General features: G+C 66.3%; 212 protein-coding genes and 8 tRNA genes (1 of these 220 cut by a window edge). 149 read left to right on the forward strand and 71 right to left on the reverse strand.

All coding sequences use genetic code 11. The features are described from left to right. Positions 1-108: 108 nt before the first annotated feature. Complete coding sequence (locus tag ACILRJ_RS08195) at positions 109-672, reverse strand: RNA polymerase sigma factor (RefSeq protein ID WP_395682255.1); 564 nt, start codon at positions 670-672, stop codon at positions 109-111. A 185-nt stretch (positions 673-857) separates the two neighbouring features. Next, positions 858-2,642 carry a phosphoenolpyruvate carboxykinase (GTP) gene (locus ACILRJ_RS08200; protein WP_395682257.1) on the reverse strand — a complete coding sequence of 595 codons (1,785 nt, stop codon included), beginning with the start codon at positions 2,640-2,642 and terminating at the stop codon, positions 858-860. Between the two features lie 439 nt (positions 2,643-3,081). Here ACILRJ_RS08200 and ACILRJ_RS08205 point away from each other — a divergent pair, with 439 nt between their 5' ends. From ACILRJ_RS08205 to ACILRJ_RS08220, 4 genes are all read left to right on the forward strand, one after another. Continuing rightward, a complete protein-coding gene (locus tag ACILRJ_RS08205) occupies positions 3,082-3,936 on the forward strand; it encodes an alpha/beta fold hydrolase (protein WP_395682259.1) in 855 nt (284 codons plus the stop codon). A gap of 34 nt (positions 3,937-3,970) precedes the next feature. Further along, positions 3,971-4,741, forward strand: a complete 771-nt coding sequence (locus ACILRJ_RS08210) for an isocitrate lyase/phosphoenolpyruvate mutase family protein (RefSeq protein WP_395682261.1) — start codon at positions 3,971-3,973, stop codon at positions 4,739-4,741. 129 nt (positions 4,742-4,870) lie between these two features. Continuing rightward, complete coding sequence (locus ACILRJ_RS08215; protein WP_395682263.1) at positions 4,871-5,716, forward strand: helix-turn-helix transcriptional regulator; 846 nt, start codon at positions 4,871-4,873, stop codon at positions 5,714-5,716. 112 nt (positions 5,717-5,828) lie between these two features. Continuing rightward, positions 5,829-5,978, forward strand: a complete 150-nt coding sequence (locus tag ACILRJ_RS08220; protein ID WP_395682265.1) for a hypothetical protein — start codon at positions 5,829-5,831, stop codon at positions 5,976-5,978. Between the two features lie 85 nt (positions 5,979-6,063). On the opposite strand, the gene ACILRJ_RS08225 is transcribed toward ACILRJ_RS08220, so the two are convergent. From ACILRJ_RS08225 to ACILRJ_RS08245, 5 genes are all read right to left on the reverse strand, one after another. Then, the gene (locus tag ACILRJ_RS08225) at positions 6,064-7,416 is read right to left on the reverse strand and encodes a DUF697 domain-containing protein (protein ID WP_395683062.1); all 1,353 of its coding nucleotides are present in this window, start codon (positions 7,414-7,416) and stop codon (positions 6,064-6,066) included. Between the two features lie 219 nt (positions 7,417-7,635). Further along, positions 7,636-8,178, reverse strand: a complete 543-nt coding sequence (locus ACILRJ_RS08230) for a YceI family protein (RefSeq protein WP_395682267.1) — start codon at positions 8,176-8,178, stop codon at positions 7,636-7,638. Positions 8,179-8,195: 17 nt separating this feature from the next. Further along, positions 8,196-8,771, reverse strand: coding sequence for a cytochrome b (locus ACILRJ_RS08235; RefSeq protein WP_395682269.1), 576 nt, complete (start codon positions 8,769-8,771; stop codon positions 8,196-8,198). A gap of 1 nt (position 8,772) precedes the next feature. Then, positions 8,773-9,417: a YceI family protein gene (locus tag ACILRJ_RS08240; protein ID WP_395682271.1), complete on the reverse strand. Its 645-nt coding sequence runs from the start codon at positions 9,415-9,417 to the stop codon at positions 8,773-8,775. 128 nt (positions 9,418-9,545) lie between these two features. Then, a complete protein-coding gene (locus ACILRJ_RS08245) occupies positions 9,546-11,039 on the reverse strand; it encodes a GTPase (protein ID WP_395682273.1) in 1,494 nt (497 codons plus the stop codon). 149 nt (positions 11,040-11,188) lie between these two features. Here ACILRJ_RS08245 and ACILRJ_RS08250 point away from each other — a divergent pair, with 149 nt between their 5' ends. The 4 genes from ACILRJ_RS08250 to ACILRJ_RS08265 all read left to right on the forward strand — a co-directional run bounded on the left by ACILRJ_RS08250 (position 11,189) and on the right by ACILRJ_RS08265 (position 16,921). Then, a complete protein-coding gene (locus ACILRJ_RS08250; RefSeq protein ID WP_395682275.1) occupies positions 11,189-14,743 on the forward strand; it encodes a two-component regulator propeller domain-containing protein in 3,555 nt (1,184 codons plus the stop codon). A gap of 353 nt (positions 14,744-15,096) precedes the next feature. Next, a complete protein-coding gene (locus ACILRJ_RS08255) occupies positions 15,097-15,333 on the forward strand; it encodes a hypothetical protein (RefSeq protein ID WP_395682277.1) in 237 nt (78 codons plus the stop codon). Positions 15,334-15,472: 139 nt separating this feature from the next. Then, complete coding sequence (locus ACILRJ_RS08260; protein WP_395682279.1) at positions 15,473-15,850, forward strand: DUF2946 family protein; 378 nt, start codon at positions 15,473-15,475, stop codon at positions 15,848-15,850. A gap of 75 nt (positions 15,851-15,925) precedes the next feature. Continuing rightward, positions 15,926-16,921 (forward strand): transporter, encoded by a 996-nt coding sequence (locus ACILRJ_RS08265; protein WP_395682281.1) that lies wholly within the window; start codon positions 15,926-15,928, stop codon positions 16,919-16,921. Between the two features lie 189 nt (positions 16,922-17,110). Here the strand turns inward: ACILRJ_RS08265 and ACILRJ_RS08270 are convergent, their stop codons facing one another. Next, positions 17,111-19,066 (reverse strand): TonB-dependent receptor, encoded by a 1,956-nt coding sequence (locus ACILRJ_RS08270; protein WP_395682283.1) that lies wholly within the window; start codon positions 19,064-19,066, stop codon positions 17,111-17,113. A 132-nt stretch (positions 19,067-19,198) separates the two neighbouring features. Here ACILRJ_RS08270 and ACILRJ_RS08275 point away from each other — a divergent pair, with 132 nt between their 5' ends. Further along, the gene (locus tag ACILRJ_RS08275) at positions 19,199-20,089 is read left to right on the forward strand and encodes a carboxypeptidase-like regulatory domain-containing protein (RefSeq protein WP_395682285.1); all 891 of its coding nucleotides are present in this window, start codon (positions 19,199-19,201) and stop codon (positions 20,087-20,089) included. Continuing rightward, the gene (locus ACILRJ_RS08280) at positions 20,086-20,382 is read left to right on the forward strand and encodes a hypothetical protein (RefSeq protein ID WP_395682287.1); all 297 of its coding nucleotides are present in this window, start codon (positions 20,086-20,088) and stop codon (positions 20,380-20,382) included. The genes ACILRJ_RS08275 and ACILRJ_RS08280 overlap by 4 nt, the downstream gene beginning before the upstream one ends. Before the next feature lie 47 nt (positions 20,383-20,429). On the opposite strand, the gene dnaE is transcribed toward ACILRJ_RS08280, so the two are convergent. Continuing rightward, positions 20,430-23,918, reverse strand: a complete 3,489-nt coding sequence (dnaE, locus tag ACILRJ_RS08285) for a DNA polymerase III subunit alpha (protein ID WP_395682289.1) — start codon at positions 23,916-23,918, stop codon at positions 20,430-20,432. Positions 23,919-23,992: 74 nt separating this feature from the next. Then, a complete protein-coding gene (locus ACILRJ_RS08290; protein WP_395682291.1) occupies positions 23,993-25,687 on the reverse strand; it encodes an LTA synthase family protein in 1,695 nt (564 codons plus the stop codon). Positions 25,688-25,827: 140 nt separating this feature from the next. Here ACILRJ_RS08290 and ACILRJ_RS08295 point away from each other — a divergent pair, with 140 nt between their 5' ends. Then, positions 25,828-27,726 carry a winged helix-turn-helix domain-containing tetratricopeptide repeat protein gene (locus ACILRJ_RS08295; protein WP_395682293.1) on the forward strand — a complete coding sequence of 633 codons (1,899 nt, stop codon included), beginning with the start codon at positions 25,828-25,830 and terminating at the stop codon, positions 27,724-27,726. Here the strand turns inward: ACILRJ_RS08295 and ACILRJ_RS08300 are convergent. The 19 genes from ACILRJ_RS08300 to pyrH form a co-directional block, all read right to left on the reverse strand. Beyond that, entirely contained in the window at positions 27,683-27,964 is a 282-nt protein-coding gene (locus ACILRJ_RS08300) for a hypothetical protein (protein ID WP_395682295.1), read from the reverse strand. The two genes, ACILRJ_RS08295 and ACILRJ_RS08300, sit on opposite strands and share 44 nt — an antisense overlap. A gap of 245 nt (positions 27,965-28,209) precedes the next feature. Further along, positions 28,210-28,695 (reverse strand): hypothetical protein, encoded by a 486-nt coding sequence (locus ACILRJ_RS08305; RefSeq protein WP_395682297.1) that lies wholly within the window; start codon positions 28,693-28,695, stop codon positions 28,210-28,212. Positions 28,696-28,892: 197 nt separating this feature from the next. Then, a complete protein-coding gene (locus tag ACILRJ_RS08310; protein WP_395682299.1) occupies positions 28,893-29,492 on the reverse strand; it encodes a ribonuclease HII in 600 nt (199 codons plus the stop codon). Continuing rightward, positions 29,489-31,222, reverse strand: coding sequence for a sulfatase-like hydrolase/transferase (locus ACILRJ_RS08315; protein ID WP_395682301.1), 1,734 nt, complete (start codon positions 31,220-31,222; stop codon positions 29,489-29,491). Before ACILRJ_RS08315 ends, ACILRJ_RS08310 begins: the two co-directional genes overlap by 4 nt. A 69-nt stretch (positions 31,223-31,291) precedes the next feature. Next, the gene (gene lpxB, locus ACILRJ_RS08320) at positions 31,292-32,479 is read right to left on the reverse strand and encodes a lipid-A-disaccharide synthase (protein ID WP_395682303.1); all 1,188 of its coding nucleotides are present in this window, start codon (positions 32,477-32,479) and stop codon (positions 31,292-31,294) included. 154 nt (positions 32,480-32,633) lie between these two features. Next, positions 32,634-33,413, reverse strand: a complete 780-nt coding sequence (gene lpxA / locus ACILRJ_RS08325; RefSeq protein WP_395682305.1) for an acyl-ACP--UDP-N-acetylglucosamine O-acyltransferase — start codon at positions 33,411-33,413, stop codon at positions 32,634-32,636. Further along, positions 33,410-33,880, reverse strand: coding sequence for a 3-hydroxyacyl-ACP dehydratase FabZ (gene fabZ / locus ACILRJ_RS08330; protein WP_395682307.1), 471 nt, complete (start codon positions 33,878-33,880; stop codon positions 33,410-33,412). The genes lpxA and fabZ overlap by 4 nt, the downstream gene beginning before the upstream one ends. Then, on the reverse strand, positions 33,877-34,908 hold the full coding sequence (lpxD, locus tag ACILRJ_RS08335) for a UDP-3-O-(3-hydroxymyristoyl)glucosamine N-acyltransferase (RefSeq protein WP_395682309.1): 1,032 nt from the start codon (positions 34,906-34,908) through the stop codon (positions 33,877-33,879). Before lpxD ends, fabZ begins: the two co-directional genes overlap by 4 nt. Next, positions 34,905-35,441: an OmpH family outer membrane protein gene (locus tag ACILRJ_RS08340; RefSeq protein WP_395682311.1), complete on the reverse strand. Its 537-nt coding sequence runs from the start codon at positions 35,439-35,441 to the stop codon at positions 34,905-34,907. Before ACILRJ_RS08340 ends, lpxD begins: the two co-directional genes overlap by 4 nt. A 32-nt stretch (positions 35,442-35,473) precedes the next feature. Further along, a complete protein-coding gene (gene bamA, locus ACILRJ_RS08345; RefSeq protein WP_395682313.1) occupies positions 35,474-37,876 on the reverse strand; it encodes an outer membrane protein assembly factor BamA in 2,403 nt (800 codons plus the stop codon). Between the two features lie 83 nt (positions 37,877-37,959). Next, positions 37,960-39,333: an RIP metalloprotease RseP gene (gene rseP, locus ACILRJ_RS08350; RefSeq protein WP_395682315.1), complete on the reverse strand. Its 1,374-nt coding sequence runs from the start codon at positions 39,331-39,333 to the stop codon at positions 37,960-37,962. 15 nt (positions 39,334-39,348) lie between these two features. Continuing rightward, positions 39,349-40,527 carry a 1-deoxy-D-xylulose-5-phosphate reductoisomerase gene (locus ACILRJ_RS08355; RefSeq protein WP_395682317.1) on the reverse strand — a complete coding sequence of 393 codons (1,179 nt, stop codon included), beginning with the start codon at positions 40,525-40,527 and terminating at the stop codon, positions 39,349-39,351. After that, entirely contained in the window at positions 40,524-41,354 is an 831-nt protein-coding gene (locus ACILRJ_RS08360) for a phosphatidate cytidylyltransferase (RefSeq protein ID WP_395682319.1), read from the reverse strand. The genes ACILRJ_RS08355 and ACILRJ_RS08360 overlap by 4 nt, the downstream gene beginning before the upstream one ends. Before the next feature lie 9 nt (positions 41,355-41,363). Continuing rightward, positions 41,364-42,086: a polyprenyl diphosphate synthase gene (gene uppS / locus ACILRJ_RS08365; RefSeq protein WP_395682321.1), complete on the reverse strand. Its 723-nt coding sequence runs from the start codon at positions 42,084-42,086 to the stop codon at positions 41,364-41,366. A 140-nt stretch (positions 42,087-42,226) separates the two neighbouring features. Continuing rightward, positions 42,227-42,781 (reverse strand): ribosome recycling factor, encoded by a 555-nt coding sequence (gene frr / locus ACILRJ_RS08370; RefSeq protein ID WP_395682323.1) that lies wholly within the window; start codon positions 42,779-42,781, stop codon positions 42,227-42,229. A gap of 156 nt (positions 42,782-42,937) precedes the next feature. Continuing rightward, on the reverse strand, positions 42,938-45,796 hold the full coding sequence (locus ACILRJ_RS08375; RefSeq protein ID WP_395682325.1) for a protein kinase domain-containing protein: 2,859 nt from the start codon (positions 45,794-45,796) through the stop codon (positions 42,938-42,940). Between the two features lie 4 nt (positions 45,797-45,800). Further along, on the reverse strand, positions 45,801-46,502 hold the full coding sequence (locus ACILRJ_RS08380) for an RNA polymerase sigma factor (protein WP_395682327.1): 702 nt from the start codon (positions 46,500-46,502) through the stop codon (positions 45,801-45,803). A 157-nt stretch (positions 46,503-46,659) separates the two neighbouring features. Then, positions 46,660-46,995, reverse strand: coding sequence for a hypothetical protein (locus ACILRJ_RS08385; RefSeq protein WP_395682329.1), 336 nt, complete (start codon positions 46,993-46,995; stop codon positions 46,660-46,662). A 249-nt stretch (positions 46,996-47,244) separates the two neighbouring features. Continuing rightward, positions 47,245-47,967 (reverse strand): UMP kinase, encoded by a 723-nt coding sequence (gene pyrH / locus ACILRJ_RS08390; RefSeq protein WP_395682331.1) that lies wholly within the window; start codon positions 47,965-47,967, stop codon positions 47,245-47,247. A gap of 125 nt (positions 47,968-48,092) precedes the next feature. Between pyrH and ACILRJ_RS08395 the strand changes: the two genes are divergently transcribed. Further along, on the forward strand, positions 48,093-48,746 hold the full coding sequence (locus ACILRJ_RS08395) for a trimeric intracellular cation channel family protein (RefSeq protein WP_407065741.1): 654 nt from the start codon (positions 48,093-48,095) through the stop codon (positions 48,744-48,746). Between the two features lie 129 nt (positions 48,747-48,875). On the opposite strand, the gene tsf is transcribed toward ACILRJ_RS08395, so the two are convergent. After that, positions 48,876-49,751, reverse strand: coding sequence for a translation elongation factor Ts (gene tsf, locus ACILRJ_RS08400; RefSeq protein WP_395682333.1), 876 nt, complete (start codon positions 49,749-49,751; stop codon positions 48,876-48,878). 174 nt (positions 49,752-49,925) lie between these two features. Next, on the reverse strand, positions 49,926-50,813 hold the full coding sequence (rpsB, locus tag ACILRJ_RS08405; protein ID WP_395682335.1) for a 30S ribosomal protein S2: 888 nt from the start codon (positions 50,811-50,813) through the stop codon (positions 49,926-49,928). A gap of 325 nt (positions 50,814-51,138) precedes the next feature. On the opposite strand from rpsB, the gene map reads away from it, so the two are divergent. The 5 genes from map to dapE all read left to right on the forward strand — a co-directional run bounded on the left by map (position 51,139) and on the right by dapE (position 57,009). Next, on the forward strand, positions 51,139-51,906 hold the full coding sequence (gene map / locus ACILRJ_RS08410) for a type I methionyl aminopeptidase (protein ID WP_395682337.1): 768 nt from the start codon (positions 51,139-51,141) through the stop codon (positions 51,904-51,906). A gap of 4 nt (positions 51,907-51,910) precedes the next feature. Beyond that, on the forward strand, positions 51,911-54,583 hold the full coding sequence (gene glnD / locus ACILRJ_RS08415; protein WP_395682339.1) for a [protein-PII] uridylyltransferase: 2,673 nt from the start codon (positions 51,911-51,913) through the stop codon (positions 54,581-54,583). 73 nt (positions 54,584-54,656) lie between these two features. Then, positions 54,657-55,475, forward strand: a complete 819-nt coding sequence (gene dapD / locus ACILRJ_RS08420) for a 2,3,4,5-tetrahydropyridine-2,6-dicarboxylate N-succinyltransferase (RefSeq protein WP_395682341.1) — start codon at positions 54,657-54,659, stop codon at positions 55,473-55,475. 2 nt (positions 55,476-55,477) lie between these two features. After that, the gene (locus ACILRJ_RS08425; RefSeq protein WP_395682343.1) at positions 55,478-55,843 is read left to right on the forward strand and encodes a Spx/MgsR family RNA polymerase-binding regulatory protein; all 366 of its coding nucleotides are present in this window, start codon (positions 55,478-55,480) and stop codon (positions 55,841-55,843) included. Beyond that, positions 55,840-57,009, forward strand: coding sequence for a succinyl-diaminopimelate desuccinylase (gene dapE / locus ACILRJ_RS08430; RefSeq protein WP_395682344.1), 1,170 nt, complete (start codon positions 55,840-55,842; stop codon positions 57,007-57,009). The genes ACILRJ_RS08425 and dapE overlap by 4 nt, the downstream gene beginning before the upstream one ends. Here the strand turns inward: dapE and prfA are convergent. Then, positions 56,993-58,075 carry a peptide chain release factor 1 gene (prfA, locus tag ACILRJ_RS08435; protein ID WP_395682346.1) on the reverse strand — a complete coding sequence of 361 codons (1,083 nt, stop codon included), beginning with the start codon at positions 58,073-58,075 and terminating at the stop codon, positions 56,993-56,995. The two genes, dapE and prfA, sit on opposite strands and share 17 nt — an antisense overlap. A 108-nt stretch (positions 58,076-58,183) precedes the next feature. Continuing rightward, complete coding sequence (gene hemA, locus ACILRJ_RS08440; protein ID WP_395682348.1) at positions 58,184-59,449, reverse strand: glutamyl-tRNA reductase; 1,266 nt, start codon at positions 59,447-59,449, stop codon at positions 58,184-58,186. 162 nt (positions 59,450-59,611) lie between these two features. Here hemA and ACILRJ_RS08445 point away from each other — a divergent pair, with 162 nt between their 5' ends. The 9 genes from ACILRJ_RS08445 (at position 59,612) to ACILRJ_RS08485 (ending at position 67,476) form a co-directional block, all read left to right on the forward strand. Beyond that, positions 59,612-61,363: a tetratricopeptide repeat protein gene (locus ACILRJ_RS08445; RefSeq protein ID WP_395682350.1), complete on the forward strand. Its 1,752-nt coding sequence runs from the start codon at positions 59,612-59,614 to the stop codon at positions 61,361-61,363. Further along, positions 61,360-61,968 carry a lipoprotein insertase outer membrane protein LolB gene (gene lolB / locus ACILRJ_RS08450; RefSeq protein ID WP_395682352.1) on the forward strand — a complete coding sequence of 203 codons (609 nt, stop codon included), beginning with the start codon at positions 61,360-61,362 and terminating at the stop codon, positions 61,966-61,968. The genes ACILRJ_RS08445 and lolB overlap by 4 nt, the downstream gene beginning before the upstream one ends. Next, on the forward strand, positions 61,968-62,828 hold the full coding sequence (gene ispE / locus ACILRJ_RS08455; protein ID WP_395682354.1) for a 4-(cytidine 5'-diphospho)-2-C-methyl-D-erythritol kinase: 861 nt from the start codon (positions 61,968-61,970) through the stop codon (positions 62,826-62,828). The genes lolB and ispE overlap by 1 nt, the downstream gene beginning before the upstream one ends. A gap of 35 nt (positions 62,829-62,863) precedes the next feature. After that, positions 62,864-62,935, forward strand: a tRNA-Gln gene (locus ACILRJ_RS08460). Between the two features lie 87 nt (positions 62,936-63,022). Continuing rightward, entirely contained in the window at positions 63,023-63,979 is a 957-nt protein-coding gene (locus tag ACILRJ_RS08465) for a ribose-phosphate diphosphokinase (RefSeq protein ID WP_395682356.1), read from the forward strand. A 144-nt stretch (positions 63,980-64,123) separates the two neighbouring features. Next, a complete protein-coding gene (locus ACILRJ_RS08470) occupies positions 64,124-64,801 on the forward strand; it encodes a 50S ribosomal protein L25/general stress protein Ctc (protein ID WP_395682358.1) in 678 nt (225 codons plus the stop codon). Positions 64,802-65,016: 215 nt separating this feature from the next. Next, complete coding sequence (gene pth, locus ACILRJ_RS08475; protein WP_395682360.1) at positions 65,017-65,604, forward strand: aminoacyl-tRNA hydrolase; 588 nt, start codon at positions 65,017-65,019, stop codon at positions 65,602-65,604. Positions 65,605-65,722: 118 nt separating this feature from the next. Beyond that, a complete protein-coding gene (gene ychF, locus ACILRJ_RS08480; protein WP_395682362.1) occupies positions 65,723-66,814 on the forward strand; it encodes a redox-regulated ATPase YchF in 1,092 nt (363 codons plus the stop codon). Positions 66,815-66,933: 119 nt separating this feature from the next. Beyond that, positions 66,934-67,476, forward strand: coding sequence for a DUF1579 family protein (locus ACILRJ_RS08485; protein ID WP_395682364.1), 543 nt, complete (start codon positions 66,934-66,936; stop codon positions 67,474-67,476). A gap of 14 nt (positions 67,477-67,490) precedes the next feature. Here the strand turns inward: ACILRJ_RS08485 and ACILRJ_RS08490 are convergent, their stop codons facing one another. Further along, the gene (locus ACILRJ_RS08490; protein ID WP_395682366.1) at positions 67,491-68,570 is read right to left on the reverse strand and encodes a DUF11 domain-containing protein; all 1,080 of its coding nucleotides are present in this window, start codon (positions 68,568-68,570) and stop codon (positions 67,491-67,493) included. A gap of 133 nt (positions 68,571-68,703) precedes the next feature. Here ACILRJ_RS08490 and ACILRJ_RS08495 point away from each other — a divergent pair, with 133 nt between their 5' ends. The 48 genes from ACILRJ_RS08495 to ACILRJ_RS08730 all read left to right on the forward strand — a co-directional run bounded on the left by ACILRJ_RS08495 (position 68,704) and on the right by ACILRJ_RS08730 (position 106,206). Further along, on the forward strand, positions 68,704-69,195 hold the full coding sequence (locus tag ACILRJ_RS08495) for an acyl-CoA thioesterase (protein ID WP_395682368.1): 492 nt from the start codon (positions 68,704-68,706) through the stop codon (positions 69,193-69,195). 84 nt (positions 69,196-69,279) lie between these two features. Further along, positions 69,280-69,365, forward strand: a tRNA-Tyr gene (locus ACILRJ_RS08500). Positions 69,366-69,461: 96 nt separating this feature from the next. Next, positions 69,462-69,535, forward strand: a tRNA-Gly gene (locus ACILRJ_RS08505). Between the two features lie 114 nt (positions 69,536-69,649). Continuing rightward, positions 69,650-69,725: transfer RNA gene (locus ACILRJ_RS08510), tRNA-Thr, on the forward strand. A 99-nt stretch (positions 69,726-69,824) separates the two neighbouring features. Further along, complete coding sequence (gene tuf, locus ACILRJ_RS08515; RefSeq protein WP_395682370.1) at positions 69,825-71,015, forward strand: elongation factor Tu; 1,191 nt, start codon at positions 69,825-69,827, stop codon at positions 71,013-71,015. A 98-nt stretch (positions 71,016-71,113) separates the two neighbouring features. Next, a tRNA-Trp gene (locus ACILRJ_RS08520) sits at positions 71,114-71,189 on the forward strand. Between the two features lie 79 nt (positions 71,190-71,268). Continuing rightward, positions 71,269-71,655: a preprotein translocase subunit SecE gene (gene secE / locus ACILRJ_RS08525; protein WP_395682372.1), complete on the forward strand. Its 387-nt coding sequence runs from the start codon at positions 71,269-71,271 to the stop codon at positions 71,653-71,655. A 9-nt stretch (positions 71,656-71,664) separates the two neighbouring features. Continuing rightward, positions 71,665-72,225: a transcription termination/antitermination protein NusG gene (gene nusG / locus ACILRJ_RS08530; RefSeq protein WP_395682374.1), complete on the forward strand. Its 561-nt coding sequence runs from the start codon at positions 71,665-71,667 to the stop codon at positions 72,223-72,225. Between the two features lie 184 nt (positions 72,226-72,409). Next, positions 72,410-72,838, forward strand: a complete 429-nt coding sequence (gene rplK, locus ACILRJ_RS08535; RefSeq protein ID WP_291191704.1) for a 50S ribosomal protein L11 — start codon at positions 72,410-72,412, stop codon at positions 72,836-72,838. 2 nt (positions 72,839-72,840) lie between these two features. Beyond that, on the forward strand, positions 72,841-73,542 hold the full coding sequence (gene rplA, locus ACILRJ_RS08540) for a 50S ribosomal protein L1 (RefSeq protein WP_395682377.1): 702 nt from the start codon (positions 72,841-72,843) through the stop codon (positions 73,540-73,542). 421 nt (positions 73,543-73,963) lie between these two features. After that, the gene (gene rplJ / locus ACILRJ_RS08545) at positions 73,964-74,485 is read left to right on the forward strand and encodes a 50S ribosomal protein L10 (protein ID WP_395682379.1); all 522 of its coding nucleotides are present in this window, start codon (positions 73,964-73,966) and stop codon (positions 74,483-74,485) included. Positions 74,486-74,544: 59 nt separating this feature from the next. After that, positions 74,545-74,913: a 50S ribosomal protein L7/L12 gene (rplL, locus tag ACILRJ_RS08550; RefSeq protein ID WP_395682381.1), complete on the forward strand. Its 369-nt coding sequence runs from the start codon at positions 74,545-74,547 to the stop codon at positions 74,911-74,913. A gap of 302 nt (positions 74,914-75,215) precedes the next feature. Further along, positions 75,216-79,385: a DNA-directed RNA polymerase subunit beta gene (gene rpoB / locus ACILRJ_RS08555; RefSeq protein WP_395682383.1), complete on the forward strand. Its 4,170-nt coding sequence runs from the start codon at positions 75,216-75,218 to the stop codon at positions 79,383-79,385. Positions 79,386-79,495: 110 nt separating this feature from the next. After that, a complete protein-coding gene (rpoC, locus tag ACILRJ_RS08560; RefSeq protein ID WP_395682385.1) occupies positions 79,496-83,701 on the forward strand; it encodes a DNA-directed RNA polymerase subunit beta' in 4,206 nt (1,401 codons plus the stop codon). A 299-nt stretch (positions 83,702-84,000) separates the two neighbouring features. Next, positions 84,001-84,375, forward strand: coding sequence for a 30S ribosomal protein S12 (gene rpsL / locus ACILRJ_RS08565; protein WP_182531202.1), 375 nt, complete (start codon positions 84,001-84,003; stop codon positions 84,373-84,375). Positions 84,376-84,451: 76 nt separating this feature from the next. Beyond that, a complete protein-coding gene (rpsG, locus tag ACILRJ_RS08570; RefSeq protein ID WP_395682387.1) occupies positions 84,452-84,919 on the forward strand; it encodes a 30S ribosomal protein S7 in 468 nt (155 codons plus the stop codon). Between the two features lie 174 nt (positions 84,920-85,093). Then, positions 85,094-87,184, forward strand: a complete 2,091-nt coding sequence (gene fusA, locus ACILRJ_RS08575; protein WP_395682389.1) for an elongation factor G — start codon at positions 85,094-85,096, stop codon at positions 87,182-87,184. Positions 87,185-87,273: 89 nt separating this feature from the next. Beyond that, the gene (gene tuf / locus ACILRJ_RS08580; protein ID WP_395682370.1) at positions 87,274-88,464 is read left to right on the forward strand and encodes an elongation factor Tu; all 1,191 of its coding nucleotides are present in this window, start codon (positions 87,274-87,276) and stop codon (positions 88,462-88,464) included. A gap of 386 nt (positions 88,465-88,850) precedes the next feature. Then, on the forward strand, positions 88,851-89,162 hold the full coding sequence (rpsJ, locus tag ACILRJ_RS08585; protein WP_395683066.1) for a 30S ribosomal protein S10: 312 nt from the start codon (positions 88,851-88,853) through the stop codon (positions 89,160-89,162). A 20-nt stretch (positions 89,163-89,182) separates the two neighbouring features. After that, complete coding sequence (gene rplC / locus ACILRJ_RS08590) at positions 89,183-89,827, forward strand: 50S ribosomal protein L3 (protein ID WP_395682391.1); 645 nt, start codon at positions 89,183-89,185, stop codon at positions 89,825-89,827. Positions 89,828-89,837: 10 nt separating this feature from the next. Further along, entirely contained in the window at positions 89,838-90,440 is a 603-nt protein-coding gene (rplD, locus tag ACILRJ_RS08595) for a 50S ribosomal protein L4 (protein WP_395682393.1), read from the forward strand. Beyond that, entirely contained in the window at positions 90,437-90,727 is a 291-nt protein-coding gene (gene rplW / locus ACILRJ_RS08600; RefSeq protein WP_395682395.1) for a 50S ribosomal protein L23, read from the forward strand. The genes rplD and rplW overlap by 4 nt, the downstream gene beginning before the upstream one ends. 12 nt (positions 90,728-90,739) lie before the next feature. After that, the gene (gene rplB / locus ACILRJ_RS08605) at positions 90,740-91,567 is read left to right on the forward strand and encodes a 50S ribosomal protein L2 (RefSeq protein WP_395682397.1); all 828 of its coding nucleotides are present in this window, start codon (positions 90,740-90,742) and stop codon (positions 91,565-91,567) included. Positions 91,568-91,570: 3 nt separating this feature from the next. After that, positions 91,571-91,849 (forward strand): 30S ribosomal protein S19, encoded by a 279-nt coding sequence (rpsS, locus tag ACILRJ_RS08610; protein ID WP_395682399.1) that lies wholly within the window; start codon positions 91,571-91,573, stop codon positions 91,847-91,849. A 14-nt stretch (positions 91,850-91,863) separates the two neighbouring features. Beyond that, positions 91,864-92,193, forward strand: a complete 330-nt coding sequence (rplV, locus tag ACILRJ_RS08615) for a 50S ribosomal protein L22 (RefSeq protein ID WP_395682401.1) — start codon at positions 91,864-91,866, stop codon at positions 92,191-92,193. Positions 92,194-92,210: 17 nt separating this feature from the next. Next, complete coding sequence (rpsC, locus tag ACILRJ_RS08620; protein WP_395682403.1) at positions 92,211-92,918, forward strand: 30S ribosomal protein S3; 708 nt, start codon at positions 92,211-92,213, stop codon at positions 92,916-92,918. Between the two features lie 3 nt (positions 92,919-92,921). Continuing rightward, positions 92,922-93,335 carry a 50S ribosomal protein L16 gene (gene rplP, locus ACILRJ_RS08625; RefSeq protein ID WP_395682405.1) on the forward strand — a complete coding sequence of 138 codons (414 nt, stop codon included), beginning with the start codon at positions 92,922-92,924 and terminating at the stop codon, positions 93,333-93,335. After that, on the forward strand, positions 93,335-93,529 hold the full coding sequence (gene rpmC, locus ACILRJ_RS08630) for a 50S ribosomal protein L29 (RefSeq protein ID WP_395682407.1): 195 nt from the start codon (positions 93,335-93,337) through the stop codon (positions 93,527-93,529). Before rplP ends, rpmC begins: the two co-directional genes overlap by 1 nt. A gap of 1 nt (position 93,530) precedes the next feature. Beyond that, positions 93,531-93,794, forward strand: a complete 264-nt coding sequence (gene rpsQ / locus ACILRJ_RS08635) for a 30S ribosomal protein S17 (RefSeq protein ID WP_395682409.1) — start codon at positions 93,531-93,533, stop codon at positions 93,792-93,794. A gap of 26 nt (positions 93,795-93,820) precedes the next feature. Continuing rightward, a complete protein-coding gene (gene rplN, locus ACILRJ_RS08640) occupies positions 93,821-94,189 on the forward strand; it encodes a 50S ribosomal protein L14 (protein WP_131994950.1) in 369 nt (122 codons plus the stop codon). 13 nt (positions 94,190-94,202) lie between these two features. Then, positions 94,203-94,517: a 50S ribosomal protein L24 gene (rplX, locus tag ACILRJ_RS08645; RefSeq protein ID WP_395682412.1), complete on the forward strand. Its 315-nt coding sequence runs from the start codon at positions 94,203-94,205 to the stop codon at positions 94,515-94,517. Positions 94,518-94,527: 10 nt separating this feature from the next. Then, positions 94,528-95,070: a 50S ribosomal protein L5 gene (gene rplE, locus ACILRJ_RS08650; RefSeq protein ID WP_395682414.1), complete on the forward strand. Its 543-nt coding sequence runs from the start codon at positions 94,528-94,530 to the stop codon at positions 95,068-95,070. Positions 95,071-95,088: 18 nt separating this feature from the next. Next, a complete protein-coding gene (gene rpsN / locus ACILRJ_RS08655; protein ID WP_395682416.1) occupies positions 95,089-95,394 on the forward strand; it encodes a 30S ribosomal protein S14 in 306 nt (101 codons plus the stop codon). Positions 95,395-95,507: 113 nt separating this feature from the next. Continuing rightward, a complete protein-coding gene (gene rpsH, locus ACILRJ_RS08660; RefSeq protein WP_395682418.1) occupies positions 95,508-95,903 on the forward strand; it encodes a 30S ribosomal protein S8 in 396 nt (131 codons plus the stop codon). Positions 95,904-95,922: 19 nt separating this feature from the next. Then, positions 95,923-96,450 carry a 50S ribosomal protein L6 gene (rplF, locus tag ACILRJ_RS08665; RefSeq protein ID WP_395682420.1) on the forward strand — a complete coding sequence of 176 codons (528 nt, stop codon included), beginning with the start codon at positions 95,923-95,925 and terminating at the stop codon, positions 96,448-96,450. Positions 96,451-96,530: 80 nt separating this feature from the next. After that, positions 96,531-96,884 carry a 50S ribosomal protein L18 gene (gene rplR, locus ACILRJ_RS08670; protein WP_395682422.1) on the forward strand — a complete coding sequence of 118 codons (354 nt, stop codon included), beginning with the start codon at positions 96,531-96,533 and terminating at the stop codon, positions 96,882-96,884. Between the two features lie 116 nt (positions 96,885-97,000). Next, complete coding sequence (gene rpsE, locus ACILRJ_RS08675; protein ID WP_395682424.1) at positions 97,001-97,513, forward strand: 30S ribosomal protein S5; 513 nt, start codon at positions 97,001-97,003, stop codon at positions 97,511-97,513. Next, the gene (gene rpmD / locus ACILRJ_RS08680; RefSeq protein ID WP_395682427.1) at positions 97,506-97,712 is read left to right on the forward strand and encodes a 50S ribosomal protein L30; all 207 of its coding nucleotides are present in this window, start codon (positions 97,506-97,508) and stop codon (positions 97,710-97,712) included. The genes rpsE and rpmD overlap by 8 nt, the downstream gene beginning before the upstream one ends. A gap of 60 nt (positions 97,713-97,772) precedes the next feature. Next, positions 97,773-98,213 (forward strand): 50S ribosomal protein L15, encoded by a 441-nt coding sequence (gene rplO, locus ACILRJ_RS08685; protein WP_395683068.1) that lies wholly within the window; start codon positions 97,773-97,775, stop codon positions 98,211-98,213. 4 nt (positions 98,214-98,217) lie between these two features. Then, a complete protein-coding gene (secY, locus tag ACILRJ_RS08690) occupies positions 98,218-99,531 on the forward strand; it encodes a preprotein translocase subunit SecY (protein WP_395682429.1) in 1,314 nt (437 codons plus the stop codon). A gap of 114 nt (positions 99,532-99,645) precedes the next feature. Further along, positions 99,646-100,002, forward strand: a complete 357-nt coding sequence (gene rpsM / locus ACILRJ_RS08695) for a 30S ribosomal protein S13 (protein ID WP_395682431.1) — start codon at positions 99,646-99,648, stop codon at positions 100,000-100,002. Positions 100,003-100,137: 135 nt separating this feature from the next. Beyond that, positions 100,138-100,530: a 30S ribosomal protein S11 gene (rpsK, locus tag ACILRJ_RS08700; protein ID WP_395682433.1), complete on the forward strand. Its 393-nt coding sequence runs from the start codon at positions 100,138-100,140 to the stop codon at positions 100,528-100,530. 72 nt (positions 100,531-100,602) lie between these two features. Then, positions 100,603-101,235 (forward strand): 30S ribosomal protein S4, encoded by a 633-nt coding sequence (rpsD, locus tag ACILRJ_RS08705; RefSeq protein ID WP_395682435.1) that lies wholly within the window; start codon positions 100,603-100,605, stop codon positions 101,233-101,235. Between the two features lie 76 nt (positions 101,236-101,311). Then, positions 101,312-102,310 (forward strand): DNA-directed RNA polymerase subunit alpha, encoded by a 999-nt coding sequence (locus ACILRJ_RS08710; protein ID WP_395682437.1) that lies wholly within the window; start codon positions 101,312-101,314, stop codon positions 102,308-102,310. Positions 102,311-102,521: 211 nt separating this feature from the next. Then, positions 102,522-102,911, forward strand: a complete 390-nt coding sequence (gene rplQ / locus ACILRJ_RS08715) for a 50S ribosomal protein L17 (RefSeq protein ID WP_395682439.1) — start codon at positions 102,522-102,524, stop codon at positions 102,909-102,911. Between the two features lie 83 nt (positions 102,912-102,994). Beyond that, positions 102,995-104,176, forward strand: coding sequence for a hypothetical protein (locus ACILRJ_RS08720; RefSeq protein ID WP_395683070.1), 1,182 nt, complete (start codon positions 102,995-102,997; stop codon positions 104,174-104,176). A gap of 40 nt (positions 104,177-104,216) precedes the next feature. Then, on the forward strand, positions 104,217-104,735 hold the full coding sequence (locus tag ACILRJ_RS08725; protein WP_395682441.1) for a disulfide bond formation protein B: 519 nt from the start codon (positions 104,217-104,219) through the stop codon (positions 104,733-104,735). An 88-nt stretch (positions 104,736-104,823) separates the two neighbouring features. After that, positions 104,824-106,206 carry a class II 3-deoxy-7-phosphoheptulonate synthase gene (locus ACILRJ_RS08730; protein WP_395682443.1) on the forward strand — a complete coding sequence of 461 codons (1,383 nt, stop codon included), beginning with the start codon at positions 104,824-104,826 and terminating at the stop codon, positions 106,204-106,206. A 38-nt stretch (positions 106,207-106,244) separates the two neighbouring features. Here the strand turns inward: ACILRJ_RS08730 and typA are convergent, their stop codons facing one another. After that, on the reverse strand, positions 106,245-108,077 hold the full coding sequence (gene typA, locus ACILRJ_RS08735) for a translational GTPase TypA (RefSeq protein ID WP_395682445.1): 1,833 nt from the start codon (positions 108,075-108,077) through the stop codon (positions 106,245-106,247). 170 nt (positions 108,078-108,247) lie between these two features. Between typA and ACILRJ_RS08740 the strand changes: the two genes are divergently transcribed. Then, positions 108,248-108,778, forward strand: coding sequence for a peptidylprolyl isomerase (locus ACILRJ_RS08740; RefSeq protein WP_395682447.1), 531 nt, complete (start codon positions 108,248-108,250; stop codon positions 108,776-108,778). A gap of 68 nt (positions 108,779-108,846) precedes the next feature. Here ACILRJ_RS08740 and ACILRJ_RS08745 read toward each other — a convergent pair whose 3' ends face one another. Beyond that, positions 108,847-109,116, reverse strand: coding sequence for a GlsB/YeaQ/YmgE family stress response membrane protein (locus ACILRJ_RS08745; RefSeq protein ID WP_395682449.1), 270 nt, complete (start codon positions 109,114-109,116; stop codon positions 108,847-108,849). Between the two features lie 300 nt (positions 109,117-109,416). Here ACILRJ_RS08745 and ACILRJ_RS08750 point away from each other — a divergent pair, with 300 nt between their 5' ends. The 8 genes from ACILRJ_RS08750 to ACILRJ_RS08785 all read left to right on the forward strand — a co-directional run bounded on the left by ACILRJ_RS08750 (position 109,417) and on the right by ACILRJ_RS08785 (position 118,898). After that, positions 109,417-110,613 (forward strand): pyridoxal phosphate-dependent aminotransferase, encoded by a 1,197-nt coding sequence (locus ACILRJ_RS08750; RefSeq protein ID WP_395682451.1) that lies wholly within the window; start codon positions 109,417-109,419, stop codon positions 110,611-110,613. A 91-nt stretch (positions 110,614-110,704) separates the two neighbouring features. Beyond that, positions 110,705-111,691, forward strand: coding sequence for a malate dehydrogenase (locus ACILRJ_RS08755; protein WP_395682453.1), 987 nt, complete (start codon positions 110,705-110,707; stop codon positions 111,689-111,691). Positions 111,692-111,939: 248 nt separating this feature from the next. Further along, the gene (locus ACILRJ_RS08760) at positions 111,940-114,879 is read left to right on the forward strand and encodes an EAL domain-containing protein (protein WP_395682455.1); all 2,940 of its coding nucleotides are present in this window, start codon (positions 111,940-111,942) and stop codon (positions 114,877-114,879) included. Between the two features lie 64 nt (positions 114,880-114,943). Next, the gene (gene prpB / locus ACILRJ_RS08765; RefSeq protein WP_395682457.1) at positions 114,944-115,834 is read left to right on the forward strand and encodes a methylisocitrate lyase; all 891 of its coding nucleotides are present in this window, start codon (positions 114,944-114,946) and stop codon (positions 115,832-115,834) included. Between the two features lie 2 nt (positions 115,835-115,836). Continuing rightward, the gene (locus tag ACILRJ_RS08770) at positions 115,837-116,394 is read left to right on the forward strand and encodes a hypothetical protein (protein WP_395682459.1); all 558 of its coding nucleotides are present in this window, start codon (positions 115,837-115,839) and stop codon (positions 116,392-116,394) included. 43 nt (positions 116,395-116,437) lie between these two features. Beyond that, positions 116,438-117,589: a 2-methylcitrate synthase gene (gene prpC / locus ACILRJ_RS08775; RefSeq protein WP_395682461.1), complete on the forward strand. Its 1,152-nt coding sequence runs from the start codon at positions 116,438-116,440 to the stop codon at positions 117,587-117,589. A 169-nt stretch (positions 117,590-117,758) separates the two neighbouring features. After that, positions 117,759-118,256 carry a hypothetical protein gene (locus tag ACILRJ_RS08780; protein WP_395682463.1) on the forward strand — a complete coding sequence of 166 codons (498 nt, stop codon included), beginning with the start codon at positions 117,759-117,761 and terminating at the stop codon, positions 118,254-118,256. 165 nt (positions 118,257-118,421) lie between these two features. Continuing rightward, a complete protein-coding gene (locus ACILRJ_RS08785) occupies positions 118,422-118,898 on the forward strand; it encodes a hypothetical protein (RefSeq protein ID WP_395682465.1) in 477 nt (158 codons plus the stop codon). Between the two features lie 8 nt (positions 118,899-118,906). Here ACILRJ_RS08785 and ACILRJ_RS08790 read toward each other — a convergent pair whose 3' ends face one another. The 3 genes from ACILRJ_RS08790 to ACILRJ_RS08800 form a co-directional block, all read right to left on the reverse strand. Beyond that, positions 118,907-119,515 carry a glutathione S-transferase family protein gene (locus tag ACILRJ_RS08790; RefSeq protein ID WP_395682467.1) on the reverse strand — a complete coding sequence of 203 codons (609 nt, stop codon included), beginning with the start codon at positions 119,513-119,515 and terminating at the stop codon, positions 118,907-118,909. Positions 119,516-119,620: 105 nt separating this feature from the next. Beyond that, on the reverse strand, positions 119,621-120,364 hold the full coding sequence (locus ACILRJ_RS08795; RefSeq protein WP_395682469.1) for a M15 family metallopeptidase: 744 nt from the start codon (positions 120,362-120,364) through the stop codon (positions 119,621-119,623). A gap of 80 nt (positions 120,365-120,444) precedes the next feature. Beyond that, on the reverse strand, positions 120,445-122,457 hold the full coding sequence (locus ACILRJ_RS08800; RefSeq protein ID WP_395682471.1) for an FAD-dependent oxidoreductase: 2,013 nt from the start codon (positions 122,455-122,457) through the stop codon (positions 120,445-120,447). Between the two features lie 343 nt (positions 122,458-122,800). On the opposite strand from ACILRJ_RS08800, the gene ACILRJ_RS08805 reads away from it, so the two are divergent. The 4 genes from ACILRJ_RS08805 (at position 122,801) to ACILRJ_RS08820 (ending at position 129,686) form a co-directional block, all read left to right on the forward strand. Next, positions 122,801-124,288, forward strand: a complete 1,488-nt coding sequence (locus tag ACILRJ_RS08805; protein ID WP_395682473.1) for a right-handed parallel beta-helix repeat-containing protein — start codon at positions 122,801-122,803, stop codon at positions 124,286-124,288. Positions 124,289-124,483: 195 nt separating this feature from the next. Beyond that, a complete protein-coding gene (acnD, locus tag ACILRJ_RS08810; protein ID WP_395682475.1) occupies positions 124,484-127,099 on the forward strand; it encodes a Fe/S-dependent 2-methylisocitrate dehydratase AcnD in 2,616 nt (871 codons plus the stop codon). 8 nt (positions 127,100-127,107) lie between these two features. Continuing rightward, positions 127,108-128,292: a 2-methylaconitate cis-trans isomerase PrpF gene (gene prpF, locus ACILRJ_RS08815; protein WP_395682477.1), complete on the forward strand. Its 1,185-nt coding sequence runs from the start codon at positions 127,108-127,110 to the stop codon at positions 128,290-128,292. Between the two features lie 239 nt (positions 128,293-128,531). Then, positions 128,532-129,686 (forward strand): OmpA family protein, encoded by a 1,155-nt coding sequence (locus ACILRJ_RS08820; protein WP_395682479.1) that lies wholly within the window; start codon positions 128,532-128,534, stop codon positions 129,684-129,686. A gap of 278 nt (positions 129,687-129,964) precedes the next feature. Here ACILRJ_RS08820 and ACILRJ_RS08825 read toward each other — a convergent pair whose 3' ends face one another. After that, positions 129,965-130,765: an inositol monophosphatase family protein gene (locus ACILRJ_RS08825; RefSeq protein ID WP_395682480.1), complete on the reverse strand. Its 801-nt coding sequence runs from the start codon at positions 130,763-130,765 to the stop codon at positions 129,965-129,967. A gap of 74 nt (positions 130,766-130,839) precedes the next feature. Here ACILRJ_RS08825 and ACILRJ_RS08830 point away from each other — a divergent pair, with 74 nt between their 5' ends. Further along, positions 130,840-131,601, forward strand: coding sequence for an RNA methyltransferase (locus ACILRJ_RS08830; RefSeq protein WP_395682482.1), 762 nt, complete (start codon positions 130,840-130,842; stop codon positions 131,599-131,601). 66 nt (positions 131,602-131,667) lie between these two features. On the opposite strand, the gene ACILRJ_RS08835 is transcribed toward ACILRJ_RS08830, so the two are convergent. Continuing rightward, positions 131,668-132,981 (reverse strand): hemolysin family protein, encoded by a 1,314-nt coding sequence (locus ACILRJ_RS08835; protein WP_395682484.1) that lies wholly within the window; start codon positions 132,979-132,981, stop codon positions 131,668-131,670. Between the two features lie 251 nt (positions 132,982-133,232). Between ACILRJ_RS08835 and ACILRJ_RS08840 the strand changes: the two genes are divergently transcribed. After that, positions 133,233-133,862, forward strand: coding sequence for a DUF47 domain-containing protein (locus ACILRJ_RS08840; protein ID WP_395682486.1), 630 nt, complete (start codon positions 133,233-133,235; stop codon positions 133,860-133,862). 28 nt (positions 133,863-133,890) lie between these two features. Then, positions 133,891-135,024, forward strand: coding sequence for an anion permease (locus ACILRJ_RS08845; protein ID WP_395682488.1), 1,134 nt, complete (start codon positions 133,891-133,893; stop codon positions 135,022-135,024). Positions 135,025-135,142: 118 nt separating this feature from the next. Here the strand turns inward: ACILRJ_RS08845 and ACILRJ_RS08850 are convergent, their stop codons facing one another. Then, positions 135,143-135,547 (reverse strand): hypothetical protein, encoded by a 405-nt coding sequence (locus ACILRJ_RS08850; protein WP_395682490.1) that lies wholly within the window; start codon positions 135,545-135,547, stop codon positions 135,143-135,145. Between the two features lie 77 nt (positions 135,548-135,624). Between ACILRJ_RS08850 and ACILRJ_RS08855 the strand changes: the two genes are divergently transcribed. The 13 genes from ACILRJ_RS08855 (at position 135,625) to ACILRJ_RS08915 (ending at position 150,200) form a co-directional block, all read left to right on the forward strand. Beyond that, positions 135,625-136,002: an MGMT family protein gene (locus tag ACILRJ_RS08855; RefSeq protein ID WP_395682492.1), complete on the forward strand. Its 378-nt coding sequence runs from the start codon at positions 135,625-135,627 to the stop codon at positions 136,000-136,002. A gap of 208 nt (positions 136,003-136,210) precedes the next feature. Next, positions 136,211-138,088: a DUF1800 family protein gene (locus tag ACILRJ_RS08860; protein ID WP_395682494.1), complete on the forward strand. Its 1,878-nt coding sequence runs from the start codon at positions 136,211-136,213 to the stop codon at positions 138,086-138,088. 49 nt (positions 138,089-138,137) lie between these two features. Continuing rightward, the gene (locus ACILRJ_RS08865; RefSeq protein WP_395682496.1) at positions 138,138-139,610 is read left to right on the forward strand and encodes a DUF1501 domain-containing protein; all 1,473 of its coding nucleotides are present in this window, start codon (positions 138,138-138,140) and stop codon (positions 139,608-139,610) included. Positions 139,611-139,617: 7 nt separating this feature from the next. Next, entirely contained in the window at positions 139,618-139,989 is a 372-nt protein-coding gene (locus ACILRJ_RS08870; RefSeq protein WP_395682498.1) for a plastocyanin/azurin family copper-binding protein, read from the forward strand. A 134-nt stretch (positions 139,990-140,123) separates the two neighbouring features. Further along, entirely contained in the window at positions 140,124-141,191 is a 1,068-nt protein-coding gene (locus tag ACILRJ_RS08875) for a M35 family metallo-endopeptidase (RefSeq protein ID WP_395682500.1), read from the forward strand. 162 nt (positions 141,192-141,353) lie between these two features. Then, the gene (locus ACILRJ_RS08880; protein ID WP_395682502.1) at positions 141,354-141,998 is read left to right on the forward strand and encodes a rhomboid family intramembrane serine protease; all 645 of its coding nucleotides are present in this window, start codon (positions 141,354-141,356) and stop codon (positions 141,996-141,998) included. A gap of 51 nt (positions 141,999-142,049) precedes the next feature. After that, positions 142,050-143,378: a bifunctional tetrahydrofolate synthase/dihydrofolate synthase gene (folC, locus tag ACILRJ_RS08885; RefSeq protein ID WP_395682505.1), complete on the forward strand. Its 1,329-nt coding sequence runs from the start codon at positions 142,050-142,052 to the stop codon at positions 143,376-143,378. A gap of 148 nt (positions 143,379-143,526) precedes the next feature. Then, positions 143,527-144,450 carry an SPOR domain-containing protein gene (locus ACILRJ_RS08890; protein ID WP_395682507.1) on the forward strand — a complete coding sequence of 308 codons (924 nt, stop codon included), beginning with the start codon at positions 143,527-143,529 and terminating at the stop codon, positions 144,448-144,450. A gap of 109 nt (positions 144,451-144,559) precedes the next feature. Beyond that, on the forward strand, positions 144,560-145,126 hold the full coding sequence (locus ACILRJ_RS08895; protein WP_395682509.1) for a CvpA family protein: 567 nt from the start codon (positions 144,560-144,562) through the stop codon (positions 145,124-145,126). Positions 145,127-145,137: 11 nt separating this feature from the next. Further along, positions 145,138-146,616, forward strand: a complete 1,479-nt coding sequence (gene purF, locus ACILRJ_RS08900; protein ID WP_395682511.1) for an amidophosphoribosyltransferase — start codon at positions 145,138-145,140, stop codon at positions 146,614-146,616. A 148-nt stretch (positions 146,617-146,764) separates the two neighbouring features. Further along, the gene (locus ACILRJ_RS08905) at positions 146,765-147,583 is read left to right on the forward strand and encodes a ferritin-like domain-containing protein (protein ID WP_395682512.1); all 819 of its coding nucleotides are present in this window, start codon (positions 146,765-146,767) and stop codon (positions 147,581-147,583) included. Beyond that, entirely contained in the window at positions 147,580-148,782 is a 1,203-nt protein-coding gene (locus ACILRJ_RS08910; protein ID WP_395682514.1) for a hypothetical protein, read from the forward strand. The genes ACILRJ_RS08905 and ACILRJ_RS08910 overlap by 4 nt, the downstream gene beginning before the upstream one ends. Next, entirely contained in the window at positions 148,779-150,200 is a 1,422-nt protein-coding gene (locus tag ACILRJ_RS08915; RefSeq protein ID WP_395682516.1) for a hypothetical protein, read from the forward strand. The genes ACILRJ_RS08910 and ACILRJ_RS08915 overlap by 4 nt, the downstream gene beginning before the upstream one ends. Here ACILRJ_RS08915 and ACILRJ_RS08920 read toward each other — a convergent pair. From ACILRJ_RS08920 to ACILRJ_RS08930, 3 genes are read right to left on the reverse strand one after another with little or no spacing between them, the layout of a single operon-like run. Continuing rightward, the gene (locus ACILRJ_RS08920; protein ID WP_395682518.1) at positions 150,158-151,309 is read right to left on the reverse strand and encodes a glycosyltransferase; all 1,152 of its coding nucleotides are present in this window, start codon (positions 151,307-151,309) and stop codon (positions 150,158-150,160) included. The genes ACILRJ_RS08915 and ACILRJ_RS08920 overlap by 43 nt on opposite strands. Before the next feature lie 14 nt (positions 151,310-151,323). After that, complete coding sequence (locus ACILRJ_RS08925) at positions 151,324-151,701, reverse strand: DUF2304 domain-containing protein (RefSeq protein WP_395682520.1); 378 nt, start codon at positions 151,699-151,701, stop codon at positions 151,324-151,326. Continuing rightward, entirely contained in the window at positions 151,695-152,483 is a 789-nt protein-coding gene (locus ACILRJ_RS08930; protein WP_395682522.1) for a glycosyltransferase family 2 protein, read from the reverse strand. Before ACILRJ_RS08930 ends, ACILRJ_RS08925 begins: the two co-directional genes overlap by 7 nt. Positions 152,484-152,864: 381 nt before the next feature. Between ACILRJ_RS08930 and ACILRJ_RS08935 the strand changes: the two genes are divergently transcribed. The 4 genes from ACILRJ_RS08935 to ACILRJ_RS08950 all read left to right on the forward strand — a co-directional run bounded on the left by ACILRJ_RS08935 (position 152,865) and on the right by ACILRJ_RS08950 (position 156,221). After that, complete coding sequence (locus ACILRJ_RS08935; protein ID WP_395682524.1) at positions 152,865-153,614, forward strand: hypothetical protein; 750 nt, start codon at positions 152,865-152,867, stop codon at positions 153,612-153,614. A 31-nt stretch (positions 153,615-153,645) separates the two neighbouring features. Continuing rightward, a complete protein-coding gene (locus ACILRJ_RS08940) occupies positions 153,646-154,137 on the forward strand; it encodes a hypothetical protein (RefSeq protein ID WP_395682526.1) in 492 nt (163 codons plus the stop codon). Between the two features lie 177 nt (positions 154,138-154,314). After that, entirely contained in the window at positions 154,315-155,715 is a 1,401-nt protein-coding gene (locus ACILRJ_RS08945; RefSeq protein ID WP_395682528.1) for a hypothetical protein, read from the forward strand. 11 nt (positions 155,716-155,726) lie between these two features. Beyond that, positions 155,727-156,221 carry a hypothetical protein gene (locus ACILRJ_RS08950; RefSeq protein ID WP_395682530.1) on the forward strand — a complete coding sequence of 165 codons (495 nt, stop codon included), beginning with the start codon at positions 155,727-155,729 and terminating at the stop codon, positions 156,219-156,221. Positions 156,222-156,314: 93 nt separating this feature from the next. Here the strand turns inward: ACILRJ_RS08950 and ACILRJ_RS08955 are convergent, their stop codons facing one another. The 8 genes from ACILRJ_RS08955 to ACILRJ_RS08990 all read right to left on the reverse strand — a co-directional run bounded on the left by ACILRJ_RS08955 (position 156,315) and on the right by ACILRJ_RS08990 (position 166,722). Beyond that, entirely contained in the window at positions 156,315-157,034 is a 720-nt protein-coding gene (locus tag ACILRJ_RS08955; RefSeq protein WP_395682532.1) for a UDP-2,3-diacylglucosamine diphosphatase, read from the reverse strand. Positions 157,035-157,127: 93 nt separating this feature from the next. After that, entirely contained in the window at positions 157,128-157,817 is a 690-nt protein-coding gene (locus tag ACILRJ_RS08960) for a peptidylprolyl isomerase (protein WP_395682534.1), read from the reverse strand. Between the two features lie 216 nt (positions 157,818-158,033). Next, a complete protein-coding gene (gene ppx / locus ACILRJ_RS08965) occupies positions 158,034-159,563 on the reverse strand; it encodes an exopolyphosphatase (protein ID WP_395682536.1) in 1,530 nt (509 codons plus the stop codon). Positions 159,564-159,703: 140 nt separating this feature from the next. Continuing rightward, positions 159,704-161,782, reverse strand: coding sequence for a polyphosphate kinase 1 (gene ppk1 / locus ACILRJ_RS08970; RefSeq protein ID WP_395682538.1), 2,079 nt, complete (start codon positions 161,780-161,782; stop codon positions 159,704-159,706). Positions 161,783-161,806: 24 nt separating this feature from the next. After that, positions 161,807-162,739, reverse strand: a complete 933-nt coding sequence (locus ACILRJ_RS08975; RefSeq protein ID WP_395682540.1) for a PstS family phosphate ABC transporter substrate-binding protein — start codon at positions 162,737-162,739, stop codon at positions 161,807-161,809. Continuing rightward, a complete protein-coding gene (gene phoR, locus ACILRJ_RS08980; protein WP_395682542.1) occupies positions 162,736-164,049 on the reverse strand; it encodes a phosphate regulon sensor histidine kinase PhoR in 1,314 nt (437 codons plus the stop codon). The genes ACILRJ_RS08975 and phoR overlap by 4 nt, the downstream gene beginning before the upstream one ends. A gap of 33 nt (positions 164,050-164,082) precedes the next feature. Next, positions 164,083-164,772, reverse strand: a complete 690-nt coding sequence (gene phoB / locus ACILRJ_RS08985; protein ID WP_395682544.1) for a phosphate regulon transcriptional regulator PhoB — start codon at positions 164,770-164,772, stop codon at positions 164,083-164,085. A gap of 234 nt (positions 164,773-165,006) precedes the next feature. Next, positions 165,007-166,722, reverse strand: coding sequence for a M48 family metalloprotease (locus ACILRJ_RS08990; RefSeq protein ID WP_395682546.1), 1,716 nt, complete (start codon positions 166,720-166,722; stop codon positions 165,007-165,009). 202 nt (positions 166,723-166,924) lie between these two features. Between ACILRJ_RS08990 and grxC the strand changes: the two genes are divergently transcribed. Both grxC and ACILRJ_RS09000 read left to right on the forward strand, forming a co-directional pair. Further along, entirely contained in the window at positions 166,925-167,188 is a 264-nt protein-coding gene (grxC, locus tag ACILRJ_RS08995; RefSeq protein WP_395682548.1) for a glutaredoxin 3, read from the forward strand. Beyond that, complete coding sequence (locus ACILRJ_RS09000) at positions 167,185-167,562, forward strand: carboxymuconolactone decarboxylase family protein (RefSeq protein WP_395682550.1); 378 nt, start codon at positions 167,185-167,187, stop codon at positions 167,560-167,562. Before grxC ends, ACILRJ_RS09000 begins: the two co-directional genes overlap by 4 nt. A gap of 4 nt (positions 167,563-167,566) precedes the next feature. On the opposite strand, the gene ACILRJ_RS09005 is transcribed toward ACILRJ_RS09000, so the two are convergent. Then, positions 167,567-168,673 (reverse strand): hypothetical protein, encoded by a 1,107-nt coding sequence (locus ACILRJ_RS09005; protein WP_395682552.1) that lies wholly within the window; start codon positions 168,671-168,673, stop codon positions 167,567-167,569. 176 nt (positions 168,674-168,849) lie between these two features. Between ACILRJ_RS09005 and ACILRJ_RS09010 the strand changes: the two genes are divergently transcribed. Further along, entirely contained in the window at positions 168,850-169,857 is a 1,008-nt protein-coding gene (locus ACILRJ_RS09010; protein ID WP_395682554.1) for an isocitrate dehydrogenase, read from the forward strand. A 75-nt stretch (positions 169,858-169,932) separates the two neighbouring features. Here the strand turns inward: ACILRJ_RS09010 and thiD are convergent, their stop codons facing one another. Continuing rightward, complete coding sequence (thiD, locus tag ACILRJ_RS09015; protein WP_395682556.1) at positions 169,933-170,733, reverse strand: bifunctional hydroxymethylpyrimidine kinase/phosphomethylpyrimidine kinase; 801 nt, start codon at positions 170,731-170,733, stop codon at positions 169,933-169,935. A gap of 196 nt (positions 170,734-170,929) precedes the next feature. Between thiD and ACILRJ_RS09020 the strand changes: the two genes are divergently transcribed. Beyond that, a complete protein-coding gene (locus ACILRJ_RS09020; RefSeq protein ID WP_395682558.1) occupies positions 170,930-172,093 on the forward strand; it encodes a hypothetical protein in 1,164 nt (387 codons plus the stop codon). A 111-nt stretch (positions 172,094-172,204) separates the two neighbouring features. Here the strand turns inward: ACILRJ_RS09020 and ACILRJ_RS09025 are convergent, their stop codons facing one another. The 3 genes from ACILRJ_RS09025 to ACILRJ_RS09035 all read right to left on the reverse strand — a co-directional run bounded on the left by ACILRJ_RS09025 (position 172,205) and on the right by ACILRJ_RS09035 (position 174,736). Next, positions 172,205-173,605 (reverse strand): PhoH family protein, encoded by a 1,401-nt coding sequence (locus tag ACILRJ_RS09025; protein WP_395682560.1) that lies wholly within the window; start codon positions 173,603-173,605, stop codon positions 172,205-172,207. 82 nt (positions 173,606-173,687) lie between these two features. After that, complete coding sequence (locus ACILRJ_RS09030) at positions 173,688-174,149, reverse strand: peroxiredoxin (RefSeq protein WP_395682562.1); 462 nt, start codon at positions 174,147-174,149, stop codon at positions 173,688-173,690. A gap of 2 nt (positions 174,150-174,151) precedes the next feature. Beyond that, positions 174,152-174,736, reverse strand: coding sequence for a glycine cleavage system protein R (locus tag ACILRJ_RS09035; RefSeq protein WP_395682564.1), 585 nt, complete (start codon positions 174,734-174,736; stop codon positions 174,152-174,154). 208 nt (positions 174,737-174,944) lie between these two features. Between ACILRJ_RS09035 and dapA the strand changes: the two genes are divergently transcribed. Both dapA and ACILRJ_RS09045 read left to right on the forward strand, forming a co-directional pair. Further along, positions 174,945-175,847, forward strand: coding sequence for a 4-hydroxy-tetrahydrodipicolinate synthase (dapA, locus tag ACILRJ_RS09040; protein ID WP_395682566.1), 903 nt, complete (start codon positions 174,945-174,947; stop codon positions 175,845-175,847). Between the two features lie 52 nt (positions 175,848-175,899). Further along, positions 175,900-176,517 (forward strand): hypothetical protein, encoded by a 618-nt coding sequence (locus ACILRJ_RS09045; protein WP_395682568.1) that lies wholly within the window; start codon positions 175,900-175,902, stop codon positions 176,515-176,517. A 92-nt stretch (positions 176,518-176,609) separates the two neighbouring features. Here the strand turns inward: ACILRJ_RS09045 and fdxA are convergent, their stop codons facing one another. Further along, complete coding sequence (gene fdxA, locus ACILRJ_RS09050; RefSeq protein WP_395682570.1) at positions 176,610-176,933, reverse strand: ferredoxin FdxA; 324 nt, start codon at positions 176,931-176,933, stop codon at positions 176,610-176,612. 54 nt (positions 176,934-176,987) lie between these two features. Beyond that, positions 176,988-177,063, reverse strand: a tRNA-Glu gene (locus ACILRJ_RS09055). A gap of 72 nt (positions 177,064-177,135) precedes the next feature. Between ACILRJ_RS09055 and pcnB the strand changes: the two genes are divergently transcribed. The 5 genes from pcnB to panD all read left to right on the forward strand — a co-directional run bounded on the left by pcnB (position 177,136) and on the right by panD (position 181,505). After that, complete coding sequence (pcnB, locus tag ACILRJ_RS09060; RefSeq protein ID WP_395682572.1) at positions 177,136-178,521, forward strand: polynucleotide adenylyltransferase PcnB; 1,386 nt, start codon at positions 177,136-177,138, stop codon at positions 178,519-178,521. Beyond that, positions 178,514-179,050, forward strand: a complete 537-nt coding sequence (folK, locus tag ACILRJ_RS09065) for a 2-amino-4-hydroxy-6-hydroxymethyldihydropteridine diphosphokinase (protein WP_395682574.1) — start codon at positions 178,514-178,516, stop codon at positions 179,048-179,050. The genes pcnB and folK overlap by 8 nt, the downstream gene beginning before the upstream one ends. Positions 179,051-179,078: 28 nt before the next feature. Then, positions 179,079-179,894, forward strand: coding sequence for a 3-methyl-2-oxobutanoate hydroxymethyltransferase (gene panB, locus ACILRJ_RS09070; RefSeq protein WP_395682576.1), 816 nt, complete (start codon positions 179,079-179,081; stop codon positions 179,892-179,894). After that, positions 179,891-180,739, forward strand: coding sequence for a pantoate--beta-alanine ligase (panC, locus tag ACILRJ_RS09075; RefSeq protein WP_395683072.1), 849 nt, complete (start codon positions 179,891-179,893; stop codon positions 180,737-180,739). The genes panB and panC overlap by 4 nt, the downstream gene beginning before the upstream one ends. 385 nt (positions 180,740-181,124) lie before the next feature. Next, a complete protein-coding gene (gene panD / locus ACILRJ_RS09080) occupies positions 181,125-181,505 on the forward strand; it encodes an aspartate 1-decarboxylase (protein WP_395682578.1) in 381 nt (126 codons plus the stop codon). Between the two features lie 94 nt (positions 181,506-181,599). Here panD and queG read toward each other — a convergent pair whose 3' ends face one another. Further along, positions 181,600-182,682 carry a tRNA epoxyqueuosine(34) reductase QueG gene (queG, locus tag ACILRJ_RS09085; protein WP_395682580.1) on the reverse strand — a complete coding sequence of 361 codons (1,083 nt, stop codon included), beginning with the start codon at positions 182,680-182,682 and terminating at the stop codon, positions 181,600-181,602. Between the two features lie 53 nt (positions 182,683-182,735). Between queG and ACILRJ_RS09090 the strand changes: the two genes are divergently transcribed. The 9 genes from ACILRJ_RS09090 to ACILRJ_RS09130 all read left to right on the forward strand — a co-directional run bounded on the left by ACILRJ_RS09090 (position 182,736) and on the right by ACILRJ_RS09130 (position 191,743). Further along, positions 182,736-184,229 (forward strand): NAD(P)H-hydrate dehydratase, encoded by a 1,494-nt coding sequence (locus ACILRJ_RS09090; protein WP_395682582.1) that lies wholly within the window; start codon positions 182,736-182,738, stop codon positions 184,227-184,229. Beyond that, entirely contained in the window at positions 184,226-184,705 is a 480-nt protein-coding gene (gene tsaE, locus ACILRJ_RS09095) for a tRNA (adenosine(37)-N6)-threonylcarbamoyltransferase complex ATPase subunit type 1 TsaE (protein WP_395682584.1), read from the forward strand. Before ACILRJ_RS09090 ends, tsaE begins: the two co-directional genes overlap by 4 nt. A 115-nt stretch (positions 184,706-184,820) precedes the next feature. Beyond that, positions 184,821-186,158, forward strand: coding sequence for an N-acetylmuramoyl-L-alanine amidase (locus tag ACILRJ_RS09100; RefSeq protein WP_395682586.1), 1,338 nt, complete (start codon positions 184,821-184,823; stop codon positions 186,156-186,158). Positions 186,159-186,285: 127 nt separating this feature from the next. After that, positions 186,286-188,082: a DNA mismatch repair endonuclease MutL gene (gene mutL, locus ACILRJ_RS09105; RefSeq protein WP_395682588.1), complete on the forward strand. Its 1,797-nt coding sequence runs from the start codon at positions 186,286-186,288 to the stop codon at positions 188,080-188,082. Between the two features lie 114 nt (positions 188,083-188,196). Beyond that, the gene (locus tag ACILRJ_RS09110; RefSeq protein ID WP_395683074.1) at positions 188,197-189,102 is read left to right on the forward strand and encodes a DUF1684 domain-containing protein; all 906 of its coding nucleotides are present in this window, start codon (positions 188,197-188,199) and stop codon (positions 189,100-189,102) included. Between the two features lie 220 nt (positions 189,103-189,322). After that, positions 189,323-189,973 carry an FKBP-type peptidyl-prolyl cis-trans isomerase N-terminal domain-containing protein gene (locus ACILRJ_RS09115; protein WP_395682590.1) on the forward strand — a complete coding sequence of 217 codons (651 nt, stop codon included), beginning with the start codon at positions 189,323-189,325 and terminating at the stop codon, positions 189,971-189,973. Positions 189,974-190,104: 131 nt separating this feature from the next. Then, positions 190,105-190,287, forward strand: coding sequence for a DUF1289 domain-containing protein (locus ACILRJ_RS09120; protein WP_395682592.1), 183 nt, complete (start codon positions 190,105-190,107; stop codon positions 190,285-190,287). Next, positions 190,284-190,895 (forward strand): CoA pyrophosphatase, encoded by a 612-nt coding sequence (locus tag ACILRJ_RS09125; RefSeq protein WP_395682594.1) that lies wholly within the window; start codon positions 190,284-190,286, stop codon positions 190,893-190,895. The genes ACILRJ_RS09120 and ACILRJ_RS09125 overlap by 4 nt, the downstream gene beginning before the upstream one ends. Further along, entirely contained in the window at positions 190,892-191,743 is an 852-nt protein-coding gene (locus ACILRJ_RS09130; RefSeq protein WP_395682596.1) for a sulfurtransferase, read from the forward strand. Before ACILRJ_RS09125 ends, ACILRJ_RS09130 begins: the two co-directional genes overlap by 4 nt. Before the next feature lie 112 nt (positions 191,744-191,855). Here ACILRJ_RS09130 and ACILRJ_RS09135 read toward each other — a convergent pair whose 3' ends face one another. Next, a complete protein-coding gene (locus ACILRJ_RS09135; RefSeq protein ID WP_395682598.1) occupies positions 191,856-192,611 on the reverse strand; it encodes an enoyl-CoA hydratase/isomerase family protein in 756 nt (251 codons plus the stop codon). Positions 192,612-192,667: 56 nt separating this feature from the next. Further along, positions 192,668-194,068, reverse strand: coding sequence for a DUF4139 domain-containing protein (locus tag ACILRJ_RS09140; RefSeq protein ID WP_395682600.1), 1,401 nt, complete (start codon positions 194,066-194,068; stop codon positions 192,668-192,670). A 101-nt stretch (positions 194,069-194,169) separates the two neighbouring features. Here ACILRJ_RS09140 and ACILRJ_RS09145 point away from each other — a divergent pair, with 101 nt between their 5' ends. After that, entirely contained in the window at positions 194,170-194,613 is a 444-nt protein-coding gene (locus ACILRJ_RS09145) for a copper chaperone PCu(A)C (RefSeq protein ID WP_395682602.1), read from the forward strand. Here the strand turns inward: ACILRJ_RS09145 and ACILRJ_RS09150 are convergent. Further along, complete coding sequence (locus ACILRJ_RS09150; RefSeq protein WP_395682604.1) at positions 194,577-195,074, reverse strand: acyl-CoA thioesterase; 498 nt, start codon at positions 195,072-195,074, stop codon at positions 194,577-194,579. The genes ACILRJ_RS09145 and ACILRJ_RS09150 overlap by 37 nt on opposite strands. Continuing rightward, entirely contained in the window at positions 195,071-197,935 is a 2,865-nt protein-coding gene (uvrA, locus tag ACILRJ_RS09155) for an excinuclease ABC subunit UvrA (protein ID WP_395682606.1), read from the reverse strand. Before uvrA ends, ACILRJ_RS09150 begins: the two co-directional genes overlap by 4 nt. A gap of 271 nt (positions 197,936-198,206) precedes the next feature. Here uvrA and rplU point away from each other — a divergent pair, with 271 nt between their 5' ends. The 3 genes from rplU (at position 198,207) to cgtA (ending at position 200,056) form a co-directional block, all read left to right on the forward strand. Beyond that, positions 198,207-198,530 (forward strand): 50S ribosomal protein L21, encoded by a 324-nt coding sequence (gene rplU, locus ACILRJ_RS09160; protein ID WP_395682607.1) that lies wholly within the window; start codon positions 198,207-198,209, stop codon positions 198,528-198,530. Positions 198,531-198,542: 12 nt separating this feature from the next. Then, the gene (rpmA, locus tag ACILRJ_RS09165; RefSeq protein ID WP_395682609.1) at positions 198,543-198,800 is read left to right on the forward strand and encodes a 50S ribosomal protein L27; all 258 of its coding nucleotides are present in this window, start codon (positions 198,543-198,545) and stop codon (positions 198,798-198,800) included. Between the two features lie 212 nt (positions 198,801-199,012). After that, positions 199,013-200,056, forward strand: coding sequence for an Obg family GTPase CgtA (cgtA, locus tag ACILRJ_RS09170; RefSeq protein ID WP_395682611.1), 1,044 nt, complete (start codon positions 199,013-199,015; stop codon positions 200,054-200,056). A gap of 176 nt (positions 200,057-200,232) precedes the next feature. On the opposite strand, the gene rpsT is transcribed toward cgtA, so the two are convergent. After that, complete coding sequence (rpsT, locus tag ACILRJ_RS09175; protein WP_395682613.1) at positions 200,233-200,493, reverse strand: 30S ribosomal protein S20; 261 nt, start codon at positions 200,491-200,493, stop codon at positions 200,233-200,235. 305 nt (positions 200,494-200,798) lie between these two features. On the opposite strand from rpsT, the gene murJ reads away from it, so the two are divergent. The 16 genes from murJ to gyrA all read left to right on the forward strand — a co-directional run bounded on the left by murJ (position 200,799) and on the right by gyrA (position 220,781). Beyond that, positions 200,799-202,406: a murein biosynthesis integral membrane protein MurJ gene (gene murJ / locus ACILRJ_RS09180; protein WP_395682615.1), complete on the forward strand. Its 1,608-nt coding sequence runs from the start codon at positions 200,799-200,801 to the stop codon at positions 202,404-202,406. Between the two features lie 115 nt (positions 202,407-202,521). Next, positions 202,522-203,511 carry a bifunctional riboflavin kinase/FAD synthetase gene (locus ACILRJ_RS09185; RefSeq protein WP_395682617.1) on the forward strand — a complete coding sequence of 330 codons (990 nt, stop codon included), beginning with the start codon at positions 202,522-202,524 and terminating at the stop codon, positions 203,509-203,511. Then, a complete protein-coding gene (gene ileS, locus ACILRJ_RS09190; RefSeq protein WP_395682619.1) occupies positions 203,508-206,387 on the forward strand; it encodes an isoleucine--tRNA ligase in 2,880 nt (959 codons plus the stop codon). Before ACILRJ_RS09185 ends, ileS begins: the two co-directional genes overlap by 4 nt. Continuing rightward, positions 206,387-206,875: a signal peptidase II gene (gene lspA, locus ACILRJ_RS09195; RefSeq protein WP_395682621.1), complete on the forward strand. Its 489-nt coding sequence runs from the start codon at positions 206,387-206,389 to the stop codon at positions 206,873-206,875. Before ileS ends, lspA begins: the two co-directional genes overlap by 1 nt. Before the next feature lie 114 nt (positions 206,876-206,989). Beyond that, a complete protein-coding gene (ispH, locus tag ACILRJ_RS09200; protein ID WP_395682623.1) occupies positions 206,990-207,937 on the forward strand; it encodes a 4-hydroxy-3-methylbut-2-enyl diphosphate reductase in 948 nt (315 codons plus the stop codon). A gap of 125 nt (positions 207,938-208,062) precedes the next feature. Next, positions 208,063-208,704, forward strand: coding sequence for a GspH/FimT family pseudopilin (locus ACILRJ_RS09205; protein WP_395682625.1), 642 nt, complete (start codon positions 208,063-208,065; stop codon positions 208,702-208,704). 11 nt (positions 208,705-208,715) lie between these two features. Then, positions 208,716-209,213 carry a type IV pilus modification protein PilV gene (gene pilV / locus ACILRJ_RS09210; RefSeq protein WP_395682627.1) on the forward strand — a complete coding sequence of 166 codons (498 nt, stop codon included), beginning with the start codon at positions 208,716-208,718 and terminating at the stop codon, positions 209,211-209,213. A gap of 11 nt (positions 209,214-209,224) precedes the next feature. After that, entirely contained in the window at positions 209,225-210,556 is a 1,332-nt protein-coding gene (locus ACILRJ_RS09215; protein WP_395682629.1) for a prepilin-type N-terminal cleavage/methylation domain-containing protein, read from the forward strand. A gap of 8 nt (positions 210,557-210,564) precedes the next feature. After that, positions 210,565-211,251, forward strand: a complete 687-nt coding sequence (locus ACILRJ_RS09220) for a PilX N-terminal domain-containing pilus assembly protein (protein ID WP_395682631.1) — start codon at positions 210,565-210,567, stop codon at positions 211,249-211,251. Positions 211,252-211,277: 26 nt separating this feature from the next. Beyond that, the gene (locus tag ACILRJ_RS09225; protein ID WP_395682633.1) at positions 211,278-215,435 is read left to right on the forward strand and encodes a pilus assembly protein; all 4,158 of its coding nucleotides are present in this window, start codon (positions 211,278-211,280) and stop codon (positions 215,433-215,435) included. Between the two features lie 68 nt (positions 215,436-215,503). Continuing rightward, complete coding sequence (locus ACILRJ_RS09230; RefSeq protein ID WP_395682635.1) at positions 215,504-215,905, forward strand: type IV pilin protein; 402 nt, start codon at positions 215,504-215,506, stop codon at positions 215,903-215,905. Positions 215,906-215,992: 87 nt separating this feature from the next. After that, positions 215,993-216,068: transfer RNA gene (locus ACILRJ_RS09235), tRNA-Thr, on the forward strand. A gap of 4 nt (positions 216,069-216,072) precedes the next feature. Next, positions 216,073-216,147, forward strand: a tRNA-Val gene (locus ACILRJ_RS09240). 194 nt (positions 216,148-216,341) lie between these two features. Continuing rightward, on the forward strand, positions 216,342-217,358 hold the full coding sequence (gene mtnA / locus ACILRJ_RS09245) for an S-methyl-5-thioribose-1-phosphate isomerase (RefSeq protein WP_395682636.1): 1,017 nt from the start codon (positions 216,342-216,344) through the stop codon (positions 217,356-217,358). 9 nt (positions 217,359-217,367) lie between these two features. Next, positions 217,368-217,892 carry a GtrA family protein gene (locus ACILRJ_RS09250; protein ID WP_395682638.1) on the forward strand — a complete coding sequence of 175 codons (525 nt, stop codon included), beginning with the start codon at positions 217,368-217,370 and terminating at the stop codon, positions 217,890-217,892. Between the two features lie 228 nt (positions 217,893-218,120). After that, entirely contained in the window at positions 218,121-220,781 is a 2,661-nt protein-coding gene (gyrA, locus tag ACILRJ_RS09255; RefSeq protein ID WP_395682641.1) for a DNA gyrase subunit A, read from the forward strand. A 170-nt stretch (positions 220,782-220,951) separates the two neighbouring features. Here the strand turns inward: gyrA and ACILRJ_RS09260 are convergent, their stop codons facing one another. Next, positions 220,952-221,431: a peroxiredoxin gene (locus ACILRJ_RS09260; RefSeq protein ID WP_395682643.1), complete on the reverse strand. Its 480-nt coding sequence runs from the start codon at positions 221,429-221,431 to the stop codon at positions 220,952-220,954. Between the two features lie 140 nt (positions 221,432-221,571). Here ACILRJ_RS09260 and ACILRJ_RS09265 point away from each other — a divergent pair, with 140 nt between their 5' ends. Both ACILRJ_RS09265 and ACILRJ_RS09270 read left to right on the forward strand, forming a co-directional pair. Beyond that, positions 221,572-222,009, forward strand: coding sequence for an Hsp20/alpha crystallin family protein (locus ACILRJ_RS09265; protein WP_395682645.1), 438 nt, complete (start codon positions 221,572-221,574; stop codon positions 222,007-222,009). A 164-nt stretch (positions 222,010-222,173) separates the two neighbouring features. Further along, positions 222,174-223,061 carry a DnaJ C-terminal domain-containing protein gene (locus ACILRJ_RS09270; RefSeq protein ID WP_395682647.1) on the forward strand — a complete coding sequence of 296 codons (888 nt, stop codon included), beginning with the start codon at positions 222,174-222,176 and terminating at the stop codon, positions 223,059-223,061. Positions 223,062-223,194: 133 nt separating this feature from the next. On the opposite strand, the gene pilH is transcribed toward ACILRJ_RS09270, so the two are convergent. The 4 genes from pilH to odhB all read right to left on the reverse strand — a co-directional run. Next, positions 223,195-223,563, reverse strand: a complete 369-nt coding sequence (pilH, locus tag ACILRJ_RS09275) for a twitching motility response regulator PilH (RefSeq protein ID WP_395682649.1) — start codon at positions 223,561-223,563, stop codon at positions 223,195-223,197. Between the two features lie 63 nt (positions 223,564-223,626). Further along, the gene (locus tag ACILRJ_RS09280; protein ID WP_395682651.1) at positions 223,627-224,622 is read right to left on the reverse strand and encodes an oxidoreductase; all 996 of its coding nucleotides are present in this window, start codon (positions 224,620-224,622) and stop codon (positions 223,627-223,629) included. A gap of 307 nt (positions 224,623-224,929) precedes the next feature. After that, positions 224,930-226,351, reverse strand: coding sequence for a dihydrolipoyl dehydrogenase (gene lpdA, locus ACILRJ_RS09285; protein WP_395682653.1), 1,422 nt, complete (start codon positions 226,349-226,351; stop codon positions 224,930-224,932). Positions 226,352-226,469: 118 nt separating this feature from the next. Next, a protein-coding gene (gene odhB, locus ACILRJ_RS09290) for a 2-oxoglutarate dehydrogenase complex dihydrolipoyllysine-residue succinyltransferase (protein ID WP_395682655.1) crosses the window boundary here: on the reverse strand, positions 226,470-227,645 show its 3' portion. Its footprint extends 60 nt past the window's final position; 1,176 of the gene's 1,236 nt are visible here — the last part of the coding sequence; its start codon lies off the right edge, out of view — the gene reads right to left on this strand; its stop codon occupies positions 226,470-226,472.

Raw genomic sequence — 227,645 nt, forward strand, 5'->3', positions numbered from 1 at the left:
TACTATCCGCATTCCTCAGTCAACTCTTGCGATCGTCCTGATCACGAAACAAGGGCGGCCGTCCTGGCCGAACCTCAATCAGCCCTTGCGATCTTCCGTGATCGCCAACTATCCCAGCATCCCACGCAGCAAACCGCGCGCGCGATGCAATTGCGCCTTCGACGAACCGACCGCCATGCCGAGTTCGCGGCCGATCTCGTCGTGCTTCCAGCCTTCCACATCATGCAGCACCAGCACCGCGCGTGCGCGCGGCGGCAGTTTCGCCACTGCCTGCTCGAGGTCGGCGCGCTCACCGGCGCAGAAAGGGGTGACCGGCTCGCTCGCTGCTTCGAGCACGCCGTCCTCGACCGTGTCCTCCGGATCGCGCGCGCGAAGGTCCATCAGCGCGACATTCACCGCGAGGCGATGCAGCCAGGTCGAGAACGCGCTTTCGTGGCGGAAACTGTCGAGTTTTTGCCAGGCGCGCACGAACGCTTCCTGCGAGAGTTCCTGTGCGCGCGCCTCGTTCATGCCGGACAGGCGCCAGACCGCGCCGTGCACGCGCGCGGCATGGCGGCGATAAAGCGCCTCGAACGCACGCATGTCGCCGGCCGCGGCGCGGCGCACCAGCTCGGTATCCGGCGATTCGGCAACCGCTTGTGCGCGTGGCGCATCGATCATCGGCAGGGGCATGGCAAGGCAAGCGTTCATCTTGCCAGCTTGGATGCGGGGAGGGAGGGGTTCGGTTTAAAGCCGGCCGCTTCGCGCGACGAGGCAACACCATCCCCGCCCGACCCTCCCCTTGAAGGAGAGGGCCGCACGCGCGGGAAGTTCCGCAGCCCTCGGGGATCGGAGGCCTGCGATACCGAGGCGCGAACTCAACCCGCCGCCACTTTGCGCGCGGGCGCGTCCGCGTCGGCGAGCGCATCGGCCACGCGCCGCTGCTCGACGCGCAGGCGCTCCGGCGTGCGCGTGCCGAACGAGTCGAGGTAGTGGCCGATGTCGGCGACTTCCCTGGCCCAGCCTTCGACGTCGACATCGAGCAGCTCGTCGAGCGCGCGCGCGTCGATCGACAAGCCTTCGACGTGCAGGTCGCCCTTGCGCGGCACGTATCCGATCGGCGTTTCGGTCGCGTCGGCGACGCCCTTGCAGCGGTCGATGATCCACTCCAGCACGCGCAGGTTGTCGCCGTAGCCCGGCCACAGGAACTTGCCGTCGGCGCCCTTGCGGAACCAGTTGACGTGGAAGATCTTCGGCAGTTGCGCGCCGGCCTTGTCGAACGACAGCCAGTGCGCGAAGTAGTCGCCGTAGTTGTAGCCGCAGAACGGCTTCATAGCCATCGAGTCGCGTCGCAGCACGCCGACCGCGCCGGTCGCGGCGGCGGTCGTCTCCGAGCCCATCGCGGCGCCGACCAGCACGCCGTGCGCCCAGTCGTGCGCTTCGAACACGAGCGGCACCAATGAAGGCCGGCGTCCGCCGAACACGATCGCCGAGATCGGCACGCCCTGTGCGTCTTCCGCGTGCGGCGACCAGCTCGGGCACTGCTTCGCCGACACGGTGAAGCGCGAATTCGGGTGCGCGGCGGGGCCGTGCTTCGCATCGAACGGTCGACCCTGCCAGTCGGTGACCGGCGCGCCATGCGGCAGGCCTTCCCACCAGGGCTGGTTGTCCGCGGTGACCGCGACGTTGGTGAAGATCGTGTCGTGCGAGATCGTCTCCATCGCGGTCGGATTGGTCGAACGACTGGTGCCGGGCGCGACGCCGAAGAAACCGGCTTCGGGATTGATCGCGTACAGGCGACCGTCCTTGCCCGGGCGCATCCAGCAGATGTCGTCGCCGATAGTCCACACCTTCCAGCCAGCCTTGCGGTAACCCTCGGGCGGAATCAGCATCGCGAGGTTCGTCTTGCCGCACGCGGACGGGAACGCCGCGGCGATGTAGTGCGTCTCGCCCTGCGGATTCTCGATGCCGACGATCAGCATGTGCTCGGCGAGCCAGCCCTCCTGGCGCGCCTGCCACGATCCGATGCGCAGCGCGTGGCACTTCTTGCCGAGCAGCGCGTTGCCGCCGTAGCCGGAACCGTACGACTTGATCGTGAGCTCTTCCGGGAAATGCATGATCCAGCGGCGCTCGGGATCGAGTTCGCCGATCGAATGCAGGCCCTTGACGAAGGTGCCTTCCTTCTCGATGCGCGCGAGCGCCGGCGCACCCATGCGCGTCATGATGCGCATGTTCGCGACCACGTACGGCGAATCGGTGATCTCCACGCCACAGCGCGACAGCGGGGAATCGATCGGACCCATGCAATACGGGATCACGTACAGCGTGCGTCCCTGCATGCAGCCGTCGAACAGCGCATCGATCTTCGCATGCGCCTCGGCCGGAGCCATCCAGTGATTGTTCGGGCCGGCGTCTTCCTCGTTCTTCGAGCAGACCAGGGTCAGGTGCTCGACGCGCGCGACGTCGGACGGATTCGAGCGGTGCAGGGTACAGCCCGGGTGCGTGTCCTGGTTGAGCTCAATCAGGACGCCGTCGGCGAGCATCTCGGCGCGCAGGGCGGCGTTCTCGGCGGCGGAGCCGTCGCACCATCGGATGCTTTCGGGTCGGGTCAGGCGGGCGACGGTGTCGACCCAGTCATTCAGGGCTTTGAGCTTGCTGGCCATGGTCTCCGGGCGCAGGCGCCCGCGGGGGAAAGGGAGTGTCGGGACGTTAGCGGCGGTGTACCGCTCATGCAAGGCGGCCCGCCGCATGTTGCGCCGCATCGCATCGCTTGATCGCGCGGGGAAAATTCCCGCGCACCGCGCAGCGCTTGGATGTAATCGTTTTCAGCCCATGCGGCGCGCGGCACTCGCGATGTCCGCGCAGGCCGGTTCGAGCAATGGGGCGGGGTCGGCTGCGGCATTCGGCCGCAGGGGTGGTGTCGAAGGGGCGGCGGCAATTTTTCCGGCTCACGCGCGTCGATTCCGCAAACATCCGCGGGGAGTTGGCGGTCCCGATTGCCTTCGCATCGATAAAGAACCTGATAACGCCCGTCCGCGTGCGGCTGTTCCACTGCGCGCCGTCGACGCACGCTCCCGTGCGTCGCACTTCGAGGAGCACGCCATGAGCCAATCCACGCGCCACATCGTCCAGACCCCTTCCGGTCGCATCGCCTACGTCGAACAGGGCAGTGGCCCGGTGGCCCTGTTCGTGCACGGCGTCCTGCTCAACGGCTATCTCTGGCGCCACCAGCTCGCACAACTGTCCGATGCGCGCCGCTGCATCGCGCCGGACCTGCTCGCGCACGGCGACACCGAAATCGCGGCCGACCAGGACGTGTCGGTCACCGCCAACGCGCGCATGCTCGCCGAATTCCTCGACGCGCTCGACATCGATCAGGTCGACCTCGTCGGCAACGACAGCGGCGGCGGCATCGCCCAGATCTTCGCCGCGACGTATCCCGGACGCGTGCGCAGCCTCGCATTGACCAATTGCGACACGCACGACAACTGGCCGCCCGCGGCGTTCAAGCCGTTCCTCGAGATGGCTGCAGCCGGCGGCTTGCGGGGCGCGCTCGGCGCGATGCTCGCGGACAAGTCGGTCTACCGCGCGGAGTCCGCGCTGGGTCCTGCCTACGAACGCCCGGCCGAGGTGGCCGACGAGACGATCGACCGCTATCTCGAGCCGCACTTGCGCAGTGCGCAGCGCACGCGCGACCTCGAGCGGTTCCTCGCCGAATTCGATCCACTGCACACGCTGCGCGTCGAAGCGGGCCTGCGCACGTTGCGCGCACCGACCTTGATTGCATGGGGCACCGACGACATCTACTTCGATGTTTCGTGGTCGCGTTGGCTCGCCGACCTGATCCCGGGCACGCGCAAGCGCGTCGAGTTCGACGGCGCGCGCATCTTCTTCCCGGAAGAACGCGCGGGCGATTTCAACAAGGAGCTGCGTGCACACTGGCTGGCCGCGGCGTGATGCGGGCGACATCCACATTCCATCGGAGACGAACATGAACACCGCAAGCAACAAAGCCGACGCATTCCATGCCCTGCACGTGCGCGGACGCCCGTTCGTCCTGCTCAACATCTGGGACCCCGGCAGCGCGAGCGCGGTCGCCGCCGGCGGCGCGTCCGCACTCGCGACCGGCAGCTGGTCGGTCGCCACCGCGCACGGCTATGCGGACGGCGAGAAGGTGCCGCTCGATCTCGCGCTCGACAACCTGCGCCGCATTGTCCAGGCGACCACGCTGCCGGTCAGCGTCGACCTCGAAAGCGGCTACGGCGCCGACGAATCCGCGGTCGCGGCGACGGTCGTGCGCGCGATCGAAGCCGGCGCGATCGGCTGCAATATCGAGGACAGCCATCCTGGCGACGGCACCCTGCGCGATATCGACGCGCAGGTGCGTCGGCTGCGAGCCGCGCGCGCGGCCGCGGACCGCCACGCGCAGCGCTTCTTCATCAACCTGCGCACCGACGTGTTCTTCCAGCAGGGCGTCGCGCATGACGACGAAGCAGTCGCGCATGCCCTCGAGCGCGCACGAGCGTATGCCGATGCGGGCGCCGACGGACTGTTCGCGCCCGGCCTCGCCGATGCCGCGTTGATCGAGCAGCTCGCCACCGATTCGCCGCTGCCGCTCAACATCATGGCCAGCGGCAACACGCCACCGCTCGCCACGCTCGCGCGCTGCGGCGTCGCGCGCGTGAGCCATGGGCCGGGTCCGTACGTGCAGGCTATGCAGGCGTTGCAGGCACGGGCGCGCGAGGTGTATGCGGCGGCGTAGGATGCAGGAACGCGCCCTATGCGATCCGCGCCGCGCCGGCGTGCAAGCGCCAGAATGCGCGATGATTCCGGCCTCGGCCCCGGCCTCAGGGACCCGCAGCCCTCGGGCGCGCTGCCGTGCGAGCATTCCATGACCGGCTTCCGCATCGAGCCCCTCCTCCATACGCGGACCGTCACCGTTCGGGACACGGTCTGCGACGGCAGCGGCGAACACGCCGCCGGGGCGGCATGGTGCGCGCAGCCGCATCTCGTGTTCCCGTACCGCGGTCTGTTCGTGCGCCACCAGGGGCAGGAACTCGCTGTCGCCGAGGCGGGGCAGGTGCTGCTGTCGAACGCATGCGCCGACTACGGCACGCGCCATCCGGTTCCTGGCGGCGACGCGAGTCTCATCGTGCACGTCGAGGAATCCATGCTGCGCGAAGTCACCCCGCGTGGCTTGCTGCGCGACGGCGAGGCCATCCGGTTCGATCCGTTGCGCCTGCGCATCGACGCGCGCGCGCAGGCGCTCGTCGCGATGCTGCGCCATGGCCTGCGTGAAGCGATCGCAGAGCCGCTCGAAGCGGAAAGCCTTGCGCTCACCCTGGTGCAACGCTCGCTCGGGCCGCGCACCGCACATGCGGCCGGCTCCAGCAGCGGCAGGCAGCGCCTCGCCGACCGCACCAAGCTCGTCCTCGCGAGCGACCTCTCACGCCGCTGGACGCTCGCCGAGATCGCCGCCGAGATCGGCGTCTCGCCGGTCTACCTCACGCAGGTGTTCCAGCAGGTCGAAGCGATGCCGTTGTACCGCTACCAGCTGCGCCTGCGCCTCGCGCGCGCGCTCGACCGCATCGGCGACATCGATGACCTCGGCCAGCTCGGCTTCGAACTCGGCTTCTCCAGCCACAGTCACTTCAGTGCCGCATTCCAGCAGGCCTACGGCCGTTCTCCATCGGAGTTCCGCGAAGCGGTGATCGCGCGACGGCGGCGCGATCCTTGAGGGTGCGCCGTGCGCGATGGTTGCGCCACGACAGGTTGCTAAAGATTCCGACAGCACCTCGTCCGCTTCCGGAGCACACTGTTCATGCCATCCACCCGACAGGAGATCCGCCATGACCCAGAAAACCTGTGCTGCCTGCGATTGCGCGCTCGACGACAGCGCAATCAACGTGAAACTCGGCGGACGCACCGTCGAAGTATGTTGCGAGGAATGCGCGACGAAACTCAAGGAAGCATTCGTCTCGGCATCGTCGAAGGAGTGAGCGAAGCGCCCGATCGGAGGTGCGAGCGCACGGGATGGGCTTGCATGACCGGGAATCGCTGGTTCGACTCGACTGGCGCGCCGTCTCATTTGCGCAGGCGCTTGAGGATCTCCTCGCGCGCCTCGCGCAGGATCGAGTCGCGGTCGAGGCTTTCGACGATTTCGGTGACCACGCGCTTCGGGCCGAGTTCGCCCCACGATTTGCCGGCGACGAGGTACTTCTCGGCGGCGCGGCCGACGAGTTCGGTCGCGTACCAGGCGAGTGCGCCTTGCGCGCCCGCGGTCACGACGGTCGAGACGCCGGCGCTGAGTCCCTTCAGTGCGGACGCGACGAGGTGCACGCCCCAGATCGCACCCATCAGCGCGGCGAGTTGCGCGGTGATGACGGCGATCAGGGTGCCGGCTTCGGTTTTCGTCAGAGGCAGTCCGTAGACGCGGCCGAGGTGCATGACGAGCGCCGCGTCGAGCGCGCCGGCGGTGAGCAGGTCGGCGACCGGGATCGGATTCAGCGCGACCGCGAGCGCCTTCGCGATGCAGTACTGGCGGATGACGGTGCCGGCCAGTTCGCGGCGTGCATCGGCGATGCGCGTGCCGACCTGGTCCGCGACGCGACCCGCAAACAGGCTCGCGTTGAGGGCGGCGAGGGTCTTGCCTTCGCGTTCGACCACTGCAGTGAGGCGCGTGCGCAATGCATCGAGATAGGGCACCTGCTCGACCAGTTCGGCGTGTTCGACGCCGTCGACGTCGACGCGCAGGCGCTTCAGCGGTGCCGGCTGCGCCGCGATCGCGACGACATCTTCCGCGCGCACGATGCCGGCCGCGTGCTCGCGCAGTCGTTCGAGCAGGCGCTCGCGCTCGTCCTCGCCGTAGCGGTCGGCCTTGTTGAGTGCCAGCAACAAGGGTCGCTCGGTGCGCGCGAGCAGGGCGAGCGCATCGCGTTCGCGCTGGGTCATGTCACCGTCGACGACGAACACGACCAGGTCGCTGACGCCGGCGACGTCCCAGGCGAGTCGTTCGCGCGCTTCGCCGTCGAGTTCGTCGATGCCGGGCGTGTCGATCAGGTGCACGCCGCTGTCGGCGACCTGCTGCCAGCGTCGCTGGCCCGCTTCGCGCGTCGTGCCGTGCAGCACGCCGACGGTGAATGCGTCCTCGCCGAGCAACGCATTCGCGAGCGCGGACTTGCCGACGCTGACGCGACCGAAAACCGCGATGTGCAACTCGCCGCGCTCGAGCTTGCCGAGCATCGCTTCGAGCCGTGCGAACTCGGCGGCGAGGCCGGTGCGGATCGCGCCGGGGATCTGCGGATCGTCGAGCAGCGCGCGCAGGCTTTCGGTCGCCTGCGTGCTGTGCAAGTTTCCACCGCTTGCTCGTGACGGCACGGCGTCGTGCGCCGAGCCGAACGGATGACGGACGCGGCGCCAGAGTGAGGCGAGTTCGATCATCGGTGGGCCCGACCCTGTGGGGGCGGCATCAGCCGCAATGTGTTTTCCGCTTTCGGCCCCCGGCCCTCGAGAGCATCGCGGCTTCCGCCGCTCCCACCGGGCCGAGGTTTCTGAGTGGTCGCGGCGGACGACGCAACGCGTTCCCGCCCTCGGGCCTCAGGCCGCAGTCTCAAGGGCATCGCGGCGGAAGCCGCTCCTGCATCGAGGCGAGCGGTGTCACTTTGCGTTCAACACGAGGTGCCCGTGTACCGGCACGTCCGCGCCGACGTCGGTCCAGTCGCTGCCGGCGCCGAGGCCGAAGTCCGCGCGCTTGAGAGTGGTGTCCACGTCGAGCGTCGCCGTGTTGCCGCTTTCGGCGAACGCCACCTTGAGCGTGACCGGCTTGCTCTGGTCGCGGATCGTCAGCGTGCCCTGTGCGGTGACGCTGCCGTCCGCTCCCTTGGCGAACGACGAGGTGGTGAAACGCGCCTTGGGGAACTTCGCGATTGCGAAGAAGTCGCTGCCCTTGAGCGTGTGGTCGCGCTCGGCGCTCGCCGTGTCGGCACTGGCGAGGTCGATGGTGACATCGAATTTTGAGGTGGCGAGGTCGGCTGCGTCGTAGGCGATCGTCGCATCGAACTTCTTGAATGACCCGGAGAATGCCTCGTTCTGGTAGCTGCCCTTGAAGCCGAGCGTGCTCTTCGCGGCATCCACGTTCCAGTCGTGTGCGAATACGGCGGCAGGCAGCAGCACCGCGGTGGCGAGGATCAGCGTGCGCATGGGGATGGCTCCTTCGATCAGGGGGTGCGCGCGATCGAATCGCGGCGGCCCGGCAGCATACGACGCAGCACGTCGTCGCGGTTGAAGAAATGGTGAACGAGCGCGGCGGCGGCGTGGCCGGCGGCAACGAGGACCAATGCCCAGAAGAGCCACTCGTGCGCTTCCTTCGCGATTTCCTTCAGGCCGGGTTCCGCGCCGCCGGTCAGGCTCGGCATCTGCACCAAGCCCCACCAGTACAGCGGGCGCAGCGCGGTCGCCGAGTCGAACAGCCAACCCGACAGCGGCACCGCGAACAGCAGGCCGTAGAGCAGTGCATGGCCGATGCGCGCGGCGAGCACCTGTCCCCGCGGCATCGACGCCGGTTCCTCGGGGCGGCGGTCGAACAGGCGCCATCCGAGGCGCAGCAGCGCGAGCAGCAGGATCGTCAGGCCGAGCGATTTGTGGAACGTGAAATACGGGATCACGCCAGGTCTCTTCGGCAACTCGACCATGACGAGGCCGAGCGTTCCCTGCGCGAGCAGCAGCAGCACGATGGTCCAGTGAAATGCCTTGGCGAGACTGCCCCACTGCATCGCGTCGCTCTTCAGGCGCATCTCACGGATCTCCGGATTGGTCGGCGGCATCGCGGTCGCGGATGCCCTCGATTTCGAACCTCAGCTCGACCGCAGCGGCGACCACGTCCTTGTAGCGATCCATCCCGAACATCAAGCGATCGAGCGTTGCACTCGCCGAGAAACCGGCTTTCCGCTTGAACGCGTAGGGGTCGGTGCCGACGCGATTGAACGTGACGTCGAGGTCGAGCGGCTTCTTCACGCCGCGGAAATCGAGCTCGCCATGCACGCGCGCATGCGTCGCGTCGCGCGGCTCGATCGTCGTGCTGACGTAGCGCGCGGTCGGCCAGCGCGCTGCGTCCAGGAACTGACCGGAGGCGACCATCGCGTTCCACTTGGGTTCGCCGAGGTCGACGCTGGCGAGGTCGATGACGACATCGACCCTTGCGCTGGTCCAGTCCGCCGGATCGAAGCGGAACCAGCCGTCCTTGATGCGCAGGCGCCCTTGCGGTTTCGAGAAGCGCTGGTGATCGGCCGCGAACCACACCTGGCTGTGGACCGGATCGAACCGATAGACGTCGGCATCGGCGTGGACCCTGCGCGGCGGGCCGAACAAGGCGACCGCGAACGCGATGCCCGCGGACGCGAGCACCGTGCGGAGGGACAGCGGGGCGGGTCGGAGCGACATGCCCCCAGCTTGGCAAAAACACCGCGCACGCGCCAGCGCCGTGCGGTGAACGCTGCGTTTCCACGCGTGTGCGGCAGGCGACGCTTCGCCGCGACGGTTCGCAAGCAGGCGGCGGGCCAAGGCCCACCCTACGTGTCGTTTCCGGTCCGCTCGCGTGTGGCGTCGAGGGTTACGCGTGCGATGCGTTCGAGGCGCTCGCGCGCAGGCGCTGCGAGCAAGGCGCGCACGCGCGTCTCGATGTCGGCGACATCCAGCGTCGCGTGCGCGGCGAGCGTCTCGGTCAGGGCATGGCCGAGGCTGTCGAACACCAGTCCGTAGGCGATCGCATGCAGCGCGCCGCCGCCGAGCGTGCCGAGTCCCGGGAATGCCTTCAGCGCGTTGCCGGCGATCGCCAGTACCAGAGCGGTCGTATTGCGAACGGTCAGGCCGATGCGCGCGAGCAGGCCCTCGACATCGAGTTCGCGCACGGCGACGCCGTGGATGCGCGCCAGATCGCGCACCAGCGCGGTGCCGAGCGCGCCCTGGATCAGCAGGTCGCTGCCCGGTGCGACCGCGGCGAGCGCGCCGACCACCGCGCGGCGCGTGTACTTGGCGATCGCCGCATCCGATTCGCGCGCCGCGGTCGCGCGCGCGAGTTCGTCGCCGCGGCGTCCGACTTCGGCCAGCACCGCCGCTTCGCGCGCGGGTTCCAGCGCCGTCGCGCCGCGTGCGGTCAGCGCGACCAGAGCATCCTGCAGCGGTGCGATGTCGGGCACGCGTTCGCGCTCGACCTTCTCGCGTCGCCCGTCGGCGAGCGTGCGCTCGTAGCGTTCGCTGCCGCCGGCGCTGATCGCGAGTACGGCGCGCACGCGTTCGTCGTAGCGAGCCCGGAAGCGTTGCAGCAGTGCGGCGCGCTCGTCCTCGCGGTACTGGTCCGACTTGTTCAACACCAGCAGCAACGGCTTGCCGAATCCGGCCAGCCAGCCCAGCTCCGCATCCTGCGCGCGGGTCAGGTCGGAGGCGGCGAGATAGACCACCGCGTGTGCGCGCAGTGCTTCGTCACGCGCGAGTTGCTCGCGCACCGTGCCGTCGACCTCGCCGCTGCCGGGCACGTCGGCGAGCACGAGTTCGCGGCCATCGGCGAGCAGGCCGCGATGGTGGTCGACGTGGCGCGTGGTGCCGCCGCGCGCGTCGATCTCCGGCGCCGCTTCCGGTGCGAGTGCGCGGATCAGGCTCGACTTGCCGGTCGAGATCTCGCCGAAAAGCGCCACGTACACCTCGCCGCTGGCGTGGCGTCGATCGAGTTCGGCCAGCTCGGCTTCGAGCGCAGCGGTCTCCGCCTTGCGTTCGCGCAGATGGTCGATGCGCGCTTCGACCTGGGGCCGCGTGATCGCGACCGGCGGCGGCGCGGAAGTCGTGCGCGCCGGTCGCGCGAGCCGCCACAGCAGCCAGCCGATTGCGGCGACGCCAAGTGCGGCGGTGGCGAGCAACGGAATGCGCAGCCACAGCGGCAGTTCGACCAGCCGCTGGTAGAACTCGAGCAGGCTGTTCAAGGTCGCCACGACGAGGCCAAGCAGCAGCGCCGCGCCGATCGCCAGAGCGGCGAACAGGATGAGGCGAAGCGGCAGGCGCGGTTTTGGCATGGCGCGATTCTAGTGGGATTGCGAAACCGGATCGCAGAGCTCGTCCCGGACGTGATCCGCGGTCGCGAACGGAGACTCTGGCGGCACTGGCGCGCAAGGCTGCACCTTGCCCCCGCGGCATGGCAGTATCCGGAACCGGGAGGGACTTCATGCGCCGGTTGCTCGCACTGTTGTTCGCCATGCCGACCGCGGCGCTCGCGGCGGCGCCACCGGCGCCGCCGCAGTTCGTGTCGCTCGGAGTCGCCGACGGGTTGCCGTCGAGCCTCGCCTACAAGGCGGTGCAGGACCACGACGGCTTTCTCTGGTTCGGCACGCAGGACGGCCTGGCGCGTTACGACGGCGTCGGTTTTCGCGTGTTCCGCCACGATCCCGCCGATCCGGCCTCGCTCACCTCGAACGACATTTCCGCCTTGCTGGTCGATCGTGACGGGCGTTTGTGGTGCGGTGGCGAGGCGTCGGGCCTCAATCGGCTCGAGCCGGACGGCAAGACGTTCACCCATTGGACGCATGTGGCGAACGACTTGCGCACACTCGGCAGCAACGACCTGTTCGCGATCGAGCAGGACCGGAGTGGCGCGATCTGGGTCGGAACGTATCTGGGCGGCCTCAACCGGCTCGAAGCGGACGGCAGTTTCCTGCATGTCGATCACGACGCCGAGGATCCCGCGAGCCTGCGCTCGAGCAGCGTGTACGCGTTGCGCGCGGATGAGCAGGATCGCCTCTGGATCGGTTCGGAGGAGGGGCTCGACGTGCGCGAGCCGCAGGGACGGATCGTGCACGTCGAATTGCCGCCGATGGCGCAGCGCGCCGGCCCGCCGGTCGTTATGGCGTTCCTGCCCGGACGCGACGGCAGCATGCTGGTCGGCACGCGCAAGGGCCTGTTCCGCGTCGATTCGCAATTGCACTATGAGGAAGAGGTTGCAGCGACGACGCCGCCGCTGATGGTGTCTTCGATGGCGCGCGACGACGATGGCGGACTCTGGCTCGGCCTGCTGAATGGACTCGCGCACTTCGACGCGCGCGGCGTCACGCGTTTCAGCACCGAGGAGGCCGCGCCCGGCGCGTTTCCCGGGACGCGCACGATGGACATCCTCGCCGGCCATGAAGGCGGTCTGTGGTTCTCGGTCTACGACGGTGGCGTCGCGCACCTGCCGCCGCATTGGCGCAATTTCGCCGCGTTCCGGCATGTACCCGGCGACCCATCGAGCCTCAGTCGTGCCCGCGTACGTGCGCTCGCGGTCGATGGCGAACGCGCGGTGTGGGTGGCCGGCGGCAGTGATGGACTCGACCGTATCGATCGCAGGAGCGGCGTGGTCGAGCGGTGGGCCGAGCGCCTGCACGTCGCCGGCAAGCGCCTCAACGCAGTGCTGCCGGACGGTGATCGTCATGTTTGGGTCGGCACGGCCGGCGGCTTGCAACGCCATGCGCTCGACGGCAATGCGGCGGACGAGATTCCGGTTGACGTCGCGCGCGCCGATGCCTTGCCGCAGGGGCAGATCGAACAGCTGACGCGCGCGGCCGACGGCAGCGTGTGGGTGGGCGTGCGCGGCGGCGGCATCGCGCGCATCGCCGGCGAGCCTCCGCGCGTGGTGCGCCGCTACACCGTCGCCGATCACACCATCGACGACGCCGACATCAGCGGGCTCGCGCTCGACGCCGGCGGCGCGCCGTGGCTCGCGACCGCCAGCGGCATTGAGCGGCTCGTCGACGACCACTTCGAGGCGCTTGCCGGCGGGCCGAAGGAACCGATCCACGCGCTCGCGTTTGCGCCGGACGGCTCGCTCTGGATGCATCGCCTCGGCATACTCGAACGCTACCGCGTCGACAACGGCGTGATGCTCGTGCAGCAACGTTTCGATGCGGCCAAGGGCTGGCCGAGCCTGCAGGTGCATGCGCTCGCGGTCGCCGAGGATGGCTCGGTCTGGGCGACGTCGCCGCGCGGGCTCTGGCATGTCGAGCCGCAGAGCAAGTCGATCCGTCGCTTCAACGTCCATGATGGCTTGCCGAGCCAGGAGTTCATGCCCGGCGCGCTGGCAAGGGCCAGCGACGGCACCCTGTTCCTCGGCACGCTTGGCGGCATGGTCGCCTTCGATCCTGCGGCGCTGCGCTTCGACACACCGCCGCCCACGCTGCGCGTCACCGCGGTTGACCTGCAGCGCGGTGACGAGCGCGTGCATCTCGATCCCGCGCTGCCGATCGAATGGCGTCGCGGCGACGCGAACCTGCGTGTCGAGGCGCGCGCGTTGAGTTTCGCGAACACGGCGTCGAACCGTTATCGGTTTCGCCTCGACGGCATCGATCGCGACTGGGTCGAGGCGGACAGCGGCGAGCGCAGCTGGTCGCAGCTGCCGGCCGGCGAATATCGCCTGCGCATCGCCGCGACCAATGCCGCCGGCGTGGATGCCGAGCTGGCGCAGCCGCTGGTGATCCGTGTCGCCCGCGCACCGTGGTTCACGCCGGTCGCGTATGCGCTGTATGCGCTCGCGGTCCTGCTGGCGCTGCTGCTCGCCCTGCGCACCTATCGGCAGCGTGTGCGTCGCCGGCACGCGGTCGCGCTCGGCGAGGAACGACGGCGCGCGGCCGAGCAGGTGGCCGAGGCGAAGTCTTCGTTCCTCGCCACCATGGGCCACGAGATCCGCACGCCGATGACGGGCGTACTCGGCATGAGCGAATTGTTGCTCGGCACGACGCTCGACGAGCGCCAGAAGGGTTATGCGAACGCGATCTACCAGTCCGGCCAGATGCTGCTGCGACTGGTCAATGACAGTCTCGACATCGCGCGCATCGACGCCGGCAAGTTCGTGCTCGACGACCAGCCGCTCGATCCAGCCGCGCTCGCGCGCGAGGTGATCGAACTCGACCAGCCACTGGCGCAGCGCAAGGGCATCACGCTCAGCCTGCATGTCGCCGCCAATGTCCCGGCGCAGATCTGGGGCGACGCGTTGCGCATCCGCCAGATCCTGCTCAACCTGCTCGGCAATGCACTCAAGTTCACCGAGCGCGGCAGCGTCGAGCTGTCGCTGCTGCGTTTCGGCGATCGCCTGCGCCTGCGTGTCGCCGACAGCGGCCCGGGCATGAGCGACGAACTGCGCACGCGGCTTTTCAACCGTTTCGAGCAGGCCGAAGGCGTCACCCGTCGCCACGGCGGCAGCGGCCTCGGCCTGGCCATCTGTCGCGAGCTGAGCGCACTGATGGGCGGCACGATCAGCGTCACCAGCGTGCCCGGCGAGGGCAGCGTGTTCAACGTCGACCTGCCGATCTACGAGGCACCGACGATCCACACGCGCGCACACGCCGCGCATGCCCCAGCCGGCAAGCTGGCCGCGATGGACGTGCTGCTGATCGAAGACGACGCGACCGTCGCCGAGGTCATCGTCGGCTTGCTGGCACGCCTCGGTCACCGCACGACGCACGTCACGAACGGACTCGCCGCCATGGCCGAACTGAAGGCGGCGCGCCACGAGATCGCCCTGGTCGATCTCGACCTGCCCGGCATCGACGGCCTGCAACTGGCGCGCCTGCTGCGCGCGGGTGGACACCTGCTGCCGCTGGTCGCGGTCACCGCCCGTTCGGTCGGCGACGAGGAAGCACAGATCCGCGCCGCCGGCATGGACGCGTTGTTGCGCAAGCCCCTGACCAGCGAAATGCTCGGCAACGCGATCGCCGCCGCCATCGCCGACCGCTCCGAGGCGGTCGCGGCCTGATGCTCCCGGAGGCCGGAGTCGACGGACCTTGCCGGAATCGCAGGCGGTTCGAGGCCGCTCGCTGCCGCTCAACCCGAACGGACAAATGGCCCCGTTCGTCCTGAATACACGCCTGGAGCAAATCCGTTCGTACAGAGCGCCGGCCTGAAAGGCCGGAGCCGGAGGACCTTGCCTTGCCGGATGGGCGGACGTTTCGACTTCACTCGCCGACGCTCGCAGCGATCGATGCGAACGGGCGGGAGTTCGCGCGCTCCGGACGATGGCGCGCCGGACGCCTGCGCGGTAGGCTGGCGCTGCCGCGCAGGCGGGACTCGCGGCGGGGATGTATCCGATCACCGAACGGAGATCCGGTCATGACCAATCGCGGCCTATGCCCGAAGTGCGGCAAGCGCGTGTTGCACGTCAACGTCGAGAACATCGTCGGCATGATCGACGGTGACAGCAAGGCGCGTTGCATGAGCTACTGCTGCATCCATTGCAACACCGTGCTCGGCGTCGCGATCGACGCGCGCGCGAAGCCGCGCTCGAAGAACGGCGCGCGTGCAGCGACCGCGTCTGCACTGGCCAAACCGGTCGTGCGCGCCGGCTGAGCGCGGCGAGTCGGCAACCTCCGGGCGCCGTTGCGGTACCCAGATCAAGTCGGTCGCCGTGCCCGGCGCGCAGTTCATTGCGCGTGGCGCGTACTTTTGCCGCAGTGCCATTCCCGGGGAATCACGGACAATCCATCACATGACGATCCGGCACTTCCGGCAACGGCGCGCGCTTGGCTGGCTGGCGATCCTCGCCATGCTGCTGCTCGCGCTGATGCCGACGGTGTCACGGGTCGTCGGCGTGCATGCGCCGGCGCATCACCATGAAGTAAGCCAGGGCGGACATGCCGGGCACGCCGCGCATCACGGCGCGCCGAGCCGCGCCGACGAGGACTGCTGGAGTGCGTGCGGCTACTGCGACTTCCTCGCCCACGCGCCCGCGCTCAGCGCGCTTGCACATGCGCTCGCGTTGCCGGCCGTGCATCCGTCGATTCCCGTGCCGGCACCGCTGCGACAGCCGCGATTGGTCGTCGCGTTTTCCACCGCGCAGCCACGCGGCCCGCCCGTCCTCATCTGAGCACTCGGCTATCACCGAATCATTCCGGATCGCTGCCGCATGGGCGCGGTCCACCCGTGCTTTCAAGGACCCTTCATGAAGACCCATATCCGGGCGGCGCTGTGCGCGCTGCTGCTATGCGCGCCAATCGCGCACGCCTGCGACCTCTGCTCCGTCTACACCGCCAGCATGGCGCATGGCGAAACTTCCGGCTGGCTCGCCGGCATTTCCGAACAGTTCAGTCGTTACGACGACCTGCGCCGGGATGGACATCGCCTGTCCGACGATTCGGGCCAGTACCTCGACAGCTCGATCACCCAGTTGTTCGTCGGCTACGGCATCACGGATCGACTGACCGCGCAGGTCAACGCCCCGTACATCCACCGCTCGTTCGAGCGTCCCGGGCACGATGGCATCGACAAGGGTTCGGAGTCCGGGATCGGCGACATCACCGCGCTCGCGCAATACACCCTGCTGCGCAAGGACCGCGACGACACCACCTTCGTCTGGCGCGCGCTCGGCGGCGTGAAGTTCGGCACCGGCGACAGCGACCGGTTGCAGGAAGAACTCGACGAAGGCCACGACGACGACACTGCCGCGGCCATCGCGCCGAAGCATGGCGGTGACGATCACGATGGACCGATCAGCGGCATCCACGGCCACGACCTTGCGCTCGGCTCCGGCTCGACCGACTTCCTCGTCGGCACCTCCGCGTTCTGGCGCAGCGGCCGCTGGTACGGCAGCGGCGACCTGCAATACGCGATCCGCCGCACCGGCGACTTCGACTACCGCTTCGGCAATGACCTGCAATGGACCGTGTCAGGCGGACGATACCTCGTGCTCGAACACGAGCGCACCATTTCGCTGCAGCTCAATCTCTCCGGCGAGGACAAGGACTATGACGAACTCGCCGGCGTGAAGCTCGACGATACGCATTCACGCGCTCTGTTCCTCGGCCCGCAGTTGGGCTTCACGTTCGGCCCGCGCTGGTCGCTCGAGGTGCGCGCGGAAGCGCCGATCGACACCGACAACAGCGAGATCCAGACCACCGCGGGCTGGCGAGTGCGCGCGGCGTTCGTCGGCAGGTTCTAGGCTGCGGATTGCGTAGCGCTGTACGCGAGATGTTCTACCTCTCCCGGGCACGGTCAGGGATGGCGTGAGGGGCGCGAGCGCAGCGAGCGCGAGATTGTCGCTGCGGTCGCTGTTCCGAAGTTCACGCTCCTGCGCTCGCGCGCCTCCTCACCCGCCGCACCGCGCGTCGGAGAGGCGGCGGTGCACGCCTCAATGCATCGTCCAGATCACGTTGACGCCTAACGAACGCTCCTGCGCGAACGTGGACAACTCGTCGGCGGTGGCGTGGTAGTCCTCGTTGAACGCGTTCCGCACATAGAACTGCAGGCCGATCGAGGGGTTCAGTTGCCAGCGCAGGTCGGCGTCGACGACGTCGACGGCATCGCGTTCGACTTCCTCGAAGCCGGGGCGGTCCATCGTCCAGCGGTGTGCATAGCGCGCGCCGAGGATGAAGTCGCCATGGGTGTACTTCGCCTCGAGTTCGCCGCTGACCGGCGGGATGCCGTACAGCGGCCGGCCGGTTTCGTCGCGTCCGCGCACGACCGCGGCGCTGGCGCGCAGGGTGAGTCCCGGTGCCGGCGTGGCCCAGCCGAGCGTGGCTTCGGCGCCGTGCAGGGTACCGGTGCTGATGTTGGCGTAGCCGTTCACGTCGGGCGCGATATCGGTGAGCTGGATGAGATCGTCGACGACGTTGCGCCAGACATGCGCTTCGACACCCCAGTTGCCGTTGTGCCAGGCGTAGCCGAGGTCTATGCCGCGCGAGTGCTCGGAGCCGAGATTCGGGTTGCCGACGATTTCGCCCTGCGCGGTCACGCCGCTGTAGAAGCGTTCCTCGAGGGTCGGGAAGCGGTAGCCGGTCGATGCATTGAACGTGATGCGCTGCGCGTCGTCCGGCGTCCACACCGCGCCGGCGGTGAAGGCGTGGTCGGAGTCATCCGATGTGGCGCCGCGCTGATCCTGTTCGATCGAGGTGTAGCGGCCGCCGAATTCGAGCGCGAACGCCGGCGATACGTGCCAGTCGCTGAGCGCGAACAGCGACCAGGCGTCTTCCTTCGCGTTGCGCAAGCTGTAGTTGCGATTGAGCACGGAGCGGCTCGCGTCGTAGGCGCTGACGTCGCGGCGGCCGAGGTATTCGATGCCGATGTCGTGGCTGAAGGCGCCGGTTTCAAAAGTCTGCTGCACGGTCGTGCCGAAGTCGGTGCTGGCGACGCCGGCGAACGTGTCCGGTGAGCCGGGACGGCGGTTCCAGGTGCCGAGGTACTGGTCGTGCGCATAGGCGCTCGCCGCGAAACCGCTGTCGTGGCGCACGCGCAGGCGACCGAGCGTGTGGCTGTCTTCCGGATAGGTCGAATCGCGCGTCGGGTAACGGCTGTTGGACTTGCCGATGTTCTCGGTGCGCGAGGGCATCAGCAGTGCATCGACATCGAAATCGCCCATGCGCGTGCGGTACTGCAGGCTGGCGCTCTCGCGCCGGTAGCTGGTGTTGAGCGGCACGCCGTTGGCCGATTCGCTGTCGCCGGACTGGTGACGCGCGACGCCGATCGAGAATGCGTCGGAACCGATGCCGGCGGACACGTTCGCCTCGTTGCCCGCGGTCGCGTAACCCGCGCTGGCGAACGGCGCATCGAACCAGCGCGGCTCGATCGAGATCGCGCCGCCGAGCGCGCCGGGGCCGTAGTGGACGACGGCCGGCCCGCGCGTCACGCTGACGTCGCCGAGCAGGCTCGGCTCGACGAACGCGACCGGCACGCCGGCGCGACGTTGCGCGGTGATCGGCATGCCGCCGACGAGGATCAGGATTCCGTTGGCACCGCTGCCGCGGATCGAGAACGTTTCGAACAGGCCGTTCTGCCCGGTCGCGCCGACGCCGGGAACGCGCGTGATGAAGTCCTGGAAATCGGCCGGCGCGGCGATCGCCTCGTCCCAACGCACGACGTCCGTCGCGAGTGCCGCGGGCACGTCCGCGGCGGTGCCTTTCGCCGTCACCTGCACGGTATCACCGAGCCATGGCGTGCCGCCGTGCGCGGTGCGCTTGTCGTCGCCGCCGGCGTCCTCGCGTTCCTCGAGCGCGACGTCTGCATCCTCGGCTTGCGCGGGTGCGGCCGCGGTGCAGGCGGCAATACTCAGGGCGGCGGTGAAGGCGCCGCGTGAAAGGCGTTGCAACATGTGTGACCCCCAGTGATCGCTCCGCGTCAGGGCGGAACGGGTTTGGCGAGTCTAGGAAAAAAGGAGGGGGTATAAATCCGCCTCAGGGCCTAGTTGATCGGTGTGCTGTATGGTTGGCGCGGACCCGCGCAGGTGGACAAGATGCCATTCTTCATGCAGCTGCTGTTCTGCGTGCCGCTGTGGATCGTGATTTCACTGGTCATGTCGATCTGGAAGGCCGGGGCCGCGCAGGACGCGAGGCAGCGAACCTTGTGGCGGCGGTGGGCCATCGTGACGGGATTCGCCCTCTGCACATCGCTGTTATGGGCGAATCCGGCCCAGATGCTGTTCTACTCCGGACCATTCGGCGGGCGCGTCGTCGATGCGCAGACGGGCCAGCCGGTTCCGGTTGCGCTGCTTTCGTTCACGTGGGGCGGTTCGCTCGGCGTGCTGTCCGCGCATCACGCATGGACGATGACGGATGCGGAGGGGAACTACCGGGTCGGCTGGCAGGGGATTGGCAACTGGCGCATCGGCGCGTTTCCGGGTCCCGACTCCATGACTGTGATCGCACCTGGCTATGTGGGTGGCCAGTTCTGGCTCGACGGCGAGGCGCGCGATCCGTATTCGGATCATGATCGCACGGCGCTTGGTGCGTCGATGGCGGATGGCGAAATTCGTCTTCAGCGTTTGCGCACGAATGTGCGGCTCGATTTGGAAGCCGCTCGGCATTTCGGCTTCGGAGTTCCTGCGGCTGAACAACAGCAGCGTATTGCGCGCCGATTCCATGATGTGCTGTACGCGGGTCTGTGTCCCGGCGCAGGGACCGTGGCGAAATGGGAGCCGACCGATGCGGCGTTCCAGCAGCTTGTCGAGTATTCGGGCTTTTTCGGGATCAGTCCATCGGATTTGCTCGATGGCATGAAGGAGGTGGTCGTCGGGTATCAGTACAGTTCATCATCGCGGAATACGCCACTTCGCCTTGATGCGGCCGATGCGGAACGACTATGCAACCAACTGGAACTGACGGATCGGGAAATGTGACCGCTCCGGTGCCGAAGTGGCCGGACTGGATTGTGATCGGGCTGACGCTGCTTCCGCTCGTTCCGACCGCGGCCATCTTTGCTTCGCACAACGTGAGCTGGCTGAACCACGCGATCGGCGGTTTCGCGTGGTGGTCCGTCGTCGCTGGTGTGCTTGGCGGCCTCCTTGGAGGAATCACCCTTGCGTATCAACGGCGCAATCCACTCTGGCTGATTGCCAGCGTCACTTCGCTTTGCATCGGATTCTTCTGGTTGCTCTTCGCCATGGCGGTGGGCATGGCATCCATGCACTGAGAGCTTTGAAATTGCGCAGGTAGTCGCAATTCCGCGCGGCGGAAGACTCAGCCGAACACCAGTTCCGCCGTGACCACGCCGTCGAGGGCCTGCAACGCATCCTTCAAGGCCGGGTTCGCGCGCACGCGCCATTCGGCGCCGAGTTCGATCTCGGCCTGGCCGGTCGCGTTGCGATAGCTCAGGCGGACCGGCGTGTGACCGCCGCGATGACCGGCGAGGGCGCCGTGCAGGCGCGCGATGAAGTCGGCGTGCACACCGTTGAGGCGCAGCCGCAGCAGGCGCGCGCGCTTTTCGCAGGCGGCCTCGATGGTCGAGACGTGCTGTACGCGCACCTGGAAACCGCCGGAGAAGTCGTCGACGCTGAGGCCGCCTTCGAACACGAGGATCGCATCGCGCGTGAGCAGCGGGCCGTATTCGATCCAGGTTTCGCGATAGAGCACGGCTTCGAACTTGCCGGACCAGTCCTCGACGGTGACGAAGGCGCGGTTGTCGCCCTGCTTGCGCAACGCGACGACCGAGCCGGCGAGCGTGACCGCCTGCAGGTCGGAGAAGCGCGGGCGGCCTTCGCGTGCGGGCGGCTTGTACACCTTGTCGAGATCGCCGATTGCGCTGGTTGTGATCGGTGCGAGCAGTTCGCGCCAGGCATCGGTCGGGTGGCCCGAAAGATAATGACCGAGCGTGTCGCGTTCGCCGGCGAGGCGTTGTGCGATCGGCCACTCGGGCACTTCGACCAGCACGCGTTTCGGTGCTGCCGGGCTCGCCGCGCCGAACATGTCGTTCTGGCCGGCCTGCGCGTCGCGCGCCTGTTGCTCGGCGGCACGCATCGCCTCGGGCAGCTGCGCCATCAGGCTCGCGCGCGAGCCGGCGAGTGCGTCGAGCGAGCCGCTCAGGATGAGCGCCTCGAACACGCGCTTGTTGAGCTTGGTTGGATCGACGCGCTCGCAGAAGTCCGCGAGATCGGTGTAGGCACCGCTGCGACGCGCGGCGACGATGTTCTCGACCGCGCCGTGGCCGACGCCCTTCACGGCGCCAAGCCCATAGCGGATCGTCTTCGCATCGGTCGCCTCGAACATGTAGTTCGAGGCGTTGATTTCCGGCGGCAGCACTTCTAGGCCGAGCGCGCGCGCTTCGCCGAGGAAGTTGACTACCTTGTCGGTGTTGTCCATGTCCGAGGACAGCACCGCGGCCATGAATTCGGCCGGATAGTGCGCCTTCAGCCAGGCGGTCTGGTACGAGATCAGCGCATACGCGGCCGCGTGCGACTTGTTGAAACCGTAGCCGGCGAACTTCTCCATCAGGTCGAACACGGCGTCGGCCTTCGCCTCGCTGACGCCGTTCTTCGCCGCGCCGTCGCGGAAGATCGCGCGGTGCTTGGCCATCTCCTCGACTTTCTTCTTGCCCATCGCGCGACGCAGCAGGTCGGCGCCACCGAAGGTGTAGCCGCCGACGATCTGCGCCATCTGCATGACCTGTTCCTGATAGACCATGATGCCGTAGGTCTCTTTCAGGACAGGCTCGACGCGTGGATCGGGATACTCGATCGGCTCGCGTCCGAGCTTGCGCGCGCAGTAGCTCGGGATCAGGTCCATCGGGCCCGGGCGATACAGCGCGCCGAGCGCGATGATGTCCTCGAAGCGGTCCGGCTTCGCATCCTTGAGCGCACCCTGCATGCCGCGCGACTCGAACTGGAACACGGCGACCGTGCGCGCTTTCCTGAGCAGGTCGAACACGGCCGGGTCGTCGAGTGGCAGTTGCGTGATGTCGATCGGTGCCTCGCCCGTCCGCGCGCGACGGATGTTGATCGCCTTCACGGCCCAGTCGATGATCGTGAGCGTGCGCAGGCCGAGGAAGTCGAACTTGACCAGGCCGACCGCTTCGACGTCGTCCTTGTCGTACTGGGTGACGACGCCGTCGCCGCCTTCGGAGTAGAGAGGTGCATAGTCGTGCAGCGGGCCGGGCGCGATTACCACGCCGCCGGCGTGCTTGCCCGCATTGCGCGTGAGATCCTCGAGCTTGAGCGCGAGGTCGACGAGTTCGCGTGCGTCGTCGTCGGTCTCGTACAGGACCTTGAACTCGCCGACGACGCGGTCGGGTTCCTTGCGCGATCTCTCCGAGCGGCCGAGTGCATCCTCGAGCGAGAGGTCGAGCGGCATCTTCGGAATCAGCTTGGCGATGCGGTCGACCTGCCCGTACGGCATGCCGAGCACGCGGCCGGTGTCGCGCAGCACCGCCTTCGCGGCCATGGTGCCGTAGGTGATGATCTGGCTGACGCGGTCGCGGCCGTACTTGCGGCTGACGTAGTCGATCACCCTGTCGCGGCCGTCCATGCAGAAGTCGACGTCGAAGTCGGGCATGGACACGCGTTCGGGATTGAGGAAGCGTTCGAACAGCAGGCCGTAGCGCAGCGGATCGAGGTCGGTGATGCCGAGCGCGTAGGCGACCAGGGAGCCGGCGCCGGAACCGCGGCCGGGGCCGACCGGGATGTCGTTCTGTTTCGCCCAGTTGATGAAATCGGCGACGATCAGGAAGTAACCGGGGAAACCCATTTCCAGGATGACGCCGAGTTCGACATCGAGGCGCCGCACGTAGTCCTCGCGCGCGTAGCCGCGCGCCGGCGCGTGCGATGCAAGGCGGCGTTCGAGGCCTTCGTGCGACTGCGATCGGATCCAGCTGTCGAGCGTGTGCTGGTCCGGCACCGGGAACGCGGGCAGGTAGTAGGTGCCGAACGCGAGTTCGAGGTTGCAGCGGCGTGCGAGCTCGATGGTGTTCTCGAGCAGCTCAGGCAGGTCGGCGAACACCTCGGCCATCTCGCGCGGCGTCTTCAGGTATTGCTCGGGCGTGTAGTCGCGTGGGCGCTTCGGATCGGCCAGCACGCGCCCGGCGTGGATGCATACTCTCGCTTCGTGTGCCTCGAAGTCCTCGCGCGCGAGGAAGCGCACGTCGTTGCTGGCGACGATCGGCAGGTCGAACCGCTGACCGAGGTCGAGCGCGCCGGCGAGGAAGTGTTCCTCGCCCGCGCGGCGCAGGCGCGTCGCTTCCAGATAGAAGCGCTCGGGGAAATGCCGGCGCCACGCATCCGCGCGCGCGCGCGCCGCGTCGTCGCGCCCGGCAAGCAGCAGGCGACCGACGTCGCTGTCCTGCCCGGCGAGCAGGATCAATCCGCCATTCGCGGCTTCGAGCCAGGCCGGATCGACCAGCGCGTGGTCGCCGTGGCGGGTCTCGGCATACGCGCGCGAGACCAGGCGCGACAGGTTTAGGTAGCCGGTGCGATCCTGCACGAGCACGCTGAGGCGCTGCGGCCGGTTGCGGTCCTCCGCATCGGCGATCCACAGGTCGCAGCCGGCGATCGGCTTGATCCCCGCGCCTTCGGCCGCCTTGTAGAACTTCACCAGCGCGAACAGGTTGCTCTGGTCCGTCAGTGCGACTGCCGGCATGTCCGCCTGTGCGCAAGCGCTGACCAGATCGCCGACGCGGATCGTCGAATCGGTCAGCGAATACTCGCTGTGCACATGCAGGTGGACGAAACCGGAGGACATGACCGGGAGGGACGCGGGGGAGCGCCAGCGTAGTCGCTGGCCCGGCCTGCGGCAAGGTTTCCGTGCCCGCCGCGCTACTCGTCGAAGACCTTGAGGGTACCGAACGCGTAGGCGTAGAAGGAAGGCAGCACGTCCGCCTGCGCGCAACCCTCGAAACGGCCGTTGCAGCGCTCGCGCAGGCGCGTGTTCGCTTCGAAATAGGCATCCTTCGGCAGGCCGGCGACGTCGAGCATCAGGCCGCCGAGGAACGCAAGGTCCAGCGGTGGTGCCGCCGGAAGGGGCGCGCCTTCGATGCTGCTGTCGATGCGGTAGTAGGTCAGGGTATTCGCTCCGCTTGCCAGTTCCGCCGGCAATGCGCTCGCCAACCTGGATTCGATGCCATCGAACGACGGATGGTGATCACCGAAATGCGCGAACACGGCCGGCCTGCCCGCGGCGAACAGATAGCGACGCAGCTCCGCCAGCGCCTGGTCGGACTGATGCATGCGATAGAGGTAAGTGCCCAGATTGCGGTTCGCGCGCTCGTCGAGGCTCGGCGCGGGCGATTCGTTCCACGGCGGTGGCAGGGCGTCGAGCGGCTTGTCGTGCGGTCCGTGCTGGCGCATGGTCAGTACCATCACGAACAGCGGGCGATCATCCTCGGCGCGCGCGCGGCGATGGATCTCCTCGACCTTGGCGACGAGGTCCCGGTCGGTGCTTTCCCATTCGATGCCGAGTTCGTTCGAATCGTGGAATTCGTCGAAACCGTACTCCGCGTAGGCCTCGGCGGCGCGCACGAAGCCGCGCGGCATCGGATACACCGCGATCGTGCGGTAGCCGAGCGCCTTCAACTGGCGCGGCAGGCTGTCGCGCAGGCGCGGCACGAGGTTGTACGGCGCATACAGGCCGGCTGGCCCGAACAGCGTGTGTGGCAGCCCGGCCAGGAACGCGAACTCGCTGGTCCAGGTGGCGCCGCCATAGGTGTGTACGCGCAGCAGGCCTTCCGCCCGCGTCGTCGCATCGGCATCGAACATGCCGAAGTGGCAGCGCGGGCTCGTGCACGCGGACCACTGGCGCGGGTCGAGCGTGCTTTCCTCGAGCACTGCGACGAGGTCGGGCCGCGGCGTTTCTGCTGTCGCCACCTTCGCGCCGCCCCAGTCGTACGAGCCCGTGCCGGCTTCGTGCGGTGGCGGGGTCACGTTCATCAGTGAGAGCGAGCGCAGGAAGGTCGTCAACGGGTTGCGCTGGGCCTGCTGCAGGAAGTCCCATGGGGCGACCGCGTGCACCTGGCGAAACGGCCCATGCGGCCACGCACAGACACTGAGGACCAGCGCACCGGCGAGCGTGACCGCGCTGCGCACGCGCCTGCGTCGACCCAGCCAAAGGCTGGGCGATTCGAGCCGCCATACCAGCACCGCGCAAGCAGGCACCAGCAGCAGCACTGCAATGCACTTGCGCAACATGCCCGGGTAGTGGCGAACGACCTCGGCCAGCAGGGTGCCCGCGAGGTAACGCACATCCGGCGCGAACAGGGGTTCGTGCAGATACGCGAGCTTGAGGGTCGAGGTCAGCCAAATGGTGCCGGCGAGCGCAGCCGCGCACAGGCAGCCGAATGCAACGCGACCGCTCATGGCGGCCACAGCGAGGGCGAGTGCACCGGTCAACGTCACGCAGTACACGCGGTCGATGAGGTCCGCTTCGGCCTGCCACACGCGCAGCAGCACCAGTACGAGCGCACCGCTGCCGAGGGCGAACGCGAACGAACGTCGCATCATCCTTGATCGATCCATGTCCCACTCCGCAGGTGTTGCTGCAACAGACGTGAAATGGAATTGTAACGTCGCAGCGGCGGGGTGCGGCGCGATCCGGGTTTGCCGGACGGACGGGTTGGCGCGATGATCGGCCCGTTGTGGCAAGCGCGTGGCGGGGCATGGACCAGGAGCCACCCATCTTCGTGTTCGACGATGTGCGCGTCGATACGCTGGCGCACCGTGTCGAGAAGGCTGGCGTGGAACGCGCGCTCGAACCCAAGGCGTTCGCGGTGTTGCTGGAATTCCTGGCGCATCCGGGCGAGTTGCTGGGTCGCGATGCCCTGCTTGATGCGGTCTGGGGTCACCGCCACGTCACGCCGGGCGTTCTGAACCGGGTCGTCGCAAGCCTGCGCCGAGAGCTCGGCGATGACCCGGCGACCCCGCGCTACATCGAAACCGTGCATGGCCTCGGCTATCGCTTCGTCGCCACGCTTGCCGAAGTCCGGCGGCAGGCAATTGGCGCAGCGCCGGAGTCGGCGCCCGCTGTGCCGCGCCGGCGCCGCGAAGACATCGTGTCGTCTCCGGGTGTGCGGCGCTTCACGCTGCTGCACGCGCTGGTCACGCTCGCCGCGCTGATCGTGGTCGGCGTCGCGCTGCTGCTCGCCGTGCGCGTGGGCGAGCGCAACGCGGCGTCGTCGGTGGTGCGCAGCATCGCGGTGCTTCCGTTCACGGCGCGAGGAGGCGATCCCGATCTCGTCGCCGCGGTCGAGGGCATGGCCAAGAGTCTCACTGACGCGTTCGCACGCCAGCCCGACCTGCGTGTCGCGGGACGCGAGTCGGTGTTCGCGCTCGGTCGCGGGCGCAGGTCGCCGCAGGAGGTCGCGGAGGCGCTCGATGTCGACTACGTCCTCGGTGGAGAAGCGCAACCCGTGGCGGGCGCGCTCACCCTGCGCGTCAGCCTCTGGCATCGCGGCGACCGCGCGCCGCTGTGGATGGACGAGCAGAACCTGCCGCGCGAGCAGATGTTCCGCCTGATCGTGCCGCTGATGCGGCGCGTCGAGGACTCACTCGGCGCCTCCCAGGCAACGCCCGAAATGCGAGCGAGCGTGTCGACCCAGGATCTGTACTGGCTGGGTCGCCGCTACTGGTACCAGCGCACGTCGGCGAGCCTCGCGCGCTCGCTCGGCTACTTCCAGCAGGCGGTCGCGCAGGACGGCGCATTCGCTGCGGGCTACTGCGGCATCGCCGACGCGTACATGCTGTTGTACGAATACGGCGACCAGTCGCTCGACGAGGCCTCGCTGCGCGCGCGCAGCGCGATCGCGCGTGCGAAGGAACTGGCGCCCGACCTCGCCGACGCGTGGGCGTCCGAAGGCCTGCTGCTGCTCGATGAAGGCGATGCACCCGCGGCGGTGCGCGCGCTCGCGCATGCGCTCGAGCTCGAGCCGAAACTGCCGACCGCGCGCCTGTGGTACGGCGACGCGCTCGCCTATGCCGGCCGCGTGCGCGAGGCACGCGCCTGGCATGTCGAAGTCGAGCGCGAGGACCCGATCAATCCGATCCTGCAAACCTACCTCGGGGTGGACGCGCTGCTGTCGGGCGAGGAAGCGGAAGCGACCCGTCACCTGCGCCGCGCCATCGAACTGAACGGCGACTACGCCGAACCCTACTGGCAACTGGCGCTGCAGCACGAACTGCATGGGCGCTTGCGCGATGCAGCGGCCGTCTATGCCGAGGTGCAGGCCAAGCGCGACGATCCGTGGACCGCGATCTACGCCTCCTACAACGAGTTGCTCGCGGGCGACGCGGCTGCGGCCGATCGGTGGATGGAGGATATCGGCGACCTTTCGTCGATCGATCGCGACGAAGCGCGCGCCTGGTCGAACTGGTTGCAGGATCGGCGCGGGCTGCTGCGCGCCGATCTGGAGCGCTTGCCCGGCGGGGCCACCTCGGCGCGGCGTGATGCGCTGCTCGCGCGCATCCGCCTGTTCGAAGGCGATGATGCGGGCGCGCGGGAGTTGTATGGCCGTCTGTTCAACGATGCGCGTTGGCATCGCTACCGGTCACGGCCGAGTTGAGCACCGCATTCTGGCTCTGGAAATCGGCGGCCCAGCCGCCGCTCAGGTTGATCGAAACGCTGGTGTCGAAATCGACGTCCTCGCCGTAGGAACAGCCGAAGCACCTCAGCTGGACGCGGACTTCGTCATCGCCGTTCGCGATGGCCTGGGCGACACCCTGCTGGATCGTCGCAAAAGTTCCGTTCGGGCCGACGCTGACGAAGGCTTGCGCGCCCAGGGTCCATGCCAGGGCAAACACACCGAGCGCAAGTCGCGAAACCAGCGAGTGCGTGCCGCGCGAACCAGACGTGGCGTGACAGGGGGCAAACGGAACGTGGTCATGGTCTTCTCCTCATGCGGCCAGAGCATCGGCGCCGATGCAGGTCGACCGGGTGCCGGCCTGCGCCGTCGAATGCAGCGTTGCAGGCACGCCGCGCCGACGCTTGAGGAAAGCGTGAGGAATCTCCGAGGGATTCGTGCGCGTTGCGCCGTGCGAGGCGCGGATCAGTCGAAACCGTTCGCCAGGATGGTGTCTGCCGGAACGATCTGGCTCGTGAGGCCGAACATTCCGCAGGAGCCGGCAGCCGAACTCGGCGATGCCGTGACGATCACCCAGTACGCGCCCGCCGGCAGGTTGTCGAGCATGATCGGGGTCAGGGCATTGCCGGTCGCGAGACAGGGGCCGGCGCCGCATGGGTTCGCGGCGTCCATCACGCATAGCGCCGGATCGAACTGAGGCTCGATGCCGGCCAGAGTCAAATCGAGCGAGACCGGATGATCGAGCGCGAGGCGGAGCACCGCGCCGGGGCCGGACAGCGCCGGTGGCGTGAAGTTTTCGGCGCCACAGGTGAACGACGTGACCGTGCTGTCCGCAGGCAATGGCGTCGGAGCTGCGCAGGTCTGCGCGCGGGCTGGCAGGTTCGCCAGGCCGGCGAGTGCGGCAAGGACAACGATGGCGTCGAAGGCAAGTGGATGGCGCGCCGGCTTCATGGCAGGTCCCCTACGAGCCGCCTCGCGGCGGCGCCCGGCGGGGTCGGGCATGCAAAGGATACTCCGCTACTCGCGCTTTGCCAGTTCCGTGGGGGAGGCGTGGGAAGTCCCGGGCGTGCCGGCTTTCCTGTGGCATCACCCGCCGCGCTTGCAGCGCGTCGCGCTCTCCCCGGCGTGGCGAGGTGGCGTGGCGGTGGTCAGAACAGCTCCGGCGAGATCAGCCGCCGCACCGGCGCGAAGTCGCGGCGGTGGATCGCGCAGGGGCCGAGGCGTTCGAGTGCGGCGAGGTGCTCGGGGGTGGAATAGCCCTTGTGGCGCGCGAAGCCGTAGCCGGGGTGGGTTTCGTCGAAGGCACGCATGATGCGGTCCCGCTCGGTCTTGGCGAGGATCGAGGCGGCGCCGATCGCCGGTTCCGTCGCGTCGCCGTCGACGATCGCGCGCGCCGCGCACGGCAGTTCGCGCGGCAGGCGGTTGCCGTCGATGAGCGCGAGTTCCGGCACCAGCGACAGCGCATGCAGCGAGCGCACCATGCCGGCGAGGGTGGCGCCGAGTATGTTGAGGCGCTCGATCTCGCCGGTGTCGACGACCACGACCGACCACGCGAGCGCACAGGCGCGGATGCGGGGCGCGAGTTCCTCGCGCTGCATTTCGCTGAGCAGCTTGGAATCGGCGATGCCTCCGATGCGCCGGCGCGGGTCGAGGATCACCGCGGCGACCACCACCGGGCCGGCCAGCGGACCGCGGCCGGCCTCGTCGACGCCGGCGACCCGCCGCCCTTGCGACACGCGCGCGCTCATTCGTGCAGGTCGTCCAGCCGCGTGAAGATGTAGTCGTGGTACGAGGCGACCGTCTTCTCGTCCTTGCAGTCGAGGTAGCGACCCTTGCAGCGCTCGCGCAGCAACGTGTTCGCCTGGTAGTACTCGTTCTTCGGCACGCCCGCGATGTCGAGCACGAGCGAGCCGAGGAAGGAGATGTCGAGCACCGGATAATCGTAGCGCTGGCGCACCGGGAAATTCGCCTTCACCATGTAGTACGTGACCCAGTGCGCGATCGGCCCGGCTTCCTTCGGCACCGTCTTCGGAATCTCGTTGATTGCACCGTCGAACGACGGCTGGTGGTCGCCGAAGTGGGCGAGCACGGCCGGGTGGTCGCCGCCGAGCAGGAATTTCTCGAGGTCGGCGAGCATCGCGTCGGACTGTTCGAGGCGCTCCAGGTAGTTGCCGAGGTTCATGTTGAGCCAGTCGTCGAGTGCCTTCGACTTGAACTTGCCGGGGAACAGCGGCTTGTCGTAGGGCGGCGGCAACTCGGCCAGCGGCGTCATGTGCGGGCCATGCTGGTGCAGGGTCAGCATGAACACGAATAGCGGCGTGTCCGGATGCACGCGTTTTTCGTCGGCGTAGATGCGTTCGAACACCTTCAGCAGGTCGGCGTCGTGGCTGGTCCAGCCGAGGCCGTACTGGGTGCCGTCGTAGAACGCGTCGAAGCCGTAGTAGTCGTAGGCGTTGCGCGCATTGAGGAAGTCGCCGCTCATCGGGTACAGCGCGATCGCGCGGTAGCCGGCGTTCTTGAACGCCTTCGGCAGCGTGTTCGCGACGCGCGGCGCGAGGTTGTACGGCGCATACAGGCCGGCGTTGCCGAACAGGGTGTGCGCAAGTCCCGTCAGCGCGGAGAATTCGCTGGTCCAGGTGCCGCCGCCGAACGTGTGCACGGTCATCGGTCCGTGCGCGCGCGTGGCCTTGTCCGCGTCGAACATGCGCCGCTTGCACTGCGGGATCGTGCACAGCTTGAGGATGCGCGGGTCGAACGTGCTTTCCTCCAGCATCAGCACCACGTCGGGGCGGACAGGCGGCGCCTGCATCGGCCGGGTCAGCTTCCAGACGATGCTGCGGTCGACGCCGGGCGGGCTCACCGGTTCAGTGATGACGGTGTCGTTGAACGAGGTGAAGAAGTCGGTGATGAAGCTCTTGTCGTTGATCGCGATCCACATCGGCTTGTTGAACACCGCGTTGAACGGACCACTCGGAACCAGGCAGATGACCAGCAACGCCAGCCCGGCCAGCGCACCAAATCCGCGCGCCGCCGCGCGCAGGATGCGCGGTTGCGCGGCGAGCAGGCTCGGCTTCTCTCCGATGAAGGACAACACCAGCAGCAGCGGCACCAGCACGATCGCGCCTATGCTGACGCCGAGCAGGAGGGGATAGTGGGTGATGACCTCGATCGTGCCTTCGTTGATGAAATACTGCAGGTCCGGTGCAAGCAGTGGTGTCTGCAGGAACAGGAACTTGAGGCGGCCGGCCAGCTCGATCATGCCGAACAGGAGTGACGCGAGCAGCAACGAGAACGCCACGCGCGCCGTCGCGAACAGGACCACCACCAGTCCGAGCAGGACCAGGGTGAGCGCGAAGACCTTCTCGGTGGTCGTGTGCTCGCTGAGCGGGCCGAACACCAGCAGGGCGATGAACGCGAGCAGCGCGAACGCGCGCCAGTAGCCGGAACGGCTGCGCGGTGATGGATCCAGGGCCTTCATCCGGTGGAGGTCGCCATGCGCGGCATCGTGCGCATGCGCGCGCGCGGCGTCAATCCGCAGCGCAGCGCATCATGCGTCGGCGGACGCGAGCAGGTCGACGATCGCTGCCGCGGCGCTGCGGCTTGCGTCGTGGCGCAGCAGCCGGTGCAGGCGACGGTATTCGGCCAGCAGGTCGGGATCGACCGCGCCGCCTTGCAGCGAGGGCAGCAGCGCCGCCGCGAGCGCCTGGGGCGTGCAGGCGTCCTGCATCAGCTCGGGGGCGAGATCACGTCCGGCCAGCACGTTCGGCAGTGCGTAGCGTTCCACCTTGAGCAGGCCCAGTCCCCTGACGATGCGGTAGGTCAGCGGCGCGATGCGGTAGCCGACGACCATGGGCCGCTTTGCCAGCATCGCCTCGAGCGTGGCGGTGCCCGAGGCGAGCAGGATCGCGTCCGCGGCCGCCATCGCTTCGTGCGCGCGACCGTCGACGACGAGGATCCCGGCGCCATCCGGTGCCGCCGCGAGCTCGCGTTCGAACGCGGCGCGGCATTGCGCACTCGCCATCGGCGCGACCACTCGCAGTTCCGCGACCTCGCGCCCGAGGAGTCCCGCGGTCGCGATGAAATCACGGCCGAGGCGCGCAATCTCGCCGAGGCGGCTGCCCGGCAGCAGTGCGAGTACGCGCGCGTCGGCGGGCAGGCCGAGTTCCGCGCGCGCGGCGACGCGATCCGGTTCGAGCGGCATGCTGTCGGCGAGCGGATGGCCGACGAAGCGCGCATCGACGCCATGCTGCGCGTAGATCGGTGGTTCCATCGGGAACAGGCACAGCACGCGGTCGGCGCTGCGACCGATCTTCGCGGCGCGCTTCGCGCGCCAGGCCCACACCGACGGACTCACGTAATGCACGGTGCGGATGCCGCGCTGCTTGAGCCGGCGTTCGACCCCGAGGTTGAAGTCGGGCGCGTCGATGCCGATGAACGCATCCGGCGCGAACGCCAGCGCGCGCTGCACGACGTCGCGCCGGATCGCCAGCAGTTCCGGCAGGTGGCGCAGCACTTCGACGAGGCCCATGACCGACAGCTTGCGCATCGGATGCCAGCCCTCGAATCCGGCCGCGATCATGCGCTCGCCGCCGATGCCGGCGAACTGCGCGTCCGGAAAGTGCTCGCGCAACGCCATGATCAATCCGGCGCCAAGCAGGTCGCCGGACGCCTCGCCGGCGACGAGCACGAAGCGCCGCGGGATGTCGCGAGGGGGCGGGCTCGAAGGATCGTCCATTCGCGCGATGTTAGCGCGTCGCCGCCGCAATCAACGCGCCGCGTCCATGGATGGCTCGCCAGGCGCCGCAGCGAAGCGGCAACCACTGGCTGTTTCGATCGGCACGACCATCCTGGTGTCGCCAACGGGCGAGGTTGACTGCAGACCGCAGGGGTCAGCGCGCCAACGCGCGCTCGCCGCGCTCGATGAAGGCGAGCATCTGCGCGACATCGGCGCTGTCCTTCGCCTGCTCGGCGAGCTTCTCGCGCGCATCCGCGAGCGGAGTGCCGCCGACGTAGACGGTGCGGTAGGCGCGCTTGATCGCGGCGATGCGCGTCGCGTCGAAGCCGCGGCGCTTGAGGCCTTCGCTGTTGATGCCGCGCGGGCGGCCCTGCGTGTCGGCGTCGGCGGCGACCATCAGGAACGGCGGTACGTCGCCGCTGAGCAGCACGCCCATGCCGATGAACGCGTGCGCGCCGATGCGGCAGAACTGGTGTACGCCGACGAAGCCGCTGACGATGACGTGGTCGCCGACTTCGACGTGGCCGGCGAGCGTCGCGTTGTTGGAGAACACGCACTGGTTGCCGACGCGGCAGTCGTGCGCGACGTGGGTGTAGGCGAGGAACCAGTTGTCGTCGCCGATGCGGGTGGTGCCACCGCCGCCGGCGGTACCGCGATGCATCGTGGCGAACTCGCGGATATGGTTGCGGTCACCTATGACGAGTTCCGATTCCTCGCCGCGGAACTTCTTGTCCTGCGGCTCGGCGCCGATCGAAGCGAACTGGAAGATGCGATTGTCGCGTCCGATGCGCGTGCGCCCTTCGATCACCACGTGCGAACCGATCGTGGTGCCGTCGCCGATCTCGACGCCGGCGCCGATGACGCTGTAGGCGCCGACACTGACGCCGGTGCCGATGCGTGCCGCAGGATCGACGAGCGCGCTCGGATGGATCATCCGTTGGCGACCTCTGCGCAGAGCATCTCTGCCTCGGCGGCGACCTGGTCGCCGACCCAGGCTCGTCCCCAGAACTGGCTCATGTTGCGCATGCGGCGCTTGTGCTCGATTTCGAGGCGCAACTGGTCGCCCGGCACGACCACGCGATTGAAGCGCGCCTTGTCGACCTTGACCAGGTAGAAGATCGATGGCGTGTCCGCGTTGTGTTGCGCGGACAATTTGACCAGCACACCCGCGGCCTGCGCCATCGCCTCGATGATCAGCACGCCCGGCATGACCGGGTGGCCGGGGAAGTGTCCCTGGAAGAACGGTTCATTGAACGTGACGTTCTTCAGGACCGACACGCGCGTGCCGTGCTCGAACGCGACCACCCGGTCGATCAGCAGGAACGGATAGCGGTGCGGCAGCAACGCGGCGATCTGCTCGACGCCGATCGGCAGCGTGACGGGGGACAGAGGCTTGTTCATGACTCGGGTTCCTTGTTCGCGGCACTCACGCGCCGCGCGATTTCGTCCAGGTGCTTGAAGCGCGCCGCATTGCGGCGCCACAGCCGGTTCGGCTGGATCGGCGTGCCGGAGGAGTACTCCCCGGGCTCGCGGATGGAATGGGTGACCAGGCTCATCGCCGTCACCGTGACGCGGTCGGCCAGGCTCAGGTGGCCGAGTATGCCAGCACCGCCGCCGATGAGGCAGTAGCGCCCGATGCTGGCGCTGCCGGCTACCGCGGCGCAGCCGGCGAGCGCGCTGTGCGCGCCGATGCGCACGTTGTGCGCGATCTGGATCTGGTTGTCGAGGCGCACGTCGTCCTCGAGCACGGTGTCGCCGAGCGCGCCGCGGTCGATCGTGGTGTTCGCGCCGATCTCGCAGTCGTCGCCGACGATTACGCCACCCAGTTGTGGCACCTTGATCCAATGATCTTTCTCCAATGCAATGCCGAAGCCGTCCGCGCCGAGCACTGCGCCGGGATGGATCAGCACGCGCCGGCCGAGCCGCACGTCCTGCACCAGCGTCACCCGCGCCACCAGCCGTGACTGCGCGCCGACCACGCAGCCGCGGCCGATCATGCAGTGCGGGCCGAGCACGGCGCCGTCGTCGATCACGGCATCGTCCTCGATGACGCACAGCGGACCGACGCTCGCGCCCGCGGCGACACGCGCGCCGGATGCGACGACCGCGCTCGGGTGGATGCCCGGCGTCGACGCCGGCATGCGCTCGAACAGCGCCGCGATCTTCGCGAACGCGACGTACGGGTCAGGCGCAATCAGGCACGCGCGCGGACAGGCGTCGGCGTCGCCGTTGCGCAGCACGATGGCGGCGGCAGTCGCGTCGGCGAGCTGGGCGCGATAGCGTGGGTTGGCGAGAAACCCGATCCGGGTCGGGCCGGCCTTGACCAGCGTATCGACGCCGTCGATGGCGAGCGACGGATCACCGCCGCGCAGCTCCAGCTCGAAGCGTAAGGCGATCGCGCCGAGCGTATGCGGTGTCGCGCGGTTCATGGTGCAGGAGACTTCGGCGTCGCGCGGCGCAGGCGATCAAGGATCCGGTCGGTGATGTCGACGCGCGGGCTGGCGTAGACGACCGGGCTCGGCACGATCAGGTCGTAGCCCTGCTCGCGCGCGAATTCGACCACCGCATCGTTGATCTCGCGCCAGCTGCGGTCGAGTTCCTGGTCGCTGCGCGTCTTGAGTTCGCTGCGCAGGCCTTCGCGGTTGCGCTTGATCGAACGGTCGAGCGCATCGACCTCGCGTTGCAGTGCGTCGGCTTCGGTCTTCGCCAGTGTCGACTGCTTGCGGCGCAGGTCGGTGAGGCGCTGTTCGTCCGCCTTGAGTGCGGCGTCGCGCGCCGAGAATTCGCGTTCGAGCGTGCGTCGCCCGGCGACCACCTGAGGCGCGTTGTCGAGCAGGCGCTTCATGTCGACGTAGCCGATGCGCGCCGGCGCAGGCGCCTGCGCGCCAGCCGTGCCGGCGAATGCAAGCACGAGCAGCAGCAGAGCGAGGGTCCGGCTCGCTGATTGTGCAGGCTGCTTCAAGCGCGTCTCCTCGTCGTCGACGCTGGACGATCTCAGAACGTGTTGCCGAACGTGAACTGGATCGTTTCGGTATCGTCTCCGGGCTTCTTGCGGATCGGCCTGGCCAGGTTGATCACGATCGGACCGACCGGCGCACGCCACTGGAACGAAAGACCGACCGACGCACGCAACTGATCGGCTGCCCAGCTCTTGTACACGCGGCATTCCGGCAGGCGGCACAGCTTGTTCTGGAACACGTTGCCGACGTCGAGGAACGCAGAGATGCGCGTGCTGTCGTTGTTCTCCTTCACGAACGGCGTCGGGAAGATCACTTCCGCCGATGCCGCGAACTTGAGCGCGCCGCCGAGCGGCAGGCGGCAGTTCGCCGTCGTCGGTGGGCAGGTGGTCGGGCTGATCACGTCGAACGGGCCGAGCGTGTTGTCGCGGAAACCGCGCACGTCCGACACGCCGCCGGCGTAGAAATTCTCGAAGAACGGCAGGCCGCCGAGGTTGCTGCGGTAGCGCGGATGGGTCGGGTCCAGCACGCTCTCGGGCGAGTTGTAGGTGTTGCCGTAGCCGAACGTCACGTGCGGATAGAAGACCAGCTTGTCGGTCATGCGCAGATACTGCGCCCAGTGGTAGTTCACCTTGTAGTACTCGCTCGTCGAGCCGGGCAGGGTGAGTTCCACCGAAACCTGCTGCAGGCCGCCGCGGGTCGGGTTCCAGTAGCGGTTGCGCGTGTCGTGCGCCCACGACAGCTGCACGTTCCAGGTGTGGAAAGTGCGATGGCCGATGTTGTCGATGTAGTCGATGATCGGCTGCGGTGTTCCGAAGTTCGCGCCGGCCAGGATCGTGGTCTTGCTGAGGCCCATCTGCGCGTTGATCGAGTCCGACTCGCTGATCGGCACGCCCATGTAAATGTCGAACGCATCGGTACTGGCGAAGTAGCTGGCCAGGTTGTTGTTGCCGGCATCGAATTTGGAGTGCTGGATGTCGTAGCCAATGCCGATGCCCGTGTCGGTCAGGTACGGCTCGAAATACGACAGCTGGTAGCGTTCAACGACGCCGCTCTTCATCGCATTGACGCTGACGCGGTCGCCGGTGCCGAAGAAATTGTTCTGGGTGACGCCGACGCTGGCGATCACCCCCTGCGCCTGGGAGTAGCCGAGGCCGAAGGTGAACTGGCCCGAGTTCTGCTCCTCGACGGTGACGGCCACGTCGACCTGGTCCTCGGTGCCCGGCACCTTCGGCGTGTCGATCTCGACCTTGCTGAAGAAGCCGAGGCGCTGCAGGCGGATCTTCGAGCGGTCGATCGCCGCCTGCGAGTACCACGAACCTTCGAGCTGGCGGATCTCGCGCCGCAGAACCTCGTCCTCGGTGTGCAGGTTGCCCTTGAATACGACCTGGCGCACGTACACGCGCTTGCCGGGATTGACGAAGAAGTTGATGCCGACCTCGCGCTTTTCCTTGTCGATCGACGGGATCGGTTCGACGTCGGCGAATGCGTAGCCGATGTTGGAGAGCGTCGAGGTGATCGCATCGACCGACTGCTCCACGCGGCGGCGCGAGAACACATCGCCCGCCTTGACCTGCACCAACTTGCGCAGGTCCTCCTCGTTGAGGACGAGCGAGCCGGTCAGCTTGATGTCGCTGACCTTGTACACCTCGCCTTCCTTGATGCCGGCGGTGACGTACATCTTGCGCTTGTCGGGGCTGATCCCGACCTGGGTCGACTCGACGCTGAAATCGGCGTAGCCGCGGTCCATGTAGTAGGACTGCAGCTTCTCGAGGTCGCCGGAGAGCTTTTCGCGCGAATACTGGTCGTCCTTGGAGTACCACGACGTCCAGTTGGTGGTGCTGGACTCGAATTCGCCCTCGATGTCCTTGTCGCTGAACGCGCTGTTGCCGACCACGTTGAGATGCTTGATGCGGGCGGCCTTGCCCTCGGCGATGTTGATCGCGACTTCGACGCGGTTGCGGTCGAGGTTGACGGTCGAAGAATTGATCGAGACGTTGTACTTGCCGCGGTTGTAATACTGATGGGTCAGCTCATCCTTCACCTGGGCGAGCTTGAGCGGGTCGAACGCCTCGCCTTCGGCGAGACCGATGCCCTTGAGGCCCTTGAGCAGGTCCTCTTCCCGGATGTCCTTGTTGCCGCGGATCGCGATCTTGGTGATCTGCGGACGTTCCTTCACGTTGACGACGAGGATGTCGCCCTGGCGCGACAGCTGCACGTCGTTGAAGAACCCGGTCTTGTAGAGCGCGCGGATCGCCTGGTTCGCGCGTTCGGGCGTCAGTGCGTCACCCTTCTCCACCGGCAGGTAGGTGAACACCGTGCCGGGCGCGATGCGCGACAGGCCATCGATGCGGATTTCCGAGACCGTAAAGGTGTCGAACGCCGAGGCGTCGTGGGCGGCGAAAAAGGCGAGCAGGAAAAGAGCGGCGATACGCTTCATTCGTCACTTCCGTCAGGGCATCGTTGGGCCCGCGACGGGCGCAGCCGCGGGCTTGTTTCGTTATGAGGCAGGGTCCTGCGGGATCAGGAAATGTTCCGCAGGATGTCGTTGTAGAGCGCCAGGCTCATCAGGGCCATCAGCAGGACCAGCCCGACGTACTGGCCGGTGACCTGCACGCGCTCGCTCAACGGACTGCCCTTTATCAGTTCGATAAGGTAATACAGCAGGCCGCCGCCGTCCAAGATCGGGATCGGCAGCAGGTTGAGGATGGCCAGGCTCAGGGAAATAATTGCCAGGAAATTCAAGAACCAGGCGGGTCCGAGCTGGGCCGAGCTGTTGGCGGCCTGGGCGATCGTGATGACGCCGGACAGGTTTTTCAGCGACGCCTGGCCCGAAACCATGCGGCCGAGCATGCCCAGCGTGTCGCGGGTCTGCTTCCAGGTTTCGCCGAACGCCTTCGGGACCGCGGCGAGCAACCCGTAGCGCAGGGTGGCATCGTAGTGTGGGTCGACCGGTCGGGCGCCGATCCCGAGCAACCACTGTGGTTTGCCGGTGCCATCCGCGGCGTCCGCGGGCTTGAGCGTGGGCTGAACCGAGAGGACGAGCGTCTGGCCGGCACGCTCGACCGACAGGTCGAGCGGATGGTCTGCCGCGGCATGTTTCTGGATCGCCTCGGGCACCTCGCGCCAGTCCTTGATCGCATCGCCTCCGATAGCGACGATGCGGTCGCCTGCCTCCAGGTGGGCGCGCGATGCCGCACTGTCGGGCGCCACGCTGCCGATCACGGGCGGGATCGGCCATTGCCGCGGCGACAAGCCGATCTGCGTCCCCAATTCGCGTTCGTCGACCTCGGCCGGCAGCTTGGACAGGGCGAGCGTGCGCTGGTGGCTGGCGCCACCGGCATCGGTCACGTCGACGACGAGATCGCGCCGGTCCATGCTTGCCATCAGCACCGACAGGCTCGCATCGGTCCAGGTCTCGACCGGCTTGCCGGCGATCGCCGTGATGCGGTCGCCTGGCGCGAAGCCGGAACTGGCCGCGAGATGGTCGACCGGGCCGATCACTGGCAGGAAGTCCGGCTTGCCGATCACGAACATGAGCCAGAACGCGGCGAGCGTGAAGATCAGGTTGAACGCCGGCCCCGCCGCGGTGATCGCCATGCGCGCGCCGACTGATTTGCGGTCGAACGCGCCGGCAAGGCCGCTCGGGCCGACCGCTCCGTCGACCTCGCGCGTGTCGAGCATCTTGACGTAGCCGCCGAGCGGGATCGCGGCGACCACGAACTGGGTGCCATGGCGGTCGAAACGCGACCACAGCGCCGGTCCAAAGCCGACCGAGAACTTCAGCACCTTCACGCCGCAGCGACGCGCGATCACGAAGTGGCCGTACTCGTGGAACGTGATGAGCAGGCCGAGGGTGACGATGAGCCACCACACGGAACCGAAGAATTCACTCATGGGCGCGGGTCGGGTTCAGGCGGAAAGGGTGGCGATCATACGTTGCGCCTGCCGACGCGCAGTTAAATCGGCGTCAAGGATCGCCGCCAGGTCGGTGGCCGGAACCGCCGGGGCGAGCGAGAGGCCGTGTTCGATCGTCGCGGCGATGCCGAGGAAAGGCAGGCGGCCGTCGAGGAATGCGGCGACCGCCTCCTCGTTGGCCGCATTCAGTGCGATCGTCGCCTGCCCGCCGGCGGCGAGCGCCTGGTAGGCCAGGCGCAGGCAGCGGAACGTGTCGAGGTCGGGCGCCTCGAAATCGAGCCGGGCGAGCTTCACCAGATCGAGCGCGGAAACGCCCGCATCGATGCGCTCGGGCCAGGCCAGCGCATAGGCGATCGCGGTGCGCATGTCCGGATTGCCCAGTTGGGCCAGCAGCGAGCCGTCGGCGTATTCGACCAGCGAGTGCACGATGCTTTGCGGATGCACGACCACCTCGATCCGCTCGGCCGGCGCGCGGAACAGGTGATGCGCCTCGATCACTTCGAGGCCCTTGTTCATGAGCGTTGCCGAGTCGACCGAGATCTTGCGGCCCATGCGCCAGTTGGGGTGCGCGCAGGCCTGATCGGGCGTGATCGCCGCAAGCTCGGCCGCCTTGCGGCCGCGGAACGGGCCGCCCGATGCGGTCAGCAGGATGCGCCGCACGCCGGCGGCGGCGAGATCGGCGTGTCCGCGCGGCAGGCACTGGAACACCGCGTTGTGTTCGGAATCGAGCGGCAGCAGCTCGCCGCCGCCGTGCGCGAGCGCCTCGGCGAGCAGGGCGCCGGCCATCACGACCGCTTCCTTGTTCGCGAGCAGCAGGCGCTTGCCCGCGCGCGCCGCAGCGAGCGTGGATTCGAGTCCGGCGGCACCGACGATCGCGGCGACGACCGTGTCGCAGTGCGCGCCGGCCGCGGCCGCGATCAGCGCGTCGGTGCCGGATTCGACGCGACAGGCGAGGTCGTGCCGGCGCAGGCGCGCGCGCAACGGTTCCTCGCAGGCGGTATCGGCGATGACCGCGAGCTCGGGCCGGAAGCGTTTGCACAGATCGGCGAGTGCATCGACGCTGCGATGTGCGGCGAGCACGCCGACGCGATACCGGTCCGGGTGGCGCGCGACGACATCGAGCGTGCTCGCGCCGATCGAGCCGGTCGCGCCGAGGACCGCGAGCGTTCTCATGGCACCAGCAGCAGGTCGATCAATGCCTTGCCGGCGACGAACACGGGCACCGCGGAAAACACGCTGTCGACACGGTCGAGCAGGCCGCCATGGCCGGGAAACAGCGTGCCCGAGTCCTTCACGTTGGCCTGGCGCTTGAGCAGGCTCTCGACCAGGTCGCCGAGGATCGAGGCGAGCACGGTCACCAGCGCCAGCGCGGCGAGAGCGAGCAACGCGGTGTCGCGCGTGCCGAGCATCCAGCCGGCGATGACCGCGACGGTGCCGGCAACGAGCACGCCGCCGTAGGCGCCTGCACGGGTCTTGTTGGGGCTGATGCGCGGCGCGAGCTTGGTCGTGCCGAAGCGCTTGCCCGCGAAATACGCACCGGTGTCGGCGGCCCACACCAGCACCACCGCGAGCAGGGCCCAACCGCGGCCGTGATCGAATTCGCCGTGCAGGTGCGCTAGCGCAAGCCAGGCCGGCAGCACCGCGAACTCGGCGGCAAGCATCTTCAGCAGCGCATTCTCGCGTGTCGGCGCCGCGGCATACGAGAAATGCCGCAGCCACAGCAGCGACAGCAGCCACCAGGCGACACCGGCGCCGATAACGTACCAGGCGAATGGCTCGTCGCGGATCGTCCACAGCAGGGCGAGCAGGACGGCATTCACCGCGATCAGCGCGATGCGCGCCGCGTTCGACGCGACGCCGGCAAGGCGGCTCCATTCCCACAGCGCCTGCAACGAAATGGCGGCGGTCACGAGCGCGAACAGCGCGGTTGGCGCGAGCAGGATCAGCGCGATCGCGAGCGGGGCAAGGACCAGTGCCGTGAGGGTGCGTTGCTTGAGCATGTGCGCTCCTCAGCCGGCCGCGCGCATCTGCGCGGAGGTTAGGCCGTAGCGGCGCTCGCGGCGCGCGAACTCGGCCAGCGCGTCGTCGAGCATCCCGGCATCGACGTCGGGCCAGAGCACATCGGAGAAATAGAGCTCCGCATAGGCGACCTGCCAGAGCAGGAAATTGCTGACGCGCACTTCACCCCCGGTGCGGATGAACAGGTCGACCGGCGGCTGGCCGGCGAGGCAAGTGTGGCGCGCGAACATCGTTTCGTCGATCGTCGCTGGATCCAGCTCGTCGCGCGCCGCCGCTGCTGCCAGCGTGCGTGCCGCCTGCACGATGTCCCAGCGGCCGCCGTAGTTCACGGCGATGTTGAGGCTGAGCGCGCTGTTGGCGGCCGTGCGCTCCATCGCCGCGCGCATGCGCGCGGTCAGTTCCGGCGCGAACGCGGACAGGTCACCGACGAAGCTGATGTGCACGCCATTCGCGTGCAATTCGTCGACCTCGCGGTCTAGTGCGGTGAGGAACAACTGCATCAGCGCGCCGACTTCCTCGTCCGGCCGCTTCCAGTTCTCGCTTGAGAACGCGAACAGGGTGAGTGCCTCGATCCCGTTGCGGCGGCAATACTCGATCGCCGCGCGCACCGCCTTCTGCCCCTCCCGATGACCGAAGTTGCGCGGCAGATGGCGGCGTTCGGCCCAGCGACCGTTGCCGTCCATGACGATCGCGATGTGACGGGGGATGCTCATGGGGAGCCGTGATTGGTGATTCGTGATGTGAAAAAGCGGCCGGAGGAGCGACGGGCGGAGTCTGTTGGCCGTGGCATTCGTTGCGCGCCCGCAAGCGGTCGCCACCTGTCACGAATAACCAATCACCAATCACAGCCTCCTTACATCGCCATCAACTCGTCTTCCTTCGCCTTCACCACGCCGTCGACGTCCTTGACGAACTTGTCGGTGAACTTCTGGATATCGTCCTCGGCGCGACGCTCCTCATCCTCGCTGATCTGCTTGTCCTTGAGCAGTTCCTTGATCTGGTGCAGCGCATCACGACGCACGTTGCGCACCGCGACCTTCGCGTTCTCGCCCTCGTGCGCGACATGCTTGGACAGTTCCTTGCGGCGCTCCTCGGTCAGCGGCGGCAGGTTGATGCGGATGACCTGGCCGACCGTGGTCGGGGTCAGGCCGAGGTCCGAGGCGAGGATCGCCTTTTCCACCGCGGCGACCATGTTCTTTTCGTAGGGCGTGATCGTGATCGCGCGCGCTTCGATCGCTACGTTCGCGACCTGCATCACCGGCGTTTCGTTGCCGTAATAGGACACTTTCAGCGGTTCGATCAAGGCCGAGCTGGCGCGCCCCGTGCGCAGGCGCATGAGTTCGTGCCTGAGCGCATCGACGCACTTCTGCATGCGCGTCTGCGTGTCCTTCCTGATGTTGTCGAGCATGGCGCGGCCACCGTTACCGTTGCGAGTGGCCCGCGAGTATAGCAGCGCCCCCGCGCGAGCTGTCCGCGGGACCTCGGAAAGCCTGGCGGGAGCTCACGTAGCACCAGCGGCAGGGCAGCTCGAAGTCGGCAATGAAGTTGGTCGACGACGCGCTCATCATCCCGGGGGGCGCAGCCGCGCGAGCAGGTCGTCAGCGTACGGCGTCGCGTTTGCGCGCAGGCGCGGCTCGATCGCCGCACGCAGGCGCTGCGCTTCGGCGGGATGGTTCGACTCGGCGAGTGCTTGCGCTTCGGCGACTTCCAGCTCGAGCAGGCGGACGTCATTGGCGGGAAAGATCGCCGCGCGCGGCGGAAATGCCTCGCGCAACAGCAGCAGGGCCTCGTCCGGCTTGCCGAGGGCGAGATCGCAGCGCGCCAGCGCGTACAGCGCGGGAGCGAGGCGGAAGTGTCCTGCCGGAAGCACCGCGCGGGCGATCGTCAGTGCTTCGCGTGCGCTGTTGGCGGCGTCGGCAGCCGAGCCGGCATCCAGTTCGACTTCCGCCTTGATCGCCAGCACCGACGCGCGCACCGGGTTGGGGGTGGCGGGCAGCGCAGCGGCGGCGTCGCGCAGCAGGTCGAGCGCTTCCGCATGACGGTGCTGCAGGCGCAGGAGATTGCCGAGGCCGGCGCGCGCGCTGTTCAACCAAAGGGAACTGGCGGGCTCGCTGGTGCCGAGGATGCGCACCGCAGCACGCCACGCGGACTCCGCCGCCGCGTAGAGGCCCTGGTGTTGCAGCGCCTGCGCCAGCAGCTGCTGCGATTCGGCGCTGTCCCATTCGTCGTCCGAGCCATGCACCTTGTGCCACGCGGCGAGCGCGTTGCGCGCGGCCTGCTCGGCTTCGGCGAAGCGCCCGAGGCCAAGGTAGTCGCTGGCGAGGAAGTTGTACGCGTAGGCCATCTGCTCCGGGCGCGGATCGGCGATCTTCTTCTCGATTTCGAGCAATTCGAGGCGCTGCCCAAGCGCTTCGTTGAAGCGGCCCTGTCGCTCGAGCGTCCACAGCAGATTGGATTGCGCAACGATCGTCTCGCGATGCACGGGTCCGAACACCGTGCGCGCGAGTCCGACCGCTTCGCGCAATTTCGCTTCCGCCTCGTCGAAGCGGCCCTGCGCGCCGAGTGCCGAGGCGGCCAGCTCGAGCGCGTTGACGACGCGGCTGTTGTCGCGGCCGTACATCCGCGTCGCGCTCGCCGCGGCTTCGTCCGCCAACCGCACTGCCTCGTCGAAATGCGACAGCTCCCGGTTGGCGTAGCCGAGGGCGATGAGGTCGTCGACGACGAGGCGATGGAGTTCACCGAAGCGCGCGCGATCTTCGGCCAGCGCGGTCCGCAGCAGTGGTTCGGCCTCCTTCGCGTTGCCCTGGCCGGTCAGGGCCTCGGCATGGATACGGCGCGCTTCGGCGGACTCGCTGGCGTCGATGCGCGTGCCGGTCGCGGCGAGCCGCTGCGCCTCGGCGGCATGCTCGATCGCGCTGTCGTAGCGGTTCTTGTCGAGTTCGGTGCGGGCGAGTCCGAGCAGGATGCGCGCACGCACATCGCCCGGCAGGCGGGTGTCGTCTATCACGGGTGCGACCTGCGAGAGCATCGCGGCAGACCGCTCGTAGTCGCCGATGTCCCAGTACAGCGTGCCGATCAAACCGGTCAGGTCTACCTGGGTGGCCGGATCGGCCGTGGTGTTGTCATGCAGCAGGGTCTCGGCGCCAGCCAGCAGTTCGTGCGCGGTGAATGCCTTGCCATGGGTCCGGTCCGGCGCCGCCTGCTCGAACACCGCGACGAGGAAGCGTCGCGCAGCCTCGGCGCGTTGCGCGCTCTCGTGCGCTTGTCGCGCATTGGCGTCCGCTCGCCGCCACTGCATGCCGGTGGCGCCGACACCGGCAATAAGCGAGACGGCAATCAGCGCCACGCTGCCGGCGAGCCGGGGTTCGCGCCGGACCCAGCGCAGTGCACGTTGCACGATGTTCAATCGCCGCGCTTGCACCGCATGGCCTTCGACAAAGCGGCCAAGATCGTCGGCCAGTGCGCGCGCCGACGGATAGCGTGCGGCGGGATCGCGCGCTAGGCAGCGCAGGATGATCGCCTCGAGATCGAGCGGCAGCGTCGGCACGCGCTGTCGCGGGCGTCGCAACGCCCCCTCCTCGACCAGTTGCAACGTCGCGCGTACCGACGCGGCCCGGAAGGGCGGCTCGCCGGTGACCAACTCGTGCAGGATCGCACCGAGTCCCCAGACGTCGGTGGTCGCGGCGATCGCGCGCGAATCGCCGCGCACCTGTTCCGGCGCCATGTAGTTCGGCGTGCCGGACCTGGCGGCGTTCTCGAGGTCGATCGCATCGTCGACGCGGCGCGCGAGCCCGAAGTCGGCGACATGCGGCTCGCCGTTCTCGTCGAGCAGCACGTTGCCGGGTTTGAGGTCGAGGTGCAGGACGCCCAGCCGGTGCGCGTAGTCGACGGCTTCGGCGACCGTGCGCAGGAGAGTCGCAGCGCGCTGTGCCGGCATGCGTGGCTGCCGCCGGATCTCCTGCGCGAGGCTCGGGCCGCGCACCAGCTGCATGCTGAAGAAATGCAGTTCCTCTTCGCTGCATACCTCGTAGATCGCGACGATGTTCGGATGTTGCATGCGCGCCGCGTTCTGCGCCTCGCGCTGGAATTTTTCCTCGAACTCGGTGGACGCCCACGGGCCAGCTGCGAGCACCTTGATCGCGACGTCGCGATCAAGGCTCACCTGGTGCGCGCGATAGACCACGCCGGTGCCGCCCTCGCCGAGCATTTCGATCAGTTCGTAGTCGCCGAGCCGGCGCGGCGACGCGCTGCCGCTGATCAGCGGATCGAACGCTGCGGCATCGTGCCGGCCATCGGCAGGATCGACGCCGTCGCGTCCGGGCGGTTCGTGGTCGAGCGCGAGGTCGGTGATGATCGCGCGCACGCGGCCGGCACCGAGCGATGCGGGTGGTGCATCCGGCGGATTCTCGCCCGGCGTTGCCATCGGCTCAGTGCACGATGCCGTCGAACGCGTCGCGCAGGTCGCGCAGTTCGTTCGCGAGATGGTCGTGGTCGAGCGCGGTCTGCGCTATCTCCTCGCGCACGAGGTCGCGCAGGCGCGCGCGCATCCGGTGCACCGCGACCGCAATCGTGTTGCGGCGCATGCCGAGTGCCGTCGCCAGGCGTTCGTATTCGCTTTCATCCGGTCGCTCGGCGACGAATTCGGCGAGATGCTCGAACAGCGCGAGTTTCCCCGCGCGCACGGCCTCCGCGCGCAGGCGCGCCATCGCGGCGTCGACCACCGCGATAGCCCAGTCGCGGTCGAATGCGGCGTCGGGCGTGTCGTCGCCGGCAAGGTCGAGCGTCGGCGTGTCGCCGATCTCCTCGAATACGACGCTGCCGCCGCGTTTGATCCGGTTCGCTTCGATGTCACGGTCGATCAGAAAGCGCTTCACGGCGGTGAGCAGGTAAGCGCGGAAGCGCCCGCGCGTCTGGTCGGCACCCGCATGCCAGGCGCGTTCAATGAACTGCGCGAAGAATGCCTGGGTCAGGTCCTCGGCCACGTCCGGGGCATAGCCGCGACGGCGGATGTAGGCGAGTACCGGTGGCCGGTAGGTGCCGCACAGCAGTGCAAGCGCCGGCGCGCTCGCTGGCGTTGCATGGCGCGCCTGCAGCACGATGCTCCAACGCGTGGTGTCGAACCTGGCCATTCCCGCGTCCCGTGCTGCATGACGGTGCGCTTCGATTATGCGCCAAGTGGAAGTTTCGCGCGGAGGGTTTCCGCAGGACCGGTTCAGCCGCAATGCGCTTCAGCCCGCAGCCCGAACGACGGCCGCCGCGCGAACGCGGCGGCCAGCTGCCGTGGACTCAACGCGCCGCGACCGCGTCGCTGGTGGATGCGAAGGTCGCTGCAACCTCGCGCACCAGATTCCCGTAGCGCGCATTCAGGCCTTCGTACGCGGTCTGCGCTTCCGGATACGAGGTGCGTGCGCCGAACAGCATGCCGATTTCGCGCAGCGTGAACTGGCTGCGGATCTGCGCATGCAGCGCCGAGCAGAGCGCCGACGCCGACGGCGGCGTGCAGTCGACGTGGCGCGACTGCACCGTGACCGCTTCCAGCTCGCGCTGGGCGTTGGCGGCGCCGGCACTGGAGCAAAGCGTCGCGGCGGTTGTTGCAAACACGAGGTTCAACAGGGTTTTCATGATCTTCTCCTCAGCTTGCCGCAGGCAGGCCGTTGTCCGTGGCTGGCCCTTGGAAGGGGGCGTCCGGATCCGTCCGGGCTGCGAAGGCAGCGCCTTCGGAAACAGGATTCCGCGAGCGGGAGATTTGGTTGCATGCCGGAAGTCGGGTTTGCGCCGTGATGACGCAAAGCGGCGCCAAGACGAATGGCGCGTGCCGACCTAGCCGTGCGGTGCGACAGGCAACCGCGAAATGCCGCGTGATGCCGCGGGTCAGCGTCCGCCGACCAGCGTGCCGATCGTTTCGCCGCGCATGATGCGCATCAAATCGCCTTCGCGCGACATGTCGTAGATGCGCAAGGGAACCTTGTGGTCGCGACACAGTGCGATCGCGCTGGTGTCCATCACCTGCAGGTTGCGCTGGATCACGTCCTCGTACGACAGGCGTTCGTAACGCGTCGCGGTCGGATCCTTGGCCGGGTCGGCGGTGTAGACGCCGTCGACCTTGGTCGCCTTGAGCAGCAGGTCGGCGCCGACCTCGATCGCGCGCAACGCTGCCGCGGAGTCGGTGGTGAAGAACGGGTTGCCGGTGCCCGCGGCGAAGATCGCGATGCGTCCCTTCTCGAGATGACGGATCGCGCGGCGACGGATGAAGTCCTCGCACACTTCGTTGATCTTGATCGCCGACATCGTGCGCGCGAAACCGCCGGCCTTCTCGATCGCGTCCTGCATCGCGAGCGCGTTCATCACGGTCGCGAGCATGCCCATGTGGTCGCCGGTGACGCGGTCCATGCCGGCTGCGGCGAGACCGGCGCCGCGGAAGATGTTGCCGCCGCCGATGACGACGCCGACCTGTACCCCGGCGCGCTGCACCTCGATGATTTCGCGCGCAAGGCGTTGCAGCACCTTCGGATCGATGCCGTAGTCGGCCTCGCCCATGAGTGCTTCGCCGGAGAGCTTGAGAAGGATGCGCTTGTACTTGATATCGGCGGGCATGGGCGATTCCGGCGGGCAAAACTGCCGTATTGTAGCGGCAGAGCGAAGCTTCCAGCGCACCGGCGGCGATAGGTTGCGGCCCATGGTTGGCGGATGCGCGCGAATGCGGAGGAGGGCGGGTGGACCTGAAGATGCTGGTGCTGGTACTCGATTTGTCCGGCACCTTCGTGTTCGCGCTGAGTGGCGCCACGGCCGGTGTGCGCCGCCGTCTCGACCTGTTCGGTGTGCTGGTGCTGTCGTTTGTCGCGGCGAACTCGGGTGGCATCCTGCGTGATCTGTTGATCGGCGCGGTGCCGCCGGCCTCGATCAGCGACTGGCGCTACCTGGGGGTGTCGGTGCTGGCAGGAGTGGTCACGTTCCTGTGGGCGCCGTCGATCGAGCGGCTCGACCATCCGGTGCGCCTGTTCGACGCCGCCGGACTCGCCCTGTTCGCGGTGGTGGGTGCGAGCAAGGCGCTCGCGTTCGGCCTCAATCCGGTCATGGCCGCCCTGCTCGGCATGCTCAGTGGCATCGGTGGCGGCATCGTGCGAGATGTTTTGCTGGCGGAAGTGCCTCTGGTGCTGCGCGCGGACCTCTACGCGGTCGCGGCGCTCGCAGGCGCGTCGGTCGTTGTGGTCGGCGCGGCGCTCGGCCTGCAGCCGATCGCGATGATGATCGCTGGCGCCGTCCTCTGCTTCGGTCTGCGTCTGCTCGCGTTGCGTTTCGGCTGGGGCCTGCCGGTGGCCGGCAGCCACGGCAAGATCGGCGCGCCGCGTGAGGGCGAGGGGAAGCTCAAATAGACGCGGGCGCGACCGCAACGACTCGAAACACATCGAGGGTGCAGCCACCCGCGGGGGGTGGTCCCGCGCACATGAAAAGGCCGCGGAATCCGCGGCCTTTTCGTTGGGACGATTGCAATCAGGTCAGCTTCAGACCTGCATCGCCTTGGCGACTTCGGCGGCGTAGTCCTCGACCACCTTCTCGATGCCTTCGCCGACCGCGAGGCGCTGGAAGCCGACGACATCGGCGCCGGCGGCCTTGGCCGCGGCCTCGACGCTCTGGTCGGTGTTCAGCACGTACGGCTGGCCGTACAGGGTCACTTCGTTGACGATCTTCGCGACCTTGCCGCCGATGATTTTCTCGAGGATCTCGGCCGGCTTGGCCTTGTCCTTCTCGCTCATCTTGGCCAGTTCGATTTCCTTTTCCTTGGCGACGAAGTCGGCCGGCACGTCGGCGGCCTTGTTGTACGGCGGGTTCATCGCGGCGACATGCATCGCCACGCCGCGCGCGAACTCCGCGTCGCCACCCTTGACCTCGGTCAGCACGCCGATGCGTCCGCCATGCACGTAGGCGGCGACGTTGTTCGTGCTCTCGGCGCGCGCCATGCGGCGCACCTGCACGTTCTCGCCGACCTTGGCGATCACTGCCGCGCGCGCTTCCTCGACCGTCTCGCCCGACGGCAGCTTGACCGCCTTCAGCGCTTCGACGTCCTTCACGCCCGAGGCGAGTGCGGCCTTCGCGACCTTGTCGGCGAAGGCAAGGAAGTTCTCGTCCTTGGCGACGAAATCGGTTTCGGAGTTGACCTCGACCAGCACGGCCTTGCCGCCGTCCTGGGCCATCATGATGCGACCTTCCGCGGCGACGCGGCTGGCCTTTTTGTCGGCCTTGGCCAGGCCCGACTTGCGCAGCCACTCGGCCGCGGCGTCGATGTCGCCATTGTTTTCGACGAGTGCCTTCTTGCACTCCATCATGCCGGCGCCGGTGCGCTCGCGCAGGTCCTTGACCAGGTTTGCGGTAATTTCCATGGTGTCCTCGATGAGCCGGAGCGGCACGCGGGGCGTGGCGCTCGTTCTGGAAAAGCCGTCACGCCCGCACGAGAGCGGGCGTGACGTTGAATGGATTGCGCGCCTTCGACGCAGGAAAAACCACGTGACGGCGCTGCGTCGCCGGGCCGCGATCATGCGGCCCGGACATGACGCCTACTCGGCGGCGGGCGCGTCGCCCTTCGGGCCGCGCGGAGCGGGCGGACCACGGCGACCGGCGGGCGGACGCTTGTCGCCACCCGGCTTGCGCGGGCCGGACGGACGGCGGCGGTCGTCGCGCTCGCGCGCTTCCTTCTTGACCGGGTTGCCGTCGGCATCGAGTTCGACGAAGTCGTCTTCCTTGCCGGCAGGGATCGCCGGAGCCGCGGCCTTGCCTTCGAGCACCGCGTCGGCGGCGGCGCTGGCGTACAGCTGCACCGCGCGGATCGCGTCGTCGTTGCCGGGGATCGCGTAGTCGACCAGGGCCGGGTCATAGTTGGTATCGACCACTGCGATGACCGGAATGCCGAGCTTCTTCGCTTCCTTGATCGCGATGTCCTCGTGGCCGATGTCGATCACGAACAGCGCGTCGGGCAGGCGGTTCATCTCCTTGATGCCGCCGAGCGACTTTTCGAGCTTTTCCTTCTCGCGCACCAGGCCGAGCACTTCATGCTTGACCAGGCGCTCGTAGCTGCCGTCGGCCGCCATCGTCTCGAGTTCCTTCAGGCGCGAAACCGACTGCTTGACGGTGCGGAAGTTGGTCAGCATGCCACCGAGCCAGCGTTGCGAGATGTACGGCATGCCGCAACGCGCCGCTTCTTCCTTGACCGCCTCGCGCGCCGAGCGCTTGGTGCCGACGAACAGGACCGTGCCGCGCTTCTGGGCGATCGCCGAGATGAAATTCATCGCGTCGCTGAACAGCGGCATGGTCTTTTCGAGGTTGATGATGTGGATCCTGCCGCGCGCGCCGAAGATGTACGGCGCCATGCGGGGATTCCAGTAACGGGTCTGGTGACCGAAGTGCACGCCAGCTTCGAGCATCTGGCGCATCGTGACCTGAGGCATTGTAGGTATTCCTTGACGAGGGAATTGCAGCGGGTCTTTCGTGGGAAGGCCGCACACCGTGTGCGGATTCTCGCGAACGGACTCGCGTCACAATTCCGGGGTTGGACCTCCACGTACCCGACGCGTGCGACTCCTTGCGGAGCACCCCGAACGCGGTGACGGTACGTGTGCGGATTCGGCACTATTGCCGTATGCGGCTTGTGGATTGCCCACGCTGTCCGCATTTTGTGCTTCGACGCCAATGACTTGCGAATCAGGGGCGACGGAACCGTAAGATTATAGCCCGCTTGGCGCCCGCACGCCAGTCAGCCTGTCCCGAGAACCCATGCCCGTTACCGTCAAGACCCCCGAGCAGATCGAGAAGATGCGCGTCGCCGGCCGCCTCGCCGCCGAAGTGCTGGAAATGCTCGTGCCGCACGTGAAACCCGGCGTCACCACCGAGGAGCTCGACCAGCGCGCCTACGAGCATATCGTCCACGTGCAGAAGGCGGTGCCGGCGAATGTCGGTTACAGGGGGTTCCCGAAGACGCTTTGCACATCGGTCAACCACGTCATCTGCCACGGCATCCCGCATCCGGGCAAGGCACTCAAGGATGGCGACATCGTCAACATCGACGTGACCGTGATCAAGGACGGCTGGCACGGCGACACCAGCCGCATGTATTTCGCCGGCACGCCGTCGGTACTGGCGAAACGCCTGGTGGACACGACGCTCGAGGCAATGCTTCGCGGCATCGAACAGGTGCGTCCGGGCGCGACGCTCGGCGACATCGGTCACGCAATCCAGCGGCACGCCGAAGCGGCCGGCTTTTCCATCGTGCGCGAGTATTGCGGGCACGGCATCGGACAGATCTACCACGAGGACCCGCAGGTGCTGCACTACGGCCATGCCGGCGCGGGCCTCAAGCTGCAGAAGGGAATGACCTTCACGGTCGAGCCGATGGTCAATGCCGGCAAGCCGCACACGCGCCTGCTGCCGGACGGCTGGACGGTGGTGACCAAGGACCATTCGCTGTCGGCACAGTGGGAACACACCATCGCGGTTACCGACGACGGCTACGAAATCCTTACTGCGTGGCCGAGCGCGGCCTAGCGCGATGAGTCCGCGCGAGTTGGCCGACGCGCGCCTGCCCGACCTGCCGCGCCTGCCAGCGGCGCTGCCGCGCAGCGGTGTCTCCGCCGAGGCGCGGCTGGCACTGCGTCAGGTGCTTGGCGACAGCGACCGCGCGCTTGCCGCAGCATTCCATGCCGGCGCCGAGGTGGCCGATCTGGTGCGACTGCGCGCTAGCGCGGTCGCCACGGTGGTCGTGCATGCATGGCGTTCCTGCGTCGGTGAAGCGCCCGACTGCAGTCTGCTTGCAGTCGGCGGATTCGGTCGCGGCGTGCTGTTCCCGCAATCCGACGTGGACCTTCTCGTGCTCGGCACGGCGCCCGCGCTTCAGGGTCAGGTGCGCGCGCTCGAGGCGTTCTTCGCCTGCCTTTGGGACATCGGCTTGAAGCCGGGCCATGCGGTGCGCACGCTCGACGACTGCCGCGCATTGGCGAAAGGCGATGTGAGCGTCTATACCTCGCTGCTCGATGCGCGCTTGCTCGCTGGCGAGCCGCGCCTTGCCGATGCGCTCGCCGAACTGGTCGTCGACCCTGGCGTGTGGTCGACGCGGGACTTTCTCGAGGCCAAGCGCCGCGAGCAGGCGGCACGCCATGCGCGCTACAACGACACCGCCTACAACCTCGAACCGAACCTCAAGGACGGGCCCGGTGGCTTGCGCACGCTCGACCTGATGCGGTGGCTTGGCCGGCGCGTCGCCGATGCGGGCGACTACGCCGCGATGGTCGAGTGCGGCCTGCTCGATCGCAGCGAGTCGGAGGCGCTCGAGCGCGCGCAGGCGACGCTGTGGCGCTGCCGCCATGCGCTGCATCTCGCCGCCGGGCGACCCGAGGAGCGTCTGCTGTTCGACTACCAGCGGCGCCTCGCGAGCGAGTTCGGGTACGTCGACGAACACTCGACCAACCTCGCGGTCGAGCAATTCATGCAGGCGTACTACCGCGCGGCGACGATCGCCGAACGCCTCGGCGTGCAGTTCCTCGAGCGCTGCACCGAGTGGCTGGAACCGGCGCCTGGCGCGCCGCGCGAGCTCGATCGCGACTTCGTCGCGCTCGGAGCGCGCATCGAACCGCGCGAGGCGGACCTGTTCCTGCGTCGACCGCGCGCGATGATCGACGTGTTCACGTTGCAGCTTGCGCATCCCGAGCTGCGCGGCCTGTCGGCGCAGACGATGCGCCTGCTGCAACAGGCGCTCGCGCACTGTGGCGACGGGTTCGCCGCCGATGCGCAGGTTCTGGCTGCGTTCCTCGTGCTGCTGCGCCATGGCGCGCCTGCGGTCGAAGTGCTCGCGCGCATGAACCGCCATGGCGTGCTCGCGGGGATCCTGCCCGCGTTCCGCCGCGTGGTCGGGCGCATGCAGTACGACCTGTTCCACATCTACACCGTCGACGAGCACACCCTGCGCGTGCTGCGCAACGTCGCCCGTTTCGCCGATGCCGACGCGCGCGACGCGTTCCCGCTCGCGGGGGAGACGTTCGCTGCGCTCGACAAGCCCGAGCTGCTGCTGCTCGCGGCGCTGTTCCACGACATCGCGAAGGGCCGGGGCGGTGACCACTCGCAGCTCGGCGAGGAGGAGGCGCGCGAGTTCTGCGCGCGCATGGGCCTGGCCGAGGCGGACATCGAGCTCGTCGCGTGGCTCGTGCGCTGGCACCTGCTGATGAGCGTCACTGCGCAACGCCTGGACATCACCGATCCCGACATCGTGCACCGCTTCGCCGTCCAGGTCGGCGACCGGGAACGCCTCGATTACCTCTACCTGCTGACGATCGCAGATATAGCCGGTACCAATCCGAAGCTGTGGAACGAATGGAAGGCGCGTCTGCTTGCCGACCTGCACATGGCGGCTCGCTACGCGTTGCGAGCGGGTCTCGGACGACCGCTGCATGCCGACGAGCGCGCGGAAGACTGCCGACGACGCACGCTCGAGCTGCTGCTGGAAAGCGGGATGGCGGAGCCGCGCGCGACCGAACTCGTCGATCGTTTTCCACCAGCGAGCTTCCTGCGCCATCGGCCGGCGCAGCTGTGCTGGCAGGCACGCGCGATCGCGCAGGCCGGCGATGCGCCGGTCGTCGTCGCGATCAACGCGCAGTCCACCCGGGGCGGCAGCGAGCTCTTCGTGTGCGCGCCGGATCGCGAGGGCTTGTTCGCTGCGATCACCGCGACCCTCGACCGTGCAGGTCTCGGTGTCGTCGATGCGCGCCTGCTGGTCGGACCAGGCGATCGCGTGTTCGACACGTTCGGCCTGCTCGATTCGGCCAGCGGGTCGGCACTGCCGGCCGAACGGGCGCGCGAGCTCGAGGCCCGACTGTTGCGCGTACTCGATGCGCGCGACCTCGACACCCGCGTCGCGCGTCGCAGCCTGCCGCGCCGCCTGCGCCATTTCCAGCGCGCTCCTCAGATCGAGTTCGATGACGTCGACGGCGCGACCCAACTCGCCCTCGTCTGCAGCGATCGTCCCGGTCTGCTTGCCGAGGTCGCGCAGGCTTTGCGTGACGCAAACGTGCGCGTGCACGACGCGCGCATCGCAACGTTCGGCGAACGCGTCGAGGACTTCTTCCTGCTCGCCGACGCCGGCGGCAACGTGCTCGCCGAGGGAACGCGCGCCGCCCTGCGCACGCGGCTGCTGGAGCGGCTCGGGCCAGGCGCGGCCGCGCGGTCGGTTTGAGTGGTGCGGCATGCGGCATTCGGCCGCGTGTCGTGGCACGATGCACGGCCCCGGATCATGGATTCCCTGGCGCATGCAGCAGTTGCAAACCCTGATCGACGACGCCTGGGAGCGTCGCGCGGCTCTGTCCGATAACGACATCGCGACACTGCGACCGGCGATCGAGCGCGTGCTCGACGCGCTCGAAACCGGTGCCGCGCGCGTCGCGGAACCCGATCACGGCGGCGGATGGGTCGTGCACCAGTGGCTCAAGAAGGCGGTGCTGCTGTATTTCCGCATCAGCGCGAACCGCGTCATGGATGGCGGGCCGATGGCCGCCTTCGACAAGGTGCCGCTGCGGTTCGCCGATGCCGGCGAGGACACATTCCGCGCCGCCGGCGCTCGCGTGGTGCCGGGCGCGCTGGTGCGTCGTGGTGCTCATGTCGCAAAGGACGCGGTGTTGATGCCGAGCTACGTCAATATCGGCGCGCACGTCGGCGCGGGCACGATGGTCGACACCTGGGCCACGGTCGGCTCCTGTGCCCAGATCGGCGCGAACGTGCACCTTTCCGGCGGCGTGGGTATCGGCGGCGTGCTGGAACCCTTGCAGGCGAACCCGACCATCATCGAGGACGACTGCTTCGTCGGCGCGCGTTCGGAAGTGGTCGAGGGCGTGATCGTCGAGAAGGGCAGCGTGATCGGCATGGGCGTGTTCCTCGGTCAGTCGACGAAGATCTACGATCGCGCGAGCGGTGAAGTCTCGTACGGCCGCGTTCCGGCCGGCAGCGTAGTCGTGTCCGGTTCGTTGCCGGCAGCGGACGGCAGCCACAGCCTGTATGCGGCAGTCATCGTCAAGCGTGTCGACGCGCAGACACGCTCGAAGACCGCCATCAATGAACTGCTGAGGGCCTGAAGATGACGAAAGTCTACGGCCTCGACAAGTGCGACACCTGCAAGAAGGCGCGCAACTGGCTCGACCGCTTCGACGTGCAACATGAATTCATCGACTACCGCGCGCAGCCGATCGCGGCAGCGACGCTCAAGCAATGGGCGCCGGCGCTTGGCGGTTGGGAAAAGTTCATCAATCGCGCATCGCCGACATGGCGCGGTCTGCCCGAAACGCGCCAATCGCCCGGAAGTGCGGCCGAGTGGACGCTGCTGCTGAAGGAGCATCCGGCGTTGATTCGTCGCCCACTCGTCGTGATGGAGGATGGCACCCTGCACCAGGGTTTCAGCGACAACCTGTTCAAGCGGCTGTTCGGAAAAGGCACGCAGGCATGACCTCACCGGTATTCGAGGTGACCACCGAGCTAATCCGGCGTGCGTCGGTCACGCCAGACGATGCCGGTTGCCAGGCGCTGATCGCCGAGCGCCTCGCGCGCGCCGGTTTCGCGATCGAGCACCTGCGCTACGGCCAGGTCGACAATCTATGGGCGACCCACGGCAGCGGTTCACCGGTGCTCGTCTTCCTCGGCCATACCGACGTGGTGCCGAGCGGTCCGGTCGAAGCGTGGTCATCGCCGCCGTTCGAGCCGGTGGTTCGCGACGGCAGGTTGTATGGCCGCGGTGCGGCCGACATGAAATCCGGTGTCGCGGCAATGGTCGTCGCGCTGGAGGATTTCGTGCGCGCGCATCCGTCGCACGGCGGCACGCTCGCGCTGCTGGTCACGTCGGATGAGGAGGGCGCCTCGATCGATGGCGTGCGCCGCGTCGCGGAAGAGTTCCGCCGCCGCGGGCAACGCATAGATGCCTGTGTCGTCGGCGAGCCGTCGTCGAAGCACAGGCTCGGCGATCTCGTGCGCATCGGCCGGCGCGGCTCGCTGACCGGGCGTTTGACGGTGCGTGGTGTGCAGGGTCATGTCGCCTATCCCGAGAAGGCGAACAATCCGATCCACGCGTTCGCGCACGCGCTCGCCGCGCTCGCGGTCGAACGCTGGGACGAAGGCAACGAAGCCTTCCCGCCGACCTCGTTCCAGGTTTCCAACCTCAACAGCGGCACCGGCGCCGACAACGTGATTCCGGGCGAGCTGCACGCAGTGTTCAACTTCCGCTTCGGCACCGCGAGCACCGCGGCGTCCTTGCGCGAGCGCAGCGAGGAGATCCTGCGCCGGCACGGCATCGAACTCGGCGATGGCGGGAGCCGCCTCGACTGGTGGTTGTCGGGCGAGCCGTTCGCAACGCCGCCCGGGCCGCTGCGCACGGCAACCCTCGCGGCCATCCGCGAATGCTGCGGCATCGAACCGGAACTCAGCACTGGTGGCGGCACCTCCGACGGCCGATTCATAGCGCCGCTTGGCGCGGAAGTGCTTGAACTCGGCGTCTGCAACGCGAGCATCCACAAGGTCGACGAGCATGTGTTGCTCGACGAACTGGAGCGCCTCCCGGCGCTCTATCGCGCGATCGTCGAGCAGCGTTTCCGCGCGGACGTTCTCAGCCCGTCGCAGTGAGTTGCTGCAACTGGTCGGCCTGGTCCTCGCGCGTCAGTGCATCGACGAGTTCGTCGAGATCGCCGCCGATGATCTCGGGCAGGCGGTACAGGGTCAGGTTGATGCGGTGGTCGGTGAGCCGACCCTGCGGGAAGTTGTAGGTGCGGATGCGCTGGCTGCGGTCGCCGGAGCCGACCTGCAGTTTGCGTGATTCGGCTTGCGCGGCACTTTGCTTGGACTGCGCATCATCGAGCAGGCGCGCTTTCAGCAGCGACAGCGCGCGCGCGCGGTTCTTGTGCTGGCTGCGTTCGTCCTGACACTCGACCACGATCCCGCTCGGCAGGTGCGTGATGCGGATCGCCGAGTCGGTCTTGTTGACGTGCTGGCCGCCGGCGCCGGAGGCGCGGAAGGTATCGGTCTTGAGGTCGGCGGGATTGATTTCGATATCGTCCACTTCGTCCAGTTCCGGCAGGATCGCCACGGTCGCAGCCGAGGTGTGGATGCGGCCTTGCGACTCGGTCGCCGGTACGCGCTGCACGCGGTGTGTGCCCGACTCGTACTTCAGGCGCGAATAGGCGCCGGTGCCTTCGACGCGCGCGATCACTTCCTTGTACCCGCCGTGCTCGCCGTCGCTCGAGGAAAGGATCTCGACGTTCCAGCGTTTGCGTTCGGCGTAGCGCAGGTACATGCGCATGAGGTCGCCGGCGAAGATCGCCGCTTCGTCACCGCCGGTGCCGGCGCGGATCTCGAGGAACAGGTTGGCGTCGTCGCGCGGATCCTTCGGGATGAGCAGGCGGTTGAGGTCGTCTTCCAGGCGCGCACGCTTGCCGTCGAGCAGGCCGATTTCATCGACCGCGAGCTCCCTGAGGTCGGGATCCTTGAGCATCGCCTGCGCGGATTCGAGCGCGCTGCCGGCTTCGTCGAATGCACGCAGGGCCGCGGTCAGCGGCGTGAGATGGGCATGCTCGCGCGAAACCTCGCGCAGCCGCTTCGCGTCGCCGAGCACCTCGGGGCTGGCGAGCAGATGCTCGAGTTCCTCATGGCGTTCGGCGAGTTGTTCGAGCTTGCGGCGGATGGATGGGAGCATGGAGGGCCGGGATTGGGGATTGGGGATTCGCGATTCGGGATTCGGGAAGGCGACGTTCGGAAAATCGGCTGGTTCCGCACAGCGGGCCGCTCCAGCCAATCCCGATCCCTAACCACGAATCCCTGCGTTGATGTCGAACAACCGCTCGGCCGCACGCAGCAGTTCCTCGTCGCCGCGCAGGGCGGCGGCGCGCAGGTTCGCGCTGGGTGCGTGTAGCAGCTTGTTGGTGAGGGTGTTGGCGAGGAACGCGAGCGCTTCCTCGGGTGTCTTGCCGCGCGCCAGCATGGCCTGCGCCTTGGCCAGTGTCTCGTCTCGGTTCGCCTCGGCGTCGCGGCGCAGGTCGACCAGCGGGTTGTGCAGGTCGAGCGTGCGCCACCAGCCCATGAAGTGCTCGACCGACAATTCGATCATGGCCTCCGCTTCGCGCGCGGCCTCGCGTCGTGAGCGCAGGTTCTCATCGATGACCTGGCGCAGGTCGTCGATCGTGTAGAGATAGACGTCCTCGATCTCGGCGACCGCCGGCTCGATGTCGCGTGGCACTGCGATGTCGACCAGGAACATGGGCTTGCGCCGGCGGGCGGCGATCGCGGCGGCGACCTGCTCGCGCAGCAGCACCGGGTCGCGGCTTGCGGTCGAGGCGATCACCACGTCGGCCTCGGCGAGGTGCTTGCCGATGTCGGACAGCGTGATCGCGTAGCCCCCGAAGCGTGTCGCCAGCGACTGCGCGTTGTCGAGCGTGCGGTTCGCGATGATAAGCCGCCGCACGTTCGCCTCGCTTAGGTGACGCGCGGCCAGTTCGATCGTCTCGCCGGCGCCGATCAGCAGCACGCAGGCTTCGCTGAGGTCGGCGAACACGCGTTCGGCGAGGCGCACCGCCGTGAACGCGACCGAGACCGGATTGGCACCGATGCGCGTGTCCGATCGAACCCGCTTGGCGACCGCGAACGTGTTCTGGAACAGGCGTTCCAGCGGCGTCTTCAGGGTGTGTGCGTCGCGCGCGAAGGCATAGGCGTCCTTGACCTGACCGAGGATCTGCGGCTCGCCCAGCACCATCGATTCCAGCCCGGTCGCGACGCGGAACAGATGGCGCACCGCGTCGGCGTCGTGGTGGCGATAGAGGAACTCGTCGACCCGTCCGCTGGTCAGTTCACGATGACGGTTGAGCCAGGCGGCCGGCGCCGCCTCGGCGCCGCTCTCCACGTTGCAATACAGCTCGGTGCGGTTGCAGGTCGACAGGATCGCCGCTTCGCGCACGCCGGGCACGGCGACGAGCTCCGCGAGTGCCGGGGCGGTCGCCTCCGGCGGGAAGGCAATCCGCTCGCGCAGCGCGACGGGGGCAGTCAGGTGATTGAGTCCGAGGGCAATCAGCGCCATGTGGAATGGTCGAAGGGTTCGCGGTTTTGCCTCGGAAGCGTCGCTTGCAGCCCGGTCGTGGTGCCGGGATCGGCTAAGCTAGCTTGGTGCGGCGTGCGCCGCGGCGGCGCCAGCGAATTGTGCGGGTCGCATCCCGCGATATCAAGCAAGACAAGGCTTTGCATGCAGCTCTCGATGGTCGATGGTCGTTTCTCCCAGCACCGCGTTGGCCCGGTGCGCAGCGCGCTTGCGGTCGTGCTCGTACTGTTGCTGGGAGCGTGTGCGAGCCAGGCGCCAAGGCATGCGGCGGATGCGGCGGCAGCACCGCTGGCGCGGCCGGTCGCAGCGGAACAGGACCTCCTGCTGAAGCTGCTGGTCGCGCAGTTCGCCCTGCAGGACAACGATCTCGCTGGCGCGGCGCATGGCTTTGTCGAAGCGTCGGCGCTCTCTGCGGATCCGGCGCTGGCCGAGGAGGCGACCCGCCTGGTGCTGTCGCAGAAGGACTGGTCGCTCGCAACGCAGGCGCTGGCACGTTGGCGCCAGCTCGCGCCGAACGATCCCGGCATCGTGCAGGCGCGCGCATGGATCGCGCTTGGCGAGAAGCGCCTCGACGACGCAAAGTCCGCGCTGGCCGAGATCGCTGCGCGCGCCGACGACAATGCCTGGCGCCTGATCGCCCAGGTGCTGCTGAATGCGGACGACAAGGCCGCTGCCGCCGGCTTGCTCGGCGGCCTGATCACGCCGGAGCCACGCGAGGCGAGCGAGGCGAACCGCGTCGCATTGAGCCAGCTCGCGTTCAAGCTCGGCGACAAGGCTTTGGCACGCCGTCTCGCCGATGCGGCGGTTGCGCGTTTCCATGGCGTCGATGCGTACATGTGGAGTGCACGTCTGGCGCTCGATCGTGGCGACAAGACGGCGGCGCGCGCCATCTACGTCGAGGCGATCGCGCGCGAACCCGCCAATGCGCGCCTGCGCGGCGGTTACGCGACCCTGCTCGCCGATGCCGGCGACAATGCCGCCGCCGCACGCGCGCTTGCGCGCGGCCCCCAGGATGACGTCAGCTACGGCGCGCGCGCGGCCTATGCGGCGCGCGCCGACGACAAGGCATTGCTTGGCGCGCTGTATCGCGAGGCCGAAGCGGACAGTTCCCCGCGTGACGGCAAGCGTTTGTACCTGCTCGGCCAGATTGCCGAACTGATCGACAAGCGCGAGGCCGCGCTGGCGTGGTATCGCGAGGTGCCAGAGGACGACGAACACGCGTTCGATGCGCAGATGCGCATCGCGCTCGTGCTCGACCAGCTGGATCGCACGCCGGAGTCGCTCGACCAGTTGCATCGACTGGCCGGTATCGCGGCCGGAGACACCGAGCAGCAGCGCAATGTCTGGCTGCTCGAAGCGGACCTGCTCGCGCGCCGCCAGCGCACGGCCGACGCACTCGCGGTGTATGCCAGGGCGCTCACCAACCTGCCCGACGATACCCGCCTGCTGTATGCGCGCGCGCTGCTCGCGGTCGACCAGGGGGATGTCGGCGGTGGCGTACGCGACCTGCGCCGTGTGCTTGCACTCAAGCCGGACGACGCGGAAGCATTGAATGCGCTCGGCTACACGCTCGCCGACCACAGCAAGGGCGACGACGCGCGCCAGCACGAGGCGCTCGAGTTGATCCAGCGCGCGCTCAAGCTCAAGCCCGACGAGCCGGCGATCATCGACAGCATGGGCTGGGTGCGCTATCGCCTTGGTGATCTCGATGCGTCGCTGGACAACCTGCGCCGCGCCTACGCGAAGCAACCCGATCCCGATATCGCTGCGCATCTGGGAGAGGTGTTGTGGGCGCGCGGACAGCGCGACGAGGCGCGTCGCGTGTGGGATGAAGGACGCAAGAAGGATGCACGCAACAAGGCCCTGATCGAAACGATCCGGCGCCTGACGCAATGATCGGGAAGGCCGGGATTCGCGCAGCGCTGGTCGTCGCCGCGCTGGCGCTGGCCGCGTGCGCGGGACAGGTGCGCAAGCCGGTGCCGCCCGATGCCGGCAAGCTGGCGCAGCAGTCCGCGCGCGAATCGACGCTGGCGGCGCGGGCCGACTGGTCGCTGCGCGGTCGGCTCGGGGTGTCTGATGGCCATGACAGCGGCAGCGGTTCGCTCGAATGGAGCCAGAAGTCGTCGACGTTCCGCTTCAGCGTGCACGCACCGGTCACCGGCAAGACCTGGGTACTCAGCGGCGACGACACGCATGCGCGCCTCGACGGCTTGCGCGGGCAAACCATCGAGGGAGGCGATGCAGCATCCCTGCTCCAACGCGAGCTTGGTTGGGAGGTGCCCGTGACGCAGCTGCGCTACTGGGTGCGTGCGGGGCGCGCGCCGGGCGCGGCGGACATCGAATTCCGTGACGACGGCTTGCCGGCGTTGATCACCCAGGCTGGCTGGACCGTGCGCTACATCGATTACGACCTTGCCCAAGACCCGCCGTTGCCCAGCAAGGTGTTTGCCACCCGCGGCGACCGCAAGGTGCGCCTGGCGGTGCGCGAGTGGGGGCCCTGATGGGTTCTGCGCCGGTGGGCCCCGACTGGAGCACGTGGCCGGCGCCGGCCAAACTGAACATGTTCCTGCACATCGTCGGTCGGCGAGCCGACGGCTATCACCTCCTGCAGACCGCGTTCCAGCTGCTCGACTGGGGAGACAGCGTGCACCTGCGCCCGCGCGAGGATGGCCGGATCATCCGGGTCGACCCGTTGCCGGGGGTCGCCGCGGAGCGCGATCTCGCGGTGCGGGCGGCGCGTGTGCTGCAGCAGGCAACCGGATCAATGCTCGGCGCGGACATCGCGATCGACAAGCGGATCCCGCTCGGCGGCGGCCTCGGCGGAGGCAGTTCGGACGCGGCGACGACCCTCGTCGTGCTCAACCGGCTCTGGAATACCGGGCTGGACGAGGACGCCTTGGCGGGCCTTGCCCTCGGCCTCGGCGCCGATGTGCCGGTGTTCGTGCGCGGGCACAGCGCCTGGGCCGAAGGCATCGGGGAGCGCTTGGTCCCACTGGCGCTGCCGCTGCGCTGGTACGTGGTAGTGGACCCCGGAGCGAGCGTGCCGACCGCCGACCTGTTCGGGGCCGCCGAATTGACACGGGATGCGCCACATCTGACAATTCCGCTCTTTCTTTCGGGCGCCACCACGGCGAACGTGTTCGAGCCGATCGTGCGCGAACGCTTTCCCGCGGTCGCGCACGCGCTGGACTGGCTGGCGACGCACGGCGCGGCGCGGCTCAGCGGATCGGGTGGATGCGTGTTCGTCGCGCTGGACTCGCGCGAGGCTGGCGAGGCTGTGCTGAGGGATTGCCCGCAGGGATGGCGTGCGGTGCTGGCGCGCGGCGTGTCGGTGTCGCCGTTGCACAAGATGTTGGCGTGACGGCGACGGCAGAGCCGCCGCGTGATTGGATTTGTTGGGGCGTCGCCAAGTGGTAAGGCACCGGGTTTTGATCCCGGCATTCGCAGGTTCGAATCCTGCCGCCCCAGTCATCAGCAGGACACATCGCGATCGCAGGGTCGCGCAGACAATTCGGCGTTGTGCCGTGAAGCAGCGGAGTGAACGTGGATACCAACATGGACACCTCTGGCCTCCTGGTCTTCACCGGCAACGCGAACCGTGACCTCGCGGCGACAATCTGTTCGGAGCTGAATGTTCCGCTCGGCAAGGCGCTGGTCGGTCGTTTCAGCGATGGCGAGGTGCAGGTCGAAATCGAGGAGAACGTGCGGCGCCAGGAGGTGTTCGTGTTGCAGCCGACGTGCGCACCGACCGCCGACAATTTCATGGAGCTGCTGGCGCTGGTGGACGCGCTCAAGCGCGCCTCGGCGGCGAGCGTGACCGCGGTGATTCCGTATCTCGGTTACGCGCGCCAGGATCGGCGGCCGCGTTCGGCGCGCGTGCCGATCACGGCCAAGCTCGCGGCCCAGATGATCGGCGTGGTCGGCACCGACCGCGTGTTGACGGTCGACCTGCACGCGGACCAGATCCAGGGATTCTTCGACATTCCGCTCGACAACGTGTACGCCTCGCCGGTGCTGCTGGCCGACATCTGGCGCTACTACGCGAACGACAACCTGATCGTGGTTTCGCCGGACGTCGGCGGCGTGGTGCGCGCGCGTGCACTGGCCAAGCGCCTCGACGACGCCGATCTCGCGATCATCGACAAGCGTCGCCCACGGGCGAACGAATCGACCGTGATGAACATCATCGGTGAGGTCAAGGACAAGGTCTGCGTCCTCGTCGACGACATCGTCGACACCGCCGGCACGTTGTGCGCGGCGGCGGCGGCGTTGAAGAAGAACGGTGCCCGCAAGGTCGTCGCGTACTGCACGCACGCGGTGCTGTCCGGCCCGGCGATCAGGAACATCGAGGCCTCGGCGCTGGACGAACTGGTCGTGACCGACACGATTCCGTTGAGCGATGCGGCCAGGGCCTGCAACAAGATCCGCCAGCTCTCGGTCGCCGAGCTGCTGGCCGAAACGATCCGCCGCATCGCGTATGGCGAGTCGGTGAGTTCGTTGTACGTGGATTGATTCACGTGATTGGTGATTGGTGATTCGTCGCGCAACTTTCGAATCACGAATCGCGAATCACGGGTTCGATTTCCGCTTCCCTGGTCGCGGGGAAGCGTCATCGCCGCCGCGAGGTGGCATCAACTGCAAGAAGGCAACACGAACATGGCAAAGACCCACGAAATCAAGGTTGAAAAGCGCAACGACGAGGGCAAGGGTGCGAGCCGCCGCCTGCGTCGCGCTGGTTTTGTCCCGGCGATCGTCTACGGTGGCGAGAACAATCCGGTCAGCATCCAGATCCAGCACAAGGATGTCTGGCACGCGAGCCAGAACGAGTGGTTCTACTCGTCGATCCTCGATCTCAATCTCGGCGGCGACGTGCAGAAGGTCCTGCTGCGTGACATGCAGCGTCATCCGTTCAAGCAGCAGGTGCTGCACATGGATTTCCAGCGCGTCAGCGAGAACCAGACGCTGCGCGTGCGCGTGCCGCTGCACTTCCTCAATCAGGAAAGTTCGGTCGCAGGCAAGACGTCCGGCGTCGTGATCATGCACGAGCTGACCGAAGTCGAAATCTCGTGCCTGCCGAAGAACCTGCCCGAGAGCATCGAGATCGACCTTTCCGGCCTGCAGATCGGCGACATCGTGCACCTGTCCGACCTCAAGCTGCCGGACGGCGTGGAAATCGCGGAACTGCGCTTCGGCAAGGAACACGACCACGCGGTCGTCGTCGCCAAGCAGGTCAAGGAAGAAGCCGAGCCGGCACCGGCCGAAGCGGCCGCAGCCGCTCCAGCGGCAGCGGCTCCGGCCAAGGCGGCTCCGGCGAAGAAAGACGAGAAGAAGTGACGCCAGGATCGCGCAATCCCGGACAACGCATGGATGCACGCTGATCCGGGACCCCGTATGCGGTGTCAGGCGACGTTGCGGACGGGATGTGCGCAGAGTCGGGGTCACCTCGGTGTTGAAGGCATGCCGGCGCGAGCCGGCATGCTTTTTCCCACGCCGTCGTCGAACCGAATTCAGGGCCGGAGCGGATTCCGGCGTGTACCGGAATGAGCGTAATGTCGGCTTCGCTGCGTCTCATTGTCGGCCTCGGGAATCCCGGCGCCGAACACCTGCGGACCCGTCACAACGCGGGCTACTGGTTCGTCGATGCGTTGGCGCAGGGACAATCCGCGCGCTTCGGCATCGAGTCGAAACTGCGCGGCGAAACCGCGAAGGTCGCGGTCGGCGGCAATCCGCTGTGGTTGCTCAAGCCAATCACGTTCATGAACGCTAGTGGCGCTTCCGTGGGCGCCGCCTTGCGCTACTGGAAGATCGAACCCGAACAGATGCTGGTCGTGCATGACGACCTCGATTTGCCGCCCGGTGCCGCGCGCCTGAAGTTCGACGGTGGCCATGGCGGCCAGAACGGCTTGCGCGACCTGTTCGCGCACATCGGCCACGGAAAGTTCCATCGGTTGCGGATAGGCATCGGTCATCCCGGCCACAAGGATCGGGTCAGCGGCTGGGTATTGAGTCGCCCGTCGAAAATCGACGAGGACCTGATGCTCGATGCGATAGCCCGCGGGCTTGATGTGCTGCCGCTCGCAGTCGCCGGCGGGTTCGACGCGGCGATGAAGAAATTGCATACCGCGAGCGGGGACTAGAATCGGGGATTCGCGACCAGTTGGAGCAGGTTCCCGCGCTCCTCGGTCGCGCGCCACGATGGTCGAGTCCCACTTTACCGAATCTCCAATTCCCCAATCTCCAATCCCGGATTTCATCATGGGCATCAAATGCGGCATCGTCGGCCTGCCGAACGTCGGCAAGTCGACCCTCTTCAATGCGTTGACCAAGGCAGGCATCGCGGCGGCGAACTTCCCGTTCTGCACGATCGAGCCGAACGTCGGTGTCGTGCCGGTGCCGGATCCGCGTCTGGCGGCGCTGTCCGCGATCGCCAAGCCGCTGAAGATCATTCCGACCTCGATCGAATTCGTCGACATCGCCGGACTCGTCGCGGGCGCATCGAAGGGGGAAGGCCTCGGCAATAAGTTCCTCGCACACATCCGCGAGGTCGATGCGATTGCGCATGTGGTGCGCTGCTTCGAACATCCGGACATCGTGCACGTCGCGAACAAGGTCGATCCGATCGCAGACATCGAGACGATCGACACGGAGCTGGCACTGGCGGACCTCGAATCGGTCGACAAGGCGCTCAACCGGGTCGAGCGCGCGGCGAAGGCGAACGACAAGGAAGCGCTGGCGAAGCGGCCGGTGCTGCAGAAGCTCGCGGCCGGTCTCAACGAAGGCAGGTCGGCGCGCAGTCTCGGCCTCGACGAGGACGAGAGGGCGCTCGTGCGCGACTTGTTCCTGCTCACGCTGAAGCCGCTGATGTACATCGCGAACGTGCGCGAGGACGGCTTCGAGAACAACCCGCACCTCGATCGCGTGCGCGAGCGCGCGCTGGCCGAAGGTGCCGAAGTCGTGCCGGTGTGCGCCGCGATCGAGGAGGAGATGGCGCAGCTCGAAGACGCCGATCGCGACGAATTCCTGAAGGACCTGGGGCTCGACGAGCCGGGCCTGAACCGGGTGATCCGCGCCGGCTACAAGCTGCTCGGCCTGCAGACCTACTTTACCGCGGGCGAGAAGGAAGTCCGTGCGTGGCAGGTGAAGAAGGGCGCGACAGCACCGCAGGCCGCCGGCGTGATCCACACCGATTTCGAGCGCGGCTTCATTCGCGCCGAAACGATCGCGTACGACGACTACATCCAGTACAAGGGTGAATCCGGCGCGCGCGATGCCGGGCGTCTACGCCTGGAAGGCAAGGACTACCTCGTCAAGGAAGGCGACGTGCTGCACTTCCGCTTCAACGTCTGACGCACCGACCCGGCGAGCGGATCGCGCGCCGGGCCGAACAGCGCGCTGATAGGTTTTCGCGCGCTGCCGCGTTTTCCTGCAATGACCGGCGCCTATGTGGCGCTTGCAGGAGAAGAAACATGCGCATTGTTCTCGCCACCTTGCTGCTCGCGGCCAACGCCGCGAATGCGGCCGAAACCGCGCCCGCGATCGCCCCCGAGCTGGATGTCCTGAAGATGGAAGAGGGCGTCTGGGACGCGGCGATCGAATTCCCGCCTGCCACGCCGGATCAAGCGCCGACGCATGCGACCGGCGTGCAGACGAATACGTTCGTGATCGGCAAGCGCTGGATCCGCAACGACTTCGAGGTCGATGCGAAATACGGCGGGCACGGCACCTGGGGCTACGATGCGAAGAAACAGCGCTATGTCGGCATCTGGGTCGACAGCAACCAGGACTACATCCGCCTCGATGAAGGGACGTACGACCCCGCGTCGAAGACGATGACGTGGACCTCGGAGCTGCGCCAGCCCGATCCGTATCCGCCGGCGAAATACCGCATGACCGAGACGTTCCGCGGCGACACGCGCGTACTGACGATGACCGCGATCGGGCCGAAGAGCGGCAAGGAAGTGCCGCTCGGCACGATCACGTTCACGCGACGTACTCAAGCTCGGCGCTAGCGGTCCCTGCTGCGCTACCGACGTGACCTCGCCAAGCCCATCGCGCGCGACGGCACGACCGGCAGCATCCCTGCGGATGGATCGAAGCCGTTCGCGAAGATGAGATCGTCGACGGCGGGAGACAGATCAAGGCTGGCCGTGTTGTTCGTGCCGTTCGGATCGGTCGCAGGCGCACCGACGACCGCGGTCATCGAATTGCTCAGCGTGCCGGTCGTCCCGGCGGCGACGGTACCGTTCACGGTGAACGTGATGTGGCTGCCCGACGGCAGACTGGCGGAGCCGACGATATTGCCACCGCTGCCGGCGGGACAGGTCGCGCCACCGCTCGGGGCGCAGGTCCAGGTCGGGCTTTGCAGGGCAGAAGGGAAAGTGTCGACGAGCGTTGTGCTTGGCGATGACGCGGGGCCGGCATTGGCGACGACGATCGTGTATTGCAGTGCGCTACCTGCCGTGTAGGCGGTCGGGGAGGCGCTCATCGACACGGAAACGTCGGCATCCGTGGAGACGCTCGTGCAATTGACGACAGCGCGGATGACCCAGTCGCCGGTCACGCCGAGGTCGGCGCTGTTGAACCATGCGAACGAGCTGCCGAGGTTCGCGTAGATCGTGTTCCGTCCCGGCGTGTTGCCGTCGTTGTCCCGCACCACACTTGGATCGGAGCCGGCTTGAGGCGCGTCGGCAAATTCGAGCGCGACGACCATCGTCTCGTTCAGGCTGACCGGCACGATCAGCGGCAAGGTGTTGTTTTCGTCGAGATAACGCCATTCGTTGAGGGCGTTGTCCTGCAGCACCGGGCCGCCGATGGTCTGTGCCTCGATACCTGGATTCGGGAACGTGCCGCTTCGATAGACATGGATTGCGCTGCCAATCACGTCCGCGCTGGTGCCGCTCGGCGAGCGCCAGAAGATCTGCACGGCGACGAGGTTGCCGTCGCACGGACTGGTGAGCCAGGAGCCGGCCATCTCGCCGCTGACGAAACCCCAGACGATCGCGGCGCTGCCGAAATCGGTGAGGGAGTCGTTCTTGATCGTTACCTCGCTTGCGCTGGCGCTGCCGGCCACGGCCAGGCCCAGCAAGAATGTCGAGTACCGCATGGTCTGCTCCCTGTTCCCCTGCCGCATGGCGGCACCAGCTTAGGCCCCCGATTGGTCCGCAGGCGCGATCGGGTTCACACAAGTGCGGATCGCGGCGCTAGGCTAGGCGCCCCTTCGGTCGAGGATCCATACCATGCCAGGCCAGCAGCGCGAGGTCGAATTCCGCTTCCTGACTGAACCCGGCGACGTGAATTTCGGCGGCAAGGTGCATGGTGGCATGGTCATGAAGTGGATCGACCAGGTTGGCTACGCCGCCGCGGTCGGCTGGAGCGGCCAGTACTGCGTAACCGTTGCGGTCGGCGGTATCCAGTTCGTGCAGCCGATCCTGATCGGCGACCTCGTCACGGTCCGGTGCAAGCTGATCCGGACCGGCACTTCGAGCATGCATTTCGCGGTCGACGTCATCGCGCGCGACCTCAAGACAGCGGCCGAGCGGGCCGCAACCAGCTGCGTGATCATCTTCGTCGCCCTGGATGCGCCCGATGGCAAGCCGACGGCGGTCCCTCCCTGGCAGCCCTCCAGCGACGAGGATCGGCGCCTGGCCGACTATGCCCAGCGCCTGATCGAGCTGTCGAAGACGATGGAAGCCGAGATCTCGCGCTTTCGCTTGCCGTCGCAGGCGTGATCGACAGGAAACGGAGCCAAGTTTGGCCGTCACCCAGCCTTGACACTGGCATCTCCATGCACGGACAATGCGCGGCTCCGTGATGGAGGGATACCCAAGCGGCCAACGGGGGCAGACTGTAAATCTGCTGGCTTACGCCTTCGGTGGTTCGAATCCACCTCCCTCCACCAGTTCTAAGAAGCGCGACGGTAGATGGCATCCGGCGCGAAGCAGGACCCGAAGGCCTCACCAGCCAACGGCGCAACACCCAAGCAGGTTCGTCCGGCGCGGGAGTAGTTCAATGGTAGAACTGTAGCCTTCCAAGCTACTAGCGCGGGTTCGATTCCCGTCTCCCGCTCCATTGAGTGGCTATTGCCGATAGACGATTCACCGCGGAAAGGTATTGCTCCTGTTGAAAAGTCTGGCATGGATGCCAGTTTGTTCTTCGCAGTCATGGAGGACTGCAAAAGCAACTGCTCACGTAGCTCAGTCGGTAGAGCACCTCCTTGGTAAGGAGGAGGTCGATGGTTCGATTCCATTCGTGAGCACCATTACCAGCGCGGCCGTCCATGACCGCGAGCAAGAGCGGCCATCCATGGCCGCACTCTTCAACTAAAGCATCACCAACCACACAGTCAGCGAGAGCAGCCATGTCGAAGGAAAAATTCGAGCGCAAGAAGCCGCACGTGAACGTGGGCACGATCGGCCACGTCGACCACGGCAAGACGACGCTGACGGCGGCGCTGACGAAGATCGGTGCGGAGCGTTTTGGCGGCGAGTTCAAGGCGTACGACCAGATCGACGCGGCGCCGGAAGAGAAGGCTCGCGGCATCACGATCTCGACGGCGCACGTGGAATACGAATCGCCGAACCGGCACTACGCGCACGTGGACTGCCCGGGCCACGCGGACTACGTGAAGAACATGATCACGGGTGCGGCGCAGATGGACGGCGCGATCCTGGTGTGTTCGGCGGCGGACGGTCCGATGCCGCAGACGCGCGAGCACATCCTGCTGGCGCGCCAGGTCGGCGTGCCGTACATCGTGGTGTTCCTGAACAAGGCGGACATGGTCGACGACGCGGAGCTGCTGGAGCTCGTCGAGATGGAAGTGCGTGAGCTGCTGTCGAAGTACAACTTCCCGGGCGACGACACGCCGATCATCAAGGGATCGGCGCTGAAGGCGCTGGAAGGCGACCAGTCGGAAATCGGCGTGCCGGCGATCATCAAGCTGGTGGACGCGCTGGACACGTGGATTCCGGAGCCGCAGCGCGACATCGACAAGCCGTTCCTGATGCCGGTCGAGGACGTGTTCTCGATCTCGGGTCGTGGCACGGTGGTGACGGGCCGCATCGAGCGTGGCGTGATCAAGGTGGGCGAGGAAATCGAGATCGTGGGCATCCGTCCGACGGTCAAGACGACGGTGACGGGCGTGGAGATGTTCCGCAAGCTGCTGGACCAGGGCCAGGCGGGCGACAACGCGGGCCTGCTGCTGCGCGGCACGAAGCGCGACGAAGTGGAGCGCGGCCAGGTGCTGGCGAAGCCGGGCTCGATCACGCCGCACACGAAGTTCGAGGCGGAAGTGTACGTGCTGTCGAAGGACGAGGGCGGTCGTCATACGCCGTTCTTCAAGGGCTACCGTCCGCAGTTCTACTTCCGTACGACGGACGTGACGGGTGCGTGCGAGCTGCCGGAAGGCGTCGAGATGGTGATGCCGGGCGACAACGTGAAGATGGTGGTGACGTTGATCGCGCCGATCGCGATGGACGAAGGCCTGCGCTTCGCGATCCGCGAGGGCGGCCGCACGGTCGGCGCCGGCGTGGTGGCGAAGATCGTCCAGTAACGAATACGGGAATCGGGGATCGGGAATAGGGAATCGTCAAAAGCGGCTCGCTCCAGACGATTCCCCATTCCCGATTCTCGATTCCCGGCTCCCTACACACGCCAGTAGCTCAATTGGCAGAGCAGCGGTCTCCAAAACCGCAGGTTGGGGGTTCGAGTCCCTCCTGGCGTGCCAGTTTGAACCTCAATCGGGAAGTCCGGCACGGATGCCGGTCTGATCTTTGCCGTCAGGGAGGGCGGCTGAAGTGGATCACATGAATACCAAGGTTGAAAAGGCGAGTACCGCGAACGCGCTCGATATGGTCAAGCTGACGCTGGCCGGCGCGCTGCTGGTGGCGGGCATGGTGGCCTACTACTACTTCGCCGACTGGAATGGCTGGGCGCGCATTGGCGTCCTGCTGGTCGGCGTGATCGCGGCGATGGCGGTCGGCGCTTTCACCGCGGTTGGTCGTTCGGTGCGCGAGTATCTGGCCGAATCGCAGTTCGAACTGCGCAAGGTCGTATGGCCGACCCGTGACGAGACCCTGCGCACGACGCTGGTCATTGTCGTGGTGGTGATCATCCTGAGCCTTCTGCTGGGCTTGATCGACGTGACCCTGAAGTGGGTTGTGCTCGACCACCTGTTGAAGATCGGGCGCTGAGGAGCGGGAATGAGCAAGCGTTGGTACGTGGTGCACGCCTATTCGGGCTTCGAGCATACGGTTCGACGCTCGCTGCAGGAGCGCGTAGCGCGCGCCGGGATGCAGGACAAGTTTGGTGAGGTGCTGGTGCCGACCGAGGAGGTCGTCGAGATGCGCGGCGGCCAGAAGCGTCGCAGCGAGCGCAAGTTCTTCCCCGGCTACGTGCTGGTGCAGATCGAGACGCACGACGAAGGCAAGGCGCTGAAGATCGACGACGAATCCTGGCATCTGGTCAAGGAAACGCCGAAGGTCATGGGGTTCATCGGTGGCACGGCCGATCGTCCGCTGCCGATCAAGGACTCCGAGGCGAACAGCATCCTCCAGCGTGTGCAGGAAGGCGCCGAGAAGCCGCGCCCGAAGGTGCTGTTCGAGCCGGGCGAGATGGTGCGCGTCACCGATGGGCCGTTCAACGATTTCAATGGCGTCGTCGAGGAAGTGAATTACGAAAAGAGTCGCCTGCGCGTGGCCGTGCTCATTTTCGGACGGTCAACGCCGGTCGAGCTCGAATTCGGTCAGGTCGAAAAGGCCTGATCGCGCCGGACGAGGCGCGGAAACACTGCTATACTACCCGGCTACCCAAGCAAAGCCGGGGCCTTTTCGGCCGCCTCGCGCGGCCGTTGGCGCGAAACGGGTTTTGTTGCGTGAAGCCGGGACACGTGAATTTCCGGCGCGATGGGGAGCCTGACAACAGGCGTTTGCACCCGGAGGCAAGGCAATGGCAAAGAAGGTAGTTGGTTACATCAAGCTGCAGGTTAAGGCCGGTCAGGCCAATCCCTCGCCGCCGGTCGGTCCTGCGCTGGGTCAGCGCGGCCTCAACATCATGGAGTTCTGCAAGGCGTTCAACGCCGCGACGCAGAAGCTCGAGCCGGGTCTTCCGATTCCGGTCGTGATCACGGCCTATTCGGACCGCACATTCACCTTCATCACGAAGACGCCGCCGGCGACGATCCTGCTGAAGAAGGCCGTCGGCATCACGTCCGGCTCCAAGCGTCCGAACACCGAGAAGGTGGGCAAGGTCACGCGCAAGCAGCTCGAGGACATCGCCAAGGCGAAAGAGCCCGACCTGACCGCGGCCGATCTCGACGCCGCCGTTCGGACGATCGCGGGCAGCGCCCGCAGCATGGGCCTGGTGTCGGAGATCTGAACATGAGCACGAAGATCAGCAAGCGTTACAAAGCGCTCAGCGCGAAGGTTACCCCGGGCAAGGTCTACGCGATCGACGAAGCACTGAAGATCGTCAAGGACGGCGCCAAGGCGAAGTTCCCCGAATCGGTAGACGTGGCGATCTGCCTCGGCATCGACGCGAAGAAATCGGACCAGGGCGTGCGTGGCTCGGTCATGCTGCCCCATGGCACCGGCAAGACGGTCAAGGTCGCGGTGTTCTGCCCGGCTGGCGAGAAGGCGGAAGCGGCGAAGGCCGCCGGCGCGGACGCGGTTGGCATGGAAGACCTTGCCGAGCGCATGCAGGCGGGCGAGCTCGACTTCGGTCGCGTGATTGCCACCCCGGACGCGATGCGCGTGGTCGGCAAGCTTGGCCAACTGCTCGGTCCGCGTGGCCTGATGCCGAACCCGAAGGATGGCTCGGTCGCGGCCGATGTCGTCACCGCGGTGAAGAACGCCAAGGCGGGTCAGGTCAAGTTCCGCAACGACAAGGGCGGCATCGTGCATTGCACGATCGGCAAGGCCTCGTTCGACGCGGTGGCGCTGAAGGAAAACCTCAATGCGCTGATTGCCGATCTGCACAAGGCGAAGCCGGCTTCGGCCAAGGGCCAATACCTGCAGAAGGTATCGATCTCGAGCACGATGGGTGTCGGTGTCATCGTCGACCCGTCGTCGGTCGCGGTCTGATCGCGGCGAAATAGCGGAACGCTGCGGACCATCTCCGCAGCCGGTTCGTCCGTCACGAAGCTGCGACGGATCGAGGTCACGTGTTTTTGCCCTGTTCCGGAGTGGACAGGGATGTCGGAAATTTTGAGGGCGCCCGCGGAAGCGGGAGCCGTCAAAGACCGCAGGCGGCCGGGACGGCGCGATCGGGACGCACGGAAGCGGGCGTTTGCATGGACTATCCCGATCCTGTCGGCAAGGCCTCAAAAGCCCAGCCTGCGCAGATGGTGTCGCCTCCTGGAAAATTTCTGGTTCACCGCCTCTGGGCAGACCAGTACAGACAGGCCACCACGGGACGCGATTCGCGTCCCCGGCATCCAGGACGGATGTCGTTCAGGACCGCCAGCGGCGTGAGCTGCGAGCGGAGTTCATTTGGAGGAGTGCAATGGCTCTAAATCTGTCCCAGAAGAAGGAAGTTGTCGCCGAGCTGGCAGAAGTTGCCGCCAAGGCCCACTCCCTCGTTGCCGTCGAATACGCGGGCACCACGGTCGAGCAGATGACCGCGATGCGCAAGAAGGCGCGTGAGACCGGCGTGTTCTTGAAAGTCGTCAAGAACACTCTGGCATCGCGGGCCGTCGTCGGTACCGAGTACGAGTGCGTTCAGGATTCGCTGGTCGGTCCGCTGCTTTACGCGTTCTCGAAAGAGGAACCCGGAGCTGCCGGTCGCCTGATCAAGGAATTCGCCAAGGGCAACGACAAGCTGAAGGCGAAGGTCGTCGCCGTGGGTGGTACGCAGTATCCGGCAAGCCACGTCGAGGTACTCGCTTCGCTGCCGACGCTCGATCAGGCGCTGGGCATGCTTGCCCGCGCGCTCGCCGAGCCGGCTGCCATGTTCGCCCGCGCCGTCAAGGCGGTTGCCGACAAGCAGGGCGGCGACGCCGCTGCTGCGCCGGCTGAAACGGCCTGAGTGCGAACCGCAACGACCTGCTGAACCCTTTCCAGAAAATTTTACCGAGGTAACTACCAATGTCCCTTACCAACGATCAGATCGTCGAAGCCGTCGCCGCGAAGAGCCTCATGGAAGTCATGGAGCTGGTCAAGGCGATCGAAGAGAAGTTCGGCGTCTCCGCTGCCGCTCCGGTTGCTGTTGCCGGCCCGGCCGCAGCCGCTGCTCCGGTCGAAGAGCAGACCGAGTTCACCGTCATCCTCAAGGCTGCCGGCGAGAAGAAGGTCGAAGTCATCAAGGCCGTTCGCGCCATCACGGGTCTCGGCCTGAAGGAAGCGAAGGACCTCGTCGAAGCGACCGGCACCCTGAAGGACGCCGTGTCGAAGGACGACGCTGCGAAGTTCAAGAAGGAACTCGAAGCGGCTGGTGCCACCGTCGAGATCAAGTGACGTCAGGATGGCGTCACCCCGGACAGCACAGGATGTGCGTTGATCCGGGGTCCAGCTTTTGATGAGTACGGGAAGACGAAAAGCAAAGCCTGGATTCCGGCCTCCGCCGGAATGACGAAACAAAGAGCCTGGGGGCGAAAGCTCCCGGGCTTTGCCCGTTGCGGCGACGCTGAATGGGCATGGGAAATGGCGACGGAGTCCTCATCTAACGAGGTTCCCCACGCCATTTCCGATGTCCGTTTCTCCGCCGGTCCTTTCCCAGCGACGTGCCGCCGTCGCCCGCCGTACGAGGTGTGCTCCTCATGACCCAGACGACCTACTCCTTCACCGAAAAGAAGCGTATCCGCAAGGATTTCGGCAAGCGTCCGCCGGTGCTCGGTGTTCCTTTCCTGCTCGCCATCCAGGTCGACTCGTATCGCGAGTTCCTGCAGGCCGAAGTCGATCCGAATGCACGCGACGACAAGGGGCTGCATGCCGCGCTGCGTTCGGTGTTCCCGATCACCAGCTATTCCGGCAGTGCGGCACTCGAGTACGTCAACTATCGCCTCGGCGAGCCACCGTTCGACGAGCGCGAATGCCGCTCGCGCGGCATGAGCTACGGTGCACCGTTGCGTGTGACCGTGCGCCTGGTCATCTACGACAAGGAATCGTCGAACAAGGCGATCAAGTATGTGAAGGAGCAGGAAGTCTACATGGGCGAACTGCCGCTCATGACCGACACCGGCACCTTCATCGTCAACGGCACCGAGCGCGTTATCGTCTCGCAGCTGCACCGTTCACCGGGCGTGTTCTTCGACCACGACCGCGGCAAGACGCACAGCTCGGGCAAGCTGCTCTACAGCGCGCGCGTGATTCCCTACCGTGGCTCGTGGCTGGACTTCGAGTTCGATCCGAAGGATGCGCTGTTCACCCGCATCGACCGTCGCCGCAAGTTGCCGGTGACCGTGCTGCTGCGCGCGCTCGGCTATACCAACGAGGAGATGCTCGACATCTTCTTCGAGAAGAACGTCTTCCACCTCGGCAAGAAGGACAGTGCCAAGCTCGATCTCGTCGCCGAGCGCCTGCGCGGCGAGACGCTGAACTTCGATCTGCGCATCGATGACAGCGTGATCGTCGAGGCCGGAAAGCGAATCACTGCGCGTCACGTCAAGCAGCTCGAGAAGGCGGCGATCAAGTCGCTCGAAGTGCCGGACGAATACCTCGTCGGGCGCATCCTCGCGCACGACGTCGTGGATACCAAGACTGGCGAGTTGCTGGCCTCCGCCAACGACGAGATCAACGACGCCCACCTCGAGGCGTTCCGCAAGTCCGGGGCCGACAAGATCGCCACGCTGTGGGTCAACGACCTCGACCGTGGCGACTACATCTCCAAGACCCTGCGCATCGATCCGTCCAAGACGCCGCTCGAGGCGCTGGTCGAGATCTATCGCATGATGCGCCCGGGCGAACCGCCGACCAAGGACGCCGCGCAGAACCTGTTCCAGAACCTGTTCTTCTCGCCCGAGCGCTACGATCTCGATCGCGTCGGTCGCATGAAGTTCAACCGTCGCGTCGGCCGCAAGGACGACAAGGGCCCGGGCATCCTGTTCGACGGCAAGTATTTCGGCGAGCGCAATGACGAGAACTCGAAGTCGCTGGTGCGCGAGTTCGGCAAGGGCTCGGACATCCTCGACGTCATCAAGGTGCTGATCGAGATCCGCAACGGTCGCGGCATCGTCGACGACATCGACCACCTCGGCAACCGGCGCGTTCGTTCGGTCGGTGAAATGGCCGAGAACGTGTTCCGCATCGGCCTCGTGCGCGTCGAACGCGCGGTCAAGGAGCGCCTGTCGCTGGCGGAGGCCGACGGCCTCACCCCGCAGGACCTGATCAACGCCAAGCCGGTGGCGGCAGCCGTAAAGGAGTTCTTCGGCTCCTCGCAGCTTTCGCAGTTCATGGACCAGAACAACCCGCTGTCGGAAGTCACCCACAAGCGCCGCGTTTCGGCGCTCGGTCCGGGCGGCCTCACGCGCGAACGCGCCGGTTTCGAAGTGCGCGACGTGCATCCGACGCATTACGGTCGCGTCTGCACGATCGAGACGCCTGAAGGCCCGAACATCGGCCTGATCAACTCGCTCGCGGTGTATGCGCGCACCAACGACTACGGCTTCCTCGAGACGCCGTACCGCAAGGTGAATCACGGCAAGATCACCAACCAGGTCGAATTCCTGTCGGCGATCGACGAGGGCGAATACGTAATCGCGCAGGCGAACTCGCCGTTGAACAAGGACGGCACGTTCGTCGAAGATTTCGTGTCGTGTCGCTTCCGCGGTGAGTCGGAATTGCGTCCGGCCAGCGAGATCAACTACATGGACGTGTCGCCGATGCAGACCGTGTCGGTCGCGGCTGCGCTGGTGCCGTTCCTTGAGCACGATGACGCGAACCGCGCGCTGATGGGCGCCAACATGCAGCGCCAGGCTGTGCCGACGCTGCGCTCTCAGACGCCGCTGGTTGGCACCGGCATCGAGCGCGCGGTTGCGCGCGATTCGGGCGTCACCGTCGCGGCGAAGCGCGCTGGCGTGATCGACCAGGTCGACGCGGCTCGTATCGTGGTGCGCGTGAACGAAGCCGAGATCGGCGACAACGACGCCGGCGTCGACATCTACACGCTGACCAAGTACACGCGCTCGAACCAGAACACGAACCTCAACCAGCGTCCGCTCGTGAACGTCGGCGACCGCGTTGCGGCTGGCGACGTGCTCGCGGATGGCTCGTCCACCGACCTCGGCGAGCTCGCGCTCGGGCAGAACATGCTGGTCGCGTTCATGCCCTGGAACGGCTACAACTTCGAGGACTCCATCCTGCTCTCCGAGCGCGTGGTCGAGGAGGATCGTTACACCACGATCCACATCGAAGAACTCACCTGCATTGCGCGTGACACCAAGCTCGGCCCGGAGGAAATCTCGGCCGACATCCCCAACGTCGGCGAACAGGCGCTCGCGCGCCTCGACGAGTCTGGTGTCGTCTATATCGGCGCCGAAGTGAAGGCAGGCGACATCCTGGTCGGCAAGGTCACGCCGAAGGGCGAGTCGCAGCTGACGCCGGAGGAAAAGCTCCTGCGCGCGATCTTCGGCGAGAAGGCCTCCGACGTTAAGGACAGCTCGCTGCGCGTGCCGCCGGGCATGGACGGCACCGTCATCGACGTGACCGTGTTCACCCGCGACGGCATCGAGAAGGACAAGCGTGCGCGCCAGATCGAAGAGATGGAGATCAAGCGCATCAAGAAGGACTTCGACGACCAGTTCCGCATCCTCGAAGGCGCGATCTACAACCGCCTCCGTTCGGCGCTCGTCGGCAAGGCCGCGAACGGTGGCCCGGGCACCCTGAAGAAGGGCGCCGAGATCAGCAATGACTACCTCGACGGCCTGAAGAAGGACGAGTGGTTCGCGATCCGCATGAAGGACGAGGACGCGGCCGAGTTCCTCGAACGCGCGCAGGAGCAGATCAAGCGCCACAAGGAGGAGTTCGAGCAGCGCTTCAAGGCGAAGCAGGCGAAGATCACCGCCGGCGACGACCTCGCGCCGGGCGTGCTGAAGATGGTCAAGGTCTACCTCGCCGTGAAGCGCCGCATCCAGCCGGGCGACAAGATGGCAGGTCGCCACGGCAACAAGGGTGTCGTGTCTATGATCGTTCCGGTCGAGGACATGCCGTATGCGAAAGACGGTCGTCCGGTCGACATCGTGCTGAACCCGCTCGGCGTGCCGTCGCGAATGAACATCGGCCAGATCCTCGAAGTCCACCTGGGGTGGGCCGCGAAGGGGCTGGGCGAGAAGATCGACCGCATGATCAAGGCTCAGGCCAAGGTCGCGGAGCTGCGCAAGTTCCTCGACGAGGTCTACAACTCGAACGCAAGCAAGGAGGCCGCGGCCGGCCATCACGTCAACCTGAAGTCGCTGACCGATGAGGAACTGCTGACACTCGCGCAGAACCTGACCGAAGGCGTGCCGATGGCGACGCCGGTATTCGACGGCGCCTTCGAGGAAGAGATCAAGGCGATGCTGAAGCTGGCGGATCTGCCCGAGTCGGGCCAGACCACGCTGTACGACGGCCGCACCGGCGAAGCGTTCGATCGCTCGGTCACGGTCGGCTACATGCACGTGCTCAAGCTCAACCACCTCGTCGACGACAAGATGCACGCGCGCTCGACCGGCCCGTACTCGCTCGTCACGCAGCAGCCGCTGGGTGGCAAGGCGCAGTTCGGCGGTCAGCGCTTCGGCGAAATGGAAGTCTGGGCGCTCGAGGCCTATGGCGCGGCGTACACGCTGCAGGAAATGCTCACGGTCAAGTCCGATGACGTTTCCGGCCGCAACCAGATGTACAAAAACATCGTCGATGGCGACCACGAGATGGTGGCCGGCATGCCGGAATCCTTCAACGTGCTCGTGAAGGAAATCCGCTCGCTGGCGATCAACATGGAGCTGGAAGAGAGATAGGACGGGGATCGGGGATGGGGTTTCGGTAGTCGCCCACGCGGCCCCCGAAATCCCGAATCCCCGGCTTCTGACCCATCCCGAATCTCGAATCCCGAATCCCGGAGTCACAAATGAAAGACTTGCTCAACCTCTTCAACCAGCAGCGCCAGTCGCTCGATTTCGATTCGATCAAGATCGCGCTGGCCTCGCCGGACCTGATCCGCTCGTGGTCGTTCGGCGAAGTGAAGAAGCCCGAGACGATCAACTACCGCACGTTCAAGCCGGAACGCGACGGCCTGTTCTGTGCCGCGATCTTCGGCCCAATCAAGGACTACGAGTGCCTGTGCGGCAAGTACAAGCGCATGAAGCACCGCGGCGTCGTGTGCGAGAAGTGCGGCACCGAGGTGACGCTGGCCAAGGTGCGCCGCGAGCGCATGGGCCACATCGAGCTTGCATCGCCGACTGCGCACATCTGGTTCCTGAAGTCGCTGCCGTCGCGCATCGGCCTGATGCTCGACATGACCCTGCGTGACATCGAGCGCATCCTGTACTTCGAAGCCTACGTCGTCGTCGAGCCGGGCATGACCTCGCTCGAGCGCGGCCAGCTGCTCAACGAAGAGCAGTATCTGCAGGCGGTCGAGGAACATGGTGACGATTTCGACGCGCGCATGGGCGCGGAAGCCGTGTACGAACTCCTGAAGACGATTGATCTCGCGCAAGAGGAAATCCGCCTGCGCGAGGAAATCCAGTCGACCAATTCCGAAACCAAACTGAAGCGCCTGAGCAAGCGCATCAAGCTGGTCGAGGCGTTCAAGGAGTCTGGTAATCGTCCTGAATTCATGGTGCTGACCGTGCTGCCGGTACTGCCGCCGGACCTGCGTCCGCTGGTGCCGCTCGACGGTGGCCGCTTCGCCACGTCGGACCTCAACGACCTGTACCGTCGCGTCATCAACCGCAACAATCGCCTGAAGCGCCTGCTCGAGCTCAACGCGCCGGATATCATCGTGCGCAACGAGAAGCGCATGCTGCAGGAAGCGGTCGATGCGCTGATGGACAACGGACGTCGCGGCCGCGCGATCACCGGCACCAACAAGCGCCCGCTCAAGTCGCTCGCCGACATGATCAAGGGCAAGCAGGGCCGTTTCCGCCAGAACCTTCTCGGCAAGCGCGTCGATTACTCCGGCCGTTCGGTCATCGTGGTCGGTCCGACCCTCAAGCTGCACCAGTGCGGCCTGCCGAAGAAGATGGCGCTCGAGCTGTTCAAGCCGTTCATCTTCTCCAAGCTGCAGCGTCGCGGCCTTGCCACCACGATCAAGGCGGCGAAGAAGCTGGTCGAGCGCGAGAGCGCGGAAGTGTGGGATATCCTCGAAGAGGTGATCCGCGAGCATCCGGTGCTGCTGAACCGCGCGCCGACCCTGCACCGCCTCGGCATCCAGGCGTTCGAGCCGGTGCTGGTCGAAGGCAAGGCAATCCAGCTGCATCCGCTCGTGTGTACGGCGTTCAACGCCGACTTCGACGGTGACCAGATGGCCGTGCACGTGCCGCTGTCGCTCGAAGCGCAGTTGGAAGCGCGCGCGCTGATGATGTCGACCAACAACATCCTCTCGCCGGCGAACGGCGAGCCGATCATCGTGCCTTCGCAGGACGTCGTGCTCGGCTTGTACTACATGACGCGTGCGCTGGAGAACCGCAAGGGCGAGGGCATGGCGTTCGCGAACGTCGCCGAAGTCCATCGCGCCTACGACAACCGCAAGGTCGAGTTGCACGCGAAGGTGAAGGTGCGCCTGCGCCAGGTCGAGATCGACGACGCCGGCAAGCGCACCGAGAAGACGGCGCTGGTCGATACCACGGTCGGTCGCGCCCTGCTGGCCGAGATCCTGCCGGACGGCCTTCCGTTCGCGCTCGCCAACATCGAGCTGACCAAGAAGGCGATCTCGCGCCTGATCAACCAGTGCTACCGTCGCCTTGGCCTCAAGGACACGGTCGTGTTCGCGGACCAGCTGATGTACACCGGCTTCCACTACGCGACCCGTGCGGGCATGTCGATCGGCATCGACGACATGAAGATCCCGGCGGAGAAGAAGGGCATCCTCGAGGAAGCCGAGAAGGAAGTCACCGAGATCCAGCAGCAGTATCAGTCCGGTCTCGTCACCGCCGGCGAACGCTACAACAAGGTTGTCGACATCTGGTCGCGCACCAATGAAAAGGTGGCCGCGGCGATGATGAAGGGCATCGGCTCGGACGAGGTCAAGAACGCCAAGGGCGAGACGGTCGAGCAGAAGTCGATGAACTCGCTGTTCATCATGGCCGACTCCGGCGCGCGTGGCAGCGCGGCGCAGATTCGTCAGCTTGCCGGCATGCGCGGCCTGATGGCGCGTCCGGACGGGTCGATCATCGAGACTCCGATCAAGGCGAACTTCCGCGAAGGCCTCAACGTCCTGCAGTACTTCAACTCGACCCACGGCGCGCGCAAGGGCTTGGCCGATACCGCGCTCAAGACCGCGAACTCGGGTTACCTCACGCGCCGTCTGGTCGACGTCGCGCAGGATGTGGTCGTCACCAGCATCGATTGCGATACCCGCTCCGGCCTGACCATGGCGCCGATCGTCGAAGGCGGCGACGTTGTCGAGGCGCTGAAGGACCGCGTGCTCGGTCGTGTCGTCGCCGAGGACGTGTTCGCGCCCGGCAACGACGAGGATCCGATCGTGCTGCGCAACACGCTGCTCGACGAAGCGATGGTCGAGCGTCTTGAAGCAGCCGGCGTGCAGTCGATCCTGGTGCGTTCGCCGATCACCTGCGACGCGCGCTTCGGCGTCTGCGCGATGTGCTATGGGCGCGATCTCGCGCGTGGCCACCGTGTGAACATCGGCGAAGCGGTCGGTGTCATCGCCGCGCAGTCGATCGGCGAACCCGGCACGCAGCTGACGATGCGTACGTTCCACATCGGTGGTGCCGCGTCGCGCGCCGCAGCGGTCGACAACGTGCAGGTCAAGACGACCGGCGCGCTCAAGTTCACCAACCTCAAGACGGTCGCGCACAGCGCCGGCCATCTGGTGGCGGTGTCGCGCTCCGGCGAACTGTCGGTGATGGATACCCACGGTCGCGAGCGCGAGCGCTACAAGGTGCCCTATGGCGCTGTCATCGACTTCAAGGACGGCGCTGCGGTCAAGGCCGGCCAGACCGTCGCGAAGTGGGATCCGCATACCCATCCGATCGTCTCGGAAGTCGCCGGCGTCGTCCGCTTCATCGACTTCCAGGACGGCATCACCGTGCAGGAGCAGGTCGACGAATTGACCGGCCTCGCCAGTGCCGTCGTGACGGATCCGAAGCGTCGTGGCGGCCTCGCCAAAGACCTTCGTCCGATGGTGCGTCTGGTCGACAAGAAGGGCGGTGAGCTGCGCCTTCCGGGTACCGACATCCCGGCGCAGTACTTCCTGCCCGCGGGTGCGATCGTCTCGCTGCAGAACGGCGCAGAAGTCGGCGTCGGCGACGTCGTCGCGCGTATTCCGCAGGAAACGTCCAAGACGCGCGACATCACCGGTGGTCTGCCGCGCGTCGCCGACCTGTTCGAGGCGCGCAAGCCGAAGGAGCCGGCGATCCTCGCCGAGCGCTCCGGCATCATCAGCTTCGGCAAGGACACCAAGGGCAAGCAGCGCCTGATCATCCGTGACACGGACGGCAACGAGCACGAGGAACTGATTCCGAAGTGGCGCCACGTCATCGTGTTCGAAGGCGAGCACGTCGAGAAGGGCGAGACCATTGTCGACGGCGAACCGAATCCGCATGACATCCTGCGCCTGCTCGGCGTCGAGCCGCTGGCGGCCTATCTGGTCAAGGAAATCCAGGACGTCTATCGCCTGCAGGGCGTGAAGATCAACGACAAGCACATCGAGGCGATCATTCGCCAGATGCTGCGCAAGGTCGAGATCGCGGTGGCTGGCGACACGCGCTTCCTGCGTGGCGAGCAGGTCGACCGTTCGCGCTTGCTGGAGGAGAACATCCGCGCCGAGGCCCGCAGCGAGCGGGTCGCGGAGATGATCCCGGTCCTGCTCGGCATTACCAAGGCCTCGCTCGCGACCGAGTCGTTCATCTCGGCCGCGTCGTTCCAGGAGACGACGCGCGTGCTGACCGAGGCGGCCGTACGTGGAACGCGCGATACCTTGCGTGGCCTCAAGGAAAATGTTATCGTCGGACGCTTGATTCCAGCCGGCACCGGCCTTGCTTACCACGCCCAGCGGCGCAGCAAGCAGGGTGCGCTGACCGATCAGGAACGCGAAACGCTCGGTTCCACGAGCTCCGTGGCCGAAGCGGTCGCCGAAGACGGCGACGCGCACTGAGGCGGTTCCCGCCGCTGCCGACCGACCAGCCCGCGAGAGTGGGCGCCCTCGGACCAAAGGTCCCGGGTTCCCTGTTGCGGGGTGGTGAAATCGGCGCGTGGTGGATGTTCAAGACATCGAAATGAGGCGAAGGGATCGCCTCGTGTTCGAGCGCAGGATGCCGGGCGCGCGGTTGACCGTTTTGTCAGCCGCACGTTATACTCTTTCGTCTTGGCAGGCCGATTTTCATTCGGCCTGCCTTTTGTTTCCCGGATATCCCGGGATTTCTTCCCAGAATTTCGCAGGCACGGTTCAAACGCATGTCAACAGTCAATCAGCTGGTACGCAAGCCGCGCAGCCCGAAGACCTACAAGAGTGCGTCTCCGGCGCTGGCGAACTGCCCGCAACGTCGCGGCGTGTGCACACGCGTCTACACGACCACGCCGAAGAAGCCGAACTCGGCCCTGCGCAAGGTCGCCAAGGTGCGCCTGACCAACGGCTTCGAGGTCATCAGCTACATCGGTGGTGAAGGGCACAACCTGCAGGAACACTCGGTCGTGCTGATCCGCGGCGGTCGCGTGAAGGACCTCCCCGGCGTGCGCTACCACACTGTGCGCGGCAGCCTCGACGCCGCGGGCGTCACCAAGCGTCGCCAGAGCCGTTCGAAGTACGGCGCGAAGCGTCCGAAATCCTGATCCGTTCTATTCCACACAGGCGCTCGTGCGCTTGAGTATCAAGCGGCCCCCGTGGCCGCATCATTGAGAAGAAGCTATGTCCCGCAAAGGCAATACCCCCACCCGCGAACTGCTGCCGGATCCCAAGCACGGCAGCCAGGTCATTGCGCGCTTCATCAACATGGTCATGCAGAGCGGCAAGAAGTCGGTCGCTGAGCAGATCGTCTACGGCGCGCTGGATGCCATCGGCGAGAAGCATGCGGAGCCGGTCGCGCTGGTGGAGAAGGCGCTCAACAACGTCGCCCCGGCGGTCGAGGTGAAGTCCCGCCGCGTCGGCGGTGCGACCTATCAGGTGCCGGTCGAAGTGCGTTCGACGCGCCGTACCGCGTTGGCGATGCGCTGGCTGATCGACGCGGCGCGCAAGCGCGGCGAGAACACGATGCCGCGCAAGCTCGCGGCGGAATTGCTCGAAGCTTCCGAGAACCGCGGTGGCGCGGTGAAGAAGCGCGAAGAGACGCACCGCATGGCGGAAGCGAACAAGGCGTTCTCGCACTACCGCTGGTAATGGCTGATCTTTGCCGTCAGCCCTGACGGCAAAGTACGAACCGGCATGCGTATCTTTTGCCGTCGTCCCTGACGGCGAAGGACAGACCGGCATCCACGCCGGACTTTTCAATTTACAAGCACGGTCTCGGAAGACCGTCGAGGAGCGGGGCGGGAAGCCCTGCGAAGGTAGACTATGGCTCGCACCACCCCAATCGAACGCTACCGCAATTTCGGCATCATGGCCCACATCGATGCCGGCAAGACGACCACGACCGAACGCATCCTCTTCTACACCGGCGTCAATCACAAGATTGGCGAAGTGCATGAAGGTGCGGCGACCATGGACTGGATGGAGCAGGAACAGGAGCGCGGCATCACGATCACGTCGGCCGCGACGACCTGCTTCTGGACCGGCATGGACCGTTCGTTCCCGCAGCATCGTTTCAACATCATCGACACCCCCGGGCACGTCGACTTCACGATTGAGGTCGAGCGCTCGCTGCGCGTGCTCGACGGCGCGGTGTTCGTGCTGTGCGCGGTCGGCGGCGTGCAGCCGCAGTCCGAGACCGTCTGGCGTCAGGCCAACAAGTACGGCGTGCCGCGTCTCGCGTTCGTCAACAAGATGGATCGCACCGGCGCGGACTTCGACAAGGTCGTCGGCCAGCTGAAGGCGCGTCTTGGCGCGAATCCGGTGCCGATGCAGGTGCCGATCGGCGCCGAAGAGAATTTCGAGGGCGTGATCGACCTGGTCAAGATGAAGGCGATCTACTGGGACGTCGAGTCGCAGGGCATGTCGTTCGAGTACCGCGACATTCCGGCCAACCTGCAGGAAGTCTGCGCGAAGGCGCATTCGTACCTGGTTGAGTCGGCTGCCGAGACGTCGGAAGAACTCATGGACAAGTACCTCGGCGAAGGTTCGCTGTCCGAGGACGAGATCCATGCCGGCATCCGCGCCGCGGTCGTCGCCAACAAGCTGATTCCGGTGTTCTGCGGCACCGCGTTCAAGAACAAGGGCGTCCAGGCTATGCTTGACGCCGTCGTGCGCTATTTGCCGGCTCCGTCCGATCGTCCGCCGGTCAAGGGCATCGACGAGGACGAGAAGGAAGATTCGCGCAACGCCGTCGACGAGGCGCCGTTCTCCGCGCTCGCGTTCAAGATCATGACCGACCCGTTCGTCGGTTCGCTGACGTTCTTCCGCGTGTATTCGGGCGTGCTGAATTCGGGCGACACCGTCTATAACCCGGTCAAGAGCAGGAAGGAGCGTGTCGGTCGCATCCTGCAGATGCACGCGGCCGAGCGCAGCGAAATCAAGGAAGTCCGCGCCGGCGACATCGCCGCTGCGGTCGGCCTGAAGGACGTCACGACCGGCGACACGCTGTGCGCGACCGACAACGTCATCACGCTGGAGCGCATGGTGTTTCCGGAGCCGGTCATCGCGATGGCGGTCGAGCCGAAGACGAAGTCGGACCAGGAAAAGATGGGCATCGCCCTGTCGCGTCTCGCACAGGAAGATCCGTCGTTCCGCGTTCGTTCCGACGAGGAATCGGGCCAGACCATCATCGCGGGCATGGGCGAGCTGCACCTGGAAATCCTCGTTGACCGCATGAAGCGCGAGTTCAACGTCGAAGCGAACGTCGGCAAGCCGCAGGTGGCCTACCGCGAAACCATCCGCAAGGCGGTCAAGCAGGAAGGCAAGTTCGTGCGCCAGTCGGGCGGCAAGGGCCAGTACGGCCACGTCGTGCTGGAGATCGAGCCGCAGGAACGTGGCGCGGGTTACGTGTTCGAGAACGTGACGGTCGGCGGTTCGGTGCCGAAGGAATACGTGCCGGCGGTCGACAAGGGCATCCGTGAAGCGATGACCAGCGGTCCGATGGCGGGCTACCCGGTCGTCGACATCAAGATCAAGCTGGTCGATGGTTCGTACCACGAGGTCGACTCCAACGAAATGGCGTTCAAGATCGCCGGTTCGATGGGCTTCAAGGAAGGTTTCAACAAGGCCAATCCGGTCCTGCTCGAGCCGATCATGAAGGTCGAGGTGGTGACGCCCGAGGACTACATGGGCGACGTGATGGGCGACATGAGTCGTCGTCGCGGCCTGCTGCAAGGTTCGGACGATTCGCCGTCGGGCAAGGTCATCAACGCGATGGTTCCGCTCGGCGAGATGTTCGGTTACGCGACCAGCCTGCGCTCGATGTCGCAGGGTCGCGCGACGTTCACGATGGAATTCGACCACTACGCGGAAGCGCCGACCAGCATTGCTGAAGCGGTAATCAAGAAGAGTTGATGGGTGCGATCGTTACTGATCGCGAAAATCGAGAAGCGGCCATCCGTGGCCGCACTGATTAACAAATCTTTGTTTTGAGGTTCTGAGCCATGTCGAAGGAAAAATTCGAGCGCAAGAAGCCGCACGTGAACGTGGGCACGATCGGCCACGTCGACCACGGCAAGACGACGCTGACGGCGGCGCTGACGAAGATCGGTGCGGAGCGTTTTGGCGGCGAGTTCAAGGCGTACGACCAGATCGACGCGGCGCCGGAAGAGAAGGCTCGCGGCATCACGATCTCGACGGCGCACGTGGAATACGAATCGCCGAACCGGCACTACGCGCACGTGGACTGCCCGGGCCACGCGGACTACGTGAAGAACATGATCACGGGTGCGGCGCAGATGGACGGCGCGATCCTGGTGTGTTCGGCGGCGGACGGTCCGATGCCGCAGACGCGCGAGCACATCCTGCTGGCGCGCCAGGTCGGCGTGCCGTACATCGTGGTGTTCCTGAACAAGGCGGACATGGTCGACGACGCGGAGCTGCTGGAGCTCGTCGAGATGGAAGTGCGTGAGCTGCTGTCGAAGTACAACTTCCCGGGCGACGACACGCCGATCATCAAGGGATCGGCGCTGAAGGCGCTGGAAGGCGACCAGTCGGAAATCGGCGTGCCGGCGATCATCAAGCTGGTGGACGCGCTGGACACGTGGATTCCGGAGCCGCAGCGCGACATCGACAAGCCGTTCCTGATGCCGGTCGAGGACGTGTTCTCGATCTCGGGTCGTGGCACGGTGGTGACGGGCCGCATCGAGCGTGGCGTGATCAAGGTGGGCGAGGAAATCGAGATCGTGGGCATCCGTCCGACGGTCAAGACGACGGTGACGGGCGTGGAGATGTTCCGCAAGCTGCTGGACCAGGGCCAGGCGGGCGACAACGCGGGCCTGCTGCTGCGCGGCACGAAGCGCGACGAAGTGGAGCGCGGCCAGGTGCTGGCGAAGCCGGGCTCGATCACGCCGCACACGAAGTTCGAGGCGGAAGTGTACGTGCTGTCGAAGGACGAGGGCGGTCGTCATACGCCGTTCTTCAAGGGCTACCGTCCGCAGTTCTACTTCCGTACGACGGACGTGACGGGTGCGTGCGAGCTGCCGGAAGGCGTCGAGATGGTGATGCCGGGCGACAACGTGAAGATGGTGGTGACGTTGATCGCGCCGATCGCGATGGACGAAGGCCTGCGCTTCGCGATCCGCGAGGGCGGCCGCACGGTCGGCGCCGGCGTGGTGGCGAAGATCGTCCAGTAGGTCTGGATGCGGAATCGGAGTCCGCGAAAAGCGGATTCCGACTCCCCGAAAGCTTCCAATTCGAAAAGCATCTTGCTATAGTAGAAAGCTCATCGCCGTTCTGGTCCTCGTGCCGGACGGCAAAAACAGCGAAATGAGGCGCAGGAAGCGCTTCGAGTTCGCCGACAGGACGTCGACCGCGCCGATCCCGGTTTGCAAGACCGGGCGCCCCAAAGGTGGTAGTCGGATGCGAAAGGGTTTCAAGATTGAGCGGACCGACATCGGCCCGCTCAATTTTTCGTAGTCTGCAACAGGTATTGAAGGCCGCCCCCGTAGGGCGCGGCGGGCAGGGTTCAGCGAACCCCGCTGTCGATGAACAGCGTTCTTTCAGATTCAAGGACACGGCAATGGCGGACCAGAAGATTCGTATCCGGCTCAAGGCTTTCGATCATCGCCTGATCGACCGCTCCGCGAGCGAAATCGTCGAGACGGCGAAGCGTACCGGCGCGCAGGTTCTTGGCCCGATCCCGCTGCCGACCAAGATCGAGCGCTACACCATTCTGGTGTCGCCGCACGCCGACAAGGATGCGCGCGACCAGTACGAGACGCGCGTGCACAAGCGTGTCATGGACATCGTCGATCCGAACGACAAGACCGTGGACGCGCTGATGAAGCTCGACCTCGCGGCCGGCGTCGACGTCCAGATCAAGCTGCACTGAAGGCAAGGCAGAGACAGACCATGAGTATTGGGTTGGTGGGTCGTAAATGCGGCATGAGCCGCGTCTTCACCGAAGATGGCCGTTCGGTGCCGGTGACGCTGATCGAAGCGACGCCGAACCGCGTGACGCAGGTGAAGACGGTTGAATCCGACGGCTACAGCGCCGTGCAGGTCACTGCGGGCGCGAAGCGCGCGGCACTGATCAGCAAGCCGCTTGCCGGTCACTACGCCAAGGCGAACGTGACCGCCGGGCGTGGCCTGTGGGAGTTCCGCGTCGAAGCCGGCGAGCTGGGCAAGTTTCCGCTCGGTGGCGAACTGAAGGCCGAGGAGATCTTCTCGATCGGCCAGAAGGTCGACGTCGCCGGCGTCAGCAAGGGCAAGGGCTTCCAGGGCACGATCAAGCGCTGGAACTTCTCGATGGGTGACGCGACGCACGGCAACTCGCTGTCGCATCGCGCGCCGGGCTCGATCGGCCAGCGCCAGACGCCGGGTCGCGTCTTCCCGGGCAAGAAGATGTCCGGCCAGATGGGCAACGTCAATCGCTCGGCGATGAACCTCGAGGTCGTGAAGATCGACACCGAGCGCCATCTGATCGCGATCAAGGGCGCGGTCCCGGGTGCTCCGGGCGGCCACGTGATCATCCGTCCCGCCGCGAAGTCGAAGTAAGGAGGACGCCATGGAACTGAATGTCGCTGGCGCCAAGCCCGTCACCTTGTCCGAAGGAGTGTTCGGCAAGGAATTTCGCGAAGACCTCGTGCATCAGGTCGTCGTCGCGTATCGCAATGCAGGCCGTTCCGGCACGAAGGCGCAGAAGACGCGTTCGGAAGTGAACGGAACGACCAAGAAATCGAAGAAGCAGAAGGGCGGCGGCGCGCGCCACGGCGCGCTCAAGGCGCCGATCTTCCGCGGTGGTGGCGTCACGTTCGCGGCCAAGCCGCGTTCGTTCGCGCAGAAGGTCAACCGCAAGATGTTCCGCGGCGCGATGGTCTCGATCCTTTCCGAGTTGAATCGCCAGGGCCGCCTCTCGCTGGTCGAATCGTTCGGCATCGAACAGCCGAAGACGAAGCTGATGGCTGCCAAGCTCGACGAGCTCAAGGCAAGCGGTCGCGTCGTGCTGGTTGCCGAGAACGCGCCCGAGGCGCTGTTCCTCGCCGCGCGCAACGTGCCGTATTTGCACATCGTCGACGTCGCGGCGCTCGATCCGGTCAGCCTGGTCGGTGCGGACAAGGTCGTTATGACCGTCGAATCGCTCAAGCGCATTGAGGAATGGCTGGCATGAAAGAGCATCTCTTCAGCGTCCTGCGTGCGCCGCACATCTCCGAAAAGAGTGCGCGCCTGCAGGAACTCAACCAATACGTGTTCGAAGTTGCGCAGTCCGCGACCAAGGCCGATGTGAAAGCGGCGGTGGAAGGACTGTTCAGCGTCGAGGTGCAGTCGGTCAACCTGGTGAATGTGAAAGGCAAGGCCAGGGCTTTCCGCAATCGCGCCGGCACGCGCAGCAACAAGCGCAAGGCATATGTGCGACTCGCCGATGGCCAGACCATCGATGTTTCGGCCAAGGCGTAAGGTGATCCACCCATGGCATTGATTACAGTAAAACCGACTTCCGCTGGACGCCGCGCCGTTGTGCGCGTATTCACGCCTGGCCTCCACAAGGGTGACCCGTACGGTCCCCTGACCGAGTCGCAGTCGAAGACCGGCGGCCGCAACCACTATGGCCGCATCACCACGCGCCACAAGGGCGGCGGTTCCAAGCAGAACTACCGCATCATCGACTTCAAGCGCGACAAGGAAGGCATTGCCTGCCGCATCGAGCGCATCGAGTACGATCCGAACCGCACCGCGCACATCGCGCTGCTGCTGTTCGTGGACGGCGAGCGTCGCTACATCATCTCGCCCAAGGGCGCGAAGGTCGGCGATCAGCTGATGTCCGGCCACGATGCGCCGATAAAGGTCGGCAATTCGCTGCCGCTGCGCAACATCCCGATCGGCTCGACCGTGCATTGCATCGAGATGAAGCCGGGCAAGGGTGCGCAGATCGCGCGTTCGGCGGGCGCTTCGGCGCAGCTGGTCGCACGCGAGCAGGGTTATGCCACGTTGCGCCTTCGCTCCGGCGAAATGCGCAAGGTGCCGGCCGAGTGCCGCGCCACCATCGGTGAAGTCGGCAACTCGGAGCACAACCTCGAGAAGCTCGGCAAGGCCGGTGCATCGCGCTGGCGCGGTGTGCGCCCGACCGTTCGCGGTGCCGCGATGAACCCGGTCGACCATCCGCATGGTGGTGGTGAAGCGAAGGCAGGCCAGGGCAACCCGCATCCGGTGTCGCCGTGGGGCATGCCGACCAAGGGTTACAAGACTCGCAAGAACAAGCGCACGACGCAGTTCATCGTCCGCGATCGCAGGGGTTAAGCAATGGCTCGTTCACTGAAGAAAGGTCCGTTCGTCGACCACCACCTGATGAAGAAGGTCGAGGTCGCGGGCAATACCAAGAAGCCGATCAAGACGTGGTCGCGTCGTTCGATGATCGTGCCCGAGATGGTCGGCTTCACGCTCGCCATTCACAACGGTCGCCAGCACGTTCCAGTGCTGGTCAATGAAAACATGGTCGGCCACAAGCTCGGTGAATTCGCGCTCACGCGCACGTTCAAGGGCCACGGTGGCGACAAAAAGGCCGCCGAGGCCAAGAAGTGACGACGGTGAGCACGATGGAAGCCAAAGCGATCCTGCGCGGTGCGCGCATTTCCCCGCAGAAGGCGCGTCTGGTCGCCGACCAGGTGCGTGGCATGCCGGTCGGTCGCGCGACCAACCTGCTGCAGTTCAGCGACAAGAAGGCCGCGCACCTGATCAGGAAGGTGCTGCTGTCGGCAGTCGCGAACGCCGAAAACAACCTCGGTGCGGACGTCGACGAGCTAAAGGTCGCGAAGATCTTCGTCGACGAGGGTGCGATCCTCAAGCGCATGCATGCACGCGCCAAGGGCCGCGGTTCCCGCATCTCCAAGCGCACCAGCCACATCACCGTGGTTGTCGGCGAATAAGGCACAGGACGACTACGATGGGTCACAAAGTTCATCCCACCGGTATCCGCCTCGGCATCGCCAAGGACTGGAATTCGAAGTGGTTCGCGAACAAGCGCGAGTACGCCGAGTACCTGGGCGCCGATCTCAAGGTGCGCGAGCTGCTGAAGAAGAAGCTCGCCCAGGCGGGCATTTCGAAGATCCAGATCGAGCGGCCGGCCAAGACGGCCCGCGTGACGATCCACACGGCGCGTCCGGGTGTCGTCATCGGCAAGAAGGGCGAGGATATCGAGAAGCTGCGCAAGGAAGTCTCGACCGTGATGGGCGTTCCGGCGCACATCAACGTGATCGAGGTGCGCAAGCCCGAGCTCGATGCGCAGTTGGTCGCCGAATCGATCGCGCAGCAGCTTGAGCGCCGCATCATGTTCCGCCGCGCAATGAAGCGCTCGGTGCAGAACGCGATGCGCCTCGGTGCGCTCGGCATCAAGGTCAACGTCGGCGGTCGCCTCAATGGTGCCGAGATCGCGCGTTCGGAGTGGTACCGCGAAGGTCGCGTGCCGCTGCATACGCTTCGTGCGGACATCGACTACGGCTTCGCCGAGGCGAAGACCACGTATGGAATCATTGGCGTGAAGGTGTGGGTCTTCAAGGGCGAGATTTTCGACCTGCACGCTTCACAGCAGGAAGCCAAGGCGGAGGCCGCTGAAGAGCGCCCACAGCGTCGCGCGCCGAAGGCGGGAGCGTAAGTCATGCTGCAACCCAAGCGCACCAAGTACCGCAAGGTCCAGAAGGCCCGCAACCGAGGCCTCGCGTATGTCTCGAACAAGGTCAGCTTCGGCGAATACGGCCTGAAGGCGACCACGCACGGCCACCTGACCGCGCGCCAGATCGAAGCCGCGCGTCGCTGCATCACGCGTTATGTGAAGCGCGGCGGCAAGCTGTGGATCCGCGTGTTCCCGGACAAGCCGATCTCGAAGAAGCCGATCGAAGTCCGCATGGGCAACGGCAAGGGCAACGTCGAGTATTGGGTGGCTCCGGTACAGCCGGGCCGCATGTTGTATGAAATCGAGGGAATTGCCGAAGTCGAAGCTCGCGAGGCGTTTCGCCTTGCCGCCGCCAAACTTTCGGTGCAGACCCAATTCGTCGCCCGTACGGTGCTGTGATGGAACTGAAAGAACTCCGCCAGAAGAATGCTGAGCAGCTCGGCGAGCATCTCGTCGACCTGCGCCGCGAACAATTCAACCTGCGCATGCAGAAGGGCTCCGGCCAGCTCACGCAGACCCATCAGTTCGGCCGCGTCCGTCGCGAGATTGCGCAGGTCAAGCACCTGCTCGGCGCGAAGAAGCAGGGGCAGTGACATGAGCGAGAATGAAAAGACGCAGCGCACGCTGGAAGGGCGCGTGGTCAGCAACAAGATGACCAAGACCGTGACCGTCCTGCTTGAGCGCCAAGTGCAGCATCCGCTGTACGGCAAGATCGTGCGCCGTTCGACCAAGGTCCATGCGCACGACGAGGCCGGCGAGTGCAAGGAAGGCGACGTCGTCCGCATCGCGGAATGTCGTCCGCTGTCGAAGACCAAGAACTGGCGCGTAGTGAAAGTCGTCACGCGCGCTGAAGCCTAAGCGTGGGACTGGAGGAGTAAAGCAACATGATCCAGATGCAGACCACGCTGGCCGCAGCGGACAACAGCGGCGCGCGCGAACTGATGTGCATCAAGGTGCTGGGTGGTTCCAAGCGCCGTTATGCCCAGATCGGCGACGTGATCAAGGTATCCGTGCGGGAAGCGATTCCGCGCGGCAAGGTGAAGAAGGGCGAAGTCTACGACGCCGTCGTCGTGCGCACCCGCAAGGGCGTGCGCCGTGCGGATGGCTCGCTGATCCGCTTCGACGGCAATGCGGCCGTGCTTCTCAACAACAAGCTCGAGCCGATCGGCACCCGCATTTTCGGGCCGGTCACGCGCGAGCTGCGTGGCGAGCGCTTCATGAAGATCGTTTCGCTCGCGCCGGAAGTTTTGTAACGAGGTTGATGTCATGAACCGTATCCGCAAGGGCGACCAGGTTCTGGTGATCGCCGGCAAGAACAAGGGTCAGAAGGGTGAAGTGACGCGCGTCGCGGGCGAATCCGTGTTCGTGCAGAACATCAACCTGATCAAGCGCCACACCAAGCCGAATCCGCAGGCGAACCAGCCCGGCGGAATCGTCGAGCGTGAAGCTGCGATCCATATTTCCAACGTAATGCTGTTCAACACCGCCACCGGCAAGGGTGAGCGCGTGGGCTTCAAGACGCTCGAGAATGGGCGCAAGGTCCGCGTGTATCGCTCCTCCGGCGAAGTGGTTGACGCTTGAGGCTGCCGCGATGACGACCCGTCTTGAAAAGTTCTACAAAGAAACGGTCACGCCGAAGCTGGTCGAGCGCTTCAGCTATGCCAATCCGATGCAGGTGCCGCGCCTGTCCAAGATCACGCTCAACATGGGCGTGGGCGAGGCGGTCGGCAACAAGAAGATCCTCGAGAACGCCGTGGCCGACATGGCGAAGATCTGCGGCCAGAAGCCGATCGTGACGTTGTCGCGCAAGGCACATGCGACGTTCAAGATCCGCGAGAACTGGCCGATCGGCTGCAAGGTGACCTTGCGCCGCCACCAGATGTACGAGTTCCTCGATCGCCTGATCAACATCTCGCTGCCGCGCGTGCGCGACTTCCGCGGCATTTCAGGACGTTCGTTCGACGGCCGCGGCAACTTCAACATGGGCCTGAAGGAGCAGATCATCTTCCCCGAGATCGACTTCGACCAGATCGACGCGCTGCGCGGCATGGACATCGCGATCACGACGACTGCACGTACCGACGAAGAAGCCAAGGCGCTGCTTGAAGCCTTCAGCTTCCCGTTCCGCAACTGACAGCGCGAGATTCAAGAAATGGCCAAGACCTCAATGATCAACCGCGATCTCAAGCGCACCAAGCTGGTGAAGCAGCACGGTGCCAAGCGCGCGGAGTTGAAGAAGATCGTCTCCAGTACCACGGCGTCGTACGACGAAAAGCTCGCTGCCGCGGTCAAGCTGCAGAAGCTGCCGCGCGATTCCAGCCCATCGCGCCAGCGCAACCGTTGCGCGCTGACGGGTCGTTCTCGCGGCGTGTACAGCAAGTTCGGCCTCGCCCGCCACAAGCTGCGCGAAGCGACCATGCGCGGCGACGTGCCGGGTCTGCGCAAGGCGAGCTGGTAACAAAAGTCGTGATTCGTGACGGGGGATTCGGGATTGGCAAAGGCCTTTGAATCACGACTCACGAATCACCAGTCCCGGATTTCCGGATATCGATGCCAATCAGGAATTGAAACATGAGCATGACTGATCCCATCGCCGACATGTTTACGCGCATTCGCAATGCGCAAGCCACGGGCAAGCGCTCGGTGGCCATGCCGGCTTCCCGTGTCAAGCACGCGATCGCGAACTTGCTGAAGGACGAGGGCTACGTTGCCGAAGTGCAGACGAGCACCGTCGAAGGCAAGCCGAAGCTCGAGATCGCGCTGAAGTACTACGAAGGCAAGCCGGTCATCGCGCGCATCGAGCGCGTCAGCCGCTCGGGCCTGCGTGTGTATCGCGGCAAGGACGCGCTGCCGAAGATCCTCAACGGCCTCGGCATTTCGATCGTTTCCACCTCGTCCGGGATCATGACCGACGCGCAGGCCCGCAAGCAGGGTCTCGGCGGCGAAGTCATCGGCCTGGTCGCCTAAGTTTCTTGGAGTAGAGATCATGTCACGCGTTGCCAAGAAACCCATCAACCTTCCGAAGGGCGTCGAGTGCCAGGTCAAGGCCGATGCGATCACCGTGAAGGGCCCGAAGGGCACCCTCGCGATGGCCGCTCCGGCGGGCGTCGATGTCGCGATCGAAGGCGGCCAGATCAAGCTGAGCGCGAAGACCGCGGACAGCATGAAGATGGCCGGTACCGCCCGCGCACTGATCAACAACATGGTCACCGGCGTCAGCGACGGCTATCAGCGCAAGCTGGAACTGGTCGGCGTCGGCTACCGTGCCGCGCTGCAGGGCAAGGACCTCAATCTCACCCTCGGCTTCTCGCATCCGGTCGTGTTCCATGCGCCGGAAGGCATCACGATCACGGTTCCGGTGCAGACCGAAATCCTGATCGCCGGAGCCGACAAGCAGCGTGTCGGTGAAGTCGCGGCGAAGATCCGCGCATTCCGTCCGCCGGAACCCTACAAGGGCAAGGGCGTGCGCTACTCAGGTGAAAAGATCAACCTCAAGGAAGCCAAGAAGGCGTAGTGCGGGTTCCCCGCAAAAGCCCGGCCAGCCATGGCCGGACTTCTCACCAGAGCTGCCGATCCGCTTCCGGGACAAAGACAATGGAAAAGAACATCGCAAGACTTCGCCGCGCCAAGACCACGCGCTCGCACATTCGCACGTTGGGCGTGCCGCGCCTGTCCGTGCATCGCAGCGGGCAGCACATCTACGCGCAGGTGCAGACGGCCGAGGGCGACAAGGTCATCGCTGCCGCGTCGACGACGCAGAAAAGCCTCGCCGAGGGCCTGAAGGGAACGAAGAACAAGGCAGCGGCCGCAGCGGTCGGCAAGGCCGTCGCCGAAGCCGCGCTGAAGGCGGGCGTCGAGAAGGTCGCGTTCGATCGTTCAGGCTTCCGCTACCACGGTCGCATCCAGGCGCTGGCGGAAGCCGCGCGTGAGGCGGGCCTGAAGTTCTGAAGAATATCGCGGCGACGAGTTACCTCGTCCCGGGTTTCCGGCACCAACCACAATTCTAAGCGGCCCCGCCGCAAGCAGAAGTCCGCATCCCCAGGGAGCGGCACACAAGGTGAAACATGGCGAACAACAACGAACGTGAAAACAGCGATGGCTTCCTCGAGAAGCTGATCGCGGTCAACCGCGTGGCGAAGACCGTCAAGGGTGGTCGCCAGATGAGCTTCACGGCCCTGACCGTCGTTGGCGACGGCGATGGCCGCGTCGGCTTCGGATACGGCAAGGCGCGCGAAGTGCCGGTCGCGATCTCGAAGGCGATGGAACGCGCGCGCAAGGGCATGGTGAAGATCCAGCTCAACAACGGCACGCTGTTCCATGCGGTGAAGGCGAATCATGGCGCCGCGAAGGTGTTCATGCAGCCGGCTTCGGAAGGCACCGGCGTGATCGCCGGCGGCGCGATGCGCGCCGTGCTGGAAGTCGTCGGCGTCAAGAACGTCCTTGCCAAGGCGGTTGGTTCGCGCAACCCGATCAACCTAGTGCGCGCGACGATCAACGGTCTGCAGGCGATGGTTTCGCCCGACCGCATCGCCTCCAAGCGCGGCAAGACGGTGGAAGAGGTGCTCGGCAATGGCTAAGACGACGACGAATGCAGGCAAGACGATCCGCGTCCGCCTGTTCAAGAGCATCAACGGCTGTCAGGGCCGCCACCGCACCAGCGTGCGCGCGCTCGGCCTGCGCAAGCTCAACGATGTGCGCGAACTGGTGGATTCTCCGTCGGTGCGCGGCCTGATCAACCAGGTCAACTATCTGGTCCGCATCGAGGAAGGCGCGTAACGCGCCCCGGGGCATTGAACGGTTGTTCACTGCCCCGAACTAGCAATCTTTCTGGAGTCGATTGACATGCGTCTCAACACACTCAAGCCCGCCGAAGGTGCCCGCAAGGATCGCGTCCGCGTCGGTCGCGGCATCGGTTCGGGCCTTGGCAAGACCGCGGGTCGCGGTCACAAGGGTCAGTTCGCGCGCTCCGGCAAGGGCAAGGTTAAGGCCGGTTTCGAAGGCGGCCAGATGCCGCTGCAGCGTCGCCTGCCGAAGGTCGGCTTCCGTTCCAAGAAGGCGCATCAAGTCGCCGAAGTGCTGCTGTACCAGCTCGACTCGCTGAAGGGCGACGTCGTCGATTTCGACACGCTGAAGGCGGCGGGGCTGGTCGAGACGCGCGCCGAGCGCGTGAAGATCGTCAAGAAGGGCGAGATCAAGCGCGCGCTGAAGCTCAAGGGCGTGGCGGTCACCGCCGGCGCCAAGGCCGCGATCGAGGCTGCCGGCGGCAGCGTGGAGTAAGCGCGTGGCGTCTTCGCAGTCCAATCCGCTCGCCTCGCTCGGCAAGTTGACCGAACTCAAGCAGCGCCTGCTGTTCGTGGTCGGCGCGCTCATCGTGTACCGGCTTGGCTCATTCATCCCGTTGCCGGGCGTGAATTCGGGGGCGATGGAAGACCTGCTGAAGAACGCAGGCGGCCTGCTCGACATGTTCAACATGTTCTCGGGCGGTGCGTTGAGCCGCATGTCGGTGTTCGCGCTCGGCGTGATCCCGTACATTTCGGCGTCGATCATCGTGCAGATGTTCGCGTCGGTGATCCCGAGCTGGCAGCAGCTGCGCAAGGAAGGCGAGTCGGGGCGGCGCAAGCTGACCACCTATACCCGCATCGGCACGGTTGCGCTGGCACTGTTCCAGTCGTTCGGCGTCGCGACCATGCTGCAGGTGCAGCCCGGCATCGTGTATGCGCCGGGTCCGAGCTTCGTCCTCACGACGATTGTCGGGCTGACCGCCGGCACCATGTTCCTGATGTGGCTTGGCGAGCAGATCACCGAGCGTGGCGTCGGCAACGGCATTTCGCTGCTGATCTTCGCCGGTATCGTGGCGGGTCTGCCCGCCGCGGTCGTGCACACGCTCGGCATGGCACAGACCGGTGAAATGCCGATCCTGCGCGTACTGATCGTGTTCGCGCTGGTGCTCGCGGTGACCGCGTTCGTGGTGTTCATGGAGCGCGGCCAGCGTCGCATCACCGTGAACTACGCGCGCCGCCAGGGCGGTGCCGGCAAGGCGTACATGAACCAGAGTTCGCACCTGCCGCTGAAGATCAACATGGCGGGCGTGATTCCGCCGATCTTCGCGTCTTCGCTGCTGATGTTCCCGGCGACGGCGGCGACCTGGTTCAACAATTCCAACGATATCCACTGGCTGCAGGTGTTGACCTCGTCGCTTGGCCCGGGCGAGCCGCTGCACATGCTGCTGTACGCGCTCATGATCATCGTGTTCGCGTACTTCTACACGGCGTTGACGTTCAACTCGCAGGAAACCGCGGACAACCTCAAGCGCTCGGGTGCGTTGATTCCCGGCATGCGTCCGGGCAAGGCGACCGCCGACTACATCGATGGCGTGTTGACCCGCCTGACCGGCGCCGGCGCGCTGTACCTCGTCGCGGTTTGCCTGGTGCCGGACCTGCTCCGCAACGCATGGCACGTACCGTTCTATTTCGGTGGTACCTCGCTGTTGATCGTGGTGGTCGTGGTCATGGACTTCACCGCCCAGATCCAGGCCCACCTCGTTTCGCACCAGTACGAAAGTCTGCTCAAGAAGGCGAATCTGCGCGGCCGCTGAGCGTCCAAGGTCACAATTCGGGTCTTCCCGGGCGAGGGGTTCCCCGGCCGGGGCAATCCGGATATAATGTCAAGTTCTCTGCGCACTTAAGTAGTTTTTTGGAGATCATCAAGCATGGCACGCATTGCGGGTGTCAATCTGCCGGTTCAGAAGCATGTCGTGATCGGCCTGCAGAGCATTTTCGGCGTCGGACGTTCGCGTTCGAAAAAGGTCTGCGTGGAAGCGGGTGTCAACCCGACCGCCAAGATCAAGGACCTGACCGAGGCCGAGGTCGACAAGCTGCGCCATGCGATCGCGAAGTTCACGGTCGAAGGCGACCTGCGTCGCGAGGTCGGCATGTCGATCAAGCGTCTGATCGACCTCGGCACGTATCGCGGCCTGCGCCATCGCCGCGGTCTGCCGCTGCGCGGCCAGCGTACGCGCACCAACGCACGCACCCGCAAGGGCCCGCGTCGCGCCATCAAGAAGTAGGCTGAAGAGTCCGGCCAGGATTGCCGATCTTGCCGGTCAGGACGACCGTAGAGCATTTCGTTGAATAGCCCGGCCAGGATGGCCGGGCTGCCCGGTCAGGATGGCCGTAAGCATTACTGAGGACACCCCGGACCCATGAACAAGCCGGTTGCAGTCAAACCGAAGAAGAAGACCAAGCGTGTCGTGACGGATGCCGTCGCCCACGTGCAGGCTTCGTTCAACAACACGATCGTCACGATCACCGACCGTCAGGGCAACGCGCTTTCCTGGGCGACGTCCGGCGGTGCCGGGTTCCGTGGCTCGCGCAAGTCGACGCCGTTCGCGGCGCAGGTTGCCGCCGACAAGGCCGCGCGCGTTGCCGCGGACTACGGCGTGAAGACCGTGGAAGTTCGCATCAAGGGCCCGGGCCCGGGCCGCGAGTCCGCCGTTCGCTCGCTGAACAATGCGGGCTTCAAGGTCACCAACATCATTGACGTGACGCCGATCCCGCACAACGGGTGTCGTCCGCCGAAGAAGCGGCGCGTCTAGTGCGATCGTTCCTGATCGCTACGATCAAAAACCGGCCGTCCGCGGCCGGACTTTTCAAATAGAGACTCACACATGGCTCGTTATATTGGACCTACCTGCAAGCTCGCGCGTCGCGAAGGCGCCGACCTCAGCCTCAAGAGCCCGGCGCGTGCGCTCGACTCGAAGTGCAAGCTCGAGCAGAAGCCCGGCCAGCACGGCGCCGGCGGTGCGAAGCGTGGTCGTCTTTCCGACTATGGCGTGCAGTTGCGCGAGAAGCAGAAGGTCAAGCGCATTTACGGCTTGCTTGAACGCCAGTTCCACACGTACTACCAGAAGGCCTCGGGCCAGAAGGGAAATACCGGCGAGAACCTGCTGCGCATGCTCGAGTCGCGTCTGGACAACGTCGTGTACCGCATGGGTTTCGCGGTCACGCGTGCCGCTGCGCGCCAGCTGGTTTCGCATGCGTCCGTCCGCGTCAATGGCAAGAAGGTGAACCTGCCGTCCTACCAGGTGCGCCCGGGTGACGAGGTTGCGCTGAGCGAGCGCGCCAAGAGCCAGCTGCGCGTGCAGGAGTCGCTGACGGTGTCGCAGGAAATGGATCTGGCCCCGTCGTGGGTCGAGGTCGATGCGAAGAAGGCGAGCGGCCTGTTCAAGGCGCTGCCGGAGCGTTCCGATCTGCCGTCGGACATCAACGAAAGCCTGATCATCGAGCTCTACTCGAAGTAAGAAGGCCGGGGCCAACCCGGTCTTCCGCGGCAAACCATCACTTGGAGTCCGCAGGGATTCCTGGAGTCAAGTTCTTATGGCGGGATCGTCCACCAACGTGCTGCGTCCGCGCGGCATTCAAGTCGAACGCATCGGTACCGACCGCGCCAAGGTCGTCGTCGAACCGCTGGAGCGTGGCTTCGGCCACACTCTCGGCAACGCGCTGCGTCGCGTGCTGTTGTCGTCCATCCCCGGCAGCGCGATCACGGAAGTCGAGATCGACGGCGTGCTGCACGAGTACACCACGCTCGAGGGTCTGCAGGAGGACGTGATCGAAGTCCTGCTGAACCTCAAGGACGTGGCGATCCGCATGCACGGCCAGGACGAGACGACCCTCACGCTCAGCAAGAAGGGCAAGGGTATCGTCGTCGCGGGTGACATCAAGGTCGACCACTCGGTCGAGATCGTCAACCCGGACCATGTAATCTGCCACCTGACCAAGGACATCGCGCTCAACATGCGCCTGAAGATCGTGCGCGGCGTCGGCTATCAGCCGGCCACTGCGCGCCGTCTGCCGGACGAGGAAGCGCGTCCGATCGGTCGCCTGCAGCTGGATGCCTCGTTCTGCCCGGTGCGTCGCGTTGCCTACAACGTCGAAAGCGCCCGCCTTGAACAGCGCACCGATCTCGACAAGCTCGTTCTCGACGTGGAGACGAACGGCGCGATCGATGCCGAGGAAGCCGTGCGCAAGGCAGCCGAGATCCTGCAGGACCAGATCAGCGTGTTCGGCGACTTCGCGCGTCGCGAGGCGACCGATGCGAAGAGCGACAAGAGCGGCGTCGACCCGGTGCTGCTGCGCCCCATCGACGACCTCGAGCTGACCGTGCGTTCGGCGAATTGCCTCAAGGCCGAGAGCATCTACTACATCGGCGACCTCGTGCAGAAGACCGAAGTCGAGCTGCTGAAGACGCCGAACCTCGGCAAGAAGTCGCTGACCGAGATCAAGGACGTGCTGTACCAGCGTGGCCTGCAGCTCGGCATGAAGCTCGAAAGCTGGCCGCCGCCGGGCCTCGTGCACGGCATGCAGTTGGGTTGATGGCTTGCTCCCGCGATCACCTTGATCGCGGGGCATGACGATTGCCGGCAGGTTTGTGCGCAAGCGCCCTTGCCGGAGATCGAGAGCGACCAGTCATGGTCGCGCTGCAAGGACAACAAGCCCGGTGGCATGAGGGCATATAAGCGGGCAACCGCGGGATGCCGATCCTTCGATCGGCTTCTCATAACAATCAGATACCGAGGTATTCACCATGCGTCACCAGAAGTCCGGTCGCAAGTTCAACCGCACGAGCAGCCATCGCGAAGCGATGTTCAAGAACATGGCTGCCTCGCTGTTCAAGCACGAGCTCATCCGCACCACCCTGCCCAAGGCGAAGGAACTGCGCCGCGTTGCCGAGCCGCTGATCACGCTGGCCAAGGTCGATGGCGTCGCGAATCGCCGCCTTGCATTTGCGCGCCTGCGCGACAAACAGGCGGTCGGCAAGCTGTTCGTCGAGCTCGGACCGCGTTACCGCGAGCGCAAGGGTGGCTATCTGCGCCTGCTCAAGTGCGGTTTCCGCGCCGGCGACAATGCACCGATGGCGTACGTCGAGCTGGTCGACCGCCCGCGTAGCGACGCCGGCGACCAGGCCGCGGATTGATCGCGCGCCTGCCAGGCAATCCCGAACAACCCCGGCGTGTCCGGGGTTTTTCGTTTTCGGGAGGCGCCGACTCGCGCTTGGCGGTGTTGCTCGGCATCCCTCTCGGCATCCTGTACGTGCTCGGCATCCTGTCGCTGCGTACGAAGACTCCATTCACCGATGAAGCGGATCATTTCGGGCAGATCGCGTTGTTCCTTCGCGATCGCTGGCAACCTTGGCCGTCGCTGACGACGATTCCCGGCTACCACGTGGTCTCGGCGCTGCTGCTGCGCCTGTCCGGCAGCGCATCGCTCGATGCGGCGCGCCTCATCGGCGCGGCCTGGGGCCTGCTCGCGATCGCGGGCTTCCACGCGTTGCGGCGACAACTGTGGCCCGGTACGCAAACGCTGGGTACCGCCCAGTTCGCGTTGCTGCCGATCCTGGCACCGCTGTATTTCCTCGTCTACACCGACGTGGCGGCGCTCGCGTTGCTGCTGTGGGCAAGCTGGGCGGCAGTCGCGCGCCGTTCCTGGCTGTCGGCCATGCTGCTGACGCTGCTCGTTGGCGTGCGACAGCACGAAATCGTCTGGATTGGCCTAGTCGCGCCGCTGGCCGTGTGGTCGTCGTCGCAAGTGCAGCCCGGATCGGCTGTGCGTATCGTGATGCGCTACCTGCTTCCCGCCGCCTGCTTCGTGGCGTTCTGGATCTGGAACGGTTCGATCTCGCTCTCGCACGAGCAGTCCGGGTTGCATCCGGACTTGAGTCTGCACGCAGGCAATCTTTTCGTCGCGGCACTGGTGGCAGGACTGCTCCTGCCATTGCACGCGTTGGCCGGCTTCGCCGCGTTCATTGCGCGCGCGCGCCGGGCACCGTGGCTCGCGCTGGTGCCGGTCGCGCTGGCGTGCGCGTTCTGGTTCGGCTTGCGCGCCGACAATCTCTACAACACCGCGTTCCCGTCGTACTACCTCCACAATGGACTCGTCGCCGTGCTGGAGCCTCGTGGCGCACCGCGGGCGCTGGCTGCTGGCATCTTCGCGGTGTCTTGCTGCGGTCTGGCGCAAATGCGCCTGCGGCCACCGGTCGGCTGGCTGTTGTGGCCGGTCGCAGCGCTGTTTCTTGGCGCGTCCTGGCTGGTCGAATTGCGCTACGCATTGGTGCCGCTCGCGCTCTGGCTCGCCCTGCGCGAACCGATGCGCGCGAGGATCGAGTATGCGACGCTGGCACTTTGGGCGCTGCTTGCTGTCTGGATCTGCCATGCGACCGCGACGCATCGTCTGTTCCTATGACGCCACCGGTCGCCGTCCATCGAAATGCCACGGAGTACGCATGAATCCGAACCCGTTCTGCTGGCCGTTCCGCGCGCAGTACCTTGCCGGCGGTGCAGCCTGTGTCGCCTTGCTCGCCTACGCCTTCTTCGAGCAGTTCCAGATGGGCGTCGAGCCATGCCCGCTGTGCATCTTCCAGCGCCTTGCGTTCATCGTGATGGCGCTGTTCTTCTTCATCGCGGCGATGCATGGACCGCGTAGTGGTGGCCGACGCGTCTACGCGTCACTGGTCGCCGCCGCCGCCGCGGTCGGCGCGGGCATTGCGGCCTACCACCTGCGCGTGCAGCAACTCGGTCCAGATCCGACCGCTGGTTGCACGCCAGGGTGGAACTACATGATCGAGAACTACTCGTTCCGTTACGCCTGGGCGAAAACGGTCCAGAACGCGTTCACCGGTCACGCCGATTGCGCCGACATCAACTGGAGCTTCCTCGGACTTTCGATGCCGGGCTGGACCTTGATCTGCTTCGTCCTGCTCGGGGCGGGCGCGCTGTGGGCGGGTTTCCGTCGGCGCGCGTGACCATCGCGGCTTATAACCGGGGCGCCGTATGACATGCAGCCCGGCTGTGGCATGATCGTTTTCCGCAACGCAGCAAACGGTTTTTGCCATGGCCTCGTCCGCCCAGAATGCCGCCATCCCCGCCGCAGCCGAATGGTCGCCGGCGTCATGGCAGGCGTTTCCGCAGGCGCAGCAGCCGAGCTATGCCGACGCCGCCGAGCTCGCGCAGGCGCTCGCACAGCTGTCGGAGCTGCCGCCGCTCGTCACCTCGTGGGAGATCCTGTCGCTGAAGCATCTGCTGGCGGAAGCCGCCGAAGGGCGGCGTTTCCTGCTGCAGGGCGGCGATTGCGCCGAGAGTTTCGATGACTGCACCTCACCGCTGATCTCGAACCGGTTGAAGGTCATGCTGCAGATGAGTCTGGTGCTCGTGCACGGACTCAAGTTGCCGGTCGTGCGCGTCGGCCGCTTCGCCGGGCAGTACGCCAAGCCGCGTTCGGCGGACACCGAAACACGCGACGGCGTGACGCTCCCGTGCTATCGCGGCGACCTCGTCAACGCCGCCGCATTCAACGCCGAAGCGCGCCGTGCGGATCCGCAGCGCCTGATCCGCGGGCATGCCCGTTCTGCGATGACGATGAATTTCGTGCGCGCGCTGATCGACGGTGGATTCGCCGATCTGCACCATCCCGAATACTGGGACCTCGGCTGGGTCAGGCATTCGCCGCTGCAGGACGAGTACCGCGCGATGGTCGAGTCGATCGGCAATTCGCTGCGTTTCATGGAGACGCTTGCGGGCGAGCCGCTCGGCAGCTTCCAGCGGGTCGATTTCCACACCTCGCACGAAGCACTGGTGCTGCACTACGAAGAAGCGCTCACGCGAACGGTGCCGCGCCAGCCGGGATGGTTCAATCTGTCCACGCATTTTCCGTGGATCGGCATGCGCACGGCCGCACTCGATGGCGCGCACGTCGAATATTTCCGCGGCATCCGCAACCCGATCGCGGTGAAGATCGGGCCGTCCACCACGCCGGAACAATTGCAGCGGCTCGTGGACGTGCTCGATCCGGAGCGTGAACCGGGACGCCTGACCCTGATCCACCGCATGGGTGCGGCGAAGGTCGAAAGCGCCCTGCCACCGTTGCTCGGTGCGATGAAGGCTGTGCAGCGCGAACCGCTGTGGGTGTGCGACCCCATGCACGGCAACATCGAGACGCTCGGCAACGGCGTCAAGACGCGTCGCTTCGCCAATATCCGCAGCGAGCTGGAACGCGCGTTCGACGTGCATGCCGCGGCCGGCACGCGCCTCGGAGGCGTGCACCTGGAACTCACGGGCGAGAACGTGACCGAATGCATGGGTGGCGCGCGCGACCTGACCGAACTCGACCTCGCGCGCGCGTACAAGTCGCAGGTCGATCCGCGCCTGAACTACGAGCAGTCGCTGGAGCTGGCCATGCTGATTGTGCGCAAGCGCGGCGCACTTTCCGGCTCATGACGTGCGGCGGCCTGCGCGCGGAAGCGCGCGGCCGCGGGTCACGCCGCCTGACGCGACGCGCGCTTGCGGTCGTTCTCGGTCAGGTGTTTCTTGCGCAGGCGGATCGCCTTCGGCGTCACTTCGACCAGCTCGTCTTCCTCGATGAACTCGAGCGCCTGTTCCAGCGACATCTTGATCGGCGGCGTCAGCTGCACGGTCTCGTCCTTGCCGGCCGCGCGGATGTTGGTCATCTGCTTCGCGCGCAGCGCGTTGACGGTGAGATCGTTGTCCTTGGAGTGGATGCCCACCAGCTGGCCTTCATAGATGTTGTCGCCCTCGCTGATCAGCAAGCGACCGCGTTCCTGCAGGCTCACCAATGAATAGGCCGGCGAGGGGCCTTGGCCATTCGAGATCATCACGCCGTTCTGGCGCTTGGCGATCGCGCCTTCGGACTTCGGTCCGTAGTGATCGAACACGTGGAACAGCAGGCCGGTACCGGCAGTGATCGTGCGGAACTCGGTCTGGAAGCCGATCAGGCCGCGCGCCGGAATCATGTAGTCGAGGCGCACGCGTCCCTTGCCGTCCGGTTCCATGTTCGTGAGCTGACCGCGGCGCGATCCGAGGCGCTCCATCACGCCGCCCTGGTACGCCTCTTCCATGTCGCACACGAGCTGCTCGAACGGCTCGCTCAACACGCCGTCGATTTCCTTGATGATGACTTCGGCGCGCGACACGGCCAGTTCGTAGCCTTCGCGGCGCATGGTCTCGATCAGCACCGACAGGTGCAGCTCGCCGCGACCGGACACCTTGAACTTGTCCGGGTCCTCGGTTTCCTCGACCTTCATCGCGACGTTGTGCAGCGTTTCGCGCATCAGGCGCTCGCGGATCTGGCGGCTGGTCAGGAACTTGCCGCCGCTGTGTTCCTTGACGCCGGCGAACGGCGAGTTGTTGACCTGGAAGGTCATCGAGATGGTCGGTTCGTCGACGTGAAGCACCGGCAGCTGCTCGGGTGCGTCCGGCGCGCAAATCGTGTCGGAGATGCCGAGGCCCTCGATGCCGTTGATCGCGATGATGTCGCCGGCTTCCGCCTCCGCGACTTCACGCCGCTCGAGGCCCATGAAGCCAAGGACCTGCAACACCTTCGCATTGCGCTTCTTGCCTTCACGGTCAAGCACCGCGACCGGCATGTTGGTGCGTACCTTGCCGCGCTGGATGCGGCCGATGCCGATCAGGCCCACGTAGTTGCTGTAATCCAGCTGGCTGATGCGCATCTGGAACGGGCCATCGAGGTCGACCTGCGGCGGCGACACGTGCTTCATGATCGCCTCGTACAGCGGCGTCATGTCGCCCGAGCGCACGTCCGGGTCGAGGCCGGCGTAGCCGTGCAGCGCCGAGGCGTACACGACCGGAAAATCAAGCTGCTCGTCGCTCGCGCCCAGACGGTCGAACAGGTCGAAGGTCTGGTCGAGCACCCAGCCGGGGCGGGCACCGGGCCGGTCGACCTTGTTCACCACCACGATCGGCTTGAAGCCCATCTGGAACGCCTTCTGGGTCACGAAGCGCGTCTGCGGCATCGGGCCGTCCATCGCGTCGACGAGGATCAGCACGGTGTCGACCATCGAAAGAACGCGCTCGACCTCGCCGCCGAAGTCGGCGTGTCCAGGCGTGTCGACGATGTTGATGCGGTTGCCGTTCCAGGTGATCGCGGTGTTCTTCGACAGGATCGTGATGCCGCGTTCTTTTTCCTGGTCGTTCGAGTCCATCACGCGCTCGGCCAGCACGGTGCGCTCGCTGAACGTGCCGGACTGCTTGAGCAGGCAATCGACGAGAGTCGTCTTGCCGTGGTCGACGTGGGCGACGATCGCGATATTGCGGAGATTTTCGATGGACATCGGACTGACCTGCAGCCGGTGTTTCCGGCCGTGCATGGAAGGGGACGGCAAGGGCCGCGAGCTAGCCGCCGATTATAGCCCGGACTTGTTGCGGCCGTCTTGTGGGCGCCTGAACCGGCGATTCAGGTCGATGGATCGGGTACGCTGCCCGTTTTGGCCCGAGGAATCCCATGTCGACCCTGCCCGAATTGACCGCCGAGATCGCGACCGCGCACGGCACCATCCACATTCGCCTGTTTGCCGATCAGGTCCCGATGACCGTCGCGAGCTTCGCCAATCTCGCCCGGCGCGGTTTCTACAACGGAAAGACCTTCCACCGCGTGATCCCGGACTTCATGGTCCAGGGCGGTTGCCCGCAGGGCAGCGGTACCGGTGGCCCGGGCTACCAGTTCGACGACGAAATCGTTCCGGGCCTCAAGCATGACCGCCCCGGCATCCTGTCGATGGCGAATGCCGGCCAGCGCATGGGCCGTGGCACCAACGGCAGCCAGTTCTTCATTACCCACGTGCCGACCTCGTGGCTGGACGGCAAGCACAGCGTGTTCGGCAGCGTGGTCGGCCCGGCCGACCAGGCGATCGTAGACAAGATCAAGGGTGGCGACATGATCACCTCGATCACTATCAAGGGTGACACCGCACCGCTGTTCGCGCAGCAGAAGGCGCATCTGGACGAGTGGAACGCAATCCTCGATCGCCACTGAGCGGCACGCGCATTGCAATGCAAAAGGCCGCCCGAAGGGCGGCCTTTTTGTTGTTCGCCCAACCGGCGTCAGGCTTGGGTGTTGCGCCGGAACATGCGGTAAACGGCGAGCAGGATCAGCGAGCCGATCACGCCACCGATGAAGCCGGATGGCTCGATCGAGCCCGTCGCGCTCATGTTCGTCCCGAAAATCAGGCTGGCGAGGAATCCGCCAAGGAACATGCCGGCGACGCCGAGCAGGCCGGTGATGATGAATCCGCCCGGATCCTTGCCCGGCATCAGGAACTTCGCTACGACGCCGACGAGCAGGCCGATGAGGAACATCCAGAGGTAGTGCATGGAGAACTCCGTTGCGCGGTGTGGATGGCCCGGCAACTCTAGCGCAAGTCCGCGGTCGCCGTTACTGGTGGACTGCAACGGACAAATCGAAAGCAGCTCGCTCGGTCTCGGCGCACGGCACTTGTGCCTCACTCGGCCCGTAGCTTCGGCCAGAGCCTCGCTCCGGCTCGGCGTCCGGGTCGCCGATCCCGTCGCCGGTTACCTTGCGCCAGCTGCGCAACGAATCGTTGCGGCGCGCAAAACAGTTTCGTGTGATACCATTTTCCGCCTCCGAACCGCCTGTTTCCGCGAGGAACTTCCATGCTGACTCTCGCCGCGCGCATGAGCCGCGCCAAGCCCAGTGCGATCATGGCCGTGGCCGAAAGGGCCAAGCAACTCAAGGCCGCGGGCCGCGACATCGTGAGCTTCTCGATCGGCGTGCCGAACTTCCTGCCGGGCGAGCACGTCTATGCGGCCGTGCGCGACGCGCTGGCGAAGGACAGCGGCCAGTACGGTTCCAATCGCGGCGCGGACTCGTTGCTCGACGCGTTCCTTCATCACCTGGAAGGCAGCGGCCTCAACGGCTACACGCGCAAGAACATTGCAACCGGCATCGGCGCCAAGCATGTGCTGTACAACCTGGCCGAGGCGCTGCTCGATCCGGGCGACACGATCGCGTTCGCGGTGCCGTACTGGACCACCTATGTCGACATCGCCGAGATCGTCGACGCGAAGATGCGCCTGATGCCGTGCCCGGCCAGCCAGAACTACAAGCTCACGCCAGCGCAGCTTGATGCCGCGCTGCCAGGCGTGAAGGTGTTCCTGTTCAACAATCCGAACAACCCGACCGGCATGGTCTACACGAAAGACGAGATCGCCGCGCTCGCCGACGTATTGATCAAACATCCGGACGTCTGGATCATCTGCGACGACATCTACAACCGCATGGTGTTCGACGGCGTGGGCTATCACAACTTCGTCAACGCGCGCCCGGAGCTGCGCGAGCGAACGATCCATGTCGACTCGATTTCCAAGACCTACGGCATGCCGGGCTGGCGCGTCGGCTTCATCGCCGCACCGGAACAAGTGGCGCAGGCATTCGTCACGCTGAACTCCAATCACATCACCAACATCCCGGAGATCGTCACCGCGGCAGCGGTTGCCGCGCTCGGCGGGCCGCAGGACGTTCCGACTCAGAAGTGCGCGGAATTCCAAGCCAAGCGCGACCAGGTGCTCGCCGCCATGAACTCGATCGCGGGCGTGGTCTGCCCGCGACCGCAGGGTGCGTTCTACGTGTTTCCGGATGTCTCCTGCGCGTTCGGCAAGCGTCACGGCGAACGCGCAATCGCCAACGACGTCGACCTGTGCAATGCGCTGCTCGAGGTCAAGGGCGTCGCCTGCGTGCCTGGCTCGGCGTTCGGCGAACCGAACGCACTGCGTATTTCCTATACCTGCCCGACCGCGCAGCTGCCGGAAGGGTTGAAGCGGTTCCGCGAATTCTTCGCCGAGCTGAGCTGACAGCTGGGAATCGGCAATCGGGAGTCGTAGAAGCAACAGGTTCCCATTCCCCTATCCCCATTCCCCAATCACCACTCCCGAGGCTTCTGACATGAAAGCTCCCGTCCGTGTTGCCGTCACCGGTGCCGCCGGCCAGATCGGCTACGCCCTGCTGTTCCGCATCGCCGCCGGCGACATGCTCGGCGCCGACCAGCCGGTGATCCTGCACCTGCTCGAGATCACCCCGGCGCTGCCCGCGCTGCAGGGTGTCGTGATGGAACTCAACGACTGCGCCTTCCCGACCCTCGCAGGCGTGGTTGCGACCGACGACGCCAACGTCGCATTCAAGGATGTCGACTACGCGCTGCTGGTCGGCGCGCGTCCGCGCGGCCCGGGCATGGAGCGCAAGGACCTGCTCGAGGCGAACGGCGCGATCTTCGCCCCGCAGGGCAAGGCGCTGAACGAGCATGCCAAGCGCAACGTGAAAGTGCTGGTGGTCGGCAATCCGGCCAACACCAATGCGCTGATCGCGCAGCAGAACGCGCCCGACCTCGATCCCAACTGCTTCACCGCAATGGTCCGCCTCGACCACAACCGCGCGCTGTCGCAGCTTGCCGAGAAGACCGGCGCGCGCACTACCGACATCCGGCGCATGACGATATGGGGCAACCATTCGTCGACGCAGTACCCGGACATCCATCATTCGACGGTTCAGGGCAAGGCCGCGATCGGGCTGGTCGACCAAGCCTGGTACAAGGATACGTTCATCCCGACCGTGCAACAGCGCGGCGCCGCGATCATCAAGGCGCGTGGCGCGTCGTCGGCGGCCTCCGCGGCCTCCGCGGCAATCGACCATATGCGCAACTGGGCGCTCGGAACGGTCGAGGGCGACTGGGTTTCGATGGGCATTCCGTCGGACGGTTCGTACGGCATCCAGCCCGGCGTGATCTACGGGTATCCGGTCACGGTCAGGGACGGCAAGTTCGCAATCGTGCAGGGGCTGGAGATCAACGCATTCTCGCGCGAGCGCATGGACGCGACCGATAAAGAGCTGCGCGAAGAGCGCGCGGGCGTCGAACACCTGTTCGCCAAGCGCTGATCAAGCGTCGCTGCCCCGGCGCCATGCCGGGGCGGTGTCCACAGCGACGCGATATTTGAAGCGCCGCACAGGGGCGGGGCGCCGCTGCTGCCGCCGCCAGTCGCTCCGGCGGATGTCTCCGATCGCCAGGCGACACACCTTGTCATCCCGCAGCTATTGACACCCGCGGTCGCGCGCGCTGGACTGGCGCCGGCCGTCCGCCAACCGTGGGTAGAGCAGGGACCGCTGGCAACGCAATCCGGGGAAGCATGGATCACTGTTCCACCACCGCGACGTCGGCCGACTCGCTCCAGCTGGAGTGCCTGCTCCGGCTGGTCGAGCTGACGACGCCGCGCGAGACGGCGCAGGCGGTTGTCGACCTGGCGCAGCGCCATTTCGGTTGCAGCGCGCGGATGGTGATGTGGCTCGACGACACCCCTGAAGCACTCGGCGCGCAGGACCACGGCACGCCGTCGAGGGAGGAGTTGCGTCGCGTCGGCGCGTTGATGCGCGGCGCACGGGACATCGTCAGCGACGCAACGCACGTCGACGTCCGTCTTGCCGACGATCGCGCGGCCCTGCTGCTGACGTTCGCTGCCGGCGCGCTGGTGCCGCCGCTGGATGCGTTCGCGCCGTGCATGAAACTCGCGGGGCAGCAGGTGCGCCGCGCGCTGCAGCTGGCCGACCTGCACCAGTCGCACAAGCAGCTCGAACACTCCGAAGCGTTGCAGCGCGCGTTGTTCGCGATCTCCGATCTCGCCGGTTCCGACCGCGACATGCCGGAACTGCTGCGTGGCATCCACGCGATCGTCAGCACGCTGATGTACGCGGAGAACTTCTTCATCGTGCGCTACGACGCCGAGCTGGACAGCCTGCGGTTCCTCTACTTTGCCGACACCGAAGACACCGAGGTGCCGGACCCGTCCGACGACATCCCGATGGACGGCCTGCGCGGCACGCTGACCTGGTACCTGATCACCGGCGGCAAGGCGTTGATGGGCAGCATCGACGATCTGAAGCAGCAAATCCAAGGGCCATTGCTCGCGGTGGGACCGGACAGCGTCGACTGGCTCGGCGTGCCGATGCTGCGCAACGGCAAGGTCCTCGGTGCGCTGGTCGTGCAGAGTTACCTGGAAGGTTTCGGCTTCACAGGCGAAGACCGTGCGCTGCTCGAGTTCGTCGGCACCCACATCCTGACCGCGCTCGAGCGCAAGCGGAACCAGGAGGACCTCGAACAGGAAGTGCGCCTGCGCACGCTCGAACTGGCCGATGCGAACCGCGGCCTGCAACTGGAAGTGCTGGAGCGCCAGCGCGCGGAGCGCCTGCAGGCGGCGCTCTTCCACATCGCCCAGCTGGCGACCGCCGATATCGACGAGAACGAGTTCTACGAACGCCTGCATGCGGTGGTCGGCGAGCTGCTCAATGCCGAGAATTTCTTCATCGCGCTGCTTTCCGATGACCGGCGCATCCTGTCCTTCCCGTACTACGTCGATGCCGGCGCACGGCGCACCGCATCGCGCGAGGTCGGCCGCGGCCTGAGCGAGTACGTGTTGCGCACGGGCGTTCCCCTGCTCGGCGACAACGAGCGCATCGACGAACTGGCGCGCGACGGCGAGGTCGACCCGGCGCGCATCGGACGTCCCGCAAGGTGCTGGCTCGGGGTGCCGTTGCGGGTGGACGACCAGCCGATCGGCGTCGTCGTCGTGCAGAGTTACACCGAGTCGGTCTCGTACGGTCCGCCCGACCAGGAACTGCTCAGCTTCGCGGCGCTGCAGATCGCCAACAGCATCCACCGGCGGCGATCGGCGGTGTCGCTGCAGCGCGCGAACACCGAGCTCGAGCAGCGTGTCGCGGAACGGACCCATGAGCTGCGGGAGGAGGTCCTGCAGCGCGAACGCGCGCAGCAACAGCTCCGGCACCAGCTCATGCACGATGCGCTGACGGGCCTGCCGAATCGCGGTTTCCTGCGTGAGCGGCTCGACCGCGTGCTGGCGCAGCTGCGGCACGATCCACAGCGACGCTGCGCGCTGCTCTATCTGGACGTCGACCGCTTCAAGGTGGTCAACGACAGCCTCGGGCATCTTGCCGGGGACGATATGCTCAAGGCGGTGGCGAGCCGCCTGCTCAAGTGCGTGCGCGAACCCGACATGGTCGCGCGCCTCTCCGGCGATGAGTTCGCGATCCTGATCGAAGACATCGGGCATCCGGACGCGGCGCGCGAAGTCGCGCGGCGCGTACTCGACACGCTCGGCATGCCGTTGCAGCTGGCCGGCAGCGAAATCGATCCGTCGGTCAGCATCGGCGTCGCGATCGGTGATGGCAACTATGTCGCAGCGGACGAACTGCTGCGCGATGCGGACCTCGCGCTGTACCGGGCGAAGGAACTCGGTCGCAAGCGTTTCATGCTGTTCGACGAATCCCTCGCGAAGAATGCAATCGATGTGCTGGCGATCGAGGGTGAACTGCGCGCCGGCCTGCGCAAGGGCGAGTTCGACCCCTATTTCCAACCGTTCTGCCACCTCCAAAGCGGGGAAGTGATCGGGTACGAGGCGTTGCTGCGCTGGAACCATCCACGCGAGGGCGTGCTCCCGCCGGTTGCATTCCTGCGTGTCGCACAGGACAGCGGCCAGATCGAGGCGATCGACTGGCGCGTGTTCGAGACGGCGTGCAGCGCGATCCAGCGCGTGCCTGCGCAATCTGCGTTCCTGACCATCAACGTCTCGGCCCTGCACCTGCAGCATGCCGACTTCGATCGGCGCCTGGTGCGCCTGCTCGAACGCACCGGCCTCGATCCGGCCCGGCTCGTCATCGAAGTCACCGAAGGTTCGTTGCTGGACGATCCCGAGCGCGTTCGCGCGACGCTGGAACGCCTGCGCGGAATCGGCATCGGTGCGGCGCTGGACGACTTCGGCACCGGCTATTCGTCGCTCAGCTACCTGCATTCCTTGCCATTACGCATGCTGAAGATCGATCGTTCATTCGTGCACGCGCTCGACGAAGGCACGCCGGCGACCACGACGGTCGTCGTCGCGATCCTGGCCCTCGCACGTGCGCTGGGGATCCAGGTCATCGCCGAAGGCATCGAGACCGTCGCGCAGCGCAACGCGCTGATCCGGATGGGCTGCGAATTCGGCCAAGGCTACCTGCTCGGCCGGCCGGCGCCGCTTGACCACTGGATGCCCGTGCCGCAGGCGATGCTGACCCGGTAGGAGCGGTCCGGCCCACCTCGTCTGGGTTAAAATGTGCGGCTACCGCCCGATTCCGGAGCCACGCATGAGCCATCCGTCCGCCGGCGCCGCCTTCCGCGCCGCTGTCGCCGAAGAGCGCCCCCTGCAGGTCGTCGGCGCGATCACCGCCTATGCCGGATTGATGGCGAAGCACGTCGGCTATCGCGCGTTGTACCTGTCCGGCGGTGGCGTGGCGGCGAACTCCCTCGGTGTCCCCGATCTCGGCATCAGCACGATGGAAGACGTGCTGACCGATGCGCGCCGCATCGTCGACGCGACCCGCATGCCGCTGCTGGTCGACATCGACACCGGCTGGGGCGGCGCGTTCAACATCGCGCGCACGATCCGCTCCTTCATCAACGTCGGTGTCGCGGCGGTGCACATGGAGGACCAGGTCGGCCAGAAGCGATGTGGCCACCGTCCCGGCAAGGAAGTGGTGGCGGAGGGCGAGATGGTCGATCGCGTCAAGGCGGCCGTCGATGCGCGCACCGATGCGTCGTTCGTGATCATGGCGCGCACCGACGCAGCGGCGGTCGAAGGGATCGATGCCGCGATCGAGCGAGCGGTCGCCTACGTCGAGGCCGGTGCCGACATGATCTTCCCGGAGGCGATGAACACGCTCGACGACTACCGCCGCTTCAAGCAGGCGGTGAAGGTGCCGATCCTCGCCAACCTGACCGAATTCGGCTCGACGCCGTTCTTCACGACCGGTGAATTGCGCGATGCGGGCGTCGATATCGCGCTGTATTGCTGCGGCGCCTATCGGGCAATGAACAAGGCGGCGCTGGGCTTCTACGAAACCGTGCGCCGCGACGGCACTCAAAAGGCGGTCGTGCCGACGATGCAGACCCGCGCTGAGCTGTACGACTTCCTTGGCTATCACGCCTACGAGCAGAAGCTCGACGCGCTGTTCGCCGGCGCTCGCTCGGACGAGTAACGATGAGCGATGGGTCGCCGGGCAACGAGACGCGCGCGCGCCATTGGGACGCGCTCGCCGCAGTGATTGCCGCGCTGATCGGCGTGCTCGCGCTGGTCGTGTCGGGGTACACCGCCTACCTGCAGCGCACCCAGGTACGCGCGCAGGTGTGGCCGTATCTGATGCTGGCCAACTACGACTCCGAATCGTCCATCAAGCTGCTCAACAAGGGGGTCGGTCCGGCGATCGTCAAGAGCATGCAGGTTCGCATCGATGGCAAGCCGCAGCACACCTGGCGCGAGGTGGTCACGGCGCTCGGTGTCGAGCGCTTCGCGCTGCGCACATCGACGATCAGCGAAAACGTCCTCAGCGGCGGCGAAGTGGTGCCGATGCTGGTGTTCGACGGCGCCGATTCGTACCGCCAGTATCGCAAGGCCCAAGCGCACCGCGCCGCCGTCGAGATCTGCTATTGCTCGACCCTGGAGGAGTGCTGGCTGTACGTCGACGACGATGCGCGAGCGATGCGGACACCCGTCGACACCTGTGCGGCGGTGCCGCCGACCGAAGCCTTTGCCGATTGATGCGCGGCCGCGCCCGAACAACGAACATGACCGAGGGAACACCATGACCGACACCGCCACGCCGTTCAAACCCAAGAAGTCCGTCGCCCTGTCCGGCGTCGCTGCCGGCAACACGGCGCTGTGCACGGTCGGTCGCAGTGGCAACGACCTGCACTACCGTGGCTACGACATCCTCGATGTTGCGACGACCTGCGAGTTCGAGGAGATCGCCCATCTGCTCGTGCACGGCAAGTTGCCCAATCGCGCCGAGCTCGCCGGCTACAAGGCGAAGCTGAGGGCGTTGCGCGGCATTCCGGCGTCGGTCAAGGCAGTGCTGGAACAGCTTCCCGCGTCGGCGCACCCGATGGACGTCATGCGCACGGCGGTGTCCGCGCTCGGCTGCGCGCTGCCGGAGAAGGACGACCACAACCATCCCGGTGCGCGCGACATCGCCGACCGCCTGATGGCTTCGCTCGGCAGCATCCTGCTGTACTGGTACCACTACGCGGTGAATGGCAAGCGCATCGAGGTGGAAACCGACGACGACTCGATCGGCGGCCATTTCCTGCACCTGCTGCACGGTGAAAAACCGCGCGATTCGTGGGTGCGCGCGATGCACACCTCGCTGATCCTCTACGCCGAGCACGAGTTCAATGCCTCGACCTTCACGGCGCGAGTGGTCGCCGGCACCGGCAGCGACATGTACTCGGCGATCGCCGGCGCGATCGGCGCGCTGCGCGGTCCCAAGCACGGTGGCGCCAACGAAGTCGCGTTCGAGATCCAGAAGCGCTACGACTCGCCGGACGAAGCCGAGGCGGACATTCGCGCGCGCGTCGAGCGCAAGGAAGTCGTGATCGGTTTTGGCCATCCGGTCTACACGGTCAGCGATCCGCGCAACAAGGTCATCAAGGAAGTCGCGCGCGAGCTGTCGGCGGAGCAGAACAACATGAAGATGTTCGACATCGCCGAGCGGCTCGAGTCCACCATGTGGGACATCAAGAAGATGTTCCCGAACCTCGACTGGTTCAGCGCAGTCAGCTACCACATGTTGGGCGTGCCGACCGCGATGTTCACGCCGCTGTTCGTGATTTCGCGCACTTCGGGCTGGAGCGCGCACGTGATCGAGCAGCGCATCGACGGCAAGATCATCCGGCCGAGCGCGAACTACATCGGCCCCGAGGATTTGCGCTTCGTGGCGATCGACCAGCGCGGGTAGCCGGCTTGTCCGGAATGTGCGTTCCTTGCCCGTTCCAGCCTCCGTGGGATGTCAATGTTGCGGGCCAAATCATCCGCCTGCGCACGCTGGCGGGCGATTTTCCCGGCGTTCCGCCCTTTGGCATCCCGTTTGCATCATCTTTCGCAGGACAGGCGTCAGGAGAACTGCGATGGCCGACGACGGAATGCTGGGTGGACGGGAAGAGTGCCTCTATTCGAAGACCGAGGCCGGGCGCGCCGAGATCCAGACGCGCGCCCACAAATTGTCACGATTGCTGCGATCGATCCTGCTGCTCGTCGATGGTTCGCGTGATGCGGCGACACTGCGCAGGATGGCCGCGGATCTGCATGCGCCAGCGGATGCGCTTGAACAGCTGGCCGCGCTGGGACTGATCCGCAACGTCCACGCGCTCTCCGAGGCGGCGGCCGCGCGGCCTTCGTCAGTGATTTCGCAGCGATTTCGCACCGTCAGCAGCCTGATGACCGCGGCCGTGCATGAGCATCTCGGCCTGCTCGGATTCTTCATGCAGATCAAGATCGAGCGTTGCGCCGACATGACCGAACTCGAAGCCCTGCTTCCCGACGTGGGTGAGGCGGTCGCCAAGGCACGCGGTTTCGATTGTGCGCGGCAGTGGGAGCGCGGCATCCGCGTAGCCCTCGCCAGCTGACCGCCGGTATTGACAGCGCGCGCCTGACGAACACACTTGGGACTTGCGGGACCGAAAACGTGGTTCTTCCTGCAATGGCACTGGCTCGATGAATACTTGACGCGCGGATGCGCGTCGCGAAACTGATACTTCACCGATCGGGGTAACAAGGTGCCAATCACTCAGATGTACCGCAAGACCGCCAGCGGGCGTGCTGAAATCAGTACACGCCAGAACAAGCTTGCATCGCCGCTCCGCTCGCTGTTGCTGCTCGTCGACGGGCAGCGCGACATGAGCCAGCTTCGCCACGTGGCAGCCACGTTGCATGCCCCATCGGACGCGATCGACAGGCTCGTCGAACTGGGTCTGATTACCACCGCAGCGAACGAGCCGACCGGACCTGAATCGGCGAGCATTGCCGAGGGCGTATCGGGGCCGTCCGAGGCCGCGCTGCGCTACATGACGCTGAGCGGCCTGATGTCCGAAGGCGTGCGCGAGTATCTCGGCCTGCGCGGGTTCATGACGCAGCTCAAGATCGAACGCGCTTCGAACGAAGACGAACTCCTCGCGCTGCTCCCGGACGTGGCCGCAGCGATCGCGAAGGCGCGCAACGTCGAATTCGCCCGGGAGTGGGAACGCCTCGTGCGCAGCTCGCTCCGCTGACTTCGAGCTCAGTACGATTCTTCCTGCAACACCTTCTGCACCGCGGGATCGGCCTCCATGCGGTCCATGAACGTCGCGAGATGGTCGAGTCCGGACAGATCGACCTGCTGACCCTTGGCCCAGCGCAGGGTCACGAACAGGTAAGGATCCGCTATCGAGCGCATCCCGGCGATCCAGTCATTGTCCGCGAGCTGCGCATCGGCGCGCGCGAACAGTGCGCGCAGTGAAGTCTTCGCGTTTTCCTTGGTCTTCTCGATCATCGTCGCATCCGCGAGATAGGCGGTTGCGCCGAACAGTGGCTTGAACGCCGGATGCACATCGGAGTTCACGAACGCGAGCCAGCGGTTCACCTCCGCACGCCCCTTCGGCGTGCCGTCGCCTCCCAGCTTCGCTTCGGGAAAGGTGTCGGCCAGGTAGTTGAGGATCGCCGCGTTCTGGGTCAGCACCCAGCCGTCGACCTCGAGCACCGGTACGGCGCCGGCGGGATTGATCGCCCTGAAGGCCGGCATCGCGCGCTCCTCGCGGCTCAGCCGTTGCGTCTCGTACGGCTTGCCGATCCATTCCAGCACGATGTGGTCGGCGCTGGCGCAGGTGTTGGGCGAGTAGTACAGCTTCATGGGAACTCCATTCGGGTGGCCGGATCCCTCATGCTGGTGGCCGCGCGCGCGCGATGCAAGGCGCAATGGGCGACTGCGCGGAAACAGTGCGTTCGCGCAGGCGCGTCAGTGGATGGATTCGAAGCGCACATTCTGGATCGCATACGAGCGCCAGTCGCGATAGTCGAAATGCCACCATTCGGTTTCGAACACGCTGAAACCCTCCGCTTCCATGTGCCGGCGCAGCAGGTCGCGGCGTGCGAGCGCCGCCGGATCTCCGCCGCTGTAGGTCGGCCAGGCCCGTTCGGACATCTCGTCGTACAGGCTTGGCATCTCGACGGCGCGCCCGCTGTGCAATTCGTACAGGGTCAGATCTACGGCACAACCGCGGTTGTGCCGCGAACCTTTGGCGGGATCGGCGACATAGGCGTGCTTGTCGACAGGCGTCGCGTCCCAGAACAGGCGCGTCACGTACCACGGCCGATAGGCGTCATGTACCAGCAGTCCATAACCGGCAGCGGCGAGTGCGCGCTGCACGCGCACGAGCGCCTCGGCCGCAGGACGCTGCAGGAACGCGCGCGCCTGGCTGTACAGCGGCGTGCCGAGGAAGTTGTGGGCGGTCGCATAGCGGATGTCGAGCCGGATGCCCGGATCGAGCCGGACCAGCTCGGTGAGGTCGCTCGGCTTGAACTCGCCGGATTCGATCGGCGGCGTCGCGGCGAGCGCGATCGGCAGCAGCTCTGGCACCGGTCGCACCGGCGTGGTGCGGAAGTACGCCGGACCCGCATCCTCGTGCTGCCGCGCAGGCGAAGAGGTGCAGCCGCACAGCGCGAGCGCGGAGGAGAACAGGACTGTGCGCAATGGACGCATTGGCCTTCCTCGAGGGTGGATGATGGCGTGGCGTGCGCAGACTTCGTTGTCGCTGCAAACCAGGCGCAGGGATACGGCCGCTACAGCATCGCCGCCAGCCGCGTGCCCTGGTCGATCGCTCGCTTCGCGTCGAGTTCGGCCGCGACGTCGGCGCCACCGATCAGATGAGCCGTCACGCCAGACGCGACGACTTCGGCGTGCAGTGCGCGGTTCGGCTCCTGGCCGGCGCAGACCACGACGGTATCCACCGGCAGCACCTGCATGTCATCACCGATGCGTATGTGCAGGCCTTCGTCGTCGATGCGTTCGTAGGTGACTCCACCTAGCATCGTCACGCGTTTTGCGGCGAGCGTTGCGCGATGGACCCAGCCACTGGTTTTGTTTAGGCGCTTGCCGGGCCTGCCCGGCGTGCGTTGCAGCAACCAGACCTGGCGTGCAGGCGCTTCCGGCGCGGGTTTCACCAGGCCGGCGCGCGCGGCGAGCGTCGTGTCGATGCCCCATTCTCGGGTCCAGCGGGCAACGTCCGTGCTTGGCGACGGCGCCGGTTCGACCAGGAATTCGGCAACATCGAAACCGATGCCGCCAGCACCGATGATCGCGACCTTCGCGCCGACCTGCGCGCCGTTCAGCAGCACGTCGAGATAGCTGACGACATTGGGTCGTTCGCTGCCGGGAATCGAGGCCGCACGCGGAGTCACGCCGGTCGCAATCACGACGTCGTCGAACCCGCACAGCAGCGCCGGCGTCGCGCGCGTGCCGAGGCGCAACTGCACGCCGGTCTGCTCGATGCGGCGGCCGTAGTAGCGCAGGGTTTCGTGGAACTCCTCCTTGCCGGGAACGCGCTTGGCCATGTTGAACTGGCCGCCGATCCCGTTCGATTGTTCGAACAGCGTGACCGCGTGTCCGCGCTCGGCCAGCGTCGTCGCGCAGGCAAGTCCGGCCGGCCCGGCGCCGACGACCGCGATGCGCTTCTTCACCGCGGCCGGGGCGATGACGAGTTCGGTTTCATGGCAAGCGCGCGGATTGACGAGGCAGCTTGCGCGCCGGTTCTCGAACACATGGTCGAGACAGGCCTGGTTGCAGGCGATGCAGGTGTTGATGTCGGCGCTGCGATCCTCGCGTGCCTTGCGCACCCAGTCCGGGTCGGCCAGCAGCGGGCGCGCCATCGACACCATGTCGGCGTCGCCGTCGCGGAGGATGCGCTCGGCGACTTCGGGCATGTTGATGCGGTTGGTCGTCACCAGCGGAATCCCGATTTCCTGTTTCATGCGCCGCGTGACCCAGGCAAAACCCGCTCGCGGCACGCTGGTCACGATCGTCGGAATGCGCGCCTCGTGCCAGCCGATGCCGGTGTTGATGAGGGTCGCGCCGGCGCCTTCGATCTTCCTTGCAAGGGTGACGATCTCGTCCCAGGCCTGGCCGCGTTCGACCAGATCGAGCATCGACAGGCGATAGATGATGATGAACTCGCGCCCGACCGCCTCGCGCATGCGGCGCACGATCTCGACCGGGAAGCGCTGGCGCTTTTCGAGCGAGCCGCCCCAGTCGTCCTCGCGCTGGTTGGTGCGCTCGGTCAGGAACTGGTTGATGAGGTAACCCTCCGAGCCCATCACTTCCACGCCGTCGTAGCCGGCGTCCTGCGCCTTGCGCGCGCAGTTGACGAAGTCGTTGATCGTTCGCTCGACGCCGCCGGCCGACAGCGCGCGCGGCGTGAACGGCGTGATCGGCGACTTGATCCGGGATGGCGCGACCGACAGCGGCTGGTAGCCGTAGCGGCCCGCATGCAGGATCTGCAGGCAGATGCGCCCGCCCTCGGCATGAACTGCGCTGGTGATCTTCCGGTGCGGCGCGACCTGCCACGGCATCGACAGGCGGCTGCCGAACGGCGTCAGCCAGCCGCGCATGTTCGGCGCGAAACCGCCGGTAACCATCAACCCGACGCCGCCGCGCGCGCGTTCGGCGAAATACGCGGCGAGCTTGTCGAAGTCGCGCGCGTGGTCCTCAAGCCCGGTATGCATCGAGCCCATCAACACGCGGTTCGGCAGGGTCGCGAAGCCGAGGTCGAGCGGAGTGAACAGGGACGGGTAGCGCACGGGCAGTCCTGATGATTCAAACGACCGTATGAAGATGCCCGGAATGTGCTCCGGGGACAAGCGACGTGTCGCTGCACGCTGCTGCGGCTGTTGGCGCCGGCGAAACGGCGCTCCCTTCGCACCGAGTGCGCGGAGGTTCTTCCATCGCGTCGAGTCGGCGAGTTTTCGCGAAGTCGAAATGCCCGACGACCGCTGGGCCGGCAGTCGCCGCCGTGACCGCGTCCGCGTTCACCGCATCGACGCATGGGGCATAGTTCGCGTCTCCCGAACGAGGCATGGAAACATGCGCGCCCTCTGCGGACTTGCGTTGCTCTGCTCGATGCCGGCTTGCGCGGCAGATTGCATGCGTGCCGGCGACAGCGTGTTCGGCTCCGGCTTCGAACGACCGTCCGTGCACGCCTACTATGTCGGGCCGGGCGGTGACGACAGTGCGGATGGCAGCGCCGCGACGCCGTGGGCGACGATCCAGCATGCAGTCGATCACGTCGCCGCCGGTGACGCGGTCTGCGTGCGCGCCGGCGTCTACAACGAACTCGTGTCAGTCACGCGTTCGGGTTCGGATGCGGCAGGCCCGATCGTGCTGCAGTCCGTTCCGGGCGATGCCGCGGTGATCGACGGCGCTGGCCTGCCGATCCCTGGCGGGCAGCATGGCCTCGTCACGCTCGCCGACGTCAGTCACGTGATCGTACGCGGGCTTGAACTGCGCAACTATGCGACCGCTTCCACGGCGAGCGTGCCGATCGGCCTGTATGTGACCGGCGCGGGCACGCAGATTCGCCTGCAGGATAACCATATCCACGACATCCGCACCACCGCCAACGGTTGCGCCGCGAACGCATTCGGCCTCAAGGTCGACGGCACGCGTGCGCCGGCGTCCATCAACCAACTGGTGATCGCCGGCAACGAGATCGACCACCTCGTGCTTGGTTGCAGTGAATCGTTCTCGCTCGACGGCAATGTCGAGCAGTGGACGATCAGCGGCAACCTCCTGCACGACACCAACAACATCGCGATCGGTGCGATCGGTTTCGAGGGGGTCGCGCCGGATCCGGCATACGATCAGGCGCGCGATGGCGTCATCGACGGAAACACCATCTACAACATCAGTTCCTATGGCAATCCCGCCTACGGCAACGAGTACGCCGCCGATGGCATCTACGTCGATGGCGGCACGCGCATCGTGATCGAGCGCAACCGCGTGCACCATGTCGATCTCGGCATCGAGGTTGCGAGCGAGCATGCCGGCCGCGCCAGCAGCGACGTCATCGTGCGCAACAACCTCGTCTACGCGGGCAATTCCGCCGGCATCTCGATCGGCGGCTACGCCGCCGGTGTCGGCGGCAGCGCGCGCGTGACGATCATCGGCAACACGCTGCTGCGCAACGACGGGGCGAATACCGGAACGGGCGAATTCCAGATCCAGTACCACGCGACCGACAACGTGTTCGCAAACAACATCGTTCACGCCGGTCCCGGTGGCGTGCTCGTCTACGCATTCAGCGGAGACACGGCGACGCCGGCGACGCTCGACCACAACCTCTACTGGTCGGACGCGGGCAGCGGAGGATCGAGCTGGACCTGGCGCGGTACGGAGTACGGCAGCCTCGACGCGTATCGCGCCGGTTCTTCACAGGACGCGCATTCGGCGTTTGCGGATCCGCAGTTCCTCGATCTCGTTGCTCCCGACATGCGTGTTGCTGCGGGTTCGCCCGCGATCGATGCGGGAAGCGATCCCGGCAACGGTCTCGCTGGCGCCGTCGATTTCGCCGGCAATCCGCGCATTGCCGGCGCGGCGATCGATATCGGCGCGTACGAGCGGCCGCCGTTGTAGGGCGGAGCTTGCTCCGCTGCTCCTGGCCTGAGCCGGGCAAGGTCGGCTCCAAAATGGCGGGATGTCACCTGACGTGGCCGCAACGCTCGGGCTTTTGATCCCATCTGGCACAATAGAGGTTTCCGGAAAGCTGCGGCCACGCATCGTCATGCGCGTGCCCGCGCCAGTTCCCGGACCGCCAGCCAGCGAATCGCCATGAATAGCCAATTCCGCAAACCGCTCCCCGGCACCAGGCTCGACTGGTTCGATGCGCGCGCCGCCGTCGACGCCATCCAGCCTGGGGCGTGGGACACGCTGCCCTACACGGCGCGCGTACATGCCGAGAATCTTGTTCGTCGCGCCGAACCGTCGATGTTGACGGACTACCTGGAGCAACTGATCGAGCGCCGTCGCGATCTCGATTTCCCGTGGTTCCCGGCGCGTGTCGTCTGCCACGACATCCTCGGCCAGACGGCGCTGGTCGATCTCGCCGGCCTGCGCGACGCAATCGCCGCGCAGGGTGGCGATCCGGCCGCGGTCAATCCGGTCGTGCCCGTGCAGCTCATCGTGGACCATTCTCTCGCGGTGGAATGCGGTGGCTACGACCCCGACGCATTCGCGAAGAACCGCGCGATCGAGGATCGCCGCAACGAGGACCGTTTCCACTTCATCGACTGGACGAAGAAGGCATTCCGCAACGTCGACGTGATTCCGCCCGGCAACGGCATCATGCACCAGATCAATCTGGAGAAGATGTCGCCGGTGATCTACGTGCAAGGCGGCGTCGCGTTCCCCGACACGTGCGTCGGCACCGACAGCCACACGCCGCATGTCGATGCGCTCGGCGTGATCGCGGTCGGTGTAGGTGGGCTCGAGGCCGAGAACGTCATGCTCGGCCGCGCGTCGTGGATGCGCCTGCCGGATATCGTCGGCGTGGAACTGGCGGGCAAGCCGCAACCGGGCATCACTGCGACCGACGTCGTGCTCGCGCTGACCGAATTCCTGCGCAAGGAAAAAGTCGTCGGCGCGTATCTCGAATTCCGTGGCGAGGGCGCTGCCGCGCTGACCGTCGGCGACCGCGCGACGATCTCTAACATGGCGCCGGAATACGGAGCGACCGCGGCCATGTTCTTCATCGACGACAACACGCTCGACTACCTGCGCCTGACCGGCCGCAGCGACGAGCAGGTCGCGCTGGTCGAAACCTACGCGAAGACGGCCGGTCTGTGGGCGGATGCGCTGAAGTCCGCCCAGTACGAACGCACGCTGCACTTCGACCTGTCGGGCGTCGTGCGCAACATGGCCGGCCCGTCCAATCCGCATCGGCGCCTGCCGGTTGGCGAACTCGCCGCGCGCGGCATCGCCGACGAAGCCAAGCTCGCCTCTGGCAAGGGAGAGGAAGCGCAAGGCTTGATGCCCGACGGCGCGGTCATCATCGCCGCGATCACCAGCTGCACGAACACGTCGAACCCTCGCAACGTGATCGCTGCCGGCCTCATCGCGCGCAATGCGAACGCGCGCGGGCTCCTGCGCAAGCCTTGGGTTAAAACCTCGCTCGCGCCCGGATCGAAAGCCGTGCAGTTGTATCTGGAGGAAGCCGGTTTGTTGCCGGAACTGGAAATGCTCGGCTTCGGCATCGTCGGCTTTGCCTGCACGACCTGCAACGGCATGAGCGGCGCGCTGGACCCGAAGATCCAGCAGGAAATCATCGGGCGCGACCTGTACGCAACGGCGGTGCTGTCCGGCAACCGCAACTTCGACGGCCGCATCCATCCGTATGCGAAGCAGGCGTTCCTCGCCTCGCCGCCCCTGGTCATTGCCTACGCGATCGCCGGCACCGTTCGTTTCGACATCGAGAAGGACGTGCTCGGTATCGATAAGCAAGGCAACGAAGTCCGCCTCAAGGACATCTGGCCAAGTGACGCCGAGATCGACGCGATCGTGAAGTCGAGCGTCAAGCCGGAACAGTTCCGCAAGGTGTACGAACCGATGTTCAAGCTCGCCGTCGACAGCGGAGAGCGCGCCACGCCGTTGTACGACTGGCGCCCGATGAGTACCTACATCCGCCGCCCGCCGTACTGGGAGGGCGCACTCGCCGGCGAACGCACGCTACGCGGGATGCGTCCGCTCGCCGTGCTGGGCGACAACATCACCACCGATCACCTGTCGCCGTCGAACGCGATCCTCGCATCCAGCGCGGCCGGCGAGTATCTGTCGAAGATGGGCTTGCCCGAGGAGGACTTCAATTCCTACGCGACACATCGCGGCGACCACCTGACCGCGCAGCGCGCGACGTTCGCCAATCCGCAGCTCGTCAACGAGATGGCCGTCGTCGACGGAGTGGTGAAGAAGGGCTCGCTGACGCGCCTCGAACCCGACGACAAGGTCCTGCGCATGTGGGAGGCGATCGAGACCTACATGCAGCGCAAGCAGCCGCTCATCATCATCGCCGGCGCCGACTACGGCCAGGGCAGCTCGCGCGACTGGGCCGCCAAGGGCGTCCGGCTCGCCGGCGTGGAAGCGATCGTCGCCGAAGGCTTCGAGCGCATCCACCGGCAGAATCTTGTCGGCATGGGCGTGCTGCCGCTGGAATTCCGGCCCGGCACGAATCGCACGACGCTCGCCATCGACGGCAGCGAAACCTTCGATGTCCTCGGCGCGCTCGCGCCCGGCGGGTCGTTGACGCTGGTCCTCCATCGCAAGGATGGCGAGCGCATCGAAGTGCCCGTCGTCTGCCGCCTCGACTCCGACGAAGACGTGCAGATCTACCAGGCCGGCGGCGTGCTGCAGCGCTTCGCGCAGGATTTCCTCGAATCGTCGAAGGCTGCTTGAGTCCACCCATGAGCCACAAGCCACAAGTCTGCATCTCCGCGACCTATATGCGCGGCGGCACGTCGAAGGGCGTGTTCTTCAAGCTCGACGATCTCCCTGAAGCCGCGCGCGTGCCGGGCAAGGCGCGCGATGCGCTGCTGCTGCGCGTTATCGGCTCGCCGGATCCCTACGGCAAGCAGACCGACGGCATGGGCGGCGCGACATCGAGCACCAGCAAGGTCGTGATCATTTCTCCTCCGTCGGTGCCGGATCACGACGTCGATTACCTGTACGGCCAGGTGCCGATCGATGACGACTTCATCGACTGGAGCGGCAACTGCGGCAATCTGTCGTCTGCAGTCGGACCATTCGCGATCGGCAATGGACTCGTCGATCCATCGCGTGTCCCGCGCGACGGCATGTGCACGGTGCGCATCTGGCAGGCGAATATCGGCAAGACCATCGTCGCGCATGTGCCGATGACGAACGGCGAGGTGCAGGAAACAGGCGACTTCGAACTGGATGGCGTGACGTTCCCTGCGGCCGAGATCGCGCTGGAGTTTCTCGATCCCGCCGACGAGGGCGAGGAGGGCGGTGCGATGTTCCCGACCGGCAACCTCGTCGACGACCTCCACGTGATCGGTGTCGGCATGTTCAGGGCCACGCTGATCAACGCAGGCGTGCCGATGGTATTCGTCGATGCCGCCGCGCTCGGCCATGACGGTACCGAACTGCAAGCGACGATCAACGAGGACAAGGCCATACTGGCGAGGCTGGAGGCTATCCGCGCCGCCGGGGCGCTCCGCATGGGCCTGATCGGGGACGTGGCAGAAGCGGCTAAGCGGCCATTGACGCCCAAGGTCGCGTTCGTGGCCCCGCCGAAGGACTACGTTTCATCCAGCGGCAAGCCGGTGCGTGCGGCCGACATCGACCTGCTGGCACGCGCGATCTCGATGGGCAAGCTGCACCACGCGATGATGGGCACGGCCTCGGTCGCAATCGCCACCGCGGCGGCGGTGCCGGGAACCCTCGTCAACCTCGCGGCCGGCGGCGTAACCCGTGACGTGGTCCGGTTTGGCCACCCTTCCGGTACCTTGCGTGTGGGCGCGGACGTGAAGCAGGTGCAAGGGCAGTGGGTCGCAACCAAGGCGGTCATGAGCCGCAGTGCCCGTGTCCTCATGGAAGGGGCCGTGCGCGTGCCGATGGATGCGTGAGCCGGCGGTGTCCACGGACCTGGCGCAGCTGAATGCGCCTTAACAGCATCTTCACAAACGGGTTGGCGGCGGGTCGAATGCTTGGCTAAACTGCCGCCCAGCCACCCGGCCCATGCTAAAGTGTTAAGCGCTTGTTTCCTTCGTCTTGTCTTTGACCTAGACTTGGGTAGGAGTGTCAGCGTCCTGCGGACTTTGGGCGGGCACGCGTTTGAACCAAAACGAGAGAGGAGTCCTCCAGAATGAAACGTAATGCCCTTAGTGCGCTCATCGCCCTGGCGCTCGTCGGCGGTAGCACCGTCGTGCAGGCCCAGGATTTCGGCAACTGGTACATCGCCCCGCGCATCGGCGCGAACTTCTCCGACAGCAGCCGCGAAACCGACACCTCGGTGTGGGGCGGCGTCGGCGTGGGCGTGTGGGTCAACCCGCACCTTGCCGTCGATTTCGAATACACGATCAACAATGCGAAGTTCGACGACAGCTCCTGGCGTCGCGGCCATGAGTGGGAAAGCGTCGGCCTCGGCGTAAGCGGTCGCTGGTTCTTCGGCGACGAAGGCGCGCAGTGGCGTCCGTACATCATGGGCGGCCTCGGCGTGCTGCGCCATGCGGCCTACTCGGGTTATCGCCTGGCCGCGATCGGCTACCACGAGAATGGCTGGGATCCGATGGCCACGATCGGCGGCGGCATCCAGTACAACCTGTCCGACAACATGGCCCTCCGCGGCGAGCTCGCGGCGCGTTACGACCACGACAACAACACGCGTGGCAACCTGTCCCATGACCTCGGCTACAACATCAGCCGCGAGAGCGGCTACGTCGACGGCATCGCCAGCGTTGGCCTCGTCTACAGCTTCGGCCATGCCGCTGCTGCAGCGCCGGCTACCCCGGCCACCCCGCCGCCGGCGGCCGACTGCCACGCGATGGACGACGACCACGATGGCGTCAACAATTGTGACGACCGCTGCGCCGACACGCCGGCCGGCACGATCGTCGGCCCGGATGGCTGCCCGCAGAAGGTCGTCATCGACCTGCGCGGCGTGAACTTCAAGTTCGACCGTCCGAAGAAGGGTGAGCACAATATCGACCCGACCCTCGCGGTCCCGACGTCCGACTCCATCGCGATCCTCGACCAGGCGGTCGACGCGCTGAAGCGTTACCCGGACATCAAGGTTGAACTCGACGGCCACACCGATTCGGTGGGTACGGACCAGTACAACCAGGGCCTGTCCGAGCGTCGTGCGCAGATCGTGGCCGACTACCTGACGGGGCACGGCATCGACGCCGGCCGCATCACCGCGGTCAAGGGCTTCGGTGAGAGCGCGCCGATCGACACCAATTCGACCAAGGAAGGCCGTGCGCGCAACCGCCGCACCGAGCTTAAGGTCGAGAACCCGTAACAAGGGTTCGCTTCACGCGTAACGAAAAAGCCCGGCTCACGCCGGGCTTTTTCTTGATGTCCATGGATGGACTGAATGTCGCGTTCTCCGGCACTCCGGGCGCCAAGAACACTTCCCACATCCCTGTGGGTCGAAATGCAGGAGCAGTTTTCGGCTTGATGTCCATGGATGGACTGGATATCGAAAATGCAGGAGCAGACTCCGATGGCATGCAGGGGTCGGCGCCCCTGCGCGTTCGGCGCGACATCAGCCAGCAAGCTCGGCTCTGTGTCGCTGATTCAGCGCGCCAGCACCGGCGTCACTTCGGGTGCCATCGTCTTAACCATCGCGTTGGCGACGTGCACGTTGCCGGCGACGAGGTTGCCGGTCTCCGGGATGCCGTCTCGACCGGTGAAGTCGCAGTAGCGCCCGCCCGCTTCGCGCACCAGCAGGCAGCCGGCCGCCATGTCCCAGGTGTACAGGCCGATCTCGAAATAGCCATCGACGCGTCCCGCGGCGACGTAGGCGAGATCCAGCGCGGCCGATCCTGTGCGACGGATGTCCTCCGCCTCGCCAAGCAGCGCGCGCGTCATGCCGAGCTGCGCATCCAGATGGCGCCGCTGGCGATACGGAAAGCCGGTCACGAGCAGGGCGCCGCCGAGGTTCTCGCGTTTGCCGACGCGGATGCGGCGATCGTTGAGATAGGCGCCGTCGCCCTTGCTGGCGGTGAACAGCTCGTCGCGCAGCGGGTCGTAGACGACGCCGATCACCGGCTCGCCGCCTTCCAGCAAGGCGATCGACACGCAGAAATGCGGGAATCCGCGCAGGTAGTTGTGGGTGCCGTCGAGCGGATCGATCGCCCAGACGTTGCGCGACTTGCCGATCTGCCCGGATTCCTCCGCGAGGATCGCATCACGCGGATAGGCGCGTTTGAGTTCGCGTATGATTTCCGCCTCGGCCATCTTGTCGACTTCCGAAACGTAGTCGTGGCGCTGCTTCTCGATGACCTCGAGGCTGTCCAGGCGGTTCATGTAACGCAGGATGATCTGGCCGGCGGCGCGCGCGGCGCGCACCGCCACGTTGACGGCGGGTCTGGGCATGGCTGGTTCCGCTGGACGGAGTTGGAAAGAACGAGGCGCGGTCGACCGCGCTGGCGCGCGAGGTTAGCAGATTGATGGGATCACCGCTCGACCGCATCCGTTTCGTGCTTGTGCGAACCGCGCATCCCGGCAACATCGGCTCGGCTGCCCGAGCAATCCGCACGATGGGCTTGCGGCGTTTCTCGTTGGTCGCGCCGCAGGCGTTTCCGCACGCGGAGGCGACCTCGCTTGCCGCGGGGGCGACCGATGTGCTGGACGGCGCCCAGGTCGTGTCGGAGCTGCCGGACGCGATCGCCGATTGCCGCCTGGTGCTCGGCGCGACGGCGCGCCGACGCGGCGTCGTGATCGAGGAATTCGACCCGCGCAGCGCGGCGCGACGCGTGCTCGACGCCGCTTCGGCGGGGCAGGAAGTCGCGTTGTTGTTCGGCAACGAGCGCTCTGGCCTCGACAACGATGAAATCAAGTATTGCCACGGGGCGATAACGATTCCCGCCGATCCGACCTATTCTTCGTTGAACCTGTCGCAGGCGGTGCAGGTCGTTGCGTGGGAGTTGCGCATGGCTTGGCTGGCCGGCATCGAATTCGACGCCGATGCCGAAACGGCGAGTGGCGAGCGGCCGAGTTCGGCCCAGATGGACCAGTTCTTCGCCCACCTCGCGCGCACGCTCGACGCAATCGAGTTCCACAAGGGACGTTCGCCGGATCGCATCCTGTGGCGCCTGCGTCGCCTGTTCCTGCGCGCATCACCGGATCCGCGCGAGCTGCGCGTGCTGCATGGCATCCTTGCCGATGCCACACGCATGGCGGAGATCGCGAAAGCGAAGGCTGGGGGCTGATGGCTTCGAAGCGCCGCTTTGGCTCTTGGTTGCACGTCGCAGGCTGCGGCACGCTGGAGCCAGCCCTCAGCCCTCAGCACTCGGCCCTTCCACCCGCGCTATCAGCAACTTGTCGATGCGCGCGCCATCGAGATCGACCACCTCGAAGCGGAAGCCGTTCCAGCGGAAGTGCTCGCCCGGCTGCGGGATGCGCCCGAAATGCGCCATCACCATGCCGGCGGCCGTGCGGAAATCGTGGTCATCCTCGTTCGGCAGCTGGGTCAACGCGAGGAGTTCACGCAAATCGTCGGTGCCGACGCTGCCATCGACCAGCCAGCTGCCATCTTCGCGCTGCACGATCGGGTGTTCACGCGTCTCGGCGAGCACCGCCGCGCTGGTGCCGACCACCGCGGCGAGCAGGTCATTCAGCGTGACCAGTCCTTCGATGTCGCCGTACTCGTCCACGACCAGCGCAAGCGGCGCATCCGCGTCACGGAATTCTTCCAGCAAGTCGAGCGCGCGCGCAGTGCCGGGAACGTAGAGCGGCTCGCCAAGCGTCGCGAACAGGTTGGTTGGCCGGTCGGCGACCATACGCCCGATCACGCGCTTCACCTCGAGCACGCCGAGGATTTCCTGCTGGTCGCCGCGGAACACCGGGTACCGCGAATACGGCGTCTCGCGCATGACCTCGATGTTGTCCGCGAGCGGCGCGGCGGCGTCGAGCCAGGCGATGCGCGTGCGCGGCGTCATCACGCTGTCCACGCTGCGATCGCCGAGGCGCAACACGCGATTGACCATGTTGCGTTCGTCCGAATCGATGACGCCCTGGTCGGCGCCTTCGGCGACGAGCAGGCGTATTTCCTCCTCGCTGACATGGCCGCGGCTGCCCCGGTCCATGCGCAGCAGATGCAGCAGGGCGCGCGTCAGTGCGATCAGCACGAACGCGAACGGCGCGGCGAGCCAGGTCATCAGACGCATCGGCAGCGCGACCGCGACCGCGAATTTTTCCGGGTCGACCAGCGCAATGCGCTTGGGCGCGAGTTCGCCGAGGAGCATGTTGAGGAACGTGATGCCGGCGACGCTGAGCGACACGCCGATCGCCATGCTGTAGCGGTCGAGCCAGGGCAGGTCGAACGCGTCGAGCGCGATGCCGATGCGGTCGCCGATGTCGGCGCCGAGCGCAGCGCCCGCGCTGATCTGCAGCAGGGTGATGAAGACCTGCACGGTCGCGAGGAAGCCTTCCGGTTGCTGCATGAGGTCGAGCGCTGCCTGCGCGCGCCGGCTTTCGCGGGCCAGTTGCTTGATGCGGCTGCGGCGCGCGGTCATCAGCGCCATTTCGCTGAGTGCGAAGAAACCATTGCACAGCGCCAGCACGATGACGAGGACGAGCTCGATCAGCATTCCCGGCGCCTGTTCGCGTGTGATCCGCCGTGCGGCGGCTGGTTCGGCATGGGGCGCGTGTCCGGCATGGGCGGCGAGTGTAGCAATGTCGGCGCCTGGGGGCGCCGCGGCGGCGCCACGGCGCGGTAACGCTGCTGTAACATGCGCGGGTCGGGGCGCGCGGATTGGAGCTGCGCCCCGCTCGCGACCCGCTGACTGCGCGGGACCGCTCAACCCTGCACCGCGATGGCGGTCGAGACGACAGGACACGCATGTTTTCCCTGCAGACGATCTTCGGCAAAGGCGACAAGTTCTATGGCTTGCTCGAGGCGAGCGCCGAGGCCGCGCACGAGTCCGCCACCGCGCTGGTGCACATGTTCAGCGCGCTGCCGAAGGCGCCGTCGCTGGACGAGTTCGTGCTCGCACGCAAGCGCGAGAAGGCACTCACCGCGCAGATCAGCCAGGAGCTGGTCAACACCTTCGTCACCGCGCTCGATCGCGAGGACATCGAGGCGCTGTCGGCTGCGTTGAACAAGATCACCAAGGCGATTTCGAAATTCGCCGAGCGCTATTCGCTCGCCGCGGACCGCCTGGGCGACATCGATTTCGCGACGCGCGCGGCATTGCTCGAGAAGGCCGCGGAGGTCATCAAGCAGATGGTCGGCCAATTGCGCAAGGGCATGAACCTGGAAGCGATGACCACGCTCAACGATCGCATGCAGGCGATCGAGAGCGAAGCCGATCGCCTTCTGCTGGAGCTGTACCGCGATCTGTACGGTGGCCGCCACGAGCCGATCCGCATCCTTCTGCTGAAGGACCTGTTCGAGTTGCTCGAGAAGGCGATCGACCGTTGCCGCGATGCCGGCAACGTCGCTTACCAGATCGTCCTCAAGAATTCCTGACCGCGTCGCCGCCGAGCAAGGATCGTCGATGGAGCTGACCCTCGTCCTGCTGGTCGTCGCGGTAGCGCTGGCCTTCGAATACATCAACGGTTTTCACGACACCGCGAACTCGATCGCGACCGTGGTCGCGACCAAGGTGCTGAGTCCAGGCCAGGCGGTGCTGCTTGCCGCGGGGACCAACCTCATCGGCGCGCTGCTTGGCACCGCGGTCGCGAAGACGATCGCTTCCGGCCTGATCGACACCAACCTCGTTGCAGTCACGCCGATCGTGCTCATCTGTGCCCTGCTGGGTGCGGTGATCTGGAACCTCATCACCTGGTGGTGGGGGCTGCCGTCCAGTTCCTCGCATGCGCTCGTCGGCGGGCTGTGCGGCGCCGCGCTGGCCGCCGCGCACGACAACTGGAATGCAATCATCTGGGTGCAGGGCGGCACGCACTGGTGGGGCGAGAAAGGCGTGCTGCCGAAGGTGATCGTGCCCATGGTGACTTCGCCGGTCGCCGGCTTCGTGCTCGGCCTGCTGTTGATGGGCCTGTTGTTCTCGCTGATGGAAGCGCTCGGTTCGAGCAAGGGGCCGTTGCAGCGGTTCGGTCGCACGCGCTTCGCGAACGCATTTTTCGGCAAGGCGCAGCTCGTTTCGGCGAGCGCGATGGGGTTGTCGCACGGCATGAACGACGCGCAGAAGACGATGGGCATCATCGCGCTCGCGCTCGCGACGGCGACCGCCTCGGGCACGCTCGACCACATGCCGTCGTGGCTGCATTTCCTGCGCATCGAGGAGGATGCGGGCAAGCAGTTCGAGATCGCGATGTGGATCAAGATCCTGTGCGCGCTGGTGATGGCGGCCGGCACCGCGGTCGGTGGCTGGCGCATCATCAAGACGCTCGGTCACAAGATGGTCAAGCTGCATCCGATCAACGGCTTCGCCGCGGAGACTGCGTCAGCCAGCGTGATCCTGACGGCGTCGCATTTCGGAATCCCGGTTTCGACGACGCACAACATCTCGGCCGCGATCCTCGGCGTCGGCGTCGCCAAACGCGCGAACGCGATCCGCTGGACGATCGTCGAGCGCATGGTCTGGGCATGGATCCTGACCTTGCCGGTCACGGCCGGCATCGCCTGGCTGCTGGTGCGCGCTGCGCGCCTGCTTGGCTGGATCGGCTGAACGAGTCAGTGGGGGCGGGAACGGCTGCAGCCGTCGTCCCTTTCATCAGGGCCGCGCACGGGAAGGATCGCGGCCGCTGGCGGAGCCGACGAAGCCCCAAACGCGCGCCACGCCTCGTTCAGAACGTGTCGCCACCGTTCGAGATCGCCTGTTCCATCCGGTCGCCGAGCGCGCCGAGTTCTTCGATCACGCGGTCGATTTCCGTGGCCGTCAGCAAGCTGTAGGGGCGGTTTTCGCACAGGTGCAGGTAGGGCGAGCCTTCGAGGTCGCTGATTGCGAGATAGCCGGTGCGTTGTTCCCAGTTGAAGCGCAGGCAGCGCGCGCCGTCGACGCCGGTATAGGGGCCGATCGGGGTCGAGACGCGCAGGTACTTCGCGCCCTCCTCATCCTCGAGTTCGGCGAGGTACAGGCCCTGGTGGCGGCCGCTGGCGAGGGTCAGGTCGAAACTGATCAGGTATGGATCGTTCGTGCGCAGCGCGTGCTGGCTGCCGACATGGGAGCGGATCTGTTCGAAACTCTGCACGGCGGGGCTCCGGTGGGCATGACCGGTATGCTAGTGGGGCGTGTCGCAAATAGCATCCTGAAATTTCCAAGTCGCCGGTGAAACCATTGCGCGCCGAAATTCCCCCCGAGCACGCGGCGATCCGCCGCGTGATCGAATCGATCCCGCAAGGCCGCGTCAGCAGCTACGGCGAAATCGCCGCGCGCGCGGGCCTGCCCGGGCGGGCGCGACTGGTCGGGCGCGTACTTGGCGACGCGGGCGCCGAGGCCGCCCTGCCGTGGCAACGCGTGCTGCGCTCGGACGGGCGCATCGCATTTCCGCCGGGAACCCGGGCGTTCCGCGCGCAGGTGCGCCTGCTGGCCGGAGAAGGGGTGCTCGTGCGCAACGGGCGCGTCGATCTCGCGTTGCACGGCTGGGAGCGTGACCTTGACAGCCAGCTGTGGGGCCCGGGAGTCGCGGCGGCGCCTGCAAATTGATCCTGCATTGCGACCCACGTGGATGTGGGAAACACACGCTGGCGCCGGGAGCGCCGGAAGGCAGGCATGCCGACCATCCATGGTCATATTCGTGCGCACGGTCACACGTTCCGCGCCGCGGCATTGATGCGATTGTCGACTGCGTCATGCACCGGTCGCTTTGCGGCGAAGTAGAGTGGAGCCGGGCTTGATCGCGCGGGAGATGGGCATGTTCACCATCGCACTGGGGTGGCGGGGGGCGGTCGCGCTCGTTCTGGTCGCTGCATCGCAGGCCGCCATGGCGCAAAGCCACTTGCCCGAGCAGGTTTTCCGCTCCGGTTTCGAGGGGGTCGCGAGCGGTCCATCGAACGACGCCGAAGCCGCGCGTTTCCTCGCCCAGGCCAGTTTCGGCGCAAACGACGCGGACATCGCGCACCTGCGCACGGTCGGCTACGCAGGCTGGTTCAACGAACAGTTCGCCGCATCCGGCTCCACCCAGACGCACTATCTCGATTGGGTGCAGGGCCTCGTCTGTCCTGTCGACGATGCCGACTGCAACACCGTTGCCGAGTGGGCGCATACGCGTCTGGAAATCTGGGCGGTCAACGCGCTCGGCACCCCGGATCCGAGCCGTGCAGGCGCGCTGCCCGGCGATCAGCTGCGCCAGCGTGTCGCGTTCGCATTGAGCGAGATCTTCGTGGTCTCCAACAGCAACGGCACGCTTGCCGGGCAGCCGTGGGCACTGGCGAGCTATTACGACATGCTTGCGGCGAATGCGTTTGGCAACTACCGCACCTTGCTCGAGGACGTCACCCGACATCCCGCAATGGGCGTGTTCCTGAGTTCGATCCAGAACCAGAAGGCGAACGCGGAGGAGAACATCCATCCGGACGAGAACTACGCGCGCGAGATCAACCAGCTGTTCTCGGTCGGCCTCGTGCAGCTCAACCCGGACGGCACGCCCAAGCTTTCCGGCGGGCAGCCGATTCCGACCTACGACCAGACGACCGTGCGTGGATTCGCGGCGGTGTTCACCGGCTGGGACTTCAACAGTGTCGGTTGCAGCGTCGACTACCAGGACGGTGTGCCGCTGTGTTGCAACAACCCCCAGAATCCTGACCAGTATTTCTACTGCGGCCCGGCCAATTCCGACGATCTTGCCTGGCAGTACCCGATGGAGCCGGTCGAGTACTGGCACGACAGTACCTCGAGCAAGCAGTTGCTGACCTACCCCGGCGTCGCACTGGCGAATGGCGTGCTGCCGCCGGGCAGTGCGTCGACCGAGATGGCGCAGGCGCTCGACAACATCTTCCACCATCCCAACGTCGGGCCGTTCGTCAGCAAGCGCCTGATCGAACGCCTGGTCATGAGTAACCCGCCGCCAGCCTACGTGCAGCGTGTCGCGCAGGTGTTCAACGACGACGGCAGTGCGTCGCATGTGCGCGGAAACCTCAAGGCGGTGGTGAAGGCGATCCTGCTCGATCCCGAGGCACGCATCGGCCATTGGCAGCACTACGCAACCTACGGCAAATTGCGCGAGCCGCTGCTCAAGCTGACGCAGATCTGGCGCGCCCTGCATGCGCGCACGCCGACCGGCGATCCGGTCCGCAGCGGACGCATCGGCAACCTGCAGCCCTGGCCACCGATCATCGACATGATCGGCGAGGCGCCGCTGTATTCGCCGACGGTATTCAACTTCTTCAAGCCCGATTTCGCGCCGCCCGGCGAAATGCGCGGCGCCGGCATGGTCGGGCCGGAGTTCCAGATCCTCACCGACACGACCTCGACCGCGCTCGCCAACATGCTGTTCCACGAAGTCTTCTGCAACTACACGGCGAGCGATCGTTGCTGGGGCAGCGATTTCTCGAACAACCTGCAGATGAACGAGGATGCCGACGCGGCGCTTGCGGTCAGTTCGCCCGCTGCGCTGGTCGACCGCTACAACCTGTTGTTGATGAGCGGGCAGATGTCGCCCTTCATGCGTGGAGTGATCGTCGCGCGCCTGAATCAGATGCAGGCCGGCGACTACGATCATTTCGGTCGGGCGCGCGTGCAGGAAGCCTTGTACCTGATCCTCACCTCGCCCGAATATTCGATCCAGAAATGAGCTTTGCACCGCGCCAGGGTCATCGCACCAATGCGCTGAGGACCACACCATGCACGTGAACCGTCGTGAATTCCTCCGCAAGAGCCTGTGCGCCGCGCTCGGCGGCGTGAGCGTGCATTCGGCGCTTGGCAACCTCAAGCTGATTTCGGCCGCCACCGCCGCGACGCGTTATTCGTTCAGCGACTACAAGGCCCTCGTCTGCATCTACCTTGGCGGAGGCAACGATTCGTTCAACACGATCGCGCCCTGCGATGCGACCAACTACGCGATCTACGCCGGCACGCGCCAGGGGCTGGCCCTGCCGCAGGCGCAACTGCTGACCAATTCGCTGTCGCCGCTCGCGGGCGGCTTGCCGAGCGACGGAGCGACCTATGCCATGCACCCGGCAATGGGCGCGTTGCGCGGACTTTTCAACACCGGCAAGGTCGCCGTGGTCGCGAACGTCGGTACGCTGGTCGAGCCGATCACGCAGCACGAATACCAGAACGGCCTGAAGCCGACTCCGGCGCAGCTCTATTCGCACGACGACCAGACCAACCAGTGGCAGACGTCTCGCCCTGATGATGCCAATGCCGACGGCTGGGGTGGTCGCGTCGCCGACATGTTCGCGAGCGCGAACGCCGGCCAGTTGCCGATGAGCATCACGATGTCCGGCATCAACCGCTTCCAGCGCGGCAATGTCGTCAACCAGTACGCGCTGGACTCGTGGGGCGCCAGCGGCATCGCCGCCGGCGCACCTGCCGACGGCGACTTCAGCGTGCCCGGCATGAACTACCGCGGCGACGGCCCGGAATCATGGCTGTTGCCGGCGGATGCCGGTCGCGCGGCCGCGTTCGATGCGCTGCGCGCGAGCGGTGGGCAGGGCAACATGCTTGAGCGCGCGTTCGCGGACTCGACCAGTCGCGCGATCGCGAATGCGACATTGATCAATGCCGCGATGGTCGGCACGCGGCTGGCCACGCCGTTTCCGGACACCGACCTCGGCAACCAGCTCGCCGCGGTCGCGCTGATGATCAAGGTGCGCGCGTCGCTCGGGATGAGCCGCCAGGTGTTCTTCGTCTCGGTGGGCAACTACGACACGCACGGCACGCAACTCACCGACCAGAATTCCAACCTCGGCGAGCTGTCCGATGCGCTGGCAGCGCTGCATGCCGCATCGGTCGAAATGGGCATCGAGAACGGCGTGACCGCATTCACCGCCTCGGACTTCGGGCGCTCGCTCGCGATCAACAGCGACGGCACCGACCACGGCTGGGGCGGGCATCATTTCGTGGTTGGCGGCGCGGTGCGCGGCCAGCGCTTCTACGGCACCATGCCCAAGCTCACGCAGTACGACGAAAGCCAGCCGAACAACGGCAATCCCGATGACACCGGCTACGGCCAGATCATCCCGACCATAGCCGTCGACCAGTATTCGGCCACGCTGGCGCGCTGGTTCGGCGTCGACGCCGGCGGTATCGCCGACATCTTCCCGAACGTCGGACGCTTCAATGGTGGCGGCAACCTCGGCTTCATGCTCTGAGGTGGCGATGCGCGCGCTGGCCCTTGCCCTGGCGTTACTTGCCGCCAATGCGCAGGCGCGCACCTTCGTCGTCACCGCGAACGAGGACATGACGTTCACGCCAGCGCAACTGACGATCTACCAGGGCGACGTCATCCGCTTCGTGAACGGCGGCGGCCTGCACAACGTACACGCCGACGACAACAGCTTCATCTGCGCACTCGACTGCAACTTGCACGGAGCGCCGAGCAGCCAGCCCTGGCAGGTCTCGCGCACGTTCAACCGCCTCGGCGACATCGGCTACTACTGCGAGCAGCACGGCGACCTCACGAGTGGGATGCGCGGTTCGATCACGGTGATCGACCGCCTGTTCGTCGACGGTTTCGATCCGGCAGGCTGAACCGAATCCACTTTGCTGCACTGCCGCGTTACGGCCGTGCGGACTGTCGACAGACTCCGCGCGCGGCTTGGGGAGCCGTGCGATCGCCGACATCGTCGGCCTCGCTTCCAACCACTCGAGGGAGAGCGACCAACATGCGTAAGGTCTTGCTGGGATCCTTGTTGCTTGTCTGTGCGTCCGTCGGCACCGCATTTGCGGCAACCGGCAACGTTTCGGTCCGTCTTGACGCGTCGGCCAAGGCAGCCGATATCGGCAGCGGCAAGCTGGTGTTCACGATGACGAACGACAGCGCTGCGGCGGTGCATGTGCTGCGCTGGCAGACGCCGTTGGACGGCGTCACCTCCGACCTGTTCGACGTCGAACGCGACGGGGTGGCGGTCGACTACGTCGGCCCTATGTACAAGCGCACCGCGCCGCAGGCGAAGGACTACATCGAGCTGCAGCCGGGCGCCGCGCGCACGGTCGAGGTCGACCTCAGCACGTTCTACGACATGAAGGCCGGCGGGCAGTATTCGATCCGTTACGCGCGTGATGCGCAGAGTGCGTTGCTCGAAGCGGATCAGGCGGCGAAAGCCGGCGTCGCCGCGACGGCGGCGATCGAAAGCGACACGACGACCCTGTGGATCGACGGTGCGCCCGATCCCCTCGACGACAATGAGGCAATGAAGAGTGGCATCGGCCTATTCGCCGCCACCAACAGCTTCGTCAGCTGCAGCAACACGCGCAAAACGCAGTTGGCGACCGCGCGCAATTCCGCGGTCACGTACGCGACGAATGCGAAGAGCTACCTCGACGCCGGCACCCGCGGCACGCGCTACACCTGGTGGTTCGGCAGCTACACGAGCAGTCGCTATTCGACCGTGCGCACCCACTTCACGAACCTCCAGAGCGCATTGTCGAGCCAGCCTTACACATTCGATTGCACCTGCACGGACAGCGGCACCTATGCGTACGTCTATCCGACCCAGCCGTACCGCGTGTACCTGTGCGGCGCGTTCTGGTCGGCGCCGAACACCGGTACCGATTCGCGCGCCGGCACCCTGGTGCACGAGTCGAGCCACTTCAACGTGGTCGCCGGCACCGACGATTGGGCGTACGGCCAGTCGGCCGCCCACAGCCTCGCCAACAGCAATCCGGCGCACGCGGTCGACAACGCCGACAGCCATGAGTATTTCGCCGAGAACAATCCCGCCCGCAACTGACGAGTGCTCATGCGCAGGACGAGGGGGCCGCCCACGCGGCCCCTTCTATTTCCGCGGATGGAGCACAAGATTCCGGTGTTGGAGCAGTGCCAGAGACATGCCCCTGTTGCAGGTCCGACGAACCGCTTTGCGCGCACGTGTCGCCTCAGGTGACAATGCGGCATGCCCACCCACACGCCCCCCGTCACGCGCGCGCTGTTGATCGCGAACGCGCTGGTCTATCTATTGCAGATGTTGCTCGGCGATGCGGCCCCGCCGTATCCGCTGACCGTGCCGTTCGCGCTGTGGCCGCTTGGGCCATCGCCGTATTCCGACGTGCCGGGATTCGAGCCGTGGCAGCTCGTTACCTACGGCTTCCTGCATGGCAGCGTCCCGCACATCGCGTTCAACATGCTCGCGTTGTGGATGTTCGGTGGCCCGATCGAGGAACTTCTCGGCACGCGTCCGTTCCTGCTCTATTACTTCACCAGCGTGGTTGGCGCGGCCCTGACCCAGCTGATCGTGATGTACCTGTTTCCGCAGGGCTATTTTCCGACTCTGGGCGCATCCGGTGGCGTGTTCGGCCTGCTGCTCGCCTACGGCATGATGTACCCGCATGCGCGCATCCTCGTGTATTTCGCAATCCCGATGCCGGCGTGGCTGTTCGTGACCGTGTACGGCGTTCTGGAACTGGTACTCGGCGTGACCCGCACCCAGGCCGGCGTCGCGCACTTCGCGCACCTGGGCGGGCTCGCTTTCGGCTTCGTGCTGTTGCAATACTGGCGCGGCCGATTACCGTGGAAGCCGCGGCGGATATTGATGCGGTGAAGCAGTGATTCTCGATTGGTGATTGGAAGAAGTGGCAAGCGGGAGACGAGTGTGGCATCAGGAGCTGCCTCAACTCACCAATCCGGTGCAAAGCGCAGCCTTCCCGACTGGCTCGACCATCAGCAGCGCGTCCATCCGCGTGCGATCGAGCTTGGCCTGGACCGCGTGCGCGAGGTCTGGCGGCGGCTCGGTGCTCCGGCTCCTGCGCCCATCGTGGTCACGGTCGGTGGCACCAATGGCAAGGGTTCGACGGTGGCGTTCCTCGAAGCGATGCTGGGCGAGTCCGGCAAGCGCGTCGGCGCGTACACCTCGCCGCACCTGCTGCGATACAACGAACGCGTGCGTGTCGCCGGGGTCGATGCCGGCGATGCCGCGTTGATCGATGCGTTCGAGCGCATCGAGGCCGCGCGTCTGGCGGATCCGGTCGCGCCGGTCGCGCTGACCTATTTCGAGTACGGCACGCTGGCGGCGCTGTGGATCTTCGCGCACGAGCGGCTCGATGTCGCGCTGCTCGAAGTCGGTCTCGGTGGTCGCCTCGATGCGGTCAACCTCGTCGATGCGGACGTGGCGATCGTGACGACGGTCGACCTCGATCATCAGGACTGGCTCGGCAACGATCGCGACGCCATCGGGCGCGAGAAGGCCGGCATTTTCCGCGTGGGGCGTCCAGCGATCGTGGGTGAGTCCGATCCGCCGTCTGCCTTGCTCGAATACGCGACACGGCTTGGCGCCGACCTGCGCCGCGCCGGGCGCGACTATGTGTTCGACGACGCGGCACCCGACTGGCATTGGCGCGCCGATGCGACCGAACTCGTGCTGCCGAGACCGCTTCTGGCGGCCCCGTGCCAGACCGGCAATGCGGCGGCGGCGATCGCGGCGCTGCACGCGTTGCGCGATCGGCTGGACTGGAATCCCGCGGCGATCGCGCAAGGCGTGCGCACGGCGAAGATTGGCGCGCGCCTGCAACGGTTCGCCGGAGCGCCCGAACTGGTCGTCGATGTCGCGCACAACCCGCAGGCGGCGCGCATGCTCGCTGCGTGGCTGCGCAGCGAACCCTCGAGCGGGCGCACGATCGCCGTGTTCGGCGCGCTCGGGGACAAGGACATCGATGGCATCGTGCATGCCTTGGCGCCGTGCATCGACGCCTGGTACCTGGCCGGACTCGAGCGCGACTCGCCGCGCGGCCTGTCGGCGCAGGCGTTGCGCGAACGGATCGGCGCGCGCATAGCGCCCGAAGCGATCGCGTCCGTCGGCGAGGACATCACCCAGGCGCTTGCGCTTGCCTTTGCGCAGGCGATGCCGGGCGACCGCGTGGTGGCGTTCGGATCGTTCATGGTCGCCGCACCGGCGCTCGAGTTCGCGGCGACACGCGCCTGTTGAGGGGGGCGAAACTTCGAATTCCGGTACCCCCGTTCGCGTTGGGCGCCACTCGCGCGGCGAGCGGAGTCGAAACGCCATCCGTTCGATGCCGTTCCTTCAGACGGCGCGGGTATAATCGCAGCGGTCATCCGAAGCGGACCGGTGATCCATGGATCTGTCGTTGAAACAGCGCCTGCTGGGCGCCGCCGTGCTGATTGCGCTGGCGGTGATCTTCGTGCCGATGTTCATGTCGGGCTCCGCGCCGCAGAAGTCTGCCGAGATGGAGACGTCCAGTCTCGCCATTCCGCCGGCGCCGGATCGCGAATTCGACAAGCGCGTGCTCAGCGTCGATCCGGCGGCGACAAACCCGATCGCGCCGAGTGGTGCCGATGCCGGCAAGCCCGCGGCGGGTGAGGGCGCTGCCGAGCCGAAACCGGTTGCGCCCGCGCCTCCTGCACCGGTTGCGGCGCCGCCGCCGGTCGGCGCGACTGCGGTGGCGCCACCGCCGAAGCCGGCTGTCGCCGAGACGCCGAAACCGGTCGAGTCCGCGCGGCCCGTGCCGGGGCAGGCGGCCAGCGGGCGCTACTACGTGAACCTCGGCGTGTATGCGACCTCCCGCAATGCGCAGGATCTCGTCGCGAATCTGAAGAAGAGCGGCTTCGCCGCATCGACCGAGCCGGCCGACTACCAGGGCAAGCCGGCCGAACGGGTGCGGGTCGGGCCATTCGTCGATCGCGCTGCCGCGGAAGCGACGCGCTTGCGCATCAAGCAGGCGCATCCGAGCGTGCCCGGGAGTGTCATGCAGCTCGCCGAGGACGCCAAGGGAGACGCGCCGGCAAGTGCGGTGCCTGCAGGGCGCGCTGGCGCCTGGGCGGTCCAGCTCGGCGCCCTGAAGACCGTGGAGGATGCGAACAAGCTGCGCGACCGGGTCAAGAACGCCGGCTTTGTCGCCTTCGTCGACAAGATGGAGGCGAACGGCGCAACGCTGTGGCGAGTGCGCGCCGGCCCCGAAGTCGATCGCGCCGCGGCGGAAAAGCTGCGCGCCGGCATCAAGGACAAGCTCAAGCTCGACGGCATGATCGTGACGCAATGAAGCGGGGACTGCGGATTCGGGATTCGGGATCCGGGAAGGCAGTTCCCGACAGGGGGCGCGTCCCGCTTTTTCAAATCCCCAATTCCGGATCTCCAATCCCGGCCGCCCGATGAACTGGCTCGACTACGCGATCATCGCCGTGCTCGGCCTGTCGGTGCTGATGGGCCTGTGGCGCGGTTTCATCGGCGAAGTGCTCGCGTTGGCGGTGTGGGCATGCGCGTTCTGGGTCGCATGGTTGCTCGGTCCGGCCCTTGCGGAACGATTTTCCGCCAGCATATCGACGCCATCGGCGCGGGTGATCCTCGCCTATGTTCTGTGCTTCGTCGCGGTGCTGATCGCGGGTGCAATCGTCGCGTTCCTCGTACGCAAGCTGGTCGAGGGCAGCGGATTGTCCGGCAGCGACCGCCTGCTCGGCATGGTGTTCGGCCTCGCGCGTGGGCTCGCGCTGGTCGTGCTGACCGTGCTGCTGCTCGGTTTCACCCCGTTTCCTCGCGATCCGTGGTGGCATCAGTCACAATTGCTGCCTCGCTTCGAGCAGGGCGCACAATGGCTCGCGGCGCGCCTGCCGACCGAGGTCGCGCGCTACCTCGAACCGATGCAGGGCGCCTTGGCGCCGCTCGCGCCCACAGCAACGAACGGGCGGCCGCCGGCGGCTCCCGCAACCCCTTCCAGCTGAAGTATCGAATCATGTGCGGAATCATTGGCATCGTCGGAAAGTCGGAAGTCGCGTCGGCGCTCTACGACGCACTCACCGTCCTGCAGCATCGCGGCCAGGATGCCGCCGGCATTGCCACCGTCGATGGCAACCGCCTGCGCTTGCACAAGGGCGCGGGTTTGGTGCGCGACGTATTCGACGAGACGAGCATGCTCGGCCTGCGCGGCAGCGTCGGCATCGGCCACTGCCGCTATCCGACCGCCGGCTCGGAAGGTTCGGCCGAGGCGCAGCCGCTGTACGTGAATTCGCCCTACGGGATCGCGCTGGCGCACAACGGCAACCTGATCAACACCGATGCCCTGCGGCGCGATGTGTTCGAGGACGACCGCCGTCACATCAACACCGATTCCGATTCGGAGGTGCTGCTCAACGTGCTCGCGCACGAATTGCAGATCCAGGACCGGCGCGTGTTGAGCGCGGACCACATCTTCAAGGCTGTTGCCGGCACCCATGCGCGCTGCATCGGTGGTTATGCGGTGGTTTCGATACTGCTCGACTACGGCGTTCTCGCGTTCCGCGATCCGCACGGCATCCGCCCGCTCGTGCTCGGCGAGCGCGACACCGCGTCCGGCAAGGAATACGCGGTTGCGTCGGAGTCGGTCGCACTCGACATCCTCGGTTTCCGCCTGTTGCGCGACGTCGCGCCAGGCGAAGCGGTGCTGCTGACCCTCGACGGCAAGCTGCATGCGCGCCAGTGCGCCGAGCCGGCGCTGCATGCGCCGTGCATCTTCGAGTACGTCTATCTCGCGCGTCCCGATTCGATGATCGAGGACGTCTCCGTGTACAAGGCGCGCCTGCGCATGGGCGAGAAGCTCGGTGAGAAGATCCGTCGCCTGCTGCCCGATCACGACATCGATGCGGTGATCCCGATCCCGGACACCTCGCGCACCGCCGCGGGACCGCTCGCGCAGGCGCTCGGTGTGCCGGTGCGCGAGGGGTTCGTCAAGAACCGCTACATCGGCCGCACCTTCATCATGCCGGGGCAGAGCGAGCGGGTTAAATCGGTGCGCCGCAAGCTCAATCCGATCGGACTCGAGTTCCGCAACAAGAACGTACTGCTCGTGGACGACTCGATCGTGCGCGGCACGACCTCGCGGCAGATCATCCAGATGGCCCGCGAAGCGGGGGCGCGCAAGGTCTATCTCGCCTCGGCGGCGCCGCCGGTACGTTACCCGAACATCTACGGCATCGACATGCCGGTCACCGCCGAGCTGGTCGCGCATGGCCGCACGGTCGAGGAGATCGAAAAGATCCTCGGTGCCGACAAGCTGTTCTACCAGGACCTCGACGACCTGATCTGGGCGGTGCGCGACGGCAACGAGAACCTGGCCGCGTTCGACACGTCGTGCTTCTCCGGTGAATACGTCACCGGGGTCGAGCCGACCTATCTGCGCGATCTGGAATTCGCGCGCTCGGACGACGCCAAGTCGCAGCGGCGTCAGGCCAGCTGAATCATCCATTCAGGTGTGCATCATCCGGAACCGTGCGTCCGGTCCGTGCCGTCGTGCGCGTCGGTCATGGATAATGCGCGACGCGCACAGCGACGCGCGGGGCGGCCCGGACGGGTTGCCCTCGATCCGGCAAGGAGGTGCAAGGCACATGGCCAGCGGCGCGAAGATGAATGTGTTCGATGCGGCCGCGCAGTGCCTCGCGTGCACGGATGTCGCGCGCAAGATCGCGTCGACCCGCGCGACCGCGGCCGCATTCCGGTCGGGCGAGCTCCCCCTCGATGCGGTGGCCGCGCCACCGACGGCGATCGGGATTCCCGGACGCCCGCAACGACCGCAGCTCGTTTCACCGCGCAAGCTCGCGCAGCGCGGACTTGGTTCCGCGGAGGGCAGGGCAGCGCTGGTCCATGCTGTCGCGCATATCGAATTCAACGCGATCAATCTCGCCTGGGATGCGGTGTACCGTTTCCGCGGCATGCCCGACGAGTACTACCGTGACTGGGTGCAGGTCGCCGACGACGAGGCGCGCCATTACGCGATGCTGGTCGCGCGTCTGGCCGAACTCGGTCATGCCTACGGTGACTTCGACGCCCACGACGGATTGTGGGACATGGCTGTGCGCACCGCCGATTCCTGCCTTGCACGGATGGCGCTCGTGCCGCGCGTGCTCGAAGCGCGCGGCCTCGATGTCACCCCCGGGATGATCGCGCGCCTGCGCGCGGTCGGCGACAACGAAACCATGGTGATCCTCGAGACGATCCTGCGCGAGGAAGTCGCGCACGTCGCCGCCGGATCACGCTGGTTCGCCTGGTGCTGCGAACGCGAGGGCGTCGACTCCGCTACAACCTTCCATCGCCTGCTCGAACAGCACATGCGCGGCAGCTTGCGTGGGCCGTTCAACGTCGATGCGCGCCTGCGCGCCGGCTTCAGTGCCGCCGAACTGGCGCGGCTTGGCGAAATCGCCGCATGACGGCGTCGCGCTGGCGCTACGTTGCGTTCGCTGCCGCGCTCGGCACTGGGTGGCTGTTGCTGCTGTGCTGGGCCGCTGCGCTCGGTCCGCGCATGCCGCTGGCGCCGGCACACACTCACTCGCTGCCTGGCAGTCGGTATCACGCCGCCTTCGGCAGGGCGACTGCCGATGCGCAGCAGTTGCGTGTCGAGTCGGCCGACGACGACTATGCCGCGTTGCAAGTGACGTCCTTGCCGGAGTTGGATGCCGCCGACTATCCGATCCTGAGCTACGAGTTCGCGGACTTTCCGCGTACGCTCGAATTGTCCCTCGTGTTCCGTACCCGCGAAGCTCCAGAAGATGCGCAGACGATTTCGCTGCCGGTACCTTCGGGCGGTCGCATGACGTTCGATCTGTCACAGGTGGACGCTTGGCGCGGGAGGATCATCGAGCTCGGCTTCGCGCAATTCCCGGTCGCGCAGCTGGTGCCTCCGGAAGAAGGTTTCCGACCATTTGTCCTGCGCGGCGCGCGGCTCGAGTCGAACTCGTGGCGCGGGCGGATCGCGGCGGCGTGGTCGTCGTGGTTCACCCACTCGCCGTGGCAGCTCATCTCCGTCAGCGCGATTGGACCGGGCGGAACGGGCGATGCAACTCCGCATGTGCCGCGCCTGCCGCTGGTGCTTGCACTCGCACTCGGGTTGTTCGGCGCGCTCGCCCGCCTGTTGCTGCGACTGCGCGGCGCCCATCTCATGCGTTGCATGCTCGTGACGGCCGCGTTGGCGTGGATCGCGCTCGACCTCGTGTGGTTGCGCGAGCTGGACTATCGTCGCGCGGTCGACCGCGACATCTGGGGTGCGGTCCCGTATGCGCTGCGCCAGGATCATGTCGCCGAATCGAACATGGTTGCGGCTGCCTATCGCTTGCGCAACCTGCTTGCCAACGCGCCGCGGACGACGCGCGTGCTGGTCAACGCGGAGTCGCCGCACGATGTGCTGCGGCTGATCTACCTGATGGCGCCGTTGAACACGAGCGGCCTGGGTGCCTTTCTGGTGTCGTCGCCGGGTCGCGTTGCCGAGGGGACGGTGCTGGTCAACTACGGCGTGGATCGGCCGCGCCCCATCGGCGGCGTCATGCGGATCGGACCCGGGCGCGTGCGCGTGCGGGTGCTCGATCGCAACCAGGATCTGACCGTGTATCGCGTGGAAGCGGTGATCCGATGAATGTCTTGCCGGCCTTGATGATCTGGCTCGTGCCGCTGCTGTTCGGCAGCGGACTGTGGGTTGCCGTGGTCGGCTGGCCGCGGCGTGCGCATGGGCTGGCGACGATTCTTGGCGGCGGCTGGATTGTCGGCGTCCTGCTGTGCGGTCTCCTGATGCAGCACGTGGCGGCGGAGCTGTCGTCGTCCGCGCTGCGCGCCGGATCGATCGCCGGGCTGATCGGCATCGGCGGCTGGATCGTGGCGCGGCTGTGGCGGAGGGCGGGCGATGTCGCGCCACCGGTTCATCCGGTCGGCTGGAAAGGACGTGCCCTCATTGCTTTGGTGCTCGTCGTTCTCGCGTGGCGCGCATGGCTGTTCGCGACCGACATCGCGTTGCATCCGACCTTGCCTTGGGATGCATGGGCGGTCTGGCAGGCCAAGGCAAAGGCGTGGGTGCTGGCCGGCCACGCTGCGCCTTACGTTCCGTTCTCGCGCTGGCTGTCCGAGCCGCAGGCGGACTTGCGCACGGCCGCTGCCTGGAGCTACCCGGAACTGCTGTCATGGACGATGACCTGGTTCGCTGCCAACGCGGGCTGGATCGAGCCATGGATCAATCTGGCGTGGCTCGGGTTGTGGGCGGGTTTGCTGGCGGCCCACTACGGGCAGTGGCGCGCGCTCGGTGTTCGAACCGTGCACGCAGCTGCCGGCGTCTATCTGCTCGGTTCGCTGCCATTGCTCGATGCACATGTTGCGCTCGGCGGGTACGTCGATCTCTGGCTGGCGGCGCTGATGTCGCTGGCCGGCCATGCATGGTTGCGTTGGCGCGATTCGCGCGATGCCCGACAGTTGCTGATCGTCGTCGGTGTCATCGCGCTGTTGCCGATGCTCAAGCTCGAAGGCGCGGTGTGGAGCATCGTGTTCGGCGCGTCGTGCGTGTTCGGCGTACTGCCGCGGCGCATGCGCGGCCGCCGATTCCTGATCGGTGCCGGGGTGGCGATTGTCGCCATTGCGCTGTGCGTCGCCTTGCGCGTGCCGTGGGTGGAGGTGGCGCGCAACTACGCGCACGGCAGTCTCGTGTTCGACGCTGCCCAGGTGGGCAAATCGTCGCGCGCGCTGGCCAACGCGTTGTGGGGCCAATGGAACTGGAACCTGCTCTGGTTCGCGTTGCCGGTCGTGCTGGTGTGCAAGCGCGATTGGCTGCACACGGCGACTACGCGGCGCCTGCTGGCGTTGGTTGCGGTGCCGCTGCTGCTGATCGGCGGCCTGTTCGCATTCACCACGGCTGCGCGGTACGCGCAAAGCTATTCGGCGGTCAATCGGCTGTTGTTGCAGCTGACGCCGTTGCTGGTGAGTCTGCTCGTGCTGGCATTGTGGCTGCCGCGCGATGTGGCGGCGGATCAGGGCGTCGGTGCCGAGCCCGGCGACAGCAGGCCGGAGTAGATCGCGCGCGTCGCGCGCGCCGACTCCGCCAGCGTGAATCGTTCCATCCAGCGACCATGGCCGGCCGCGCCGAAACGCGCGCGCAGCGCCGGATCGCGCATGCGTTCGATCGTCGCCGCCAGGGCATCCGCGTGGCCCGGTTCGACCAGCAGGCCGGTATCGCCGTCGACGACGACTTCACCGACGCCCGAACCGCGGATCGCGCTCGCGACCACCGGCAAGCGCGCGCGCATCGCTTCCAGCAGCACGAGGCCGAACGCTTCGCCACGGTCCAGCGAAGGCAGCACGAACAGGTCGGCGCCGGCGTAGGCGCCGGCGAGCGTCGCGTCGTCGACGTCGCCGGCGAACGCGATGCGCGACTCGATGCCCTCGCTCCTCGCCAGCGCGCGCAACTCGCGCGCGCATTCGCCATCGCCGACCAGCAGCAGGCTGGCGTCGGGTACGCGGGCAAGCGCCTTCAGCAGGACGTCGAATCCCTTGTAGCGGCCGAGACGACCGACCGCGAGCAGGCGCAGCCCGGAGGCCGGCCACAGATCCGGGCGCGCCGCGCCGGCTTCGACCGCATCGATGCCCAGCGGGACGATGGCGACTTTTTCTTTCCAGCGTGCGAGCGCCTGGCTTGCGTGAAGATAGGACTGCGAGGTCGCGATGATCCAGTTCGCGCGCGCCAGCATCGCCTGCTCGAACGGACGATAGAACCGGTACGCGATCCGCAGGCGCCAGTCCGGTGCGTCCGGCGGCACATCGGCGTGCCAGTGCACGATCCATGGGAGCCGGCGCGCAGCGGGAAGCAGCAGTGCAAAGAAGATCGATGGATTGGGCAGGTGCAGATGGAGCAGGTCCGGCCGGAACTCGCGCACTGCACGCGCGAGTTCGCGCGGAAAGCCGGGACCCAGCGGCGTATACAGCGGTGCGGCGAGGCAACCGACGCGCCGGACTTCGACGCCGTTGATGGAATCGCGCGCATGCGCGCGGATGCCTGCGGGCTGGTGCACCAGCACGCAGGTTTGGTCGCCGTCGCGTACTGAAGCCTCCGCCAGCGCCTGGGTGTGGCGCTCGATTCCACCGCGCTGCGGTGCGTAGTACTTGCCGACATGCAGGATGCGCATGGACGCGCGGGCGCTCACTCGTCGTCGTCGGCAGGCTCGGTATCGGCCGAACCGCCAAGCCGCACGAGTTCCTGTTCGAGGATCGCGAGTTTCTGGGTCAGGCGGCGCAGACGCCGCTCCTGCTTCGAGCGGTCGATGTCGAGCTTGAGCAGTCGCAGCAGCACCAGCGACAGGCCGATGATGATCGGCAGCACCGGTGCGTAGAAGATTCCGGTCGCATGGCCGAGCCAGACCACCAGGCCCGGGAAAACCCCGAGCACGAAGGTCGCCGCGGCAACGCCGAACCACCAGATCGCGTACGGGCCATGCAGGTGATCGCGACGGACCAGGAACAGGATCGCGCCGGCCAACGCAACCCCGAGGATCGCCGAGGTAATCTGCCCGGTCAGCATGCCGCCGGCTCCCCACGCAATGCCTTGCGCCGACGCCGGCCCGCATCGATCTGCGCCACGCACAGCACCGTCGTATGCAGCAGATAGCGTGCGACCACCGGCCACGACGCGAATACGCGCGAATGCCCGGTACTGCGCGGCAGCATCGGCACCTCGGTCTCTTCCATCCGCATGCCGTTCTTCGCGAGCAGCATCAATACGCCGACATCCTGATAGTCGAGCAGGCTGGCCTCCGGTCCGGCGAGGACTTCGATCGCGCTGGCGTCGTAAAGGCGCAGCCCGGAGGTGAAATCGCTCAGACCAAGCCCGCTCAGCGTGCGCAGATAGTGCCAGGCGATCCGCTTGGCGCGGCTGAGTCGACCAAAGCAGGTGCCGATGACGACGTTCGCGCCCGAGCGCTGCTGCGCTTCGAACAGGGCCGGCAAGGTCATCGGCTCGTGCTGGCCGTCGGCATCCAGCGTGATCACGCTGCGATAGCCATTGCGGCGCGCGTAGCGGACGCCCGCCTGCGTCGCGCCCCAGGCGCCGAGACCGAACGTCAGGCGCAGGGTCTGTGCGCCCGCCGTGCGCGCGACGGCGGTGGTATCGTCTGAACTCGCATCGTCAACCACCAGGACGGCGCAGCCGAGTGCGCTCCGTACCCCGGCAACGACCGCGCCAACCGTGGCGGCTTCGTCGCGGGCGGGGATGACCGCCAGGCAGTCGACGGCGGCAGGCGGTAGCGGGCAGGTGTCGGGCACGTAGGCGTTTGACGGGCGGAAGGGGAGCGCGATTCTGCGCATCGAACCGGATCAGGTCAACGCGCGGGCAGGAATACCTTGCTATATAGGGGCTTGCAGGAGAAGGAGCGAGCCGCGCAGGCGCTTGGGTGGCCCGCGCGTGATCATCCCGGTCGGCTTTGTGCGCATGTCGTGTCCGGTTCTCCTTCGCTCGTGCGTCATTGAGCATCGTGGGCTGGAGGCAAACGCCGCTAGCCGGGGTCCGGGCCCCCCGTAATGGGGAGTCCGTCTCGAAACGGGAAGGTCGGCCGAGCCCACGTCCAATCCGTGTTGACATGGTGTTAAAGATTGCACTATTGTCCGCGCGGATCGGGCTTGGTTGACCAATTTAACCAATGGGGACTGGGGCAAACGCTCCGCCCGAGACACTCTGGGAGATATTCCATGAATGCAAAGATGAAGGTTCTTTCGCTCGCCCTGGTTGGCCTTTGCGGTTATGCAGGCAGCGCTCTGGCGGTTTGCCCGGCTGGCCCGGCCGTCGCCGATGGTGGCGCGTGGACGAGCAAGGCGCAGCTGAGCGGTGGTACGGTCGCGATCGCGACGCCGGGCCTCGATGGCAGCGAGTGCAAGCTCAATGCGCAGCTTGGCAACTCGTTCGCCTCGCTGGCGACCGTGCTTGACGATACGCCGGCAAACGAGCCGCGGTATCGCTTTCAGTTTCTCATCAATGCCGACGCGACCGGCACTTTCGGCCTGACCGACGCCGTCAGCGCGTTTTCGGCGAACGCCGCCGCTGCCGCGCACGGCCGCGTGCCGATCCTGCAGCTTGCGCTGGTTCCGGGTGCGGGCGGTGCGAAGCGCATCTCGTTCGTCGCCTCTTGCGCCGGCGGCGCGAGCTTCCGTTGCTCCGGCCAGACTGCTGACCTGCCGGCTGGCGTGAATCGCATCGAAGTCGATCTGACGATCGGTGCCTCGGGCACGCTCAAGTACTGGCTGAATGCTCCGGCCGGCACGACCGAGCCTGCGGCGACCGGTACGGTCGCAATCACCGGTGGCAACGCAGACTGGATCGGCGTCGACAAGGGCGTGCTGGGTCTCGGCGCACCGTCGCCGAGCTTCAAGAACACGCATAATGGTCAGCTCATCGGTTTCGACACGTTTGATTCGCGTCGTTCGACCTATATCGGCAGCTAATAATTCTGATTCACCTGATTGGAGTGACAACATGAAGAAACTCTGTCTCGGCCTGCTGATCGCGGGTGCTTTCACCTCGGGTGCCGCCATGGCGCAGACCTGCACGACCCCCGGCACTTGGACTCCCGATGCGGCGGGCACTCCCTCCGTGAGCTCGGATCTGTGCGCGGGCTCCGACTCGGTCGCGCTGTACTGCGATTTCCTCGACTCCGCGGGCAAGAACGACGCGGTGTGGCAGGTCACGTTCGCCGCCGGTTTCACGGCGACGCAGATCACCGTGACCGGTGGTGCGGCTGGCTTCAACCCGGTCATCTACATGTACACCGCGGCCTGCGCAACGGGCAGCGGCTGCGTGCAGTCGGGTGACTCGGGCAATCCGATTCCGCTGGCCGGCACCGCCGCGGGCTCGTACTTCCTTGCCGCTTCCGCTGCGTCGTCCGACGCGTCGGGCGCATGCGGTTCGGTGACCTTGGGCACCAACGGCACGTTCCCGGTTTCCCTGCAGAGCTTCACGGTCGGGTAATCCGGCTTCTTGATCGACCCGAAGACCCACCCGGCGACGGGTGGGTCTTTTTTTGCCTGCGCATCACCAAACCGCGCACGCGAGCCTGGCGTGCAGCAGCCTGCCGCAAGCGCCCGGAGTGGAACCTTCGCGCGGGAGCGCGGTCTGTTCCGGTCTGCAACGTCTGGGAATTTCAGCATGGCCCTCCAGTTCCTACCCTTGCTCGCCTCGGCGGCAATTTCCGCATCTTCGCCTTCGCCGTCGCATCTTCAGATCAAGCGATGCGAATTCGACGAGGCCTACCAGTTCGGCGCGACAAGCTGCTCGCTGCAGCTGAGCAATTCCGGCGACAAGCCCATCACGATCCAGAGCGCCATTGCAGCGGTACCGGGCGACAGCGTGGCCGGCATCCCGTTGGTGGTGCCGCCGCACGCCACGGTATACGCGCAGGCGCGCGTGAACTGGAACAACGAGCTCGGTCACGCGATCCGGTTGTTCCGCCTCGTCACCGACGAAGCAGGTCAGGAAAAACGCAACGCGGAAATCACCGGTTTCGTCGGCAGTGCGTTGGAAGACGGCAAGCCGAAACTCGATTTCGGCGTCGTCAACGTGCCCGGCGAGCCGGTCGAAAAGACCGTTGCCCTGTCCAGCCGAGAGGTCAGCGACTTCCGCATCGTGAAGATTCTCGCGGCACCTGCGTACATCGACGCACGCATAGGCGCCGACGGCAAGACGGTGGTCGCGCGAACGCGCTCCGAGCTGCCGTGGGGACTGCAAGAAGACGGCAAAATTCGCGTGGAGATCAACACACCGAACCAGCGCGAAGCCTGGGTGGCGGTGCGCATCGACGTCCACGGCGAGGTGGTTCCGGACGCGAATCCACTTTCCCTCGGCCTGATGCGCAAAGGCAACAAGAACGAATTCCTCGTGCGCCTGACCAGTCGCGACGGAAAGGATTTCGAAGTCGGCAAGGTGCATGCGGAACGCCTGCGTGGAAACGCAAGCGTCGAATCCTGCGTTCCCGCCCAGGCCGGTTGCCGACTCGTGCGCTTTCACGTCGCCGAAGACCAGCCGACCGGCGCGATCGGTGACAGCATTCGGATCGAACTGCCCGGTCTGCAGCGTGAGCTGCCGGTCGTCGTGTGGGGAATGCTGGTCGGGCCTCATACCCAGGTGCGCGACCTCGGCGAGGAAATGCAGAAGGCGGCCGAAGCACAGGCCAAGCGCGGTGTCGCGCTCGATTCTCCGGCGGCCCCGCGCAAGGGCGTCGACCTGAAGGAAGCACTGAGGGCCAATGTGGAAAAGGAAACCCCGGTGCCGCCGCCGGCAGGAAACGGCCCGCTGCTGAAATGGTCGGTGCTGCATGAATCGGCGATCCACGGCTACGCGATCTATCGAGCGGACTCGGAATCCGGGCCCTTCGTCCGCATCAACAAGGACACGATAGCAACCACCGCCGTTGGCGAAGGCGGCGCGAGCTACCAATGGCGCGACAACACCGCGACCAGCGGCAAGACCTACTGGTACTATGTGGGCCTGCTGAACAAGGATGGCAGCAAGGGCAACCTCACGCCGCCGCAGAAGGCGGTCGCCAAATAGGGTATGCACAAATGAAACATGCAGCATTCGCAGTCATTGTGTTTGCGGGTTTCCTGGGCGCCGGCTCGGTAAATGCGCAAACGTGCGCGGCGCCGGGCGTGTGGACGCCGTCGCCAAGCGGGGCCCCCGCGCTGGTGATGGATCTTTGCAGCGGGTCGGAATCGGTCGCGCTGTACTGCGATTTCCTCGATTCCGCGGGCAAGAATGATGCGGTATGGCAGCTGAGCTTTGCCGCCGGTTTTACGGCCTCGCAGATCGCCGTGTCGGGTGGCGCTGCCGGATTCAATCCGGTCATCTATCTGTATTCGTCCACCTGTGCCAGCGGCAGTGGCTGCGTGGCGTCCGGGGATACGGCCAATCCGCTCCCCTTGGCCGGTGTATCACCCGGGTCCTATTTCCTCGCCGTGACGGCCGCGTCTGCCGATGCCTCCGGCGCATGTGGTGCTGTCATTCTGTCCACGAACGGCTATGTGCCGGTAAGCCTGCAGGCCTTTTCGATCGACTGATTCGATCTTGCATCGCTGCTTGCTTCGCCAATCGCCAGGTACGGAGGTTTCGCTGCCGGAAACGGCGTCGGAGCTCCGAACAGGCGGCGGGCCCTAACGTACGGCATCCAGTGCCGTGAGACCGCCTGAGCAGCGAAGCACGCTTCCTTGTTCGTACCAGTCGCCGAGGACCACGCGCTCGGCGTCGTCGCCGCCGAGGTCGATGGCATGGATCGCGGGTCGGTGGGTGTGTCCGTGGATCATCCTCCGCACGCCGTGCTGGCGAAGCTCCGACAGCACTTCTGCTGCGTTCACGTCGGTGATCGCGTCGCCGATCGAGCGCGTGTAGCGCTGGCTCTCCGCGCGCGCTTGCGCCGCAAATGCCTGGCGCTCGACCACTGGTCGCGCGAGGAACGCGCGCTGCCACGCCGGGTTGCGTGACTGCGCGCGGAATGCCTGATACGGCGCATCGTCCGTGCACAGCGTATCGCCGTGCATGAGCAGGATGCGTTCGCCTTCGATCTCGACGATGCTCGGATCCGGCAGCAGGGTCATGCGAGCGCGGCGTGCATAGGCGTCGCCGAGAAGGAAGTCGCGGTTGCCGTGGATGAAGAAGCAGGGCACGTTGCGCGCATGCAGCGACGCGAGTGCGGCTGCCACCTGGTCAGCGGTCGCATCCGCCGCGTCGTCGCCGATCCACGCCTCGAACAGGTCGCCGATGATGTAGAGCGCGTTCGCCCGGGTCGCTTCCGAGTGCACGAAGTCGACGAACAGCTGGCTGATGTGCGGCCGCGATGCGTCGAGATGCAGATCGGAAATGAACAGTGTGGTCATCAGGCAGCCGAGGTGACGGGGTCGGGATCGGGCCGGCGCGGCTTTCCGTATCCGGCCCTCTCCCGTAGGAAGAGGGCCGGCGTCAACGATGACTCAGGGCAGGATGCTCGCCTTTTCGATCAGAACCGCGGTGGTCGGCACGTCGCTCGGGAACGGGCCCTGCGCGCCGGTCTGCACCGCGCGGATCTTGTCGACGACGTCGAGGCCGCTGACGACCTTGCCGAACACGCAGTATCCGGGGTTCGCGTCGCCCGCGTAGTCGAGGCGCGGATTGTCGACGGTGTTGATGAAGAACTGCGCGGTCGCGGAATTCGGGTCGGCAGTGCGCGCCATTGCGAGCGTGCCACGCAGGTTGCTGAGGCCGTTCTTCGATTCATTGACGACTGGTGCGCGCGTCTTCTTCTGGCGCAGGTCGGGCGTGAAGCCGCCGCCCTGGATCATGAAGTTGGCGATCACGCGATGGAACACGGTGCCGTCATAGAAGCCGAGCTTGACGTAGGTGAGGAAGTTGTCGACCGACTTCGGCGCCTTGTCCGGGTACAGCTCGAGCGTGATGTCGCCGAGGCTGGTCTTGAGCAGCACTTTCGACGGTGCCGGTGCCTCGGTCGAAGTCGCTGCCTCGGCTTTCGCCTCGGCCTTGACGGGCGCTTTCGCGGCGGATTTTGCGGCGACAGCCTTGGTGGCGGCTTTCGCCGCCGGCTTGGCCGCCGGCGCAGCCGGCGCCTGGGCGAGCGCGAGCGCGGGCAGCATCAGGGCGAATGCGAGCAACAGGCGTCGGATCATCGGTAAATCTCCACAGGGGGTCGGGAAGGCGAATGATAGGCGCTGCAATCCGGCGAGTCATTCGATGTGGGGAATGAGAGCCGAGGGAGATGGGTCGGGCCGAGTTCCCTGTGGAGCGATGTCCGCCGTCCGCGAACGCCCTTCTCGCAGCAGCGCACCCTGCGCGCGACCGCCACACCGAATCGCATCCCCATGCGTCGCCAGGTTCTGCCGGCCTCAGGCGGCGGCCTTCTCCAGCGGCCGGACCTGCAATTTGAGGTCGAGCTGCTTGATCTGGTCGCGTTCCTGTTCGAGGTCGGCACGAGTCAGTGGGTGCTGCTCGAGCCAGCGACTGGGAAGCTCGAGGCGCAGGGCGCGATCTTCGGCATCGAGGCGCAGCGGAGGCAGTGGTTCGGTCGTGCGGGCGCGTTCGAGCAGGGCCGCCAGGCGCAGCAATGCGGTCACGCGGCGCACCGGCTGGCGCAGCCGTTCGGGCAGTGCGTCGATCGTTTCGCGGTCGGGCTTGCGCCGGTGCGAGCGGATGATCGCCGCGAGCGCCTGCTGACCCTGGCGGCTGAAGCCGGCGAGGTCGGAATTCGCGACGATGTAGGCGCCGTGGATGTGATGCAGGCTGTGTGCGATCGCCAGGCCGATCTCGTGGATGTCGGCGGCCCAGCCGAGCAGGTCGCGCTCGAGGCTGCCAAGCTGCCAGGCGTCGGCGACCTGCTCGAACAGTTCCAGCGCGGCGTGGTGCACGCGCGCGGCCTGGCCTCGGTCGACCGCGTATCGCGACGCGAGTGCCGTGATGCTGGCGGCGCGTGGATCGCCGTGCATCGCGCGGCCGACCATGTCGTACAGCAATCCCTCGCGCATCGCGGTTTCGCACACGCCCATGTGCTCGAGACGGAACATCGCGAACACCGTTTCGAGGATCGCGACGCCAGCGGCGATGATCGGCGTGCGATCTTCGGCGAGACCCGCCAGCCGCAGGTTTTCGACACTGCCGGCTTCGAGGATCGCGTCGCGCAAGCGCAGCAGCGACGAGGCGCTGATGCCTTGCTCGCTCCAGCCGTTCGCCTGTACCACGCTGCCGATCGCCTTGGCGGTGCCGGACGAGCCGATCGCCTCGCCCCAGCCGCGCGCGCGATAGTCCTCGGCAAACTGTTGCAGCTCCACAGCAATCTCGGTCTGCGCCTGCTTCCAGCGCTTGGGCGTGAATTTGCCGTCGCCGAAGAAGCGCAGGGTGCTGGCGACGCAGCCAACCTGGATGCTTTCGGTTTCGAGCGCGTCGAAGCCCTGGCCGATGATGAACTCGGTGCTGCCGCCGCCGATGTCGACGACCAGGCGACGCTGGGTCGACTCGGCGAGGTCGTGCGACACGCCGAGGTAGATCAGGCGTGCTTCCTCGCGGCCACTCACGATTTCGATCGGATGGCCGAGCGCGGTTTCGGCCGGCAGCAGGAACGCCTGCGGATTGGCGAGGCGGCGCACGGTATTGGTGGCGACCGCGCGCACCCGCTCGTGCGGCAGCGCGCGCAGGCGCTGACCGAAGCGCGCGAGGCAGGTGAGGGCACGCTCGCGGTGCGCCGCGTCGAGACTGCCGTTCGCACCCAGTCCCATCGCCATGCGCACGCTGTCGCGCAGTCGGTCGATCAGGCGCAGTCCACCGTGCTCGTAGCGCGCGACGACGAGGTGGAAGCTGTTGGAGCCGAGATCGACTGCCGCTAGCAGCTCGCCATCACGCAGTTGGGCAGGCGCGTCCTTCACGTCGTCGGCTCGCTCGCTGGGTTCGTCGATTGTCGCACATTGCAGATCGGCTTCAGCGGGCAACCGGGCGCGCCGCGTTCGAATCCCTGGGGCCCCCGTTCGCCCTCAACGCAGGCCGGTGGCACGAACGGATGTCGGCATTACGAAGCGAACTTCGCGAGCAGTGAAGCCTGTGCCGAATGCGGCGGGTCGGAACCCGGCAGAAGTCGCTGGTAGGTGCCGTCCGGCTGCAACTGCCAGGCCTGCGTGTTGTCGGCGAGGTAGGTCGTGAGGGATTCGTCGCAAACGCGCTGGGCCAGCTGGGGGTCGCGGATCGGGAAGCAGGTCTCGATCCGTCGCAGCAGGTTGCGTTCCATCCAGTCCGCACTCGAGCAATACACTTCCGGGGTTGCGTCGTTCTGGAACCAGTACACGCGGCTGTGTTCGAGGAAACGCCCGACGATCGAGCGAACGCGGATGTTGTCGGACACGCCCGGAATGCCCGGACGCAACGCGCACGCGCCGCGCACGATCAAGTCGATCTGCACGCCGGCCTGCGATGCGCGATACAGCACCTCGACGACCTGTTCCTCGTTCAACGCGTTCATCTTCGCGATGATGCGCGCGGGCTTGCCGGCTTGCGCATGCACGATCTCGCGCTCGATCTTTTCCTTCAGTCCCTTGTGCAGGGTGAACGGCGAATGCAGCAGGCATTTCAGCTTGATGATGGGGCCGAGGCCGGACAGCTGCAGGAACAGCAGGTGGGCGTCCTCGCCGATGTCCGGGTTCGCGGTCATCAGGCCGAAGTCGGTGTAGATGCGCGAGGTGATCTGGTGATAGTTGCCCGTCGACAGGTGCGCGTAGCGGCGCAGCGCGCCCTGTTCGCGGCGCACGATCAACAGCATCTTCGCGTGGGTCTTGTAGCCGACCACGCCGTACACGACCTGCACGCCGGCTTCCTGCAGGCGATTGGCGAGGCGCAGATTCGCCTCCTCGTCGAAGCGCGCGCGCAGTTCGACCACCACCGTAACGTCCTTGCCCTGGCGCGCCGCCTCGATCAGGTGATCGACCAGCGGCGAATCGTTGCCGACGCGATAGAGGGTCTGCTTGATCGCCAGCACGTCCGGATCGACGCTCGCCTGGCGCACCAGTTCGATCACCGCGCCGAACGATTCGAACGGATGATGCAGCAGGATGTCGCGTTCGCGGATCGCGTCGAACAGGCTGCCTTCGTCGATGACGACCGGCAGCAGGCGCGGCGTGAAGGCGGGGAACTTCAGGTCGGGCCGATCGATCTGGTCGTACACCACATTCGCGCGGCTCACGTTGACCGGGCCTTCGCAGCGGTATACCTCCGAGTCGGTCAACTCGAAGTTCTGCACGAGCATTCCGGCGATCGCCTTCGGACAGTTGTCGGCGACCTCCAGGCGCACCGGCCGCGCGAAGCCGCGACCCTTGAGTTCGTCGCGCAGCGCGAGCGCGATGTTCTGCACGTCGTCCTCGTCGACCACGAGTTCGCTGTTGCGGGTGACGCGGAACTGGTACGAGCCCTTGACCTGCATGCCCGGGAACAGTTCGTCCATGAACTCGTGCAGGATGCTGGACAGGAACACGAAGTCGTACGGCGATTCCGACACCTCGGCCGGCAGGCGGATCAGGCGTGGCAGGGAACGCGGCGCGCGCACCAGCGCCATGTGGCCTTCGCGACCGAACGCGTCGCGTCCCTTCAGTACGACTGCAAGGTTCAGGCTCTTGTTGAGGATGCGCGGGAACGGATGCGCCGGATCGAGTCCGAGCGGCGACAGCACCGGCAGGATCTCGTTGCGGAAGTAGCCCTGCAGCCAGCGGCGCTGCTTGACGGTCCAGCTGTCGCGTTTGGAGAAGCGGATGCCTTCCGCGTCGAGCGCGGGCAGCAGAACCGCGTTCCAGAAGTCGTACTGCGCCTTGACCAGCACCAGCGCGCGTTCGCGGATCAGGCCGAGCACTTCGCCCGGCGGCATCGCATCCGGTCCTGCGCGCAATTCGCTGAGGTTGACCTGCTCGCGCAGCACGGCGACGCGCACTTCGAAGAATTCGTCGAGATTGGTGCACGAGATGCACAGGTAGCGCATGCGTTCGAGCAGCGGCACGCGCGGGTCCTGTGCCTGCGCGAGTACGCGGAAATTGAATTCGAGCTGGGCCAGCTCGCGATTCAGGTAGAGACTCGGGTCGCGCAGGTCCTGCGGTACTTCACGGTTCATGGCGGCAAGTCCATCCGGTGACGCTCACGGCAGCGAGGCGCGTTGTTCGCGCACTTCGTCCGCTTCCAGGGGTAAGAAACCTTCGTGACGCAAAAGCTGCTGCCCCTCGTCCGACAGGATGTAGGCAATGAACGCGCGTGGCAATGGCGCGAGCGGTTGTTGCGGGCGCTGGTTGACGTAGACATGGATCGCGCGCGCGAGCGGATAGCGTCCCGAGGCGACGGTTTGTGCATCCGGCGTAGTGGCGGCATCCGCTGCGTCGCGCGCGACCGCCAGTGTCTTGACCAGGCCATTGACGTAGCCGAGGCCGGCGTAGCCGATCGCCTCGGGATTGCGCGCGACGGTCGCTACGACGGCACCGTTGCCAGGCCATGCGATGACCTCGGCGCGGTAGCGGCCGCCGCAGAGTGCGGTCTCGCGGAAGAGTTCATGCGTGCCGGAACCGCTGTCGCGACCGGTCGCGAGTATCGGCGACTGCAATGCCGGCGCGCGGATCGAAGCATCGAGTTCGCCCCAGCGATGGATCGGTCGTACGCCACCGCAGCTGCGCGTCGACGAATAGATCGCATCGATCTCGGCCAGGGTGATGCGCGCGCGCGGATTGTCCGGATGCACGAACACCGCGATCGCGTCATGCGCGACCACGAAACCGGTTGGCTCGTAGCCGAAGCGTTCGCGAAAGGCGGCTTGCTCGCTCGCATTCATCGGTCGACTCATGGGGCCGAGATCGGCGGCGCCTTCGATCAGCGCGATCGGCGCACTCGCCGAACCACTGCCCTGCACCTGGATGCGCGCTGCGGGATGGCTTGCCTGGAACCCGGCTGCCCAATGCGTCATCAGCGCGCTCGCCGTGTCGGAGCCGACACTGGTGAGCGTGCCGCCGATGGAGTCGACGGCGCTTGCCGCGTTTGTCGTCAGCGCAAGCGCAAGGCACAACGCATGCATCGCGATGCTCATGGCGCTTCCGCGAGCGCGAGTGGTTCAAGCAGGCGCTCGGCGCCGAACACGCAGGCGAAGGTGCTGCCGACGCCGGGTTCACTTCGGATTTCCAGACGCGCCTGGTGCAGTTGCAGGACGTGCTTGACGATCGAGAGACCGAGCCCGGTACCGCCGCTCTCGCGCGAGCGGCTGGTCGAGACGCGGTAGAAGCGCTCGGTCAGGCGCGGCAGATGCTGCGCCGGAATGCCCTGGCCGGTATCGCTGACGGAGAGGCGTGCGCCGACGCCGTCACTCTCCCAGCGCACCGTGATGCGCCCGCCCGCCGGCGTGTAGCGCACCGCGTTGCTGACCAGGTTCGAGAACGCGCTATGCAGTTCCTTCGACGATCCGAGCAGGTCATGGCGGTCGTCGATCCCGGTTGTCACTTCATGCGCGCCCTGGCTCAAGGCCGCGGCTTCGCGGCGCAAGGCTTCGAGCAGCGGGCGCATGCTGATTCGTTCCTGCGGCAGGTCGCTGCGCGCTTCCAGCCGCGAGAGCGTCAGCAGGTCCTCGACGATCTGTGTCATGCGTCGCGATTGATTGCGCAGCTCATGCAGGATCGGCTCGTATTCCGGCACCTGTTCCGGTTCGATCATGTCGAGGTAGCCGTGCACGACGGTCAGCGGCGTGCGCAGTTCATGCGAGACGTTCGCGACGAAATCCCGCCGCACTTGCTCCAGCCGCATCAGCTGGCTGACGTCGCGCGCCACCAGCAGCGCGCGATCGTCGGTGTAGCGGATCAGGCGGAGGCTGAGGCGCAAGTCCTCGCTGACTGGCGAAGGCAGGTCGACCAGCGGCTCGTCGCCCTCACGCAGCAGCCATTCGCCGAAGCGTGGCGAGCGCACCAGATTCGGCAGGTGCGCGCCAAGGTCCTGCGGATACTTGAGGCCGAGCAGTTGGACGGTCGCGGCATTGAACCACTGGATGCGCTGTTCGCGGTCGAGCGCGACGACTGCATCGGGGAGTGCCGCGGCGGCGTCGCGAAACGAACGCAACAGGCGCAGCATGCGTCGCTTGTCGCCGACTGCGGCGATCTGGCGCTTGCGCGTCGTGTTCTGCACTTCGTCCCAGATGCCGCTGCCGTCGGCGGGCGGGATCTGTCGCCGGCTGGCGAGCAGGCGCGAATAGCGCGCCAGCCGCCACGCGCCATGCGCGAGTGTGGCAAGCAGGGCGGCGAGCAGGCACGCGAACAGTGCGTGGGTCAGCATGCCGACGGCCATCGCGAGCAGCAGCAGCACCGCGAGGCGCCAGCCGCTCGAACGCCAGGCGCGGCCTAGGCGGTGTGGCACGAGGGCATGGCCGGGTTGCGCATCGGAGCCGGGTTAGATGCTGGTCGAGAAACGATAGCCGGCACCACGCACGGTCTGCACGAGATCATCCTTGGCGAACGGTTCGAGGGTCTTGCGCAGGCGCCTGATATGCACGTCGACGGTGCGCTCTTCGACGTAGACGCCGCCGCCCCAGACATGATCGAGCAACTGGCTGCGCGTGTAGACGCGCTCGGCATGGGTCATGAAGAAATGCAGCAGGCGGTATTCGGTCGGTCCGATATGCACCGGCTGGTCCCCGCAGAATACGCGGTGTGCTGCGCTGTCTATGCGCAGGCCGCCGAGCTCGACCACGCCTTCGGCGTCCTCGCCATGGGTGCGACGCATGACCGCGCGGATGCGCGCAAGCAGTTCGCGTGTCGAGAACGGTTTGACCACGTAGTCGTCGACGCCGGCATCCAGGCCGCCGACGCGGTCGGTTTCCTCGCCGCGCGCGGTCAGCATGATGATCGGCACTTCGCGCGTGAGTTCGTCCTTGCGCAGGCGTCGCGCGAGGTCGATGCCGCTCATGCCGGGCAGCATCCAGTCGAGCAGGATGAGGTCGGGCACGCGCTCGCCGATCGCGCTCTGCGCCGCGCGTGCGTCTGGGGCGTGCATCGCTTCCATGCCGGCCTTGCGCAGGGCGAAGGCGACCATGTCGCGGATCGCGGTTTCGTCTTCTACGATCAGAATGTGCTTTTGCATGGGGCATCCGCGCAGCGCGGTCGGGCGCGCTTCATGACGTCATCATTGCAACCGGTCATTGTTACGTGGCGATGACATGGGCGGTGAGCACTCGGCACGGCGGCAGGTGGTCGGCGTGCCTCGACCTCGTCTCGCTGCTGCCACAGTCCATGAAATGCATGGTACATCAAAGAGATGCCCGCATCCTCGTGCCGCCGACGGTGTCCCGCGCGGCGCCAGCGTAATTGTGACAATTCAGCGCGCCGTGCAGCAGGACAAGCTGAGCGAACCCGGCTCTCCGGGCGAGGAACGCTTGCGCAGCGCGAGTACCGCCGGGGTGAGCGAAGTGATGCGCGAGTCGATGCGACTGCGCTGGTAGTAGCTCAGGTTCGGCTGCTTGGCCAGCGCCTTGAGCTGGTTCAGTGCATCCTCGGCGTGTCCGGTGAGCCAGGCCGCTTCGGCGTACGCTTCCGCCGCGCGCACCTTGTCGCCGGCGAGTTCGTTCGCACGCGCGAAAGTTCGTTGCAGTTCGGGGTCGTCCGCATGCCGCTGGACCAGGGTGCGCAGCAAGTCGACGGCGCTGCGGGCGCTGGTTGCGTCCGCGCGGGCGATCAACGCGTCGCTGTAGTTGAGCGCGACTGCTCGATTGCCGGGGAATTCGGTCGCAAGTCGGGCGTAGGATGCAAGCGCCTCGGCCTTGCTGCCGGCTTGTTCCTGCGCATGCGCAAGCGCGAGTCGCAGCACCAACGAAGCGGGTTCGCGTGCCACCAGCCTTCCGAGTTCGGCCACCGCGGCCGCCGCGTCGCGCGTGTTCACCAGCGCAAGGGCGTAGCCGTAGCGGTTTGCGACCGTATCGAACGCAGGGTCGTCGCGCAGGTTGTCGGCATAGTAGGCGCGGATTGTCGTTTGCGACTTCGCGATCAGTACGCGGGTACGCTCGCGCATCAGTTCGAAATAGCCTTGCGCCGGTTTGCCGCGTGGTGCGCAGGTGGCGATGGTGACTTGTGGCAGTGCATTGCCGTGGCCGACCGGGTCGACGTGCAGCGTCGTCGCATTGCTCGCCGCGGCGGCGGCCGCTGCGTCCGGCGTGGAGGTTTCCCCGGATGCGCCGCGCCGCGCCGGCAGGCTGAGGTCGAGCGGTCCGTGGCCGATGCGTTCGTCGCTGCGCAGCGGTGTCGGCGTCGGGCAGCCGAGTTGCTCCGCGCGGGCTTTCGCATCGGCGATGCGCTTGGTATCGAGCGGGTGGTCGAGCAGGAATTCCGGGATGTCGACCCCGTTGACGCGCATGACCTTCTGCAGCGCCTGGAAAGCGCCGGCCATCGCGAGTGGATCGAAGCCGGCGCGCGCTAGAGTCTGGATGCCGACGCGGTCTGCTTCGGCTTCGTCGCCACGCGTGAAATTGATCTGGCGCTGCTGGATCAGCGAGGTGCCGGTCATCATCGCGGCGGCCGCGGTGTCGTCATTGCGATGCGCGCTGGCGAGGATCACCCCGAGCATGCCGAGCATGATCGGGATCGACATCTTCTTCTGGTCCTCGAACGCCCGCAGGATGTGCTGCTGTTCGACATGCGAGATCTCGTGGGCGAGCACCCCTGCGAGCTCATCCTCGGTCTGCATCGCGGTGATCAGGCCGGCGTTTGCCGCGACGAAACCGCCAGGGGCGGCAAACGCGTTGATCTGCTCGTCGCGGACGATGAAAAAGTAGAACCCTGAATCGGGATGGTCGCTGCTCGCGACCAGCCGAAAGCCGAGCGCGTTGATGTAGTCGCTGAGCAGCGGATCGTCCACGACGAGCTCGTAGGCGCGCATCTCCTGCAGCATGCCGGCGCCATATTCCCGTAGCTCCTGCGGAGTGGCGAGGCTGGCGGCGGAACTGCCGATGTCGGGCAGTCGGACGTCCGGATCGCGCGCAGCAGCCAGCACGCTGACGCAGGCGATGGTGAGGGCGCTGGCGAGGCGGGAGAAACGCATGGCAAACGGTACCGCGCGATGACCTGACTTCGACCACAGTAGCGCGCGCATGTTCCCGTCGCCAGCACCGGACCCGCGACGGCCAAGGAATGGCTCAGCAGGGATTCATTCCATGGCGGTCCTGCGGCCCATCTTGGGCCCATCTTGCAACGCGCAGCGGTCCGCCCCAATCTTGCGCGGTGTCGTCCAGCCGGGTTGCCCGATGAACCGCGTCGAGATCTACACCACCGCGATCTGTCCGTATTGCGTGTCGGCCAAGCAATTCCTGAAGCAGAAGGGTCTCGCGTTCGAGGAGGTGCGCGTGGACATCGATCCGGCGCGTCGCGAGGAGATGCTGGCGCGCAGCGCCGGACGTCGCACGGTGCCGCAGATTTTCGTGAATGGCGCGCATGTCGGGGGGTTCGACGATCTCGTCGGCGCAGAACGTTCCGGACGTCTGCGCGAATTGATGGAGGCCCAGGCATGAGCGAGCCCACCCGGGACGACCGCGTGCGCGACTTCAGCGCGTTCCGCCAGCGCATGAACGAGCGCATCCTCGGCCAGGACAATCAGGTGGTCCGGCGCTTCTTCGCGCTCGACACGCAGACCTACAAGGCCGGCGCGCTCGACGTGAAGACGAAGGAGATGCTCGGCCTGGTCGCTTCGCTGGTGCTGCGTTGCGATGACTGCATCAGCTATCACATCGCGCAGTGTTTCGATGCGGGCGTCAGCGAAGAGGAGTTCTTCGAGGTGTTCAGCGTCGGGCTGGTGGTCGGTGGATCGATCGTCATACCGCATCTGCGCCGAGGTGTGGATTTCCTCGACCACATGAGTGGTGCAGCCAAGCCGGACGCGCCGTAGCCCGTTACGGCGATACGCGGATCAGTCGGACCGCGGCGCCGTTGGCCTGGCGACCGACGAGGCGGTCGAGGCCGACTCGATCGAAATCGGCGAGCACGTCCGCGCCGTCCGACAGCGTGCACAGGTCGGGCAGGGTGCTAGCGCTGTTGCTGCGACAGTCGAGGCTTGCGTTGGCGCTGCCGTCGACGAGGTGGAACGCATCCGCGTCCTGGCGTGCGGCCGTCGAGAATTCGAACTGGCGCGGGGCGGTCTCGTCATCGGCGACGAGCACCCAGCGGCCGTTCCAGCTGGCGCTGGTTTCACTGGGCGAGAAGCGCATGCGCGACAGCGAGAGCATTCTCACCTCCGTGCCGACGCCGTCCTGTTGCCGCACCAGCCATGCGCGCGCGCGGGTCGGTGCAAGGAATTCGATTTCCAGGCGAGGGCCGGACTGTGCGGTCGGCGGGCTGCCGGTCGGCGAAAACAGTGGATCGCCGTTGGCGAGTTCGACCAAGGGGACGACCGCGGTGCGCCCGCGCACATGGGCGCTGCCGAAGTACCAGGTGGCGCTGCCCGACTCGGCGAATCCATACAGGCTGATCGCGATCTGGTCTCCCTGCGATTCGAGGCTGATCCCGGTGCTGCTCGATGCGGGTCCGGTTTCCGCACTGGCCTGCGACCACCAGAAGCCGCTCTCCGGTTCGATGCTCGCGGACAAGTCGGTATCGACGAGTTGGAACGCCGCCAGCGAACGGGTTCCGTCCGCATCGGAATAGACCCGCAGCCGATACACCTGTCCGCGCAGCAACGGCGTTCCGGCCATGTTCGTGGTATCGACGCGCAGCGCGAACGGACTCGGGTGTGCTTTGTCGCAACCGCTGCGCGAGGCGTGCAGTTCGACCGACAGGTCGACACCCTCCGCATCGACGCGTTCGATCTTCGGCGTGCAATTCGCCGGTGCCCGCCCGTAGATGGCGATGCTCGACGACGGTTGGCGCGAAGACAGGCCCGCGGTTTCGAAGCGCACGCGCAGGCTTGCATCGGCGGCTGCCGCGATGGAGGGAGCGGAGGCGACGAAAGCAGAGCCCGCGGCAACCAACGCGGCGAGTTTTCTTGTGTGGTTCAGGGGCATTAACGGATAATGCGCGCCGACGTCGGCCCGGAGCAAGCCCGGGTCGCGGACATCCCTGTCGCGTAACGGTTTTTCTCGCCGGTGCATGCCACTGACGCCGTGACCTTCCCGAGGTCGCCGGAGCCGCGCGACTGCTCGCCACCCGCGTGTCCAGGCACGCTGCACGGAGTGTTTCGATGAACAAGACCATCGCGGTGATCCGCGGCGACGGGATCGGCCCGGAAATCATGGATGCGACCCTTCGCGTGATCGAATCGCTCGCGCTCGGCCTGCAGTACGAATTCGTCGAAGCGGGTCTCGCCGCCTACGAGAAGAGCGGTGAACTGTTGCCGCAGGTCACGCTCGACGCGATCGCGCGCCATCGGGTTGCGTTGAAGAGCCCGCTGACCACGCCGGTCGGCGAGGGCTTCAGCTCCATCAATGTCGAATTGCGCCGTCGCTTCGACTTGTACGCGAACGTGCGCCCGGCAATTTCGTTCCCGAACACGCGCTCGCGTTTCGCCGAGAACGTGGACCTGATCACGGTGCGCGAGAACACCGAAGGCGCCTATGCCGGCGAAGGCCAGCAGGTCTCCGAGGACGGTGCGACCGCGACACTGGTGCAGAAGATTACGCGCAAGGGTTCAGAGCGCATCGTGCGCTACGCATTCGACCTCGCGCGACGCGTCGGCCGCAAGAAGGTCACGATCGTGCACAAGGCGAACATCCTGAAATCCACCTCGGGCTTGTTCCTCAAGGTCGCGCGCGAGGTCGCCGCGCAGTACCCGGAGATAACCTGCAACGAGATGATCGTCGACAACTGCTGCATGCAGCTGGTGATGAAGCCGGAGCAGTTCGATGTGATATGCACCACCAACCTGTTCGGCGACATCATTTCCGACCTGTGTGCCGGTCTCGTGGGCGGCCTCGGTCTGGCGCCGGGTGCCAACATCGGCGCCGATGCCGCGATCTTCGAGGCCGTGCACGGTTCCGCGCCGGATATCGCCGGCAAGGGTATCGCCAATCCCTGCGCGCTCCTGCTCGGTGCCGCTCAGATGCTCGACCACCTCGACCATCCGACCGAGGCGGCGCGCCTGCGCGCGGCGATCCGCGCGACGCTTGAAGCGCGCGATCGCACTACCCCGGATCTCGGCGGCAGCGGCACGACGCAGACATTCGCCGACGCAATCATTTCGCGCCTGTAAAAGGAGCGATCGCAGGGCTTGTGGTAGGGCGGGTCGAGCGTGCAAGCGCGAGTCCCGCCGCATTTCCGCCCTGCGTCAATCGACGCGCGCACGCCCCGTGCCGAGCACGCGCAGCCGGCTCTTGCCGGGCCGATAGCCAGCGCGCAAGGCGTCCTGCACGAACCCGATCGCGGTTTCGACCGCCGCTTCGAGTGTCATGCCGCGGCTGATGCACGCCGCGATGGCAGCGGACAGCGTGCAGCCGGTGCCGTGATGTTCACCGGCGAGCCGGCGCTGGCGGAACCAGTGTCTGGCCTGCCGCGTCAGCAGCAGATCGACCACCTCGTCACCCGCGAGATGGCCGCCCTTGAGCAGCACCGCGCGTGCGCCGAGATCGAGCAGCCCGGTCGCCGCCGCCTGCATGTCGCGCTGCCGGATGCGGCGGCCGAGCAGGGCCTCTGCTTCCGGAATGTTCGGTGTCACCAAGTCGACGCGCGGCAGCAAGTCACGGCGCAGCGTCGTCGCCAGCGCCTGCGTGCCGAGTCGTGCGCCGGTGGTCGCTACCAGCACCGGGTCGAGAATGAGCGGAATCCTGCGATGCGTCGCGAGCACGGCGACGACTTCGCGCGCGAGCGCGGGCGTTGCCAGCATGCCGAGCTTGATCGCGCCGACACGAAAATCCACCAGCACGGCCTCGATCTGCGCGCGCAGGATAAGGCGTGTCGCGGTCTGCACGGCATCGACACCGCGCGTGTTCTGCGCCGTGAGTGCGGTGATCGCGCAAGTGCCGTGCACCCCGAACGCGGCGAACGTGCGCAGGTCGGCCTGGATACCCGCGCCGCCGCCGGAATCGGAACCAGCAATGGTCAGGGCGATCGGAACGGGGCGGTGGCTCACGAGATCTGTCGTATTTTTGCGACGCCGGTCGCGGCGCTGGAAGGGGCCGTTTTGCAACGGATTTGTCGTAAAAAGGCTGCGGATGCGCTTGACAACTGTTGCGTTTTCGCCAAGGATAGGCCGCGGATTACATCACAAGCACTCCATGATCGCAGCAGGGGCGATGCAGCGGGCAACAGCAATCGCAGGGAGATGGATGGGGGCGCTGGGCACAGGGCTGGCGCTCCCATTTTTTTCCGTACTCGTGCAGGCCGCGCCGCTTGACGGCGGGCCGGCTGCTGCGCGCGCCGCAGAGTTGCAGCAGGGTGCCGGCGGTTCGGTGCTCGCGCGCTGGCATGACTACGCGCTGGCCAGCATCACGCCACAGTTTTCCTGGGCGTTGCAGCCGCAGGCGCTGGTCGCGCCGCACGTGCTCGACAATTATTCCGGTGAAATCGAGCGGCCGTCCTTGTTCGGAGGGCCCGCGGGCGGTTCCAGCCGCTTGTCGATTTCGGTCGCGACCGGCGCAGTTTCCGACACGCCGAGCGTATTGCCGACCGGTGAGCGGACGCACTGGGCCGGCCTGCCGAATGCAGGCTTGCAGCGCACCGTCATTGCGCCGTCGCTGGACACGAACTGGGGCGAGCGCGGCAACGTGCGCCTGACCGGTGTGCTCGCCTACCAGAGGTTTGCGAGCATCGACCTCGGCACCACGACGAACACTTGGCGCCCGTTGCCGACCTGGGGGCGCGACAGTTCATACGGCGCGGGTGCGCGCATCGATGTCGGCAACATCATCGGCACGCATTTGCGCTGGGAGCTCGGAGTGCAGTCGCGCGTCGGCATGGACGCATTCGCGAACTATCGCGGCGTGTTTGCCGACAAGGGCGATTTCGACATTCCCGCGAGTGCCACGGCGAGCGTCAGTTATGCGCTCACCCCGGATTTCTCGCTCGATGCCGGCGTGCAGCGCGTGCAGTACAGCGCGATCCGTCCGTTCACGAGTTCCAACCTGCCGACGCGGTTCCTTGCCTTGCTCGGCGACAGCTCCAGTCCCGTGTTCGCGTGGCGCGACCTCAACGTCTACAGCCTGGGTTGGACCCTGCGCGACGAGGATCTGGGCAACCTGCAAGTGCGTTACACGACACGCCAACAGCCGGTGCCGACCTCCAGGCTGCTTGAAAACGCGCTCGCATCCGCGACCGCGAACGACCTGTTCTCGCTCGGCTGGTCGCGCGCGATCGGCACCGGGACGAACGTCAGTTTTTCCGCGAGCTACGCCAGTTCGCCGTATTATCTGCTGATGCCTACCTACATCACCCGAGCCGATGGCACCGCGAGCCGCTTCGAATTCGAGGCATTGTGGTCGACGCGGTTCTAGCAGGCGGAAGCGGGAATCGAGAATCCTTCGAGCAAAACGCCCGCATCTGCGGGCGTTTTGCTTGACGCCGGAGACACCGGCTTTTTTTTTGCGATTCCCGACTCCCGGCTTCTAAAGCACCTCCGACGCATAATCCGCCAGCCGCGAACGCTCGCCCCGGCGCAGCGTGATGTGTGCGCTGTGTTCCCAGTTCTTGAAGCGGTCGACCGCATAGGTCAGGCCCGACGTTGTTTCGGTCAGGTAGGGCGTGTCGATCTGTTCGACGTTGCCCAGGCAGATGATCTTGGAGCCGGGGCCCGCGCGCGTGATCAGCGTCTTCATCTGTTTGGGCGTCATGTTCTGCGCCTCGTCGATGATCACGTAGCGGCTGAGGAAGGTACGCCCGCGCATGAAGTTCATCGAGCGGATCTTGATGCGCGAAGCGAGCAGGTCGTTGGTCGCCGCGCGGCCCCAGGCACCGCCTTCCTGCGGGTTGGTCAGCACTTCGAGGTTGTCGGTCAGCGCGCCCATCCACGGCGTCATTTTTTCCTCCTCGGTGCCGGGCAGGAAGCCGATGTCCTCGCCGACCGACACCGTCGCGCGCGTCATGATGATCTCGCGATAACGCTGCTGGTCCATGACCTGCGCGAGACCCGCCGCGAGCGCGAGCAGGGTCTTGCCGGTGCCGGCGGTACCGAGCAGGGTTACGAAATCGATCTCCGGGTCCATCAAGGCGTTCAGCGCGAAATTCTGTTCGCGGTTGCGTGCCTGGATGCCCCAGACCGAATGCGAGGCGCCGAGGCGGTAGTCGTCGACGATCTGCAGCACCGCCTTCTGCCCCTGCAGGTGCAGCACGCGCAGCTCGACTTCATCCTCGCCCGGCAGGTACAGGTTCTGATTGGGATGCCAGTCCTCGTCCTTGCGTCGTTTGACCTCGTAGAACGTGCGGCCGCGTTCGGACCACGAGCGCAATTCGCCGTGGCGATCCCAGAAGTTCGCCGGCAGTTCGGCGAGGCCGTTGTAGAGCAGGCTGAAGTCATCAAGCGCGCGGTCGTTCTCGTAGTCTTCCGCGGTGATTCCGTAGATCTTTGCCTTGATGCGCAGGTTGATGTCCTTCGACACCAGCACGACCGGTTCGCGCGGGCGCGCCTCGCGCAGGCCGACGACGGCGGCGAGGATGAGGTTGTCCGGCAGCGTGCGCGTCGAACGCTTGTCGATGGCGACATGCGCGTTGGTCTGGAAATACAGGCGCCCCGCCTTCGGTTTGCGGTCGAGCTGCAGTCCCTGCGGCAGGCGCAATTCCACGCCATCCTCGATCGGATGGCCGTTGCCGGCGAGCATCAGTTCGTTGAGGAAGCGGCTGACCTGGCGTGCATTGCGTGACGTTTCCGAGGTGCCCTTCTTGGCAGCATCCAGTTCCTCGAGCACGGTCATCGGTATGAACACATCGTGTTCCTCGAACCGGAACAGCGCGGTCGGGTCGTGCATCAGCACATTGGTGTCGAGCACGTAGATGCGCTTGCCTCGAGTCATGCGGAAGCCTCGTGGGGGGGAAGGGAGAGACGCATGCCGCTGCGCGCGTCGGGACAATCAGGATGGCAGCGGGAAATGACGGTCACGGGTGCGCGAGGCGCTCCAGTACCGCGGTCGCATGCCCGGGCACGCGCACGCCGCGCCACTCGGCGACGAGCGAGCCATGGGCGTCGATCAGGAAAGTGCTGCGGATCACGCCGATGAACTTGCGGCCATACAGCGTCTTTTCACCGAGCACGCCGAATGCGTTGCACCAGGTTTCATCGGTGTCGGCGAGCAGCGGGAACGGCAGCGCGTGCTTGTCGCGGAATTTCGCGTGCGACGCGACGGAATCGCGCGACACGCCGATGATCTCGCAGCCGAGCTTGCGGAATTTCGGGTAGAGATCGCGAAACCCGTGCGCCTCGCTGGTGCAGCCGGGGGTATTGTCCCTCGGATAGAAATAGACAACGACGGATTGGCCGCGCAGGTCCGCCAGTGCCAGCGTGCTGCCATCATGCAGGACGCCCTTGAGCTTGGGTACCTTCTTGCCGATTTCGGGCATCGTCAGAACTTCATGGGGTCCATGATCGCGTCGAGGTTGAGGCCGTCGCAGAATTCGAGGAAATCGTCGCGCAGCGCGGCGATGTGCATGGTGTTCGGGATGCCGATGGTGATCTGCGCCGAGAACATGTCGGCCCCGGTCTGCATCGCGCGATAGCGCGTCGAATGCAGCTGCTCGATCGTGATGTTCTGGCGCTCGAAGAACTCCGCGAGCTGGAACAGCACGCCGGTCTTGTCGGCAGCGACGACTTCGACCACGTAGGGCAACAGGTTCGACTGCGGTTGGCGCGCGCTGGTGCGAAAATGCGCCAGCCGCAGCGTGCCGTCGCGATCCAGCCGGGCGAGCGCGTTTTCGAGCTTGGCGATCGCGTCCCACGCGCCCTGCGCGAGGGCCAGCACACTGAGCTCATTGCCCAGCGTCGAGACTCGCGCCTCGGCGAGGTTGCAGCCGCATTCGGAGATGCGCTTGCTCAGCGCGACGAGGGGCGAGTTCGCGGGTGCGCCGAAGGCGCTGATGAGGAGATAGTTCTCGTTCGAAGCGGGGCGTGCCGCGGCATCGCCCGGGACCTGCTTTCCTGCCTGCTTCACGGTTCCCATGTCCTGCCCGTCGACACCGTAGACCGGTGCGCTCCGGGTCAGAATACTTGCGCGCCGAAGGGGTCGCAAGCCGAATCCGCGCCCTGTCGCGGATTGATCCGTTTGCCGGCGAAAAGCCACGCGCTCGCCCGGGCTTGCGCATGGACGCGCGCAAGTGTCGCGCTTACCATCGACGGCCTAATCCTCAGGCGGGTCCGACGTGATCCTTAAAGGCAGCATCTGCGCATTGGCGACGCCATTCCGGGCGGCTGACGGCGCGCTCGACCTCGATGCGTTCGAGCGGCTGATCGATGCGCAACTCACGGGTGGCACGCGCGGCCTCGTCGTAGCCGGATCCACCGGCGAGGCCGCCGCGCTGGACGATTCGGAATTCTCGCGCCTGATCGAGTGTGCGGTCGCGCGCGTCGGCGGACGCGTCCCGGTGCTCGCCGGCAGTGGCCTTCCGGCGACCGCGAAGACGATCGCGCAGACGAGACGTGCGGTCGCCGCGGGCATCGACTTCGCGCTGGTGGTCGCGCCTGCGTACGTGCGACCTACTCAGGAAGGCATGGTCCGCCATTTCAGCGAGGTCGCCGACCACGCCGGGGTTCCGATCGTTCTCTACAACGTGCCGACGCGCACGGCCTGTGATCTCGAGCCGGAAGCCGTCGCGCGGCTCGCGGCGCACGGCAATATCGTCGGCATCAAGGAAGCAGTGAGCGATGCGCAACGCATGCAGGACCTGCTCGCGCTGAAGAGCGAGGCATTCGCGGTACTCTCGGGCGACGATCCGACCGCGGCGCGCGCCATGCTGGCAGGCGCCGACGGGGTGGTCTCGGTGGCCGCAAACGCGGCGCCAGCGGCCTTCGCGCAGATGTGTGCGGCGTGCCTGCGGGGCGATCGGGCTGGCGCGATCGCTCTTGACCAGCGCCTGCAGCCGCTGTACGCCGCGCTCGGCGTCGAGCCGAACCCGATTCCGCTCAAATGGGCGCTGTCCCGCCTGGGTTTCGGCGACGCCGGCCTGCGCCTGCCCCTGACCGTGCTGAACGCAGACCACCATGCGATCGTCGCCGATGCGCTAGCGGGCCTCGGGATGGTCGAGGCCGCCGCCGCAGTCGGGTAGACTAGGCGGATCACCTGACGACGGGGCGGTATCTGTGAGACGGAACACCATCGTGTTGCTGACGACTCTCGTGTCGGGCTCGCTGCTCGGCGGCTGCGGTTTCATGCATCGCCACCTTGACCGCAAGAACGACGAGTACAAGCGTGCCGTGGAGTCGCGGCCGCTCGAAGTGCCCCCGGACCTGGACACGCCGAGCAGCAGTGGCGCGCTCACGGTGCCGGCGGTATCCGGGCGCGCAACCACCGCGGCGGCATCGACGAATCCACCGGGCGCCGCGCCCGCCTCGGTTACTCCGCCCGAGGCGTCGGCCACCCCGGGCGCAACGATTAGCGGCGACGGCCTCGCCGTATCCGATACCGTCGCGAGCACGTGGTCGCGTGTCGGGCTCGCACTGGAGCGTTCGGGCGTCGCGACGATCACCGGGCGCGACGAAGCGGGTCACGCCTATACGGTCGAGACGACCGGCCAGACGACCACCAAGCCAGGATGGTTCAAGCGTGCGATCACCTTCGGTCATGCCGGGAACAAGACCACCGCGCGCGTCCAGCTCAGCGTCCGGGTCAGCGCGGATGGCGCGGGCAGCCGGGTCAGCGTCGAAGGCAGCAATGACGATGCCTCGCGCGATGCCGCGCGTTCGCTGCTGAACAGCCTGCGCGAACGGCTCTCCTGATATCACCATTGATCGACGGCATGCCGGAAATGCAGGAGCAATTTCCGGCGTGCCCGACTGAAGTGCAGGGCGCCGACGCGCGATGCCGGTGATCAGCGTTCGAGCAGGGGAAGCTTGTCCGGCTTGCCGTCCCAGTCCTTGGCGTCGGCGGGTGCATCCTTGCGCTCGGTCAGCACCGGCCATGCCTTGGCCAGCTCGGCGTTGAGGGCGATGAAACCCTCCTGGCCGGCTGGGACGTCGTCTTCGGGATAGATCGCCTTGGCCGGGCATTCCGGCTCGCACAGCGTGCAGTCGATGCATTCCTCGGGATCGATCACGAGGAAATTGGGGCCTTCATGGAAGCAGTCGACCGGGCAGACCTCGACGCAGTCGGTGTACTTGCATTTGATGCAATTCTCGATGACGACGAAGGGCATGGAAGCTCGAATCCGTGGGCGGAGGCGCGCATCTCGGACGATCGCACGAATACATGGCGCTCCCTACGAGGTTCGAACTCGTGTTCCCGCCTTGAGAGGGCGGTGTCCTGGGCCGCTAGACGAAGGGAGCGTGGTTGGGAATTGCCGAGCTGCGTAGTATAACGAATCGATAACGCGCAGCAAACCGGAGCAGAAGGAACGGATGAAATCGGATCGACTCGTACAGGAAGCGCCGGTCCCCGGTTCGTTCCGTGTCATCCCGCGTGCCGAGCATGCGATATCGCGCAAGAGCATCTCTGCCGGCGCGCTGCGCGTGTTGTACCGGCTGCACGAGGCGGGTCATCGTGCCTGTCTGGTCGGTGGCGCCGTGCGCGACCTGCTGCTCGGCGGCCATCCCAAGGATTTCGATGTCGCCACCGACGCGACGCCCGAGCAGGTGCGCGCGCTGTTCCGCAATTGCCGCCTGATCGGACGCCGTTTCCGCCTTGCCCACGTCGTGTTCGGGCGCGAGATCGTCGAGGTTGCGACGTTTCGCGGCAGCAGTGACGACGGCAGCGGCGACCGCCATCTCGTCGATGGCCGGCTGGTGCGCGACAACGTGTACGGCTCGATCGAGGAAGATGCGGTGCGCCGCGATTTCACCATCAACGCGCTGTATTACGACATTGCAGACTTCAGCGTGCTCGATTCGGTCGGCGGCATGGACGACCTGCGTCATCGCATGCTGCGCCTGATCGGCGATCCGGAGCAGCGTTACCGCGAGGACCCGGTGCGCATGCTGCGCGCGGCGCGCCTCGCGGCGAAACTGGGCTTCGGCATCGACGCGGCGACCGCGGCGCCGTTCGCGACGCTCGGCGCCTTGCTGGCGGAGGCGCCGCCGGCGCGCCTGTTCGACGAATCTCTGAAGATGTTCCTCGCCGGGCATGGCCTAGCCAGCTTCCGTACCCTGGAACAGCACGGTTTGTTGCAGCAGGTGTTTCCGGCGACCGCGCGCGTGCTCGCACGGGAAGGCTCGGGTCATTTCAGACACCTGATCGAACAGACGCTGGCGAACACCGACGCGCGCGTGCGCGAGGACAAGCCGGTGACGCCGGCATTCCTGTTCGCCGCCTTGTTGTGGGAGCCGGTGCGGCTCGCCGCGCAGGCGCTCGTCGACACCGGCTCGGACCCGATCGCCGCGTGGTCGCATGCGGCCGAGCGCATCCTGCGCGAGCAGGCGCAGCGGGTCGCGATCCCGCGTCGTTTCACGATCGCGGTCGAGGAGATCTGGGCGATGCAGCCGCGCTTCTCGCAGCGCACCAGGAAGCGTGCGTTCCGTCTGCTCGAGCACCCGCGTTTCCGCGCCGCCTACGATTTCCTCGTGCTGCGCGCGGACGAGTCGCCGGAACTGGCCGAGCTCGCGGCGTGGTGGACCGAGGCGCAGTCGCTCGGCCATGAACAACTCGGCGAACGTCTCGCCAGCGTGCCCCCATCGGCGTCGGTGGAGGCCGCGGCCGTCGCGCCCGGCAAGCGCAAGCGTCCGCGCCGTCGCCGTCGCAAGGGCAAGGCCGGCGCCGCGGTCGCGCCGACGGCGGAAGGCGGTGACTGAGCCGCAGCCGGCCGCGCGCGCTTTCATCGGGCTCGGCAGCAACCTGGATGACCCGCCAGCGCAGCTCGCGCGTGCGCAGGACGAACTCGATTCGATCCCGGCGACCCGCTTGCTGCGGCGCTCGTCGCTGTATCGCAGCGCACCGTGGGGCGTCGTCGAGCAGCCCGTGTTCGTCAATGCCGTCGTCGAGATCGAGACGCGCCTGTCCCCGCGCGCACTGCTGCACGCTTTGCTCTCGATCGAACAGGCGCATGGTCGCGATCGCGCCGTCGAACGCTGGGGCCCGCGCACGCTCGATCTCGACTTGCTCGCCTATGCGGACCTGCGCATCGACGAGCCGGGCCTCGTCGTGCCGCATCCGCGCCTCGCGCAGCGCGCGTTCGTGCTGATGCCGCTGGCCGAGATCGCGGCCGACTTCGTGGTTGCGGGCGCGGGGCGCGTGCGCGAGCTGCTTGCCCGCGTCGATCAGGCCGGATGCGAACGCATCGGCGGATTGTTGCTTGAGCGCGCTCGCCCTCGCGCGGAATAATGCGCACCCCAGCCAACCGCCGGCCGCCATGTACGCGAACAGCGTGAACACCGTTCCGCTCACCGTCCCGGAGATCCAGTCGTTCAAGCGCAAGGCGGCGAAGATCGTCGCGGTCACCGCCTACGATGCGAGCATCGCCGCGCGTGCGGACGAGGCCGGCGTCGACCTGGTGCTGGTCGGCGATTCGCTCGGCATGGTCGTGCAGGGACATGCGAGCACGCTGCCGGTCACGATGGATGCGATGGTCTATCACACCACCTGTGTCGCGCGCGGACTGCGTCGCCCGCTGCTCGTCGCGGACCTGCCGTTCATGAGTTTTCGCGAACCCTCGATCGCCTTGACCAATGCCGCGCGCCTGCTTGGCGAGGGTGGTGCGGCGATGGTCAAGCTCGAGGGCGCCGACTGGGTCTGCGAGGTCATCCACGTTTTGAAGCGCCACGACGTGCCGGTATGCGCGCACCTTGGCCTGACCCCGCAGTCGGTGCTCCGGCTCGGCGGGTATCGCGTGCAGGGGCGCGACGATGCGACTGCGGCGCGCCTGCGCGCCGACGCGCGCGCGGTGCAGGATGCCGGCGCCGACCTGCTCGTGCTCGAATGCGTCCCGGCGGCGCTCGCGGCGCAGATCACGCGCGAGATCGCCATCCCGACCATCGGCATCGGTGCCGGCGTCGATTGCGACGGTCAGGTGCTGGTGATGCAGGACCTGCTCGGCATCACGTCCGGCAAGCGGCCGCGGTTCACCAGGGACTTTCTCGCCGGCAGTGGTTCGGTGCTCGATGCGATCGCGGCCTACGCCGCTGCCGTGCGCAGCGGCGCGTTTCCGGCTGCGGAGCACAGCTACTGATGCGCACCTTCGTTTCCGCCGCGCAGCTGCGCCCGCAGGTCGTGCAATGGCAGCGCGAAGGGCGACGCATCGGCTTCGTGCCGACGATGGGTAACCTGCATGCGGGCCACCATTCGCTGCTGGCGATCGCGCGCGAGCACGCCGACGTCGTCGTCGCGAGCGTGTTCGTGAACCCGACCCAGTTCGGCCCGAACGAGGACTTCGCCCGCTATCCGCGCACGCCCGAGGCGGACGCCGCCGGACTCGCGGCACATGGCTGCGACGCGCTCTTCCTGCCCGCGGTCGAGGACCTCTATCCGTATGGCGCCGCCAACAGCGTGAAGGTCAGCGTGCCGGAGCTGCCGGACCTGCTCGAAGGCGCGATCCGCCCCGGACACTTCGATGGAGTGGCCACGGTCGTTGCAAAACTTTTCAACATGGTCCAGCCGCAAGTCGCCGTGTTCGGGCAAAAGGACTACCAGCAACTGCTGGTGATCCGGCGCATGGTGCGCGATCTCGGCCATCCGATCGCGATCGTGGCGGCGCCGATCGTGCGCGAGGCAAACGGGCTGGCGATGAGCTCGCGCAACCAGTACCTCGATGCCGGTCAGCGCGCTCGCGCCGGCGCGATCCACGCGACGTTGCTGCGCATGCGGGCTGCACTGCTGCGCGGCGAGCCGGTGGCGACGGTGGAAGCGGATGCTCGCACCGAGCTCATGGCAGCGGGACTGGCGCCGGATTACGCGGTCGTCCGGCGAGCCGACGACCTCGGTGACCCGGGCGAGTCGAAGGGGGAAAAGGTTGCGTTGATCGCGGCGCGGACGGGGACGACCCGCCTGATCGACAATCTGCTCATCGGTACGTAGCTTTTTGTCCGCGGGGTGTGGTATTCTCCCCACCGTCGTTAGGGATTTCCGCAACATCGGGTTCCTGAAGACACGCAGGGCGCATTGTTAGGTAATCGTCACTCCGATTAGGACCCTCGCAGCGGCAATCGCGCGAGGGTTTTTTTTTGACGTCCATGGACGGACCGAATGCCCGAATTGCAGGAGCAAATTCCGGCATCCCCATGGATTGTTGGTCGGCAGGTCGCTTCCGGCGCCAGCCAACGCGAGCGCTCCATTGCGTCCTCGCGGTCGCTTTCCGGTAGCCGTCGACCGCGCCGCGCCAATGCTGCGCCCGCACACGGGTTTGCTATACTGATTCTTCCAGCGCATGTTGCGCGTACGCAACACTCCCCGGACAGAATCCATGCACCTCAACATGCTCAAGGCGAAGATCCATCGTGCCAGCGTGACCCACGCTGAATTGCACTACGAGGGCTCCTGCGCGATCGACGGCGACCTGCTCGATACCGCCGGCATCCGCGAGTACGAGCAGATCCACATCTGGAACGTCAACAACGGCCAGCGTTTCACGACCTACGCGATCCGCGCGGAAGAGGGCTCGGGCATCATCTCGGTCAATGGCGCCGCCGCCCACCGTGCGCAGGTTGGCGACATCGTCATCATCGCCGCGTTCGGCGCGTACGCAGAGGCCGAGGCGGAGCTGCACCAGCCGCAACTCGTCTACGTCGACCGCCACAACAAGATGACCCATACGAACCGCTCGATCCCCAAGCAGGCGGCGTAGGTCCTGCCGACCGGGTACGGCCGGCGAGAGCCAGCGATCGCGAAATCCTGGACGAGGAAAGTGACATCAAGCCGTGAGCCATACTGCTTCGTCGTTACGTTGTGACGGGAAGGTGGTCTGCCGGCTTTCCGCGTGCATGTTGCGCAAGCGCCCAGGCGACGTGTTCGCGCACGAGCGCGGAGTTGTCGTTCGCGCGTGCCCGCAGCGCCGCGAGTACGGTGGCTGACGACGGCGCATTGCCGAGCGCCACGGCGACATTGCGCAGCCAGCCTTCGTAACCGGTGCGGCGGATCGCCATGCCTTCTGTGTGCGCAAGGAAGTCCTGTTCGGTCCAGCCGAACAGGTCCACCAGCAGCGGTGAATCCAGCCCGCTGCGCGCGGCGAAGTCCGCTTCCGAAGTCGTTCGCGCAAACTTGTTCCACGGACACACCAGTTGGCAGTCGTCGCAGCCGAAGATGCGGTTTCCGATCAGCGGGCGCAGGTCCTCCGGGATCGAGCCGCGCAGCTCGATCGTGAGGTAGGAAATGCAGCGTCGCGCGTCGAGCTGGTACGGCGCCACGATCGCGCGCGTCGGGCAGATGTCGATGCAGCGCGTGCAGGTGCCGCAGTGCGCGGCGGGCGGCGTGTCGGTCGGCAGGGGCAGGTCGGTGTAGATCTCGCCGAGGAAGAACCAGGAACCCGCGTCGCGATCGAGCAGCAGGGTGTGCTTGCCGATCCAGCCGAGACCGGCGTTGCGCGCGAGTGCCTTTTCCAGCACCGGCGCCGAATCGGTGAACACGCGATGCCCGAACGGTCCGGTCACGCCGGCGATGCGTTCGGCGAGCTTCTGCAGGCGGTTGCGCATCAGCTTGTGGTAGTCGCGGCCGAGCGCGTAGCGCGAGACATAGCCTCGCTCGGCGTCGTTGATCACCCCCCACGCGCTGCGGATTCCGTCTGGCGCGTAGTCCATGCGCGCGGAAATCACGCGCACCGTACCCGGCTGCAGGTCCGCCGGGCGACTGCGCTTTTCGCCGTGGCGTGCCATGTAGTCCATTTCGCCATGATGTCCCGCATCGAGCCAGTTCAGCAGATGCGCCTCGTCCTCGGCGAGATCGATGCCGGTCACGCCGACCCGCTGGAAACCGAGTTCGGCACCCCAGCGGCGGATGTCGTCAGCGAGGGCGGAATAGTCGGTCATCGATGTCGATTCGGCGGAGCACGCAGGATAGCGCGCATGGATAGAATGGCGGGATGAACGTCGAGTCGAGCCATTCGGGTTTCCTGTACACCGCGGAGCAGGTACGTCGCATCGATCGCGCCGCGATCGAGCATTGCGGCATTGCCGGCACCGAATTGATGCGGCGTGCCGCGGCGGCGGCGTTCGATGCGCTGCGCCGGCGCTGGCCGCAAGCGCGGCGCATTGTCCTCCTCGCCGGTGACGGCAACAACGGCGGTGATGCCTTCATGCTCGGTCGCCTGGCGCTGGAGGCGGGCTTCACGGTCGATGCGGTCGCGTTGTCGCCCGATTCGACCGGCGACGCCCAGCTGGCGCGTGCGCAGTTCATCACAGCGGGTGGTCAGGTCCGCGTCGCCGCTGCCGCCACCGCATTGCCGGATGCGGATGTGTGTGTCGACGGCTTGTTCGGCATTGGTCTTGCGCGGCCGATCGAAGGCATCGCGGCCATGCTGGTGGACCGGCTCAACGCGCACACGGGTCGCGTGCTCGCGCTCGACCTGCCTTCGGGTCTGGACGCGGATTCGGGCACGCGCAGCGGTCCCTGCGTCCGTGCCGACCTCACGCTGAGCTTCGTGGGCTGGAAGCGCGGCCTGTTCACGGCGGATGCAAACGATGTGTGCGGCGTGCGCGAGCTGTCGGCGCTGGAGCTGCCGGCGCGCGCCTTCGAGGGCATCGACGCCGACGCCCACTTGCTCGACGGCTCGATCGATCGGCTGCTGCCTCGGCGCAATGCCAATGTGAACAAGTCGAGTTTTGGACATGTGCTTGTGCTCGGCGGCGAAGAAGGTTTTGGTGGTGCGGTGCGCCTCGCCGGCGAAGCGGCGCTGCGCTGCGGCGCCGGCCTGGTCAGCGTCGCGACGCGGCGCGAGCATGTCATGGCGCTGAATGCGGCACGTCCCGAATTGATGGCGCGTGGCATCGACGACGCGATCGCGCTGGAACCGCTGCTCGCGCGCGCGAGCGTCATCGCGGCGGGACCGGGGCTCGGTCAGCACGACTGGGGACGTGGCCTGCTTGCTGCAGCGTTCACGACCGGCAAGACGATGGTCGTCGACGCGGACGCACTGAACCTGCTCGCGCAGGCGCCACAACCCATGTCGGGTTCCGCGGTACTGACGCCGCATCCGGGCGAGGCCGCGCGCCTGCTCGCCTGCGATGTCGCGAGCGTGCAGCGTGACCGCTTTGCCGCCGTGCGCGAGCTTGCCGCGCGCTACGCCGCGGTCGTGGTGCTGAAAGGAGCGGGCAGCCTGGTGGCCGATCCGGCAGGTCGTGTCGCCGTGTGTCCGTGGGGCAATCCAGGAATGGCCAGCGCCGGCATGGGCGACGTGTTGACCGGCGTCATTGCCGCGCTGCTGGCTCAAGGGCTGGATGCATGGGATGCGGCCCGATTGGGCGTTGCATTGCATGCACGCGCAGGCGATATCGCCGGTGCGGACGCGCCGCGCGGGCTGGTGGCCGGCGACCTCCTGCCTGTTCTGCGCCGGCTCGCGAACGGGGTCGTCGGGTGAGCGTGCCGCTGGTCGTGCAGGGCGCGGACGAATCACGCCTGATCACGCTCGCCGAACAGCTCGCTCCTGCCCTGCGCGGCGGCGGTGCGATCCAGCTGCACGGCGCCCTTGGTGCCGGCAAGACCACGTTTGCGCGTGCACTGCTGCGCGCGCTCGGCGTCGGCGAGCGCGTCAAGAGCCCGACCTACAGCCTGATCGAGACGTATCGTGTGGGCGACCTCGACATTCACCATCTTGACCTCTACCGCATCGCCGACGCGGGCGAACTCGAATGGCTAGGCCTGTCCGACCTCGCAGTGGCATCCGCGCTGCTGGTGGTCGAGTGGCCGGAGCGTGGCGCGGGCGCGTTGCCGGCCGCCGATCTGCGCGTGGAGCTTCGCCATGCCGGCGCCGCGCGTGACCTGTTCGCGCAGGCGTGCAGTCCACGCGGCGAGGTCCTGCTTGGGGCCTGGAAGGCAGCCGCCCAGGTCGTTTGATCCGCGAAGGTTGCCGGTCGCTTCGGCGGTGTTGCCTTAGGAAGGTTCTGCAACTTGCCGGATTTCCAAGGAAAAGGCTTGCATTGTCGTGCGCCTTTCGGGTTGAATACGCGCCATGTCGGGGATTCGCCTTCATCGCTGGCTTTCCGCGTGCCTGGTTGCGTTCGCACCGGTCGCGGGCGTCGTCGATGCCGCCGAGATCAGGAACCTGCGGGTTTGGGCCAGCCCCGAGTACACCCGCGCCGTGTTCGACGTGTCCGGTCCGCTCGACTACAAACTCTTTGAATTGAGCAAGCCCGATCGCATCGTGCTCGACCTGCGCGCCAGCACGCTCGCCGCGGATTTCGACGCGCCAGCCGCCAAGGGCCTGCTCAAGGGCCTGCGGGCCGGCAAGCAGGGCAAGGGCGATGCACGCGTCGTGTTCGATCTCGCCGAAGGCGTGCATCCGAAGAGCTTCCTGCTGCCGCCGGCCGACAAGTTCGGCTATCGGCTCGTGCTCGACCTGTACCCGGCGAGTGCAAAGGCAACTCCGGTCAAGAGCGTCGCCGATGTGTCGACCGGCAAGGGGCGCGACGTCATCGTGGCGATCGACGCCGGCCACGGCGGCGACGACCCGGGTGCGACCGGTGCCAGCGGCACGCACGAGAAGACGATCACGCTAGCGGTCGCGCGCGAGCTCAAGAAGGCGATCGACAAGGCGCCGGGCATGACCGCGGTGCTTACGCGCGACGCCGACTATTTCATTCCGCTCGAGCAGCGTTACCTCAAGGCGCGCGAGGCCAAGGCCGACCTTTTCGTGTCGATCCACGCGGACGCGTTCACCAGCAGCGATGCGCGCGGTTCGTCGGTATGGGTGCTGTCGCCGCGCGGTGCGACCAACGAGGCTTCGCGCTGGCTCGCGGACCGCGAGAATCGTGCCGACCTCGTCGGCGGCATCTCGCTCGACGACAAGGACGACACGCTCGCAAAAGTACTTCTCGACCTCTCGCAGGGTGCGACGATGGGTGCGAGCAATGCGGTCGCCGAACAGGTGCTTGGCGCGTTGCGCAAGCTCGGGCCGACCCATCGCAACTACGTCGAGCGGGCGAACTTCGTCGTGCTGCGTTCGCCGGACGTGCCTTCGATCCTGGTCGAGACCGCATTCATCACGAATCCGGCCGAGGAAGCGCGCCTGACCAGCCCCGATCATCGCGAGAAGCTCGCAACGTCGATCCTCGACGGCGTGCGCGACTACTTCAAGGCCTCGCCGCCCCCCGGGACGCTGTTCGCCGCAAACAGCAGGCGCGAACGCAACGATCGCGCGAAGGCCTCGCGCTACGTCGTCAGCCGTGGCGAAACGCTGAGCGCGATCGCGGCGAACCATGGCCTGACCACCGCGCAGCTGCGTGCCGCCAACAACCTCGCCGACGAGCGCGTGCGCGTCGGCGCGGTGCTCGAGATACCTTCGGGCTGAAGGACGGCCAAGAGCGTAAAAGTTGCAACACGAAGGGTTGTCTTTGCTTCGTGTCCTTCGCGTTACAGGCTCTTGATCGGGGTACTTTGGGTGCGCGAACCACGGTCGGTTATGATGCGGGTTCGCCATGCCCCGCATCCGTTCGCTGCCCGTCGAGCTCGTCAACCAGATCGCCGCCGGCGAGGTTATCGAGCGTCCGGCATCCGTGGTGAAGGAACTGGTCGAGAACAGCCTCGACGCCGGTGCGCGCCGCATCGAGATCGACATCGAGCAAGGCGGCGCGCGCCTGATCCGCGTGCGCGATGATGGCGGCGGCATCGACGCGGACGACCTCGCGCTCGCTGTATCCGCACATGCGACCAGCAAGATCGCGAGCTTCGACGACCTCGAGCGCGTCGGCACGCTCGGTTTCCGCGGCGAGGCCCTGCCGTCGATTGCGTCGGTGGCGCGCTTCGCGTTGACCTCGCGCGCGCGTGGCGCGGATTCGGCCTGGCGCATAGAGGTCGATGGCGGCAAGGCGCGCGCGCAGACGCCGGCGCAGCATCCTGTCGGCAGCAATGTCGAAGTGCGCGACCTTTTCTACAACTTGCCGGCGCGGCGCAAGTTCATGCGTGCCGAGCGCACCGAGTTCGCGCACATTGAGGATCTGGTCAAATCGATAGCGCTCGCGCGCACGGCCACCGAGTTCCGTCTTACCCACAACGGCAAACCGGTGCGCCTGTTGAAACCCGCCGATGCCGAAACCGGGCACGCGCGACGCGTCGGCGACGTGCTCGGCGACGAATTTCTCGCGCACAGCCTGCGCGTCGAGCATGCGGCGGCCGGGTTGCGCCTGCACGGCTGGGTCGGGTTGCCGACCGCCTCGCGCGCGCAAGCCGACCAGCAGTATTTCCACGTCAACGGGCGCCTCGTGCGCGATCGTCTCGTCGCCCACGCGGTGCGCCAGGCGTACGCGGACGTGTTGTTCCACGGTCGTCATGCCGCGTTCGTGCTGTTCCTCGAACTCGATCCGGCGCTGGTCGACGTCAACGTGCATCCGGCCAAGCACGAAGTGCGCTTTCGCGAAGGTCGCCTCGTGCACGATTTCCTGTACCGCTCGCTCAACGACGCGTTGTCGGCGGCACGTGCCGGTGGCACGGGCGCGGCAACAGTGAATGCCACCGTCGCATCGGCGGCGGGACCGTTCGGGCAATGGTCCTCGCAGCAGCAGGGGCTCGGCCTCGGTGTGCGCGAACCGCTGGCGGACTACGCCGCGTTGTTCGGCACGGGCGCGCCGCAACTCGGTTCCGGCATGCCGTTTGCGGGCGATGTCGAACGCGCTGCCGGCAATGCCGACGAGATCCCTCCGCTCGGCTTCGCGCTCGCCCAGTTGCATGGCATCTACGTGCTGGCAGAGAACCGCCACGGGCTCGTGCTGGTCGACATGCATGCCGCGCACGAACGCATCACCTACGAAAAGCTGAAGACCGCGCAGGACGGCGAGGGTATCCGCTCGCAGATGCTGCTGGTGCCGTTGACGCTTGCGGTCAGCGAACGCGAAGCCGCGCTGGTCGAGGAGCAGGCGCAGCGGTTCGCGCAACTCGGCTTCGATCTCGTGCGCAATGGCCCGCAGGGCATCTCGGTGCGGCGCATCCCGGTCGCGCTGGACGGGGCGGACGTCGCGCAGCTCGTGCGCGATGTGGTGGCCGACCTCACCGTGCACGGCCAGACGCGACGCATCGAGGAGAGCGCGAACGAACTGCTGGCGACGATGGCCTGCCACGGTTCGGTGCGCGCGAACCGGCGCCTGAGCCTGCCGGAGATGAATGCGTTGTTGCGCGAAATGGAGGCGACCGAACGTTCCGGCCAGTGCAATCACGGCCGGCCGACTTGGGTGCAACTGCCGATTCCGGAGCTGGACCGCCTGTTCCTGCGCGGGCGGTGACGCATCCCGGTTGACTTTTATCCGCTTAAATTCGACGCTTCGTCGTTCGCTTCCTCTTGCGTTCCCGCGCGGATCTTCCGCCGCAACCTGCCCCCGAGGTAACGCCACATGCTGATGCTGAAGACCGCCGCGCTCGCCGCGGCCAGTTTCGCCGGAGTCCAGTTGATGTCCGCCCATGTCGACACCAGTACGCCAGGCGCCGACCCCGTGAAGCAGGTCGAGGCATGGCGCGCGCAACGCCTGGAGCGCCTGAAGGCGCCGAATGGCTGGCTCAGCCTGATCGGTCTGCATTGGCTCAAGGAAGGGAAGAACAGCGTCGGCAGCGCCAAGGGCAACGACGTGGTGCTCGCGGCGGGTCCGGCGCGCCTCGGCTCGATCACGCTGAAGGACGGCAAGGCAACGATCGAGATCGATCCGAAATCGGCTGCGACGGTTGATGGCAAGGCGCTTGCCTCGGCCGAGCTGCTGGATGATTCGCACGAGAAGCCGACCACGGTCACGTTCGGCACGGCCAGCTTCTATCTGATCGACCGCAACGGCAAGAAGGCGTTGCGCGTGAAGGACAGCGAGGCGAAGACGCGCAAGCAGTTCAAGGGCATCGATTCGTTCGCGATCGACCCGGCCTGGCGCGTCGAGGCGAAGTTCGAGGAATTCAAGCCCGCACACATGCTCGAGATCCCGACCGTGCTCGGCACGGTCGACAAGATGACGGTGCCCGGCAAGGTGACGTTCACCCGCGACGGCAAGAGCTACAGCTTGCTGCCGGTGCTGGAAACACCGGACGCGAAGGAACTGTGGTTCATCTTCGCCGATCGCACCAGCGGCAAGGAAACCTACGGCGCGGCACGGTTCCTCTACGCCGACCTGCCCAAGGACGGCAAGCTCCTGATCGATTTCAACAAGGCCTACAACCCGCCGTGTGCGTTCACGCCGTACGCGACGTGCCCGCTGGCGCCCCCGGAAAATCGCCTCGACCTGCGCGTGACCGCTGGCGAGAAGAAGTACGCCGAAGGCCACTGAGGCCGCGGCAGGCATCCGGTGCCCGGCCCGCGCGAGGCCGGGCAGCCGCGGTTCAGGTGGGGGCCGGATCATGGCGCGGCGTTGAACTTTGCGCGCCCGCCGCGTTCGGAACCGTCCACTTTGGACCGCGACAGGCCTCGGGTACACTAGCGCGCTTTTCCCGGCGCGGTGCCTCTTTGCGGCACCCCCACGATCCGCCATCCACCCCGGAGATACAGGCATGAAGTTCGGTTGGTCACTCGCCCTCGCGGCGCTGTTCGTTGCAGGGTCCGCGTCCGCGCAGGACACCACGTCCGACAAGGGCAAGATCTCCTACGCGATCGGTTACCAGATCGGTTCCGGCCTCGCCGACCGCAAGGTCGACGTCGACATCAACACGGTCACCCGTGCGGTGCAGGACGCGTTCACCAAGAAGACGCCGGCGGTGCCGGAAGCGGCGATGCGCGACGCGCTCGCCAAGCTCGACCAGAAGATGAAGGCCGAGGCCGACAAGATGCTGGCCGACAACAAGCGCGAAGCCGACGCGTTCATGTCCGGCAACCGCAGCAAGAAGGGCGTCGTCGTGCTGCCGAACGAAGTGCAGTACAAGTCGATCGAGGACGGCACCGGCAAGACGATCACGCCGGCCAGCGAAGTCACCTTCCATGTGCGCGTGTCGCTGACCAATGGCCGCGAGATCCGCAGCTCGTTCGTCGGCGAGCCGGTGAAGGCGAAGGTTTCGGACATGCCCAACATCTTCGGCACCAAGCTGCTGCCGGACGTGATCCAGAAGATGAAGGTGGGCGACCACTGGATGGTCTACCTGCCGCCGGAAGCGGCGTCGGGCAACCAAGTCTTCATCTGGGAAGTCAAGATCATCGACGTGAAGTAAGGTCCGCATGACCGTATCCCGTGCAGTACATGGATGTACGGTGACACGGGTTGCAGGAGCGGCTTAGCCGCGATGCATTCGTCCACGCAACGCCGCGCTCCGTCGCGGCGTTTGCGTTTCAAAGAGCCGACATGAATCAGCCGCATCCCATCCTCAGTCCCTGCATCGGCATCTGCCACCTCGGCAGCGACGGCTGGTGCGAAGGCTGTTTGCGCAGCGGTGACGAGATCGCGTGCTGGGTGGCAATGGGGGAGACGGAACGCCGTCGCCTGATGGACGAGGTCCTCCCGCGACGCGAGGCATTGCGCCGATGAGCGCCGCTGTGGACCGCCTGCGTCGCGCCGTGCGCAGCCTGTCCGATCCGCCGTATGGAGCGGGCTGGAACGCGGCCGACCTTGCCGACGTGCTGGACGCTTCGGTGCCGATGCGACCCGCGGCGGTGCTGGTGCCGTTCGTGCGTCGTGACGAGGAGCTGTCGGTACTGTTCACCGTGCGCGCCGGCCACCTGCGCCACCACGCGGGACAGATCAGTTTTCCGGGCGGCGGCATCGACGCGAGCGACACTGATGCGATCGCCGCGGCGTTGCGCGAAACCGAGGAAGAAACCGGCATCGGCTCGGCCGATATCGAACCGTTCGGTTATCTGGATGCGTTCGACACCGTGTCCGGTTACCGCGTGATGCCGGTCGCGGCGTTCGTGCGTGGCGCCTATTCGCTGCACATGGACGCCGGGGAAGTCGACGAGGTGTTCGAGGTACCGTTCGATTTCCTGCTGCACGAGGCCAACCTGCATCACGAGCAGATCCTCTGGCAGGGTCGTGCGCGAACGATCCATGCCTTCGAATGGGAGGGACGGCGCATCTGGGGCGCGACGGCTGCAATGCTGAAGAACCTGATCGATCGTCTGGAGGCGCTGCGATGACTCTGCCGAACCTCATCGGTGCCAACGACCTGGCCGAACGGCAACGGCGCGGTGACGTGCTGGTGGTCGACTGCCGCTTCGATCTCGCCGATACCGGCAAGGGCGAGCGCGAATACCTGGCGGGGCACATCCCGTCCGCCGCGTACATGCATCTCGACCGCGACCTGTCGGACCTGTCCAAGCGCGGCCTCGGGCGGCATCCGCTGCCGCACGACCTGGTGTTCTCGGAAGCGCTCGCGCGCATTGGCTGGCGCGCCGGCCTCGACGTGGTTGCCTACGACGATGCCCAGGGTGCGCTCGCCGCGGCGCGCCTGTGGTGGTTGCTGCGTCTTGCCGGCATCCGCAATGCGGCGGTGCTCGATGGTGGCTGGGCCGCCTGGCGAGCGGCCGGGCGGAAGGTCGAATCGGGTGCGACGACCCTGGCGCAGACGCCGGTGCAGCTGACCCTCGATCGCGCCCAGGTCGTCTGGTTCGACGAGCTCGAACGCCGTCGCGCGTCCGGCGACGTGCTGCTGATCGATGCGCGCGGGGCACCACGCTATCGGGGCGAGGTCGAGCCGATCGATCCCGTCGCTGGGCATGTGCCGAACGCGCGCAATCGACCCTTCGCGGACAATCTCGATGCAAGCGGATGCTTCAAGCCGCGCGAAGAACTGCGCAGCGAATTCGAGCGCGTGCTCGGCGGGCGCCACCCACGCGAGGTCGTGCACATGTGCGGCTCGGGTGTCACCGCCTGCCACAATCTGCTCGCGATGGAACACGCGGGCCTCACCGGCTCACGCGTGTTTGCGCCGTCCTGGAGCGGCTGGATCGCCGATCCCTCGCGCTCCGTTGCTACGGGTCCGTGAATCCGTTCGAAGCCAGGGACTGGAACACGAAGGAACACAGGGCCCACGAAGGACAAAAGAAAGCGCTTTTGTCCTACTTCGTGTGCTCTGTGTTGAAAGACCTTGTCTCGCTTCAGCCCTTGGCCTTCAATCGAGCGACGAGCGCGCTCAGAACCTGCTGTGCTTCAGGAGCGAACCAGCCGTCGAGGAAGTCTTCCACGGGCAGCGCGCGCGGGTCGGCGAACACGGCGGCGAGGTCTGCGCGCGCGAGTCGGCGCGTCTCGCCCATGGCGCGCGGCGGGAACTTCAGCAGCTCGGAAAGCCAGGCGACCGCGCGCGGCACCACCGCATCGACATCGGCGAGTTCGTCGACCAGGCCGATCGCATCGGCTTGTTCCGAGTCGAGCATCGCGCCCGCGACCATCATGCGTTCCGCGCGGTAGGTGCCGACGAGTCGGCGCAGTGCAGCCTGGATGCATTCCGGCACCGACAGGCCGACCTGGACTTCGTTGAGCCCGATGCGATAGGTGCCGCGCGCCATGATGCGGTAGTCGCACATGATCGACAGCACCGCACCGCCAGCCGGCGCATGGCCGGTGATCGCGGCAACAATCGGGATCGGCGAACGCGCAAGCGCCGCGCACAGGCCGAAGAAGTCATTCCAGAACACGCGGAACGCATCGCGATCGAGTTGCAGCAGAGTCGGAACGTCGAGTCCGGCCGAGAACAGGCCCGGCGCACCCGACAGCACAAGGGCGCGGGCGTCCTGGTTCGGCGCCGCCTCGACCGCGCTGCGCAGCGTGCGCACGAGCGCCGGATCGAGTGCGTTGACCGGTTTGCGGGCAAGGCGCAGTTCGTGGATCGAATCGTGCTGGATGATGTCGAGCATGGTATCGGGCGGCCTGGTAGTGGTCGGAGTGCGCGCAGCGATCGCTTCGCGCTGGATCATTCTTCCGCGGCGGTCCAGTTGTAGCGCACCGTGTAGTCGAGCACGGCCTTGGCGTTGGCCGGCACGGCGACGCGGAATTCGAGCAGGTCCGGCGTCTGCTGGTCGGGCTTCTGGCTCGATGACGCCAGGGTCCATCCACGCCAGCGATTGGGGTGTTCGCGTACGGTGATGGTACGCGCGTACTCGCCGTTGTTCGTCAGCGTGATGCGGAAACCCTCATCCATCCGTCGAGCGCCGCGGTCGATCTCGAACGCGGTGCGTTCGCGTTTTGCGGCGAGGTCGAATGCGGTGCCGAGCTGGACCTGCACGTCGCGACCCTTGGAGACATCGGCGATGCGGTTTTCGCCGAGCAACTCGCTGCGTCCGTCCTTGTCGCGCGTGAGCACGCGCAGGTTGCCGGCCGGGAGGTTTTCGGCGGCCACGAACAGGAGCTGGCTCTGCACCGGACCGCCGCCGTTCTGCCACGCGTCCCGTTCGAGCATCGGCTTGGCCGGAAACCAGGCATTGCCGCTTTCGTACAGCCAGCGTCGTTCGCAGGCGAGCTCGCTGCCCGCATACAGCGGTACCTGGGTCACGCTCGCGTCCGGCAGGTCGAGGTTGCCGTCGATGGCGTAGCTGCGGTAGTCGCCGAGCGAGGATTGCTCCGGGATGCCCTCCGGCGCGGGCGCTGGAGCGGCCTGGGCCTTCATCATCATCACGCGCGGACCGCGATCGTACTTGGCGAAGTTCGGCGAGCCCGCGATGAGTTTGAGCTTCGCGCCGGCGTAGTCGCGCCCGCTGCGATTGGCGATGGTGGCGAGTGCGTCGAGGCGCATGCGGCAACCGTCGTTGCCGAGCAGCAGCGCCGAATACGCGGCGCGCCAGCCAAGACCCGACGTCGGGTAGGTCAAGGTCGCTGCCGCGGCGCCGGCCTTGCCATCGACTGCGACCTGCAAGGTACTGCCCGGCAGGCCCGAACCCTCGGCGAATTCGACCCGAGCATAGTCGCGCACGTAGCTGACGCGGCCGTTCGCGCCACGGATGCCGACGCCGCTGCCGTCGATCGCGATCAGCATGCCATCGGCGAGCGGCTTGCCGTCCGTGCCGAACACCTGCACGGATTCGCCGCGATGCGCGGCGAGCAGTCCGCCATCGCCGGCGGACACCACGCGCTGCCCCAGCACGCGCGCGGCGCCGCCGAAATCGATCGCGACGGCTTCGGTATCGAGCATCGTCGGCAGGCCGTCGATGACGACGGTCTGGCGACCACCCGTGAGCGAGAGTGCGCGTTGTTCATGCACGATCGCATGACCGTCTGCGATCGGCTGGTTGCCGGCCTCGAACAAGCCGTCGCCGTCGCTGCGGTAGATCGTGATGGCGGGATCGGCGGAAGCGATCGTCGTTGCAACGATGGTCATGGCAATCACCAGCAATTTACCGAACGGATAGTCGCGCATCGTCGAACTCCAGTCGCGCAGGGTCGATGTGGCCTATGATAACGATCATGCCGGAGGATGCCATGCACCGTTCAAGCGCTGTTCCGCTCACGTTGGCTTTGTTGTTCGGTGCGAGCGTCGCGCATGCGGAAGGCAAGCTCGGGGTATTCGATGCATGGATCCGCCAGGCGCCGCCGGGTGCGACCATGATGGCCGGCTATGCGACCTTGAAGAACACCGGAGATGCGCCGATCACCGTGCTGACCGTGCAAAGCGATGCGTTCCGCATGACGTCGGTACACGAGACGATCGTTGCCAATGACATGGCGAAGATGCGCGAAGTCCATCGCCTCGCGGTTCCGGCGGGCGACGAAGTGCGCATGGAGCCGGGCGGCAGGCACCTGATGCTCATGCAGCCGCGCCACGACATCGTGCCCGGCGACAAGATCGAAGTGGTGTTCCTGCTCGCCGACGGAACGCGCTTGCAGACCTACTTCGACGTGCTCCCGTCCGACGCATCGGACTGACACGCCGCGCGGATCGCTGACGGCAAAGCTACCGAACGCCCGCTGGCTGGATCGATCCAGACCATCACGACTTCACCGTCGGCATAGACGCAATGGCTGTCGTCTTCCGCGACGATGCGGTGCGCGATCGTGACCGATGAGGTGCCGATGCGCTTCGTCGCGAGTTCGGTCACGATACGGCCCGGCCACGCGAGCTGGCGCCGGAAATTCACCTGCGCCGCCGCGACGACCGGCATCATCGACTCGTCGAACCACGGGCCGTTCACGCCGGCAAGCCAGGCGAGGCGGGCTTCCTGCGCGTAGACCAGGAAGGTCGCGTTGTTTACGTGATTGAACGCGTCGAGATCTGCCCAACGCACCGTCATCGCTACGCGCGCGAGCGGCCGCAGGTCGGCAGCGGCGGGTTCGACCGGCGCGACGGCGGTTGTTTTCGTGGTCTTCGTCCTGCGTGCGCCCGTCATGCGGCTTCCTTGCGACTGCGCTTGCGTGGTGGGGTGGCGACGCCGAGCGTGCGCGCGAGGAAGCGGCCGGTGTACGAGGTCGGCGATTGCGCGATCTGTTCCGGCGTGCCGGTCGCGACGATCGTGCCGCCGCGTCCGCCCCCTTCGGGTCCGAGGTCGACGACCCAATCGGCGGTCTTGATCACGTCGAGGTTGTGTTCGATAACGACGACCGTGTTGCCGTCGTCGGCGAGGCGTTGCAGCACCTTCAACAATTGTTCGATGTCGTGGAAATGAAGGCCGGTGGTCGGCTCGTCGAGGATGTACAGCGTGCGGCCGGTGTCACGCTTGCTGAGTTCGCGCGACAGCTTCACGCGCTGCGCCTCGCCGCCGGACAAGGTCGTCGCGCTCTGGCCGAGCTTGATGTAGGTGAGGCCGACATGCATCAGCGTCTCGAGCTTGCGCGCGAGCACCGGCACCGGTTCGAACAGCTTGAACGCATCCTCGACCGTCATTTCCAGCACGTCGGCGATCGTGTGGCCCTTGTAGGTGATCTCGAGCGTCTCGCGGTTGTAGCGTTTGCCGTGGCAGACGTCGCACGGCACGTACACGTCGGGCAGGAAGTGCATCTCGACCTTGATCAGGCCGTCGCCCTCGCACGCTTCGCAGCGCCCTCCCTTGACGTTGAAGCTGAAGCGGCCCGGGCCGTAGCCGCGCGAACGCGACTCCGGCACCTGCGCGAACAGTTCGCGCAGCGGGGTGAACAGGCCGGTGTAGGTCGCCGGATTGCTGCGCGGCGTGCGCCCGATCGGCGACTGGTCGATGTCCACGACCTTGTCGAACAGTTCGATGCCCTGGACTTCGCGGAACGGCGCCGGCTTCTCGTTCGCGCCGTTGAGTTCGGCCGCGGTATACTTGTGCAGCGTGTCGTTGATGAGCGTCGACTTGCCCGAGCCGGAGACCCCGGTGATGCAGGTGAACAGGCCGGCCGGGATCTCGAGGTCGACGTTCTTCAGGTTGTTGCCGCTCGCGCCGAGCAGCCGCAGCGTCTTCTCCGGATCGGCCCTGCGTCGCTGCTTCGGGACTTCGATGCCGCGCTCGCCGGACAGGTACTGGCCGGTCAGCGAGCGCTTGGACTTCAGGATCGCGTCGATGTCACCCTGCGCGACGATCTCGCCGCCGTGCACGCCCGCGCCCGGACCGATGTCGACGATGTAGTCGGCGAGGCGGATCGCATCCTCGTCGTGCTCGACCACGATCACGGTGTTGCCGAGGTCGCGCAGGCGCCTGAGCGTGCCGAGCAGGCGTTCGTTGTCGCGCTGGTGCAGGCCGATCGAGGGTTCGTCGAGCACGTACATCACGCCGACCAGCCCGGCGCCGATCTGCGAGGCGAGGCGGATGCGCTGCGCTTCGCCACCTGAAAGCGAGTCGGCCTGGCGATCGAGCGTCAGGTAGTCGAGCCCGACGTCGACGAGGAAGTGCAGGCGTTCGCGGATCTCCTTGACGATCTTCGCCGCGATCTCGCCGCGCCAGCCGGCGAGCGTGAGCACCTTGAAGAACGCGAGCGACTGCTCGATCGGCAGCGCGGTCAGTGACGGCAGGTTGGAATCACCGACGAATACGTTGCGCGCGCTTCGATTGAGGCGCTGGCCCTGGCAATCGGGACAGGCGCGCTCGCTGATGAACTTCGCGAGTTCCTCGCGCACGGCCGGTGATTCGGTCTCCTTGTAGCGGCGTTCCAGGTTGGGCACGATGCCTTCGAACGCGTGCTTGCGCGTGACCGCGCCACTCGCGCCAGTCACGTAGCGAAAATTGATCGGCACGCCGCCGGAACCGAACAGCACATGCTGTCGTGTCGCTTCCGGCAGGTCGTGCCACGGCGTGTCGACGTCGAACTGGTAGTGCCTGGCGAGCGACAGGATCAGCTGGAAGTAGTACTGGTTGCGGCGATCCCATCCGCGCACCGCACCCGCGGCGAGGCTGAGCTGAGGATTGACGACGACGCGCGCGGGATCGAAGAACTGGGTGACGCCGAGGCCGTCGCAGCCCGGGCAGGCGCCGACCGGCGAATTGAACGAGAACAGGCGCGGTTCGAGCTCCGGCAGCGAGTAGTCGCATACCGGGCACGAGAAACGCGAGGAGCAGGTGACTTCCGCTGCGGCGGTGTCGTCGATGTTGACGACCACCGCAATGCCGTCGCCGAGGCGCAATGCGGTCTCGAACGATTCGGCCAGCCGCTGCTTGATGTCCGCCTTCGGCCGGAACCTGTCGATCACGACTTCGATCGTGTGCTTCTGGCGCAGCGAGAGCGCTGGTACCGCGTCGAGTTCGTACACCGTGCCGTCGACGCGTGCGCGGACGAAGCCCTGCGCGCGCAACTGCTCGAAGACCTGCACGTGCTCGCCCTTGCGTTCCCGCACGATCGGCGCAATCAGCATGTAGCGCTTTTCGGCAGGCATCGCGAGCGTCGCGTCGACCATCTGGCTGACGGTCTGCGCTTCAAGCGGGATACCGTGGTCGGGACAGCGCGGCGTGCCGACGCGCGCGAACAGCAGGCGCAGGTAGTCGTACACCTCGGTGATCGTGCCGACGGTCGAGCGCGGGTTGTGCGAAGTCGCCTTCTGCTCGATCGCGATCGCCGGCGAAAGGCCCTCGATGTGGTCGACGTCGGGTTTTTCCATCACCGACAGGAACTGGCGCGCGTAGGCCGACAGCGACTCGACATAGCGGCGCTGGCCTTCGGCGTAGATCGTGTCGAACGCGAGCGACGACTTGCCCGAGCCGGATAGGCCGGTGATCACGATCAGCCTGTCGCGCGGCAGATTGAGGTCGATGTTCTTGAGATTGTGCGTGCGCGCACCGCGGATGCGTATCGTGTCCATGCGGCGGGGGAGATGGGGGAAGAGGGCGACTATAACAACCGCCGTCTCGCCTTTCGCGACGGTTGGCTCCAGGGTCGCGATTGCGGACAGGTGCGGGCGGGCTGGCTTCGGGGGGAAGCTATCGCCGGTGGAACGAAGGTCGAAGTCGCCCGGCGCGTGCGATAACAACGACTTGCGATCAACTTCAGGGTCGATTAGACTGCGCGGCTCGCTCCCGGTCCAGGCCGGGTGCGCAGGCTGATTTCAGAATAACTACAGAGGCATAGCCATCATGTACGCAGTCATCGTTACCGGCGGTCGCCAGTACCGCGTGGCGCAGGGTGAGACCTTGCGCGTCGAAAAGCTCGTCGCCGACATCGGCGCCGAGGTCAAGCTGGACCAGGTCCTGCTGGTCGGCGAGGGCGACGGGGTCACCGTCGGCGCCCCGCTGGTCGCCGGAGCGCTGGTCACCGCGAAGGTGGTGTCGCACGGTCGCGGCGAGAAGATCCGCATCGTGAAATTCCGTCGCCGCAAGCACTTCCGCAAGGAGACGGGTCACCGTCAGCATTACACCGAAATCGAAATCGTCGGCATCACCGGCGCGGGCAAGAAGTAAGGGAGCACGGCAATGGCACATAAAAAGGCAGGCGGCTCAACCCGCAACGGTCGCGACTCGAACCCGAAGTACCTCGGCGTGAAGATCTATGGTGGCCAGGCGGTCGAAGCCGGCAACATCATCGTCCGCCAGCGCGGCACGCGCTTCCATCCGGGCGCGGGCGTCGGCCTCGGCCGCGACCACACGCTGTTCGCCCTGGTCGATGGCACGGTCGAGTTCAAGGTCAAGGGCGCCGAAGCGCGCAAAACGGTCAACGTCATCCCGGGCTGATCGCCAACGCGATCGGTTCTGCGAAGGCCCCGCCTCGTGCGGGGCTTTTCGTTTGTGGACCGGGATTGGGGATTCGGGATTCGCAATGGCGAAATCAGATTCCCGCCCCATGACGGCCTTTCGAGGGCATCATGCTGCCGGTTCGCGCTGATGAGGCGCTCGTCAGGTTTTTCCGAATCCCCCATCCCGAATCCCCAATCCCGGCCCCCGCAATGAAATTCGTCGACGAAGCCACCATCCACGTCTATGCCGGCAACGGTGGCAGCGGCTGCGTCAGTTTCCGGCGCGAGAAATTCATCCCGTTCGGTGGTCCGGATGGCGGGGACGGCGGCAGCGGCGGCAGCGTCTGGCTGGTCGCCGACGAAGGCATCAACACCCTGATCGACTTCCGCCATCAGCGCGTCTATCGCGCGCAGCGCGGCGAGAACGGCATGGGCCGGCAGATGGCTGGCAAGGGCGGCGAGGACACCTTCATCCGCGTTCCGGTCGGTACGGTCGTGATCAACACCGCGACCGACGAAGAGATCGGTGACATGACCACGCATGGCCAGCGCCTGCTGGTCGCCCAGGGCGGCCACGGCGGCCTCGGCAACATCCACTTCAAGAGTTCGGTCAACCGGTCGCCGCGCAAGACCACGCCCGGCAGCCCCGGCGACGAGCGCGAGATCAAGCTCGAACTGAAGGTCCTTGCGGACGTAGGCCTGCTCGGCTTCCCGAATGCGGGCAAGTCGACCCTGATCCGCGCGGTGTCGGCGGCGACGCCGAAGGTGGCCGACTATCCGTTCACGACGTTGCAACCGCATCTCGGCGTCGTGCGTATCGAAACCGACCGCAGCTTCGTGATCGCCGATATCCCCGGCTTGATCGAAGGCGCCGCCGAAGGCGCCGGACTCGGCATCCAGTTCCTCAAGCATGTCGCGCGCACGCGCCTGTTGCTGCATGTCGTGGACATCGCGCCGCTCGACGGCATCACCGATCCGGTCGCCGAAATCCGCGCGATCGAGACCGAGCTCAAGGGGTTCGACCCGAAGCTGCTGAAGCGGCCGCGCTGGCTGGTGTTCAACAAGGCCGACCTGCTCGCGCCCGAAGAACGCGAGAAGGTCGCCAAGGCGATCGTCAGGAAGCTCAAGTGGAAGCAACCGTGGTACGTGGTGTCGGCGATCGCGCGCGAGGGCACGTGGCCGATGTGCCTGGACATCCAGCGCTTCTTCGACGAGCAGAAATACGCCGCCGAGGCGGCGGAGCAGGGCGCGTGAGCGTCGGCGCCGGAGCAGTGCAGATCCCGGCGTCATGCCCGCGAAAGCGGGAATCCAGCGGCTTGTTCACGGGGCACTACCGCGTGTCGTCCGGGCAGCAACGGGAAACAAAAAAGCCGGCCCGTAAGGCCGGCTTTTTCGGGAAGCGCCCCGCGATCAGGGTCGATCGCGCGAATTCACAGCGCCTTGATGTGCGCGGTCAGGCGGCTCTTGTGACGGGCGGCCTTGTTCTTGTGGATCAGGCCACGCGTGGCGTAACGATCCATCACCGGCTCGGCGATCTTGTACGCGGCTTCGGCCTTCGCCTTGTCCTTGGCTTCGATCGCCTTCACGACATTCTTGATCGCCGTGCGAACCATCGAACGCGCGCTGGCGTTGCGCTGGCGGTGCTGCTCGGACTGGCGCGCACGCTTCTTCGCGGACTTGATGTTGGCCAAGGGACTGCTCCGGTATTCGGGATTGGAAAAAGACTGCGGATTATGCCGGGGCGCTTTTTCCACGTCAATCGACTGCGCCGCGACGTACCGCTGAAGTTCGACACATGCACCGAAGTTTCCCGTCCACGCCGGGCGAGCGGGTTTTCCCATCCGTGCGCGTCGAGCGCAGCGAGCGGTAACGAGCGGCGCAGCGCCCGAGCAGGCCTTGCAGGCCCTTCGACTACGGCCTTCCAGGCCTGCGCTGAGGCCGAACGGACCCTCAGCGAGCCAGCCCGGCCTTCGGCCCTCCGCCCTCAGCCCTCGCCATGACCCGTCCCAGCCTGCTTCGCTCGATGCTGAGCTTCAGTGGCGGGACCTTCGTCTCGCGCATCCTGGGTCTGGTCCGAGAACAGGCGATCGCCTACGCGTTCGGTGCGAGTGCGGCGACCGACGCTTTCTGGGTTGCGTTCCGCATCCCGAACTTCCTGCGCCGCCTGTTCGCCGAGGGCTCGTTCTCGGTCGCGTTCGTGCCGGTGTTCACCGAGGTCAAGGAGACGCGCCGCCACGAGGACTTGAAGCAACTCGTCGCGCGCACCGCCGGCACGCTCGGCGGCGTGTTGTTCGTGGTGACTGCGCTCGGGATGCTCGGCGCGCACTGGCTCGCGGCCGGCTTCGCGCCCGGCGCGATCGACGAGCCGGCGAAGTTCGCGCTGACCACCGACCTGCTGCGCGTGATGTTCCCGTTCCTGTTGTGCGTGTCGCTGACCGCGCTCGCCGGCGCGGTACTGAACAGCTTCCACAAATTCATGTTGCCGGCGTTGACGCCGGTCATCATGAACCTGTGCATGATCGTCGCCGCGCTGTGGTGGTCGAAGGCGTTCGACGTGCCCATCATGGCGCTCGGCTGGGCGATTTTCGTCGCCGGCATCCTGCAACTGCTGGTGCAGTTGCCGTCGCTCGCGAAACTCGACCTGCTTGCGTTGCCGCGCTGGGGCTGGCGCCACCCGGATGTGCGCCGGATCCTGAAACTGATGGTGCCGACGCTGTTCGGCTCGTCCGTCGCGCAGATCAACCTGCTGCTCGACACCCTCATCGCCTCGTTCCTGATCACCGGTTCGCAGACATGGCTGACGCAGAGCGATCGCCTGCTCGAATTTCCGCTCGGCATCTTCGGCGTCGCGCTCGGTACCGTGATCCTGCCGTCGTTGTCGCGCCATCACGTGACGACCGATCGCGACGGCTTCGCGAAGGCGCTCGACTGGGGCCTGCGGACCGCGTTGCTGATCTCGGTTCCGGCCATGCTCGCGCTGGTGCTGCTGGCCAAGCCGATGCTTGCGACCCTGCTGCAGCACGGTCGTTTCACCGCACATGACGTCGACATGGCCGCATTGTCCCTGTCGGCTCTTTCGTTCGGCCTGCCTGCGTTCGCGCTGGTCAAGGTCGTCGCGCCAGCGTTCTATGCGCGCCAGGACACCAGGACGCCGGTGCGCGCCGGCATCGTCGCGATGATCGCCAACATGCTGATGAACCTGCTGTTCGTCGGCTTGCTGTTCCATCTCTGGCACAGGCCCGAGGACCTCGCCGACGGATGGTTGGCCGCCATCGCCAAGGTCCCGGGCCTGCATATGGGCCTCGCGCTGGCGAGCGCCCTCGCCAGTTACCTCAATCTCGGCCAGCTCTGGCTCGCACTGCGCCGCGACGGCGTGTACGTGAGCCAGCCGGGCTGGACCCGGCACCTCCTGCGCCTCGGCGCGGCCTGCGCGGCGATGGTCGCCGTGCTCGCTGTCGGCCTGTGGCAATGGCCGGAGTGGGGCGACTGGACCCCCATGTCGCGCGTGCTGCGCCTGGGCGTGCTGATTGCGTCCGGCGGCGGCGTGTTCCTCGCCACGCTGTTCGCATGTGGCTTCCGCCTGCGCGACCTGCGCGCTGTCTAGGGCGGTGCGCGCGCAAGCGCGTGCCCCGCTGCAGGTCCGCCTTGACGCGCGCATCCGGCGACGCGCATTCCGCCGTACGGCGCGCCTGCTGCGGCGCAGCGGCTATACTCATCCGATGAACCTGCTTTTCCGTGATGCCGCGGGGCCGAACCTGGCTCCGGGCGGCAGCGTTTTGTGCGTCGGCGCGTTCGATGGGCTGCATCTCGGCCATCGTGCGTTGCTCGCACACGTGCGCGAGCGCGCGACGGCGCAGGCACTGACGCCGCTCGCGATCAGCTTCGAACCGATCCCGCGCGAATTCTTCGCCCGCGGCGTTCGCGTGCCGCGCGTCGCCAGCGTGCGCGAGAAGATCGCGCAGATCGGCTCCAGCGGGATGTCCCTGCTGTTGCTGCGCTTCAACGACGGGCTCGCGGCGATGTCCGCCGAGGCCTTCATCGAGGACGTGCTGATCGCGCGCGCGGATGCGCGCGAGGTCTGGGTCGGTGCCGACTTCCGTTTCGGTCACGCACGCCATGGCGACGTCGCGCTGCTGCGGGCGCACGGTGAGCGACGCGGCTTCACGGTCGAAGTGATGGACGACGTCGCGATCGATGGCGCGCGCGTCAGCAGCAGTGCGATCCGGCGCCACCTCGCTGCCGGCGAATTCGATGCCGCGGCGCGCCTGCTTGGTCGGCGCTTCGCGATTGGCGGGCACGTGGTGCGCGGACGCCAGCTTGGCCGCAAACTGGGTTATCCGACCGCAAATATCCGCCTCGGCCGGCGTACCGCGCCGGTCGCCGGCATCTTCGCGGTACAGGTGCACGGCGTCGAAGCGTCACCGCGCGCGGGCGTCGCCAGCCTCGGCGTGCGGCCGACCATCGATGGCGACGGCGAGCCCCTGCTGGAAGCGCACCTGTTCGATTTCGACGGCGACCTGTACGGTCGCCGCATCGAGGTCGAGTTCGTGCAAAAGTTGCGCGACGAGATGAAATTCGACGATCTCGACGCCATGGTGAAGCAGATCGACCGCGACGCGGAGGATGCGCGCGGCATCCTCGGCGTGGCACGCGTCGAGGTGAAGCAAGGCCCTGGCGCGAGCGCCATAACCCACACGGTTGCCGCATGAGCAGAGACTACAAGGACACGATCAACCTGCCGAAGACCGACTTCGCGATGAAGGCGGATCTGGCCAAACGCGAGCCGGCGATGCTGGCCGAGTGGGAGCGCGCGGACCGTTACGGCGAGATCCAGCGCCGAAGCGCCGCGCGCGAGCGCGCTTTCATCCTGCACGATGGTCCGCCGTATGCGAACGGGGTCATCCACATCGGCCACGCAGTCAACAAGGTGCTGAAGGACATCGTCGTCAAGTCGAAGCTGCTCGCCGGGCTGCGTTCGCCGTACGTCCCGGGGTGGGATTGCCATGGCCTGCCGATCGAGGTCGCGGTCGAGAAGGAGATCGGCAAGGTCGGCCAGAAGGTCGACGCGGCGACGTTCCGCGCGAAGTGCCGCGAATACGCGGCGAAGCAGATCGACCTGCAACGTGCCGACTTCAAGCGCCTCGGCGTGCTCGGCGATTGGAGCAACCCCTATCTGACGATGGATTTCCGCTACGAGGCGGACATCATCCGCGCGTTGGCGAAGATCCATGCAAACGGCCACGTCGTGCGCGGCTTCAAGCCGGTGCACTGGTGTTTCGACTGCGGCTCCGCGCTGGCGGAAGCGGAGATCGAATACGCCGACAAGGTGTCGCCGGCGATCGACGTCGCCTACGACGCGTTCGATCCGAAGGCGCTCGCGGCGAAGTTCGGCGCGACGACCGGCGACGACGACATCGTCGCGGTGCCGATCTGGACGACGACGCCGTGGACGCTGCCCGCGAGCGTCGCGGTGGCGCTCGGGCCCGAACTCGAGTACGCACTGGTCGAAGGCCCTGCGCGCGATGGCAGGCGCGTGCTGCTCGTCGTCGCGGACGCGCTCGCGGCAGCGGCTCTTGCCCGCTATGGCGTTGCCGACAAGAAGATCCTGGGACGTGCGCGCGGAGTTGCACTGGAAGGCGTCGTCGTGCGTCATCCGTTCTACGATCGTGAGATTCCGATCCTCCTCGGCGACCACGTGTCCGCCGAGGACGGCACCGGCGCCGTGCACACGGCGCCCGGCCACGGCGTCGAGGACTTCGCGGTCGGTCAGAAGTACGGCCTCGTCGAGAAGTATTCCGCCGCGGAACTCAATCCCGTCGGCGGCAACGGCGTTTATGTCGCCGGTACGCCGATCGTCGAGGGCCAGTTCATCTGGAAGGCGAACGAGTCGATCCTCGCACTGCTGCGCGAGCGCGGCATGCTGCTCGCCGAAGCGAAGCTCACGCACAGCTACCCTCACTGCTGGCGCCACAAGACGCCGGTCGCATTCCGCACCACGCCGCAGTGGTTCATCGGCATGGAGACGCAGGGTTTGCGTGCGGCCGCACTGAAATCGATCCGCGACGACGTCGACTGGTACCCGGCGTGGGGCGAGGAGCGCATCGCCGGCATGATCGCCGGACGCCCGGATTGGTGCATCTCGCGCCAGCGCACCTGGGGCGTGCCGATCGCGCTGTTCGTCGACAAGGCGACCCAGCAGCCGCATCCGCGCAGCGTCGAGCTCATGGAACAGGTCGCGCGACGCGTGGAGAAGGAGGGCGTCGATGCGTGGTACGCGCTGGATGCGTCCGAGCTGCTCGGAGCGGAAGCGGCGAACTACGACAAGGTTACCGACATCCTCGACGTCTGGTTCGATTCCGGCACCTCGCATTTCTGCGTGCTCGACCAGCGTGCCGAACTCGCGCGCAAGCCCCTCGACCAGGTCATGTACCTGGAAGGCTCGGACCAGCATCGCGGCTGGTTCCATTCCTCGCTGCTGACCGCGACCGCGATGCACGGCCGCGCGCCGTATGACGCGGTTCTTACGCACGGCTTCACGGTCGACGCGCAGGGTCGCAAGATGTCGAAGTCGCTCGGCAACGTCGTCGCGCCGCAGAAGGTCGTCGACACGCTCGGCGCCGACGTGCTGCGCCTGTGGGTCGCGTCGACCGACTACCGCAACGAGATCGCGGTGTCCGACGAGATCCTCAAGCGGGTTGCCGATTCGTACCGGCGCATCCGCAACACCGCGCGCTTCCTGCTCGGCAATCTCGATGGCTTCGATCCGGCGCAGCATGTGCTGCCGCTGGAGCAGTGCCTGATGCTCGACCAGTGGGCGGTGCAGCAGGCATACGACGTGCAGCAGGCCGTCGTCGCGGCCTACGCACGCCACGATTTCCCCGAAGTCGTCGCGCGCGTGCAGAATTTCTGCACCAACGAGCTCGGTTCGCTTTACCTCGACATCACCAAGGATCGGCTCTACACGATGCCGACCGACAGCCGCGGGCGGCGCAGTGCACAGACCGCGATGCTGCACATCGTCGAGGCGATGGTGCGCTGGATCGCGCCGATCCTGTCGTTCACCGCCGAGGAGATCTGGCCGCTGATTCCGGGCAAGCGCAGCGAATCGGTGCTGTTCGAAACCTGGTACGACGGCCTCGCGGCGACCCAGGGCACGCCGGAGCAGCGGCGATTCTGGGCCGACCTGCTCGCGATCCGCGCGGCGTCCTCGCGCCTGCTCGAAAGCATGCGCAATGCCGGTTCGATCGGCGCTTCGCTGCAGGCGGAAGTTGTCGTGCACGCCGACGACGCGACGCGCGCGCGCCATGCCAAGGTCGGGGACGAACTGCGCTTCTTCTTCATCACCTCGAAGCTCGACCTTGCCGACCTCGCCGCGCTGCCCGATCCAAAGGAGCGCACCGATGTCATCGGCGTCGAGATCGACGATGCGACGGTGTGGGTCGCCGCGAAGCCGAGCGAGGCGCAGAAATGCATCCGCTGCTGGCACTACCGGCCCGACGTCGGCACGCATGCCGAGCATCCGGAGATCTGCGGCCGCTGCATCGAGAACGTCGATGGCGAGGGCGAGACGAGGCGGTGGTTCTGATGTCGGTCAAGCCGAACGCGTTGTTGTGGCTTTTGTTGTCGCTGCTGGTCATTGCCCTCGATCAGATCACCAAGCACATCGCCCTGATCGAGCTGCAACCCTACCAGCCGCACGCGGTGATTGCTGGTCTCTTGAACTGGACGCTCGCGTTCAACCCCGGCGCCGCGTTCAGTTTTCTCGCCGGCGAAGACGGCTGGCAGCGCTGGCTGTTCACCGCGCTCGCGGTCGGGGTCAGCGCGATGCTTGCGTTCTGGCTGTCGCGCACGCCGCGCGGCGACTGGCGCAATGCGTTGCCGCTGTCGCTGATCATCGGCGGCGCACTCGGAAACCTGATTGATCGCCTGCGCTTCGGCCACGTCACCGACTTCATCCAGGTTTACTGGCACGACTGGGCGTTTCCGGCGTTCAACGTCGCCGACTCGGCGATCTCGGTCGGTGCAGTGCTGCTCGTGCTGTCCGGTTTGGTTTTTTCCAGCCGCAGTCCCTGACGGCGAGGATCAAGGAGCCGGCATCCGTGGCTGCGCCACTCGACCGTCGTCCTTGACGAAACGCAGCGGCCCTCCGTGGCCGCACCTTTCAATCAAAGAATCTATAATTCTCCGATGGACGTCCTGCTCGCCAATCCCCGTGGTTTCTGCGCCGGCGTCGACCGCGCGATCGAGATCGTCGAACGCGCGCTCGAAACCTTCGGCGCACCGATCTACGTGCGCCACGAGGTCGTGCACAACCGCTTCGTCGTCGAACGGCTGCGCACGAAAGGGGCGGTGTTCGTCGACGAACTGCACGAGGTGCCGGACGGTTCAACCGTGATTTTCAGCGCGCATGGCGTGTCGCAGGCGGTGCGCGGCGAAGCCGGCGAGCGCGGCCTGCGCGTGTTCGACGCGACCTGCCCGCTGGTGACCAAGGTGCACATGGAAGTCGCGCGGCACGGAAAGGCGGGGCGCGACGTGGTGCTGATCGGCCATGCCGGCCATCCCGAAGTGGAAGGCACGATGGGGCAGTGGGACCCGGCCAATGCGGGTGCGATCCACCTGGTCGAGACGCCCGAGTGCGTCGCCAGCCTGCGGCCGCGCAATCCCGAGCAGATCGCGTTCGCGACCCAGACCACGCTCTCGATCGACGACACGCGCGCGGTGATCGACGCCCTGCAGCGGCGCTTCCCGGCGATCCAGGGCCCGCGCCACGACGATATCTGCTATGCCACGCAGAATCGCCAGGACGCCGTGCGCAAGCTCGGCCAGCAGTGTGATCTCGTGCTCGTCGTCGGCTCGCCGAACAGCTCCAATTCGAACCGTCTGCGTGAACTGGCCGAGAAACAGGGCGTGCCGGCCTATCTGATCGATGGCGCCGCCGACATCCAGCCGCATTGGCTGGAAGGTCGCACCCGCATCGGCGTCACCGCCGGCGCCTCGGCCCCGGAGAGCCTGGTGCGCGAGGTCATCACCGCCCTGCGCGAGGCCGGCGCTGCCGGCGTGCGCGAGCTCGACGGCGAACCGGAAAACGTGACGTTCGCCCTGCCGAAGGAACTGCGCTTGCGCGTAGTGGCCTGATCCGACCGCGATTCCCCGCTGCGGAGCCGCTTGTCCGGCAATTCCTACCTTGCAACCGCGCCCGCTTGTCCGGCTCCGGCGCGGTGCGTAGGGTAGTCTTATCCAGGAGTTTGTCGGGGAAGGCAATGTCCGAATCCAGTAACAGGGCCGCGTTCCGGGGTCGTAGATCGGCGGCCGGGTTCACGCTTTTCGAGCTGATGATCGCCGTGGCGATCGTGGCGATCCTTGCCGCGATGGCATTCCCGAGCTACCGCGATTTCAGCCAGCGCATGAACGTCACCAACAGCACCAACCAGCTCGTTGGCGCGCTCAACACGGCGCGCAGCGAAGCGGTCAAGCGCGGTCGTCAGGTCGCCGTGATCGCCAACGGCGGCGACTGGAGCCGAGGCTGGCAGATCGTCGCGGGCAAGGCCACCGCCGCGGGCACGGTGACGCCTCCGGTATCGCCGGGCGCGACCTCGGCCGCCTGCAAGGCCTACATGGACCTGGATGGCGTGACGCCGCTGTGCCCGCGCTTCGACGGGCCGCTTCCAGACAGGTACACGTTGCTGGCCAAGGGCGCGGGGACCGGTGCGAGCGACACCCAGATCGTGTTCGGAGGGAGCGGAGCCCTCGTCCCTGCGACCGTCACCAACTATGACTTCAGCCTATGCCGCCCGAGCCAGAACGCTGATCCGACCCAGTCGCGCCGCGTACATGTCGCGCCGTCCGGAATCATAACCACCTATCGCGACACCACCTCGTCGCCTGCCGGCGCTTGCAGCTGATGGAGACCCGCATGCGAATTGTTTCCTCCCGCGGATTCACCCTGCTCGAAGTCCTGATTGCGTTGCTGATCTTCAGCCTTGGCATGCTCGGCCTCGCAGGCCTCATGGTCGTATCGGTCAAGACCAATCAAAGCGCCTACCTGCGCACGCAGGCTTCGTTCCTGGCCCAGTCGATGGCAGACCGCATGCGCGCGAACATCGGCCAAATCAACAACTACAACGGCGACTACGATGCCTCGACGGCCGGAGCGCCGACATGCACGAGTTGCGATCCTGCCGGAATGCGCGCGCGCGACACCGCGGTGTGGAGCCAGCAGCTGATTGACTCGCTGCCGAATCCGACCGCCAACATCAATTGCACCGGAACGGTAGTTCCGGCGTCGAGCGGCGCAGGAACCTACGACGGGACCTGCGAGTTCATCATCCAATGGGCGGAGGCGAATCTCGAAGTCAACAGTGGCGCCAGTGCGCCGCCGCCCCAGACCTTCGCATGGGTATTCCAGCCGTGAGCGCCGCGCCGATGAATCGATCGACCTTCACCTCCGCCGCATTGCGTCCACGTCAGGCTGGCTTCACCCTGCTGGAGATCATGGTCGCGCTGACGCTCGGCATGCTGCTCAGCATCGGAATCCTGAGCCTGTTCGGCAGCACGAGTCGCACCAACCGGCTGCAGGGTGGCCTCGCGCGCCTGCAGGAGAACGGGCGTTTCGCCGTGACGCGGATGGAGTCCGACCTGCGCATGACCGCTGCGCAGTACTGCAGCAACATGGCGGGTGCCGCCACCAGGGGCGTGACGCCGGTAGTGCCGGTACGCGCGCCGCTCGTGCTGACAGACCAGCTGGGCGTGGCCGATCCCGGTCCCGGGGCAGGCGATACGCCTGTGTCGGTCCTGCAAAGCATCGATGCGACGGGTTATCCGACCAGCACAGCGGGCACAGGCAGCTACATCCTGAGTCCGCGCTATTTCGTGCAAGGCTATTCGTGCACCGGCGCGACCTGCACGCCTGCCGGCCTGCCGAGCGGGCTGCCTGCAGCAGGCACCAATCCGGGTGATCGTGTGCAAGGCAGCGACGTACTGACCATCCGCTACGAGCGCGGCAGCGGGTGGAGCGTTTCCGGCGCGGGCGGCTGTACTTCGGGTGGCACCCTGCAGGTGCTGTCGAGGCCCGGTGATGATCCGGTGAGTTTCGTCCCCGGCCCGCAACTCGCGCTGGTGACCGACTGCGCGAACGCGGCGGTCTTGCCGGTCGCGAATTTCACGGGAAGCACGCTGACCTTGGGGACCCTCATGCCGGGAACCTCGGCGGTATGCACCAACGCCGGCACGCGCGACATGCGCGTATTCAATTTCTCGAAGGATTTCGTCACCGTCACCTACTATCTCGCCTTGCGCCAGGATCTTGACCCGGATGCGCGACCGAACAGTCCGACCGCGGCGAGGCGCGTGATTCCCGTGTTGATCCGCCGTGAAAATGGAGTGGATCAGGAGCTCGTGCAGGGCGTCGACCAGCTTGGGTTTCTGTACGGTGTGCAGAACGCGGCGGGCCAGACGGTGTTCCTCACTGCCGACCAGGTCAACGCCGGCGCGGTGCCGTGCAGCCAACCGCCGGAAGGCGTATCTGCCCTCGAACCCGGTTGCCTGTGGCGCTCGGTGCGCACGATCGAGGCGCATCTGCTCGTCAACACGGTCGGCGAAATCATGAATCTCGACAACGTGAGTCGGGAGTACCGATTCATGAACAGCGTTCACGCGACCACCGATGCAAGCGCGCTGCCTTCCGCATTGAAGGCGGGCAGCATGCTGAGGCGCGAGTTCATCGCGCACGTTTCCAATCGCAACTTCAACTTCTGAGTGCGGCCATGAATAGTCCCCGTCGTTCGTTCAACCAGCGACGCCAGCAAGGCGCCGTGCTCTTCGTTGCCCTGGTATTCCTGATCCTGATCACCTTGCTCGCGTTGACTGCGACGGGCACATCGATCCTGCAGGAAAAGATGACCGGCGGCATGCGCAACCGCCAACTCGGCCTGATGGGCGCGGAGAGCGGCTTGCGCGGAGGCGAGGCGTTCCTGCTCAACCTCAACTTCATTGGGGGCAACCAGCTTACGCAATGCCCGCCGGACGGAGCCCCCACGTCGACGTGTGCGTACGTCCCGCAGGTGGATGACACCACGGCGAGGGCTGGCCTCGATCCGGCCGTGCAGTCGTTCCGCACGGCGCGCTCCTGGGTCGCACCCCCGGGTGGCGCGCCAACGTATCCACACACCCTCACGGGCCAGACTGGCGATCTGGAAACCGCCTCGTTGCATGCGGAGCCGGTCCTGGTTGTCGAGGCACTCGGCAGTGACAGTGCCGCTGGCGGTGGCGACGGAGGCTGGCAGCAGACCAACGCGATCGATGCAGAAAAGTCCGGCGTCGGGTCACCGATCCTGTACCGGATCACCTCGCGTAGCCAGGGCGGCAGTGGTGCCGTGCTGCGGGTCGCAGAAAGTGTGTATTCAGCGATGAACCTGGGTGCCGCCGGTGCCAATCCGGACGCTGCGCCGTGAGCCAGAGACTGTCTGAGGATTCGATCATGCAAGCAAAGTCCCGTCGTTTTCTCGCGCTGGCGGCGCTGGGTTGCGGCATCTGCCTGCTGGGCAGCATGTCCACGGACCTGAACGCGCAATCCGTCATTGCCCCCGGCACGATCGACCTGGTGGCGACGCCACCGGAACTGACGACCTCGGTCAATCCGAACATTGTCGTGACGTTCGACGATTCGGGTTCGATGGCGTCCAATTTCATGGGCGACAACCGTCCGTTCGACGGCGGCTCCTGGACGGGTCCATGGCGCTGCGCGGGCGTGATCGATCCGCGCGCGACCAGCGGCATTGGCACGCGCGCAATGAACGGCGTGTACTACAACCCGAACGTGCTCTATACGCCACCGATCAGGGCGGACGGGACGCAGTTCCCGAACGCGGATGCGACGCTCGCCTCCGTGTGGGCCGACGGCATCGCGGTGAATCGCCCGCTTGCGCCGGTCACGCCCGCTGCCCCCGCCTACAACAACAATATGAATGATTCGGGCAACGGCAACGACAATCGCCGCACGATCATCAACGGGATCAAGTCGGGGACGACCGACCGTCGTTGGCAATGCGGCTATGGCACCTATCCGACTGCGTTCGCGGGCGGCGAAAACATCAACAACGGCGGTCCGTACTATTTCCGGCTCAAGACCGGCCTGACGATCCCGCTCGACGCGTTCGGCGATCCGACCGGCCCGAGCGGGACTGCAGGGACGGGCCAGAACGTCCTCTACAACGTCGCCAACTGGGAAGCGGTGGTGGTTCCGAACGCGGCCGCAACGATCGAAGGCGTTTCGGTCAACCAGTGGCAGAACTTCGCGAACTGGTACGCGTACTACCGTACGCGCAACATCATGACGCGCTCGGCGCTGTCGCGCACGTTCGCGAAGTTCTCCGGCAATGTGCGCGTCGCCTGGCAGAACATCAACAACGGCACCTACAAGCTGCCGGCCGCCGCCATAATCACCCAGTTGCTCGACAAGGCCGGCGTCGCTTGCTCGACCATCAGCCCTTCGTTTTCATTCGGTGCGGGCAGCCAGCCGGACTGCTATCGCAGCGCATTCTTCAACTGGGTGTTCCAGGTCGGCGCCAGCGGCAACACGCCCGATCGCGAGTCGACGATCCGTGCCGGCGAGTTTTTTACGCGGGGCAACAGCTCTGACCTGAAAGATCCGTACTGGCAGCTTGCCGATCCCAGCGTCGGCGCTTCGGCGCGCGAACTCAGCTGTCGGCAGAACTTCCACATGCTGGTCACCGACGGCTACTGGAACGAAGGCAACCCGACCGCGCCGGGTGGCTTTTTCGGTGTGCAGGGCGCACCGACGTTGCCGGACGGCGTTGCGTTCACCCATGACACCCCATCACGGGCCTTTTGGGACGTTCCGGTGTCACCCACCGGAACGTGCGGTGCAACCGGAAGCACCGATTGTTACCCCTCGCTCGCTGACATCGGTTTCTACTACTGGGCGAAAGACCTGCGCACCGACCTTGCCAACAAGGTCAGGCCGTATGTGCCGGACAAGACCACCGGCGTGACCGGCAGCGTGCCCCTCGGCGTCGATCCGCTCGCGAACCGCGAGATCTACTTCAACCCGGCCAATGATCCCGCGTCATGGCAGCATGTGGTGCAGTTCATGGTGACGCTCGGCATCGCCGGCCAGTTGAACTATGCGAATGACCCCGATTGCGCCAATCCGAACAGTGACCTGTGCAAGTTGCGCAAGGGCCAGACGAACTCGAGCGGAGCCATCGGCTGGCCGATTCCGGCGCGCAACGATCCGCGCGCGATCGATGACACCTGGCACGCGGCCGTCAACTCGCGCGGCTCGTATTTCAGCGCGAGCAACCCGGGCGACCTCGTCACCCATCTGGAAGCGATCATCAACAGCGTGCTTTCACGCGGCGCGTCGTCGACTCCGGTCACGCTGTCGCTGCCTCTGGCCACTGCCGGCAACGCGGCATATGCAGCCGGTTACGACAGCACCGACTGGTCGGGCTCGCTGGTGCGCGAAGACGTCGATCCGGTCACCAACGCAGTCGGTGCCCTGGCGCCATGGGATGCCGGTTGCCTGCTGACCGGCGGCACGTTCGACAAGGCCCTTCGCAAGTGCACGCCGCCGAGCGGTGGACCGTGGGTTGCGCCGCCGGGCTATCCGAGCACGGCGCGCAATCCGGACAGCCGTCGCATCTTCACGTCCAAGCGCGATGCGCTCGGCAATACCACGGGTGTGCCGTTCCGCTGGGATACTGCGGCGCTGGGCACCGAACTGGTCGATGGACTGAATCAGAAGCCGACCAACGCGACGCTGTGCAATGCCGCCACCAATGCGGTCGCCTGCGACGCGTTCGGCGCCAACCGTGTCGACTACATCCGCGGCGTCCGCATGAACGAGGCGACCGCTTCGCCGCGTTTCCGCACCCGCAGTTCGGTGCTCGGCGCGATCGTGAACGCGAGCCCGCGCTATGTGTCCTCACCCCGTTCGGACTACCACGACGCCTATCCGATCGGAACGCCGGAGCAAGTCGCGTACCGCGCGAACCATGCCAACGGCTACGCCACTTATCAGTATGGCAATCGTTCCCGCAAGCCGATGGTCTATGTCGGTTCCAACGATGGCATGCTGCATGCGTTCGATGCCTCCACCGGAGTGGAGAGCTGGGCGTACGTGCCCAGCACCCTGATCCAGAATCGCCGGCTCGCACGGTCCACCGCCGATACCGCGGGCCTGACCCCGGGTGTCGATGCGCAACCGATCGAGAACGACGTTTTCATCAACGGCGCCTGGCGCACGTACATCATCGGCTCGTTGCGTCTGGGCGGCCGCGGCATCTATGCGCTCGACGTGACCGACATCGCATCGAGTGGCGACAGCGAGTCGGCTGTGGCGAGCCGGATCAAATGGGAGTTCAACAGCGGCCCGACCCGGGCGCCAGCCAGCGTGCCGAGTCCTGATCCGGTTTGCGCGGCGGGCGCGACCAGTTGCCCGTCGCTCGGTTACACGTATGGCTCGGGCAATGTCGCGCGCATCCGCGCGGGCAACCGATGGGTCGCTGTGGTGTCGAGCGGCTATTTCCCGTCCCTCTCCGGCGATGCGGCCAATCCGGATGACGCGAACGAACCCGCTGCCAAGCACACCTCGCTGCTGGTCATTGACCTCGCGACCGGCAAGCTGGTTCGGGAAATCCGCACCGACATCGCGCCTCAGGTGCGCCCGGCCGGGTTCAAGACCTATGGTCTGTCCACGCCGGTCGTCGTCTCCAGCGGTGCGCAGTTCCAGATCGACGATTTTGTATATGCGGGAGATCTCGCCGGCAATCTCTGGCGGTTCGATCTGAGTGACGCGAATCCGCTCAGCTGGAAGGTCGACCTCATGTTCACGACCTATGGCGATGGCGGCGCGGCCAATGCAGGCGACCAGCCGATCGTGTTCAATCCGACCAAGCTGTTGGATCCGGTCACCCGCCGGCCCGTGATCATCGTGGGTACCGGCAAGTACCTTGGCCGCGACGATCGCACCAGCGCGATACCGCAGCAGGCGTTCTACGGCATTCGCGACTACGCGGGATCGGCCTCGTATCCGGTGCGCGTGAATCAGTTGCTGACGCAGAAGATGACGCAAGGCGCCACGTCGCCTCTGGGTATTGCCCAGCGCCAGAACACCGGCTTCGACCCGCCGGCGACGACCATGACGGCGGCTACGCCGTTCATGATCGTGAAATCCTTTGACGCCGGGGGCAATCCGGTCCGGACCCGCGTGCGTGCGAATGGTTGGCGCCTGCCGTTGAACATCCCCGGCGAACCGGGTGAGCGCGCCGAACGTCGTCCCGTGCCGCTGTACGCACCGAACGTCGCGATCCTGTACACGATGATCCCGAAGGGTGACGATCCCTGCGATCCGGGTCGCCGCTTCGCACTGATGTTCGTCGATGGCGGCAGTGGTGGTTCGATATCGCTTACGGGCGCTATCGGGCCAGTGGTTGGCAGCGATGCGCCGCTTCCCGAGATTCAGGCGGGACCTGAGGGCGAGCCCCGATTGCCGCCCGGAGGAGGAAACTTGCCGGTAGGCATGCTGGCTGCGTTGAATCAGGCGGTTCAGGCGGCCTCTCCGTTCATGCCATGGCACCGCGGCGCCTGGAAGGAACTGCTCGACCTGCAATAAGGACGCCGAGGATGGCGGGCCATGCGGGCCCGCCATCTGCTTCATGCAAATCTAAAGGGGCTTGAGCGATGAACACCCGGGGCAAAGGTTTCACCTTGATCGAAATGCTGGTCGTGGTCGCGATCGTCGCGATCCTCGCCGCGATCGCGTATCCCGCCTACCAGAACTACATCCAGCGCACGCGGCGGGCGGACGGAAAAGAACTCGCCATGCGCATCGCGTCGGCTGAAGAGCGCTATTTCACCAACAAGAATGCCTACAGCTCGAGCCTTGCGACGCTCGCAGTCAATTCGACGTCCGAAAAAGGCTACTACACGGCGGCCGTTGCCCTTGGCAACGCGGATCAGACGTATGTGATCACGCTTACACCGCAGGGCGTCCAGGCGGGCGACAAGTGTGGGAACCTGACGATCAACAACACCGGCTTCAAGGACAAGAGCGGCAACGAAAACAACGGAAAGTGCTGGTGATTCCAGTCGTGTAGGTGAGCCTGCGCGGGTGGTTGGCGATCGCCTGGTTGTCGCTTGCGGCCCAAGTGTCTATACTCCGCGGCCCTCGCCGGAGTAGCTCAGTTGGTAGAGCGGCGCATTCGTAATGCGTAGGTCGGGGGTTCGATTCCCTTCTCCGGCACCATGACGGGCGGTTAGCTCAGCGGTAGAGCATTGCCTTCACACGGCAAGGGTCGCAGGTTCGATCCCTGCACCGCCCACCACATCTCGCAGAGCGGAGCTTGCTCCGCTGCTTCTGCCGATCCGGCGGCACGCGTTCACGCGTACGCCCTGCAGCGCGCATGAGCCTTTGGCCGAGCAGGCTCGGCTCTAGAGCGGCGGGAAGCGGCCGGGCCGGGTAGAGCGGAGCTTGCTCCGCTGCTACGCTCGGCAAATTCCTCGCCCGTTTGGGTCGCCGATGTCCCAGCAATCCCACGATTCGATTCGCGCCGTTCTCTGGCGGGATGACCACCTGCGCCTGCTCGACCAGCGCATGCTGCCGCGTGAGGAGGTTTACGTCGACTGCCGAACGTCGGACGACGTCGCGCAGGCGATCCGCGACCTCGTCGTGCGAGGCGCGCCGGCGATCGGCATCGCGGCGGCGTGGGGCGTCGTGCTCGCCGCGCAGCGCAACCCGGGTGGGCTGGGTGCGGCGCTCTCGCACCTGCGCGCGGCGCGGCCGACGGCGGTGAACCTGATGTGGGCGCTCGACCGCATGCAGCGCGCAATCGCGCGTGGCGCCGATGCGGGCGCGCTTGCGGTCGAGGCGCAGGCGATCCAGGACGAGGATCTCGCCGCGAACCGGCGCATGGGCGACCTCGGCGCAGCCCTGATCGCGCCGGGTAGTGGGGTGTTGACCCATTGCAACACGGGCTCGCTCGCCACGGCAGGCTTCGGCACCGCGCTCGGCGTCATCCGTGCCGGCGTCTCGAGCGGGCGCATCGCGCAGGTATTTGCGGGCGAGACCCGTCCGTGGTTGCAGGGCGCGCGCCTTACCGTGTGGGAACTGGTGCGCGATGCGATCCCGGCGACACTGATCGCCGATTCCGCTGCGGCCCATCTGATGGACACGGGCCGGGTGCAGTGGGTCATCGTCGGCGCCGATCGCATCGCCGCGAACGGCGACACCGCGAACAAGATCGGCACCTACCAGCTTGCGATCGCCGCGCGCCACCACGGCGTGAAGTTCATGGTCGTCGCGCCGTCGTCGACGGTCGATATGGCGACCGCGAGCGGGAAGGACATCGAGATCGAATTGCGTCCAGCAGACGAACTGTTGGGCTACGCGGGACAGCGCACCGTCATCGAGGGTGCGCGCGCGTGGAATCCCGTTTTCGACGTCACCCCCGCCGCGCTCATCGATGCGCTCGTGACGGAGCGCGGCGTGGTCGAGCGACCGGATGCGGCGCGCATGGCCGCGTTGTTTGCAGGCTGAGGCGTCGCGATGGCGCTGCATCGGCAGATCCTGCTGTTCGCGGTCAGCGGCGTGCTCGGCTTCGTCGTCGACGCCGGCATCGTGCAGTTCCTCGTGCGCGAGTTCGCGGCGAATCCGTACGGGGCGCGCGTGATTTCTTTCCTCGCCGCCGCGACGACGACCTGGGGCTTCAACCGCAAGTACACGTTCGCCGGCCACGGTGGTGGCAGCCGGCGGCGCGAACTCGCGCGCTACCTGGTCGCGATGGCGGCCGGATTCGCGCTCAACTACGGCGCCTATGTCGCGTGCGTGATGCTGTGGCCGCTGGTGCGGCACTGGCCCGCGATCGGCGTCGCCGCCGGCTCGGTGGCTGGCGCACTGGTCAACTTCCTCAGCTCCAAATACTGGATCTTCCGGCCTGCTGTTGCAGGCTCCTCGCGAATCGCGCGGGATGACGCCAACGGAAGGCCGAACGAGCGCCGCGAAGGCGGGAATCCGGCGACGTCGACGCGTCTGGAAACCAGTGGCACGGGATTTCCGCTTTCGCGGGAATGACAGCATCAGCTGGTCGATCGGCACAGCTCCAAGTCCCGCTGAAATCAGGGAAAACCGCCTCTTCGAGAGGCCTCGCTGTGGTATCATTTCGTGTTGCTTTGAGCGCCTGCGGGCGGCATCAGCCGATGCCTTCCGCACCCGCGCCGGACACCGTGTTTCCGCCCGCGGAGACGACGCGATCCGGGGCGTTGCGCGCACCTCCCGAATTGGACTTGCCGAGGTTCCCCGATGGCTGAGCTGGCCAGAGAAATCATTCGCGTCAACATCGAGGACGAAGTCAGGAGGAGCTACCTCGACTACGCGATGAGCGTGATCGTCGGGCGCGCGTTGCCCGATGTGCGCGATGGCCTCAAGCCGGTGCACCGCCGCACCCTGTACGCGATGCACGAGTCGAACACCTCGTGGAATCGGCCGTACGTCAAGTGCGCGCGCGTCGTCGGTGACGTGATGGGTAAATACCATCCGCACGGCGATTCCTCGATCTACGACGCGCTGGTGCGCATGGCGCAGGATTTCTCGATGCGCTACACGCTCATCGACGGCCAGGGCAACTTCGGCTCGGTCGACGGCGACGAAGCGGCGGCGATGCGCTACACCGAGTGCCGACTCGAACGGTTGTCGTCCGAATTGCTCGCCGACATCGACAAGGAAACCGTCGACTACCAGCCGAACTACGACGAGAAGGAACTCGAACCGACCGTCCTGCCGACGCGCATCCCGAACCTGCTCGTCAACGGTTCGGCCGGCATCGCGGTCGGCATGGCGACCAACGTGCCGCCGCACAACCTCAGCGAGGTGCTGTCGGCGTGCATCGCGTTGATCGACGATCCCGAAATCGGCTTCGACGACATCCTGCGCCTGGTGCCGGGTCCGGACTTCCCGACCGCGGGCATCATCAACGGGTCCGCCGGCATCGTCGAAGCGTACCGGACCGGTCGCGGTCGCATCCTCGTGCGCGCGAAGTGCGACATCGAGAGCGAGGACAATGGCCGCGAGACGATCATCGTCACCGAGCTGCCGTTCCAGGTGAACAAGGCGCGCCTGATCGAGAAGATCGCCGAGCTGGTCAAGGAAAAGCGCATCGAGGGCATCACCGAGCTGCGCGACGAATCGGACAAGGACGGCCTGCGCGTCGTCATCGAGGTGCGTCGCGACACCTCCGCCGACGTGCTGCTCAACAACCTGTTCCAGCAGACCCAGCTGCAGGTCACGTTCGGCATCAACATGGTCGCGCTCGTCGACGGCCAGCCGCGCACGCTCGGTCTGCGCGAGATCCTCGACGCGTTCATCCGCCATCGGCGCGAAGTCGTCACGCGCCGCACGATTTTCGACCTGCGCAAGGCGCGCGCACGCGCGCACATCGTCGAGGGCCTGACCGTCGCGTTGGCGAACATCGACGAGATGGTCGACCTCATCAAGACCTCGCCGTCGCCGGACGAGGCGAAGCAGCGCATGCTCGCGCGCCGCTGGGAGCCAGGCATGGTGAGTGCGCTGCTCTCCGCGGCCGGCGCGGATGCGTCGCGCCCCGAGGATCTCGATCCCGCGGCCGGGCTCAAGAAGGACGGCTACCAGCTGTCGGAGATCCAGGCCAAGGAAATCCTCGAGATGCGCCTGTCGCGCCTGACCGGGCTCGAACAGGAAAAGCTCAGCGACGAGTACAAGGACCTGCTGCACACGATCGCCGGCCTGATCGAGATCCTCGAGAATCCCGAAGTGCTGCTGAAGATCATCCGCGACGAGTTCGTCGCCCTGAAGGAACAGTATGGCGACGCGCGCCGCACGCTGATCCAGCAGAGCCAGGAGGATCTCGACATCCTCGATTTGATCGAGCCGGAGGATGTCGTCGTCACGTTGTCGCATGCGGGCTACGCGAAGCGCCAGCCGGTGAGCATCTATCGTGCGCAGCGCCGCGGCGGCAAGGGCCGCTCGGCGACGAACATGAAGGACGAGGACTTCATCGAGCGCCTGTGGATCGCCAACACGCACGATACGCTGCTGGTGTTCACCAGCGCGGGTCGCGTGTTCTGGCTCAAGGTCTACAAACTGCCCGACGCAGGTCCGAACGCGCGCGGAAAGCCGATCGTGAACCTGCTTCCGCTCGAGGCGGACGAGAAGGTACAGGCGATCCAATCCGTGCGCGACTACGCCGAAGACCGCTACGTGTTTTTCGCCACGCGCAATGGCACGGTCAAGAAGACGCCGTTGCCGGAGTTCGAGTTCCAGTTGCAGCGCGGCAAGATCGCGATCGGCCTCGACGAGGGCGATGCGCTGGTCGACGTGCAACTGACCGACGGCGGCCACGACATCATGTTGTTCGCATCGAACGGACGCGCCGTGCGCTTCGCCGAGGATGAAGTGCGCTCGATGGGACGCAATGCCGGCGGTGTGCGCGGCATTCGTCTGGCCGACGGCGCGCAGGTCGTGTCCCTGCTCGTGGTCGAACATGCGACCGAGCAGGATGACGGCGATGACGATGCGGGCGAGCCGGCAGAGGGCGATGTGCTCGTCGAAGAAGGGACTTCGAACGAACTCTGCGTGCTGACCGCTACCGAACGTGGCTACGGCAAGCGCACGCCGCTGTCGAAGTATCCGCGCAAGGGTCGTGGCATCCGCGGCGTCATCGGCATCCAGTGTTCCGAGCGCAACGGCAACCTTGTCGGTGCGACCCTGCTCGACGACACCCACGAGGTCATGCTGATCTCGAACCAGGGCACGCTCGTGCGCACGCGCGCGGCGGAGATCGCGCGGGTCGGTCGCAACACGCAGGGCGTCACGCTGATTCGCCTGCCGGCGGACGAGTCCCTCGTCGGCATCGTCAAGGTCGACTCGCTCGGCGAAGACGAAGACAACGGTTCGGGCAACGACGACACGCCATCCGGCGAGTCCTGACGCACCACTGCGGCAAGCAGTGCCTTCTGTGGGAGCGGCGGAAGCCGCGATGCTTTTCTGGTCGAAGCGAAGAGCATCGCGGCTTCCGCCGCTCGCGCGCTGGGCGCCGCTCGCGCAGAGCGCGCCATCGATGAGGAGAGCGGCGGAGCACGCTCCCCTGTGAGGATCGATCAGGCGATCGCAGCGAGCATCGCTTCCGCGCTCGATACCTTGAATTCGCCAGGCGCTTCAACCGCGAGTTGCTTCACCACGCCGTCTTCCGCGTACAGCGCGAAGCGCTTGCCGCGCAGGCCCATTCCGTACTTCGTCGCGTCCATCTCGAGGCCGAGGGCGCGGGTGAATTCGCCATTGCCGTCGGCCAGCATCATCAGGCCATCGGGCACGCCTTGCGACTTCGACCACGCATCCATGACGAAGGCATCGTTGACGGCGAGGCACGCGACATCGATGCCGCGCTGCTTGAACGCGTCGTGCTGCTCGATGTAGCCGGGCAGGTGGCGTTCGGAGCAGGTCGGCGTGAACGCGCCCGGCACGCTGAACAGGAGGACCTTGCGGCCGCCGAATATCTGCGCGGTGGTGATCGCCTGCACGCCGTCCTTGAGGACGGAGAGGCTTGCCGAGGGAATGGGTTGGCCGATCTGGATCGTCATGTTCGTCGCACTCGTGGGCGGGGCAGGGATGGGGATCATACGCGCCAGCGCCATCCGCTGCGGCTCTTGAAACGCGATCCGTCGAACTTATCTATCCGTCATCGCGGCGCGTGCTGCCGCCCCCATTCGCGGAGAGAGTCATGATCGTCACCCACTACAACCCCTGGTTCGTGCGCGGCAACCTGCAGGCGAAGCAGGCGCTGGACCGCTTCTTCGGCAATGACAGCACCACCGCCGAGCAGCCCGAGCGTGCATGGACGCCGCGCGTCGACGTGCGCGAGGAAGCCTCGCGCTTCGTGATCCTCGCCGACCTGCCGGGCATCGATCCGGCGGATATCGAGATCCAGATGGAAAGCAACGTGCTGACCCTGAAGGGCGAGCGCAAGGCGGACGCACTTGGCGAGGATGCCAAGGCGACGCGCAGTGAGCGTGGGTACGGGCGTTTCGACCGCCGATTCGTCCTGCCGGAGGGTACCGACGCGGAAGGCATCAGCGCCGCCGGCAAGCTCGGCGTACTCGAGATCACGATCCCGAAGAAGGTGCAGGTCGCGCCGCGGCGCATCTCGATCAACGGCTGAGTGGGCCGGCGCTGCTAAGCTGGACCGCGGCGAGCGCCGACGGTCTTGACACAACCGGCCTGCGGCCTTGTCCGCGGGCCGGTTGTGTTCGTGCGATCGTTCGTGATTGCGGCGATCCGGAGTTCCGCGGCCGCACTTCTCAATGAAAAGCCCCGGGGACGTGGATGGAGTTCAAGGACTACTACGACATACTTGGCGTGAAGCCGGGTGCGACCGACGCGGAGATCAAGTCGGCGTATCGCAAGCTCGCGCGAAAATACCACCCCGACGTCAGCAAGGAAGGCGGCGCCGAGGACAAGTTCAAGTCGGTCAATGAGGCGTATGAAGCGCTCAAGGAGCCTTCGCGTCGGCGCGCCTATGACCAGTTGCGTGCGGGCGGCTATCGTGGCGGCGACGAGTTCCGTGGTCCGCCACCGAACTGGCAGGGCGGCGCCGACTTCAGCGGAGGTGATGGAGAATTCGGCGACTTCTTCGAGTCGCTGTTCGGCGCGCGCGCGGGCGGTGGAAGGCACGCGGGGCCGCGTCGCGGGCGCGACGTGCAGGCGCAGCTCGTAATCGACATGGCCGTCGCCTACAGCGGCGGCAGCCAGCGCATCAGCCTCGGCGACGGCCATGGCGAACGCACGCTCGAGGTGAAGATTCCCGCTGGCATCACGTCGGGTCGGCAGATCCGGCTTGCGGGCCAGGGCAACGCCGGCGCGCACGGCGGGCCGGCAGGCGATCTGATCCTGGAAGTCGTCCTGCGCGAGCACGAGCACTTCCGGCTCGATGGCAACACGGTGCTGTCGACCCTGCCGGTGTCGCCGTGGGAAGCAGCACTCGGGGCGACGGTGACGGTGCCGACCCTGGCCGGAAACGTCGAGCTGCGAATCCCGCCGGGTTCCGATGGTGGACGCAAGATGCGCCTGCGTGGTCGTGGCTGGCCGGGCAAGGTCACCGGAGACCAGATCGTGACGCTCGAAGTGCGCGTGCCGAAGGCGGAAAGCGATGCGCAGCGCGAACTGTTCGAACAGCTCGCACGGGAATACGCGGACTACGACCCGAGGGCGTGAGCCCGCGCGCGGACGCTACAACCCCTCCCCTTCAGGGGGAGGGTGGGGTGGGGATGGTGTTCGTGTCCGAACGTACCAAAGCCATCGCGGCTTCCGTCGGTCCCACAGGGAAGCGATGCGATGCCACTGCGCTTCAAGCCGCGGGCAGGTATTCCTTGATGACGCGCGTGAGCTCCGCGTCGTCGATCGGCTTGGTCACATACGCCTTCGCGCCCTGGCGCATGCCCCAGACGCGGTCGGTGTCCTGGTCCTTGGTGGTGACCAGCACGATCGGGATATGGCTTGTCTTCGGATCCTTCGAGATCGTGCGCGTGGCCTGGAACCCGTTGAGGTTCGGCATCACGACATCCATCAGGATCAGGTCCGGCAATTCGCGCTTGGCGACTTCGACGCCGGCGGCGCCGTCTTCAGCCGTGATGACTTCATGGCCGAGCTTCTCGACCGTGCGCTTCATTCCCACCAGTTGCGACGGTGAATCGTCGACGATCAATACTCTGGACATGTTGCGGTTTCCCCTGTTGAAGGGTCCATTCTAGACGCGGTCCGGCACCCCGGCAAAGTCCGCTCAGCCGATCTTGACGACCGTCCGGCCGAGTGAAGCTCCGGCGAGCATCCTATCGAAAATCGCCGGCAATTCGGCAAGTCCGGCTTCGGTCTTGGCGATCTCGTTCAGGTGAGCAGGTTTCCAGTCGCCGGCAAGGCGTTCCCAGACCTGTTCGCGAATCGGCCGGGCGGTGCCCGCCGAGGCGATACCGAGCAGGCTGAGGCCGCGGATGATGAACGGCATGACGGTCGTGGCGAGGTCGGCCGAAGCGGCGAGGCCGCAGCTGGCGATGCTGCCGTAGGGCCGGATCACGCGCGTCAGGCCGGCCAGCATGTCGCCGCCAACGTTGTCGATCGCGCCGGCCCAGCGCGCGGTTTCGAGCGGCCGCTGGCCCCAGTGCAGGCCTTCGCGCGCGATGCACTGCGTCGCGCCGAGGCCGATCAGCCAGTCGAACTGCTCGACCTTGCCGGTGATCGCATGCGCCTCGAACCCGGCGCGGGTAAGGATGTCGATGGCCAGCGATCCGACGCCCCCGGTCGCGCCGGTGACGACGATCGGCCCCATCTGTGGCGTCTGGCCATTGCGCACGAGCTGGAACAGCGACAGCGCCGCGGTGAAGCCGGCGGTGCCGAGCGCCATCGACTCGCGCAGGGTCAGTCCGGTCGGCAGCGGGATCGTCCACTTCGATTCGAGCCGAGCGTATTCGGCATAACCGCCGTCACGCGTTTCCGACAGGCCGCAACCGGTGCACAGCACCGCGTCGCCTTCCTTGAACGCGGGATCCGTCGATGCGGCGACGTAGCCGGCGACGTCGATGCCGCCGTTGAGCGGAAACTGGCGCAGGATCTTGCCCTTGCCGCTACCGGCGAGCGCGTCCTTGTAGTTGACCGAGGAGTACGCGACCTTGATCAGTACTTCGCCCGGCGATAGATCGTCTGCGCGCATCATCTCGACGCCGGCGCGGTAGCCATCCTTGTCGTCGCGGATGCGGAAGGCCTGGAAGGGCAACGAAGTCATGGGCCGAATTCTCCTGCTCGTCTTTCCAGAAAAAGCTGGAATCCAGCTTTTCGGTTCACGGCAGGCTCGGGTAGATATCCTGCCACTTGGGATCTTCCGTTTCGATCAAGGCGATCTTCCAGGGACGCTTCCATGCCGTGATCGCGTTGTCTCTCAGGATCGCGGACTCCGTGGTCTCGGCGCGATCGCGCGCTCAATGCGCTGGCGCCCGGCGCGATGCCGGCAGGAGAAAGAACCTCGCCAAGAGCGAGAGAACCGCCAGCAGTACGTACAGCGGCGGTTTCTCGACCGACCCCATCCTGTCGCCTCAATTGGCCTTGTGGATCGCGCGCTTGTCGACCGCCATCGCGGCTTCGTGCACGGCTTCGCTCAGGGTCGGGTGCGCGTGCACGATGCGCGCTAGATCCTCGGCGGAACCCTTGAACTCCATCGCCACGACGCACTCTGCGATCAGCTCTGACGCATTCGCGCCGACAATGTGGCAGCCGAGGATGCGATCGGTTTCCGCGTGTGCGATGACCTTCACGAAGCCGGCCGGCTCGTTCATCGCGACGGCACGGCCAACCGCGGCGAACGGGAAACTGCCTGCCTTGTACGGAATGTTCTCGGCCTTGCACTGCGCCTCGGTCTTGCCGACCCAGGCGATTTCCGGTTCGGTGTAGATGACCCAGGGGATCGTGTCGAGGTTGACGTGGCCGGCCTTGCCCGCGATGAGTTCGGCGACGGCAATGCCTTCCTCGAAGCCCTTGTGCGCGAGCATCGGTCCGCGCACGCAGTCGCCGACCGCCCACACACCGTCGACGCCAGTCCAGCAGTGCTCGTCGACGACGACGCGGCCGCGCTCGTCGAGCTTGACGCCGGTACCGTCGCCTAGCAGGCCGTCGCTGTACGCACGGCGCCCGACCGCGACGAGCAGCTTGTCGACGACGAGCTGCTTCTCACCGTCCTTGCCGGTGTAGGTGAGCTGCACTTCGCTGCCCTTGACCTCGGCCTTCGACAGCTTCGCGCCGAGTTCGATCTTCAGGCCCTGCTTGCTGAATTCGCGCGCGGCGATCTTCGCCACTTCGGCGTCGGCTACGGCGAGGAAGTCCGGCAACGCCTCGATCACGGTGACGTCGGCGCCGAGACGCTTCCATACGCTGCCGAGTTCGAGGCCGATCACGCCCGCGCCGATCACGCCGAGGCGCTTGGGCACGGCGTCGAATGCGAGTGCGCCCGCATTGTCGACGATTGCCTTGCCGTCGAACTTCGCGAACGGCAGCTCGATCGGCACCGAGCCGGTCGCGATGACGACGTTGGTGCCCACGATCGTCTGCTTCGCGCCGTCCGGAGCGGTGATCTCGACCTGACGGTCCTTGAGCAGCTTGCCCTTGCCGAGGAACGAGGCGATCTTGTTCTGCTTGAACAGCATCGCGACGCCGCCGGTGAACTGCTTCACGATCTTGTCCTTCCGGCCGACCATCGTCTTGACGTCGATAGCGGCGTCCTTGGTCGTGATGCCGTGCACGTCGAAGTGCTGGGTCAGGTTCCAGAACTGCTTGGACGAATCGAGCAGCGCCTTCGAAGGGATGCAGCCGACGTTGAGGCAGGTGCCCCCGAGCGCGGCCTTGCCGTCGGCGCCGGTCCAGGCGTCGATGCAGGCGGTCTTGAGGCCGAGCTGCGCGGCGCGAATCGCGGCGTGGTAGCCGGCGGGGCCGCCCCCGATGACGATGACGTCGAACTGATCCATACGAAGGTCCTTCGAATATTCAAGGTTGGCGAAGGAGGGCTGAGGGCCGAAGGGATGAAAAGCAACGCGCGCGCCGCTCTTCCAGCCCCCAGTACTCAGCCTTCAGCCCTCGCGTCAATCACATCCCCAGCAGCATGCGCTGCGGGTTCTCGAGCTGGTTCTTGATGTCGACGAGGAACAGCACCGCGTCCTTGCCGTCGATGATGCGATGGTCGTAGCTGATCGCGACGTACATCATCGGCGCGGCGACGACCTGGCCATTCTCGACGATCGCGCGTTCCTTGATCGTGTGCATGCCGAGGATCGCGCTCTGCGGCGGATTGACGATCGGCGTGGAGAACAGCGAACCGAACGTGCCACCGTTGGTGATCGTGAAGGTTCCACCCTGCAGGTCGTCGAGTGTGAGGCCGCCTTCGCGCGCCTTCTTCGCATACGTCGCGATCGCCTTCTCGATGTCGGCGAAGCCCATCGACTGCGCGTCGCGCAGGACTGGCGTGACGAGGCCCTTGTCGGTCGAAACCGCGACCGAGATGTCCTGGTAGCCGTGATAGATCACGTCATTGCCATCGACCGACGCGTTGACGATCGGATGGCGCTTGAGCGCTTCGCAGGCGGCCTTGACGAAGAAGCTCATGAAGCCGAGCTTGATGCCGTTCGTCTTCTCGAACTGCTCGCCGAGTTCCTTGCGCATCGCCGCGACCTTGGCGAGGTTGATCTCGTTGAACGAGGTCAGCATCGCGATCGAGTTCTTCGACTGCATCAGGCGCTCGGCGATCTTCGCGCGCATGCGCGTCATCGCCACGCGCTCTTCCGGACGCACGCCAGGCGTCGGCTTCGCAGACGCTGCCGCGGGCGATGCCGCGGCAGCGGGCGCCGCCGCGGGCGAGCCCGTGCGCATGAAATTGACGAGGTCTTCCTTGGTGACGCGACCGTCGCGACCGGTCGGGGCGACAGTGGCAGGGTCGATCTTGTTTTCGGTTGCGACGCGCTGCCCGGCGGGCGACAGGTCGGCGGCCTTGCCGCCCGTGGCAGCGGTCGCTGCCGGCGTTGCGGCGGCCTTGGGTGCCTCGGCCTTCGCGGGTTCGGCGGCCTTCGCGGGCGCCGCAGCAGCGGCGGCGCCTTCCTCGAGGATCGCGAGTACCTGCTGGCTCGTCACCGTCGCGCCGGTCTCGAACTTGACCTCCTTCAGCACGCCGTCGGCCGGTGCCGGCACTTCGAGCACGACCTTGTCGGTTTCGAGGTCGACCAGGTTCTCGTCGCGCTTGACCGCGTCACCGGGCTTCTTGTGCCAGGT

The sequence above is a fragment of the Dokdonella sp. genome (genome assembly GCF_044227025.1).
GTDB lineage: Bacteria > Pseudomonadota > Gammaproteobacteria > Xanthomonadales > Rhodanobacteraceae > Dokdonella_A.

Bases quoted from the DNA above. Each gene is read 5' to 3' on its own strand.
- mutL (WP_395682588.1), top strand. From the start codon at position 186,286: ATGCCCCGCATCCGTTCGCTGCCCGTCGAGCTCGTCAACCAGATCGCC.
- ACILRJ_RS08945 (WP_395682528.1), top strand. From the start codon at position 154,315: ATGGCCCTCCAGTTCCTACCCTTGCTCGCCTCGGCGGCAATTTCCGCA.
- ACILRJ_RS08845 (WP_395682488.1), top strand. From the start codon at position 133,891: ATGGAGCTGACCCTCGTCCTGCTGGTCGTCGCGGTAGCGCTGGCCTTC.
- ACILRJ_RS08205 (WP_395682259.1), top strand. From the start codon at position 3,082: ATGAGCCAATCCACGCGCCACATCGTCCAGACCCCTTCCGGTCGCATC.
- rpsC (WP_395682403.1), top strand. From the start codon at position 92,211: ATGGGTCACAAAGTTCATCCCACCGGTATCCGCCTCGGCATCGCCAAG.
- ACILRJ_RS09010 (WP_395682554.1), top strand. From the start codon at position 168,850: ATGAACAAGACCATCGCGGTGATCCGCGGCGACGGGATCGGCCCGGAA.
- rplW (WP_395682395.1), top strand. From the start codon at position 90,437: ATGAAAGAGCATCTCTTCAGCGTCCTGCGTGCGCCGCACATCTCCGAA.
- ACILRJ_RS08875 (WP_395682500.1), top strand. From the start codon at position 140,124: ATGCGTAAGGTCTTGCTGGGATCCTTGTTGCTTGTCTGTGCGTCCGTC.
- ACILRJ_RS08780 (WP_395682463.1), top strand. From the start codon at position 117,759: ATGGCCGACGACGGAATGCTGGGTGGACGGGAAGAGTGCCTCTATTCG.
- map (WP_395682337.1), top strand. From the start codon at position 51,139: ATGCCCGTTACCGTCAAGACCCCCGAGCAGATCGAGAAGATGCGCGTC.
- ACILRJ_RS09130 (WP_395682596.1), top strand. From the start codon at position 190,892: ATGACTCTGCCGAACCTCATCGGTGCCAACGACCTGGCCGAACGGCAA.
- rplA (WP_395682377.1), top strand. From the start codon at position 72,841: ATGAGCACGAAGATCAGCAAGCGTTACAAAGCGCTCAGCGCGAAGGTT.
- panB (WP_395682576.1), top strand. From the start codon at position 179,079: ATGTACGCGAACAGCGTGAACACCGTTCCGCTCACCGTCCCGGAGATC.
- ACILRJ_RS08240 (WP_395682271.1), bottom strand. From the start codon at position 9,417: ATGTCGCTCCGACCCGCCCCGCTGTCCCTCCGCACGGTGCTCGCGTCC.
- ACILRJ_RS08770 (WP_395682459.1), top strand. From the start codon at position 115,837: ATGAGCGATGGGTCGCCGGGCAACGAGACGCGCGCGCGCCATTGGGAC.
- panD (WP_395682578.1), top strand. From the start codon at position 181,125: ATGCACCTCAACATGCTCAAGGCGAAGATCCATCGTGCCAGCGTGACC.
- ACILRJ_RS09205 (WP_395682625.1), top strand. From the start codon at position 208,063: ATGTCCGAATCCAGTAACAGGGCCGCGTTCCGGGGTCGTAGATCGGCG.
- fdxA (WP_395682570.1), bottom strand. From the start codon at position 176,933: ATGCCCTTCGTCGTCATCGAGAATTGCATCAAATGCAAGTACACCGAC.
- secE (WP_395682372.1), top strand. From the start codon at position 71,269: ATGAATACCAAGGTTGAAAAGGCGAGTACCGCGAACGCGCTCGATATG.
- ACILRJ_RS09020 (WP_395682558.1), top strand. From the start codon at position 170,930: ATGGGGGCGCTGGGCACAGGGCTGGCGCTCCCATTTTTTTCCGTACTC.
- ACILRJ_RS09135 (WP_395682598.1), bottom strand. From the start codon at position 192,611: ATGCTCGACATCATCCAGCACGATTCGATCCACGAACTGCGCCTTGCC.
- rpoC (WP_395682385.1), top strand. From the start codon at position 79,496: ATGAAAGACTTGCTCAACCTCTTCAACCAGCAGCGCCAGTCGCTCGAT.
- rpmD (WP_395682427.1), top strand. From the start codon at position 97,506: ATGGCTAAGACGACGACGAATGCAGGCAAGACGATCCGCGTCCGCCTG.
- tuf (WP_395682370.1), top strand. From the start codon at position 69,825: ATGTCGAAGGAAAAATTCGAGCGCAAGAAGCCGCACGTGAACGTGGGC.
- rplE (WP_395682414.1), top strand. From the start codon at position 94,528: ATGACGACCCGTCTTGAAAAGTTCTACAAAGAAACGGTCACGCCGAAG.
- fusA (WP_395682389.1), top strand. From the start codon at position 85,094: ATGGCTCGCACCACCCCAATCGAACGCTACCGCAATTTCGGCATCATG.
- ACILRJ_RS08210 (WP_395682261.1), top strand. From the start codon at position 3,971: ATGAACACCGCAAGCAACAAAGCCGACGCATTCCATGCCCTGCACGTG.
- fabZ (WP_395682307.1), bottom strand. From the start codon at position 33,880: ATGAACAAGCCTCTGTCCCCCGTCACGCTGCCGATCGGCGTCGAGCAG.
- rpsK (WP_395682433.1), top strand. From the start codon at position 100,138: ATGAACAAGCCGGTTGCAGTCAAACCGAAGAAGAAGACCAAGCGTGTC.
- rpmC (WP_395682407.1), top strand. From the start codon at position 93,335: ATGGAACTGAAAGAACTCCGCCAGAAGAATGCTGAGCAGCTCGGCGAG.
- ACILRJ_RS08235 (WP_395682269.1), bottom strand. From the start codon at position 8,771: ATGCGCCTGAAGAGCGACGCGATGCAGTGGGGCAGTCTCGCCAAGGCA.
- ACILRJ_RS08890 (WP_395682507.1), top strand. From the start codon at position 143,527: ATGGATCTGTCGTTGAAACAGCGCCTGCTGGGCGCCGCCGTGCTGATT.
- ACILRJ_RS08820 (WP_395682479.1), top strand. From the start codon at position 128,532: ATGAAACGTAATGCCCTTAGTGCGCTCATCGCCCTGGCGCTCGTCGGC.
- rplQ (WP_395682439.1), top strand. From the start codon at position 102,522: ATGCGTCACCAGAAGTCCGGTCGCAAGTTCAACCGCACGAGCAGCCAT.
- ACILRJ_RS08805 (WP_395682473.1), top strand. From the start codon at position 122,801: ATGCGTGCCGGCGACAGCGTGTTCGGCTCCGGCTTCGAACGACCGTCC.
- rpsG (WP_395682387.1), top strand. From the start codon at position 84,452: ATGTCCCGCAAAGGCAATACCCCCACCCGCGAACTGCTGCCGGATCCC.
- rplP (WP_395682405.1), top strand. From the start codon at position 92,922: ATGCTGCAACCCAAGCGCACCAAGTACCGCAAGGTCCAGAAGGCCCGC.
- ACILRJ_RS09185 (WP_395682617.1), top strand. From the start codon at position 202,522: ATGAACCTGCTTTTCCGTGATGCCGCGGGGCCGAACCTGGCTCCGGGC.
- rpoB (WP_395682383.1), top strand. From the start codon at position 75,216: ATGACCCAGACGACCTACTCCTTCACCGAAAAGAAGCGTATCCGCAAG.
- ACILRJ_RS09110 (WP_395683074.1), top strand. From the start codon at position 188,197: ATGCTGAAGACCGCCGCGCTCGCCGCGGCCAGTTTCGCCGGAGTCCAG.
- ACILRJ_RS08755 (WP_395682453.1), top strand. From the start codon at position 110,705: ATGAAAGCTCCCGTCCGTGTTGCCGTCACCGGTGCCGCCGGCCAGATC.
- ACILRJ_RS09270 (WP_395682647.1), top strand. From the start codon at position 222,174: ATGGAGTTCAAGGACTACTACGACATACTTGGCGTGAAGCCGGGTGCG.
- ACILRJ_RS08310 (WP_395682299.1), bottom strand. From the start codon at position 29,492: ATGAGCGCGCGCGTGTCGCAAGGGCGGCGGGTCGCCGGCGTCGACGAG.
- ACILRJ_RS09280 (WP_395682651.1), bottom strand. From the start codon at position 224,622: ATGACTTCGTTGCCCTTCCAGGCCTTCCGCATCCGCGACGACAAGGAT.
- ACILRJ_RS08905 (WP_395682512.1), top strand. From the start codon at position 146,765: ATGGCCAGCGGCGCGAAGATGAATGTGTTCGATGCGGCCGCGCAGTGC.
- ACILRJ_RS09220 (WP_395682631.1), top strand. From the start codon at position 210,565: ATGAATAGTCCCCGTCGTTCGTTCAACCAGCGACGCCAGCAAGGCGCC.
- ACILRJ_RS08425 (WP_395682343.1), top strand. From the start codon at position 55,478: ATGACGAAAGTCTACGGCCTCGACAAGTGCGACACCTGCAAGAAGGCG.
- rplC (WP_395682391.1), top strand. From the start codon at position 89,183: ATGAGTATTGGGTTGGTGGGTCGTAAATGCGGCATGAGCCGCGTCTTC.
- gyrA (WP_395682641.1), top strand. From the start codon at position 218,121: ATGGCTGAGCTGGCCAGAGAAATCATTCGCGTCAACATCGAGGACGAA.
- rplN (WP_131994950.1), top strand. From the start codon at position 93,821: ATGATCCAGATGCAGACCACGCTGGCCGCAGCGGACAACAGCGGCGCG.
- queG (WP_395682580.1), bottom strand. From the start codon at position 182,682: ATGACCGACTATTCCGCCCTCGCTGACGACATCCGCCGCTGGGGTGCC.
- cgtA (WP_395682611.1), top strand. From the start codon at position 199,013: ATGAAATTCGTCGACGAAGCCACCATCCACGTCTATGCCGGCAACGGT.
- ACILRJ_RS09265 (WP_395682645.1), top strand. From the start codon at position 221,572: ATGATCGTCACCCACTACAACCCCTGGTTCGTGCGCGGCAACCTGCAG.
- ACILRJ_RS08870 (WP_395682498.1), top strand. From the start codon at position 139,618: ATGCGCGCGCTGGCCCTTGCCCTGGCGTTACTTGCCGCCAATGCGCAG.
- ispE (WP_395682354.1), top strand. From the start codon at position 61,968: ATGGGTTCTGCGCCGGTGGGCCCCGACTGGAGCACGTGGCCGGCGCCG.
- ACILRJ_RS08305 (WP_395682297.1), bottom strand. From the start codon at position 28,695: ATGAAGCCGGCGCGCCATCCACTTGCCTTCGACGCCATCGTTGTCCTT.
- ACILRJ_RS08220 (WP_395682265.1), top strand. From the start codon at position 5,829: ATGACCCAGAAAACCTGTGCTGCCTGCGATTGCGCGCTCGACGACAGC.
- rplF (WP_395682420.1), top strand. From the start codon at position 95,923: ATGTCACGCGTTGCCAAGAAACCCATCAACCTTCCGAAGGGCGTCGAG.
- ACILRJ_RS08195 (WP_395682255.1), bottom strand. From the start codon at position 672: ATGCCCCTGCCGATGATCGATGCGCCACGCGCACAAGCGGTTGCCGAA.
- ACILRJ_RS09230 (WP_395682635.1), top strand. From the start codon at position 215,504: ATGAACACCCGGGGCAAAGGTTTCACCTTGATCGAAATGCTGGTCGTG.
- lspA (WP_395682621.1), top strand. From the start codon at position 206,387: ATGTCGGTCAAGCCGAACGCGTTGTTGTGGCTTTTGTTGTCGCTGCTG.
- ACILRJ_RS08760 (WP_395682455.1), top strand. From the start codon at position 111,940: ATGGATCACTGTTCCACCACCGCGACGTCGGCCGACTCGCTCCAGCTG.
- prpB (WP_395682457.1), top strand. From the start codon at position 114,944: ATGAGCCATCCGTCCGCCGGCGCCGCCTTCCGCGCCGCTGTCGCCGAA.
- ACILRJ_RS09100 (WP_395682586.1), top strand. From the start codon at position 184,821: ATGTCGGGGATTCGCCTTCATCGCTGGCTTTCCGCGTGCCTGGTTGCG.
- ispH (WP_395682623.1), top strand. From the start codon at position 206,990: ATGGACGTCCTGCTCGCCAATCCCCGTGGTTTCTGCGCCGGCGTCGAC.
- ACILRJ_RS08790 (WP_395682467.1), bottom strand. From the start codon at position 119,515: ATGAAGCTGTACTACTCGCCCAACACCTGCGCCAGCGCCGACCACATC.
- rpsE (WP_395682424.1), top strand. From the start codon at position 97,001: ATGGCGAACAACAACGAACGTGAAAACAGCGATGGCTTCCTCGAGAAG.
- ACILRJ_RS08920 (WP_395682518.1), bottom strand. From the start codon at position 151,309: ATGCGCATCCTGCATGTCGGCAAGTACTACGCACCGCAGCGCGGTGGA.
- mtnA (WP_395682636.1), top strand. From the start codon at position 216,342: ATGTCCCAGCAATCCCACGATTCGATTCGCGCCGTTCTCTGGCGGGAT.
- ACILRJ_RS08750 (WP_395682451.1), top strand. From the start codon at position 109,417: ATGCTGACTCTCGCCGCGCGCATGAGCCGCGCCAAGCCCAGTGCGATC.
- ACILRJ_RS08740 (WP_395682447.1), top strand. From the start codon at position 108,248: ATGTCGACCCTGCCCGAATTGACCGCCGAGATCGCGACCGCGCACGGC.
- ACILRJ_RS08910 (WP_395682514.1), top strand. From the start codon at position 147,580: ATGACGGCGTCGCGCTGGCGCTACGTTGCGTTCGCTGCCGCGCTCGGC.
- glnD (WP_395682339.1), top strand. From the start codon at position 51,911: ATGAGTCCGCGCGAGTTGGCCGACGCGCGCCTGCCCGACCTGCCGCGC.
- ACILRJ_RS08955 (WP_395682532.1), bottom strand. From the start codon at position 157,034: ATGACCACACTGTTCATTTCCGATCTGCATCTCGACGCATCGCGGCCG.
- ACILRJ_RS08785 (WP_395682465.1), top strand. From the start codon at position 118,422: ATGTACCGCAAGACCGCCAGCGGGCGTGCTGAAATCAGTACACGCCAG.
- ACILRJ_RS08255 (WP_395682277.1), top strand. From the start codon at position 15,097: ATGACCAATCGCGGCCTATGCCCGAAGTGCGGCAAGCGCGTGTTGCAC.
- rplB (WP_395682397.1), top strand. From the start codon at position 90,740: ATGGCATTGATTACAGTAAAACCGACTTCCGCTGGACGCCGCGCCGTT.
- ACILRJ_RS08830 (WP_395682482.1), top strand. From the start codon at position 130,840: ATGGGATCACCGCTCGACCGCATCCGTTTCGTGCTTGTGCGAACCGCG.
- lpxB (WP_395682303.1), bottom strand. From the start codon at position 32,479: ATGGACGATCCTTCGAGCCCGCCCCCTCGCGACATCCCGCGGCGCTTC.
- rpsS (WP_395682399.1), top strand. From the start codon at position 91,571: ATGGCTCGTTCACTGAAGAAAGGTCCGTTCGTCGACCACCACCTGATG.
- ACILRJ_RS09145 (WP_395682602.1), top strand. From the start codon at position 194,170: ATGCACCGTTCAAGCGCTGTTCCGCTCACGTTGGCTTTGTTGTTCGGT.
- ACILRJ_RS08975 (WP_395682540.1), bottom strand. From the start codon at position 162,739: ATGAGCATCGCGATGCATGCGTTGTGCCTTGCGCTTGCGCTGACGACA.
- pcnB (WP_395682572.1), top strand. From the start codon at position 177,136: ATGAAATCGGATCGACTCGTACAGGAAGCGCCGGTCCCCGGTTCGTTC.
- ileS (WP_395682619.1), top strand. From the start codon at position 203,508: ATGAGCAGAGACTACAAGGACACGATCAACCTGCCGAAGACCGACTTC.
- phoB (WP_395682544.1), bottom strand. From the start codon at position 164,772: ATGCAAAAGCACATTCTGATCGTAGAAGACGAAACCGCGATCCGCGAC.
- lpxD (WP_395682309.1), bottom strand. From the start codon at position 34,908: ATGAACCGCGCGACACCGCATACGCTCGGCGCGATCGCCTTACGCTTC.
- acnD (WP_395682475.1), top strand. From the start codon at position 124,484: ATGAATAGCCAATTCCGCAAACCGCTCCCCGGCACCAGGCTCGACTGG.
- rplK (WP_291191704.1), top strand. From the start codon at position 72,410: ATGGCAAAGAAGGTAGTTGGTTACATCAAGCTGCAGGTTAAGGCCGGT.
- ACILRJ_RS08215 (WP_395682263.1), top strand. From the start codon at position 4,871: ATGACCGGCTTCCGCATCGAGCCCCTCCTCCATACGCGGACCGTCACC.
- pilH (WP_395682649.1), bottom strand. From the start codon at position 223,563: ATGTCCAGAGTATTGATCGTCGACGATTCACCGTCGCAACTGGTGGGA.
- dapD (WP_395682341.1), top strand. From the start codon at position 54,657: ATGCAGCAGTTGCAAACCCTGATCGACGACGCCTGGGAGCGTCGCGCG.
- ACILRJ_RS09260 (WP_395682643.1), bottom strand. From the start codon at position 221,431: ATGACGATCCAGATCGGCCAACCCATTCCCTCGGCAAGCCTCTCCGTC.
- ACILRJ_RS09090 (WP_395682582.1), top strand. From the start codon at position 182,736: ATGAACGTCGAGTCGAGCCATTCGGGTTTCCTGTACACCGCGGAGCAG.
- murJ (WP_395682615.1), top strand. From the start codon at position 200,799: ATGACCCGTCCCAGCCTGCTTCGCTCGATGCTGAGCTTCAGTGGCGGG.
- rpsQ (WP_395682409.1), top strand. From the start codon at position 93,531: ATGAGCGAGAATGAAAAGACGCAGCGCACGCTGGAAGGGCGCGTGGTC.
- rpsD (WP_395682435.1), top strand. From the start codon at position 100,603: ATGGCTCGTTATATTGGACCTACCTGCAAGCTCGCGCGTCGCGAAGGC.
- pilV (WP_395682627.1), top strand. From the start codon at position 208,716: ATGCGAATTGTTTCCTCCCGCGGATTCACCCTGCTCGAAGTCCTGATT.
- ACILRJ_RS08825 (WP_395682480.1), bottom strand. From the start codon at position 130,765: ATGCCCAGACCCGCCGTCAACGTGGCGGTGCGCGCCGCGCGCGCCGCC.
- ACILRJ_RS08245 (WP_395682273.1), bottom strand. From the start codon at position 11,039: ATGCCAAAACCGCGCCTGCCGCTTCGCCTCATCCTGTTCGCCGCTCTG.
- ACILRJ_RS08915 (WP_395682516.1), top strand. From the start codon at position 148,779: ATGAATGTCTTGCCGGCCTTGATGATCTGGCTCGTGCCGCTGCTGTTC.
- uvrA (WP_395682606.1), bottom strand. From the start codon at position 197,935: ATGGACACGATACGCATCCGCGGTGCGCGCACGCACAATCTCAAGAAC.
- lpdA (WP_395682653.1), bottom strand. From the start codon at position 226,351: ATGGATCAGTTCGACGTCATCGTCATCGGGGGCGGCCCCGCCGGCTAC.
- ACILRJ_RS08950 (WP_395682530.1), top strand. From the start codon at position 155,727: ATGAAACATGCAGCATTCGCAGTCATTGTGTTTGCGGGTTTCCTGGGC.
- ACILRJ_RS09215 (WP_395682629.1), top strand. From the start codon at position 209,225: ATGAATCGATCGACCTTCACCTCCGCCGCATTGCGTCCACGTCAGGCT.
- grxC (WP_395682548.1), top strand. From the start codon at position 166,925: ATGAACCGCGTCGAGATCTACACCACCGCGATCTGTCCGTATTGCGTG.
- ACILRJ_RS08260 (WP_395682279.1), top strand. From the start codon at position 15,473: ATGACGATCCGGCACTTCCGGCAACGGCGCGCGCTTGGCTGGCTGGCG.
- ACILRJ_RS08990 (WP_395682546.1), bottom strand. From the start codon at position 166,722: ATGCGTTTCTCCCGCCTCGCCAGCGCCCTCACCATCGCCTGCGTCAGC.
- tsf (WP_395682333.1), bottom strand. From the start codon at position 49,751: ATGGAAATTACCGCAAACCTGGTCAAGGACCTGCGCGAGCGCACCGGC.
- ACILRJ_RS08250 (WP_395682275.1), top strand. From the start codon at position 11,189: ATGCGCCGGTTGCTCGCACTGTTGTTCGCCATGCCGACCGCGGCGCTC.
- ACILRJ_RS08485 (WP_395682364.1), top strand. From the start codon at position 66,934: ATGCGCATTGTTCTCGCCACCTTGCTGCTCGCGGCCAACGCCGCGAAT.
- ACILRJ_RS08925 (WP_395682520.1), bottom strand. From the start codon at position 151,701: ATGCTGACCGGGCAGATTACCTCGGCGATCCTCGGGGTTGCGTTGGCC.
- lolB (WP_395682352.1), top strand. From the start codon at position 61,360: ATGATCGGGAAGGCCGGGATTCGCGCAGCGCTGGTCGTCGCCGCGCTG.
- rplV (WP_395682401.1), top strand. From the start codon at position 91,864: ATGGAAGCCAAAGCGATCCTGCGCGGTGCGCGCATTTCCCCGCAGAAG.
- ACILRJ_RS08375 (WP_395682325.1), bottom strand. From the start codon at position 45,796: ATGGCAACGCCGGGCGAGAATCCGCCGGATGCACCACCCGCATCGCTC.
- rplJ (WP_395682379.1), top strand. From the start codon at position 73,964: ATGGCTCTAAATCTGTCCCAGAAGAAGGAAGTTGTCGCCGAGCTGGCA.
- ACILRJ_RS08385 (WP_395682329.1), bottom strand. From the start codon at position 46,995: ATGAAAACCCTGTTGAACCTCGTGTTTGCAACAACCGCCGCGACGCTT.
- ACILRJ_RS09025 (WP_395682560.1), bottom strand. From the start codon at position 173,605: ATGACTCGAGGCAAGCGCATCTACGTGCTCGACACCAATGTGCTGATG.
- nusG (WP_395682374.1), top strand. From the start codon at position 71,665: ATGAGCAAGCGTTGGTACGTGGTGCACGCCTATTCGGGCTTCGAGCAT.
- ACILRJ_RS08960 (WP_395682534.1), bottom strand. From the start codon at position 157,817: ATGATCCGACGCCTGTTGCTCGCATTCGCCCTGATGCTGCCCGCGCTC.
- ACILRJ_RS08315 (WP_395682301.1), bottom strand. From the start codon at position 31,222: ATGAAGGCCCTGGATCCATCACCGCGCAGCCGTTCCGGCTACTGGCGC.
- ACILRJ_RS08840 (WP_395682486.1), top strand. From the start codon at position 133,233: ATGTTTTCCCTGCAGACGATCTTCGGCAAAGGCGACAAGTTCTATGGC.
- rplX (WP_395682412.1), top strand. From the start codon at position 94,203: ATGAACCGTATCCGCAAGGGCGACCAGGTTCTGGTGATCGCCGGCAAG.
- ACILRJ_RS09030 (WP_395682562.1), bottom strand. From the start codon at position 174,149: ATGCCCGAAATCGGCAAGAAGGTACCCAAGCTCAAGGGCGTCCTGCAT.
- rplR (WP_395682422.1), top strand. From the start codon at position 96,531: ATGGAAAAGAACATCGCAAGACTTCGCCGCGCCAAGACCACGCGCTCG.
- ACILRJ_RS09005 (WP_395682552.1), bottom strand. From the start codon at position 168,673: ATGCCCCTGAACCACACAAGAAAACTCGCCGCGTTGGTTGCCGCGGGC.
- rpsB (WP_395682335.1), bottom strand. From the start codon at position 50,813: ATGCCTCAGGTCACGATGCGCCAGATGCTCGAAGCTGGCGTGCACTTC.
- ACILRJ_RS08880 (WP_395682502.1), top strand. From the start codon at position 141,354: ATGCCCACCCACACGCCCCCCGTCACGCGCGCGCTGTTGATCGCGAAC.
- dnaE (WP_395682289.1), bottom strand. From the start codon at position 23,918: ATGTCCTCCGGTTTCGTCCACCTGCATGTGCACAGCGAGTATTCGCTG.
- ACILRJ_RS08930 (WP_395682522.1), bottom strand. From the start codon at position 152,483: ATGCGCAGAATCGCGCTCCCCTTCCGCCCGTCAAACGCCTACGTGCCC.
- ACILRJ_RS08795 (WP_395682469.1), bottom strand. From the start codon at position 120,364: ATGCGTCCATTGCGCACAGTCCTGTTCTCCTCCGCGCTCGCGCTGTGC.
- typA (WP_395682445.1), bottom strand. From the start codon at position 108,077: ATGTCCATCGAAAATCTCCGCAATATCGCGATCGTCGCCCACGTCGAC.
- hemA (WP_395682348.1), bottom strand. From the start codon at position 59,449: ATGGCGCTGATTGCCCTCGGACTCAATCACCTGACTGCCCCCGTCGCG.
- bamA (WP_395682313.1), bottom strand. From the start codon at position 37,876: ATGAAGCGTATCGCCGCTCTTTTCCTGCTCGCCTTTTTCGCCGCCCAC.
- ACILRJ_RS08940 (WP_395682526.1), top strand. From the start codon at position 153,646: ATGAAGAAACTCTGTCTCGGCCTGCTGATCGCGGGTGCTTTCACCTCG.
- ACILRJ_RS08895 (WP_395682509.1), top strand. From the start codon at position 144,560: ATGAACTGGCTCGACTACGCGATCATCGCCGTGCTCGGCCTGTCGGTG.
- ACILRJ_RS08265 (WP_395682281.1), top strand. From the start codon at position 15,926: ATGAAGACCCATATCCGGGCGGCGCTGTGCGCGCTGCTGCTATGCGCG.
- ACILRJ_RS09125 (WP_395682594.1), top strand. From the start codon at position 190,284: ATGAGCGCCGCTGTGGACCGCCTGCGTCGCGCCGTGCGCAGCCTGTCC.
- ACILRJ_RS08860 (WP_395682494.1), top strand. From the start codon at position 136,211: ATGTTCACCATCGCACTGGGGTGGCGGGGGGCGGTCGCGCTCGTTCTG.
- ychF (WP_395682362.1), top strand. From the start codon at position 65,723: ATGGGCATCAAATGCGGCATCGTCGGCCTGCCGAACGTCGGCAAGTCG.
- ACILRJ_RS09120 (WP_395682592.1), top strand. From the start codon at position 190,105: ATGAATCAGCCGCATCCCATCCTCAGTCCCTGCATCGGCATCTGCCAC.
- ACILRJ_RS08465 (WP_395682356.1), top strand. From the start codon at position 63,023: ATGGACACCTCTGGCCTCCTGGTCTTCACCGGCAACGCGAACCGTGAC.
- rplU (WP_395682607.1), top strand. From the start codon at position 198,207: ATGTACGCAGTCATCGTTACCGGCGGTCGCCAGTACCGCGTGGCGCAG.
- ACILRJ_RS08470 (WP_395682358.1), top strand. From the start codon at position 64,124: ATGGCAAAGACCCACGAAATCAAGGTTGAAAAGCGCAACGACGAGGGC.
- ACILRJ_RS08380 (WP_395682327.1), bottom strand. From the start codon at position 46,502: ATGGCCAGGTTCGACACCACGCGTTGGAGCATCGTGCTGCAGGCGCGC.
- ACILRJ_RS08360 (WP_395682319.1), bottom strand. From the start codon at position 41,354: ATGCTCAAGCAACGCACCCTCACGGCACTGGTCCTTGCCCCGCTCGCG.
- purF (WP_395682511.1), top strand. From the start codon at position 145,138: ATGTGCGGAATCATTGGCATCGTCGGAAAGTCGGAAGTCGCGTCGGCG.
- ACILRJ_RS08355 (WP_395682317.1), bottom strand. From the start codon at position 40,527: ATGAGAACGCTCGCGGTCCTCGGCGCGACCGGCTCGATCGGCGCGAGC.
- lpxA (WP_395682305.1), bottom strand. From the start codon at position 33,413: ATGATCCATCCGAGCGCGCTCGTCGATCCTGCGGCACGCATCGGCACC.
- ACILRJ_RS09225 (WP_395682633.1), top strand. From the start codon at position 211,278: ATGCAAGCAAAGTCCCGTCGTTTTCTCGCGCTGGCGGCGCTGGGTTGC.
- pyrH (WP_395682331.1), bottom strand. From the start codon at position 47,967: ATGCCCGCCGATATCAAGTACAAGCGCATCCTTCTCAAGCTCTCCGGC.
- rpsL (WP_182531202.1), top strand. From the start codon at position 84,001: ATGTCAACAGTCAATCAGCTGGTACGCAAGCCGCGCAGCCCGAAGACC.
- ACILRJ_RS08270 (WP_395682283.1), bottom strand. From the start codon at position 19,066: ATGTTGCAACGCCTTTCACGCGGCGCCTTCACCGCCGCCCTGAGTATT.
- ACILRJ_RS08935 (WP_395682524.1), top strand. From the start codon at position 152,865: ATGAATGCAAAGATGAAGGTTCTTTCGCTCGCCCTGGTTGGCCTTTGC.
- rplD (WP_395682393.1), top strand. From the start codon at position 89,838: ATGGAACTGAATGTCGCTGGCGCCAAGCCCGTCACCTTGTCCGAAGGA.
- prfA (WP_395682346.1), bottom strand. From the start codon at position 58,075: ATGCTCCCATCCATCCGCCGCAAGCTCGAACAACTCGCCGAACGCCAT.
- dapE (WP_395682344.1), top strand. From the start codon at position 55,840: ATGACCTCACCGGTATTCGAGGTGACCACCGAGCTAATCCGGCGTGCG.
- rpsJ (WP_395683066.1), top strand. From the start codon at position 88,851: ATGGCGGACCAGAAGATTCGTATCCGGCTCAAGGCTTTCGATCATCGC.
- tuf (WP_395682370.1), top strand. From the start codon at position 87,274: ATGTCGAAGGAAAAATTCGAGCGCAAGAAGCCGCACGTGAACGTGGGC.
- rpsN (WP_395682416.1), top strand. From the start codon at position 95,089: ATGGCCAAGACCTCAATGATCAACCGCGATCTCAAGCGCACCAAGCTG.
- prpF (WP_395682477.1), top strand. From the start codon at position 127,108: ATGAGCCACAAGCCACAAGTCTGCATCTCCGCGACCTATATGCGCGGC.
- rplL (WP_395682381.1), top strand. From the start codon at position 74,545: ATGTCCCTTACCAACGATCAGATCGTCGAAGCCGTCGCCGCGAAGAGC.
- ACILRJ_RS08835 (WP_395682484.1), bottom strand. From the start codon at position 132,981: ATGCTGATCGAGCTCGTCCTCGTCATCGTGCTGGCGCTGTGCAATGGT.
- frr (WP_395682323.1), bottom strand. From the start codon at position 42,781: ATGCTCGACAACATCAGGAAGGACACGCAGACGCGCATGCAGAAGTGC.
- ACILRJ_RS08725 (WP_395682441.1), top strand. From the start codon at position 104,217: ATGAATCCGAACCCGTTCTGCTGGCCGTTCCGCGCGCAGTACCTTGCC.
- ACILRJ_RS09140 (WP_395682600.1), bottom strand. From the start codon at position 194,068: ATGACCATCGTTGCAACGACGATCGCTTCCGCCGATCCCGCCATCACG.
- ACILRJ_RS08200 (WP_395682257.1), bottom strand. From the start codon at position 2,642: ATGGCCAGCAAGCTCAAAGCCCTGAATGACTGGGTCGACACCGTCGCC.
- ACILRJ_RS08745 (WP_395682449.1), bottom strand. From the start codon at position 109,116: ATGCACTACCTCTGGATGTTCCTCATCGGCCTGCTCGTCGGCGTCGTA.
- rpsM (WP_395682431.1), top strand. From the start codon at position 99,646: ATGGCACGCATTGCGGGTGTCAATCTGCCGGTTCAGAAGCATGTCGTG.
- ACILRJ_RS09115 (WP_395682590.1), top strand. From the start codon at position 189,323: ATGAAGTTCGGTTGGTCACTCGCCCTCGCGGCGCTGTTCGTTGCAGGG.
- ACILRJ_RS09150 (WP_395682604.1), bottom strand. From the start codon at position 195,074: ATGACGGGCGCACGCAGGACGAAGACCACGAAAACAACCGCCGTCGCG.
- ACILRJ_RS08865 (WP_395682496.1), top strand. From the start codon at position 138,138: ATGCACGTGAACCGTCGTGAATTCCTCCGCAAGAGCCTGTGCGCCGCG.
- ACILRJ_RS08730 (WP_395682443.1), top strand. From the start codon at position 104,824: ATGGCCTCGTCCGCCCAGAATGCCGCCATCCCCGCCGCAGCCGAATGG.
- ACILRJ_RS08490 (WP_395682366.1), bottom strand. From the start codon at position 68,570: ATGCGGTACTCGACATTCTTGCTGGGCCTGGCCGTGGCCGGCAGCGCC.
- rpsH (WP_395682418.1), top strand. From the start codon at position 95,508: ATGAGCATGACTGATCCCATCGCCGACATGTTTACGCGCATTCGCAAT.
- uppS (WP_395682321.1), bottom strand. From the start codon at position 42,086: ATGAGCATCCCCCGTCACATCGCGATCGTCATGGACGGCAACGGTCGC.
- ACILRJ_RS08295 (WP_395682293.1), top strand. From the start codon at position 25,828: ATGGACCAGGAGCCACCCATCTTCGTGTTCGACGATGTGCGCGTCGAT.
- ACILRJ_RS08290 (WP_395682291.1), bottom strand. From the start codon at position 25,687: ATGGATCGATCAAGGATGATGCGACGTTCGTTCGCGTTCGCCCTCGGC.
- pth (WP_395682360.1), top strand. From the start codon at position 65,017: ATGTCGGCTTCGCTGCGTCTCATTGTCGGCCTCGGGAATCCCGGCGCC.
- ACILRJ_RS08445 (WP_395682350.1), top strand. From the start codon at position 59,612: ATGCAGCTCTCGATGGTCGATGGTCGTTTCTCCCAGCACCGCGTTGGC.
- prpC (WP_395682461.1), top strand. From the start codon at position 116,438: ATGACCGACACCGCCACGCCGTTCAAACCCAAGAAGTCCGTCGCCCTG.
- ACILRJ_RS08710 (WP_395682437.1), top strand. From the start codon at position 101,312: ATGGCGGGATCGTCCACCAACGTGCTGCGTCCGCGCGGCATTCAAGTC.
- rseP (WP_395682315.1), bottom strand. From the start codon at position 39,333: ATGAGTGAATTCTTCGGTTCCGTGTGGTGGCTCATCGTCACCCTCGGC.
- ACILRJ_RS09250 (WP_395682638.1), top strand. From the start codon at position 217,368: ATGGCGCTGCATCGGCAGATCCTGCTGTTCGCGGTCAGCGGCGTGCTC.
- ACILRJ_RS08495 (WP_395682368.1), top strand. From the start codon at position 68,704: ATGCCAGGCCAGCAGCGCGAGGTCGAATTCCGCTTCCTGACTGAACCC.
- rpmA (WP_395682609.1), top strand. From the start codon at position 198,543: ATGGCACATAAAAAGGCAGGCGGCTCAACCCGCAACGGTCGCGACTCG.
- ACILRJ_RS08230 (WP_395682267.1), bottom strand. From the start codon at position 8,178: ATGCGCACGCTGATCCTCGCCACCGCGGTGCTGCTGCCTGCCGCCGTA.
- ppk1 (WP_395682538.1), bottom strand. From the start codon at position 161,782: ATGAACCGTGAAGTACCGCAGGACCTGCGCGACCCGAGTCTCTACCTG.
- ACILRJ_RS09000 (WP_395682550.1), top strand. From the start codon at position 167,185: ATGAGCGAGCCCACCCGGGACGACCGCGTGCGCGACTTCAGCGCGTTC.